The organism is Pontibacter saemangeumensis (assembly GCF_039541895.1).
GTDB classification, from domain to species: domain Bacteria; phylum Bacteroidota; class Bacteroidia; order Cytophagales; family Hymenobacteraceae; genus Pontibacter; species Pontibacter saemangeumensis.
Genome location: NZ_BAABHC010000029.1, coordinates 346,030 through 576,715, shown reverse-complemented (window position 1 = coordinate 576,715; position 230,686 = coordinate 346,030). Strand labels below are relative to the sequence as shown.

154 protein-coding genes, 1 tRNA gene and 1 pseudogene (1 of these 156 cut by a window edge) are annotated in these 230,686 nt (G+C 54.5%); 117 read left to right on the top strand and 39 right to left on the bottom strand.

From position 1 onward, the window contains the following. Positions 1–4: 4 nt before the first annotated feature. Positions 5–1,702 (top strand): DNA repair protein RecN, encoded by a 1,698-nt coding sequence (gene recN / locus ABD920_RS20680; protein ID WP_345161828.1) that lies wholly within the window; start codon positions 5–7, stop codon positions 1,700–1,702. Positions 1,703–1,763: 61 nt separating this feature from the next. Next, positions 1,764–2,576 carry an enoyl-ACP reductase FabI gene (locus ABD920_RS20675; protein ID WP_345161826.1) on the top strand — a complete coding sequence of 271 codons (813 nt, stop codon included), beginning with the start codon at positions 1,764–1,766 and terminating at the stop codon, positions 2,574–2,576. A gap of 225 nt (positions 2,577–2,801) precedes the next feature. Here the strand turns inward: ABD920_RS20675 and ABD920_RS20670 are convergent, their stop codons facing one another. Beyond that, entirely contained in the window at positions 2,802–3,173 is a 372-nt protein-coding gene (locus ABD920_RS20670) for a cupin domain-containing protein (protein ID WP_345161824.1), read from the bottom strand. Between the two features lie 40 nt (positions 3,174–3,213). After that, positions 3,214–3,456 (bottom strand): Kazal-type serine protease inhibitor domain-containing protein, encoded by a 243-nt coding sequence (locus ABD920_RS20665; protein ID WP_425568665.1) that lies wholly within the window; start codon positions 3,454–3,456, stop codon positions 3,214–3,216. Between the two features lie 207 nt (positions 3,457–3,663). Between ABD920_RS20665 and ABD920_RS20660 the strand changes: the two genes are divergently transcribed. The 3 genes from ABD920_RS20660 (at position 3,664) to ABD920_RS20650 (ending at position 5,359) form a co-directional block, all read left to right on the top strand. Further along, positions 3,664–3,984, top strand: coding sequence for a YtxH domain-containing protein (locus tag ABD920_RS20660; protein ID WP_345161822.1), 321 nt, complete (start codon positions 3,664–3,666; stop codon positions 3,982–3,984). Positions 3,985–4,217: 233 nt separating this feature from the next. Beyond that, entirely contained in the window at positions 4,218–4,586 is a 369-nt protein-coding gene (locus ABD920_RS20655; RefSeq protein WP_345161820.1) for a YtxH domain-containing protein, read from the top strand. Positions 4,587–4,834: 248 nt separating this feature from the next. After that, positions 4,835–5,359: a YtxH domain-containing protein gene (locus ABD920_RS20650; protein ID WP_345161819.1), complete on the top strand. Its 525-nt coding sequence runs from the start codon at positions 4,835–4,837 to the stop codon at positions 5,357–5,359. A 77-nt stretch (positions 5,360–5,436) separates the two neighbouring features. Here ABD920_RS20650 and lysS read toward each other — a convergent pair whose 3' ends face one another. Further along, a complete protein-coding gene (gene lysS, locus ABD920_RS20645) occupies positions 5,437–6,981 on the bottom strand; it encodes a lysine--tRNA ligase (RefSeq protein ID WP_345161817.1) in 1,545 nt (514 codons plus the stop codon). A gap of 294 nt (positions 6,982–7,275) precedes the next feature. Then, positions 7,276–8,304, bottom strand: a complete 1,029-nt coding sequence (locus tag ABD920_RS20640; RefSeq protein WP_345161815.1) for a hypothetical protein — start codon at positions 8,302–8,304, stop codon at positions 7,276–7,278. Between the two features lie 251 nt (positions 8,305–8,555). Here ABD920_RS20640 and ABD920_RS20635 point away from each other — a divergent pair, with 251 nt between their 5' ends. Beyond that, entirely contained in the window at positions 8,556–9,713 is a 1,158-nt protein-coding gene (locus ABD920_RS20635) for a trans-sulfuration enzyme family protein (RefSeq protein ID WP_345161813.1), read from the top strand. Positions 9,714–9,830: 117 nt separating this feature from the next. After that, complete coding sequence (locus ABD920_RS20630) at positions 9,831–10,226, top strand: hypothetical protein (protein ID WP_345161812.1); 396 nt, start codon at positions 9,831–9,833, stop codon at positions 10,224–10,226. Between the two features lie 8 nt (positions 10,227–10,234). Here the strand turns inward: ABD920_RS20630 and ggt are convergent, their stop codons facing one another. Both ggt and ABD920_RS20620 read right to left on the bottom strand, forming a co-directional pair. Further along, positions 10,235–11,980, bottom strand: coding sequence for a gamma-glutamyltransferase (gene ggt / locus ABD920_RS20625; protein WP_425568664.1), 1,746 nt, complete (start codon positions 11,978–11,980; stop codon positions 10,235–10,237). Between the two features lie 85 nt (positions 11,981–12,065). Further along, positions 12,066–14,204 carry a carboxy terminal-processing peptidase gene (locus ABD920_RS20620; protein WP_345161811.1) on the bottom strand — a complete coding sequence of 713 codons (2,139 nt, stop codon included), beginning with the start codon at positions 14,202–14,204 and terminating at the stop codon, positions 12,066–12,068. 244 nt (positions 14,205–14,448) lie between these two features. On the opposite strand from ABD920_RS20620, the gene ABD920_RS20615 reads away from it, so the two are divergent. Continuing rightward, the gene (locus ABD920_RS20615; protein ID WP_345161809.1) at positions 14,449–14,904 is read left to right on the top strand and encodes a PA2169 family four-helix-bundle protein; all 456 of its coding nucleotides are present in this window, start codon (positions 14,449–14,451) and stop codon (positions 14,902–14,904) included. Positions 14,905–15,022: 118 nt separating this feature from the next. Continuing rightward, entirely contained in the window at positions 15,023–15,574 is a 552-nt protein-coding gene (locus ABD920_RS20610) for an arylesterase (protein WP_345161807.1), read from the top strand. Between the two features lie 73 nt (positions 15,575–15,647). On the opposite strand, the gene ABD920_RS20605 is transcribed toward ABD920_RS20610, so the two are convergent. The 6 genes from ABD920_RS20605 to ABD920_RS20580 form a co-directional block, all read right to left on the bottom strand. After that, complete coding sequence (locus ABD920_RS20605; protein ID WP_345161805.1) at positions 15,648–16,253, bottom strand: DUF4142 domain-containing protein; 606 nt, start codon at positions 16,251–16,253, stop codon at positions 15,648–15,650. Positions 16,254–16,511: 258 nt separating this feature from the next. Then, complete coding sequence (locus tag ABD920_RS20600; protein ID WP_425568663.1) at positions 16,512–17,057, bottom strand: hypothetical protein; 546 nt, start codon at positions 17,055–17,057, stop codon at positions 16,512–16,514. Between the two features lie 124 nt (positions 17,058–17,181). After that, complete coding sequence (locus ABD920_RS20595; protein WP_345162373.1) at positions 17,182–17,790, bottom strand: fasciclin domain-containing protein; 609 nt, start codon at positions 17,788–17,790, stop codon at positions 17,182–17,184. Between the two features lie 213 nt (positions 17,791–18,003). Beyond that, positions 18,004–18,765, bottom strand: coding sequence for a fasciclin domain-containing protein (locus ABD920_RS20590; RefSeq protein WP_345161803.1), 762 nt, complete (start codon positions 18,763–18,765; stop codon positions 18,004–18,006). A 158-nt stretch (positions 18,766–18,923) separates the two neighbouring features. Further along, positions 18,924–20,033 (bottom strand): trypsin-like peptidase domain-containing protein, encoded by a 1,110-nt coding sequence (locus ABD920_RS20585; protein WP_345161801.1) that lies wholly within the window; start codon positions 20,031–20,033, stop codon positions 18,924–18,926. Positions 20,034–20,057: 24 nt separating this feature from the next. Next, positions 20,058–20,630: an RNA polymerase sigma factor gene (locus tag ABD920_RS20580; RefSeq protein WP_345161799.1), complete on the bottom strand. Its 573-nt coding sequence runs from the start codon at positions 20,628–20,630 to the stop codon at positions 20,058–20,060. A gap of 99 nt (positions 20,631–20,729) precedes the next feature. Here ABD920_RS20580 and ABD920_RS20575 point away from each other — a divergent pair, with 99 nt between their 5' ends. Then, complete coding sequence (locus ABD920_RS20575; protein WP_345161797.1) at positions 20,730–20,975, top strand: hypothetical protein; 246 nt, start codon at positions 20,730–20,732, stop codon at positions 20,973–20,975. A gap of 165 nt (positions 20,976–21,140) precedes the next feature. Here ABD920_RS20575 and ABD920_RS20570 read toward each other — a convergent pair whose 3' ends face one another. Beyond that, complete coding sequence (locus ABD920_RS20570; protein ID WP_345161795.1) at positions 21,141–22,331, bottom strand: proline dehydrogenase family protein; 1,191 nt, start codon at positions 22,329–22,331, stop codon at positions 21,141–21,143. Between the two features lie 351 nt (positions 22,332–22,682). On the opposite strand from ABD920_RS20570, the gene aroB reads away from it, so the two are divergent. From aroB to ABD920_RS20555, 3 genes are read left to right on the top strand one after another with little or no spacing between them, the layout of a single operon-like run. Then, positions 22,683–23,720, top strand: a complete 1,038-nt coding sequence (aroB, locus tag ABD920_RS20565) for a 3-dehydroquinate synthase (RefSeq protein WP_345161793.1) — start codon at positions 22,683–22,685, stop codon at positions 23,718–23,720. Next, entirely contained in the window at positions 23,717–24,961 is a 1,245-nt protein-coding gene (locus tag ABD920_RS20560; RefSeq protein ID WP_345161791.1) for a 3-phosphoshikimate 1-carboxyvinyltransferase, read from the top strand. Before aroB ends, ABD920_RS20560 begins: the two co-directional genes overlap by 4 nt. A gap of 4 nt (positions 24,962–24,965) precedes the next feature. After that, positions 24,966–25,487, top strand: a complete 522-nt coding sequence (locus ABD920_RS20555; RefSeq protein ID WP_345161789.1) for a hypothetical protein — start codon at positions 24,966–24,968, stop codon at positions 25,485–25,487. Here ABD920_RS20555 and ABD920_RS20550 read toward each other — a convergent pair. From ABD920_RS20550 to ABD920_RS20525, 6 genes are all read right to left on the bottom strand, one after another. Then, positions 25,484–26,281, bottom strand: coding sequence for an ABC transporter substrate-binding protein (locus tag ABD920_RS20550; RefSeq protein WP_345161787.1), 798 nt, complete (start codon positions 26,279–26,281; stop codon positions 25,484–25,486). The two genes, ABD920_RS20555 and ABD920_RS20550, sit on opposite strands and share 4 nt — an antisense overlap. Before the next feature lie 111 nt (positions 26,282–26,392). Further along, on the bottom strand, positions 26,393–26,638 hold the full coding sequence (locus ABD920_RS20545) for a hypothetical protein (protein ID WP_345161785.1): 246 nt from the start codon (positions 26,636–26,638) through the stop codon (positions 26,393–26,395). Between the two features lie 89 nt (positions 26,639–26,727). Beyond that, positions 26,728–27,798, bottom strand: a complete 1,071-nt coding sequence (locus tag ABD920_RS20540; RefSeq protein ID WP_345161783.1) for a M42 family metallopeptidase — start codon at positions 27,796–27,798, stop codon at positions 26,728–26,730. A gap of 94 nt (positions 27,799–27,892) precedes the next feature. Then, on the bottom strand, positions 27,893–29,452 hold the full coding sequence (locus tag ABD920_RS20535; RefSeq protein WP_345161781.1) for an acyl-CoA carboxylase subunit beta: 1,560 nt from the start codon (positions 29,450–29,452) through the stop codon (positions 27,893–27,895). A gap of 193 nt (positions 29,453–29,645) precedes the next feature. Beyond that, positions 29,646–32,237, bottom strand: coding sequence for an ATP-dependent Clp protease ATP-binding subunit (locus tag ABD920_RS20530; protein ID WP_345161779.1), 2,592 nt, complete (start codon positions 32,235–32,237; stop codon positions 29,646–29,648). Positions 32,238–32,356: 119 nt separating this feature from the next. Further along, a complete protein-coding gene (locus ABD920_RS20525) occupies positions 32,357–32,962 on the bottom strand; it encodes a WbqC family protein (RefSeq protein ID WP_345161777.1) in 606 nt (201 codons plus the stop codon). A 162-nt stretch (positions 32,963–33,124) separates the two neighbouring features. Between ABD920_RS20525 and ABD920_RS20520 the strand changes: the two genes are divergently transcribed. Further along, positions 33,125–34,021 (top strand): lysophospholipid acyltransferase family protein, encoded by an 897-nt coding sequence (locus tag ABD920_RS20520; protein ID WP_345161775.1) that lies wholly within the window; start codon positions 33,125–33,127, stop codon positions 34,019–34,021. 176 nt (positions 34,022–34,197) lie between these two features. Here ABD920_RS20520 and ABD920_RS20515 read toward each other — a convergent pair whose 3' ends face one another. Further along, positions 34,198–34,821, bottom strand: coding sequence for an L-threonylcarbamoyladenylate synthase (locus ABD920_RS20515; RefSeq protein WP_345161773.1), 624 nt, complete (start codon positions 34,819–34,821; stop codon positions 34,198–34,200). Between the two features lie 226 nt (positions 34,822–35,047). On the opposite strand from ABD920_RS20515, the gene mltG reads away from it, so the two are divergent. The 4 genes from mltG (at position 35,048) to ABD920_RS20495 (ending at position 37,968) form a co-directional block, all read left to right on the top strand. Continuing rightward, positions 35,048–36,124, top strand: a complete 1,077-nt coding sequence (gene mltG, locus ABD920_RS20510; RefSeq protein WP_345161771.1) for an endolytic transglycosylase MltG — start codon at positions 35,048–35,050, stop codon at positions 36,122–36,124. A gap of 171 nt (positions 36,125–36,295) precedes the next feature. Next, a complete protein-coding gene (locus tag ABD920_RS20505) occupies positions 36,296–36,709 on the top strand; it encodes an acyl-CoA thioesterase (RefSeq protein WP_345161769.1) in 414 nt (137 codons plus the stop codon). Continuing rightward, on the top strand, positions 36,706–37,674 hold the full coding sequence (locus ABD920_RS20500; protein ID WP_345161767.1) for a YihY/virulence factor BrkB family protein: 969 nt from the start codon (positions 36,706–36,708) through the stop codon (positions 37,672–37,674). The genes ABD920_RS20505 and ABD920_RS20500 overlap by 4 nt, the downstream gene beginning before the upstream one ends. A gap of 209 nt (positions 37,675–37,883) precedes the next feature. Beyond that, positions 37,884–37,968: transfer RNA gene (locus ABD920_RS20495), tRNA-Ser, on the top strand. Between the two features lie 226 nt (positions 37,969–38,194). On the opposite strand, the gene ABD920_RS20490 is transcribed toward ABD920_RS20495, so the two are convergent. Next, positions 38,195–38,383, bottom strand: a complete 189-nt coding sequence (locus tag ABD920_RS20490; RefSeq protein WP_345161765.1) for a hypothetical protein — start codon at positions 38,381–38,383, stop codon at positions 38,195–38,197. A gap of 183 nt (positions 38,384–38,566) precedes the next feature. Between ABD920_RS20490 and ypfJ the strand changes: the two genes are divergently transcribed. The 5 genes from ypfJ (at position 38,567) to ABD920_RS20465 (ending at position 48,708) form a co-directional block, all read left to right on the top strand. Then, complete coding sequence (gene ypfJ / locus ABD920_RS20485) at positions 38,567–39,469, top strand: KPN_02809 family neutral zinc metallopeptidase (protein WP_345161763.1); 903 nt, start codon at positions 38,567–38,569, stop codon at positions 39,467–39,469. Positions 39,470–40,003: 534 nt separating this feature from the next. Further along, complete coding sequence (locus ABD920_RS20480) at positions 40,004–41,392, top strand: FAD-binding oxidoreductase (protein WP_345161761.1); 1,389 nt, start codon at positions 40,004–40,006, stop codon at positions 41,390–41,392. Positions 41,393–42,222: 830 nt separating this feature from the next. Then, positions 42,223–45,423 (top strand): SusC/RagA family TonB-linked outer membrane protein, encoded by a 3,201-nt coding sequence (locus ABD920_RS20475; RefSeq protein ID WP_345161759.1) that lies wholly within the window; start codon positions 42,223–42,225, stop codon positions 45,421–45,423. A gap of 97 nt (positions 45,424–45,520) precedes the next feature. Further along, positions 45,521–46,960, top strand: a complete 1,440-nt coding sequence (locus ABD920_RS20470; RefSeq protein WP_345161757.1) for a SusD/RagB family nutrient-binding outer membrane lipoprotein — start codon at positions 45,521–45,523, stop codon at positions 46,958–46,960. Positions 46,961–47,115: 155 nt separating this feature from the next. Next, on the top strand, positions 47,116–48,708 hold the full coding sequence (locus ABD920_RS20465) for a calcineurin-like phosphoesterase C-terminal domain-containing protein (RefSeq protein ID WP_345161755.1): 1,593 nt from the start codon (positions 47,116–47,118) through the stop codon (positions 48,706–48,708). Between the two features lie 365 nt (positions 48,709–49,073). Here the strand turns inward: ABD920_RS20465 and ABD920_RS20460 are convergent, their stop codons facing one another. Further along, positions 49,074–49,274, bottom strand: a complete 201-nt coding sequence (locus ABD920_RS20460; protein WP_345161753.1) for a hypothetical protein — start codon at positions 49,272–49,274, stop codon at positions 49,074–49,076. A 587-nt stretch (positions 49,275–49,861) separates the two neighbouring features. Here ABD920_RS20460 and ABD920_RS20455 point away from each other — a divergent pair. Together ABD920_RS20455 and ABD920_RS20450 are read left to right on the top strand one after the other, a co-directional pair. Next, on the top strand, positions 49,862–50,542 hold the full coding sequence (locus ABD920_RS20455) for a site-2 protease family protein (protein ID WP_345161751.1): 681 nt from the start codon (positions 49,862–49,864) through the stop codon (positions 50,540–50,542). Between the two features lie 79 nt (positions 50,543–50,621). Continuing rightward, positions 50,622–51,242, top strand: a complete 621-nt coding sequence (locus ABD920_RS20450) for a MarC family protein (protein ID WP_345161749.1) — start codon at positions 50,622–50,624, stop codon at positions 51,240–51,242. 3 nt (positions 51,243–51,245) lie between these two features. Here the strand turns inward: ABD920_RS20450 and ABD920_RS20445 are convergent, their stop codons facing one another. The 3 genes from ABD920_RS20445 to ABD920_RS20435 are packed head-to-tail and all read right to left on the bottom strand — an operon-like array spanning position 51,246 to position 54,947. After that, positions 51,246–52,121: a universal stress protein gene (locus tag ABD920_RS20445; protein ID WP_345161747.1), complete on the bottom strand. Its 876-nt coding sequence runs from the start codon at positions 52,119–52,121 to the stop codon at positions 51,246–51,248. Further along, positions 52,118–53,782 carry a BCCT family transporter gene (locus ABD920_RS20440; protein WP_345161745.1) on the bottom strand — a complete coding sequence of 555 codons (1,665 nt, stop codon included), beginning with the start codon at positions 53,780–53,782 and terminating at the stop codon, positions 52,118–52,120. Before ABD920_RS20440 ends, ABD920_RS20445 begins: the two co-directional genes overlap by 4 nt. A 16-nt stretch (positions 53,783–53,798) precedes the next feature. Continuing rightward, complete coding sequence (locus tag ABD920_RS20435) at positions 53,799–54,947, bottom strand: hypothetical protein (RefSeq protein WP_345161743.1); 1,149 nt, start codon at positions 54,945–54,947, stop codon at positions 53,799–53,801. 127 nt (positions 54,948–55,074) lie between these two features. Here ABD920_RS20435 and ABD920_RS20430 point away from each other — a divergent pair, with 127 nt between their 5' ends. From ABD920_RS20430 to ABD920_RS20410, 5 genes are all read left to right on the top strand, one after another. Continuing rightward, complete coding sequence (locus ABD920_RS20430; RefSeq protein WP_345161741.1) at positions 55,075–55,989, top strand: poly(ethylene terephthalate) hydrolase family protein; 915 nt, start codon at positions 55,075–55,077, stop codon at positions 55,987–55,989. A gap of 561 nt (positions 55,990–56,550) precedes the next feature. After that, on the top strand, positions 56,551–57,792 hold the full coding sequence (locus tag ABD920_RS20425; RefSeq protein ID WP_345161739.1) for a Tm-1-like ATP-binding domain-containing protein: 1,242 nt from the start codon (positions 56,551–56,553) through the stop codon (positions 57,790–57,792). 66 nt (positions 57,793–57,858) lie between these two features. After that, positions 57,859–58,728, top strand: a complete 870-nt coding sequence (locus tag ABD920_RS20420; RefSeq protein ID WP_345161737.1) for a phosphoenolpyruvate hydrolase family protein — start codon at positions 57,859–57,861, stop codon at positions 58,726–58,728. Positions 58,729–58,775: 47 nt separating this feature from the next. After that, positions 58,776–61,259: a glutaminase family protein gene (locus tag ABD920_RS20415; RefSeq protein ID WP_345161735.1), complete on the top strand. Its 2,484-nt coding sequence runs from the start codon at positions 58,776–58,778 to the stop codon at positions 61,257–61,259. A gap of 293 nt (positions 61,260–61,552) precedes the next feature. Continuing rightward, positions 61,553–62,569: a glycoside hydrolase family 43 protein gene (locus ABD920_RS20410; protein ID WP_345161733.1), complete on the top strand. Its 1,017-nt coding sequence runs from the start codon at positions 61,553–61,555 to the stop codon at positions 62,567–62,569. Positions 62,570–63,111: 542 nt separating this feature from the next. Here ABD920_RS20410 and ABD920_RS20405 read toward each other — a convergent pair. Beyond that, positions 63,112–63,813 carry a FadR/GntR family transcriptional regulator gene (locus ABD920_RS20405; protein ID WP_345161731.1) on the bottom strand — a complete coding sequence of 234 codons (702 nt, stop codon included), beginning with the start codon at positions 63,811–63,813 and terminating at the stop codon, positions 63,112–63,114. 164 nt (positions 63,814–63,977) lie between these two features. Here ABD920_RS20405 and ABD920_RS20400 point away from each other — a divergent pair, with 164 nt between their 5' ends. The 8 genes from ABD920_RS20400 to ABD920_RS20365 all read left to right on the top strand — a co-directional run bounded on the left by ABD920_RS20400 (position 63,978) and on the right by ABD920_RS20365 (position 80,349). Next, a complete protein-coding gene (locus ABD920_RS20400; RefSeq protein ID WP_345161729.1) occupies positions 63,978–67,283 on the top strand; it encodes a SusC/RagA family TonB-linked outer membrane protein in 3,306 nt (1,101 codons plus the stop codon). Between the two features lie 22 nt (positions 67,284–67,305). Then, positions 67,306–68,838: a SusD family outer membrane lipoprotein NanU gene (gene nanU, locus ABD920_RS20395; RefSeq protein WP_345161727.1), complete on the top strand. Its 1,533-nt coding sequence runs from the start codon at positions 67,306–67,308 to the stop codon at positions 68,836–68,838. A gap of 103 nt (positions 68,839–68,941) precedes the next feature. Then, the gene (locus tag ABD920_RS20390) at positions 68,942–69,883 is read left to right on the top strand and encodes a dihydrodipicolinate synthase family protein (protein WP_345161725.1); all 942 of its coding nucleotides are present in this window, start codon (positions 68,942–68,944) and stop codon (positions 69,881–69,883) included. 12 nt (positions 69,884–69,895) lie between these two features. Next, positions 69,896–72,586: a sodium:solute symporter family protein gene (locus ABD920_RS20385; protein WP_345161723.1), complete on the top strand. Its 2,691-nt coding sequence runs from the start codon at positions 69,896–69,898 to the stop codon at positions 72,584–72,586. A 410-nt stretch (positions 72,587–72,996) separates the two neighbouring features. Next, positions 72,997–75,084: a GDSL-type esterase/lipase family protein gene (locus ABD920_RS20380; RefSeq protein ID WP_345161721.1), complete on the top strand. Its 2,088-nt coding sequence runs from the start codon at positions 72,997–72,999 to the stop codon at positions 75,082–75,084. 14 nt (positions 75,085–75,098) lie between these two features. Continuing rightward, positions 75,099–76,286 carry an AGE family epimerase/isomerase gene (locus tag ABD920_RS20375; RefSeq protein ID WP_345161719.1) on the top strand — a complete coding sequence of 396 codons (1,188 nt, stop codon included), beginning with the start codon at positions 75,099–75,101 and terminating at the stop codon, positions 76,284–76,286. A gap of 176 nt (positions 76,287–76,462) precedes the next feature. Then, a complete protein-coding gene (locus ABD920_RS20370; protein WP_345161718.1) occupies positions 76,463–77,629 on the top strand; it encodes a sialidase family protein in 1,167 nt (388 codons plus the stop codon). 152 nt (positions 77,630–77,781) lie between these two features. Further along, complete coding sequence (locus ABD920_RS20365; RefSeq protein WP_345161716.1) at positions 77,782–80,349, top strand: family 20 glycosylhydrolase; 2,568 nt, start codon at positions 77,782–77,784, stop codon at positions 80,347–80,349. 472 nt (positions 80,350–80,821) lie between these two features. On the opposite strand, the gene ABD920_RS20360 is transcribed toward ABD920_RS20365, so the two are convergent. Further along, positions 80,822–82,153 (bottom strand): hypothetical protein, encoded by a 1,332-nt coding sequence (locus ABD920_RS20360; RefSeq protein WP_345161714.1) that lies wholly within the window; start codon positions 82,151–82,153, stop codon positions 80,822–80,824. Positions 82,154–83,159: 1,006 nt separating this feature from the next. Here ABD920_RS20360 and ABD920_RS20355 point away from each other — a divergent pair. Then, positions 83,160–84,455: a hemolysin family protein gene (locus ABD920_RS20355; RefSeq protein WP_345161712.1), complete on the top strand. Its 1,296-nt coding sequence runs from the start codon at positions 83,160–83,162 to the stop codon at positions 84,453–84,455. A gap of 169 nt (positions 84,456–84,624) precedes the next feature. Here the strand turns inward: ABD920_RS20355 and ABD920_RS20350 are convergent, their stop codons facing one another. Further along, complete coding sequence (locus tag ABD920_RS20350; RefSeq protein ID WP_345161710.1) at positions 84,625–84,804, bottom strand: hypothetical protein; 180 nt, start codon at positions 84,802–84,804, stop codon at positions 84,625–84,627. A gap of 310 nt (positions 84,805–85,114) precedes the next feature. On the opposite strand from ABD920_RS20350, the gene ABD920_RS20345 reads away from it, so the two are divergent. Continuing rightward, a complete protein-coding gene (locus ABD920_RS20345) occupies positions 85,115–86,545 on the top strand; it encodes an APC family permease (RefSeq protein ID WP_345161709.1) in 1,431 nt (476 codons plus the stop codon). Positions 86,546–86,917: 372 nt separating this feature from the next. On the opposite strand, the gene ABD920_RS20340 is transcribed toward ABD920_RS20345, so the two are convergent. Beyond that, positions 86,918–90,358, bottom strand: a complete 3,441-nt coding sequence (locus tag ABD920_RS20340; RefSeq protein WP_345161708.1) for a class I SAM-dependent DNA methyltransferase — start codon at positions 90,356–90,358, stop codon at positions 86,918–86,920. A gap of 487 nt (positions 90,359–90,845) precedes the next feature. On the opposite strand from ABD920_RS20340, the gene ABD920_RS20335 reads away from it, so the two are divergent. The 7 genes from ABD920_RS20335 to cysI all read left to right on the top strand — a co-directional run bounded on the left by ABD920_RS20335 (position 90,846) and on the right by cysI (position 99,434). Beyond that, a complete protein-coding gene (locus tag ABD920_RS20335; protein WP_345161706.1) occupies positions 90,846–91,649 on the top strand; it encodes a hypothetical protein in 804 nt (267 codons plus the stop codon). A 610-nt stretch (positions 91,650–92,259) separates the two neighbouring features. Then, a complete protein-coding gene (locus ABD920_RS20330) occupies positions 92,260–92,682 on the top strand; it encodes a hypothetical protein (protein ID WP_345161704.1) in 423 nt (140 codons plus the stop codon). 429 nt (positions 92,683–93,111) lie between these two features. Then, positions 93,112–93,549 carry a hypothetical protein gene (locus ABD920_RS20325; RefSeq protein WP_345161702.1) on the top strand — a complete coding sequence of 146 codons (438 nt, stop codon included), beginning with the start codon at positions 93,112–93,114 and terminating at the stop codon, positions 93,547–93,549. A 129-nt stretch (positions 93,550–93,678) separates the two neighbouring features. Then, on the top strand, positions 93,679–94,572 hold the full coding sequence (locus ABD920_RS20320) for a LysR family transcriptional regulator (RefSeq protein WP_345161700.1): 894 nt from the start codon (positions 93,679–93,681) through the stop codon (positions 94,570–94,572). A 559-nt stretch (positions 94,573–95,131) separates the two neighbouring features. Continuing rightward, positions 95,132–95,767: a peroxiredoxin gene (locus ABD920_RS20315; RefSeq protein WP_345161698.1), complete on the top strand. Its 636-nt coding sequence runs from the start codon at positions 95,132–95,134 to the stop codon at positions 95,765–95,767. A 7-nt stretch (positions 95,768–95,774) separates the two neighbouring features. Next, entirely contained in the window at positions 95,775–97,580 is a 1,806-nt protein-coding gene (locus ABD920_RS20310) for an assimilatory sulfite reductase (NADPH) flavoprotein subunit (protein ID WP_345161696.1), read from the top strand. Positions 97,581–97,733: 153 nt separating this feature from the next. Further along, on the top strand, positions 97,734–99,434 hold the full coding sequence (gene cysI, locus ABD920_RS20305) for an assimilatory sulfite reductase (NADPH) hemoprotein subunit (protein ID WP_345161694.1): 1,701 nt from the start codon (positions 97,734–97,736) through the stop codon (positions 99,432–99,434). A gap of 396 nt (positions 99,435–99,830) precedes the next feature. Here the strand turns inward: cysI and ABD920_RS20300 are convergent, their stop codons facing one another. The 4 genes from ABD920_RS20300 to ABD920_RS20285 all read right to left on the bottom strand — a co-directional run bounded on the left by ABD920_RS20300 (position 99,831) and on the right by ABD920_RS20285 (position 104,134). Continuing rightward, entirely contained in the window at positions 99,831–100,895 is a 1,065-nt protein-coding gene (locus ABD920_RS20300) for a LacI family DNA-binding transcriptional regulator (RefSeq protein WP_345161692.1), read from the bottom strand. Between the two features lie 158 nt (positions 100,896–101,053). Beyond that, positions 101,054–102,490: a Gfo/Idh/MocA family oxidoreductase gene (locus tag ABD920_RS20295; RefSeq protein ID WP_345161690.1), complete on the bottom strand. Its 1,437-nt coding sequence runs from the start codon at positions 102,488–102,490 to the stop codon at positions 101,054–101,056. 96 nt (positions 102,491–102,586) lie between these two features. Next, positions 102,587–103,231, bottom strand: coding sequence for a carbohydrate-binding family 9-like protein (locus ABD920_RS20290; protein WP_345161688.1), 645 nt, complete (start codon positions 103,229–103,231; stop codon positions 102,587–102,589). Between the two features lie 18 nt (positions 103,232–103,249). After that, positions 103,250–104,134, bottom strand: a complete 885-nt coding sequence (locus tag ABD920_RS20285; RefSeq protein WP_345161686.1) for a nucleotidyltransferase family protein — start codon at positions 104,132–104,134, stop codon at positions 103,250–103,252. A 779-nt stretch (positions 104,135–104,913) separates the two neighbouring features. Between ABD920_RS20285 and ABD920_RS20280 the strand changes: the two genes are divergently transcribed. From ABD920_RS20280 to ABD920_RS20075, 42 genes and pseudogenes are all read left to right on the top strand, one after another. Next, positions 104,914–105,789: an SMP-30/gluconolactonase/LRE family protein gene (locus ABD920_RS20280; protein WP_345161684.1), complete on the top strand. Its 876-nt coding sequence runs from the start codon at positions 104,914–104,916 to the stop codon at positions 105,787–105,789. A gap of 51 nt (positions 105,790–105,840) precedes the next feature. Then, the gene (locus ABD920_RS20275) at positions 105,841–107,172 is read left to right on the top strand and encodes a GntP family permease (protein ID WP_345161682.1); all 1,332 of its coding nucleotides are present in this window, start codon (positions 105,841–105,843) and stop codon (positions 107,170–107,172) included. Positions 107,173–107,209: 37 nt separating this feature from the next. Then, positions 107,210–108,043, top strand: coding sequence for a fumarylacetoacetate hydrolase family protein (locus ABD920_RS20270; protein WP_345161680.1), 834 nt, complete (start codon positions 107,210–107,212; stop codon positions 108,041–108,043). A gap of 283 nt (positions 108,044–108,326) precedes the next feature. Continuing rightward, the gene (locus ABD920_RS20265) at positions 108,327–109,907 is read left to right on the top strand and encodes an aldehyde dehydrogenase (NADP(+)) (protein ID WP_345161678.1); all 1,581 of its coding nucleotides are present in this window, start codon (positions 108,327–108,329) and stop codon (positions 109,905–109,907) included. A 283-nt stretch (positions 109,908–110,190) separates the two neighbouring features. Next, positions 110,191–111,930: an IlvD/Edd family dehydratase gene (locus tag ABD920_RS20260; protein WP_345161676.1), complete on the top strand. Its 1,740-nt coding sequence runs from the start codon at positions 110,191–110,193 to the stop codon at positions 111,928–111,930. Positions 111,931–112,085: 155 nt separating this feature from the next. After that, positions 112,086–112,622 (top strand): GNAT family N-acetyltransferase, encoded by a 537-nt coding sequence (locus ABD920_RS20255; protein WP_345161674.1) that lies wholly within the window; start codon positions 112,086–112,088, stop codon positions 112,620–112,622. 76 nt (positions 112,623–112,698) lie between these two features. Next, positions 112,699–113,562: a GIY-YIG nuclease family protein gene (locus tag ABD920_RS20250; RefSeq protein ID WP_345161672.1), complete on the top strand. Its 864-nt coding sequence runs from the start codon at positions 112,699–112,701 to the stop codon at positions 113,560–113,562. A 242-nt stretch (positions 113,563–113,804) separates the two neighbouring features. Continuing rightward, the gene (locus ABD920_RS20245) at positions 113,805–114,023 is read left to right on the top strand and encodes a hypothetical protein (RefSeq protein ID WP_345161671.1); all 219 of its coding nucleotides are present in this window, start codon (positions 113,805–113,807) and stop codon (positions 114,021–114,023) included. A gap of 129 nt (positions 114,024–114,152) precedes the next feature. Next, on the top strand, positions 114,153–114,470 hold the full coding sequence (locus ABD920_RS20240) for a DUF6660 family protein (protein ID WP_345161669.1): 318 nt from the start codon (positions 114,153–114,155) through the stop codon (positions 114,468–114,470). A gap of 110 nt (positions 114,471–114,580) precedes the next feature. Then, positions 114,581–118,975 carry a CusA/CzcA family heavy metal efflux RND transporter gene (locus ABD920_RS20235; protein ID WP_345161667.1) on the top strand — a complete coding sequence of 1,465 codons (4,395 nt, stop codon included), beginning with the start codon at positions 114,581–114,583 and terminating at the stop codon, positions 118,973–118,975. Between the two features lie 24 nt (positions 118,976–118,999). Beyond that, a complete protein-coding gene (locus ABD920_RS20230) occupies positions 119,000–120,190 on the top strand; it encodes an efflux RND transporter periplasmic adaptor subunit (RefSeq protein ID WP_345161665.1) in 1,191 nt (396 codons plus the stop codon). Positions 120,191–120,313: 123 nt separating this feature from the next. Further along, positions 120,314–120,538, top strand: coding sequence for a hypothetical protein (locus ABD920_RS20225; protein WP_345161663.1), 225 nt, complete (start codon positions 120,314–120,316; stop codon positions 120,536–120,538). 450 nt (positions 120,539–120,988) lie between these two features. After that, positions 120,989–123,115 carry a bifunctional aldolase/short-chain dehydrogenase gene (locus ABD920_RS20220; protein ID WP_345161661.1) on the top strand — a complete coding sequence of 709 codons (2,127 nt, stop codon included), beginning with the start codon at positions 120,989–120,991 and terminating at the stop codon, positions 123,113–123,115. 60 nt (positions 123,116–123,175) lie between these two features. Then, positions 123,176–124,450, top strand: coding sequence for a sugar isomerase (locus ABD920_RS20215; protein WP_345161658.1), 1,275 nt, complete (start codon positions 123,176–123,178; stop codon positions 124,448–124,450). A gap of 2 nt (positions 124,451–124,452) precedes the next feature. Then, positions 124,453–125,847, top strand: coding sequence for an FGGY-family carbohydrate kinase (locus ABD920_RS20210; RefSeq protein WP_345161656.1), 1,395 nt, complete (start codon positions 124,453–124,455; stop codon positions 125,845–125,847). Next, positions 125,844–126,584, top strand: coding sequence for a (Fe-S)-binding protein (locus ABD920_RS20205; protein WP_345161654.1), 741 nt, complete (start codon positions 125,844–125,846; stop codon positions 126,582–126,584). The genes ABD920_RS20210 and ABD920_RS20205 overlap by 4 nt, the downstream gene beginning before the upstream one ends. After that, positions 126,581–127,963: a lactate utilization protein B gene (locus ABD920_RS20200; RefSeq protein ID WP_345161652.1), complete on the top strand. Its 1,383-nt coding sequence runs from the start codon at positions 126,581–126,583 to the stop codon at positions 127,961–127,963. The genes ABD920_RS20205 and ABD920_RS20200 overlap by 4 nt, the downstream gene beginning before the upstream one ends. After that, entirely contained in the window at positions 127,956–128,549 is a 594-nt protein-coding gene (locus ABD920_RS20195) for a LutC/YkgG family protein (protein ID WP_345161650.1), read from the top strand. The genes ABD920_RS20200 and ABD920_RS20195 overlap by 8 nt, the downstream gene beginning before the upstream one ends. Positions 128,550–128,823: 274 nt before the next feature. Continuing rightward, positions 128,824–132,168: a glycosyl hydrolase gene (locus ABD920_RS20190; protein ID WP_345161648.1), complete on the top strand. Its 3,345-nt coding sequence runs from the start codon at positions 128,824–128,826 to the stop codon at positions 132,166–132,168. A gap of 823 nt (positions 132,169–132,991) precedes the next feature. Further along, on the top strand, positions 132,992–134,002 hold the full coding sequence (locus ABD920_RS20185) for a GntR family transcriptional regulator (RefSeq protein ID WP_345161646.1): 1,011 nt from the start codon (positions 132,992–132,994) through the stop codon (positions 134,000–134,002). Between the two features lie 929 nt (positions 134,003–134,931). Continuing rightward, positions 134,932–135,747: a 3-keto-disaccharide hydrolase gene (locus ABD920_RS20180; RefSeq protein WP_345161644.1), complete on the top strand. Its 816-nt coding sequence runs from the start codon at positions 134,932–134,934 to the stop codon at positions 135,745–135,747. 481 nt (positions 135,748–136,228) lie between these two features. Further along, a complete protein-coding gene (locus tag ABD920_RS20175; RefSeq protein ID WP_345162371.1) occupies positions 136,229–139,282 on the top strand; it encodes a SusC/RagA family TonB-linked outer membrane protein in 3,054 nt (1,017 codons plus the stop codon). 49 nt (positions 139,283–139,331) lie between these two features. Beyond that, on the top strand, positions 139,332–140,834 hold the full coding sequence (locus ABD920_RS20170) for a RagB/SusD family nutrient uptake outer membrane protein (RefSeq protein WP_345161642.1): 1,503 nt from the start codon (positions 139,332–139,334) through the stop codon (positions 140,832–140,834). Positions 140,835–140,965: 131 nt separating this feature from the next. Further along, a complete protein-coding gene (locus ABD920_RS20165; RefSeq protein WP_345161640.1) occupies positions 140,966–142,024 on the top strand; it encodes an aldose 1-epimerase family protein in 1,059 nt (352 codons plus the stop codon). Positions 142,025–142,047: 23 nt separating this feature from the next. Further along, positions 142,048–143,274, top strand: coding sequence for a hypothetical protein (locus ABD920_RS20160; RefSeq protein WP_345161638.1), 1,227 nt, complete (start codon positions 142,048–142,050; stop codon positions 143,272–143,274). 110 nt (positions 143,275–143,384) lie between these two features. Continuing rightward, positions 143,385–144,449: a sugar phosphate isomerase/epimerase family protein gene (locus ABD920_RS20155; RefSeq protein WP_345161636.1), complete on the top strand. Its 1,065-nt coding sequence runs from the start codon at positions 143,385–143,387 to the stop codon at positions 144,447–144,449. Positions 144,450–144,470: 21 nt separating this feature from the next. Beyond that, positions 144,471–145,670 carry a Gfo/Idh/MocA family protein gene (locus tag ABD920_RS20150; protein WP_345161634.1) on the top strand — a complete coding sequence of 400 codons (1,200 nt, stop codon included), beginning with the start codon at positions 144,471–144,473 and terminating at the stop codon, positions 145,668–145,670. Positions 145,671–145,788: 118 nt separating this feature from the next. Continuing rightward, a complete protein-coding gene (locus tag ABD920_RS20145; protein WP_345161632.1) occupies positions 145,789–146,934 on the top strand; it encodes an FG-GAP repeat domain-containing protein in 1,146 nt (381 codons plus the stop codon). A gap of 52 nt (positions 146,935–146,986) precedes the next feature. Continuing rightward, complete coding sequence (locus tag ABD920_RS20140; protein WP_345161630.1) at positions 146,987–148,189, top strand: alpha/beta hydrolase family protein; 1,203 nt, start codon at positions 146,987–146,989, stop codon at positions 148,187–148,189. A gap of 391 nt (positions 148,190–148,580) precedes the next feature. Beyond that, entirely contained in the window at positions 148,581–149,834 is a 1,254-nt protein-coding gene (locus tag ABD920_RS20135; protein ID WP_345161628.1) for an SGNH/GDSL hydrolase family protein, read from the top strand. A gap of 1 nt (position 149,835) precedes the next feature. After that, the gene (locus ABD920_RS20130) at positions 149,836–153,390 is read left to right on the top strand and encodes a PVC-type heme-binding CxxCH protein (protein ID WP_345161626.1); all 3,555 of its coding nucleotides are present in this window, start codon (positions 149,836–149,838) and stop codon (positions 153,388–153,390) included. Between the two features lie 991 nt (positions 153,391–154,381). Further along, the gene (locus tag ABD920_RS20125; protein ID WP_345162369.1) at positions 154,382–156,721 is read left to right on the top strand and encodes a DUF1549 domain-containing protein; all 2,340 of its coding nucleotides are present in this window, start codon (positions 154,382–154,384) and stop codon (positions 156,719–156,721) included. Positions 156,722–156,752: 31 nt separating this feature from the next. Beyond that, positions 156,753–158,219 carry a DUF1501 domain-containing protein gene (locus tag ABD920_RS20120; protein ID WP_345161623.1) on the top strand — a complete coding sequence of 489 codons (1,467 nt, stop codon included), beginning with the start codon at positions 156,753–156,755 and terminating at the stop codon, positions 158,217–158,219. 74 nt (positions 158,220–158,293) lie between these two features. Next, positions 158,294–158,521 (top strand): annotated as a pseudogene (locus tag ABD920_RS20115) (6-bladed beta-propeller); the annotation flags it as partial. Positions 158,522–159,109: 588 nt separating this feature from the next. Continuing rightward, positions 159,110–162,199 carry a SusC/RagA family TonB-linked outer membrane protein gene (locus ABD920_RS20110; protein ID WP_345161621.1) on the top strand — a complete coding sequence of 1,030 codons (3,090 nt, stop codon included), beginning with the start codon at positions 159,110–159,112 and terminating at the stop codon, positions 162,197–162,199. Positions 162,200–162,224: 25 nt separating this feature from the next. Then, on the top strand, positions 162,225–163,733 hold the full coding sequence (locus ABD920_RS20105; protein WP_345161619.1) for a RagB/SusD family nutrient uptake outer membrane protein: 1,509 nt from the start codon (positions 162,225–162,227) through the stop codon (positions 163,731–163,733). A gap of 425 nt (positions 163,734–164,158) precedes the next feature. Further along, entirely contained in the window at positions 164,159–167,257 is a 3,099-nt protein-coding gene (locus tag ABD920_RS20100; RefSeq protein WP_345161617.1) for a PVC-type heme-binding CxxCH protein, read from the top strand. Positions 167,258–167,352: 95 nt separating this feature from the next. Further along, a complete protein-coding gene (locus tag ABD920_RS20095) occupies positions 167,353–168,189 on the top strand; it encodes a ThuA domain-containing protein (RefSeq protein WP_345161615.1) in 837 nt (278 codons plus the stop codon). 122 nt (positions 168,190–168,311) lie between these two features. Further along, positions 168,312–169,193 (top strand): sugar phosphate isomerase/epimerase family protein, encoded by an 882-nt coding sequence (locus tag ABD920_RS20090; RefSeq protein WP_345161613.1) that lies wholly within the window; start codon positions 168,312–168,314, stop codon positions 169,191–169,193. Between the two features lie 45 nt (positions 169,194–169,238). Continuing rightward, complete coding sequence (locus tag ABD920_RS20085; RefSeq protein WP_345161611.1) at positions 169,239–170,066, top strand: sugar phosphate isomerase/epimerase family protein; 828 nt, start codon at positions 169,239–169,241, stop codon at positions 170,064–170,066. Between the two features lie 9 nt (positions 170,067–170,075). After that, the gene (locus ABD920_RS20080) at positions 170,076–170,879 is read left to right on the top strand and encodes an alpha/beta fold hydrolase (RefSeq protein WP_345161609.1); all 804 of its coding nucleotides are present in this window, start codon (positions 170,076–170,078) and stop codon (positions 170,877–170,879) included. A gap of 491 nt (positions 170,880–171,370) precedes the next feature. Then, positions 171,371–172,633, top strand: a complete 1,263-nt coding sequence (locus tag ABD920_RS20075; RefSeq protein WP_345161607.1) for an MFS transporter — start codon at positions 171,371–171,373, stop codon at positions 172,631–172,633. An 876-nt stretch (positions 172,634–173,509) separates the two neighbouring features. On the opposite strand, the gene ABD920_RS20070 is transcribed toward ABD920_RS20075, so the two are convergent. After that, on the bottom strand, positions 173,510–176,230 hold the full coding sequence (locus ABD920_RS20070; RefSeq protein WP_345161605.1) for a c-type cytochrome: 2,721 nt from the start codon (positions 176,228–176,230) through the stop codon (positions 173,510–173,512). Between the two features lie 609 nt (positions 176,231–176,839). On the opposite strand from ABD920_RS20070, the gene ABD920_RS20065 reads away from it, so the two are divergent. From ABD920_RS20065 to ABD920_RS20020, 10 genes are all read left to right on the top strand, one after another. Continuing rightward, positions 176,840–177,853, top strand: coding sequence for a Gfo/Idh/MocA family protein (locus ABD920_RS20065; RefSeq protein WP_345161604.1), 1,014 nt, complete (start codon positions 176,840–176,842; stop codon positions 177,851–177,853). Between the two features lie 422 nt (positions 177,854–178,275). Beyond that, positions 178,276–178,941 (top strand): porin family protein, encoded by a 666-nt coding sequence (locus ABD920_RS20060; protein WP_345161602.1) that lies wholly within the window; start codon positions 178,276–178,278, stop codon positions 178,939–178,941. A 197-nt stretch (positions 178,942–179,138) separates the two neighbouring features. Then, positions 179,139–180,140, top strand: coding sequence for an endonuclease/exonuclease/phosphatase family protein (locus tag ABD920_RS20055; RefSeq protein WP_345161600.1), 1,002 nt, complete (start codon positions 179,139–179,141; stop codon positions 180,138–180,140). Between the two features lie 249 nt (positions 180,141–180,389). After that, positions 180,390–181,985 (top strand): hypothetical protein, encoded by a 1,596-nt coding sequence (locus ABD920_RS20050; RefSeq protein WP_345161598.1) that lies wholly within the window; start codon positions 180,390–180,392, stop codon positions 181,983–181,985. Between the two features lie 372 nt (positions 181,986–182,357). After that, positions 182,358–183,152 (top strand): RBBP9/YdeN family alpha/beta hydrolase, encoded by a 795-nt coding sequence (locus ABD920_RS20045; RefSeq protein ID WP_345161596.1) that lies wholly within the window; start codon positions 182,358–182,360, stop codon positions 183,150–183,152. 44 nt (positions 183,153–183,196) lie between these two features. Beyond that, positions 183,197–184,594, top strand: a complete 1,398-nt coding sequence (gene dacB / locus ABD920_RS20040) for a D-alanyl-D-alanine carboxypeptidase/D-alanyl-D-alanine endopeptidase (RefSeq protein ID WP_345161594.1) — start codon at positions 183,197–183,199, stop codon at positions 184,592–184,594. A gap of 399 nt (positions 184,595–184,993) precedes the next feature. Next, positions 184,994–185,323, top strand: coding sequence for a hypothetical protein (locus ABD920_RS20035; protein ID WP_345161592.1), 330 nt, complete (start codon positions 184,994–184,996; stop codon positions 185,321–185,323). Between the two features lie 190 nt (positions 185,324–185,513). Further along, the gene (locus ABD920_RS20030) at positions 185,514–186,248 is read left to right on the top strand and encodes a class I SAM-dependent methyltransferase (protein WP_345161590.1); all 735 of its coding nucleotides are present in this window, start codon (positions 185,514–185,516) and stop codon (positions 186,246–186,248) included. A gap of 234 nt (positions 186,249–186,482) precedes the next feature. Further along, a complete protein-coding gene (locus ABD920_RS20025) occupies positions 186,483–186,836 on the top strand; it encodes a hypothetical protein (RefSeq protein ID WP_345161588.1) in 354 nt (117 codons plus the stop codon). Positions 186,837–187,033: 197 nt separating this feature from the next. Then, positions 187,034–187,489 (top strand): hypothetical protein, encoded by a 456-nt coding sequence (locus ABD920_RS20020; RefSeq protein ID WP_345161587.1) that lies wholly within the window; start codon positions 187,034–187,036, stop codon positions 187,487–187,489. Between the two features lie 11 nt (positions 187,490–187,500). On the opposite strand, the gene ABD920_RS20015 is transcribed toward ABD920_RS20020, so the two are convergent. Together ABD920_RS20015 and ABD920_RS20010 are read right to left on the bottom strand one after the other, a co-directional pair. Then, positions 187,501–189,642, bottom strand: a complete 2,142-nt coding sequence (locus ABD920_RS20015) for an FUSC family protein (RefSeq protein ID WP_345161585.1) — start codon at positions 189,640–189,642, stop codon at positions 187,501–187,503. 325 nt (positions 189,643–189,967) lie between these two features. Beyond that, entirely contained in the window at positions 189,968–191,107 is a 1,140-nt protein-coding gene (locus tag ABD920_RS20010) for a putative sensor domain DACNV-containing protein (protein ID WP_345161583.1), read from the bottom strand. A gap of 565 nt (positions 191,108–191,672) precedes the next feature. Between ABD920_RS20010 and ABD920_RS20005 the strand changes: the two genes are divergently transcribed. Beyond that, positions 191,673–192,362 (top strand): response regulator transcription factor, encoded by a 690-nt coding sequence (locus tag ABD920_RS20005; RefSeq protein WP_345161581.1) that lies wholly within the window; start codon positions 191,673–191,675, stop codon positions 192,360–192,362. A 162-nt stretch (positions 192,363–192,524) separates the two neighbouring features. On the opposite strand, the gene ABD920_RS20000 is transcribed toward ABD920_RS20005, so the two are convergent. Then, positions 192,525–192,800 carry a hypothetical protein gene (locus tag ABD920_RS20000; RefSeq protein WP_345161579.1) on the bottom strand — a complete coding sequence of 92 codons (276 nt, stop codon included), beginning with the start codon at positions 192,798–192,800 and terminating at the stop codon, positions 192,525–192,527. A 485-nt stretch (positions 192,801–193,285) separates the two neighbouring features. On the opposite strand from ABD920_RS20000, the gene ABD920_RS19995 reads away from it, so the two are divergent. The 8 genes from ABD920_RS19995 (at position 193,286) to ABD920_RS19960 (ending at position 204,998) form a co-directional block, all read left to right on the top strand. Next, positions 193,286–194,155 (top strand): sugar phosphate isomerase/epimerase family protein, encoded by an 870-nt coding sequence (locus ABD920_RS19995; RefSeq protein ID WP_345161577.1) that lies wholly within the window; start codon positions 193,286–193,288, stop codon positions 194,153–194,155. Between the two features lie 150 nt (positions 194,156–194,305). Next, positions 194,306–195,325: a LacI family DNA-binding transcriptional regulator gene (locus tag ABD920_RS19990; RefSeq protein WP_345161575.1), complete on the top strand. Its 1,020-nt coding sequence runs from the start codon at positions 194,306–194,308 to the stop codon at positions 195,323–195,325. 534 nt (positions 195,326–195,859) lie between these two features. Continuing rightward, complete coding sequence (locus tag ABD920_RS19985; RefSeq protein ID WP_345161573.1) at positions 195,860–196,756, top strand: ROK family protein; 897 nt, start codon at positions 195,860–195,862, stop codon at positions 196,754–196,756. A 71-nt stretch (positions 196,757–196,827) separates the two neighbouring features. Further along, on the top strand, positions 196,828–199,128 hold the full coding sequence (locus ABD920_RS19980; protein WP_345161571.1) for a GH92 family glycosyl hydrolase: 2,301 nt from the start codon (positions 196,828–196,830) through the stop codon (positions 199,126–199,128). 51 nt (positions 199,129–199,179) lie between these two features. Further along, a complete protein-coding gene (locus ABD920_RS19975; RefSeq protein WP_345161569.1) occupies positions 199,180–201,051 on the top strand; it encodes a 3-keto-alpha-glucoside-1,2-lyase-like domain-containing protein in 1,872 nt (623 codons plus the stop codon). Between the two features lie 18 nt (positions 201,052–201,069). Next, the gene (locus tag ABD920_RS19970; protein WP_345161567.1) at positions 201,070–203,085 is read left to right on the top strand and encodes a hypothetical protein; all 2,016 of its coding nucleotides are present in this window, start codon (positions 201,070–201,072) and stop codon (positions 203,083–203,085) included. Between the two features lie 143 nt (positions 203,086–203,228). Beyond that, positions 203,229–203,972 carry a 3-keto-disaccharide hydrolase gene (locus ABD920_RS19965; RefSeq protein ID WP_345161566.1) on the top strand — a complete coding sequence of 248 codons (744 nt, stop codon included), beginning with the start codon at positions 203,229–203,231 and terminating at the stop codon, positions 203,970–203,972. A 9-nt stretch (positions 203,973–203,981) separates the two neighbouring features. Further along, positions 203,982–204,998 (top strand): glycoside hydrolase family 43 protein, encoded by a 1,017-nt coding sequence (locus tag ABD920_RS19960; protein ID WP_345161565.1) that lies wholly within the window; start codon positions 203,982–203,984, stop codon positions 204,996–204,998. 388 nt (positions 204,999–205,386) lie between these two features. On the opposite strand, the gene ABD920_RS19955 is transcribed toward ABD920_RS19960, so the two are convergent. Both ABD920_RS19955 and ABD920_RS19950 read right to left on the bottom strand, forming a co-directional pair. After that, complete coding sequence (locus ABD920_RS19955) at positions 205,387–206,802, bottom strand: glycoside hydrolase family 125 protein (RefSeq protein WP_345161564.1); 1,416 nt, start codon at positions 206,800–206,802, stop codon at positions 205,387–205,389. A gap of 101 nt (positions 206,803–206,903) precedes the next feature. Next, entirely contained in the window at positions 206,904–208,070 is a 1,167-nt protein-coding gene (locus tag ABD920_RS19950; RefSeq protein WP_345161563.1) for a glycoside hydrolase family 76 protein, read from the bottom strand. Between the two features lie 859 nt (positions 208,071–208,929). Here ABD920_RS19950 and ABD920_RS19945 point away from each other — a divergent pair. The 9 genes from ABD920_RS19945 to ABD920_RS19905 all read left to right on the top strand — a co-directional run. Next, positions 208,930–211,878, top strand: a complete 2,949-nt coding sequence (locus ABD920_RS19945; protein ID WP_345161561.1) for a SusC/RagA family TonB-linked outer membrane protein — start codon at positions 208,930–208,932, stop codon at positions 211,876–211,878. 32 nt (positions 211,879–211,910) lie between these two features. Then, positions 211,911–213,593, top strand: coding sequence for a RagB/SusD family nutrient uptake outer membrane protein (locus ABD920_RS19940; protein ID WP_345161559.1), 1,683 nt, complete (start codon positions 211,911–211,913; stop codon positions 213,591–213,593). Positions 213,594–213,809: 216 nt separating this feature from the next. Next, positions 213,810–217,205: a VCBS repeat-containing protein gene (locus ABD920_RS19935; protein WP_425568655.1), complete on the top strand. Its 3,396-nt coding sequence runs from the start codon at positions 213,810–213,812 to the stop codon at positions 217,203–217,205. 873 nt (positions 217,206–218,078) lie between these two features. Then, entirely contained in the window at positions 218,079–221,252 is a 3,174-nt protein-coding gene (locus tag ABD920_RS19930) for a SusC/RagA family TonB-linked outer membrane protein (RefSeq protein ID WP_345161555.1), read from the top strand. Positions 221,253–221,274: 22 nt separating this feature from the next. After that, complete coding sequence (locus ABD920_RS19925) at positions 221,275–222,858, top strand: RagB/SusD family nutrient uptake outer membrane protein (protein ID WP_345161553.1); 1,584 nt, start codon at positions 221,275–221,277, stop codon at positions 222,856–222,858. A 331-nt stretch (positions 222,859–223,189) separates the two neighbouring features. Next, complete coding sequence (locus ABD920_RS19920; protein WP_345161551.1) at positions 223,190–225,631, top strand: glycoside hydrolase family 95 protein; 2,442 nt, start codon at positions 223,190–223,192, stop codon at positions 225,629–225,631. Between the two features lie 25 nt (positions 225,632–225,656). After that, positions 225,657–226,766: a hypothetical protein gene (locus ABD920_RS19915; RefSeq protein WP_345161549.1), complete on the top strand. Its 1,110-nt coding sequence runs from the start codon at positions 225,657–225,659 to the stop codon at positions 226,764–226,766. 153 nt (positions 226,767–226,919) lie between these two features. After that, positions 226,920–228,323 carry an alkaline phosphatase PhoX gene (locus ABD920_RS19910; RefSeq protein ID WP_345161547.1) on the top strand — a complete coding sequence of 468 codons (1,404 nt, stop codon included), beginning with the start codon at positions 226,920–226,922 and terminating at the stop codon, positions 228,321–228,323. 798 nt (positions 228,324–229,121) lie between these two features. Beyond that, positions 229,122–230,686, top strand: partial view of a SusC/RagA family TonB-linked outer membrane protein gene (locus ABD920_RS19905; protein WP_345161545.1) — the 5' portion only. The gene runs 1,795 nt beyond the window's last position; only the first 1,565 of its 3,360 coding nucleotides appear in the window; its start codon is at positions 229,122–229,124; the stop codon falls past the right edge of the window.

Sequence of the window (230,686 nt, the reverse complement as noted above, 5' to 3'; positions counted from 1 at the left end):
CTATATGCTGATAGATCTTAAAATAAAGAATTACGCCCTGATCGAGAAGCTGGAAATGCGTCCGTCGCCGGTGCTCAACATCATTACGGGCGAGACAGGCGCCGGTAAGTCCATCATGCTGGGCGCCATCGGGCTGCTGCTGGGCAACCGCGCCGATACCAAGCTGCTTTTTAAGCAGGACGAGAAGTGCGTGATCGAGGGGGTGTTTGACATATCGAGCTACAACCTGCAGGAGCTTTTTGCGAAGGAGGACCTGGACTTCGATGACCAGTGCATCCTGCGCCGCGAGATCAGCCCAAGCGGGAAGAGCCGCGCCTTTGTGAACGACACGCCCGTGACACTCGACGTGATCCGGAAAATCGGGGAGAACCTGATGGACATCCACTCGCAGCACGACACGCTGCAGCTCGGCGACACCAGCTATCAGCTCAACATCCTGGATATATATGCCGGCAACACGGCGTCCATGGGAAATACCACCTTCGACATATATGCGGGCAACCTGTCGTACCTGCGCAACTACAACGAGAGCTATCGGCAGTTTAAAAAGCTGGAGAGTGATTACAGAAAACTGACTGACCAGCTGGCGCAGGCCCAGAAAGAGCACGACTACCACGCTTTTCTTTTGAACGAACTGGTGGAAGCCGGCTTGCAGGCAAAGGAGCAGGAGGAGCTGGAGGAGGAGTTGAAGCAGCTGGAGAATGCCGAGGACATCAAACTGAAGCTGACGCAGGCCGTGCAGAGCCTGACCGAGTCGGAGTTCAACATCACCTCGGCTCTGAAAGACACGGTGCACCTGATCGGGCAACTGGCGCAGTTTTCCTCTAAGTATGAGGAGTTGCGCACCCGCACCGAGAGCTGTATGATTGAGTTGAACGATGTTTCCGCAGAGCTGGAAGACGCCGAGCGCAGCACGGAGGCCGACCCCCAGCGGACGGAGGAAGTACAGGAGCGCCTGAACCTGATCTACACCCTGCAACGCAAGCACCAGGTGCTCACTATCGCGGAGCTGCTGGAGATACAGCGGGAGTTGGAAGACAAGGTAGGCAGCGTCCTGAACCTCGACAACGCCATCGCCAGCACCGAGAAAGCCATGAAGCAGGCTGAGAAAGATGTGCTCGAAAAAGCCGCTACCCTGTCAGAGCGCCGCAGGGCCTCCTTTGAGACTTTCCAGCAGGAGCTGTATGTGCTGGTCGCGGACCTCGGTATGCCAAATGCCCGCATCGTGATTCAGCACAGCGAGGTGGCACCAACGGCCACAGGCACCGATGACATCAACATCCTGTTCAGCGCCAACAAAGGCGCACAGCCGCAGACACTGATTAAAGCGGCCTCCGGCGGGGAATTCTCGCGCCTGATGCTCAGCATCAAGTACATGCTGGCCGATAAAACCGCCCTGCCCACCATCGTGTTCGACGAGATCGATACCGGTATATCCGGGGAGGTGGCTGTGAAAGTGGGCAAGATGATGCAGCAGATGGCGCAGAAGCACCAGATCATCGCCATCTCGCATTTGCCGCAGATCGCGGCGCAGGGCAACTCCCATTACTTTGTCTATAAAGAGGACACGGCAGAGCGCACCATCAGCCGCGTGCGGAAACTGGATGAGGAGGAGCGCGTGAATGAAATCGCCCATATGATCGCGGGGGCAAACCCGAGCGCCAACGCCTATCAAAGTGCGAAAGAGTTGCTTTCACTCTGAGCAGATATTGCTATATTGCTGCCTTAAACGCGGTTATTCAATCACAACAACATAAAGAAACATGTCCTATAATCTGCTAAAAGGAAAGAAAGGAATTATTTTCGGAGCCCTGGATGAGAAATCTATTGCCTGGAAAGTTGCGAAGCGCGCCCACGAGGAAGGTGCTGAGTTTGTGCTGACGAACGCCCCGATGGCGATGCGTATGGGTGAGATCAAGAAATTGGCGGAGGAGTGCAAGGCGGAGATCGTTCCTGCGGATGCCACTTCCGTGGAAGAACTTGAGAACCTGTTCACCAAATCGCAGGAAATCCTGGGCGGCAAAATAGATTTCGTGCTGCATTCTATCGGCATGAGCCCGAACATCCGTAAAGGCAAATCCTATGGCGACATGAACTACGACTGGTTCCTCAAAACCCTGGATGTGTCTGCCCTTTCTTTTCACAAGGTGATGCAGGTGGCTGAGAAGCAGGACGCTTTGAACGAGTGGGCCTCTATTGTGGCCCTGTCCTATATAGCCGCGCAGCGCGTATTCCCGGATTATACTGATATGTCGCAGGCGAAGGCGGTGCTGGAGTCTATTGCCCGCAACTACGGTTACCGCTTAGGCAAACTGAAGAAGGTGCGCGTGAACACCATCTCACAGTCTCCGACCAAAACCACGGCCGGCACGGGCGTGGGCGGCTTCGATGTGTTCTATGACTATGCCGACAAGATGTCGCCGCTAGGCAATGCCTCTGCCGAGGCCTGCGCCGATTACACAGTTTCTCTTTTCTCTGACCTGACCAAGATGGTGACGATGCAAAACCTGATGCACGACGGCGGCTTCAGCAGCATGGGTATTTCAGAGGACATCGTGAACATGATTCAGAAGTAACCGGTTTCAGGGGTTGACGACGGGGATATGATATGCCTATTCCATCTATAACAGGAAGGCCTTTGCTAACGTAGCAAAGGCCTTCCTGTTATATACCACCAGTTTGAGCGAAGCGGCAACTGGTGGTGAATCTGAAATGGGTAACGCATTTATAAACTTGCCTCATCTACAGCCGGAAGTTACGCTAGCGCTAAGCTGGCGGATTATTTCCTGCCTAGGCCTGTGCTACTCCTCTTCCCGGTGCACGGTGTTGATATCAAAAGCCGGAATACAAATAGACCAGTACTCCGCTTCCTCATCGAACGGGTTGGCATAGCGGATGCGGGCCCCGGCCTTGATCAGCAACGACTCGCCGGCCTTCACTTCTACCTCCTCTCCGTCTACCTCTATCAGTTTGCGGCCGCGGGTCACAATCGTGATCTCGTCGAATTCCGGCTTCTGATGCGGCTCGCCCCAGTGCGGAGGGGCCACCATATGGGCGACGCTGAAGCCGCCGGTGCGGGTAGAGGCATGGCCAAAATGCTCTTCTATGAGCTTGCCATCGTGGGTTTGCACCCGGAACGGCATGGTCTGCTTAAAGTATTTTTTCTCGCTCATGGCTTAGTAGTTTATATATAAAATACGATTAGCAGTAGCCCTATTGATTGCTGCTGCAGGCGCCCTGGGTATAAGACGTAACGCCGGCGTTATCGGCCATGCAGGCATTGCTGTACGTTTTGCCGTCGCAGCCGCAAACAGGGTCGTACTGCATGGTGCAGATGCCATTGGGATTGATTTTGGCAGGGTCGATACAGGCTGTTTGTTGCGCGCTTTCCTGGCCGGCGCAGGAGAGCAGGGTGCCGAGCATAAGCGCAAGCGCAGCAGTGGTGAGTGTTTTCATATAGAGTCTTTGGAATGAATATGCTTTATACGCTTTCGTTTTGCTTGATGGGCATATAATTAACCTCGCATGGCATTAACCGTATGTATTTCGGGAGCGCAAAACTATAGAAATATAATCTGAGTCATGTGTTTTTATGTGGATGTCTTCATAATTGCGCCGGCACGTCTCAAAACAATAGAACATATATAACTAAATCTCAAGGAAATGAACAACATGAACAAAGACAATGGGAAAATACTGCTGGCCTCGCTGGCAGGGTTAGGTGCGGGCGTGTTAGCCGGGTTACTGTTGGCCCCGGAAGACGGACGCTCTTCGCGCGATAATGTACGCCAGAGCCTGACAGAAGCTGGTGACGAAATAAACAGGACTTTGAAGCGCTGGACAGCCAACCTGAAAGCGAGAGCGGGGCGGGGACAGGAGGAGGATGAGATCGTGATGCAAGGCTCCTGGGATGACGTGAGAAGGCAGCTCCGCAATAACTACGAGGATATAACCGAAGATATGGAAGCGGAGAAAGGAAAGTAACCCCCTTTTAGCGCAGGGCTGAACGGCCTAATTAATCCGGAAATGAGATAGCGCACCTCCTTTGGCAGGGCACAGCATAACAAAACAGGTATTGTGTGTGACAATACCAGCCTTATATCTCATAATAATAGTATTCATCAGTATAGGTATAACTTAATGCTATACTTGAACGTTATTAGAGACACACGATAAACATCGCCTTAAACAAAAGTAAATTTATAACTATTAAAACTATGAAAGATAACAGCGGAAAGATATTGCTGGCAATGCTGGCTGGTGCCAGTGCAGGTGTAATTGCAGGTCTGATGATGGCTCCGGACACTGGAGAGGCTACTCGTACGAGCGTAAAGAAATGGGCTGGTAAAGTAAGCAAGGATCTGGAGAAAAACCTGCAGGCAGGTTTAGAGGAAATCAAGAACATGAGCGGTGACACTTTCGGCAAGTCTGCTGGCGGTAACCAGGGTGGCAGTGCAAGCACAGGAAGCACCTCTACCGGCACAACAGGCGGTTCTACTGGCTCTGCCAGCACTGGCGGAACCGGCTCGACCGGCGGCGGCGCAGGCTCTACTGGCGGTGCCAGAACCACTGGCGGCAACGCTTAACCAGGCAATACGATAAATTGCAGGTAAAATAAGGGCATCCGGTTTGCTGCGGCCCTGATTGATGAAGGCTACAAAAGCCGATGCCTCACTTTTTACTTACATACGTGCCTGCTCTATCAGAGGAGCAGGCACGTTCGTTTTTGCACCTGCCGCTAACCTAATGCCCCCTCTCTCGTTTAACAGAACAGCGGTTTGACGACAGACTGCAGCAGAAAAGTAAATGAAATCACTTAAACCAAAGACATACTATGAAAACTGACATGGAATGCAGATCACTCGGAGAAAGCAGATCAAACTATACCACCAACTCATCCTCGGCGGTGCGGCAGATGAAGCAGAAGGATACCTCTCATAAGAAGAGCAGCGGTGCCGCTGGCGGACTGACAGTAGGACTGCTAGCAGGTGCAGCTGTTGGTGCTTTAGCGGGTGTTTTACTTGCCCCGGAAAAAGGCGCCGTGACGCGCAGAAAAGTAGCTGATTCGGCCACTAAACTCGGGGACCAGGTAAGCAAAGGCTACAGCACAGGCAAGGAGAAAGCAAGCTCTTGGACGGATAAGCTGACAAAGAAAGGCGGCATGACAAATGCGCATGTAAACAAAGCGCCCGATCTTCCGGCTACAGACAGCTCCGGAAGAATGGCTACCTCCCTGGGTGGCAAGGTGCAAAACAGCCCCTACACGGACACAAACAAGCGCAGCGATCAGGAAGTGAAGAACATGATAAACGACCCAAGGAACCCAAGCGGTCCGAAAGGCACTTCGCCGATCAAATAGGAACTGACAGCAGTCTCTATAAAAGAAGAACGCCAGCTATATCCTGTATAGCTGGCGTTCTTCTTTTATAGAGATGGCTACTGTTGCTCTTCTTCTTTTTTCTCCTGTTTCTCCGGCTTCATCTGCGGGAAGAACAGCACATCCTGTATTGAGTGGGAGTTGGTCATGATCATGCTCAGGCGGTCGATGCCGATGCCGAGGCCGGCGGTGGGCGGCATGCCGTACTCCAGGGCACGCAGGAAGTCCTCGTCCAGCACCATCGCCTCCGTATCGCCGCGCTTGCCCAATTCCAGCTGCTCCTCAAAGCGGGCGCGCTGATCAATCGGGTCGTTTAGTTCGGAGAAGGCGTTGCAGATCTCCTTGCCGTTGCAGATCGCCTCAAAGCGTTCCACCAGGCCGGGCTTGCTGCGGTGCTTCTTCGCCAGCGGGCTCATCTCCACCGGGTAATCGGTGATAAACGTCGGCTGGATGAGGTACGGCTCGCAGGTCTCACCGAAAATCTCATCGATGATCTTGCCCTTGCCCAGCGTCGGGTCAATCTTGATGCCCAGGCCCTCCGCCGTCTGGCGCAGCGCCGGCTCGTCCATCTCCGAGATGTCGATCTTGGTGAAATGCTCGATTGCCTCAAACATCGTGAAGCGCTTCCAGGGGCGCTGGAAGTTAATGATATTCTCGCCCACTTGTACCTCTGTAGTGCCGTGCAGGTCCAGCGCAACTTTCTCCACCATCGCCTCCACCAGGTCCATCATCCAGTTATAGTCTTTGTAGGCCACATACAGCTCTACCTGCGTAAATTCCGGGTTATGGAAGCGGCTCATGCCCTCGTTGCGGAAATCCTTGGCAAACTCAAACACCCCATCGAAACCTCCCACGATCAGGCGCTTCAAATACAGTTCGTTGGCGATGCGCAGGTACAGCGTCATATCCAAGGTGTTGTGGTGCGTCTTGAACGGACGCGCCGCCGCGCCGCCATATAATGGCTGCAGGATCGGGGTTTCCACCTCCAGGTAGCCTTTGTCGGTCAGGAAGCTGCGCATGGAGTTCACCAACTGCGTCCGCTTCCGGAAGGTCTCGCGCACCTGCGGGTTCACCACCATGTCCACGTAGCGCTGGCGGTAACGCAGTTCCGGGTCGCTGAAGGCATCGTGTACGTGCTCCACGCCGTTCTCATCCACCTCGCGCTTCACAATCGGCAGTGGTTTCAGCGATTTGGTCAGGATCTTCAGCTCCGTTACGTGCACCGAAATCTCCCCCACCTGCGTCACGAAGGCATAGCCTTTGATGCCGATAAAGTCACCGATGTCCAGCATTTTCTTGAACACCGTGTTGTACAGGTCCTTGTTCTCGCCGGGGGCAATGTCGTCGCGCGACACGTAGATCTGGATGCGGCCCGTGCTGTCCATAAGTTCCGCAAAAGAGGCTTTGCCCATGATGCGGCGGCTCATCAGGCGGCCCGCCAGGCTTACTTCCTGGTAGTTGTGCTGTTCCTTATCGAAATGTTGTTTTATCTCCTTGGCAGTGGCAGTAACTTCAAATGTCTCGGAGGGGTAGGGGTTGATGCCCATTTTCTCCAGCTCCTCGCGCTCGTGGCGCCTGCGTAGTTCCTGTTCGCTCAGTTGCATGCGTTCTATGCTAATGGTGGTTGATTTGAGTAATCTGCGAAATTCGTAAATATTCGGCAGCTTTTAAAAGTTAATTGCTGATTGTTGCACTGTTAAATAGCGGAAGGAGGAGAGGGCTCTACGGGGGCAGCGCTGCTGTGAGCGTCAGGAAATAGCCAAAACGTGCTCAACAGGCCCGAAAACGGGCGTGGGCGTGTTGATCATATATAAAGCTGAAGTATATATAAACACAAAAGCTCCCGCAGGAAAACCCGCGGGAGCCAAAGTATATATAACGATATATAATAGGGAAGCCTAAGCGGCCTGGCCCAGCTGGTACTCGCCTTCGCCGAAGAGCGGCCTGATCTGCTGCTGCAGCCTGGCCACCACAAAAGAGCCTTGCAGGTGCTTCGGAAGTTCCTGCACAAACGCCTCGTACCGCTGTATGCCCAGGGCCTGCGCCACATAGCTCTCGTGTACGCCGTTCAGGTAGCTCACAATCTGCAGCAGCGACTCGTGGAACAGCTTAAAGTCGATGTCAGCCTGCACGAAGCGCTCTATCTCGCGGTGCGTGGACGAGATGCGAAGGCGCGCCATCAAATCAAACAAAGTGGTATAACCTACGCGCCAGGTCAGCTGCTGCCAGTGCTGCGGCCCGAACTTCTGCAGCACCTCGCCGGTGCGGTTGCTGCGGATGGCCGTCGCCGGATTTGCCTGCACCTGCTGCCTCACTGCTTTCGCTTTCTGTCGGCGCGTGGTGCGCAGAAACTGCCCGATCTGGGCCTGTGCCTCCAGTTCTTTGCCCGCTATTTGCAAACCCGGCTTGTAGTGCGCCAGCGGCAGTCGGTTTATGTTATAGTCGTCGTGGTGGCCGGAGGCGTAAAAGGCCATTGCCCTGGGGTAAGCGTTTTTCACCACCAGGCGACCTGCCTCCCGCAATACCAGCGCCTCGTTGTTGGTATTCAGGCCGCGCGTGCGCAGGAAAGCCTGCAGCCCGGAAAACACGGTATAGTACGCTTGCGGAAATGTCCAGTGCAGCGCGTTTCGCATATAGGCCTCGTCACCGAGCTCAGCGGTGGCGCGCAATGCGTACTCTGTGCTCCAGCAGTTCAGGAGCAGGCGCTTCACCGCCTCTATATCCTGCTCACTCATCTCCGGCTTCGCCTCTTTGAAAAAAGCAAGATGCTGCAACCCGTTATCGCTGAAGTGTTGGATGTGGTAGTTTATCGCAAAAAAGTAGTTCAGAAACACCTGCGCCGGAATGGATTTCTGCCACTCTTTATCCGTTTCTTTCTGCTCCTCCGGATACAGCGAAACAACGTTCTCTTCTTCTTTCTCTTTCATATATACCTAACAAATGGAATACCCTATCAGTTGCATAAAATACTAATATATGTAGTAAATTAGTAAATTTAATCAACTGATTTATAGTTCATTATATAGGTATTTGAATAATGTTTTTGTCGATTGCAAACGTTTTGCACTAACTAAATTAGCAACCTGCTATTGAAGATCAATACAGCTGAAAAGCCTTCAGGAAAGTAACCGAACGCAACGCCGGCGGAAAGAGTAAAAGGAGTAAAAACAGAAGCTATATGGACTTGTCATACATCATTAACGAGCTGGGGGAGGAGCGGGAGCAGTACTTCGGCGCTGTGGCGCCACCGATAATACAGAGCAGTAATTTTGCGAGCAGAACGGTGGCGGAGATGCGCTATAAAATGCGGCATGAGGAGGAAGAATATATGTACACCCGTGGCAATAACCCCACGGTAACCATACTAGAGAAGAAGATAGCGGCCCTGGAAGGGGCGGAGCATGCGGTGGCATTCGGGAGTGGCATGGGGGCAGTGGCGGCGGCGGTGCTCTCTCAGGTAAATACCGGCGACCATGTGGTGTGCGTGAAGCGCCCCTACAGCTGGACGAAGAACCTGATGCGAAAATTCCTGCCCCGTTTCGGAGTGAAGGTGACCATGGTGGATGGCAGTGACATGGAAGACTTCAAAGCGGCCATCCGGCCGAACACCAGGCTGATTTACCTCGAAAGCCCCACTTCCTTTACATTTGAGCTGCAGGACTTGGCCGCCGTGGCTGCCATTGCTAAAGAGCACGGCTGTCGCACCATCATCGACAACAGCTTCGCAAGCCCTTTGTACCAGAACCCCATCGCCTTCGGGATAGATTTAGTCGTGCACTCCTGTACCAAGTATATAGGCGGCCACTCCGATGTGATGGGCGGGATGGTGTGCGGAACGCGGGAGATGGTGAATGCCATTTTTAAATCCGAGTTCATGACCCTGGGGGCCGTGATGTCGCCGCATGATGCCTGGCTTTTTATCCGGGGGCTGCGCACGCTGCCGGTGCGAATGGAGCGGGTGGCGGCGTCCACGCGCAAAGTGGTGGACTACCTGGTGCAGCACCCAAAGGTGGAGGAGGTGCTGTTTCCGTTCCTGCCCTCGCACCCACAGCATGAGCTGGCGAACCGCCAGATGCGTAATAACGCAGGCCAGTTTTCCATCCTGCTTAAAGCAAAAAAACTGGAGCAGGCAGACCGTTTCTGCGACAGTCTGAAGCACTTCCTGATGGCTGCCTCCTGGGGAGGTCACGAGTCGCTGATCTTCCCAATCTCGGCGACATACGCTTCTGAAGGGATGAAGTCAAGTTTGCCTTATAACCTTGTCCGGTTTTATATTGGGCTGGAGGACCCGGACTATCTGATCCGGGACCTGGCGCAGGCGCTGGCTAAGATGTAAGTTCTAACTGAAATTTATATATGATGCAGATCAGTTTTTCTCCTTTGATCTCTTGAAATTATATATAACCCAGGCGTGCCGCGTCTGGTAAAAAGGATAATAAAAAATAGAACAGACATGAACATAGTTGACCGACCAGATATCGCCAATAACACGCATGCCGCCACTCTTATCGGGGCCGGACTGGCAAGTTATTTCCTGAACGAGAGCCGCCCGAAAACAGCCCTGATACCACCGGCAGTTGGCGGTGCGTTGCTGTTGCTGAGCTCAGGCGTAAAGGCAGGCAACCGAAACGTAGCGCATGCCACGGTAGGCCTTACCACGGCGCTCACAGCCATGACCGGAAACATGTTTGCCAAGGCGATAGCTCCCTCCGCAGAAGCGAAGCAAAAATTTACGCCAGCCGTCCGTAACCGCAGGGCCACCGTTTTTGGGTTGATAACGACAACGGGTATCGCGGCAGTGGGTATTTATATAGCAGGCTTTATCCAGAAACGGCAACAGCGGGGGTAAAGCTTCGCTTAGAAGCCCGCTGCGGTGTCGTCTCCGCGCGGATCGGCACCGGCCTCTAACCTGCCATCGGGCAGCACCAGGATCGCGTCTACACGGCCGTATGGGCCTCGCTCCTCCAGCTCATATCCCTTGCTGCGCAGTATCTCACGTACTTTCTGTGGTATCGCCCCTGGTTCGTGCATGATTGCATCGGGCAGCCACTGGTGGTGGAAGCGCGGCGCGGCCACAGCTTCCTGCATCGTCATGTTGTACTCCACCACATTCAGGATAGCCTGGTACACCGAGGTGATGATGGTGGAGCCTCCCGGAGTCCCCACCACCATATATAGTTTGCCGTCCTTTTCGAGGATTGTGGGCGTCATAGAGCTGAGCATGCGCTTGCCGGGAGCAATGGCATTAGCTTTGCCTCCCACCAGGCCGAACATATTGGGCACGCCCGGTTTCACGCTGAAATCATCCATCTCGTTGTTCAGCAGAAAGCCGGCGCCTTCTACCACCACCTTAGAGCCATATCCGCCGTTAAGCGTGGTGGTTGCGGACACGGCGTTACCCTGCGCATCCACAATGCTGAAGTGCGTCGTTTGTTCTGACTCATATACCGGCACCTCCCCAGCTTTTACAGCCGCGGAAGGCGTAGCCCTGGCTAAATCGACACTGGCCATGCGCTGCTTCAGGTAATCGGCATCCAGCAGCTCCTGCACGGGTACCTGCACAAAGTCGGGATCACCCAGGTAAGTGGCCCGGTCGGCATATACCCGGCGCTCGGCCTCAGTCATCAGCTGCACCGTCGGGACGCTTTGCCAGCCGTATTTGTTCAGGTCGTAGGGCTCTATCATCTGCAGAAGCTGCAGCAGCGCCACGCCGCCGCTGGAGGGCGGGGCCATGGATATGACACGGTAATCTTTATACCGGCCCGTAACCGGGGCGCGCCAGACAGCCGCGTAGTTCTGCAGGTCCTGGTGCGAGATGATGCCTTTGCCGCGTTGCATCTCCTGCACCAGCAGGTCTGCTGTCTCGCCCGCATAAAAGCCGGCGCGGCCTTCGTCACGGATGCGGACTAAGGTGCGGGCCAGGTCGGGGTGGCGCAGCGTATCGCCTGTCTGCCATATGGCCTCCCGCACCAGGTACGGGATATGCCTGTTGTTTTCCAGGAAGGACGCTTTGCCGCTGTTCAGGCCGTTAGCCTCCTTCTCCGTCAGCACAACGCCGTTGGCTGCCAGATCGATGGCGGGCTGTACCAGCTCCGCCCAGGGCTGGGAGCCAAACTTTTCATGCACCTTCACCATGCCGTCTACCGTGCCGGGTACGCCTGCCGCCAGATGGCCGGCCGTGCTCAGGGATTCCACAACATTGCCAGCAGAGTCCAAGTACATGGATGCTGTGGCAGCCGCAGGGGCTGTTTCCCGATAGTCGAGGGAACCTGCTTCCCCATTGTGCTGCCGGTAAACCAGGAAGCCGCCGCCGCCGATGTTGCCTGCCGCCGGCAGCACGACGGCCAGGGCGAACTGCGTGGCGATGGCGGCATCGTAGGCATTGCCGCCTTTCTTCAGGACCTCCATGCCCACGCGTGACGCCTCGGGGTGCGCCGAAACCACCATGGCTTTCTCTGTCACCAACCCTCTTTGCTGCGCTGCCTCCTCAGCGCCGGGAGTAGCGGCACAGCTGCTTATATATACCGGCAGGAAGAGGAATAGGCAAAGCCTGCAAACTGTGCGGGCTGCTGTCGTTCGGAAAAGGTGAGGAGGGCTCGGCATGTGATCGTTAACGCTGATGGGGCTAATATAAAAAACGGCGGCTATGATTCATAGCCGCCGTTTTCAAAGATGATATTCTGTATGCTTATTTCGGTTGTTTCTTAGTGAGGGACAGTCCGTTCAGGTCGTTCTCGATGATAGCCACAGCCTCCTCCACATATACATCCTGCTTCAGGCTCTTCACAAACTCTTTGCTGCGGGCTACCTTTGAGGTGTCGCTGCCGATTTCCTGCAGGTCCTGCTTCAGTCGGGTCACATCCAGCACGGGTATCTCTTTCTGGGCTGCTTCGAAGCGCTTGGCTATTGCCTCCGCTTTTGCCTCTTCTGCCATATAGGTGTCTAACTGCAGCGAGCGCTCTGTTTTGTCAGACTGCTCTTTCAGCCGCTTCGCGCTCTCCTCAATCAAAGTGAAGTTCTTGTCCTGGGCAACTCTGTTTTTGCTGTTAACCTTCACCTGCTGCAGATTTAATTTGCCGTCTTTCCAACTGCTGTACCTAGCCGGGGCAATCTCATCAAATGGCAGCGGGTACTCCTGCTCTTTCTCCCCGAACTCCAGGTAGCGATAAGCATCCGGCAGAATGACATCCGGCGTAACGCCCCGTAGCTGGGTGGTGCCACCGTTGATGCGGTAGAATTTCTGCGTGGTCAGTTTCAGGGCTCCGAACGGTTTGTAGGCATCAAACTGTGCCGGCAGCGCGTCATCCAGTTCAAAGAACTGCTGCACGGTGCCTTTGCCATAGGTTGGGCTGCCCACAATCACGGCGCGCTTGTAATCCTGCATGGCGGCTGCCAGAATCTCGGAAGCCGAAGCGCTGTTCGAGTTAACCAGTATAACCAAAGGCCCGCCGTACTGCACCTGCGAATCGCGGTCGTCCAGGACCACGGCTTTGCCGGAGGCAGTCTTCACCTGTACGATCGGGCCGTCCTCGATAAAGAGACCGGCCATCTCAACCGCATCAGAAAGGGAGCCGCCGCCATTGTTGCGCAGGTCAAGGATAAGCCCTTCCATGCCGGCTGCCTTCAGTTTCTCTATCTCCTTCTTCACGTCGGCCCCGCTGAAGCGGCCGTCTTTGTTCTGGAAGTCGGCATAGAAACCGGGCAGTTTTATATAGCCAATTTTGTCTTTGTCGTTAATGATAGCCGACTGGGCATAACCTTCTTCCAGCACAATCACGTCACGCACGATCGGGATGACCTTGCTCGAGCCGTCCGGCTTCTCCACCGTCAGGCGCACCTCCGTGCCTTTCTTGCCACGGATCAGCTGAATGGCGTCGTCAAGGCGCATGCCTTCCACAATCACCGGCTCCCCGTTGCCCTGCGCCACTTTCTGGATGGCGTCGCCCGGCTTCAGGTCGCCCTGCAGGTACGACGGGCTTCCCGGCACAATTTCCATTACTTTTATCTGTCCGTCTTTCTCCTGCAGGGAGGCGCCGATTCCTTCCAAACGACCAGTAAACTCTATATCGAAGTTATCCTTGTCCTTTGGCGGGAAGTAACCGGTATGCGGGTCATACACATTCGCAATGGCGTTGATGTAGGTGGTTCGGCGGTCTTCGCTGTTGATCTTGGCCAAACGGTCGTAGAGGTCGTCGTAGGTTTTCATAACCTTCTCGCGGGCCTCTTTCTCCATTTGCTCCGGCGTCTTCTTTTCCTTAACCTCGCCCTTCTCAAGCTTTTTCTCCTGCTCTTCTTTCATATCCGCCAGGCGGATAAGCGTCTGGTACTTCAGCTGCTTGCGCCAGGCCTCTTTCAGTTCGGCCTTGTCCTTGGCATAGGCCAGTTTTTCGCCGTCAGTCTCTATCGTCTCCTGCTTGGAGAAATCGAACGGCTTGCTGAGGATTTCCTTGTAATAGGCCGCAGACTCCTTCATGCGCTGCGCGATTAGCTCGGACGACACATCAAAAAACTCCAGTGAGCCCTCGCGGAGCTGGTCGTCGATGGATGTCCTGTGCCTGCGCAGGTTCTGCACGTCAGAAGCCAGTAAAAACTTCTTGTTGAAGTCGAGGCGGTCTAAATACAGGTCGAATACCTTCTGGGAGAAAGCGTCGTCTATTTTTTCAGGCTGGTAGTGGCCGGAGTTCAGGCCCTGCATCAGGACCTTAATCAGAATCTGGTTTTTCTCTTCAGGCGAGGTATCGCGGCTGTAGAGTATAAACGAGCCTGTCAGCAGGATTACTGCGAAAACCGACAATATGATTTTGAAACGGGTTGTCAATGATAGCATCTATTTAATGGATTGGACTTAAATATCTAATACGCAAAAGTAATGCCGCATATTGCAGCTTACTGTGTGAAAGGCGCAACGCTGTTGTAATGTAATATGAAAACTCCTTAATTCATAGGAGCGCCACAAGTACCGCGTGCGGACTGCGCCGCTTTACGGCTATACGGCATCTTAGCCTTCTCTATATAACTCTTATGCGTAAATTTTCGTTTCCCTTAACACAAGAACCATAATACTTAAAGCTATGCAAAACAAAAATGAAAATGCAGTAAATGTTCTTCAGGAGCTGAACCAGTTCGTGAACGACAGGATAGAAGGGTACAAACATGCGGCCGATCTGACAAAGAACCCCGCACACCGCTCCTTTTACAATAAGTTGATCCAGGAAAGCAATGATTTCTCCAATGAGATCAACAGGACCATCGGCAGCTTCGGTGGCGAAAGGCAAGACGGCACCACGGCAAAAGGAAAGATTTTCCGCGGCTGGATGGACGTGAAGTCTACCGTGACCGGAAGCGACGAAGAGTCTATCATCGAATCGAACATATATGGCGAAGAGTGGGCACAGAAAGCCTACAATGATGCCTTAGACCATAAAGCTGAGCTGCCACAGAGCGTGATCAGCATGGTAGAGAAGCAGAAGCATGCTTCTGAGGCCACCTGCGAGCAGCTAAAGCAGATGAAAGAATCGGTAGACTAGACTGCTGTTTAAATAAATCTGAAAAGGGTTACCATACTTCGTGGTAACCCTTTTTTTGGGAAAGGCGGTGCCCCGTGTTGCAATGCCGTGTTAAAGGAACAACAGAAGAAAGAAAGAAATGAAAAATATTCTGTTTTTTGGGGATAGCCTGACGGCCGGCTACGGCTTGCCCGCTGCGCAGGCTTACCCGAGCCTGCTCCAGGTGAGGCTACAGCAGGAGGGGTATGACGACTATAAGGTGATTAACGCGGGGCTGAGCGGCGACACCACCTCCGGGGGCGTGTACCGGATAGACCGCTGGCTGCGCGAGCCGATAGATATACTGGTGCTGGCGCTTGGCGCCAACGACGGCCTGCGTGGCATACCAGCCCTTGAAACTACAAAGAACCTGCACGAGATTATCCGCAAGGTGCGCCAGAAGTATCCTGAGGTGAAGGTGATCATATCCGGCATGGAGATACCTGACATCGTGCCCGGCCGCTACGCGGCTGAGTTCAGGAAAGTGTTCCGGGAACTGGCCCTGAAAGAGAACGCCTCTTTTATCCCGTTCCTGCTGGAGGGGGTGGTCGGAAACCGGTACCTCAACCTGCCGGATGGCCTGCACCCGAACGCAGAGGGACAGAAGGTGATGGCACAGCACACCTGGAACGTGCTGAAAGAACTGCTATAGAAAACCCCGTTGGCTGATGCACAGCCAACGGGGTTAATTTATATATAACTTATCTATATATGGCTCAAGGAGTCTAGAGACTATTGCTGATACCCCCGTCTTCCGACTTGAGTCGCAGTTCTAAGGCTTTAGCCTGCTCCATCTGCGCCTGAAGTTCTTTCTGCGTGTTGCGTGCCCACAGGCTGAACGCGGAGGCATCAGCCTCCTCCAGGTCTTTCAGGTTTTCGTCGTACTCTTTTATGGCCTCCTGCTGTGCATTTGCCAGGCTCTCCAGGTATTCAGCATCGAACTCCTCTGCTTTGGTATTCCTCACTTCCTCAACGTGCTCCAGTTGCTCCTCTTCCATCTGCTGCGGAAGGGTCACGCTATACTGCTGTGCCAGTTCCTGCAGCTCCTGCTGTTTGTCTGAGTACCAGTCCACCAGTTGCTGGCCATATTGCTTTAAAGTGTCAACACCTGCTTTCTGGGCGGCTATTTTGCCAAGCTCTATCTGCAGCATGTTGTTGCGGGCCGCAAAAGCCAGCAACTCCTGCTTGTCCTCCGTCAGGGTGGAGTCCACTCCGGCTACTGTCGGTGTCCCGTTGGCCTCTGTAGCTTGCTGCTCGCCCGTGCCAGAGTCGCAGGAGGTGAAGCCCAACATCCCCACAAGGCAGGCGGCGGCAATCGTCATCTTTTTCATAGTATGTGTGCGTTAAGTAAAAACAATCATATACCGTTGCATACGAAACCAGCGGGAATTGTTTACTGCCGATTCGCCTCCGGCGTCTGGAGGTGCGTTGCCTAGGCCATATGGCTGGCATATACAGCCATATGGCCTAGGCGGTAAAGCAGAAGCAGCACCGGCCGGATTTGGCAGCGCGCTGTAAACAAACAGGAAAGCCTGCCCCTAACTAAAGGAACAGGCTTTCCTGTTTATATATGATCTACTACTTTCTCGTTAATAATAGATATGCTCTCCTCGGTTCTTGTTGAAATGGGTTTCGAAGTACTGCGCATCCTGTGCGTTATGCGGTCTGAAGCCCAACACGATGTTGCCCTCTTTCACGCCTGACTCATATACTTTAGCGCGCTCCTCCGGTATGCCGGCACCCACCAGAGCACCAATCAAACCGCCGGTTAATCCACCGGCACCTGCGCCTGCAAGACCAGCCGCTAAAGGACCAGCCACTACCAGCCCAAGACCCGGAATCGCTACCGAAGTACCGATGGCAGCCACCGCACCAATAATTGCACCGAGAGTACCGCCAATGGCCGAGCCGGCGCCTGTGCCTTCCAGCGACTTATTGCCGAGTTCAGTGGTGTCGTCTCTGTCATCGTCTCCGAAATGGCGCTTGCGGGCGTCATCAGACATCACTACGTTTATATCGTCTTTGTCATAGCCACGTGCTCTTAACTCTTCATAGGCACGCTCAGCGCTTTCCCTGTCAGGAAACATAGCTGTCATCATGCCCGCATTGTCTGTTCTATCTGTTCTATCCATCATAGCTTTTTGTTTAATTTTAGGTTTATTAAGTTCGTAAAAAGGCAGGGCGATTTTTGATTTCCCTGCCTGCTTAATTTAACGGCAACAGGAAACTATAGTTACGTTTTGGTATTTCAGGCAGGTGCTAGTTCTCGTTGCTTTTAGGCGGAATCAGCACCTTGTCGATCACGTGCACCACGCCATTGGAAGCCCTCACATCAGGCGTGATGATACTGGCTCCGCCCACCGTTAGCTCGGTACCGTTTCGCATTACCACCAGTTCCTCGCCTTGTGCTGTTTTCATGGGCATGTTGCCCTGCATCTCTTCAGTACTAATGCGGTTTGGGAGCACGTGGGCCTGCAGAATGCGCGTTAGCTCCAGCTTGTTGGCAGGGTCTTTCAGGTTTTCGAGGGCGCCGTTGGGGAGGGCCGCAAAAGCCTCGTTGGTAGGGGCGAAAACGGTGTAGGGAGCAGGGCTTTCTAACGTCACAAGCAGGTCAGCTGCCCGGATCAGTTCTAAAAAAGTGGAAAGATCCGGGTTTTGCTGCACAAGCGCTACAATGTTCAGGTTGCTTCCCAGATCGTTACCGGCCGACACGTTGGCATCAGCCGTGCGTTCCGAAGACATGTCTGTATCCGGGTCCATGGGAGCCTGCGCGCCTGTCTCATTCCCGTCGGTAACCGGAGACTCCGTGGCGACGCCGGCATTATCCATGGTGCTGTCTGAACTGGCGCAGCCGTAGCATAAAGTCATTGCCACAACTGCGGCGAGAGCTTGTCTATATATTGTTTTTCTCATAATGCTGGTTTGTGTTGATGAACCTATATGAACGGGTAAGAGGGGGTAACTGTTTATATGCTGCTACGGGGTCTTCCTTTGCTGTACCCGATGTGTGGCCGTAAAAAGCGAAAGCCTTTCCTGTGACGGAAAGGCTTTCGCTTTTTATTGCATAAGGATTGACCGGAATTAGTTTCCTACGGCGTCCTCAACGGCAACCTCATCTGGTTGGATCACGGTGTCAACAACATGAATAAATCCGTTAGAGGCTTCTATGTTATTTTTAACGATGGTCGCGCCGCCCACCACTACGTTCGTGCCACCTAAGGTTACATCAACCGGAAGGTAGCTGTCTTCTGTCAATTCAATGCGCTGTGTGGTATTAAACTGCAGCGAACTCACTTTACTAGGCAGCACGTGTGCCTGAATCAACTGCATCAGTTGTGCTTGGTTATCAGGCATCAGCAGCATCTCCAGCTTCTGTTTATCCATTTTGGCAAAGGCTTCATTCGTAGGGGCGAAAAGAGTCGCCTCGTTCAGGCGCTCGATATCCTGTACTAAGTTCGCTTGCTCAATCAGCTTTACAAATGTGGTAAGGTTAGGACTTTTCCTCGCCAAGTCCATCACTTTAAACTGCTCTGTGTCCCCTACATCCTCAAACATCTCATCAATCTCCACCGTGTTTTCCATCGGGAGGGCTGTGATCGCCACAGTCGCAACCGGAACCACTATCTCCCTTTCAATTATTAAGCTGCGCAGAGGGGCAGCGTCCATTGGCGCAGTGGTTGCTGCCGCCGGCTGTTCCTCAACAGCATCTCCTGCCATCGACTGGGTTTCGCTCATGGTCGTTTCATCCATGGCAGTAGTATCATCCATCGTATCGTTTGAGCTTGCACAGCCAAACAGCATTACTGCGGCAAATGCAACCGGAATTATTGTTCTCTTTTTCATAGCTTTCAGTTTAATTTAAAGTTCTAAAAATATGTAATCTCTTAGTTCTATGTATTTTAACTGAATTTTTCCGAAAAATGTTAAGCTATAGAGGGTGAAAAAAACACTTAAATAGGGTGATTTGATAATTGCACTAAAAATAAAGGGGTTCCTGCCAATTAATTGTACACCTTCACTACAAATATATAGTTTCTCAGTTTTTTTAGCTGCTGAGGCCTGCTTTGTCCTGAAATAGTATTATTTTTAGGTATATCTGTGTTAATAGGAGCCAGTGCAGGCGGTAATTCCGAGATTATTTGTAACAAATACGCAGATTTAATAGCAAAAGAGGCACCTTCCTGGCCAGCCTGTTTCCCGCTGATGATGCCAATCAGGTTGCCTTTATCGTCCAGAAGCGGGCCGCCACTGTTGCCCGGGTTAAGCGGAATAGAGATCTGATACGCCGTGGTGTCCCCCTCAAAACCTGTGGACGAACTCAGGGAACCCTCCCCGAATACCATGTCCTCGCGCGGGAAGCCGAGGGTATATACTTCCTCACCCAAATCAGACTCCTCGGTTTTGAAAGTATAGGGCAGGTTGCCGAAGGTCTGGAAGGTGGTATCCGTTACCTGCAGAATAGACAAGTCGTGGATTTCGTCGCGGTATACCTCCGTCACTTTAAATTTCTCTCCTGCCTCATTTTCGATGAGAACAGAGTCAGCTCCCTCCACCACGTGCGAACTGGTAACAAGGAAACCGTCGGAGCTGATGGCGAAGCCGGTTCCGCTGAAAGTAGCCGGGCGCGGCGCTGGCTTAGAGGCATCGTTGATGCCGTTGATGATGGCGGTCTGGGCTTTTTTCAGGCGCTCCACCTCGCGGCGCAGCTCCACGTAGCGTGCGGTTTGCTGGCGCACCGGTGTCTTAAGCTGCTGCACGCTCCAAAGGGTGCCGAACACAGAGATAAGGGAGACGCTGGCCGCGATGGCAATTGTCTGGAAATGGCGGTTCCGGAACACGCGCCAGCCTGCAGGCGAGGCGGGAATGGATTCCGCCTCCAGGTCATTGTGTATGCGGTTCAGTTGCTGTTTCAGGGCCTGGCGCTGGCCGAAGCTGCGCATAGTTTGCAGCAACTGCCTGTGTTCACGCACCTGCTCTGCCAGGCGCGCATCGGTATGCAGCAGGGCCTCAAACGCCGCCCTTTCTTCGGCAGGCATTTCTCCTTTCAGATAGCTTTCAATTTGCTCGTAAGCGCGGTACTCTAACATCGTCTTCTTCTGTCTGGCCTTCAACAGGCCGGTTACTCGCTAACCCGGTCACACCTCGGGTTTATAGGTGGCAAAGAATAATTTCTTCAGTCGCTGCAGGCACTTGTACTTCTGGTTTTTGGCCGTGTCGGAGTTGGTATAGCCATACTTCTCCGTTATCACCTGCATGTTCTGCGTGTTTATATAGTAGTCTTGCAACAGGCTGCGGCAGGGCTCCCCCAACTGCTCCAACGAGTCGCCCATAATGCCGAACTGCCTTTCCTGCTCCTCATGCTGCTGTGCGTCCTCTTCCACGGGAATGAACGCCTCCGATTCTTCCATCTTCACGGCGTAACGCCCTTTTTCCGCCAGCCGCTTCAGCCACAACCTGCGGCACACAGAGTACAGGTACGTCTTTATCTGGCAGCTCAGTTCCAGGGTGTTGCCCTTGATCTTCTCGTAAAAAACGATGACCCCCTCCTGGTAAATGTCTTTAGCCTCGTCGTGGGTTCCGCTGTTGTTCAGAATAAAATGAGAGATCATCGGGAAGTAAAGTTTGTACAGGTAGGCCAGCGCGCGCTCGTCGTCTTGCCGGATCCCCTCCATCACCGCCTCGTCCGTCTCATACAAACCTTTCTTCATTCCAGTCAATTTTAATACGTTTGGGCACGCAATGTAACCCGCTCAGAAATTATTTTTAATTTTTTTTCAAATACCGGGTTACCTATGGCGGGTTCCGGTATGAAGATCAAAATCGAAACCAAAACACTTAATCACAAACACAAGATGAAAAATTTATTTAAATTCGCTTTCGTAGCATTCGCTCTTACTGCTTTCACTGCTTGTAACTCTGAAGAAGCCGCTACAACAGAAGGTGAAGTAATCGAGACGGAAGAAGTAGTTACTGAAGAAGAAGTAATCACAGACGAGACCGTAGTAGAAGACACTACTGCTGTTATCACTGACTCTGCTACTGTAGTTGAGTAGTTATAGCAGGACTACAGCATTTCGCTTATAGTTCTAAACACACAAAGCGGCCCCGTGCATCAGCGCGGGGCCGCTTTGTTATATATAGCTGTCAACGCCATATATAGCTTACCGGAACAGGCATCGCTAAAGCAAAAGGCCGGCATGTAGTGCCGGCCTTTTGCTTTAGCGATGCCTTACGGCTCTGCGGCGGTCCATTTCGCTTTTGATGAGGTTGAACTCGCGGCTGCTTTGCCCGGCGATGGCGGTGTTCTCGTTGGCGCGGCGCAGCAGGTAAGGCATCACGGCCTCCACAGGCCCGTAAGGCACGTATTTCGCCACGTTGTACCCGGCCTTGGCGAGGTTGTAAGACAGGTTATCGCTCATGCCATATAGCTGCGAGAAGTACACGCGCCTGTCGTTGGGGGCGATGTTGTGCTCCGTCATCAGGTCCAGCAGCAGGTAGGAGCTTTGCTCGTTGTGCGTGCCGGCGCAGAAATATATATGGTTGATATGCCCGATGCAGAAGCGCAGCGCATCATCAAACAGCTTGTCAGAGGCTTCCTTGGTCGGGTTGATCGGGTCGGGGTAGCCCATGGCCTGCGCGCGCTTGCGCTCCTTCTCCATATAGGCGCCCCGCACCAGTTTGGCCCCCAGATAATAGCCTTCCTGCACAGCGGTGGCGTAGTCGCGCTTTATCACATCGAGGCGGTCGTGGCGGTACATCTGATAGGTGTTGTAGACGATGGCTCTTTCTCTGTTGTAGAGGGCCATCATCTCGTACGCCAGGTGATCGATCGTCTCCTGTATCCAGCTTTCCTCGGCATCCACAAACACCGGCACCCCGGCTTCGTGGCAGCGCCGGCAGATGGCGTTCACGCGGCCGCGGCCGCGCTCGAAGGCGGCGCGCTCATCGGCCGTGAGTTCCTGCCGCGCCTGCACTTTCTCCAGCAGGTTTATATCGATCAGGCCTGTCACCTTAAAAACAGAAAACGGGATAAGGGCATGGCCGCGGGCTTTCTCGACGGTGCGCAGCAACTCGTCGCGGGTGGCATCAAAGCTTTTCTCGTCGCCCTCGCCCTCCACGGAGTAATCCAGGATGGCGCCGATGTGGTACCGGCTCAGTTCCCGGATGGCGCGCTCGGACTCCTCGATCGTCTCGCCGCCGCAGAAGTGGTTGAAAACCGTCTGCTTGATGATGAATTTCACCGGCAGGTGCAGGTTAAGGGCAGTGTTGAGCAGGGTTCCGCCTATCTTCACGAGGGCGTTGCTGTTCATCATTTTAAACAGCAGGTACATTTTGTATAATTCTGCGTCTGATTTCGATTCAAACGCAATGGCTGTGTCGTCGAAAGACACTTTGGTACCGATATTCATGCAAGTTGTCATTAGCGCCGTAAAGATAGCGGTTCGGGCCTTGTTAACGACTATCTTTCAGGCAGGTTACCGGACAAAAACTGTGCTGCTTTTCGCCGGAACCGGCGCCTGTATCAGGTTGCTTTCATTCAGTTTTGAAGCTTGCCAAGTTTTGATTTTTCTGGACTGCCTGTTAGGGAATTCGCAAACGCACGCCTCATGGATCTGAATAAATATTTTGAAATCCCGTTGCCTGCTGCGTCTCTTTTCTGGCGCTTGGTAGGGGAAAGTACGGATGTAGCTACTATATTGCGGTTGCAGCCTGTGTAACCGGCCGCATCTCAACATTGGCGATCTAAAACATACTTTACCGTGACAGAGACGATATACATCGGGCAGCATGTGCTGCAGGAACTTCCGGTGCTGCTGCAGAACAAGGCGTTCAGCAAGGTGGCGGTGCTGGTGGACGAGCATACGCTTGCACATTGCTACCCCCTCCTGAAACCGCACCTGCCCCCCCACGACCTCATCGAGATCAGGAGCGGGGAGGAGCACAAGACGCTGCAAACCTGCGAGTATATATGGCAGCGCATGACCGAGCTGCACCTGGACCGCTGGTCGGTGCTGGTGAACCTGGGCGGCGGCGTGATCGGGGACATGGGCGGCTTCTGTGCGGCCGTGTTCAAGCGCGGGGTCTACTTCGTGCAGGTGCCCACCACGCTGCTCGCGCAGGTGGATGCCAGCGTGGGCGGCAAAACCGGCATCGATTTCCATGGGCTAAAGAACCATATAGGCGTGTACCAGGAGCCGCAGGCCGTGTTCATCAACCCTGAATTCCTGAAGACGCTGCCGCAGCGGCAGCTGAAGTCCGGTTATGCCGAGCTGATCAAGCACTGGCTGATAGCCGATGCCGCCAAGTTTGAGGAGCAGCGGAACATTGGCCTGATGACCGAGGACTGGGAAGAGCTGATTCGCCATTCCGTGGCCATCAAGGCGAAGGTGGTGGAGGCCGACCCGCTGGAAGGCGGCTACCGCAAGGTGCTGAACTTTGGGCACACGGTGGGGCACGCCTTGGAAACTTACATGATGAGCCAGCCGGGCCGGGAACTGCTGCACGGCGAGGCCATCGCCGTGGGCATGGTCTGCGAGGCTTTCCTGTCGGAGAAGAAGGAAGTGCTGGCCAGGGAAGCCCTGGACAAAATAGAGGTGTTCGTGGAGACGGTGTACGAGAAGGTGGTGATCAAGAAGGACGACATTGACCCGATAGCGGAGTTAGCGCTGCAGGACAAGAAGAACTCCAACTCGGCCATTAACTGCACCCTCCTGGCCGGTATCGGGCACGCCATTTACAACCAGCCCATCACGCTCCACGATATCCGGGAGTCTTTACGCTATTATCAATCATTATGATATCATCAAAAAAACTAAGCTCCGTTACCCTGACCCACCCAACCGGTAAAATCAAAGGAGAAATCAAACTGCCCGCCTCTAAAAGTGAGGCCAACCGTGCCCTGATCATTGCGGCGCTGTCGGGGCAGGAGTCGGAGCTGCACAACCTTTCGGAGGCAAACGACACTCAGTTGCTGCAACGCCTACTCAAAAGCGACGCCGAAACCATTGACGCCGAAGATGCCGGTACGGTCATGCGCTTTCTGACAGCCTATTACGCTGTAACGGGGCAGCACAAAATTCTGACCGGAACGGAGCGCATGTGCCAGCGGCCTATCAAGGTGCTGGTGGAGGCCCTGCGTGAGCTGGGCGCGGATATAGCATATATGGGCGAGGAGGGGTATCCGCCCATGAAAATGAACGGTTTCAGCGGCAACGGCAACCGGAAGCTGAAAGTGCGCAGCGACATCAGCAGCCAGTATATATCGGCGCTGCTGATGGTGGGGCCGCTGCTGCCGGACGGCTTGGAACTGGAATTGGAGGGTAAGATCGGATCCCGCCCCTATATAGAGATGACGCTCTCGCTGATGGCGCACTTCGGTGTGTCCGCCACGTTTCAGGGGAACACGATTACGGTGCCGCACCAGCCCTACAAGGCAGCCACCTTTAGCGTGGAGTCAGACTGGTCGGCGGCCAGCTACTGGTACAGCCTGGTGGCACTGGCGCAGGAGGCTGACATTACGCTGCTGGGCCTGAAGGAGAAGTCTTTCCAGGGCGACCGTGCCATTGTTGAGATCATGAACCGGCTGGGGGTATATACCACTTTCACGGAAGAGGGCGTGAAGCTGACCAAGAAAGAGCAGGAGCGCAACGTCTCCTTCGACTTCTCCGACTGCCCGGACCTGGCGCAGACGGTGGTGGCGCTTTGCGCCGGCATCGGCATCCGCGTGGACATGACGGGGCTGGAGAGCCTGCGTATTAAGGAGACCGACCGCATCCAGGCGCTGCAGATTGAGGTGCTGAGCATCAACTCTTCCCTGGAAGAAATCACCCCGGGAGTGTTCCGCCTAACGCCGGGTCTCCTGCACAAAGAGAAGCTGTCGTTCCGCACGTACCAGGACCACCGCATGGCCATGGCCTTTGCCCCGCTGGCGCTGCTGGCGCCTGTTGAGATACAGGAGCCAGGCGTGGTGCGCAAATCATACCCGAGGTTCTGGGAGGATCTTCAGAAAGTGGGATTTGAGATTGTGGAGAACGAGTGATCTCATGGAAGAGAGGCGCCTGTACGGTGATGCCGGGTTAATAGAGCAGAAGCTGGCGAACATGCAGCTCATGGAAACAGCAGCGGGCGGTTATGCCGCCGTTTATAAAGACCCGGCCACTGGCGCCTTCTGGTTGAAATACTATGCCACGGCGGCCAGGGAGGGGGGCGGTTACCTGACCTTGCTGCGGCTACCAGCTCCAACAACAGAGGAGGTAGTCCAGCTAGCGATCGGCTCCCCTTTTGTGGACGAGGCAGTGGCGGCTGTGCTTCGGCTACTGGATGAGGAAGCGATTGAGAAAAAAGACTTCAGGCTGCAGTTGGTCGAAAAGCTCGGTCAGCAACAGCCGGACAGCAGGGAGCAGAGACAACGGCTCCTGCAAATTATAAAACTAGCTGGCTTGGATGACCCCACAAACAGGCGTGAGGTTTTGCACAAGAGCAACGCGCAGATAGAGCAGGATGCTGTCTATTTCAAAGCTGTGGCCGCTAAAGCAAATGTTTTGCTGGAGAAGCTGCAGCATTAGCTATTCAAACCCTCTCTTACGTCCCTGATTAGCCCCTGCAGGTAAGCGGGTGCATGCAACAACCTGCTGCCGTACCAGCTGAACATCTCTCCGTCCACTACCTTTACCAGCGCCTGCGGGCACAGCGCCTGAAACTCCGCTATGTGCTTCTCCTGGAACGGGTAAGGCTCCGACGACAACAGGACCAGTTGCGGCGCAGCCTGCTGCAGCAGTTCAGGCGTTATTTCCGGGTAGCGGGCCAGGTCTAAAAAGACATTCCGGAAGCCGCAGCGCTGCAGTATATGAGCAATGATGTTGTGGCTGCCCACGGCCATATAAGGTGCGCGCCAGATAAAGTAGGCGGTGCTGATGGGCGGCTGCGCCGGCTGTAATGCCGCAAAGCCCCTGCTGATTTCCCCCGCCAGTTCTGCTGCCCTCGCCGCTGTGCCCGTTAGCCGGCCAACCTCCTGCATCATCCGCAGCGCATCCTCCAGCGTGTAAATGTCGCTCATCCAGACCGGGTACTTTTGCTGCAGCGCCTCTATGCCTTCTTTGTAGTTCTCCTCCTTGTTGCCGATGACTAAATCCGGCTGTAGTTTATCAATCACATCCATGCGGAAGTTCTTGGTGCCGCCGATAATCGTTTTCTGCTTTACGTGTGGCTCCGGATGGATACAAAACTTGGTGAGCCCTACGATGCGGTCTTCCAAGCCTAAGGAAAACAGCAGCTCGGTTTGCGAGGGCACCAGCGAGACGATGCGCTGCGGCAGCGCAGGCAGTGTTAACTGGTGGCCCATCTGATCGGTGAAAAGCATATATAGGTCCGAAGTACAAATTTCGAGTTACGAATTCCAAGTTACGAAGAATGGCAGCTTCTGATATCTTCTTGCAGATAGAGCGCTTGGGTGTAGTTATATATACCGCGGCTACACCTCATGAAAATACAGGCGCTTGTACTCTTTCCTGCCCCAGAAAGGTACGAAGGCCTTGAACGTTTCAGCGACGGTCATGCCCACTGACTTCCTGCGGATGTTGATAATGATGCCCAGGTGGATAACCAGGGATACCAATACGAACGCCGTGACACGCGGATCGTCTTTGGGGCGGGCAAGGTACAGCGCCAGCACAAGCCACGGCAGAATCATCAGCGCCCAGAACAGGTAGCGGTGCATATCAATGGGTTACAGGAAAGGATGAAGGCGCTAAAACCAAAAACCTCCGGGGTTTTAGCGCCGGAGGTTTTATACGGTAATTTTCGATTTTAGCTCAGGTAGCGGAAGTCCTGCTTGTCCTGTATCTTGAGCACGGTTTCGTAAATCATCTTGATCACGTTGTCCACATCATCTTTGTGCACGGTTTCCACGGTGGTGTGCATATACTTGAGCGGAAGCGAGATCAGGGCCGCCGCCACACCCGCGTTAGAATAGGCGAATGCGTCGGTGTCGGTGCCGGTGGCCCGTGATACGGCCGAGCGCTGAAACGGGATCTCCTTTTCCCTGGCCGTGTTAATGATCAGGTCGCGCACGTTGTTCTGCACGGCCGGGCCGTAAGCAATCACCGGGCCTTTGCCGCAGTGGATGTCGCCGCTGGTTTTCTTCTCGTACATCGGCGACTGCGTGTCGTGGGTCACGTCGGTGATAATGGCCACGTCCGGCTTGATGCGGTGCGCGATCATCTCGGCCCCCCGCAGGCCAATCTCCTCCTGCACGGCGTTCACGATATATAACCCGAAAGGCAGTTGGTTATTGTTCTCCTTCAGCATACGCGCCACCTCGGCAATCATAAAGCCACCGATGCGGTTGTCGAGGGCACGCCCCACGTAATAGCGGTCGTTCATCACCGTAAACTCGTCCTCGAAGGTTGCCACGCAGCCCACATGCACGCCCATTTCCTCTACTTCCTCGCGGTTCTTGGCACCACAGTCCAGAAACACGGTTTCGATGGTAGGTGCCTTGTCCTGCTCCACCTTGCGCACATGGATGGCCGGCCACCCGAACACCGCTTTTACGATACCTTTTGAAGTGTAGATGTTCACGCGCTTGGAAGGTGCGATCAGGGCATCAGAGCCGCCGTTGCGTTTCAGGTATATATAGCCCTCTGGTGTGATATAGTTCACAAACCAGGAGATCTCGTCGGCATGCGCCTCAATCACTACTTTGTATTCGGCTTCCGGGTTGATAACGCCGACCACGGTGCCGTAGGTGTCGGTGAAATAGGAGTCTATATAGGGCTTTATATAGGCGAGCCACAGTTTCTGCCCCTCTGCCTCGAAGCCGGTGGGGGAGGAGTTGTTCAGGTATTTCTGTAAGAAATCAAACGATTCTTGTCTCATATGCGTGGGTTAGCGGTGTTAGGGTATCAGGAACGTGAAATAGTAATTAGTGTACGTACATTTTTTTAGATTCCTAAAATTAATCCAAATTTTCTTAAAGTGGAATATTTCCATGCTTCTTTCTGGGGAGTGTAACCGCTTTATTTTCAAGCATCTTAAACGCCTTGATTAATTTGCTTCTGGTTTCAGAAGGGAGGATTACCTCGTCGATAAATCCACGGTGGGCCGCGCGGTACGGCGTGGCGAACTTCTTTTTATATTCCTCCACTTTCTCAGCCAGCTTCGCCTCCGGGTCTTCGGCTGCGGCGATCTCGCGCTTGAAGATGATCTCGGCGGCTCCTTGGGCGCCCATTACGGCAATCTCGGCCGTTGGCCAGGCAAAGTTCATGTCGGCGCCAATGTGCTTGGAGTTCATCACATCGTAAGCGCCGCCGTATGCTTTGCGGGTAATAACCGTGATGCGCGGAACGGTGGCCTCACAGAAGGCATATAGCAGCTTGGCCCCGTTCGTGATGATGCCGCGCCACTCCTGGTCGGTGCCCGGCAAAAATCCCGGTACGTCCTCGAGCACCAGCAGCGGCACATTAAAGCAGTCGCAGAAACGCACGAAGCGGGCGGCCTTGGTGCTGGCGTTTATATCCAGCACGCCCGCCAGCACGGCCGGCTGGTTGCCCACTATGCCGATGCTGCGCCCACCAAGCCGCGCAAAGCCCACTACAATGTTATCCCCGAAATTCTTGTGCACCTCAAAGAACGTATCGGCGTCGATGATCCCTTCGATCACCTCGCGGATGTCGTAGGGCTGGTTCGGGTTCTCGGGGATGATGGTGTCAAGCACGGCGCGGGTCTCGTCGCTGGAGGTCTCGTAGGGCAGGGCAGGAGGCAGGTCCTCGCAGTTCTGGGGTATATAGCTCAGCAGGGTTTTGATGCTGGTGATGCACGCTACCTCGTTGGCGCAGGAGAAGTGGGTTACGCCGCTCTTGGTGCTGTGCGTGCTGGCGCCGCCCAGTTCCTCGGAGGTCACCTCCTCGTGCGTCACCGTTTTCACCACGTTCGGTCCGGTCACAAACATATAGGAAGTGTCTTCCACCATCAGCACAAAGTCAGTGATAGCCGGGGAATACACCGCGCCACCGGCGCAGGGGCCCATAATGGCCGATATCTGCGGAATGACCCCGGAGGCCAGCGTGTTGCGGTAGAAGATATCGGCGTAGCCGCCCAGCGATACCACACCCTCCTGGATGCGGGCACCACCGGAGTCGTTCAGGCCTACAACGGGTGCGCCGTTTTTCATGGCCAACTCCATGATCTTCACAATCTTCTCGGCGTGCGTCTCGGAGAGCGAGCCGCCCAGTACGGTAAAGTCCTGGGAGAAAACATAGACAAGGCGCCCGTTGATGGTGCCGTAGCCGGTCACCACGCCATCCCCTAAATAATACTGCTTGTCCAGGCCGAAGTCTTTGGAGCGGTGCATCACAAACTTCCCGATCTCCTCAAACGAGCCTTCGTCCATCAGCAGGTGGATGCGCTCCCTTGCTGTCAGTTTCCCTTTTTGGTGCTGTGCCTCAATGCGGTCCTGCCCGCCGCCTAACAGCGCCTCAGCGTTTTTCCGCTCCAGTGTCTGTAGTTGGCTCTGTCTGGTTTCTCCTGCCATGTAGTGTGTGTGGTATAGTGAAGCTTGTGTTACTAAATCATTAATTTTCAAATATAAAAACTCTGCTGCGAATTCCGGTCCGGTTATGTCTTTTTTAAGAGGCGGGTAACAGAGGCGAAGAATTATATAGGGGTAGAGGCAAAAAATAAGGGCTGCCTATATGGGCAGCCCTTATCAATTTACTTACAGGTTCTTACTCTTTCGTTGTGTCGGAGTCTGTGGATTTGGTAGGCTCCGTCTCAGCCTCATCGGAAGCGCCTTTAGCTTTTTTGCCGTTGCTCTTCTTAGACATGAACGTCAGCTTCTCGTCACCCTCTTTGTAGGTCACCTGGATAACATCGCCCTGGTTTACCTCTGCCTTCAGAATCTCCTCCGCAATCGGGTCCTCGATGTACTTCTGGATCGCGCGGTTGAGCGGGCGGGCACCGTACTTCGGATCATATCCTTTCTCAGCCACAAAGTCTTTTGCCTCTTTGGTGAGTTCGATGGTATACCCGAGCGCCTCCACACGCGTGAACAGCTTGCTCAGCGACAGCTCGATGATCTTGTGCATATCCTCACGGCTAAGCGAGTTGAACACGATCACATCGTCCAGGCGGTTCAGGAATTCCGGAGAGAACGTTTTCTTCAACGCGCTGGCAATCGTGCCTTTCATGATGTCGTCCACGTTCTCCTGCTTCGTCTTCGACATGAAGCCGATACCGGCACCGAAGTCCTGCAGGTCGCGTGCCCCGATGTTCGAGGTCATGATGATGATCGTGTTACGGAAGTCGACCTTGCGGCCCAGTCCGTCCGTCAGGATACCATCGTCCAGCACCTGCAACAGCAGGTTATATACATCGGGGTGCGCTTTCTCGATCTCGTCCAGCAGCACCACAGAGTATGGCTTGCGGCGGATCTTCTCCGTCAGCTGCCCACCTTCTTCATAACCCACGTATCCCGGAGGCGCTCCGACTAAGCGCGATACGCTGAATTTCTCCATGTACTCACTCATATCGATGCGAACCAGCGAATCTTCCTTATCAAAAAGGTAGGTTGCCAGCACTTTCGCAAGCTCTGTTTTACCAACACCCGTCGGGCCGAGGAACACGAACGAGCCTATTGGCTTTTTCGGGTCCTTCAGACCTACACGTGTACGCTGTATGGCTTTCACCAGCTGGCCAATAGCCTTGTCCTGGCCGATTACCCTGCCTTTGAGCTCGTCGCCCATGTTCAGGAGTTTCACGCCTTCTTTCTGAGCGATACGCTTCACCGGAATACCTGTCATCATGGCAATTACTTCTGCCACATTTTCCTCTTTCACAGTATAGCGCTTCTTCTTCGTCTCCTCTTCCCAACTTTTCTTGGCAGCATCCAGCTGATCGATCAGCTTCTTCTCCTTGTCCCGCAGTTGGGCAGCCTCTTCATATTTCTGACTCTTCACCACGCGGTTTTTCTCCACCTTGATATTCTCGATCTGCTCTTCCAGCTTCAGGATATCCTCCGGCACGATGATGTTGTTGATGTGCACGCGTGCACCCGCCTCATCAAGCACGTCAATGGCCTTGTCTGGCAGGAAGCGGTCGCTCATATAGCGGTCGCTGAACTTCACACAAGCCTCAATCGCCTTGTCGGTATAGTTCACGTGGTGGTGATCCTGGTACTTGTCTTTGATGTTGTTCAGGATCTCGATGGTTTCCTCCGGCGTGGTAGGGTCTACCATCACAATCTGGAAACGACGGGCCAGCGCACCGTCTTTCTCGATATACTGGCGGTACTCATCCAGGGTAGTGGCCCCGATGCACTGGATCTCGCCGCGGGCGAGCGCAGGCTTGAACATGTTGGAGGCATCCAGCGAGCCGGAGGCGCCACCGGCACCCACGATCGTGTGCAGCTCATCGATGAACAGGATCACATCCGGGGACTTCTCCAGCTCGTTCATCACGGCCTTCATGCGCTCCTCGAACTGGCCACGGTATTTGGTACCAGCCACCAGCGAGGCAAGGTCAAGGGTTACCACGCGCTTGTTGAAGAGCACGCGGCTTACCTTTTTCTGGATGATGCGCAGCGCCAGGCCTTCCGCGATAGCGGTTTTACCAACGCCTGGCTCCCCGATCAGAATCGGGTTGTTCTTCTTGCGACGGCTCAGTACCTGGGCCACCCGCTCGATTTCTTTTTCACGGCCAACGATCGGGTCCAGCTTGTCGTCCTCTGCCAGCTTTGTCAGGTCGCGGCCAAAGTTATCGAGCACGGGAGTGCGCGATTTCTCGCCTGCCTTTTTACTGGCGCTGCCTGCGCGGGAAGACGAGCTGCCGAATAACTTGTCAGAATCATCAGAATCGTCAGTGTCTGACGATGCGAGGGGATTATTGCTATGATAATCCAGGGAGTCTCTTATTGCTTCGTAGTTCACGTTGAATTTCGCTAAAATTTGAGAAGATATATTGTCTTCATCCCGCAGGATGGATAATAAGAGGTGCTCCGTGCCAATGATATCGCTCTTGAAGATCTTCGCCTCCAGGTACGTAATCTTGAGCACCTTCTCTGTTTGCTTCGTGAGCGGGATACTTCCGGTAATGTTGCTGCTCTGTGTTGCTGTATTTCGTGTAGCCTGCTCTAAAGCGTACTTTAACTCATCTATCGAAACCCCCAGCTTCTTCAGCAGGGCAATGGCAGTACCTTCTCCCTCCCGAATCATGCCCAGTACGAGGTGTTCCGTACCAATGTAGTCATGACCGAGCCGAATTGCCTCCTCACGGCTGAGCGAGATAACCTCTTTCACTCGGTTTGAGAATTTTGCTTCCATGTATACTATATTCCGTGTAATCTTAAAAAAATCTGATTAATTGTAATTGGTTGAGAATAACAGGGTAAACCTAATTTTAAACAAGCCTGGTAAAGTAAATGTTCAGTTCGTCGGCCTTTTTATTGTAGGTACAAATGAGATGCAGGCCCCTGTGTAAACAACAAGTCAATTATACTAAGCTCTGGTGCAAATTGTTTGCCAAATACTTGCGTATATGGTTTTACGTGCAAAATGTCAGGATAGATTTTTGGGTGAATCCTATTTCTCAGGTCCAGTACATCAGCGGCACCCGTAGGCTGGTAAGCCTCCGTAAAACTTAGTGGTTTGTTCAGTTTTAGTAATTTAAGATAAAGCCGCAACAAATCCACGTTGAGCTGAAACAAATATTTTGGCCGCCGCTCATACACCGCTCTCAGGTAGTCGCTGTAGAATTCAAAGTAGGGCGCGCGGCCATATGCCGTTTGGATGGTGCGCCAGTGCACCTTGTGCCATTTCTGGGTGTAGTCAATCTCGATCTCTGTGATCAGCGTCTTGTCTTTGCTGCTGCCCCGAAGCACCGGGACGCTCAAGGGTTGCACACCCTGTGCCGTCAGCACATGGCAGCGGTTGCGGTAACTTTGTTTTATATAATTTTCATGCCGCTCCACCAGCAGGCTGTCGGCACGAACGGCTTGCCAGAAATACGATACAGGCGGGTTATACAGGGTTTCGGTAAGCAGGATCAAATCTTGGAATTACGAGTTATGAGTCACGAATTACGAATGGAAATATGGGGAAAGCAAACTGAGAATTGAAGGTGGGCGGCAGCCGTGCCACTAAATAAGCACGAAAAATGGAATTTCATATATGCGGGCGCAGGTTGTACCTTTGGGGCAGCCGACTAACCAATGAAAGACGATAGAAAGATACCGCCGCTGTACTACCCGCTCTGGCTCTTGCTGAAAGCCCTCTCGTTGCTGCCGCTGTCTGTGCTCTATATACTGGCGGATTTCTTGTACTTCGTGGCATACTACCTGGTGGGCTACCGGAAGAAAGTGGTGCTGCAAAACCTGCGCAACTCCTTTCCGGAAAAAAGCGAGCCGGAGATACAACAAATCGCAAAGGACTTTTACAGGCAACTGGCGGATATCATCGTGGAGACGATCAGGCTCTCCTCGATGCGCCCGGAGGAGATGAGGCGCCGCATTACCTTTACAAACCAGTACCTGCTGGACGACCTGGTAAAGCAGGGCACCCCTGTCATCACCATGGGGTCGCATGCGGCCAACTGGGAGTGGGTGCTCCCGGCGGGCGCAGTGCAGTTCAATTTCCCGACCAATGGCATCTACAAGTCGTTGCACAACCCCTTCTTCGAAGTATATATGCTGCAGGTGCGCGGGCAGCTGGGTGCGCGGCTTATTGAGATGAAAGACACCAGCCGCGACTTCGTCCGGAACAGGAAAGTGCCGCGCGTGGTGGCCATGCTCTCAGACCAGACCCCCATGAGAAGCGAGATTGAGTACTGGACTACCTTCCTGCACCAGGACACCCCTTTTTATGTGGGCGCTGAGAAGCTCTCCAACATGTTTAAGTACCCGGTGCTTTATCTGGACGTCATACGCACCAGCCGCGGGCACTACACGCTTACCTTCGAGGTGCTCACGGACGGAACGAAGCCCGCCCCGGCCGGCGACGAGGAGTTTCCTGTTACAGCATTGTTTGCCAGAAAGCTGGAAGCGACCATCCGCCGAAGCCCCGCCGATTACCTCTGGACCCACAAGCGCTGGAAACATAAGCGGCCGTAGACGCGAGTTAGAAAGTGTGGGAGTTAAAAAGTTAGAGAGTTGAAGAGTTAGAAAGTTGAGAGTTATCGAAGTGTTGGAGGATGTACGCATGCAGCCACCAAACCATTGGCAGTAGCTATAGCTATATATAGATCATTTTCTAATTCCTAAACTCCTAAACTTTCTAACTCTTTAACTTACAGATACTGCTCTATATCGCCTGCCCCTTCGCGCAGCACCTCAAAGTTATTGGTAACATCCACCACGGTAGAGGCAATGTTGTTGCCCGGGCCGCCGTCTATCACGGCATCCACCAGGTTCTTGAACTTCTCGTAGATCAGCTCCGGGTCTGTGCTGTACTCCAGTACTTCGTCGTCGTCGCGGATGGAGGTGGAGAGAATGGGGTTGCCCAGTTCCTTCACCAGTTGCAGCGCGATGTTGTTGTCCGGCACCCGGATACCCACTGTTTTTTTGTTTCCCGCATATTTCGGGACGCGGCTGCTGGCAAGCAACACAAACGTAAACGGGCCGGGCAGCGCCTTTTTCATCACTTTGTAGGTGGGAGTATCAATCCTGGCGTAATCTGATATATGGGTGAGGTCGGAGCATATAAAGGACAGGTTCACCTTGTCAGGTTTTACGCCCTTTATCTGGCACACGCGCTCCACGGCACGGGCATTGTGGATGTCGCAGCCAATGCCGTAGATGGTGTCGGTGGGGTAGATGATGACGCCGCCGTTGCGCAGTATCTCCACCGCTTCTAAAATCTTTCGCTGCTGTGGAGTTTCGGGATGGATCTTCAGGAGGGATGCGTTACTCATAGTTATATATATATGGTCGGTTTTTCCGGCGGTTGTACAAGTAAGTCATACTTGTTTAGAAGGGCGAGCGTTGCAGGTTTTGCCGCCGCTCCTGCTGGCTGTCGGGCAGCCTTCACGAATTCAGTAGGCCGACATGGTACAGATAAACAAGATTAGTATTAATTTTGAACCCTGAAAATCAACAGATGCGGAACCTAATAACTTGTTCCTGGTCTTTTATCATCATATGGCAAACGAAGTGAATACCCCCAGACCGAGAAGAAAGAAAAAGGAGAAGAGCATGCTGGTGCCTGGCCTGGCTGTGCTTTTCCTGTTCCTTTTTGTGAGCTTCTCTTACTACGCGTACCAGATCGTGTACACGGCAAACGTGGACACCAAGGAGCAGGACACGTTCGTGCTGATCCCGACCGGGGCCACGTACGAGGAGGCGATGGACTCGGTGGAGGCCACCGGCGTGGTGATCGACCGGTTGTCGCTGCGCTTTATGTCAAAGCTGATGGACTATGACGAGCTGGTAAAGCCGGGCCGCTACCAGATTCAGCATGGCTGGAACAACCGGCAACTGATCGGGGCCCTGCGCCTCGGCAAGCAAACGCCTGTCAACTTGACCTTCAACAACATCCGGCTGCGCAGCCAGCTCGCCGAGAAACTGGCCGCGAACGTGGAGGCGAGCGAGGAGGAGCTGGACAGCCTGCTGAACGATGAGGCGTACCTCAGTTCCCTCGGCTTCGACACCACTAACATTGTGAGCCTGTTTATCCCGAACACCTACGAAGTGTACTGGACCACCTCCGCCCCCGAGCTGCTGGAGCGCATGAAAACGGAGTACGACAGGTTCTGGACCGCGGAGCGCAAGGCCAAAGCCGAGAAGCTGGGACTGTCGCAGCAGCAGGTGTCCACGCTGGCCTCCATCGTGCAGGCCGAGACGATCAAAAACGATGAGAAGCCGCGCGTGGCAGGCGTGTACCTGAACCGGCTGGAGAAGGGCATGCTGTTGCAGGCCGACCCGACGGTAGTATTCGGGGTGGGAGACTTCACCATCCGACGCGTGCTGAACACGCACCTGCGCCACGACTCGCCCTACAACACCTACATGTACAAAGGCCTGCCGCCGGGGCCGATTAACGTGCCCAACATCTCCAGCATCGATGCCGTGCTGAACCCCGAGCAGCACCAGTATATATACTTCTGCGCCAAAGAGGATTTTTCCGGCTACCACAGTTTTGCCGTCACGCAGTCGGAGCACCTGGCAAACGCCCGCCGATACCAGCGCGCCCTCAGCGCCCGCAACATCATGAAGTAAGTTTGACTGTTGATTGCCGGTTGCTGATTCACCTGAATGAGTGCATATATAGGGAAGGGCAGATTGAAGATGAAGCCATATTGTATTTTCCCACAACCATTCAACCATCAGCAATCAACAACCAACAATCGACCACCAGCAATCATCAACCAGCAACCAACAACCAATAAAGTGTTCGAATCAGAAGTGAAGCTGCGCGTGCGGTACGCCGAAACCGACCAGATGGGCTACGTGTATTATGGCAATTATGCGGCTTATTATGAGGTGGCGCGTACAGAGGTGTTCCGGCGGCTGGGCATTCATTACAAGGAGATGGAGGCTACGGGCACCATGATGCCGGTGCTGGAGTTAAAATGCAAGTATATACGCGCCGCCAAGTACGACGACATGCTGACCGTTAAACTGCTGCTGAAGAAAAAACCATCCGGTTCGCGTATACTATTTGAGTATGAGGTGTACAACGAAGAGGGCACCCTGCTGAATGTGGGTGAAACCACCATGGTGTTTGTGGATATGAAGACGGGCCGGCCAACTGCCGTTCCGGAGCTTATCCACCAGAAAATGGATTCTTACTTTAGGGAATGAGGCTAAACCACCAATATCTGAAGCGCCGCAGATCGTACCGCAAGTTCATCGTTTTCCTGAAGCGGTGGCGGTTCAACGACGGCCGGTCATCGGTATATGACGTGGCCGATGTGCTGCTGGGGGAACTCCGCCTCGACTCCATCACGAAGCGTGCCTCCTATATGGCGTTCAACTTTACGCTGGCTATATTTCCGAGCATCATTTTCCTTTTCACGCTCATCCCCTATATACCCAGTGTGCTGTCACTCGACCTGAGCGAGAGCATCCTCAACTATATCGCCGATTTTATGCCGGAGGAGATGTACGCCGTGGCCTACACCACCATCGAGGACATTGTGAACAAGCCGCGCGGGGGGCTGCTTTCCTTTGGTTTCCTGTTTGCGCTGGTGCTCTCCACCAATGGCATTATGTCGCTGATGGATGCCTTCGATAAAAAGTACCATACTTTTTACCGGCGCAGGTATATGAAGAAGCGCCTGATCGCCACCGTGCTGACGGTGGTGCTGGCGCTCATACTTTTCCTGGCGGTGGGCATTATATTCTTCGGGCAGTGGATCCTGGACGTGCTGGTTTTCTATGAGGTGGTGACGGAGACCTATACGTACTCTCTTCTCGTGATCCTGAAATATATCTCCGTGATACTGCTGTTTCTGCTGGCCACCTCCATGATCTATTACTTTGTGCCGGCCATTGAGGACAAATGGCCCTTCTTCTCGGCCGGGGCGGTAGTGGCGACAGTGCTCATTTTCCTGGTGTCGATGGTCTTCTCATTTTACATCAGCGCGTTTGACAGCTACAACAAGTTTTACGGCTCCATCGGTGCTCTGATCGGACTGATGATCTGGCTCGACTTTGTCTCCATGATCCTGATCCTGGGTTTCGAGATCAACGTGAGCATCGATTCCGTTACGAAGCGGCTGGTGCGCAATAAAACGCCCCGCGAAGTGCGCACGGCCAAAGCCTGAGAGATATAAACACCAGCCTGAACGTACTGTCAGGCTGCCTGCCATATATACCGTCTGCAAAGCGATGCGGCGGGGTTGTGGCAGCGGCTGGAAAAAAGAAGCTTCACTCTCAGATGCTTATAGAGGCGCGTCGCCAAACTGCTTAAAAATTTTGCCGTATAGCTTTGATAATTCGGCGCAAGCCCATACTTTTGTACACGAATTAAGAAAGAGAGTTGGCGGAGTGGTCGATCGCGGCGGTCTTGAAAACCGTTGACTGTAACAGGTCCGGGGGTTCGAATCCCTCACTCTCTGCCGGTAGCGATACCAAACCTAGGTAAAAGCCTGCAAACGATGAGTTTGCAGGCTTTTTGCTTTTGAAACAACACCAGAACTACATACACCGTTTGCTGCTCGCTGATGTGGGCGATGTAGCAGGGGGGCTGGTAGTCGCTCCGCAGCCTCCAGGTGTTGTCCAGTCCCTGCGTAGCCACGCGCACCTTGCCTCGTACAGTATCTTCTTTACCAGCCCTATTAGCGGTTAGTAATCATGAATGGCGCAGGGGTGTCTGGCGATTACCTCATATAAGACCTCTACCTTCTCAGTAAGCACCAACTGGTTGCGGCGCTGATCTGCTTCCTGCACCGCTTTGGCCACGGCACCCTGACCGACAGCTACAACGCTGAATTTCCGTCTGGTCAGTACTCTGTGATGATAGCGGCACGGCATGGGAAACAGGGTAAGTAAAGGTATAGACAGCTCGTCCACACATCGGCTTGGGTATTCCGTATATATGTGCATCCAATTGCAGCTGCCTGCCGTTATAGTGCCGGGATATGGGGAAAGTCTTTCGGTCTGGCGGGGCGGAGAACATGCAGCCATACGAACAATCACTTCTTTAAAACGATATTTATGAAATGGCAGGGCAGAAGAAAAAGCGGCAATATAGAAGACCGCAGGGGGCAGTCAGCAGGCGGCTTCGGGGGTGGTGGCAGGGGCATCAGCCCGATGCTCCTTGTCCCTTTGTTCCGGCTCCTTTTCTCGAAAATGGGGCTGGTTATTGTGGCGGTGCTCGTGGCGCTGATGTTCCTGACAGGAACCAACCCCATCGCGCTCCTGCAGCAGTTCTTGGGCGGGGAACCGCAGTATGCACAGTCAACCGACTACCAGCCAACGCCGGAGGAGCAGGCGCTGGCCGATCAGACGGCCGTGGTGCTGGCAGACACCGAGGATGTGTGGAACAAGATAATAGATGGATACAGAGAACCCACCCTGGTGCTGTTCTCGGGGCAGGTAAACTCAGCCTGTGGGCTTGCTTCTTCAGCCTCAGGCCCTTTTTACTGCCCCGGCGATGAGAAACTGTACATCGACCTGAGTTTTTTCGGCGAGATGGAACGCAAGTTGGGTGCTGCGGGGGACTTTGCGCAGGCCTATGTGGTTGGCCACGAGGTGGGGCACCATGTGCAAAAGCTCACGGGGACCATGGAGCAGGTAAACGCCATGCGGGGCCAACTATCCGAAGTGGAATTCAACCAACTCATGGTGAGGGTAGAACTGCAGGCTGATTTTTATGCCGGTTTGTGGGCGCATCATACCCAAAGAGCAACAGGGTTTTTGGAGCCCGGCGACCTGGAAGAAGCCCTGAATGCAGCAAGTGCCATCGGCGACGACCGTCTTCAAAGGCAATCCACAGGAAACGTGGTGCCGGACTCCTTCACCCACGGCACCTCTGCCCAAAGAGTCCGCTGGTTTAGGAAAGGCTTCGAGACAGGGGATGTGTCACAGGGCGACACCTTCAATGCTACACAACTATAGGTCAACTACTTAAAGGCTATATACCAGCAGCAAAACAAAAGCCTCTCCATTGTTGAGGAGGCTTTTGTTTTGCTGCTGTTTGTTATCGAAATTTTTCCAATTGGCAGGGCGCCCGATACCCTGAACTGTAGCACCCTTCACTATCATACTTTTGCTGTTCGCTATTAAAGATTGCATATAACCACTAAAATGTATAACTTATATTTATGCTGAAATTAGCAGTAGCATACTATGTTTGGCTGCTTCGAAATAAGACTTTCAGCGACAGGAACGACATAACAAAAGAGGAGACTAAAGGCGGTTTATGTAAGCTCCTTTGCAGTATCGGAAATTTTCGGCTCATGCATGGCTGCAGGCAAGCTAACCCCAAAAAGGACAGGAGTATTTGAGAGAGTTTATTGGCTGATTGACGAACTTGGTGAATGCATCACCATTCTGCTGGTTTCAGTTTATACTTACCTGTGACCTGGAAAAAGCTGAGTGGCACCTTGTGGAGTCTGAAAGGTAGTTAATAGCCACTGAAAGGAGGTAGGGATGATAATTGGCAACAAGAGAATTCAGGAATTGCGGGAGAGCCTGCGTGGGCGGCTCTTCCTTCCCGGCGAAGAGGATTACGATGGCGCTCGCCAGGTCTTCAATGGAATGATCAATAAAAAACCCGCTTTGATCGTGCGCTGCGCGGGCGTCGCGGACGTGATCACGGCCGTCCGTTTCGCCCGTGAAACAGACATGCGGGTGGCCGTACGCGGTGGTGGCCATAATGTGGCGGGCAATGCCGTATGCGACGATGGTCTGGTGATTGATTTATCGGAGATGAAGAGCGTTCGCGTCGATCCGGAGAATCGGACGGCGCGCGGCGGGGGCGGAGCGACATGGGGTGACTTCGACCATGAAACCCAGGCCTTTGGCCTGGCCACCACCGGCGGCATTGTCCCTACTACCGGAATCGCGGGGCTCACACTTGGAGGCGGATTCGGCTTTCTCAACCGCAAGTATGGGTTGTCCTGCGACAACCTGCTCTCTGCCGATGTGGTGACGGCGGATGGACGGTTCTTAAAGGCCAGCGCCGACGAGAACGAAGACCTCTTCTGGGGTATCCGCGGCGGAGGTGGGAACTTTGGTGTGGTCACTTCTTTGGAATACCGGGTTCACCCTGTGGGGCCCGTGCTTGGCGGCGAGATCGTTTATCCGCTGGACCAAGCGAAAGAGGTGCTACGCTTTTACCGTGACTGGTCTACCACAGCTCCCGACGAGGTCAGGGCGGATGCAACGTTGCTGTCAGGACCCCATGGACCAGCACTGGCGATCATGGTTTGCTATTGCGGTGCAATCGGAGAGGGTGAGCGCGTGTTACAGCCCCTGCGGTCGTTCGGATCGCCTATGGTCGATACCGTCGCCCCAGTCCCGTACGCGACGGTCCAGAACCTGCTCACGGAGGTGTTCCGTCCCGGCTTGCTGCATTACTGGAAGGCTGGTTTATTCCACTCGTTCAGCGATGAGGCGATCGAAACGATTGTGGACTTCTTTGCAGGCGCTGTTCCCGCACCTTTCGCCGCGGTCGCAATCGAGCACCTGGGTGGGGCAGTGAGCCGTGTGGGGCCACAGGATACAGCCTTCAGCCACAGGGGCGCCCAGCACAGCGTCCTTGTTCTACGGATGTGGCAGGATCCGGTGGAAACTGAAGAGAATATTGATTGGGGACGGAGGTGTTACCGCGCCGCAGCGCCCTTTCTGGAAGAGGGGGTGTATGTCAACTATTTGGGCGATGAGGGCGAGGCGAGGGCCAGGGCCGCCTACGGTATCAACTACGAACGGCTTGTAAAGCTTAAGAACAAGTATGACCCCACCAACTTCTTCCGCCTCAACCAGAATATCAAACCAGCACCAGAATCCCCAACACCTGCTTTTCAAACCCAAAGCTGAAAATTTTAAGAGTTGTCTTTCTCGGGATAGGTTTACAGTTTTTGATGCTAAATCCTTCCACGGGTTTACACCATACACATCATTTGCCCCTCATTTGCCGAGGTTGAGATGGGAGAGAGGCAGCCGCAACGCCACATTGCCTTAATCCTTTTGCTTTCTTATTGATCGATACGTATTAAATTATTTAAGGAAGAGGCAGGTTTTCTGCAAATCGTTGCGTTGCCGGACGCCTTGGCTTTGTCTGAGGATTCTCCGGATTTCTGATATATAAGAAAAGCCTCTTGCTAAACGTAAGAAGTGCTTTACCGCCACCTCTCTCTACAGGCTTGAATCAAGCGTAGTTACACTATTGCTCAAAATGTGGAAAGGGAACAGCTGTCAATCTGCTGCTTGGGCTTGGGCTTGCTTAGGACTTGCTGGCTAAGGTTCAGTGAGAGAGAGCGGATCAGAAGCTGGCTTAAACATATCCATAGCTCATGCGGATTGACTCCTTTCAAAAATTTTGAACAGGATATTTACAAGTTTAACTGTAACACAAGCTTATTTAACGAGTAATTATAATTCACTGACTATCAATAATATTGCAATGAATTAGCGTCTCTTTTGGTCATGTTATCTGTGCTAGTAAAAGTGGGTGTGTGCTGCGAAGACCATTTGCAACAGGAAGAAGGGGGCAGCGGAAAGGCCCTGTAAGCCCAGCAGGATTATCAGGAAAGGCTGCCGATCAAGATGAAACGAGCGCTCTGAACTCTTAACCTTTACATAAAGTGGCCTTAACCCGGGTTTAACGTAGCGGCGGTAGCTTTGCAGCAAACTAATAACGCAAGGCGATGAGTCTAATATTTACTAAAGCTACAGGTCAACACATTGCAGCCTTCATGCTGCTGCTGCTATGCTGCTGCAGTGCTATTGCACAGGCGCAGACAGTCCGGGGGGTGGTATCAGACAGCGAAGGCGCGCCGCTGCCGGGTGTTACGGTGCTGTTGAAAGGGAGTTCCACCGGCACCTCTACTGACGTCGACGGCTCCTTCAGCCTTACAGCGCCCCAGGCACTTACAGCACAGGATGTGCTCATATTCAGGTTTGTTGGTTTCAAGGTGGCTGAAGTGCCATATAAGGGAGACCCTACCATCAACGTGCAGTTGCAGCAAGATGACAGGATGCTGCAGGAGGTAGTGGTGACGGCCCTAGGGATTGAGCGGGAGCAGAAAGCGCTGGGGTACGCCACCCAGACGGTTAGCGGCGAGAGCCTGACCGGGGCCCGCTCCAACAACTTCGTGCAGGCACTCTCGGGCAAGGTCGCCGGCCTGAACCTCATCTCGCCCGGCTCCGGCCCGATCAACTCCACTAGAGTCTCCCTGCGCGGCGACAATTCCCTCAACCCCAGTGGCAACAACGCCCTGATTGTGCTGGACGGCGTGCCGATGAGCAGTGAGATGACAGGCTCAGGGGCAGGCGCCGCCTACGGGGCCGGGTCAGGGAATGACATACCGGTAGACTTCGGGAACGGCATCGCAGACATCAACCCCGACGACATTGAAAGCATCACCGTCTTGAAAGGCCCCAGTGCCGCCGCCCTCTACGGCAGCCGGGCAGCCAACGGCGCCTTGATCATCACCACCAAAACAGGGGCAGGCCAGCACAAGGGTGTCGGCGTGACGGTGAACTCCAGCGTCAGCTTCAGCGATGTGCTGAAATGGCCTGCGTTCCAACATGAGTATGGCCAGGGGACAGGCAAATACTTCAATGCGGCAGGTGAGCCCTACTACTCGTACGGCGCGTCTGAAGACGGGGGCAATACCGGCAGCACCAGCAGTGCGTACGGCCCCAGGTTCGACGGGCAGGAATACTATCAGTATGACCCGACACTGGAAGGGCAGTCGGCGCAGCGTCAGCCCTGGAGGCCGTATAAGGACAACGTCAAAGGCTTCTTCAGGAACGGCTCCACCGTCACCAACAGCGTGGCCGTGGCGGGCGGAGACGAAAAAGGATCGGCCCGCGCGTCCATCACGCATGCTAAAAACGAGTGGATCATGCCCAATACCGGCTTTGAGCGGATGACGGCAGCGCTGAGCCTGAATTACAAAGCCTCGGACAAGCTAAGGCTTAACTCGAAGGTAAACTTCACGCACAAGAAAAGTGACAACCTCCCAGGAACCGGGTACAGCAACCAGTCGATCTCTTATTTCATGATCTTCCAGAACCCGAACGTGGACCTGGCATGGTACGAGCCCAGGTGGAAGGCAGGGCAAGAGCAACTAGAACAGATTCACCCCTTCAGCTCCTATATCGACAACCCCTACGTGATCGCCTATGAAATGACAAACGCGCTGAACAGCTACTCCACCGTCGGCAACATCTCGGCCACCTACGGGTTCTCGCCAAAGCTTGACCTGATGGTGCGCTCCGGTATGGATATGGGCAACGAAGACCGGGAGCAGCGCAGGCCTTTCAGCACGGCCAACTTCCAGTACGGCTACTACAAAGAGCAGGGTATTTTTGACTACGAGGTGAACACAGACGCCCTGCTGACTTACCGTGACAAAATCGGGAGCAAGATAGACGTACGAGCCTCTGTGGGCGGAAACACCATGAGCAGAAAGTACCGGGGGACGAACGGCGTGGTGGACGGGCTGGTGATACCGGGGGTATATAAGCTCTCGAACGGCATCAGCAGCCCATTGATGACCACCCTGCACCGCAACAAGAAGGTGAACAGCCTGTATGCGCTGGCATCCTTTTCCTACCAGGACAAGATCTTCATTGACCTGACTGGGCGCAACGACTGGTCAAGCACGCTGCCTGTGCAGAACAACGCCTTCTTTTACCCCTCCGTCAGCTCGAGCTTCATCCTGAGCGACCTGCTTGCCCTGCCGCGGCAGATCTCCTTTGCCAAGCTAAGGCTGTCGGCGGCGCAGGTGGGGAACGACACCGACCCATACAAGACCCGCAAGTACTACGGGCAAAGCGATTTTGCCGGTTCCGGCTCCGTGCCCACCACCTTGCACAACGCCGATTTCAAGCCGGAAATCACCACCAGCTACGAGGCGGGGCTGGAGTATATCCTCTTCGACGGCCGCATCGGCATGGACCTGACCCTGTACAGAAGCTTTACAAAAAATCAGATTCTGGACGTCCCTGTTGATCCCACCACAGGCTACAGCAGAGCGGTCCTGAACGCGGGAGAGGTGCGTAACCAGGGCATAGAGCTGGTGCTGAACACCCAGCCAATCGACAACGCCAACTTTAAATGGAACTCGACCGTCACCTGGTCTAAGAATGACAACGAGGTGCTGGAGCTTGCAGACGGGATGGAGGACCGGCAGATCATCGGCTCGGGCGGCCAAGCGACGATCATAGCGAAGGTGGGCGGCACCACCGGCGACATATACGGCTATGGCTTTGTGAGGAGCCCTGACGGGCAGATAGTGTATGACGAATCAGGCTTGCCTGCCTACCCGGATGAGACGCAGTACATCGGCAACGCCTACGCTGACTGGAAGGGCGGCTTCCTGAACGAGTTTTCCTATAAGAATATTCGGTTCAGTTTCCTGCTCGACGGCCAGTACGGCGGCATCGTCTATTCGCAGACGCACCATAAAATGTCGGAGCAGGGGAAACTGGAGCACACCCTCATGGGCCGCGAGGAAGGCTACATCGTGGGGGACGGCGTGGTGGACAATGGCGACGGCACGTACTCCCCGAACATGAAGCCGGTGAACCCGGCAGACTACTATACAAGGTACTACCGCCGCGCCAACGTGGAGTCCAACTCGTTCGGTGCCTCCTTCCTGAAACTAAGGGAGATGCGGCTGGCGTTCAGCCTGCCCAAAGCGCTGCTTTCCAGAACCAGGGCCTTGAACGGCGCGAGCATCGCCCTGTTCGGTCGTGACCTGGCCATGTTCACCGACTTCCCGATGTTTGATCCGGAGACCGCGGCCCTGAACGGGTCCACCATTCTGCCGGGCGTGGAGATAGGACAGATGCCCTCCACCAGAACATACGGGATGAATGTCACCTTGGAATTCTAATCGAAAAATATCCGCAGGCACCAATTATAAAGTTCCGGAACCGCCAGGAGCATGTTATCACCTGCTTTCTGGCGGTTCTTCCAAAGATTCAGAGATCATGATAAAGAGAAAGAAGGTTCTTGTTTTATTTGCGGCACTGAGTTTCACCGGCGTTTCGTGCACCGACGATTTCGAAGAGGTCAACCTTGACCCGAACAGGATTGAGAGGATCAGCCCCGGCACCCTATTGAATCCCATCCTCTACGAGATGGCCAGCTTCAACACGTCCCGGAGCAATGCCTTCACGTTCGAGATCATGCAGGTGGCGCTTCCTTTCCCGAGCGCATCAGGGGGGGAGCACCGCTACGATATTGGCGAAAACGCCGGCAGTTCCACCTGGAACACCTATTACCGCTGGCTCACCAACATCAAGGAGATGCAGGCGGCGGCAGTGGAGGCGCAGGCCCCCAATTATGAGGCAGTGGCCCTGACGCTCAACGCCTGGGTGTATTCCCTGCTCACCGACTCTTTCGGGGACGTGCCGATGGAGGAGGCAGCACGAGGGGATGAGGGCATACTCTACCCGGCTTTCAACACGCAGCAGGAGATCTACACCAGCATACTCAGCGACCTGGAGCGGGCGAACATCCTGTTTGACCCGGAGCAGGAGATGATCTATGGCAACGACATTCTTTATGGCAATGATGTAGGCAAATGGCGGCGCTTTTGTAACTCGCTGCGCCTGAGGCTGCTGCTAAGGGTGTCGAAAAGGCCGGAGATGGATTCTTACTCTAAAATGGCCGGGATCCTCGATAATCCAACCGACAACCCGGCGTTTACAGGTAACGAGGAGGCCGCTATTCTGGAAATATCGGGAGTGGCGCCGCTTTTATCGCCTTGGGGCCGTGCCGTGGACTTCAGAACGGGCCGCGCCGCCTCCGCGTTCTTTATCGACAACCTGAACGCGTTGAACGACCCGCGGCGGGAGAGGTTTTTTGGGCAGGCAGCCCTGAAAGACGGCAAGACGCAGATAGGCTACAAGGGGATCCCGAGCGGCTACGCCGGCAATGACTCCCAGTTCGACTTTGTCCCCTCTAACCTGAACATCGCCCTGGTGACGGCTCCCATGATCGCTGTGATCATGACCTACGCGGAGGTGGAGTTCATTAAGGCGGAGCTAGCCCGGCAGGGGACAATTAGCGGTGATGCGCAAGTGCACTACCAAAATGGGGTGAAGGCGGCCATTGAACAATGGGGAGCCGAGGTGCCTGCCGGGTATTTCGAGAACCCTGCCGCTGCTTATAACGGCACGCTGGAGCGGATTATGCTGCAGAAGTACCTGGCTCTGTATTTTAACGACTACCAGCAGTGGTTCGAGTACCGTCGCACGGGCCTGCCCGCTCTTCCCAAGACAGAGTCTATGGTGAACAACCAGCGGGTGCCCGTCCGCTTCCGGTATCCTACGGCGGTGCAACTCAGCAACAGCGCCAACTACAGCAAGGCCGTGGAGCATATGGGAGGCGACGACATCAACACCAAAGTCTGGTGGGAGAAGTAGAGGCAATATTGCCGAATCTGTTTTAAAGCCCAGGGTGGAACCTCTCAAAGCGTCCCCTGGCAACTTGTAAGCGTATCAACATAAAGCCCATTGGAATTGCAGGGCTGTCCGCAATTCTGCTTTCAGTCAACGTGTAAAATCTAAATGCAAGCAAAATGAAAAAACCACTGGTATTGCTGTCCGCCATGCTATTTTCCTTGGCGGTGCAGGCACAGACCACCGTCAGCGGTTACGTGTACGGGGACGCCAACAGTAACGGGAAAAAGGAGCGGCGCGAAAAGGGCGTCGCCGGCGTTGCCGTTACCAACGGCCGGGAGGTAGCCCTGACGGACAGGCAGGGAAAGTATGAACTGCCTGTCGGCCGGGAAAACATCATTTCCGTGATCAAGCCGAGGGGATACAAAGTTGCCTTGAACAAGGAGAACCTGCCGCAGTTCTACTACATCCACAAGCCACAAGGTTCCCCTGATCTTGAATTTAAAGGAGTGACGGCTACTGGCAAGCTTCCTAAATCAGTGGATTTTGCGGTGGTGCCTTACGAGGAGAAGGAAGAGTTCACGGCGCTCCTGTTCGGCGATCCCCAGCCCTATACAAAGGAAGAGGTGGATTACTTTGCCCGCGGCATTGTGTCTGAGGTGAAAGGGGTGCGGAACGTGCAGTTTGGCCTGAGCCTGGGGGACCTGGTGGGCAATGACCTGAGCCTGTTCAATCCTTATATCAAGGCCGTGAGGAATGTGGGGATCCCGTGGTACAACCTGTTGGGGAATCACGACATTAATTTTGATGCCCAGTCCGACTCCCTCTCCGACGAGACATACGAGGCGCATTTCGGGCCGGCTAACTACGCCTTCAACTACGGCAAGGTGCACTTCATCGTGCTCGACGACGTGCTCTACCCCGACCCGAGGGACGGCAAAAGCTACTGGGGGGGCTTCCGCGAGGATCAGCTCGACTTCGTTGAGAATGACCTGAAGTTTGTACCCAAAGACCATCTGGTGGTGCTGGCCTTCCACATCCCCTTGAGTGAATCCGAAGAGGGAGATGCCTTCCGAGACAAGGACAGGCAGCGGCTATTCGACCTGCTCGCAGACTTTCCGCACACCCTCTCCCTCTCGGCGCACACCCACCTGCAGAAGCAGGACTTCTTCTCCCGCGAGGCAGGTTGGAAGCAGGACAAACCGCACCACCACTACAACGCGGGCACCACCTCCGGCGACTGGTACTCGGGCAGGCTTGACAAAGACGGCATTCCGGAGTCTACCATGCGCGACGGCACCCCCAAAGGCTACGCCTTTCTTCGTTTCGACGGGAACCGGTACGTGATCGACTACAAGGCGGCCGGCCATCCAAAGGAATACCAACTGGAGCTGTTTGCCCCTAAGGTGGTGCCCCAGGGCAGGAGAACGTCGGCGGGCATTTATGCCAACTTCTTTATGGGAAGCGGGCAGGACACAGTGATGTACCGCATCGACGGCGGGGAATGGAAGGAGATGGCTTACCAGCAGGACTATGACCCTGCTTTTTTAAACAGGCTGCATGCGTGGGACTTTGCAGAAGCACTGGTACCTGGCAGAAGGCCGTCCAATGCCGCCCGGTCCACGCACCTGTGGCGGGGGAATATCCCGACTGATTTGGAGCTTGGGGAGCACACGATAGAGGTGAAAGCCACCGACATGTTCGGCAGGCAGTTCACGCAGAAAGGCAGTTATCGCTTAGAGGCGCCAAAAGCAGTTAAGGAGGGGATATAGCGTCTCATAAGGCGACTACTGGCGCGATGCCAGGCTTAGCACTTGCAGAAATAAGCTTCTGTGGGTCCTAAGCCTGATTAATTTATAACCGCCGTGAAGCGCTTCACGGCAGCGGGGCTGGAGGTCAAGGCAAGACGGGCACGGACGAGAAAGGCTGGCACCTAAACAGGTCGCTCTTTTGGGGACTGTAGGATTCGCCGGGGATCTACGGCCTGCTTCTAAGAAGACAGCAGATAATCTCAGAAATCTGATACGCAACCTTCAAAACAGCTTTATGAGCTGCTAAAAAGAAGGCACCTACAAGTGCTATAGGTAACAAGAGCAGCGCTCTGTAGCCAAACGGCTGCAGGGTGCTGCTTGCCGCCTCAAAGGAGACATTCCTGAACTTCTGGGAAAACACGGCCCAGGGCCGGCAGGTGCCTGTCGGAGAACTCCTCGTAGCACCATTGCTCCAACAGCAGGAGGTCTTCCTGCTCGAGGACTCTTAGGCCTTTCTTCAGTTCTTTCTCAAAGAGCATCTTATCGAAGCTCACCTTCGCGAGGATCTGCTTGGTGTATTCCAGCATTTTTCTTTTGTGGGATGATGTATAGCAAAGCTACCGCCGGCATGTTACCGCATCAGGAAGAAAGCGTTACGATATCATCAAGTAAAGCCTGCGGCTGGCGAGGAGGCTGTGTGGGTGGGGAATCCGTTGCCCGGACCATACGGTATCTCGTATACGGGAGAAGAGAGGAATTCCTCCCCGAGGCAAGCCCGCTCTCTTCACAAAAGAATTATGGAATACACGGAGATACTGATTATCGTGCTGATGGCGGCGCTGGCAGGCATTTTCTACCTCATATACAGACTGTACATTAAGCCCAGAAGGCGGCATCATGAACTTCCCAAGGGAACAAGACGGAAACTGGGGCTGTAAAATACGCTTAAGCCCAGCAGGCCATGTTCGCTTAAGCCATTCGGGTTCTTCACCCTTAGCGGGTAATAAAGCGGTGGTTTGAACAGTTCAATAATGCCTGTAAAATTAAGACCAGACCCACTTACGTCCTCTTTGCTATCTCGAATCTTCCTCTCAGCCACTGCACCCTGAAATTTAAGTCATAAGTAGCTAATTAAGCCTGAAACTCCTTTCCCTGTATCCGTACATACAGAGCAATGTTTGGCGTAAATGACATCCCAAAGTTCTTCCTGGCCTTTTTCCTGGTGCTCCCGGTTATCTCTTTGCTGCACGAGGCGGGGCATGTTTTTTTTGCCTGGTTGATGGGAGGCAAAAACATCAAAGTGACCATCGGCTCCGGTGCCGTGCTCTTCCGGATGGGGATACTGGAAGTGCGCAAATACTATTTTTGGTACGGCCTCTGCACCTTCGACAACCTGAGGCGCAACCATCGCCTTGCTAATATCCTTATCTTCTCCGGAGGAGCGTTCTTCAACGCCATGGCAGCGGTAGCAGTGGTTTACCTTATTGAGAACAACAAGCTGGAGCCAAGCATGCTCACCTACCAGTTCACCTATTTCTCCCTGTACTACATCTTTTTCGCGCTGCTGCCCATGCCCTACCCGGACGGCAACTACAGCGACGGGAAAGTCATACTTGATTTAGCCCGCAATAAAGCGCAGGCAGCGGAGAAGATCTATCGCGTGCAGTGGAACCAGGAAGAAAAGCAATGGTGCGTGCTGGACCACAACAGAGCGCTTGTCGAGGCCTTTGCGGATGAGGCGCAAGCGCTCGCAAAAGCACACGAAGTGGCGCAGCGCAACCGCCCCAGCCGCCTGCTGAGCAGCAAGGGGGGCAAAGAGACAGAGGTGAGAAATTACCCGAGGGTGCCGCTGTAACGCGCGCACCACCGTCAGGTGGAGCAGAAAATCTATCTGCCCGGTGTCCCGTACCAAATAGGGAACCAAGCCTGAGCCCATGATTGCAGCTATAGTTAGTTTCCTAGTGATGCTGAACCCGTTTGCCCTTTTCCTGTACCTGAAGCCTATCATGAAGGATCTTTCGGATGCTGACTTCAGGTCGGTGTTTTTAAAGGCGAGCACCATCTCATTTTGTATTTACATGGTTTTCCTGCTGTTCGGCGACCTGGTCTTTCAGAAAGTGTTCCGCATTAATTTCGAATCATTTCGGATATTCGGAGGCATAGTGCTCTTTTCTTTTTCCTACATGTTTATTGTGCAAGGGAAAAAAGCGTTCATCCAGATTAAGGGAGATCTCCACGATCTTGCCTCCGAGATCGCCCTGCCTTTTATGGTCGGGGCGGGTACTATCTCACTCACGGTCCTGATGTCAGAGCAGCTGCAGTTGTGGCAGGGGGCAGTGGCGCTCGCCCTGATCATGCTTCTCAACTACCTGACCATTATGGGCCTGAAGCAGGTGCGCCGTGCCATGCGGTCCCAAAAGTTTCAGACGGCTTTCGATAAGATAATGGAGCTTCTCCTGCGCATCAACGGCTTTTTCCTGGGTGCTATTGGCGTCGACATGGTCGTAACCGGTGTCAGTAACCTGATGCTGGCAGCAGGGCAAACCCAGCAGTAACGTTTACCTTATCACTTCCTCTGAGTAAACCAGCCACAGCGGAATGTGCATGTCCATGTTATAGATCTCTTTCGGCACGCCCCCAAAGCTCAGGGAAGGCAGGGGGTTGTTCCCCTTCAGTCCGAGCACAAGCAGGTCATACTTCCCCTTGTCCAGGTGCAGGCGAATACGTTCTGCCGTGCTTTTGCCTGCGGCGCGCACCAGCGTATAAGGAACTCCGCTTATCTCAAGGTGTTTTTTCTGCAGCGCAGCAAATCGCCCTTTCACGATTTCTTCCGCTTTCCTGACCGCCTTCTCTTCAGAGATCAGCGGGAAGTATTGGGTGGGTAGCCTGTAAACATGCAGTATCTCCAGCTGAAGCCCCAACTGGTCAGATAGGTTTTTGCTTAGCCTGAGCGCGTGAACCGAGGTATCGGAGAAATCTATCGGTACCAGCACCTTTTCTATTTTAAAAGTGGCCGTCTCAGGGAAAACAAGCACGCTGCACGGCAATATGTGGAGCAGTTTTGTTCCGAGCGCCCCGGTGCTTTTAATGCTCGTTTTTTTGCCAAGCAGTGTCAGTTTTACCTTGTAGCGCTTTACCAAGTCAGCCAGTATAACTTCCGTGTTCGGCTCTTCGCTTACCAGCACTTCGTAATCTGCCGCGTTGCCGAACTGCTCAGACACGATATCGTGTATGTTGCCTTCCACCTCGCCGGCAAGGTCCACGTCGCCAAACCATTCCCTGAAGTCTTCGCTCAGTTCATATACTTTGATGTTGTGCACAAAGTATACCTTGCCCACCTGCAGGCGTCCGCAGATAGAGCGGGTAAAGGCGACCAGTTTCTCATCAATGTCGCTCAGGTCCAGGCAGACCATCATGGAGTCGATTGCTATCATAGTTTCTCTGTATTTGGTGGCAGGGAAATATCGGTTTTTGCCTGATGCGCTTTCGCATCCTGTTTCTGTGCCCGCTTGGCCAGCATTTCCGCCACCAGCTGCTGGTAGTCTTTCCGTTGCTGGGCACTTCCCAGTTTCGTCTCTTCTTCCAGTTCTTCGCTCAGTCCCTTAAAGAGGCTATAGCACATCAACAGCAGTATGATGGCAAAGGGAAGCCCCGTGATGATGACAGCCGTCTGTAACGCCTGCAGGCCGCCGCCCAACAGCAGCACAGCAGCAATAGCCCCGCCAGACACTGCCCAGAAGACCCGGGTGCCGACCGAAGGGTTTGGCCTGCCACCGGATGTAAGGCTTACCACCACCAGTGACCCCGAGTCTGAGGAGGTGACGAAAAACCCCGCGATGAGTACAATGCCTATCACGGACAGTGCGGTGGAGAAAGGGAGCTGCTCGAAAAAGACGAACAGCGCCGTGGACACGTCGGCCGCCACGGCCTCTGCAACCGCCGTGTTGCCGGCCAATACCTCGCGCAGCGCCGTGCTCCCGAACACCGTCATCCAAAGGAACGAGAGCAGGGAAGGGGCGATGAGTACGCCAAGCACGAATTCTTTTATGGTGCGGCCCTTGGAAACGCGCGCGATGAAGATGCCCACAAATGGTGCCCAGGAGATCCACCAGGCCCAGTAGAACACCGTCCAGGCACCCTGCCAGTTATTGTTGCTGTAGGCTTCGTTCCAGAAGGAGAGCTGCATGAAGCTACCGATGTAGTAGCCGGTGTTCTGCACGTAAGAGCCGAGGATAAAAACGGTAGGCCCCAGGAGCAGGACAGCCACCAAGACAATTAGCGCAATGCGGATGTTCCACTCACTGAGTATGCGAACGCCTTTGTCCACTCCTGTCACCACTGATACCGTAGCAATGCCTGTTATGATCGCTATCAGGATGATCTGGGTGGTGACGTCGTTGACGATGGCCGGGAAAACGTGGTGCAGCCCGGCCGCCACCTGCTTTACACCCAGCCCAAGCGAGGTGGCAAGGCCGAAGAGCGTTGCGATAACAGCCAGTATGTCAATAATATCGCCGATGATGCCATGGATGCGCTCCCCTAGGAAAGGGTAAAAGGCCGAGCGGACGGTTAAAGGCAACTGGCGGTTATAGGTAAAGAAAGCAAGGGCAAGCGCTACCAGCGCGTAGATGGCCCAGGCATGCAAGCCCCAGTGCAGGAAAGTGAAGTTCATGGCCTGCCGGGCCGCCGCCGGTGTGCCTGGTTCCCCGAGCGGGGGCGTCTGGAAATGGTTGATCGGCTCTGCCACGCTCCAGAACAGCAAGCCAATGCCCATACCCGCGCTGAAGAGCATGGCAAACCAGGAACCTGTGCTGAACTCCGGCTTGGCATTCTTGCCGCCCAGCCGGATACTACCGAACCTGCCAAAGGCCATGAACAGGCAATACACCACAAAAATGTTCACGCTCAGAATGAACAGCCACCCCATATTGGAGGTTACCGAAGCCTGTATGTCCGAGAAAAACACCTCTGCGTCTTTCCTGAAAACGAGCACCAGCGCGATACTGAGAACAAGTATCACGATTGATGGCCAGAACACCGGCCCGTTCACGTCTAAACCGAAAGATTTTTTTGTATCACTTCTTACTTTACTCATGCACCGTGTTTTTATTTTAGAAATAGTATCCCATGTTGATGTTAAAGCGCAGGTGCCAGTCCGTTTCTCCGGGAGTGCCCGCGGCAAGGGCGTCTGTCCATTCAGGGCCAAGCCAGGGGTGGTTGTAGCCAAATGCCGCGTCCGTGTAAATGTACATGGGGCCGGCTGTGAGCAAGGCGCCCAGCACGTTCATGTGCGCATTTTCAAACCCACCCGCGCGCTTGTTGTAGTAGCCGTAGTTGTCGTAGAAGGTGATGCCCTGCAGCAGGCGCGTGTCGAGGGGAAGGTGATAGGCTACACTGGCCGTGTATATTTCGCCCTTGGTGGCTACATTGTAGTTCGCACCGTAAGCCCCCATCTCTAAAAAATTCAAGTCTGCACCGGCGGAGTATTCCGGATTGAATCGGTAGAGCATGGCCTGTATCTTTAGATTCCAGGGGCTATGTTCCGCCTGGTGTTCATAATGCACGGCGGCGGCATAGCGGGTGCCATTGCGCTCCGTGTCCAGGTTATAGAGCAGGCCTCCCTGCACAGAGGCACCCAACTGGTGTGCAAGGCTGTCGCCCAGGCGCCGGACCAGTTTAAAGTCCAGTTGGTTGTTCTCTTTGTTACGCCCGGTCACGTCGTAGGAGTAGCGGTTGGGGCTGGCTTCCGCCGAGCTGAATACAAAATCCTCAGCGCTTTTATAGTAGGCGGCCTGCCATTGCCACCGGCCCGTGTCGTGTATATATTTCACCCCCATGTCATGGTCATCCTCAAAGCCTATATAATAGGTCATGTTGAAGAACCAGTTATTGGAGTTGTACTGCTGAATGCCGAAGGGCACCTGGTGGAGGCCAACCTGGATCTGTGATGTTTCGGAGAAGTCGTGCTGGAACCAGCCCTGCTTGAGGAAGCCCCCGCCGAAGGCCTGGGAGTAGTACCGGTACTCCGCATTTAGTTTGATGCCCTTATATGCTGATTCCACGTTAATACGGAACAAGTCAAACCCAAAGTCACCCCCGCGCTCCAGTTGGTCTTCCTTCCAGGTAGAGAGGTTGTAGTTGAACCGCAAGGCTCCCCCTATTCTCAAGGTGGGCTTCTCCTCGGCCTTCTCTTCGGGGTATTGCGCATAGCAGAATGTGCTGATAAAGCATGCAGTTATAAGTAAAAGTACTCTTTGCATAACAGAAGGATTTAGTAAAAACAAAACAAACCCTTCATTTTGTGGACGGGTTTAAACGGAAAACGTTTCTCGGAAGGTTTATTTATCTTACCTTGATCTAAACAGTAAACACATAATCAAACTATATATGACGAATAGAATTTTACTCTCTGCTTTCCTATCCCTCACTCTGCTAAGCGCTTTTAGCCCTGGCTATGCACAGCGGCCATCTACCTCCGTTCAAACTGAGACAAGAGTGGTGGAAGACGGCGGGACCGGCCCCTATAGCGCCATTATGCTCACCGAAAGCACATTACCCACGCATACCGTCTTCCGCCCGGAAGACCTGGGTGCTTTTGGTAAAAAGAACAAACTGCCCATTATTGCCTGGGGTAACGGTGCTTGTGCCAATTCTCCCTGGGAACATGTGAACTTTTTATCTGAGGTTTCTTCTCATGGTTTTTTAGTGGTCGCTATCGGCCCCATGCCACAGGAAGGAGAAAAGGGAAACGGGAAATCAACCTCTTCCCAGCTACTGGATGCCATCAACTGGGCCGTTGCTCAGAATAAAGACAAGAAAAGCCCTTATTACAATAAAATCGATGTAACCAAAGTAGCCGTGAGCGGCATGTCCTGCGGGGGCCTGCAAACGCTTGAGGTGGCCTCCGACCCACGTGTAAGCACCTTGGTGGTTTGCAACAGTGGCATTTTTATTACCCCCGGAAACGGCAGAAGTGGCATGCCGAACCTGACGAAAGAAAACCTTAAGGAAATCCATTCGCCAACCCTATATATGCTGGGAGGCGAAAAGGACATAGCCTACGCCAATGGCATGGATGATTACGAGCGAATAAACCATGTGCCGGTTTTCATGGCCAATATGGACGTGGGGCATGGCAAGACTTACAGCCAGCCGCATGGCGGCGAATTTGCAAAAGTGGCCACCGCCTGGTACAAATGGCAACTGAAAGGCGAGAAAGCGGCAGGCAAGCTATTTACAGGCGAACCTGCAGGTCTTTCAAAGAATCCCAATTGGAGCGTTGAGAAAAAGAACATGCCTTAACGGGAAAAACCTGGCTCTCCGAAACCCGATGATGTGAAGTATGCTTGGGCTCAGGTAATGGGCGCTCTCCATTGATTTCAGGGCGAGGCACTTGTTTAACTGTGCCTTCATATATCACCTCATTTATCTGCTGAGGGAAATAGTACTCAAGTCAGGACTTCATATGGCAGTTCCCTTCTGTCTGAGCGGACACTGCGCCGCCTGCCGGTGCAGATATGTTAAGTATGATTAATACAGCGTTACTGAAAAAAACTACAGCACCTGATGAGAAATAGGCGCTGCAGGGGTTTATAAGGGGAGCATGCGGCATGCTCCTCAGCCCGGTAAACAATGCAGAGCACCTGTGCCGATGTGGCAGAAGGAAGAGGAGTAGCCAGGCATTGTTTCATATACTCCAGCAGGGGCCGGATTTTAAAGAACCTACCGGATTGTGGAAGGAATTTTTAAATTAAAAAAATGGCTTTACAAAAGCTTGAATAACGGAGAACCCCTATCCAAGACTGCTCGTCACCAGCTTACTAACGGCAGGCTGAGCCGATTCACCACTAAACGCCTAATCAAATGTCCGCCACTCACAAATCCATCCTAATGCTCGGCTGTTTCGACACAAAGGGAGAGGTCTTTTCTTTTCTCCGCCAGTGCCTGCTTGCGCAGGGAGAAGCGGTGTTAGCGGTCAATACCGGTGTGATGGGTACGACGGAAAATTACCCGGTAGATATAGAAGCGGACCTGTTGGCAAAGGAAGCAGGCTTTTCCATCAGCGGTTTAAGAGAAGCGGCAGACCGGGGGCATGCGGTGCAAGTAATGGGGAAGGGGGCCGCCCTGGTTGTTGCCCGACTGGTGGCGGAAGGGCGGATAAAGGGGGCTATTGGCATGGGCGGGGGCGGAGGTACCTATATTGCGCTTTCGGCGATGCAATCCATTCCGTTGGGAATCCCCAAACTTTGTCTGTCCACCATCGCCGCCAAAGATCTGTCCCGGCAGGTGGGCAACAAGGACATTACCCTCATGCCCTCGGTAGTGGATGTGGCGGGCCTCAACAGCATCAGCAGACTTTTGATAGCACAGGCGGCAGCGGCTATATGTGCGATGGCTAACGTGCAACCGACCGAAGATGCGGTCCGTGCCGGCAGTATTGCCATCAGCATGTTTGGCAACACCACGTCCTGCGTCAAGCATTGCACTGCGTTATTGGAAAAACAGGGATATGAGGTGCTTGCTTTCCATGCCACCGGCGTGGGAGGCCGCACCATGGAGGCCTTGATCCGCGAAGGATGCTTTGATGCTGTTTTGGATATCACCACGACCGAACTGGCTGATGAACTGTGTGGCGGCATTTGCAGCGCCGGCCCCGACCGGCTCAGTGCGGCGGCGGAGATGGGCATCCCACAGGTCGTGGTGCCGGGGTGCCTGGACATGGTCAACTTTGCCCAGCCGGATACAGTGCCGGAGCAGTACAAGTCGCGCCAGCTCTATAGCTGGGCACCGGATGTTACACTGATGCGGACTAATGAAGCCGAAAACCGCCTCTTGGGCGAAGAACTGGCCCGGAAGGTAAGCCGATCCACTGCCGCCGCCGTCTTGCTGCCATTAAGAGGAATATCACAGGTTGATGCAGTTGGCGGGGTGTTTCACCGTCCCGATATCGACCAGGTTTTATTCGATGCCATAAAAGAACACACCGACGAGCAGGTGCCGGTGATGGAGGTGGATGCCCATATCAACGACAAGGCATTTGCCGGGACAGCGGTGAAGGTGTTGTTAGACCTGGTAGCAAAGAGCAAAGCCAGGCAGCAGCAATGAGAAACATCTGTTTACTGAATTTAGTAAGTTTGACTTTATATCATTCATAACTCAAAAAGCATAGCTATGCCAAATCCATGGACCGGTAAAGGAAACCCCTATACCAAACAGGAAGTCAGAGACCGTTTACAGCTTACCATAGACCAGCAGAAAGCCATTATCGCAGCCGGCGCCGGTACCGGTATCAGCGCCAAGTTTATCGAGAAGGGCGGCGCTGACCTGATTATCATATATAACTCAGGCCGTTTCCGGATGGCGGGGCATGGCTCTACGGCGGGCCTGATGGCATATGGAGATGCCAACGCGGTGGCCATGGAGATCGGCGAGTTCGAGGTGCTGCCGGTGGTGGAAGAAGTGCCTGTTATCTGCGGCGTACACGGCTCTGACCCGCGTCGCCGGATGTGGCACCATTTGCTGAAGGTGAAGGAAATGGGCTTCTCGGGCGTCAACAACTTTCCCACGCATTCCATTGTGGATGGCCATTTCCGGGCGGTCCTGGAAGAGACGGGGATGGGCTTTGCCAAGGAGGTGGAGATGATCGGGCTGGCCAGCAGGATGGATCTGTTCACCATCGTGTATGTGGCCACACCGGAGGAGGCCCGGCAGATGGCCGAGGTGGGGGCCGACGCTATTATTGCACACGTCGGCACAACCGTGGGCGGTTCCATCGGCGTGGTGGGTGCCACCTGCTCCATGGACGAAGCCATTGAGCGTACCAACAATATCATCGCGGCTGGCAGGGAAGTGAACTCAGACATCTTCTTCCTGGCCCATGGCGGACCCATCAACACGCCGGATGATGTGCGGGTGATTCTGGATAGTACGGGAGCCCAGGGCTTTGTGGGTGCCTCATCGCTGGAGCGCATGGGCGTGGAAAAATCCCTGACTGATCTGACCAGGCAATTCAAATCCCTCACCTTACCCAGCAATCCGTAAGTGCAAATTATAAAGTTTGATTTTACAAAAGGTTGATTTTACAATAGATGAAAAAGAAGTTTATCCTGCTTTTACTGTGGGTGCTCCATGTTTCCGTGCTGGTGGCACAGGACCTGCGGGCTCCCGCTTACCCGCTCATTACGCATAATCCCTATCTGAGTATCTGGTCGTTCGGGGATACCTTAAGCGCCTCCAACACCAAGCACTGGACCGGCACCGACCATTCGCTGATAGGCATGGTAAAGGTCGACGGCAAGGTCTACCGCATTCTGGGCGACGAAACAAAGTCCTACAAAACGGTGGTGGCAGCGTCTGATGAAGAGGCATATAAATTTAGCTATACCGAGACCGCACCGGCGGCAGGCTGGATGACCCCGCAGTTTAACGACAGCAACTGGAAATCCGGCGCTGCGCCCATCGGGCACGACAAGGGGCCTGTGAAGACAACGTGGCGCAGTGACGATATATGGGCAAGGAGAACCTTTACGGTAGGCGAGGCAGGTTTTGACAACCTGTACCTGAAGCTTAACCACGACGATAATGTGGAGGTTTACCTGAACGGGGAGGAGATTTACCAGCACCAGGGCTGGACAGAAAGGTTTCAGTACATCCCGCTTAATGGCGCCTCACGGAAGCTAAGAAAGGGAGAGAATGTGCTGGCGATCCATGTGGCAAACACGGCTGGCGGCTCGTGGCTGGACGTTGGGCTGGTAGCGGAGGAGGCACCTGAAAATAAGGCAGCCATATATCCGGCAGAGCAGGTAAGTGTAGAACTGAATGCCACACAGACGATATATAAGCTCAAATGCGGCCCCGTAGATGTTACTGCTACGTTTACCTCTCCGCTGCTGATGCAAAACCTGGACCTGCTGGCAAGGCCGGTTTCCTATATTGCTGTGAAGGCAGAAGCTAACGACAAGGCCACACATGAGGTGCTGTTTTACCTCGGCACTTCCACCGATATTGCGGTTAACGCTCCCGAGCAACCGGTCGTTGCTGAGGAATACACTTCCGGTAAGCTGTCTGTCCTGAAAGCGGGTACTAAAGAGCAGCCCGTGCTGCAGAAGAAAGGCGACAACGTACGCATCGACTGGGGATATATGTATGTGGCCGCTCCACAGTCGGCCAAGCCAACGCAGTATATGTCCACTACCGCCGATGCCCTGGTGCCGTTCGCAACGAACGTTAGCCCACCCGCAAACGAGGCAATGCAGGGGAACAGCCTGGTGCTGAATACCATTGTGCCCCTCGGCAAAGTAGGCAGCAAGGCAAAAGAGCAGTACGTGATGTTGGGGTACGACGAGTTGAATTCCGTGCAGTATTTCAACCAAAACCTGAAGCCCTGGTGGAAACAGGAAGCCGGTCAAACGATGGAGCAAGCATTGGCAGCGGCTGCTTCGGACTATGCGAAGGTAATAGCGCAATGTCAGGCTTTTGACAAGCAACTGTACCAGGATGCCCTGGCTGCCGGCGGCAAGGCCTATGCAGAGTTATGCGAACTCGCCTACCGCCAGGCCATAGCCGCGCATACCTTAGTAAAAAGCCCGCAGGGAGAGATCCTCTTCCTCTCAAAGGAGAACTTCAGCAACGGCTCCATCAATACCGTGGACGTGACTTACCCGTCAGCACCCTTGTTTCTGATATATAACCCAGACTTGCTGAAAGGGATGCTGAATGGTATTTTCCACTACAGCGAAAGCGGCAATTGGAAGAAGCCTTTTGCCGCGCATGACCTGGGCACGTACCCCATCGCCAACGGGCAGACCTACGGCGAGGACATGCCGGTGGAGGAGTCGGGCAACATGCTGATATTGACCGGGGCTATTGCGAAAGTGGAAGGGAACGCCAATTACGCAAAAGAGCATTGGCAAACACTCACCACCTGGGCCGAGTACCTGCGGGAGAGCGGCTTTGACCCGGCCAACCAATTATCTACCGACGACTTTGCAGGCCACCTGGCCAGAAATGCGAACCTTTCCGTGAAGGCTATACTCGGCCTCGCCTCCTATGGCAAGCTGGCCGGCATGCTGGGCAAGAAAGATGTGGAACGGGAATATATAACGCTGGCAAAAGACATGGCACAAAAGTGGATGCAGTTGGCAGATGACGGCGACCATTATACCCTGGCCTTTGAGAACGAAGGCACCTGGAGCCAGAAGTATAACCTGGTCTGGGATAAGATATTAGGCTACAACATTTTCCCGAATTCTGTCCGGGAAAAGGAAATCAGGTTCTACCTGACCAAGCAGGAGAGATATGGTTTGCCTCTGGACAGCCGGAAGACCTACACCAAATCAGACTGGGTGCTCTGGACGGCGACCCTGGCTGACAACGAAGCTGATTTCAAAGCCCTGGTGCAGCCCATGTGGAAATACGCCAACGAAACCCCGGACAGGGTGCCCATCAGCGACTGGCACGAGACAACCGATGCAGAGGTGATGAACTTCAGGGCGCGCTCGGTGGTCGGCGGCTACTTTATCAAGCTGCTGGAATACAAGCTAAACGAGAAGGGAAAAACCAGCGGCCGGTAGCGGTAGCTTCAAGCAGGCGTCTCTCCATTAAATAGTATAGTGCAGAGACGCCTGCTTCAGGTATGGTTCCACGATATCTTCAGAGCAGACGGAACACCTTACAGCCGGGAGGAAGTAGAACTGATAAAAGACCTGACCGGCAGCCAGAACTAAAGCCAGCGGCTGTGTCCGTTTTCTCCTGCCATGTATATATGAGCTCGTAAGCGAGGCATTGCAAAACAGAAACCTTGCCAGCGGGCGTCTTGTATGACGGCTTTTCCTGTAACCAGGCCTGTTTTAATCTCTAAGAAATCATGTCATTAGAAAACCGTATCCTGAAGTTTAGGAAAGTCAGTATCTGTTATACCCTGTTAGCGCTGTGGATATGCTGCTGCACCTCTACTTTGCAGGCGCAGAATGCAACAACGGAAAGCATGATCAATCTGGCTGACCCGACCGTGTTTTACCACGAGGGCACTTACTACCTGTATGGTACCGTGGAAGGCAATGCCGATCAGGGGTTTGAGGTTTATATATCAAAAAACCTGAAATCCTGGGAAGGACGCAAAGGTGCAAACGGTGGCTTTGCTTTGAGGAAAGGGGATGTTTACGGGACAAAAGGTTTTTGGGCGCCGCAGGTATTCTATCATCAGGGAAAGTTTTATATGGCCTACACGGCCAACGAAAACATTGCGATAGCGGAGAGCAACAGCCCGCTCGGGCCGTTCACACAGCAGGTGAAAGAGCCTTTGGCTGCCCCTGTAAAGCAAATCGATCCCTTTGTTTTTGTGGATGAGGACGGGAAGAAGTATTTATATCATGTGCGTTTGAAGGACGGGAACAGGATATATGTGGCGGAGATGAAAGATGACTTCTCCGGGATAAAGGAAGAAACACTTCGGGAAGTTATTGCTGCCGAAGCGCCTTGGGAGAATACCGCAAATGCAGAATGGCCGGTGGCAGAAGGCCCCACCGTGCTCAAGCACAACGGCCTGTACTACATGACCTACTCAGCAAACGATTTCCGCAACCCGGACTATGCCGTGGGATACGCCCTCAGCCGAAGCCCGCTGGGGCCATGGGTAAAACAAAAGTCTAACCCGATCATCAACTCAAAGATGATAGGGGTAAGTGGCACGGGGCACGGCGACTTTGTGAGGGATGGAAAAGGAGATATGTTTTATGTATTCCACACGCATCAGTCAGACGCGACGGTGGGGCCAAGGAAGACCGCGATTGTGAAAGCCAGGTTCTCAGAAAATAAAGAGGGAGAAGCACACAGGCTTATAGTTGATCCTGACACCTTTTTCTATCCGAAAGTTAAGTTTTAGAAGCTAAAGGGATGTGCGGGGGATCTCTTCCAAATAGCATCTGCCTCCTGTAACCTCGTTCAAACTGTCCGTACCAAAGGGTGGCCGAGTGGCAGGTTCTGTTGAACTGTTTCGTGCGCAGCATGAAGTTAATAGCGGTATGATACCAGATCCTACATACCCCTTCCATAGATACAGTAAAATTGGTCGCCTCTTTAATTCAAAAGGATGAGCCCATATACATATATGGAAGAGGTTTCAGGCGACTTGGTATACTGAGCCCTAAAGAAGCGAAGCAACATAGATTCCCTCTCTTTTGCCGGCCGCAATACCGAACACTTACTTACATCCCTTCAGGTGATGATAATTCAGCCCGCGTTAGAGCAAGGCTTTCGCGGCTTTGTAACCAAGCACGGCGAGGCGGCTGTTGAAACACACTCAGCAGGGCGCTTGAGCCGGTTCGTCTGAAAGTATATAGTCTGTGCTCTGCCTCAGTTGTTTAAAGCACGTAGCTCCGGGCACAGTGACTCACTGTGCCCGTGAGGAATATAACGTCGGTTCAATCAGTTAAAGATCCTTGCGAAGTGGTTTTCCAGGTGATTGCGCATCCCGTTCCGCAGCATCTCAGGCGAGCCGTTCTCAATGATATCCACCAGGCCTTTGTGGGAGACATACTTCTTGAGCACCACTTCCTTCTTAAGGATGCCGCTGCTGTGCACGTAATCAAAAACCGGTAGCAGCATCCGCTGGAATTTCTTCAGGGTGTCGTTGCCGGTGATCTCGTACAGCTTTCCGTGAAACTTTATCTCGTGCTCTATCTGGAAAGTGTGGGTTGCTGACAGGTCAGGTTCGCTGGCTACAATCTCCTTTAGCTCCTCTATATCCTGCTGCGTGACTTTCTCCATGATAAAGTCCGCCATCCCCACCTCCAGCACAAGGCGCAGTTCAAACACCTCCCGAAGCGTGGCATTGTCCAGTACCTGCGGAATCAGCCTTTTCTCCAGTAATGCCAGTAGGTCAGGATTCGTGATAACAGACCCCCTGTGTTTCTTGGAGTCAATCAGGCCAATCATCTTCAGCCGTTGCAAGGCCTCCCGTACCACTGTGCGGCTCACGCCGAGATGAGCCGCCAACTCCACTTCTTTGGGAATGACGTCGCCCACCTTCAGGTTACGCTGTATCAACAGGTCTATCAGGTTCATCTCAACCTTGTCCACCAGCGAGGTGGTGTCAACCATCTTTATCGTGTTAACCAAGTCTTTCATATTATTATGTATGATTTAAATCACGGTAAAAATACACTTTCCAGCTAAATATAATTCATTCCTGCTGAAACTTACTGTTTAAATAAATTAAAAAAGACTTTGAATTAAGAAAAGAAGCTTCTACTTTTATTATGTCATACTTAATACAACTAAATATTAAACTCATGGGACTCAAACGTTTACTCACGCTATTATTCATGAGCCTGAGCCTGCTCGCCAGTTCTTCTCTCGCCGCACAGGCGCCAACCATCAGCGGGCGTGTCGTCTCCTCCGGGGATGGCCAAGCCCTGATTGGCGTCAGCATCAACGTGAAGGGGACCAGCCGGGGAGCCCAGACGGATGTGGAGGGGAAATTCACCGTGGCCGCAGCGCCAGGCGATGTGCTGGTGGCCCGTTACCTGGGCTTTCAGCCGCAGGAGGTGCCAGTGCCGGCAGCCGGGGAGGAGCTTATCATATCCCTGCAGCCCGCCACGGCAAAGCTGGAAGAGGTGGTGGTGGTGGGCTACGGCACACAGAGCCGCGAAACGCTGACAAACTCAGTCGCAAAACTGGATGAAGAGGTGCTGGCCAGCGCCCCCCGCGCAAACGTGGCTACCGCCTTGCAGGGCACCGTGCCCGGCGTGCGGGTGGTGAACAGCAGCGGCCAGCCGGGGGCGGCACCGTCTATCCTCCTGCGGGGCGGGGCTTCTATAAACAGTCCCGGGGCGCCGCTTGTGATTGTGGATGGCGTCATCCGGTCGCTGAATGACGTGCCGGCAGACAATATTGCCTCCGTGGAGATCCTGAAAGACGCCGCCTCTACGGCCATATATGGCGCGCGGGCTAACAACGGCGTCATACTGGTTACTACCAAGCAGGGGAAGGCAGGCAAGGCGCAGGTATCCTATAAGTTTACCGGCGGATATAACCAGCGAAGGGAAGGGTACAACTCCCTGGGCGCAAGGGATTATATCCATTATACCAGGCTGGGCTACCTGAATGCCGGCAGAACCCCGGCCCAGGTAAATTCCTCCAGAGGACTTGGCTTGCTGACGGATCCGGCTAACCTGGCCAGCTTCGACATCCGCAAACTGGACGCCGAAAGCCGGGGCCTGCTGGCGCAGGGCTGGGAGGCGGTAGCCGACCCCTACAACCCCACCGCCGACTCCATCCTCTTCAAAGACCATGGCGGGGAGATCGAGGACATCGTGTTCAGGGACACCTATACAAAGGAGCACTATGTGAATGTGATGGGCGGCAACGACAAAGGGAAGTACTTTGCCAGCTTCGACTACTACGATGAGGACGGCGTGATTGTGGGCTCGGGCTATAAACGGTATAGTCTGGATATGAACGGGTCTTATAAAGTGAAGCCGAATCTGGAGGTCGGCACCGGCGTTACCCTCTCCACCTCGTCTCAGATTGGCACGGTAGGGGGCGAGGTGAACACTCTCTATAGGAACCTGGCCATCTGGCCCACGTTTAATCCCTGGCTGGATGAGGCCAGAACACTGCCCAACCCCGGCAACGGGGCCAGCGACGGCAACCCACTGTACTGGCTGGGGAAGCGGGACGTAAACGACGAAGTGAACCGGATCGTGGCGAACGCGTCCGTGAGATGGGATTTGCTGCCGGGCCTGTATTTTAAGGGCACGGGCAACGCATACCTGTTCGAGAACATGAACCGGTCTTTTCAGCGGGCCACCCAGACATATGCTAATATATTTGCCGAAAACCCAACCAGTAACACCAGCCGGACCTCTTCCAGCAGTTTCGACAGAGCTTTCCAGCAGCAGTACAACGGTATCCTGAACTACACGAAAACGTTCGGACAAAACCACAACCTGGATGCCATGGTCGGGGCCGAGTACTTCGGTACCAACTCGTACTTTATGCGGGTGCTCGGTCAGAACGCGCCGACAGATGATATCCCTACTGCAAACGCCTCCACTACCTTTTCTCCGGGTGGCAATACCAGCAATGCGTCAGATTACCGCATCCTATCCGCCTTCGGAAGGCTGAGCTACGACTACGACCAGCGCTACCTCTTTACGGCGGTGCTGCGCCAGGATGCCGTTTCCAGTCTGGCGGAAGAGAACAGGGTAGGTGTTTTCCCCGGTATGTCTGCCGGATGGAACATACACCGGGAGGCCTTCTTCCAGGACGCTGGGCTGGACAAGTATATATCCACTTTTAAGCCGCGCATCAGCTACGGTGTAAACGGCAACGTGGCGGGCCTGGGCCGTTATGAGGTGCAGGGCGTGTACGGGCTTCAGACAAACTACAACGGCAACGCGGGCTTCCTCAACACGGCGTTCACGAATCCGGGGCTGCGGTGGGAGAAGAGCAAAACAACCGATATAGGCCTTGACCTGGGCTTCCTTGACAACAGAATCTCACTCCTGTTCGATTACTTCGACCGGAGAACCAGCGATTTGCTGACCAATCTGGACTTGCCGGGCTATATAGGGTATGGCACGTTCAGGACCAACCTTGGCACTTTCCAGAACAAAGGCTACGAATTCACGGCCAACGCGGTAGTGCTCAGTTCAGATGAAGGTTTGAACCTGTCGCTGGGGGCCAATGCCTCCTTTGTCGAGAACAAGATCCTGAAGCTGCCTTTCAACGGCAACGAGAACAACCGGCAGGGCGGTTTTCAGGTATATGACCCGGCTTCCGGGCAGGTGGTGTGGGTAGGCGGCCTGCAGGAGGGCCGCACGCTGGGCGAGATTTATGCCTTCAAACAAGTTTCTGTTTTCAAAGACGAGGCCGAAGTGGAGCAAGTTGCCAGCAACCGCTACGACGCCATCGCCCGGATCACAGGTCCGGGCCTTCCGGCCGGACCTGACGGACGCATCACGCCCGGCGACGTGAACTGGCTGGACGTGGATCAGAACGACACCATCGACACCAGGGACCAGGTATATATAGGCAACACCACCCCGAAGTGGACAGGCGGTTTCTCTGCCAACATGTCCTTCAAAGGCTTCTCGCTCTACAGCCGTTTCGAGTTTGCGCTGGGCCACACCATATATAACGACCTGGTGGCCAGAACCCTCGGCAATTACCAGGGAACCTTCAATTACATCGACCTGATAGAAGAGGCCTGGTCGCCGGATAACATCGATACGGACATCCCGAAGGTGTACTTTGCCGACCAGGTGCGGGGCTCTAAGCAGAACTACACCCGAGTGAATAACGCCGGTGCTGTGCTAAACGGCAACAACTCGCGCTTTTATGAGAAAGGCGACTACCTGGCCCTGCGCGAGATCACCCTGTCGTATGATGTGCCGGCCAGCCTGGTTTCCAAAACAAAGGTGCTGTCGCAGGCCAGGATTTACACCACCTTCGGCAACCTGTTTTATATCACTGAGTTCTCCGGCCCAACTCCGGAGCCTCCCGTTGGCGGTGGCGGCAGCATCTCGGGTGTCTATCTGGGCACTTACCCGACGCCACGCTCGGCTGTGTTAGGAGTTCAGGTTACTTTTTAAGGCTATATAACTGCTGATTACCATGAAAAATAAGATAACATACTGCATAACTTTCATTGGAGCCATGATGCTGCTGATCAGCTCCTGTTCCGATAAGCTCGATGTTGCGCCGGTAAGCTCTATCAGCGACGCCAACTTCTGGAAAAGCCCCGACCAGGTGGACGCCTTTGTAACGGGCATCCACGCCAGGTTCCGGGAGCACAATGCCGCCTTCCGGACGCTCGGGGAGCTGCGCGCCGATATATTCGGGTTGGAGCCCGGCTCCAGTGCCTCGTTCACTGGCGAGGCCACCCAGGGCCTCGAGCGCCTGTGGCTGCAGTCGCTCGACCCCAATAACCCCGGCATCAGCGGGTTCGGCGGGTTTTATGGGAACATCGCGCAGCTCAACCTGCTGATAAGCAAATTAAAGACAACCGATGTCGTGGCCCCCGCCACCGAGGACTATTATCTGGGCATCGCCCACGGCATGCGGGCGTACTATTATTTTCATATGCTTCGGACCTGGGGTGATGTGGTCATCCAGACGGAGCCTACTACCGGCGTGGACATTGCCAACCTGGCCAAGCCTGCTTCCAGCCAGGAAGAGGTGATGAACCTGATAAAGGCGGATATTGACAGCTCCAATACAAGTTTCGGCGAAGACTACTCTTTCAGACAGAGTAAGTCCTTCTGGTCGAAGGCGGCCACCCAGATGCTGAAGGCAGAGGTGTATTTATGGACCAGCTACAGAGGGGGCGGCGCGGCAGATGCGCTTGTCGCTAAAAACGCCCTGACAGACATTCAGGCCAATGTGCCTGCTTTGGCATTGCTCCCCGATTACGCGGATGTGTTTGCGGCAGGCAACAAGGGGAATAACGAAATCATCTTCGCCAGCCGGTATGGGCTAAACGAAGCCACCCAAAGCATCATATCTTTTGTGCCCCAGACTGGCCTCATCACGAACTTCTACGACTCGCTGGAGAACAGGCAGTTTACGGTAGCGACAGAAAACTGGGGCGGTTTGCTGCGCGCGCCGGTGCAAGTGTCCACCTTCCGGGAGTTTAATGACCTGGACAGCCGCAAGTGGGCTACTATCCAGCCGGCATACGAAAAGGTGGGCGACACCTACCAGATAGCCGGGGCTTTCGTGAAAAAGTTTGAAGGGGAGCAGAGTGCCGGCTCCAGGCAGTACACCAACGATTACCCCATCTACCGCTACGCCGATTTACTTCTGCTGCTGGCTGAGGCCAAGCTTATATTGGGTGAAGACCCCTCCGCTGAGAACAACGCCGTCAGGCAAAGAGCCTTCGGGGAGAACTATGACGCCGCGGTGCACGGCTTCCCGAACCAGCCAATTGACGCTGACCCGAAGGAGGCAATTTTGCGCGAGCGCTTCCTGGAGTTCATCTTTGAAGGGAAGCGGTGGTATGATTTGAGGAGGATGGGCGACAACTTCGTATATGAGCACACCACCCTTACGGAGGACGAAGCCTATAAACTTCTCTGGCCCATCGACAGGGGCTCCCTGACCGACAACAGGGCCCTGGAGCAGAATCCGGGCTACCAGAAGTTCTAACGCTACTATATAGGCAACGGGCAGGAGCGGGCCATATAGGTGCTTGCTCCGCCCGTTCTTTTCCAGATATAAGTTAACTTAAGATTCATTTTCAATACTTCACATGAGATTTGAACACTTGCAGGGGCTTATCGCGGCTCCCTTTACCCCCATGCACCCGGACGGCACGCTGCACCTGGAGGTGATACCGGCTTACTACAGCCTGCTGAAGGCCAACGGCAACACAGGCGCCTTTATATGCGGCTCCACCGGGGAAGGGGTGTCGCTGACGACTGCCGAGAAGAAGAAAGTGGCGGAGGCCTGGGCGGCGGCCACCGCGCACGATAACGATTTTGCGGTGATGCTGCTGGTGGGCGGCACCTGCCTGCAGGATGCCATCGAACTGGCGCAGCACGCGCAAAGCATCAACCTGCACGCGGTTTCCTTTACGGCCCCGTCGTACTTCAAGCCTGCCAGCGTGCAGGTGCTGGCCGCGTGCTGCAAGGCCGTGGCGGACGCCGTGCCGGAGATGCCTTTTTACTACTACCACATCCCGGTGCTGACGGGTGTCGGCTTTCCGATGCTAGACCTGCTGGCGGAGGTGGACGGCAAAATTCCCAACTTCGCCGGTGTCAAGTACACGCACGAAGACTTCATGGACTTCCTGTCGTGCCTCCATTTTGGGGAGGGCAGGTACGATATGCTGTGGGGACGGGACGAAAATCTGCTGTCGGCGCTGGTGCTCGGCGCAAAAGGCGGGGTGGGCAGCACCTACAACTACGCCGCGCCGCTGTACACGGCCCTCATACAGGCCTACCAACAAGGCGATATGGAGAAGGCGCGCAACCTGCAGCAAAAGGCCATCGATATGATTCGCCTGTTAGGGGAATATGGCGGCATCGCCACTGGCAAAGCCTATATGAAACTGGTCGGGGTAGACTGTGGCGAGTTCCGCTTGCCGGTCCGTAACATGAGCCCGGCGCTTTTCCAATCCTTTAAAGAAGAGGTTGCCGCCCTGGGCTTTCGTGACTTCTGTTCCCGCTCGTCTGAATTAAAACCCGCTTAACACAGTAGTCCAATGAAACATATCCTGTCCATATTCCTTTTTCTCTGCGCCGTGGCCACTGGCAAGGCCCAGGAGCTAAAGCCGAACAGCATCGATTGGTCTGTGGTGGCCACGCTGCCTGCCGCCCCCGGTCAGGCGGTGCAACCAGGCCTGGCCGGTGCGCTGGGCGGGGTACACAACGGCGCGCTGCTGGTTGCCGGCGGCGCTAACTTCCCGGACGGTATGCCTTGGGAGGGAGGGAGAAAGCAGTACTGGCAGGATATTTTTGTTTTGCTGAAAGACGATGAGGGGACATATAGCTGGCACGACAAAACCTTTCGGCTGCCGCAGCCGCTGGCGTACAGCGCCAGCGTGCCCACAGACAAGGGCATTGTAACCATTGGGGGCGAGAATGAGCAGGGCATCCAGCGCACGGTGCAACTGCTGCGCTGGGACCCGGTTAATAAAGAAGTAACCGTGGAACAACTGCCTCAGTTGCCGCTGCCGCTAACCAACGCCGCGGCCGCCGCCATCGGTAACCATGTTTATGTGGCGGGCGGCGAAAGCACGGGCAAAGTCACCGATGGCCTTTACCGCCTGGATATCTCGGCACCTGCCAGGGGCTGGGAAAAACTGCCGGGCCTGCCCGTGGCGCTGTCGCATGCGGTGGCGGTGGTGCAATCTAACGGCGAGTACCCTGCTTTATATATAATCGGCGGCCGGGCCCAAACTACTTCAGGCGTCAGCCAGCTATATGGCTCCACGTTTGCCTTCGACCCGAAGCAGAACGCCTGGCGGCGACTCAGTGACATTTCGGACAGCGAGGGGAACAAAACGTCGCTCTCTGCCGCGACCGGCGTGGCAACAGGGGCCAACTCCATCCTGGTGTTCGGCGGCGACAAGGGCGACGTTTTCACTCAGATAGAGCAATTGAACGCCTCCATTGCCAAAGCCACCGACGAAGACGAGAAGCAGCGACTGCAGGCGGAGAAACGGAAACTGTTGACGGAGCACACGGGCTTCAGCAAAGACATCTACCTTTATAACACCGTCACCGATTCCTGGTCGAAGGCAGGCACGCTTCCTGCTTCGCACGTCACCACGTTTGTTGCCAGGTGGGGAGATGACATCCTGATACCTTCCGGCGAGGTAAAACCCGGCGTGCGCACGGTGGAGGTGCTGAAGGGAAGCATGGTACCCAAACACTATTTTGCCTGGCTGGATTACCTGGTGGTGGCGCTGTACCTGGGGCTGATGATCGGCATCGGTCTGTGGGCGTCCCGGCACCAGGACACCACTGATGATTACTTCCGGGGAGGGCAGCGCATCCCGAGTTGGGCGGCGGGCCTGAGCATATATGGCACGCAATTGAGCGCCATCACCTTTATGTCGATCCCGGCCAAGACCTACGCCACCAACTGGAACTATTTCATTCTGCAAATCACCATTGTCATGGTCATCCCGATCATCACCAATTATTTTATACCCTTTTACCGCAGGCTGCAGATTACCTCCGCCTACGAGTACCTGGAGCAGCGCTTTAACTACACAGCCCGGGCCATGGCCTCGCTTTTATATATCATGCTGCAACTGGGGCGGGTGGCGATTGTGCTGCTGCTGCCAAGCCTGGCGCTGACGCTTGTAACAGGCATCAACGTGAGCCTATGCATTGTGCTGATGGGCGCAATCACGATCTTTTATACCATGAAGGGCGGTATTGAGGCCGTTATCTGGACAGACGTGGTGCAGGTGGTGATACTGCTGGGCGGAGCGCTGGCCTGCCTCATCCTGATTCCGCTGCAGTTGGAGGGCGACGCAAGTACCATCTGGCAGACGATTCAGGAAAAAGGCAAGCTGGACATCCTCAACACCGCGTTCAGCTTTAGCGAGCCCACGCTGTGGGTAGTGCTGCTGGGCGGCGTGGCCATTAACGTGATTTCCTACGGCGCCGATCAGTCGGTGGTGCAGCGGTACATCACCACAAAAGATGAAGCCGCCGCGAAAAGGAGCATGCGCCTGGGTGCCTGGATGGCCGTGCCGTCCGCGCTTATCTTCTTCACGATCGGCACCTTGCTCTACCTTTTCTTTAAGGAGCACCCCGAAAAAGTAAATTTCCAGCTGCAGAGTCAGGATGCGATTTTCCCGTGGTATATCGTGACGGAGCTGCCCGCAGGTGTCACCGGCCTCCTGATTGCGGCTGTCTTCGCGGCGGCCATGTCCACGCTTAGCAGCAGCATGAACTCCGTGACCACGGCCCTTATCACGGACTTCTACAGGCGGTTCTATCCGGCGAAGCGGGAGCGGACCTATCTGACCGCGGCCAAAGCCCTTACCCTGGTGATAGGCGTGGTGGGCACCTCGCTGGCGCTGGTGATGGCGCAGTGGGGCATTTCCTCACTCTGGGACCAGTTCAACACCATACTGGGGCTTTTTACCGGCGGCCTGGGTGGCCTGTTTGTGCTAGGCATTTTCACCCGAAAGGCCAACGCGAAAGGGGCCATCACGGGGCTTGTGCTGAGTGGCCTGGTGCAGTTCTACATCAGCCAGTACACCAACATCAACCTATTGCTATATGCCTTCACCGGGCTGGTTTCCTGCGTGGTGTTCGGCTACCTGTTCAGCCTGCTGACGGGGGGGCAGAAAAAAGTGATAGATGATCTGACCATATACAGGGAAGAAGATTTGAAGCGTGAAAGTGCGGGCAGTGTAAAGGTAAGCCGGTAGATTTTCCGAACGCCCCACGCAAGGCATGGCCGTTTCCTTCTACCTGTGCTGGCGCGAATCTTTAGATTCGTGACTTGGGATGCAGTGGAGTCTCCGACTCCACTGGGCCAGAGGCCCAGCAATAGTAGATACGAGCGAAGACGCTCGCACTATATATACATTGCTTTCGCTGATGAAACGGGAATCAAATGGCCCTGCCACGCAAGTGTCATTGTGGGCACACAATCCATCTACAGCGGCAAATGACAGCTGTCTTTCAGGAGCGTGTTTAAAGTTATCTTAAGTACCCGGAAAAATTTAATTGACTTATCCATTAGAGCGATTTATTTCACAAGCTATTGAAAATAAGTAAAGTGTAATATGAAAAATCTTGTGTCTTGATACGCGATACTTGTGTCTATTTACTTAGCATGACAAGAGTTTTACTGATTCTGATTACCTGTTTGCTTTCCATGCCTGGTTTCTCAAGCCAGCATCCGGCGAAGCTGAAGGTGGCCGCTATCGGCAACTCCGTCACTTATGGCTCCGGTATCGCGGACCGGGAAAAATATGCTTACCCGGCCCAGCTGCAGGAGTTGCTGGGTGACAGGTATGACGTCGCTAATTTTGGCCTGAGCGGCGCGACGCTGCTGGAAAAAGGGCACAGGCCATATACCCAGACGCAGCAATACAAAGACGCGCTTGCTTATGCGCCCGATATCGCCGTCATCCACCTCGGTCTGAACGACACCGACCCGCGCAACTGGCCCAATTACCGCGACGAGTTCGTAGGCGACTACTACAGCCTGATTGATACGCTGCGCACCGCTAATCCTGACGTTCGCATTTATATATGCCGCCTGACGCCCATCTTCTCCGGCCACCCGCGGTTTCAGTCCGGCACGCGGGAGTGGTTCTGGCAGATACAAGCGCTCATTCCGCTTATCGCCGAAACCAAAGATACCGGTCTGATTGATTTACACACGCCGCTTTCCCGCCGCCCTGATTTGTTTCCGGATGAGCTGCACCCTACCAGAATAGGCGCGTCCATAATCGCCTCCACGGTTTATTCCGCTATTACAGGCGATTACGGCGGCCTGCAACCGGCCCCCGTGTTTGCCGACCATATGGTGCTGCAACAGAAAATGCCCGTTCCCATATATGGCCTGGCCAATGCCGGGGAAGAGGTAACGGTTATGTTCGGAAACGAAAAGCAAAAAGCAACCGCCGGTGCGGACGGGAAATGGAAAGCAATGCTTCCGGCGCAGAAAGCGGGCGGCCCATATGAGTTGAACATAGCGACGGCGGATACAAGTATAAGCATCAGCGATGTGCTGGTGGGCGAAGTGTGGCTGTGCGCGGGGCAGTCGAACATGGCGTTTCCGTTGCGGGATGCGGTGCATACCAGCGCGGAGATGCGGGAAGCGCAGCAGGCTGCCTCCATCCGTTTGCTGCACATGAAGCCGCTCGTCGAAACCGGAAATTTCGCCTGGGATTCCATCACCTTAAAGAAAGTAAACCAACTTAATTATTTCTCAGGCGCCTGGCAGCGCAGCGATTCGGTGGCAGCGAAAGATTTTTCAGCGGTAGCCTACTATTTTGGGAACGAGCAGCAGGAGCAACTCGGCGTGCCCATCGGGCTGATTGAAGTGGCTGTGGGCGGCTCCGGCACCGAGTCGTGGATTGACCGCTATACCCTGGAGCACCACCCGCAACTGGTGACCATGCTGCCCAACTGGCGCACCTCCGATTTCCTAATGCCCTGGGTGCGGGAGCGAACCGACAAGAACCTCGAAAACGCGGCATCTGCCAAACAACGCCATCCCTACCAACCCGCCTATAACTACGACGCCGGAATTGCGCCGCTCACGGATTTTCCCATTAAGGGCGTTATCTGGTACCAGGGCGAAAGCAACGCCCACAACATTGAGCTGCACGAAACGCTGTTCAAAACGCTGGTGAGCAGCTGGCGCGAAAAGTGGGGCTACGATTTTCCGTTTTACTACGTGCAGCTCTCCAGTATAAACCGCCCCAGCTGGCCGCACTTCCGCGATAGTCAGCGTCGGATGCTATCACAGATAAGCAATATAGGTATGGCCGTCAGCAGTGATGTTGGGGATTCTACCAACGTGCACCCGACGCAGAAAAAGCAGGTGGGCGAGCGGCTGGCGGCCTGGGCGCTGGCCAAAACTTACCATATGCGCGTGCCTTACAGCAGCCCTTTGTTTCAGGACGTGGAATTTTCAGGCAACAAGGCCATCTGCACTTTTCGGTTCGATAAGGGGCTGCATACCAGCGACGGAAAGTCTTTGCGCGGCTTCGAAGTGGCAGGTAACGACCTGGTCTTTAAAAAAGCAAAGGCTGAAATTCGGGGCGGTAAAGTGATTGTCTCTTCGGACAAGGTGCCCGAGCCGAAATATGTGCGTTACGGCTGGCAACCCTATACAACTGCCAATCTGGTAAACAAAGCCGGTTTCCCGGCCTCTACCTTTACAAGCTTTACCATCACAGCTAAATAACCTTACCTCCTGATATGGCATCCATATATACTTCTACGGTAAACCACTACAAAGCCTTCTACAAAAAGCAGCTGCTGGAAGACACCATTCCCTTCTGGTTTCCACGCTCCATCGACAGGGAATATGGCGGTTACCTGCTGATGCGCGATGCCGACGGCAGCCTGCTGGACGATGACAAAGCCGTATGGATACAGGGCCGTTTTGCCTGGCTGCTCTCCACCCTATATAACACCGTGGAGCAAAAGCCGGAGTGGCTGGAAGGGGCCAAAACAGGCATCGACTTCCTGCGCAAGCATTGCTTTGACGAAGACGGACGCATGTTTTTCCACATGACGCGCAGTGGAAAACCCATCCGCAAGCGCCGCTACTTCTTCTCCGAAACCTTTGCCGTGATTGCCTTTGCCGCCTACGCCAAAGCCAGCGGCGACGAGGAAATAGCGAATGAAGCGAGGCGGCTGTTTGGCAAGTGCATCGAATACGCCACCACGCCCGGCCTGCTCGAACCCAAATTCTCCGGCACGCGTCCGGCCAAAGGCATCGGCGTACCGATGATTATGCTCAACACCGCCCAGCAGCTGCGCGACACCATTGGTGATGAGCGCTGCGAAGAATGGATAGCAAAATGGATAGCCGAAATTGAACGCGATTTTGTGAAGAATGACATTTGTTGTGTGATGGAGCAGGTAGCGCCCGACGGGAGCATCATCGACCATTTCGACGGCCGGACGCTGAACCCCGGCCACGCCATCGAAGGCGCCTGGTTTATCCTGCACGAGGCAAAACACCGCAACAACGACCCTAAGCTGATTGACCTTGGCTGTCGGATGCTCGACTATATGTGGGAGCGCGGCTGGGACAAAGAGCACGGCGGCATCCTGTACTTCCGGGATGTATATGGCAAGCCGGTGCAGGAATACTGGCACGACATGAAGTTCTGGTGGCCCCAGAACGAGGCCATCATCGCCACGCTGCTGGCCTACCTGATGACGGGCAACCAGAAGTACGCCGACTGGCACCGGCAGGTACACGACTACGCCTACGGCAACTTCCACGACAAGGAAAATGGCGAGTGGTTCGGCTACCTCCACCGCGATGGCCGCCTGTCGTCCACCATCAAAGGCAACCTGTTCAAAGGGCCATTCCATTTGCCGCGCCAGGAGTGGTACTGCTGGCAGGCGCTGGAGGCTTTCCGACAGATATAAGTACCCCAACGAAATTAATTTGCGCCACCCATTAAAGTACTATATATAATAAGCTATTAGGAACAAGAGAGATATGATAAAAAAAGTCTTGTGTCTTGATACCTGATACTTGTGTCCTTTTACTTGAAACACGATTACCTATATATAAACCAAGCATTACCCATAACCTTACCACCATGATGATTCGAGCAGTTCTGGCTTTTACTTTTATTCTTTCCGCGCTATTTACGCAGGCGCAGTCAACGGATGTTCCTGTTTTTGTTTCCGGGGAAGGGGGACACAAGTCCTACCGCATACCCGCCATTATTGCCCTCCCCGGCGGCGACCTGCTGGCCTTTGCAGAGGGCAGGGTACACGGCGCGGCCGACTTCGGGGATGTGAACATCGTGATGAAGCGCAGCTCGGACAAAGGCAAAACCTGGTCGGAACTGCAGACCGTGGTGGATTACGATACCCTCCAGGCGGGCAACGCCGCCCCTGTGGTGGATTTGACAGACCCGGCTTATCCAAAGGGCAGAGTTTTCCTTTTCTACAACACGGGCAACGCCCACGAGCATGAGGTGCGCAGCGGCAAAGGGCTTCGGGAAGTGTGGTATATCACCTCCACCGATAACGGTCAAACCTGGTCGGAGCCGGTAAACATCACAGCGCAGGTACACCGCCCGAACATGCCGAAAGCTAATCCTGCCTACACCTTCAAAGAAGACTGGCGCGCCTATGCCAACACCCCCGGCCACGCCATGCAGTTTGCGAAAGGAAAGTACAAGGGCAGGCTATATATAGCCGCCAACCATTCCGAGGGCGAAGCGAAGCAAACGGCAGAGGACTATTTTGCCCACGGCTTCTACACCGACGACCACGGGAAAACATTCAAAATCAGCGAGACGGTGCCGGAATCCGGCGGCAACGAGTCGATGGCCACCGAACTGACAGATGGTAAATTGATGATGAACATCCGCAACCAACAGGGCGATGTGCGCGCCCGCATCGTGGCCCTCAGCAGCGACGGAGGCGCCACCTGGGACACCACCTACTTCGACCAGCAACTGCCCGACCCGGTGAACCAGGGAAGCATCCTCACCATCGGCGAGAAGAAAGGCAAGGCTATCCTCGCTTTCAGCAACGCCGCCGACACCCGGCGCCGCGACAACCTGACCCTGCGCATCAGCTACGACGAGGGCAAAACATGGCCGGAGCAGCACGTCATCGCCAAAAGCCAAAACGAGGCGAAGGACTACGCCGCTTACTCCGACCTCGTAAAATTAGGGAACAAGGAGGTAGGGGTGCTATATGAGAAAGACGGCTACCAGCAGATCGTATTCCAGGTGGTGAAGTGGAAGTAGTGATGAAATAGCTGGGGTGTTTTCCTGGAGATGACCGCAGTATGTGAAAATTTATTTTTAATGTGATTACAGCTGATATATACAGCAGATATATAGCTCGCTATTTCACCAGGCTATATATGATTGGCCTTATCTGATTGGCCTTGCCTCATATGAAAAGACTCACGCTTCTACTTTTTTTCCTTATCAGTACCGCGGCAGCGCAGGTAAAGCCTGTGCAACTGGCGGACAGTTTGTTCTCCACCTACTACCACCAGCGGGCAACCCTGTTTGAGAGCCTGCCACAGACCCAGGGAGATATCATTTTCCTGGGCAACAGCATCAGCGACGGCGGGGAGTGGAGCGAGCTGTTTGCCGACGGCAGGATGAAGAACCGGGGCATCAGCGGCGACAACTCTGCCGGGGTGCTGCATCGACTCGAAGAAGTGGCGCTGCGGAAGCCGGCCAAGGTGTTTCTGCTGATCGGCACCAACGACCTGGCCCAGAACGTATCGGCAGACAGCCTGCTGAAAAACATGCGTTGGATAGCAGATTACCTGAAAGAGAAGACGCCGGCCACCCAGCTATATATACAGAGCATTCTGCCGGTGAACGAGCGCTTTCAAAAATTTGGCGGCCATACCAGCAAAAGGGAGCTCATCAGGAAAGTAAACGCGCAGCTTCAGGCAGACGCCTCCAAACATAGCTATATATACCTCGACCTTCATACGCCTTTCTCAGACAACACTGGCAGGCTCGATGCCCGGTACACCAACGATGGCCTCCACCTGAACGGCGACGGCTACGCTTTCTGGAAGCACCTGATCTATGACGAGGTGTATGACCTGCAGCAAAAGCCCTCCGTTATCCCTGCGCCCCAGCAACTGCAATGGAAAGAAGCGGCATTCCCGCTTTATAGGAGTAAAACAATCGTGGTGCGGGACCCGGCGCTGAAAGCGGAGGCAGAGCGGTTACATGCCATTCTCGCGGAAAAGGGGCTGCGGCTGCAAATAAAAGACAGGGCCGCCCCAAACGAACTATATATAGCCTTAGCGCTGGAGAAAACGGCGGCGCCCCGCCTTGCAGAAGAGGCCTATACGTTGTCGGTGAACAAAGACAGGGTGGCGATCAAAGCCAACACGCCGCACGGCATCTTCAATGGCATACAGACGCTCCGCCAGCTTATGCGCGACGCGGCCTATATACCCGGCTGCGAAGTGCGCGACTGGCCGGCCTTCAGTTGGAGGGGCTATATGGTGGATGTGGGCAGGAATTATCAGTCGATGGAGATGCTGAAGGAGCAGATAGACGTGATGGCGCGGTATAAACTCAACATTTTCCACTTCCACCTGACCGAGGACATTGCCTGGCGGCTGGAGGTGCCCCGCTACCCGCAACTGACCGCACCGGAGCACATGACGCGCAACAAAGGCGCCTACTACACCGTGGCCGAGATGCAGGAGCTGATCCGGTACTGCAAAGACCGCCACATTACCTTCGTGCCTGAAATCGACATGCCGGGCCACAGCGCCGCTTTCACGCGGGTCATGGGCGTGGATATGCAGAGCGAGCAGGGGCTGGCGATATTAAAGAACATCCTGAATGATTTCAGCGACACCTACGACGTGCCCTACGTGCATATAGGAGGCGATGAGGTGGAGATCACTAACAATAATTTTCTGCCCCAGGTCACGCAGTGGCTGCACGAGAGGGGCAAAAAGACCATCGGTTGGGAGCCGGGCGGCAACCTGGATAAAGCCACCATACGCCAGCTGTGGATGCGGGACGGCCCCACCAACCCCGACTATACCTATATAGATTCCCGCCACCTGTACATCAACCACATGGACCCGCTGGAGGCCGTGACCACCATTTTCAGCCGCCAGATCGGCGACAGAGAGGCAGGAGACAATACTGTGTTAGGCGGCACCCTCTGCGTGTGGCACGACCGCAACGTACTGAAGCAGGAGGACGTGCTGCAAATGAACCCGGTTTACCCAGGGATGCTGGCCTTTGCCGAGCGCAGCTGGAAAGGCGGCGGCCACCTGGGCTGGATCACCAACATCCAGGCTGACCAGACAGACCGGCTGCAGGAGTTCCTGGAGTTTGAGAACCGGCTGCTGGATCACCAGGAATTATATTTTGAAGACAAGCCTTTCCCCTATGCGGCGCAGGCAGTGATGAAATGGAAGCTGTACGGGCCATATCAAAATAAAGGGAAACTCTCGGCTTCCTTTGCCCCGGAGAAGAAATTCTTCAATGGGAAGAAGTCTGCGGCTGAGGCAGTGGGTGGCACCGTGGTGCTGCGCCATTTCTGGCATCCGCTGGTGACAGGTGTACTGGAGAAAACGGAGGAAAACACCACCTGGTATGCCACTACCCAATTCTGGAGCGATGTGGATACCACAGGCCATTTCTGGATTGGCTTCCAGAACCTTTCCCGCTCCCAGAACTCCGACACGCCCGCCAAAGGAACCTGGGACAACAAGGGCAGCGCCATATACCTGAACGGCGAGGCCATCGCGCCACCCGTATGGAAGCGGGCAGGGCAGCAGGGCAACCCGGAGATTCCGCTTGTTGATGAAAGCTATGAATTCAGAGCACCCTTAACTGCGCCTGTAAAAAAAGGCTGGAACACGGTGTTGGTGAAGCTTCCAATCGGTAGCTTCAAGGGAAGGGACTGGCACAACCCGGTGAAGTGGATGTTCACGTTTGTGCCGGTTAGTGCTCCCGGGTTTTAAGTACCCCAAATGGTGATTTACTTTCGCTGTTGGAATAAGACCCATACCAAATCCCTGGAGGGGAATCTCTCTTACAAGGAAAAGAATTCCCCTCTTGAGAGGTTGGGGGTGGGGTATCAGCCATTAAAACCCAATCAGTTTTATATAGCGCTACCTGAGGAAATTATATCCCGTCTCTGTGCGATTGAATACTTGGAAATAGCTCTCTATAAGCACAGTCACTGTAACTTTCACCACCGCCCTAACACCTAGGGTACTGCCCGTGTTTCGGGAGGATTTCAGGTGCTTGAGAGCCCCTTTCGGGAAGCGTACCGGCCCGCCTGAAACCAGGTAGCATCACAAGGGCTGCAAACGCTTATTTCTCTTAGCTCCAGCTGGACTAGAAGGGCTTTACACCTTGCTGATAAAAAGGGACAACCTTATCCCGTTTTATCAGGACCTGGTAGGATTGCAAGGGAACACAAACAAGGGATCAGCGTTTTAGCACCGTAACCGCCCGAATGATTTTGCCTGTTGCGTCGCACTCCCGGGCAAGCAGCTCCTGTCCTTTTACTTTTTGGGACAAAAGACCAAAGGCCGTTATTATTTCCTGCTCCGTGAAAGTGCAATGGCCGTAGCGGTCGACGGGAAGTGCGCTAAACAGGGGGCTTGTTCCCTTCAGCACGGTCTTGGCCTGGTAAAGCGGCATGTTCCAGTACAGGACGATAGGGTCTTTCGTGGTGTGTCCGCTCACCAGCGGTTTGCTCAGCTCGCCACTGGTCTCGTAGTTCTTCCTTATCTCCCGGAGCGCCGTTTTATCAGCCGAGAAACGTTGTACCTTTAGGTTCAGCCTGACATCCTCGCGAAAGCTCCCTGTTCCGAAATACACCTGCTTCTCGTTGTCGAACGGCTGGCCGCCGAATACTCTTTTGGCGTTCTCGATGTAGCGCACATCATAGGTAAGCACTCCTATCACGGTTGTCTCGATGGAGCCCGGCACATTTGCATCGTAGGGAGCCTGCGCGGTGCGGAGCAGTTTTAAGGTTGCTTCCGGGTTCTGGCTGATCGCCTGCAGAACAAGCGGCACGTAGTAGCTTTCCCAGCCCGCACTAAGCTCAGTAGGAATATGCACGGCATCTCCGGGGAGCACGCCCGGGAAGAAGTAATCAAACAGGACCCTGAAATTGCCATAGTAATTCAGCTGCCCCTGGAAGTACCCACACGGCCCGCACAAGGACAAGCCGCCACTAAAGAGTTCGGGGTGCCGCTCCATGGCGAGCGTTGTGATAAGGGCACCCTGTGAACCGCCCGTAAGGTAGATCAGCCGCGGCGCACTGTACCGCTGGATAAACCTTTCGCGCAGGTTAATCATGTCTTCCAGCCCGCTTTGGACGGCGATGCCGTTCTCCCCGTAACTGGTCGTGGCAAAGGCATAACCGAAGCTGGTGAAAAGCGGCATATAGATAGCTGCTTCATCGGGAAGCGCCAGCTCCTCAAACTCAGGAACGTAACCGTGGGCGTACAGTATCAGCTCCCCGTTCCACTGGGCAGGCATGCACATCAGGATGATCTCCCCGGAAGGCAGTATTTCCTGGCTGCATTCCACCTGTGCGATCGCACCGTCCATCGTTGTGATCGTCTGTAAAGTGGTCGTCACACCGTCCGGCGCCTTTGTGGTGGCCTGTTTAGCGGATGGCAGAGGTTCCTCCTCCGTCATGGCGTCGCATTGGGTAAACAACAGCAGGATTACCATCAGGCAGGTCGTAATGCCTGATAGCCCCGCCTTCTGCCTTGGGGGGAGTGTATGTTTTACAAGTTGTAGCACAGGTTCTTTAACAGCTTGTAACCCCATGGCCCTGACGGACAAATGCTGTGCGTGCTGCGTAGGCTCGCCTGTACGGCCTGTAGCTTTAAAGTGATTGGTTAATGCTTCCATGTGTGTATATATGGTGGTACAATGAGAGATATTGCGGTAGCTGCTGTCGCAGCTGGACAGCGGTGACAGCAGGGAGGAAACTGTCGTTTTATGTAAAAGGACGGAGGCGGAACAAAAAAACGCAGGCCACATCGTACGAGGCGGCTTACGCTTCCCAACAGATGCACCTCACGCTTCTGCAGATAGAAGATGGGGCAGCAGCTATCCAGACGAATAGCAGGTTGGGGAAATTTGTCTTACACAGCGTGGGGTGAAACGTGCGTAAGTGTTGCATTACATGCGCACTTCTGCCAACAGTAGAGGCAAAAGCGGCCCCTTGGATCATATGCTTTATAAGATGCAGGAACCATGTGCAGGTAAACCTAGGGGAATACCTGTAACAGTAGCGGCAGGACCTTTTTGTCTACGAAACAAAGTAGGATTTATCCATATAAATTTTATATTATTTTAATTTAACCGCAATCGTCTTTTCAATTCGATCAGGATAATTCAGGTTAAAAGCTTTGCAAAGAGAAAGAGAAGGTGGTGTGATGGCGGGAAGCTGTGGCTGCGAAATAAAACGGGGAGCAGGAATTCATTTTAAAACCCGGCTCTATCCTGTTTGAGCCGGCTAAACGCTTTTCTTTTAAGCGAAACCTGAAACGGGGCATGTGCCAATAGCCTTTGGTGGCTGAAATGGGAGGCGTATATTTGGTGCTTTTAAAGGCGGCAGGTGTTTATGCCAGATTTTCTCCTGATGATAACGTGGGTGGTGTCGAACCCTAAAGCCTTGAGATTCAGCTTTCCATTTTATATATACCCGCCGCACAACCCGCCGCCCCTTTGCCTAAGCTGAAAAGCCGGTAAATTTTCTTTTTGCGGCACCGTACTACTACTATCAGACCTAATTCATAAAATGGAAATACTCATCCTGATACTCCTGACGATGCTGAACGGCTTCTTTGCCCTTTCCGAGCTCTCTATCATATCTGTAAACAAGAACAGGGTAAAGCAGCGGGCAAAGCAGGGCAACCAGAACGCGCAGACTATCCTGGCGCTGCTCGATTCGCCTGAGGATTTTCTCTCCGCCATCCAGGTGGGCATTACGCTCATCGGCATTGTGTCGGGTGCCTACGGTGGCGCCGCGCTGTCGGATGACGTGCGGGCCTGGATGCTCGGCATCGGTTTCCTGGCTCCGTACGCCGACACGCTCTCGCTTGTGCTCGTGATCGGGCTCATCACGTATTTCACCATCGTGGTAGGGGAACTGATCCCCAAGTCCATCGCCCTGAGCAACGCCGAAAAGATAGCGCTGGCCGTGGCTCCTGTCATCAAAATGTTCACCACGGTTACCATGCCCCTGGTCAAACTGCTCTCTGGGTCCACGAACCTGGCGGTCAGGCTGCTCGGAGTGCAGGAGCCGACCGAGGAGAAGATGTCGGAGGAGGAGATCCGGCAGATCATCAAGACGGCGGGCAGGCAGGGGATTCTCGCCAAGGAAGAGAGCGAACTGCACCAGAACATCTTCACCTACGCGGACCAGCGGGCCAAGAACCTGATGACGCGCCGCCTGGACGTGGAGTGGATCGACATCAACCACCCCATCGAAAAGATAAAGGACATGGTGCAGGCCAGCGCCCACACCAAATTCGTGGTGTCGGACGGGAGTTTTGATAAACTGGTGGGCGTGCTGCACGTGAAGGACTTTTACGGCTACCTGTTGTCGGACCGGCAGAAGCCGCTGATGGAGATCATCCAGAAGCCGATTTATATCTCTGAGTCCATGCTGGCCAATGCTGTCCTGAACACCTTCAAGAAGCAGAAGCAGTATATGGGCATCGTGGTGGACGAGTTCGGTTCCATCGAGGGCATCATCACCCTCCATGATATCCTGGAGTCTATTGTGGGGGACCTGCCGGACGTGGATGAGCTAAGTGAGCCTGCCATCGTGCGGAGGGAGGATGGGTCGTACCTGGTGAACGGCTCTGTGCCCATCCGCGAGCTGAACAAGGAACTGAAGCAGGAGTTTATCAGGAAAGACTCCGATGATTACTCCACCTTAGCCGGCTTTATTATTCAGCACCTGGGCAGGTTCCCGACGGCAGGGGAGAAGCTGGAGCACAACAACTTTGAGCTGGAGATCATCGACATGGACGGGGTGAAGGTCGACAAGGTGATCCTGACACACAAACCGGTTTCGGACACAGCTTAGCGGCTGCGCGCGCCGCACAGCCTATATAGGGCTTAGCAGGGGAAAAAGGCAGATGGGGCCTGCCCTATATATAGCTGCGGGGCCCATCCGGCAGTTGCGTTTTGTTCCGCTGCCTGCTTGTCTTTTCAAATACCCTGGTTTGTTCCTTGGATGCGTCTGCCAGGCAAGCTTACCTGCCCCGGAACATTCTCAATATAAAGTAGACGATCAGCACGAGGATAACGATGATGATGATCGCAGTCCAGAATCCGAACTCCAGCACGTCGCCGATCAGGTCGCAGCCGCTCATCGTGAAAGTTAGCAACAAAAAGGAAAGGCTGTAAAGCCACTTGCGGTGTAAGTTTCTCATAGTTGTATTTTTTAGTGTTTTATATAGCGTACCGGTTTTAGGGGGCATGGGTTACGGCTGCCCGGAGCCAGACGCAGCAAAGCGCGCCGCCGCGCGGTGCCGGCACGGGAACAAAAAGCGGGCACGGCGCGCTGCTATTACCCTGACCCCACGCAGCGCCGTAACAGGTGTGCGTTATAATGCCTATATTCGTTTTAAGCCTGCCGCTGCTCCGGTGCCAACGGCTGCGGCGGCAAGGTAAAATGCCTCCCTGCAAAGCAGCATATTTCAGCAGCACAGGCAAAGTATTCGCAAACAAAGGGTAGACAATATGGGCAAGAACGACCAACTCGACCGGTCATTGGGCTTACGCCTTGTTATTGTGGTTGTCATCGGGAACATCCTGGGCTCCGGGGTATATAAGAAGGTGGCCCCCATGGCCGCAGAACTGCACTCGCCGGGGTGGGTGCTCCTCTGCTGGGCGCTGGCGGGCATCATTACCCTGTTCGGTGCCCTGAGCAACGCCGAGGTGGCGGGCCTGCTGGCAGACACGGGCGGGGAGTACGCCTACTACAAAAAGATATATAACCGCTTCTTCGCCTTTATCTTCGGGTGGTCGCTGTTCGCGGTTATCCAGACGGCGGCCATATCGTCGCTGGCCTACGTGTTTGCGCAGTCGCTCAACAGCATTCTGCCGCTGCCTCCGCTGCTGAGCGGGCTGGCCGATTTCTCCATCGCCGGTACGTTCTTCCCCTTTGCCGGCCTCAGCGTGAAGCTGACGGCCATGCTCCTGATCGTGCTGCTGACGTGGGTGAACGCGAAGGGCGTGAAGTTCGGGGCGGGGCTGAGCACCCTCATCCTGCTGCTGGTGTTTGCGGGCATCTCCATTATTGTGTTTTTCGGGCTGGGCAGCAGGCAGGCGGATATAGGCAGCAGCTTTACCCTGGCGACCACGGCCGGTGCCGTCCCCGTCACCTTCAGCGCTGTTTTCGCGGCGATGCTGGCAGCCTTCTGGGCCTACCAGGGCTGGGCGGCCATCGGCTACCTGGGCGGTGAGATCAAAGACGCACACCGCAACATCCCGCGGGGCATCACCATCGGCGTGCTGACGGTGGTGGCCATCTACCTGCTGGTGAACATGACGTACCTGGCCCTGCTGCCGGTCGCGGCCATGGAAGAGGTGCACGCGGCGCGCAACCTGATTGCGGCCGTGGAGGCGGTCCGGACGTTCTGGGGCTACGGAGGGGCCGTGTTTATATCGGTGCTCATCCTGGTCACGACCCTGGGCTGCACCAACGCCACCATCCTGGCCAGCAGCCGCACCTATTTTGCCATGGCCCGCGAAGGCATGTTCTTCCGGAAAGCGGCGGACCTGAACCAGGCTCATGTGCCGGCCCATTCGCTCCTGTACCAGTGCATCTGGGCCTGCCTGCTGGTGCTCTCCGGCACCTTCGACCAGCTGACGGACATGGTGATTTTCGCGGTCTTCATTTTCTACGGGGCCACCACGTTCGGGGTATTTGTGCTGCGGCGGAAGATGCCGGACGCGCACCGGCCCTACAAGGTGTGGGGCTACCCGGTGGTGCCCGCCATCATGGTGCTCTTCTGCGTGGCCCTGTTCTTCAACACCATCCTGGTGCGCCCGCGCGAGGCGGGCATCGGGATGGTGCTGATGCTGACCGGCATCCCGATGTACTGGTGGTTCGAGAAAAGAAAGAAAGGCCGGGTCGAGGCCCCGCCGCAGGACAAGGTGTCTTCCTGAGGCGGGCTTTGCCGAGGTGCTCCAACCACCCCTGCCCTTGCCTGACGAGGGGAATTTAACCTCTCCCCAGCCCTCTCCTAAAAACAGGAGAGGGAGCACAAAAAAAAATTATATATATACCCATATACCCCCATATACCGCCAGTTTGAGCGAAGCGGGAACTGGTGGTGAGCATGGCAGCCAGTTTGTAAAGGCGTTATCCAGATCTTTACTTACGCCGGTTACAAACCGGCCTCCTATATAGCCACATTTGCGCTGACGCAAAACTTGCGGCATGTGAGGGAGGCATAGGGGTGCACGACCTTCCTCGCCCCAAAATAGTGTTTCAAAATCCCCTGTCCGAATCGTGCCGGAAAACTGTCCATCCTGATGCTACTTCACGTACTGCGCCTGCTCTGTTTTGCGCAGCAAGCCCAGGCCATGCAACGTCTGTAGCAGGCTGTCGATCTGCTGGAGGCGCTGGGGCTGCTGGGCTTTGGCGACGGGCCTGAACTGCTGCAGCAACTCCTGGGCGGTGGCCGGGCGCTCGTGCAGTTGCAGGGCGCGCTGCACGGCCTGCGCCTGCTCCGAGAGCGTTTTCGGCCAGGCCAGCACTTCTTTGGCGGTGGATTTCACGGCTTTGGCAGTTGTCTCGATGCCCATATCGGTTTGCTGGGTACCTTGCGGGTTCTGGTAGGCAGGGCGGAGCCAGCGGATGTGGCCGCGTGCTTCTTCGGCGGCGCGTTCCTTGTTCAGGGCCACGAGGCGCTCGAGTATTTCATCTTCGGGCAGGTGGGCGGGCCAGCCATAGGCGGCGGCTACGGCGGCATCCAACTCCTGGTGCAGCTGCAGCAGGATGCTGACCAGCCCCTGCTCGTGGGTTTTCTGCTCTTTGGGAGTAAGCGCCTCGCCCGACCGCAGTTTCTCCAGCACGTTATATAGGTCGGTGATGGTGAGCGTGGGGTGCTGCGCCTGCCGCTGCTTGCGGTGTGCGTCCAGTTGCTCGGCTATACCTCGGATCTGCTCCTGCTGCGCTTCGGTAGCGGCAGGGAAGGGAAAGGGGTCGAAGCAAACAGAGTTATTATACCGAGGAGTATTTCCACCTAAATTACTGCCAGTTGCTAAAGTCCATGAAATATGAATGTTACTTGATAGAACTCCGAAGTGGAACGCATCATCTAATGCAAAATTGATTAATGCATCATCAGGTAAAACATCTATGTTTAAGAACTGGAAAAATCGATGTTTAGAAGTTGCTACAGTTGTAATATATCTTTCTAAACCTTTTAGAGCTTTTCTTAACTCCGTTCTGGTCTTGCCGAATAGCCACCATTTTTTTGCATACCCAGCTCCATCTTTAGAATGTGCCTTTGCTACTCTTTCAGGTTTAACTCGCTCTAAAATCCATTGGTATGCTTCGGGAAATTTTGCCCTTACTTCTTCAGAGTTCAATCCAAAAAAATCTAAAACCATAACTCCTCTTGGACAACTTGTCAAGTCTTTACCGTTACGATATTCTTTTATGTAATTTTCTAATTCTGGTGTTTCACCTAAACCAATTTTTTCTGCTTCATTCTTGGTAATGATAAAGCCTGAACCAATCAGCTGCACACCTCTACTACATAGTTGTAAATTCGATTTTAAAGGTTCTACAGAAGCTAATGCTGCACCTATAGTTAAATCAGATTGGATTGGTCCATCCTTTTCAATAAATGTTACCTGCACTTCTAATCCATCAGTCTTAGTTTCTGAAACTACGGTTAAAAGCCTTCCTACTGCTTCTCCTTTTTCAGCTGCTGTCATGGCAATTTCTACTGCTGCACCATCCGCACTATCTACCCAAGGATGGTCAGGTATGGCAAGTGTGATAGAAAGCGGCGGATTCGCCTGCATCTGCGCTTCAATCACACGGCGATTGAAAGTCTGTTTTATACTATTGGTGGTGATAAAGCCGAATCGCTCTGCCTTATCAGATCGCACAATCTCAGCAGCTTTGTGCCACCAGAACATCACGAAGTCCGCACTCTCCGGCACAGCACCTTTATATGCTTTTCTTACGGCTTCTGCATAACCGTCTCCCAAAGCATCACGCATATACTTTGCACCAATAAACGGCGGGTTGCCTACTATAAAATCGGCTTCGGGCCAGGTGGCGGGTTTGGGGTCGAGGTAATCGTAGGTGATAGTGCGGGCGGTTTCGTCGGGCACTTCCTGGCCGGTAACCGGGTGCGGCTTGGTGCTGTGGCCGTCCCAGCGGGTAACGGGCTGGCCGTTGCTGTCGAGGCGCGGTGTACGGTCGGAGTAGCTAAGCACCGCGTCCTGTTGTTTGATGTTGCCGTACTCGCGCAGGATGGGGTTGCTCAGGCGGGTAGCCGAGCCGTGCGCCCGGAAGTGCCACTGCAGGTAGCCGATCCAGAGCACCACGTCGGCGATGGCCGCTGCCCGTGGGTTTACCTCCAGGCCCAGCAGCTGCGCCGGTGTTACGGTATAGCCGCCCGTCATATCGAGGGTTTTCTGCCCCGGGAAGTGGTCGAGGTACTCGGTTACCTCGCCCTCCAGCCTTTTGAGGTGCTCCAGGGTGACGTACAGAAAGTTGCCGCTGCCGCAAGCCGGGTCCAGCACGCGCACCGAGCACAAACGGCGGTGGAAGTTTTCGATCTCTTTGCGTGCTCCGGCTTCGTCGCCGCTGTCTTCCAATATGGCCGAGGCGGTGCGGGCTGCTTCCCACTCTTCGCGCAGCGGCTCAATAACGGTTGGCATTACCAGGCGCTCCACGTAGGCGCGGGGCGTGTAGTGGGCGCCCAGTTTGTGGCGCTCGCGCGGCTGCAAAGCCCGCTCCAGCAACGTACCGAAAATGGCAGGCTCCACATCAGCCCAGTCGGCCTCGGCAGCCAGTATCAGCAAATCGAGCTGTGCCTCCGTAATGGGCAGCGCCTCGGGATCTTTAAACAAATAGCCGTTAAACTGCGGGATAACCGTGCGCAGGGCCGGATCGAACCCGCCTTTGTCCATACTTTGCCAGAGCGCCTGCAGCGCGTGCGGGAAGTAGGCGATGTTGCGGCGGTAGTCCTGCAGCAGTTTAGTGAAGGAGTTGCCGGGCAGCAGCTGCACGTCTTCGGCAAACATGGTAAAGAGGCAGCGCATCAAAAAACCCGACACCTGCTCCGGCGTGTGCCCCGCTGCTTCCAGCGAGGCCGCCAGTTTCGCCAGCCGCTCGGCCAGCGCCCGGGTTACGCGGGCGGCACGTCGGCTGGGGTCCAGCTCCAATGGGTCAGTAAAGAGCATGCGCAGGCGCTCACGCACCTCCTCGCGGTGCAGCTCGTCCAGCGTTACCCGGTAGTTCAGCGGGTCCGGAAAGGGTACGTAGGTTTTTCCCTGCCGCGCAAAATCCGCATACAGATCAATGCAGTAGCCCACATCCACCACCGCCAGGAAAGGCGGCCAACTGTCGGGTAAGCATCGGGCATAGCGCAGGGCCTGTTCCTTGGCCTTCTTCATCTCGCGGTCCCAGGTGCGGGTGTCGCGGGTGGCGGTGCCTGTCTTTGTTTTTGCCCGTTCCGCGCCCAGTAGCTCTGCCTCGGTGGCCGTTGCCTTGTCGGAGCCCTGCTTGGCCTCCAGCACAAAACAGTCTTTCTTGTACAGGTCGATGAAGTTGGTGCTGGTCTTGCCCTCGCCGTCGTCAAACACTACCGGCCGCTCAAAGGTATAGGTCGCCTCGTGCACCTTGTCGGAGGCCGGCCGCGGCTTCTCCACGCCCAGCAGCTCGCACAGCTCGGTTAGAAACAGCTGGTAGTTAGCGCGTTCCGAAGCGCCGGAGGCTTTCCATCGGGACATAAATGGCGCGATGGCGGGGGGAGGGGTATGGGGCATGGTTTGTTTTCCGGGGCGTCTGTAGAATTAAAGATGCATTATATAAAAATTTTACGATATTTACGCTGTTCAAACACTGTTTTCATCGGCCCCGCAGCGTGCCCACTCATGGCGAAAGTTTAGCGCCAGCGCAAATGTGGCTATATAGGAGGCCAGTTTGTAACCGGAGAAAGTAAAGATCTGGCTAGTGCCTTTACAAACTGGCTGCCCTATTCAACCACCGGTTCCCGCTGCGCTCAAACTGGCGGCGTGTGGGCACCTGCAATCTTGATATAAATCAGTTTAAGTTATATTTAGTCTTAAAAATACAACACTATTCCAGGCTAATGCGTTTGTATTTAGATGGATACTCCATTCCCAGTTCACCTACTATAACCTGCCCTTGCCTGATTCGCAATAACTTTCATTGGCTTTAATTGATACCTGAAGTTTAACTATAAATCTACTACCTATGAAAAGTGCTGTTTTGATACCTTTTTTAACAAGCATGGTATTGTTATTTACTGGCTGTAGTAAAGATGATTCACTTGTTCCTGATCCCCTTAGCACAGATGCTGTAATAAGTAACTTAACCGGGGATGAAATACTGGATGTTGTGATTGATCCGGCTGACTTTACGGCTGATGTTGACAACCCATACTTTCCTCTGAGGCCCGGTGAGACGCTTCATTATGTAAACACCACCAAAGATCGCAATGAAACAGAGACAATTTATATCACCTCAACTACTTTGTGTGAAACAAAGCTAATTGCTGCGTTGGGTATAACTGCCAGGGTGGTGCATGTGGTGGAAACTGATGAAGAAGGCCAGGTACTGGAAGAGACGTACGACTGGTATGCGCAGGACATGGAGGGCAATGTATGGTACATGGGTGAGGCCACCACGGCTTTTGAAGATGGAATACCGAGCACAGAAGGCTCCTGGGAAGCCGGTGTAGACGGCGCAAAACCGGGCATCATCATGTGGGCAGATCCGTGGGAACACATTGGCGAGGTATACTACCAGGAGTACTATGAGGGTGAAGCTGAAGACCAGGGAAAAGTGCTGCCAAGCAAGAGAACAGTAAAAGTGCCATATGGCATGTACCATCAAACACTCACAACCGAAGATTTTACAGCGCTAGAGCCAGATGCGGTTGAGAGAAAGTCATACGCTGAGGGCATCGGGATGTTGCTGGCCGAATCAGTTAAAGGCGGGCCAGAAAAAGAACAGGAAGTACTGGTAGCGATTACACAAGACGGTTGTACTAATTGAGAGGAAGCTCTTGTTAGTTCTAAAGCCATTGTTGGTTTTAGAACTAACAATCCATACTGCACCGGTTTAAACTGGCTGCCATGCCCAACCACCAGTTACCGCTGCGCTCAAACTGGCGGTATGTTTGGGGGAAACCCACCCCTGCCCCTCCCAAGAGGGGAATTTTCCGCAAGAGTAGTTTATTCCCCTCCAGGGGTTGGGGCCCCTTGTCAACGAAGGAGTAGGGGTGGGGCATGTTTCAACAGTGAAGTTAACTCGCTACTTGAGTTATATAGAAGCTGCCTTTTCTGCGCCGTTTGGTTTTTATGCGAACCTCGATCTATATTTGCATGAAGGGGGTGAGGATGAGCACCTTGGGAGGTGGCAGGGCTGAGTTTTTTCTGTTCCTGCTTCTGCCACGCTGCTCAATACCAACAGGCACCAGCCCGTTTGCCATTTTTTGTAGGAGGTAGGGGGTTCCGTTCCCAAAGCGCGGCATGCTGCTGCCTCCCGGTGAAAATAGGCGGACTGCTGCCTGGCATTTACTAAATTTTGTGGCAAAAGCTGGCCGTTTTTTATTGTCTGCGTACCATATACAGCGCCCTTTTAGCTTGTATCTGTTCCTGGTTATATGTTACTTAGCGCGTTAGAGTTTACGGTTGCCCTGCAGAAGGAGTACGTGACGATCCGGCACAACCCGCCCGAAAAATTTATTTGGAACGAGTGGCGGCACACTATTCCCAGTCCGCAGCTCCGGGAGGCGATGCTCTTTGCCTGTGAGTATATCCTGGCCCACGACGTGGAACTCATCCTCGCTGATTTCTCCAAAATGCATGCCCCCTCCCTTGAGGACCAGGTATGGATCGCCAACCGCTCAGCCCAACTGCTGCAACACAGCAAGCTCAGGCGCGTGGCCAACATCCTGTCCCTTGATGTTTTCGAGCAAATAGCCATCGAAAATATCTACGCCCTCGCCTCGAATTTGCCGATGCCCTGCGAAACCAGGGAGTTTGTGTCGAAGGAGGAAGCAATGGAGTGGCTGTTCTCTGACTGAACCCTTCGGGGCAGGCGCGCGGGTAGGCGGCAAATTCAAAAAAATAGCCTCCCTCTCAGCCGCAGGCTGCTGTTTTTGAAACACACCGCCAGTTTGAGCGAAGCGGGAACTGGTGGTTGAATAGGGTAGCCAGTTTGTAACTGGCGAAACCGGAACTTGAGGAACGCCAGTTACAAACTGGCATCATAGTAAGCCACATTTGCGCTGGCGCTAAACTGGCGGCATATACGGGGCACATATAGGCCGTCCGCAGACCTCGCGGTGTCCGGAGGTCCCGCCACGTCTGCGCTACCTATCAACGGCCCTGCTAATCACCAACCCGTCCCCCCAGCCACGGGCGTAAAACTGCTCACGTGGCCCGCGGCACCTTTCAGGCGGTTTGCTTTTTTAAGAAGCCATATATAGCTATATTGCAAAAGCTATGACTTTGTGCAGATGATCCTTTTCAAGAACAGCATTATACAGTTAGACTACAGCCCGGCTGCCGATATTTTGGACGTGGGCTATCCCGACCTGCACGGCTTTCTGATTCCCGAGATCAAGCACAGCATCGACATCCTGGTTGATAACGTCAGGAACTACGATGTGAAGCGGGTGCTGCTCGACTCGACCAGGACGTTGATTCTGGTGAGCGAGGCGGAAAGCAGGGAAGTGGCCACCTACCTGGCTGCCGGGCTGATGAAGACCCGGGTGCAGAAGGTGGCGCGGCTGCAATCTTCGAGCGCGGCGGTAGAAACCACGGCGCAGGGCAACATCCAACACATCAGGGAAACGCAGGCGCTCCCATTCCTGCTGCAGAACTTTACCGTCAGAGAAGAGGCCGTCGCGTGGCTGACCTCCTACGATGTTGAACATGTGCCGCTGTAAACAACAGCCCGCTGTGGTGCGCTAACCAACCCTCCGCGGCCATCCTTCACCGCTGCACGCGCTTTGGGCAAGCGGGCACTTCAACGGCCGGTATTTGCTTCTCTTCCCGGAATATGGTTATTATTGCAGATGTTCGACTTTCGTCTCAAAGTATTCTACACGGTGGCCAGGCGGCTAAACTTCACCAAGGCGGCCGAAGAGCTGCTCATTTCCCAGCCTGCCGTCACGAAGCATATAAAAGAGCTGGAGAGCCAGTTTAACCTGGCCCTCTTCGACCGGCGGGGCAACAAAGTGCTGCTCTCGCCTGCCGGGGAAGTGCTTCTCAGGCACACGGAAGCCATCCAGGAGATATACCGGCAGATAGAATTCGACCTTAACCAACTGAACCAGACTTTCAAGGGCGTACTGCATGTCGGGTCCAGCACCTCCATCACGCAGTACATACTGCCCCCTTTGCTCGCCCGTTTCCACAGCATCCACCAGGACGTGAAGGTGGAGTTGCTCAGCGGCAACACCGAGCAGATCGAGCAGGCCCTGCTGCACAAGAAGATCGAGATGGGCGTGATCGAGGGGAAATCCAAGCGCAGGGAGATTCAGTATACCCCGTTTCTGAAAGATGAGATTGTGCTGGTGTGCAGCAGTAAAAACGCACTGGCCAAAAAGGAGGAGATCAGGCCGGAGGAGCTGAAAAAGATCCCGCTCCTGCTGCGGGAGCCGGGCTCCGGAACACTGGAGGTGATCGCCGATGCGCTGAAGCAAAAGGGCATCCGCCTGGCCGACCTGTCCGTTGAGATGCAGCTCGGGAGCACCGAGGCGATCAAGTCGTACCTGCAGCACTCCGACTGCATGGCTTTCCTGTCGCTGCACGCCATCCCCCGGGAACTGGAAAATGGGACGCTCAAGATCATCGGGATCCGGAAGCTGCCGATCCACCGCAACTTTTACTTCATCACGCCGCAAGGCCCGGAAGGCGGCCTGTCCTCCCTGCTCATCCGCTTCCTGACCCGGAACCATAGCTTTTGATTATATAACAGCGCCTGATCCGGCTGCCGTTTATATATAGTTATCCGCTTGCTCCCCTGCCTGGCTGCAGCGGAATCATGTTTCTGTTCCCGCCATCCTGCTGCAGCAGCCTGCATGCTATTCCCGTAATTGCTCTTCATGTCGCAGAAGCTGGTATACCGTTTTTGCATTTCAATACGTTGAGCAGCAGGAAGATAGGGTTATAGTCCCACTGTGTGTTGCACAAGCGATGTGCCCCTGCTACCTGCTGCCTTCGTCGCTGCTCCTTTCAGTATAACTTTAAGTTATTCTAAATCATTTTTTACGATTGGCACGACCTGTTTATCAGCCGTATATTTGTATAAACAAACACTGAAAGGCAGCTGTTGGCTGGTTCTGATACCTTTGCTGAGAGGAAGAGTGCGGCTGAATTATATATGTAGTGGTAAATGGGAAATCCTGGAGCCGGCCCTATATAAAGCCCAAACTTATCCGCTCACCCCAGGTTTTATGAGCAAGTAGTTCCCTGCAGGAAAAGAAGCAGTAAGCATATAGATGTATAACCTAAAATTAAAAAACTATGAGTTTAAGAATCGGAGATGACGCACCAAATTTTACGGCACAAACCACAGAGGGCGAAATAGATTTTCACCAGTGGCTGGGAAACAGCTGGGGGATCCTCTACTCGCACCCGGCGGACTTCACGCCTGTTTGCACCACGGAGCTTGGCCGCACCGCCCAGCTGAAGGACGAGTTCGCGAAAAGAGACACGAAGGTGATCGCGGTGAGCGTGGACGAGCTGGACTCGCACCACGAGTGGATCAAGGACATCAACGAAACGCAAAACTGCGATGTTGACTTCCCGATCATTGCGGATATGGACCGGAATGTGGCCACGCTTTACAACATGATCCACCCGAATGCCTCTACCAGCACCACCGTGCGCTCCGTTTATTTCATCAGCCCTGATAAGAAAATCAAAGCGATCATCACGTACCCGGCTTCCACAGGAAGGAACTTCTTCGAGATTCTGCGGGTGATCGACTCACTGCAGCTGACCGACAAATACAGCGTGGCCACCCCGGTGGACTGGCAGCAGGGCCAGGATGTGATCATTTCGCCGTCTGTGAAGCAGGAAGACGTAGCGGCCAAGTTTCCGAAGGGGCACCAGCTTATCAAGCCTTATCTAAGGTATACACCGCAACCAAACAAATAAACTGTTGATGGATTTTAAGAAAGGTCTGGAGAGAGGCCCGTTTTCTGACAAGCAGGCGGCACAACTCCACGAAGCTTTGTCGGGGCTGGATACCGGGCAGCTGCAATGGCTGTCCGGTTACTTTGCCGGCGTGGCTGCTTCGCCAACCGGCGCGGCTGCTGTTGTGGCCGGGCCTGCCGTTGCGGCAGCCGTAACGGCGCAGCAACTTACGGTGCTATATGGCAGCCATACCGGCAACTGTGAAGGGTTGGCAAAAAACCTGGCCACGCTGGCCAGATCGCGGGGCATCGAGGTGGAAGTGGCCGACATGGCTTCCTTTAAAACCAGGGACCTGAAGAAAGTCTCTAACCTGGCGGTGCTGGTGAGCACGCACGGCATCGGGGAGCCCCCGGTGCAGGCCGAGGAGCTGCACCAGTTCCTGCACGGCAAAAAGGCGCCTGACCTCTCGCACATTAAGTTTTCGGTGCTGGCCTTGGGCGACAGCAGCTACGTGGATTTCTGCCAGACGGGGAAAGACTTTGATGCCGTGCTCGAAAAGCTAGGCGCGCAGCGCATCAGCACCCGCGTGGACTGTGATGTTGATTATGAGGAGGCAGCAGAAGCGTGGCAGCAAGCGCTGGTGCAGGCAATCAGCCAGGCCTCCGGCGCGAACGCGACGACGGAGGTAACTGTGAAGGACACCGTGCCCGCTGAAGCTCCCAAATACTCCCGCAAGAATCCGTTTGAGGCAACCATCCTCGAGAAGATCAACCTGAACGGGAAAGGGTCCTCGAAGGAAACGATCCACCTGGAGCTGAGCCTCGAGGGTTCCGGCCTGACCTACGAACCCGGCGACGCGCTGGGCGTGTACGGCACCAACGCTGCATCTCTTGTGGAAGGGGTGCTGCAGGCTGCCGGTCTTTCGGGAGAGGAGCTGGTGCAGGGCCACAACGGTGAAAAGCCGCTGGCCGAGGCGCTGACCTACGACTACGAGCTGAGCCCGATTTCGAGCGTTACCCTGGCGAAGTACGCCGAGCTTACAGGAAGCGACAAGCTGAAAGACATCGCCGCTGACAACCAGAAGATGGTGCAATACCTGCCCGGGCGTGATATGCTGGACCTGTTGCAGGAGGTGCCGCATGCTTTTCAGGCAGACGAGCTGCTGTCGGTGCTGCGGAAAAACGCACCGCGCATGTACTCCATCGCCTCCTCGCAGGCCGCCGTGGAAGACGAGGTGCACCTGCTGGTGTCAGTGGTGCGGTACGAGGCCTACGGCAGATGCAAAGAAGGCCTGTGCTCCGCCACGCTTTCCGACAGATTCCATGTGGATGATAAAGTGAAGGTATTTGTGGACAGGAACAGCCGCTTCAAACTCCCCGCCGACCCGGAGGCGCCGATTATCATGGTCGGACCCGGAACCGGGGTGGCGCCCTTCAGGGCGTTTATGCAGCACCGCGAGGTGGCGGATTTCAAGGGCAAGTCTTGGCTTTTCTTTGGCGACCGCAATTTCACCACGGATTTCCTGTACCAGACCGAGTGGCAGCAGTACCTGAAAGAGGGGATTCTGACGAAGGCGGATGTGGCCTTCTCCCGCGACCAGAAGCAGAAGCATTACGTGCAGCACCGCATGCTCGAAAACGGCAAAGAGCTCTATAACTGGCTCGAAAGCGGCGCCCATTTTTACGTGTGCGGCGACGCGAAGCAAATGGCCAAAGACGTGGACGGCGCTTTGCGCGAAATCATACAGCAGCACGGTGGCGTGACGGTAGAGAAGGCGGAGGAGTACGTGAAATACCTGCAGCGATCGAACCGCTACCAGACCGACATATATTAAAACCTAATAGGATCGGGCAACCGGAATCTCACCGCCCCGGTCCCTACTTGCGGCCTCTCAGCATCACTAGCAGCGCCGGAGCTGGCAGGCCCTGGCACAACCTGAGAAGGGGTTGAAAAGGAGTGGCCTGTCTACACAATAAGAGCAATGACAATGGAAGAGCAACTGGAAAAGCAGAGATTATCTGACGATGAATATATAAAGGAGCGAAGTGATTTCCTCCGCGGCACGATCAAAGAGAGCCTGAAGAATCCGCTGACGGGTGCGTTGCACCCTGACGATGTGAAACTGATCAAATACCACGGCTCCTATCAGCAGCACGACCGGGACCTGGAAAGCGAGCGGAAGCGTCAGAAACTGGAGCCTTTGTACCAGTTCATGGTGCGGGTGCGCGTGCCGGGGGGCATTACGCGGCCGGACCAATGGCTGATCCTGGACGAGCTTTCTGACAAGTACGGTAATGGCACGATGAAGCTGACCACCCGGCAGTCCTTCCAGTTTCACGGCATTCTGAAGCGCGGCCTGAAGCCTACGATCAAAGCGATAAACGATGCGCTGCTGAGCACCATCGCCACCTGCGGCGACGTGAACCGAAACGTGATGTGCAACCCCAATCCGCACCAGTCGCAGATACACGAGGAGGTATATGAGATGGCCGCCCGCATGAGCGAGTACTTCACGCCGAAAACCACCGCCTACCACGAGATATGGCTGGACAAGGAGAAGGTGAGCGGCACCCCGGATTTTGAGCCGCTTTACCATGAAACCTACCTGCCCCGCAAATTCAAGATCGCGCTCACCATTCCGCCGCGAAACGACATCGATGTGTTCGCCAATGATCTGGGCCTGATTGCGATTGAGGAAAACAACGAGTTGATCGGCTTTAACGTGTGTGTGGGCGGGGGCCTGGGCAGCACGTTCGGTGAGAAAGCCACGTATGCGCGCCTGGGCGATGTGATCGGTTTTGTGCCGAAAGACAGGATAATGGAGGTGGCCGAAACCGTGATCGCCATCCAGCGGGACTACGGTAACCGGGCCGACAGGAGAAACTCCAGGCTGAAATACACCATCGACAAGAGAGGGCTGGAGTGGTTCGTGACTGAGCTGAACACACGCATCGGCTGGGAAATCGAAAGCCCGCGCGCCTTCCGGTTCGATACCAACGGAGACCGGTACGGCTGGTTGAAGGGGACGAACGGCAAGTGGTTTTACACCCTGTTTGTGGAGCACGGCCGCGTGAAAGACGAGGAGGGATATGAGCTGAAAAAAGCGTTGCGGGAAGTGGCCCTGGTGCTCAACGGCGACTTCCGCCTTACCGGAAACCAGAACCTGATCATCGGGAATGTGGAGGAGGCGGACAAAATGCTCATCGAGCATATCCTGACGCAGCACGGGGTGCTCAACCATCCTAAACTCACAGGCCTGCGGCTAAGCTCGATGGCCTGCGTGGCTCTGAACACCTGTGGCCTTGCCTTCGCGGAGTCAGAGCGCTACCTGCCTTCGCTCATCGACAAGCTGGATGTGATCATGCGGAAAAACGGCCTTGAAACGGACGAGATCAACATCCGGATGACGGGCTGCCCGAACGGCTGTGCCCGGGCATCGCTGGGGGAGATCGGCTTCGTAGGCCGCGCCGTCGGACGCTACAATCTCTATCTCGGCGCAAGCCATAACGGGGACAGGCTGAACACTTTATACAAAGAGATGCTTTCCGAAGAAGCCATTATCGAAGCGCTGGAGCCCATCCTGACAGCTTATGCGCAGGAACGGGAACCACAGGAGCATTTCGGCGATTTCGTTATCCGGAAGAAGATAGTGGAGGCGACTGACCGCCCCGTCAGAATCCTGGCCTGATCTGAGGGCGAAAGCACGGGGTATATAGAGCCAGCACCGCCATAACAAAGCGAGGGCATCCTGAAAAGGGGCCCTCGCTTTGTTTTGGGGATACGGGGCGGCTGCCTGCTGGGCCGGGTCCAACCACCCCTGCCCCCTCCTTGTCTAAGGAGGGGAATCTTCTTCTACATTAGCAGAAGATAGTAGGTGTGGCTATGGCTTCTGTTGGAGAAAGCAAAAACGCACATAAATGCATCATGACTAAGGGAGTATAAAACTCCCCTCCTTAGACAAGGAGGGGCAGGGGTGGTTGGACACGGTATTAGGTCATTTGATCGAATGGTGCGCTCCACTATTTGGCAAAGTTACCCACGTTAAGCAAGAGCCATATATGCCATAGCCAGACCACGGCATATATCAATTATCGGAATCGATGTAATACTGCAGGTTCTCTTTCGTGATGATGTCCAGCGGCAGGTACTTGATGGGGTTGTTTTTCTTCCGGAAGATCAGGTGATCCGCCAACGCCTGTATGCCCCAGTAGCCTTGCCCTTTCGGGTTCTGGTTGATCAGGAAATCGATATGGCCGGTTTCCAGGTGCTGGATGTTCTTGCCTATCAGGTCATATCCGACCAGGCTGACCTGCTTTCTCTTTTTTTGCTGCAGGTACTCCGCAATGACATTCACCCGGGAAGTCGTCACGAAAACGCCCTTGATAGTCGGCTCATTCTTAAACAGTCTGTCCAGTTGCTGGGCGATGGTTTTGCCCGAATTGCTCTGAAGGTCAACGGTCACAATGTGGTGGCTGTCCGTGAGGCCTTGCTGCGCAAAGTAATCCTTGAAGCCCTGCTCCTTATGCAGCAGGTGAGACGAGTTCTGGACATCTTCCTCGATATGGGCCACCACAAGAGTAGCTTTTTCCCGGCAGCCGTAATGTAATAGCTTTCCTGCCAGCAGCCCGCTTTGGTACGAGTCCTGGCCAATGTACATGAGCGGCGCGTAATCAAGGATTTGCGTGTTGAAGAGCACAAAAGGGATACCCTGGCGCTTCCAGTTATTGAAGTAAGCCAGCGACTGCCGGTAAAAGATAGGTGCTACCAGGATGCCATCAAAAGCGGCTGTGGCTATTTTATCCGCGGCCGCCGAAAAGGACTTCGCCTCATAGGGGTCAAAAATAAAGGGCGTTACCCGCAGGCCGTACTGCTGCAGCTCTTCCACCGCCTTCTCTATGCCATCCTGCGGTGCCTGCCAATAGCTGTCAACAGCAGGGTCAGGGATAAGGGCGGCGATGCGGCAGGATTTGTTGCTGACCAGCGCACGCGCCAGCAGGTTAGGCTTGTATTTCAGCTCTTTGGCAATGCGCAGCACCCGCTGCCGCACGTCATCAGCCACCCGTCCGCGGTCATGCAGCACACGGTCCACGGTTCCTGTCGACACGTTCGCTTTTTCGGCAATATCCTTTATCCTGATAATTCTGTCCACGTATTGTAATGCCCTTTATATATGATGCTGGCCTGCTTCTGTTCTCGCGACGGTCAAAATAGTAAATTAAATACGCATCCGTAACTCCTGCGTGAAGATTCCTCTAAACAGGATCAGGCCCAAGGAAAACGGCTTTAGAGCAACTCCCTCAGCACAGGCTATTGCACGATGACGTTGGTGGTGCCACCGCCAGCCAACGAGAGGTTAACCGGGGCGTTCGTTTGCCAGGCACCGGCCGTGAAATCGGGCATGTCGATGGAGTTGGAGCGGTTCGCCACCGACCACTCGCTCAGCAGGCCGACTGCCGTCCAGGAGGCCGCGTCATATACGTCCTGGTCGAGCGGCAGGCCGTTGCGCAGGCAATCGATCAGGCGCCAGTCCATCATGAAGTCCATGCCGCCGTGGCCGCCGATCTTTTTGGCCATCTCCCCGATCCGCTTCACGATCTCGGGTGTGTACTGCGCCTCCAGGGCCTTTACTTCTTCCTCGGTAAGCCACCCTTCGTGGCTGCTGGCGATCTTCTGCTCCGGCCATTTGCGCGCCATGCCTTTTGTGCCGCTCACCAGGTGTATCCGGGAGTAGGGGCGGGGCGAGGTCACGTCATGCTGGATCATCATCGTCTTGCCTTTCTTCGTGCGGATGGTGGTGGTGTTCATGTTGCCCCGGTACGTGTCCTGCACAAACGGCTTGTAAAAAGGATCTCCCTCGGCGCGCTTCTTCGCCTCCTCAAACATCTGGAAGTCGTCGCTTTGCACCGCCGTCAGGTAATCCATCGCATCGCCGCGGTTGATGTTCATGACCTGGCAGATCGGGCCCAGGCCGTGGGTGGGGTACAGGTTGCCGTTGCGGGTCATGTTCTCCTTCAGGCGCCACATATCCTGGTAGCCTTCCTTCGAGAAGTTCAGGTCCACCAGCTGATGGATATAGGCGCCCTCGCCGTGGATGATTTCCCCGAAATACCCCTGGCGGGCCATGTTCAGCGTCAGGATCTCGAAGAAGTCGTAGCAGCAGTTCTCCAGCATCATGCAGTGCTTTTTGGTGCGCTCCGACGTCTCCACCAGCTGCCAGCACTCCTCCATGCTTACGGCCGCAGGCACCTCCGTGGCGGCGTGCTTGTCGTGGTCCATGGCGTACACGGCGATGGGCGTGTGCAGGTGCCAGGGCGTGGTGATATAGATCAGGTCAATGTCCGTCCGCAGGCACATTTCCTTCCAGGCGTCTTCACGGCCCGAGTAGAGCGTGGGGTTGTGTGCGGTGCCCGCTTCCTGCAGTTTCTTTTTCACCGCCTCGGCCCGCTCGGGCAGCAGGTCGCAGAGCGCCATGATCTCTACGCCCTCGATGCGGCTCATGCGGTTCACGGCCCCCGGCCCCCGCATGCCCAGCCCCACAAACCCGATGCGGACTTTCTCAAGCTTCGGGGCGCGGTAGCCGCTCATGTTAAAGCGCTGTGTGTGCTTGCGCTTGGCCTGCTGCGCAATGGTGGCCATGTTCGACTGCTGCTCTGCCGTGGCACAGCCTCCGAGCAGGCCCGAACCGGCGATGCCCAGTCCGGCCAGGCCCGTAATCTTCAAAAAATCTCTGCGGTTATTGTTCATGGGTATGCGCTGTTAATGATTTATATGCGGTTGGGACGTGTCAGGTGCTGTGAGCGGATATAGGTAAAAAGCCTGTCTGTAGCGGGTGTTGATTTTCTATATAAACCTCATCCCGCCAAAAAAAGCAGGCAAATGAAAGTCGGGTTGCGGGGCTTGTATGGGGCTCCAGGCCACGAAATGCGGCTCCGGCAGCTCATCCCCGCACTTATAGAAATTGGCCCTGGCCTGTGTGCCTTTAAAATCCGTGATCGTATGCCCCGAGAACACGGCAGCGGGTATGGCCAGTGTCAGTTGCCAGCTCACCTGCTGCGAATCCGGGGCGACTTCCTGCAAATCGCCCGCGTGCCTGATCTGTGCGATGGCGCTTTCTGAGAGCAGTTGCCGATCCTCCCTGCTTTGGCCAAAGCCCGCCAGGCAGGTGCCCAGGCTGTTGAACTCCAGGTTGTAATACTGCGGCTCGCCATCGAAAGCGACGAAAAACTCCACGCAACTGTCTTTGTACACCGGGTCGTTGGTGTTCAGGTACAGGGCGCGCACGGTGTTTTCCCGCACATAGTACTTGAGAAAGAGGCAGTCGCGGTTGTAAGCCGCAGCGAAGCGCACCTCCGGTGTTTTATAGTCCGTTGGCCAGGGCGTTTCAGCAAGGGCGTGTTGCGGGAGCGTATCCAGCGTCTCAGAGACAAGCGAAAGCGGGCTGTCTATAGAGAGCTGGTTTACCTGTGGGACGTCTAGGTTCTTCATGGTTTTTTCCGGAATCTTTTAGTGCGATGAAAGTGTCTGCCACATATTATCCGGATACACACCCTCCCGTAGCAGGCGGCGGATGTTTCGCACGGCCACGGCCTTGTCCTCCGGGTATGTAACCCCAAACCATCTCTCCGGTGTCTGCAGCACTTTCACTCTGGCTGCGCCGGATTTGACCATCTGGTCCACCACCGCCGGCAGGTAGAATTCTGCGGTTGGGTTTGAGCTGTTGCGGGTCAGAAACGCTTTGAACTCCCGCTCAAAATGGGGGAAGACAGAGGGCTTGAACGCCATCAGGTTCATCGAAACAAGCGCATCGCCTTCTAAAAAGCGTGCCTCCGTGCCCGGATCCTGCACCGCGATTCCGTCAGCTGTGCGGGCGATATGGGTGAGTTCGGTTACTGATTTCAAATAGCCGTTTTCGTCCAGCGCGCACAGGCCTCTGGAAACCGCTCCGTGCTCCGACAGCGTGTTCTCCAGTTTAAAGCCCACCAGGCCATATGCAGCCGCCTCGGTGCTGCTCTTCAGGAAGTCCGCCACAAGCTTAAACGACTGGTACCCGTAAAAATCGTCCCCGTTGATGACCGCGAACGGCTCGTGAAGCTGGGAGGCCGCCACCCACACCGCGTGTCCGGTGCCCCAGGGCTTTACCCTGTTTTCGGGAACCGTGAAGCCAGCGGGCACCATCTCCGGTTCCTGGGCAACGTAGGCAATGGGCAAATCATCCGGAAACCTGCGGCGCATGGCGGCTTTGAACGCCTCCTCCATCGACTTCCGGATAACAAAAACAACTTTCCCGAACCCAGCCCTGAAAGCATCGTGCACAGAGTAGTCGATGATCGTTTCGCCGTTCGGCCCAAAGCCATCCAGTTGCTTCAAACTCCCATACCGTGTCGCCATGCCGGCCGCTAATACAAGTAAGGTGGGTTGCTTCTGCATGTGTGGACACTGCGTGATTTTATGTTAAGAAAACCGGGGCGGAATAGCTGCGCTGTATATGGCTATGTGATCGCGCCACAGAATTGGTGCTGATTAAGGGTCATGGCTGCTCGCTGTGATGACCGGCCTGATAAAAATAGAAATAAGAATCTGAAAAAGCAAGGCCAAAGTATATGAGTTTACGAACACGCAGCGTGTTTGCACGTTAACGCAGTTGTAGAAAGATAGTCTGGGCCTGCATTTTATATAGAAGATTATTCCTTTCATCCTGCCCTGCCATCGTTAGCAGGTGAGGTATATATGATGCGTTCTGATTTGCAGTGTTAGCGTTTTTATAAAAATATATATACCTTAAAATCAATTGGCAGCGAAATCGACTTTCTAAACGCAGTTGCTGGAAGGGCGTAAACTGCTAGCCGGCATCAGGTAAGGCAGTTCACTGCATGCTTATTTTATATATAGCCTGCGCCGCGCGCAGTTGGGATGTCGCTTTTAAAGCGCCGTCGGCTTCGACGCTGATTATTGCCTTTTACAGGCTTTAGATGCTCCGGCTTGGAAGAGGCGGGGCCATGCTGTGCCGCGTGCCCGGTTTCTTTACCGCTTGCATACGGGCATTCTTGTGCTGCAGGGGGGGATTTCTGAGTGACAAAGCGCTTGTAGAGCTGTCCTTTTTATCAGGCGCGGCAGCGCAGGCAGGCGCTTGATTTTATATATACCACTACCATTAGCTCTATATAACTATGAATGTAAAACAGATTTCCAGGAACTGCTTTTCCGGGCTGCTGCTTTTCGTGTTGGTGCAGGCCGGTGCCCCGGTTGCCGCCCAAACGGTAAGCCTGGAGCAGAAGTGGGAGACGCCCACCACCCTCAAAGAGCCGGAGTCGGTGCTGTACGATGAGGCCAACGAGGTGCTCTACGTCTCCAACATCAACAACCCGGCCGGCGGCAAGGACGGCAACGGCTCCATCGGCCGGGTTTCCCTGGCCGGCGAGGTGCAGGACGTGGAATGGGTCGTGGGCGGCATGGACTCCCCGAAAGGCCTGGGCCTGTCGAAGGGCCTGCTGTACGTGGCCGACCTGACCAGGGTGGTGGTGATCGACACCAAAACGGGCAAAGTGGCGCGCACCATTGAGGTGGAAGACGCTGGCATGCTCAACGACATCACCGTGGACGCGCAGGGCGTGGTGTATATCTCCGACTCCGACAAGAAGCGGGTGTACCGGCTGCGCGGCAACAAGGCGGAGGTGTGGCTGGAGAAGGCCCATTTTCAGAAGCCCAACGGCCTGCTGGCGCACCAGGGCAGGTTTTACCTGATGGACATGAACGCCGGCGTCTTCTACGAGGTGGACAAGAAAAGCAAGGAGCTGCGCACCATCGCCGAGGGCCTTGTCGGCGGCGACGGCATCGTGCCGCTCGGCGAGGGTTTCATCATCTCCGACTGGAACGGGGCGATCAATTACGTGTCGGCCGGCGGGCAGGTGGAGAAACTGTTAGACACAAAAGCAGACAAGGTAAACGCGGCCGATATCGCCTATATCCCCGCCCGCAACCTGCTGCTGGTGCCCACCTTCTTCGCCAACAAACTGGTGGCCTACGAGGTGAAAGCGAATAAATAAATCTCAAACCGGCCTTCTCCGGGCAACACTCTAAAACCAGCAGGGATCCCTATGGCAGTACTCTATCTGCTCCTCAGCGTGGCACTTATCATTCTCCTGACGACGCGGCTCCAGGTGCACCCCTTCCTGGCGCTGTTCCTGGTGGCCGTGCTCTACGGTTTCCTGACGGGCATGCCGCTGGCAGCCATTATAAAATCCATCAACGAGGGCTTTGGCGAGACGCTGGGCAAGATCGGCCTCATCATCATCTTCGGGGTCATCATCGGGGTCTTCCTGGAGAACTCCGGTGGCGCCTACACCTTGGCCGAGAAAGTGCTGCGGATGGTGGGGCAGAAGCGCGTAACGGCGGCGATGGGCATCATCGGGTACTTCGTCTCCATCCCGGTATTCGCTGACAGCGGTTTCCTGCTCGTCTCGCCGCTCAACAGGAGCCTGTCCAAGAAGGCGGGCATCTCCCTGGCGGGCCCCGCCGTCGCCCTCGGCCTCGGCCTGACGGCCACCCACACCATGGTGCCGCCCACGCCGGGGCCTATCGCCGCCGCGGGCATCCTGGGGGCCGACCTGGGCCTGGTGATGCTGGTGGGGCTGCCCATCAGTGCGCTGGCGCTGGCGGTCGGGCTGCTGTACGCCACCGGGTACGCCGCCAAAACCTACATCGACCCGAACCCGGAGGTAACGGAGGAAGAGGTAAACCAGCGGCTGAAAACCGCGCCCGGTGCCCTGAAGGCCTCTGTGCCCGTGGCGGTGCCCATCCTGCTGATCGTTGTCCGGTCGCTCCTGCTGAATTACGACACTGCCCTGAGCCCGCCTGTATACAACCTGCTTGCATTCCTGGGCGAGCCCGTGGTGGCCCTCTGCATCGGCGCCTTCCTGTCCCTGACGCTCCCGAAGAAGTTGAAAAAGGATATGCTCTCCGCGCAGGGCTGGGTGGGCATTGCCCTGAAAGACGCAGCCTCTATCATCCTCATCACCGGGGCGGGGGGCATTTTCGGGAAGATCCTGCAGAACTCCGGCATCGCCGCCACCCTGGGCGAAACGCTGGCAGATATAAACCTGAGCATCTGGCTGCCCTTCCTGCTGGCGGCGGCAATCAAGACGGCGCAGGGCTCCTCCACGGTGGCCCTGATCACGACGGCCTCGATCATCCTGCCGATGATGGGCTCGCTCGGCTTTGAGACGGAGCTGCAGAAAGCCATGGTGGTGGTCGCCATCGGGGCGGGCTCCGCGGTGGTGTCGCACGCCAACGACAGCTTCTTCTGGGTGGTGACGCAGATGTCGGGCATGAAGGTGCGGACGGGCTACAGGCTCTATAGCCTGGGGACGCTGGTGCTGGGCCTGTCCGCCGCGATTTTCCTGTTTATAGGCTACCTGCTCCTCACCTGATATATAAAACAGTGGTTCGAACTATATATACCAACAGATGAAACTATACAGAACACAAGAAGGCATCCTGATCGAAAAAGACAAGGCCCTGTACCCGGTCAGGGGCCAGCAATGGGACGAGTTCCTCAACGATGACCGGCTCTATGAGAAGATGCAGGAGGTGACGCAGAACGTGGCGCCGGACCCGGACGCGGGCGTACTGCTGCAAAATCTCCTGGCACCGGTGCAGAGCCAGGAGATCTGGGCGAGCGGCGTGACGTATTTCCGCAGCAAGGAGGGCCGGCAGGAGGAGTCGAAGGGCAGCGGCGGCGGGGAGTTCTACGCCATGGTGTACGAGGCGGAGCGGCCGGAGCTGTTCTTCAAGTCCACGGCCTACCGGGCGGTGGGGCCGGGCGGCAACGTGCGCATCCGCCGCGACTCCACCTGGGACGTGCCCGAGCCGGAGCTCACCCTGGTCATCACCTCCTCGGGCAGGATCGTGGGCTACACCATCGGCAACGACATGAGCTCGCGCAGCATCGAGGGCGAGAACCCCCTGTACCTGCCGCAGGCCAAGACCTACGACGGCAGCGCGGCGGTGGGCCCCTGCATCTACGTGACGAAAGACCCGCTGCCATCGGACACGCTCATCCAGTTGGAGATCCTCCGGCGGGGCGAAAAGGTGTTCGAGGGGGCGATCGAGATCGCGCAGATGAAACGCAAGCCCGAAGAACTCGTCTCTTACCTGTACCGGGAGTGCAGCTTCCCCCACGGCAGCCTGCTCATGACCGGCACCGGCATCGTGCCAGAAAGCGATTTCACCCTGCAGCAGGGCGACGAGGTCCGGATCACGATCGGTCCGATCGGCACCCTGGTCAACTACGTGCAGTAAACGCAGCAGCAGCCTTATATGTGTTGATGTGGAGGACGAAGAGGAATGAAAGGAATATAGAAGGCGCTTTAGTCGGCTCATGCTGGCGCGGATCTGCAAAAACGTGTCATCCTGTATATGGTGCAGGTTTTCAAACTTGTATCCTGGCATGAAGTCGGGTTGAAAGCGAGAACGGGTGCCATATATGGATGAAACAGTCCAGTTTTCGGAGCGCCAAAAAAGATGCTATGACAGCAGTATATAGACTGCTACTTAATTTAGATTATATCATACAGAAAAAACGATGGAGTTAACAGGTAAAAATATCATTGGAGATACCCTGGCGGGAGAGGGAAACGAAACTTTCTTTGCGGTGAACCCGGCAAGCGGCAGCGAAATAGAGCCGGCATTCACCGGGGCCAGCACCGAAGAGATCAACAATGCCATCCGCAAAGCCAGCATTGCCTTCCAGGTATATAAAAACAAATCCGGGAAAGAGAAAGCCGGACTGCTGGAGGCGATCGCCGAGGAGATTGTGGCGATTGGCGACGGGCTGATCACCCGCTGCATGGAGGAGACCGGCTTGCCTGAGGCGCGCCTGACAGGGGAGCGCGGCAGAACCGTGGGCCAGCTGAAACTGTTCGCCCAGCTGCTGCGCGAAGGCTCCTGGGTGGATGCGCGTGTGGATCCGGCGGACCCTGAGCGCAAGCCGCTGCCCAGGGCCGACATCCGGAGCATGCTGCGGCCGCTGGGCCCTGTGGGCGTGTTCGGGGCGAGCAACTTCCCGCTGGCCTTCTCGGTGGCGGGCGGCGACACGGCCTCTGCCCTGGCCGCCGGCTGCACCGTGGTCGTGAAGGCGCACCAGGCGCACCCCGGCACCTCCGAAATGGTGGGCCTGGCGATACAGCGGGCCGTGCGGCGCTGCGGCATGCCGGAAGGCACCTTCTCCATGGTGCAGGGCGCCTCCATCGAGGTGGGGCAGGCCATCGTGCGGCACCCCATGATCAAGGCCATTGGCTTCACGGGGTCGTTCCGGGGCGGCAAGTCCCTGTTTGACGAGGCGAGCAAACGGGAGGAGCCTATCCCGGTGTATGCCGAAATGGGCAGCACCAACCCGGTCTTTATCCTTCCGCGCGCGCTGCGGGAAAGGAAGGAAGCCATTGCCAAAGACATGGCCGCCTCCGTAACGCTGGGTGTCGGGCAGTTCTGCACATCCCCCGGGCTGATCTTCCTGCAGCGCTCGGAGGAGGAAAAGCAGTTCACGGGGCTGCTGTCCCAAAGCATCGGCGACATGGACGGCGGCGTGATGCTGACGCCGGGCATCCGGGGCAACTATGAGAAGGGCATCGAAAAGCTGCGCCGTGTAAACGGGGTGGAAGTGCTGGCGAAAGGAAAGGAAAACGCCACCGCCTGCCATGGCACGGCCTACCTGCTGCACGCCCCGGTCCAGGCCTTTTTAGAGGAGGAGGCCCTGGAGGAGGAGGTGTTCGGGCCGTCCACGCTGGCCGTGACGGCGCAGCACAAAGATGAACTGCTGCAGGCTGCCGAACGGCTGCGCGGCCACCTCACCGTCACTGTGCACGGCACCGAGGAAGACCTGCTGGAGAACCGGGACCTGATCAGCATACTGGAGCAGAAGGCCGGGCGTTTGATCATCAACGGCTACCCGACGGGCGTGGAGGTAGGCTATGCCATGGTACACGGCGGCCCCTACCCGGCCACCACGGACAGCCGGACAACCTCTGTCGGGGCGGCGGCGATCATGCGCTTCGCCCGGCCCGTTTGCTACCAGGGCTTCCCGATGGCGTTGCTGCCCGACGAGCTGAAGGACGGAAACCCGCTGGGTATCTGGCGGCTGGTGAACGGCGAACTGAAGAAGGATTGATTTCCGGAATTCTAAGCCTATACGGACTTAAGCGCAAGTTGTGCTATATATAGAACTAATGGTTTCTTGTCAGCCGATAACCCACCCCCGCCCCTCCGAGGAGGGGAATTTCAGCAAGAGTAATTTCATTCCCCTCCTCGGAGGGGCAGGGGTGGGGCTTGTGTAAAAACGAAAGTAAATCTTAACCAGGTTTATATATAAACTGCCGGTGCAAGCGCAACAGCGGCGGCAAGCAGGGCATCTACAGGACAAGCATTTTAAAGCATTCAAACTTTTTACCCATATGGCATCAGACAAAGACATAACATCAGATAAAAAGCTAAGAAGTTACGACTGGTTCGGCAAGTCCGACAAGATGGGGTTCGTGCACCGCTCGTGGCTGCGCAACCAGGGCTACCCCGACGATTACTTCACGGGCCGGCCGGTGATCGGTATCTGCAACACCTGGTCGGAGCTGACGCCCTGCAACGGGCACCTGCGCGACTTTGCCGAGATCGTGAAGCGGGGCGTGGTGGAGGCCGGCGGCTTCCCGCTGGAGTTCCCGGTCACCTCGCTGGGCGAGACGATCATGCGGCCCACCACCATGCTCTTCCGGAACCTGGCCGCCATGGACACCGAGGAGACCATCCGGGCCAACCCCCTGGACGGGGTGGTACTGCTGACCGGCTGCGACAAGACAACGCCTTCCACTTTGATGGGCGCCTGCAGCGTGGACCTTCCGACTATTGTGGTGCCGGGCGGGCCCATGCTGAGCGGCCGCTACAAAGGCGAGTGCGTGGGCTCGGGCTCGTTCAACTGGCTGCACAAGGAGAAGCAGAAAGTGGAGAACTACTCTGATGCCGAGATCCATGAAATGGAGATCGGGGCGGCCCGCAGCCAGGGCCACTGCATGACGATGGGCACGGCCTCTACTATGGCCTGCATGGTGGAGGCGCTGGGGCTTACGCTGCCGGGTGCGGCGGCTATCCCCGCCGTGGACTCCCGCAAGAAGGTCATGGCCCAACTGTCCGGGCGAAGGATCGTGGAGATGGTGAGAGAGGACCTGAAGCTCTCCAGGATCCTGACCCGGCAAGCCTTCGAGAATGCCATCGTGGTGAACGCGGCCGTGGGCGGCTCCACCAACTTCATCATCCACCTGCTGGCGATTGCCGGACGGCTGGGCGTGGAGCTGAGCCTGGAGGAATTTGACGCCATCGGCAGCAAGATCCCGCTGCTGCTGAACCTGAAGCCCTCCGGCAAGTACCTGATGGAGGACTTCTACTATGCCGGAGGCCTGCCGGTGGTGCTGAAGGAGATGCGGCAGTACCTGCACAACGAGGCGATCACGGTGAACGGCCGCTCGATTGGGGAGAACAACGCGGAGATAAATTGCTACAACTCCGATGTGATTGCCCCCGTGCAGGAGCCGCTGCAGCAGGAGGCGGGCATCGCCGTGCTCAAGGGGAACCTCTGCGAGGACGGGGCCATCATCAAGCCCTCCGCCGCCACGCCGGCCCTGATGAAGCACCGCGGGCGGGCGGTGGTGTTCGAAACCATCGAGGACTACCACCAGCGCATCGACGACCCGGACCTGGATGTGGACGAGACCTGCGTGCTCGTGCTGAAAGGGGTGGGGCCGAGAGGCTACCCCGGCATGCCGGAGGTCGGCAACGTGGACCTGCCGGAGAAGATCCTGCGGAAAGGCATCCGGGACATGGTGCGCATCTCCGACGGCCGGATGAGCGGCACGGCGGCCGGCACCGTGGTGCTGCACGTGTCGCCGGAGTCGGCGGTGGGCGGCACGCTGGCTATCGTGCAGAACGGCGACATGATTGAGCTGGACGTGGAGAAAAGGCGACTGCACCTGGATATAAGCGACGAGGAACTGCAGCGCCGCAAAGCGGCCTGGATACCGCCGGCGCCCATGGCTACCCGTGGCTACGTGAAGCTCTATATAGACCACGTGCAGCAGGCCCACCTCGGCGCCGACCTGGACGTGCTACAGGGCGGCTCCGGCTCAGAGGTGACGCGTGATTTGCATTGAGGTTTGAGGATTTATATATAGGAGCAGGTTGTTGATGGCCTGCTCCTATTATTTTATATAAACCAGACCTAACAACTGGCCAGTCTACCTTTATCCATAGTGCAGATAACTTTAAGTCTAAGTATATCAGCAAGTTATTTCTAAGCTCAGGAACAATGATTAATAGTCAATTTCAGGAAATAAAAACTGATCGGTTGCTTTTGAGAAAATTAAGGTACTCAGATTGGAAAGTGATTTCTTTTTTACGCTCCGATGAGACCGTGAATAGATATGTGGATAGGCCAAGAGCGGAGTCACAGGAGGAAGCAAACAATTTTATAAAAAGAATTAATGAAAATGTTGACCTGCACAAATCATTTTATTGGTGCATTTCACAGCTCGGCAATAATGAAATGATCGGAAGTATTTGCCTTTGGAATATTTCAGAGGACCGGAAATCAGCAGAAGTGGGATATGACTTACACCCTCACTTCCAAGGATGCGGAATAATGAGTGAGGCATTGAAAAGTATTTTGCATTATGGTTTTAACAGCTTGAATTTAGAAAAAATAGAAGCTTTTACCCATTGTAATAATGAAAGTTCACGAAGGTTATTGTTAAAGAATAACTTTGTTTTGGTTGAGGACAGGAATGACGATGACAATGAAAACAATGTGATTTATGTGATTGAAAATAATCAAGCCAGGAGCTGACAACACCTTTACGGTAGCTGCGCCACCGCAAAGTCCAGTACATTATGCCTCATTGTAAAAAGACAGACAACTAAAAATGAAATTCGGTAAGACAATAAAAATTTTTCTTATAGACGGAGACCCAAACGGACGGATGAGTTGTGAACTTTCTAACTGGTCGGGAAAGGCATATAAAATTCCGAGAATCAAAATTAAGGACTGCACCGACCGTGACGACTTGACGAGCACTGGAGTTTACCTGCTATTTGGCAAAGACGATGAAGGCAAAGACCAAGTCTATATCGGAGAAGCGGAATCTATTTTAAAGCGACTGAACCAACAATTGACACAAAAGGACTTTTGGAACGAAGCAATTGTATTTATTAGCAAGGACGAAAACCTTAATAAAGCTCACATCAAATACTTAGAAAATCGACTACACTACATTGCAAAATCTGCTAATCGTTATAAAGTTGACAATTTTATTATTCCGACACAATCATCAATTTCCGAATCAGACAGAGCGGAAATGGAAGAATTTATTGATTATATAAAAATGCTTGTAAATACATTGGGCCATAAAGTATTTGACGAGAAACGAGAATTTAAACAAAAACAAAAACAAGAAACATTTTTTATTAAATCGGCTCGTGGTGCGGACGGACAAGGCGAACCAACATCTGACGGTTTTGTAGTTTTTAAAAGCTCTAAAGCAGCAGCGACAATTGTAAATTCAATGACTCAAAACTTCATCACATATAGACAAAAGCTTATTGACGAAGGAGTGCTTGTTGACAAGGGAGAATATTTTGAATTTTCTGATGACTACATTTTTAGTAGTCCATCAACAGCGGCAGTTATGGTAATGGGACGTAATGCAAACGGACTGACAGAATGGAAAAACAAGGACGGTAATACTCTTAAAAAATTTGAAATGAATGACAAAACAACGAAGGCATAACACACCTACTCAAAAGGCGGGGTTTCGTGTTCCAAAGACAGTTTTATGGTTAATCAAATATTAGTTTTTCAAATCAAATTTTGTGGTAAAAGTCCCGCTCTTCGGATTGCTGCAAAAACGTTGTGCTCTATACATTAGATGGTAAAGAAGGATGAAGGTGTTGATAGCCAAGTTGTTAAAAGAGAATCGTATATAAAAGTCTAAAGAAACCTATAGTTTATACCTTTGTAATGCTCCTAACCATGAAGAGCTTATCATTGAAGTTGGAGGACGAGATTTTTCAGGAAACTGAGGAGATTCTGACTAAAGTCCACAAGAGCAGGAACAGGTATATAAACGAAGCTTTGGAATTCTACAACAAGCTTCAGAGGCGCAGGCTTCTGGCAAGGCAACTGGAAAAAGAATCCAAACTCGTTTCAGCCGATTCGCTGTCGGTGTTATCAGAATTTGAAACATTATAATATAGAGTCCAGGCACAGGATCAGACAGGTACACGGACTTCTCAGGGCGAAGATAAAAGAGAACCTCAGAATTATACTCGATTTGGTCTAGGCCTGCATCTCACAGAAAATTTCCCTATCTTTAAAAGAATGAAAAACCTGACTGTCGTATGGGGGATGCTTATTTTCCTTCTGGCGTGCCTTCCGTGCACCGACAGCAGTACCGCTTTGGCAGAAGCGAACACCACGGTAGCGCAGCTCGCTGACAACCACCACGGCGCAGGGCAGGAGGCCGATATTTGCTCTCCGCTTTGCGAGTGTAACTGTTGCGGGGGCATCACGCTCTCGTTCCATATACCGAGCTTGTCCGGGGTTCATCCTGTTCCGCAAAGCTCCCCGCTGAGCACCTACGCGCCCGAAGGCGCCGCTTCCCCTTCCTTTTCTTTCTGGCACCCGCCGAAAGCCTAACCTTTTCCAATCCATCTATAAACACGCGCGGCCCGCATACGCATGCGGCTGAAGAGGCGTGCGCATATAGCCTATATATGTGTGTTGTTTGATATAAAAAAATAAGAAAGGTGTTAGACAGGATCATCCGTTTCTCCATCTATAATAAGCTCATCATCGGCATTTTCGTCCTCGGGCTCATCGCCTGGGGCAGCTATTCGCTCACGCAGTTGCCCATCGATGCCGTGCCGGATATCACCAACAACCAGGTACAGGTGATCACCACCAGTCCCTCGTTGGCCGCGCAGGAAGTGGAGCGGCTCATCAGTTTCCCGGTTGAACAGACCATGTCCACTATCCCCCGGATCGAGGAGGTGCGCTCTATTTCCCGCTTCGGCCTCTCCGTCGTCACCATTGTGTTCAAGGAGAGCGTGGATATCTACTGGGCGCGGCAGCAGGTGAGCGAGCGGCTGGTGGAGGCCAGCAACAAGATACCGCCCGGGGTAGGGAGCCCGGAGATGGCCCCGATCTCCACGGGGCTCGGGGAGGTGTACCAGTATGTGGTGCACCCAAAACCGGGATATGCGGACAAATACACGGCCATGGAGCTGCGCACTATCCAGGACTGGATTGTGCGGCGGCAGTTGCTCGGCACGCCCGGCGTGGCGGAGGTGAACAGCTTCGGTGGTTTCCTAAAGCAGTATGAGATCGCCGTGGACCCCGACCGGCTGAAGGCCCACCACCTGAGCATCAGCGATGTGCTGACGGCCCTGGAGCGCAACAACGGAAACACCGGCGGCGCCTATATAGACAAGAAGCCGAACGCCTACTTTGTGCGCAGCGAGGGGCTGATCGGGAGCCTGGGTGAGATCGAAAAGGTAGTGGTCAGCAATACCTCCAACGGCACCCCGGTGTTGATAGCCGACATTGCGGAGGTGCAGTTCGGAAGTGCCAACCGCTACGGCGCCCTCACCCGCAATGCCTCCGGCGAGGCGGTGGGCGGCATCGTGATGCTGCTCAAAGGCGAGAACACCAGCCAGGTAGTGGAACGCGTGAAGGCGCGGCTGGAGCAGGTGCGGAAATCGCTGCCGGAGGGCGTGGAGATAGAGGCGTTCCTGGACAGGAGCGAGCTGATCGGCCGCGCCATGAGCACCGTGACGCGGAACCTCGTGGAGGGTGCCCTGATCGTGATCTTCGTGCTGGTGCTCTTCCTCGGCAACTTCCGGGCGGGGTTGGTGGTGGCCTCGGTTATTCCGCTGGCCATGCTGTTTGCCATCATCCTGATGCATTTGTTCGGGGTGTCCGGTAACCTGATGAGCCTCGGGGCCATAGACTTCGGCTTGATCGTGGACGGCGCCGTGATCATCGTGGAGGCTACCATGCACCACCTCGTGCTGCGCGGCGGGGGCAGGCTGACACAGGGGCAGATGGACCGGGAGGTATATGAATCGGCGCGCAAGATCAGAACTTCCGCCGCCTTTGGCGAGATCATCATCCTGATCGTGTACCTGCCCATCCTGGTGCTCGTGGGCATCGAGGGCAAGATGTTCCGCCCCATGGCCCTGACAGTTTCCTTTGCCATATTAGGCGCATTCATTCTGTCGCTCACTTATGTGCCCATGATGTCGGCGCTGCTGCTGAGCAAAAACACCAGCCACAAGCGAAATATCTCAGACAGGATGATGGACTTTTTCCAGCGCCTCTATCGCCCCGTGATCCGGGGTGCCCTCAAATTCAAAACGTTGGTGCTGGTTTCCGCCCTTGTATTGTTTGGGTTGAGTCTGTGGCTCTTTTCCCGCATGGGCAGCGAATTTATCCCGACGCTGGAGGAGGGGGATTTTGCCCTGGAGACGAGGCTGCTGACAGGCAGCTCTTTGTCTGAGACTATTGAAAAAGTGACGCTTGCCTCGCAGCTGCTGGAAGAACAGTTTCCCGAAGTCGAGGAGGTGATCAGCAAGATCGGGGCCGCTGAGATTCCCACTGACCCGATGCCGATGGAGTCTGCCGACGTCACCATTTTGCTGAAGGATAAGGCGGATTGGACCAGCGCAGACACACGGGAGGAACTGGCCCATAAAATGACGGAGGCGCTGGAGGCGATTCCCGGTGTCACGTTCGGTGTTTCGCAGCCCATCCAGTTGCGCTCCAACGAGCTGATCTCGGGGGTGCGCCAGGATGTGGGCATCAAGATATTCGGGGAGGAACTGGAGGAACTCACGCGGCTCTCGCAGGAAGTAGGCGGGCTGGTGGCGACGGTGGAGGGAGCAGAGGACCTGTACCTGGAGCAGGTTTCCGGGCTCCCGCAGATTGTGGTGGACATCGACCGGAGCCGGATCGCCAAGTTCGGACTGGATGTGGAAACGGTAAACCAGGCGATTAATGCCGCTTTTGCCGGGCAGAGCGCCGGGATGGTATATGAAGGCGACCGCCGCTTCGACCTGGTGGTGCGGCTCACGCAGCAGGAGCGCCAGGATATACAGGATGTGCGCCAGCTGTACGTCACCACGCCCCGCGGGGAGCAGGTGCCGCTGGAGCAGGTGGCGGATATCCGGTACCGGCAGGGCCCGAACCAGATCCAGCGCGAGGATGCCAAGCGCCGCATTATCGTGGGCTTCAACGTGCGGGGCCGCGACATTGCCAGCGTGGTGGAGGAGGTGCAGGAGAAAATAGACCAACAGGTGCAGCTGCCCGACGGCTACTTTGTGACCTACGGCGGCCAGTTCGAGAACCTGCAGGAGGCCAACAGGCGGCTTTCGGTGGCGGTGCCCGCGGCCCTGGCGCTTATCTTCCTGCTGCTCTTCTTCACGTTCGGCTCTGTCCGGCACTCGCTGCTCATCTTCACGGCCATTCCGCTGGCGGCAGTGGGCGGGGTGCTGGCCTTGTGGCTCAGGGATATGCCGTTCAGTATATCGGCGGGTGTCGGTTTTATCGCCCTGTTCGGCGTGGCCGTGCTGAACGGCATCGTGCTCATTGCGGAGTTTAACCGGCAGCGGAAAGAAGGCGGCATCGAGGACTTGCGGGAGGTGGTGCTGAACGGGACAGCCGTCAGGCTTCGGCCGGTGCTCATGACGGCCACGGTCGCCTCGCTGGGTTTTCTGCCGATGGCGCTTTCCAGCACTGCCGGGGCGGAGGTGCAGAAACCGCTGGCCACCGTGGTGATCGGAGGGCTGGTTACCTCGACGATGCTCACGCTGGTGGTGCTGCCCGTGCTCTATATCCTCATTGAAGGCTACTACCAGAGCAGGAAGAGAAAGCAGCTGCGCGTCAGTGGTTTCGCTGCCATTGCCCTGCTGCTGTTTGCCGCTACCGCCGTTTTGGCTCTGATTCCGGTGGGGCAGGCACGGGCACAGCACCCGCAACCAACGGTTATATATACCCTGGACGAGGCCGTTGAAAGAGCGCTGCAGCAGAACCCGTCGGTGGAGGCGGCCCGGCTGAGCGTGAAGCGGAGCGAGGCCCAGAAAGCCACCGCCTGGGACATCGACAAAACCCAGCTGCAGTACTCCACGGGCAAGCTGGAATCAGGCGTTTATGACAACGAAGCCACAGTAGTGCAGACGCTGGCTTTCCCGACCGTATATGCCAAGCAGGCGAACCTGGCCGATGCGCTGACGGCAGTGAGCAGCATCAAGCTCACGCAGCGCCAGCGGGAAATCGTCCGGAACGTCAGGCTCAACTACCTTGGCTTGGTCTATGCGCGCTCGCGCATCCGCCTGCTCACCTACCAGGACAGTTTATACCGGCAGTTTCTGAGGGCGGCAGCGGTAAAGCTCAGAACCGGGGAGACGAACCTGCTGGAGAAAGTAACCGCCGAAACACAGCTGTCGGAGGTGCGCAACAGCGCCTTCCAGGCCGGGGCGGATCTGGCCGTGTTCCGGGAGCGCCTGCAGGCCCTGCTGGCGACTGATACAACGGTCATCACAGCGGACACGGCGCTCTCCCGGCTGCCTTTGCCAGTGCTGTCCGCCGAGGTGCTGGAGCAAAACCCGCAGCTTCGGTTGGCGCAGCAGCAGGTGGCGGTGCAGCAGGCGGAGACGGAACTGCAGCGGGCAAAGCTGCTGCCGGACCTGCGGCTGGGCTATACCAACCGGACCATCGCCGCAGGCGGTGGGAGAGATAACATCCAGGAGTTTGAGCCGGCCCACGAAGTGTCGTTCGGCGTGGCAATCCAGCTGTGGGTAAAGCCCTATAAAAACCGCATCGCAGCGGCAAAACTGCAGGCGCAGGTCGCGCAGCAAAACCTGCAGCACGTTGAAAACGAGTTGGAGGCAGAGGCGAAGGCGGCGTTTCAGCAGGCGCTGAAGCTCCAGAGCAGCCTCGATTACTACGAAAGCACCGCGCTGCCCCAGGCCCAACTCATCATCAGCCAGGCGACAAAGGCATACCGCGCGGGGGAGATCGACTACCAGGATTATATCCTGAGCCTGGACAGGGCACTCACTATCCAGGCAAACTATATAGAGGCGCTATATGGCTACGACAAGGCCGTGATCGAGCTTCACTTCATTATTGAAAATCAACCTTAACCCATCAACGCTGAATTACCCGATATGAAAAGGACTTTATATATACACGCGATTTACCTCCTAGGCTTTCTGCTTTTCTCGTCCTGCGGCAGGGAGGCGGAGCCGGCGCACGGAGCAGCGGAGGAACATAGCGGCGAAGAACAGGAGGATATGGCAGAACTGACGGAGCAGCAGTACCGGGTGGCGGGCATCGCCCTGGGAAAGCCGGAAATGCGGAACTTAAGCAACACGCTTACCCTGACGGGGGAGCTGGACCTGCCGCCGCAGAACATGGCCTCGGTGAGCGCCCCGCTGGGCGGCTTTGTGAAAAGCACCGAGCTGCTGGAGGGCATGCACGTTAAGAAAGGGCAGCTGATCGCAAAAATCGAGAACGCCGACTTTGTGACACTGCAGCAGGATTACCTGGAAGCCAGAAGCCGCCTCGAGTACCTGGAACTGGAGTACCAACGGCAAAAGGAGCTGGCTGAGGAGCAGGTTACTTCAGACAAGACTTTCCAGCGGACGACTGCCGAGTACAGAACTGCCGGGGCACAGGTGGAGGGCCTGGCGGAAAGGCTGCGTATCATCGGTGTAAACCCTGCCACGCTCCGGGAAGGCAAGATCAGCCGTATCCTCCCGATCTACTCCCCGATAGAAGGCTACGTCACCTATATCAGCGCAAGCATCGGGCAATACGTGAATCCCACTGATGTGCTGTTCCGGATTGCCGACACCGAGCACCTGCACGTGGAACTGACCGTGTTCGAGAAAGACGTGGCAGCCCTTCAGAAGGGGCAACTGGTGCGCTACTCCCTCCCGAACGAGGCGGTGGCCGATCACGAGGCCACCATCTACCTGATCGGGAAGGAAATAAGCGAAGACCGCACTGTGCAGGTGCATGCCCATATGGAGGAAGAGGACAAGGACCTGGTGCCCGGCATGTATGTGCAGGCGCAGGTGGCGCTGGACGGCCAGCAGGTGCTGACCCTGCCAGAGACCGCCGTGGTGAATGATAAGGGCAAAGATTTCCTGTTTTTATATATAGGGGAGGAGAAAGAAGGGCAGGCAGTCATGAAGCAGTTCCGCATGGTGCCGGTGCAGCGGGGCGTAGAGGAAGGAGGTTATGTGCAGGTGGCGCTGCCTGCCGGAGTGGATACCGCTGCCGCGAACTTTGTGACCAAAGGAGCCTACTCCCTGCTCTCCAAAATGCGTAATTCCGGAGAGGGACATCACTGACCGCCGAAGCCCGTGTACATCGGAAATGTGAAATCTCCGCAATCCATGTGTGCTGAAAAGGAAGGTGCAAATTCTGCAAAAGAAGGTGCGGGAAATAAATTTTCATAAAACTGTAAATGCCGTGTGAAAGAGATCTCAGATATGCGCCTGTTTTCAGGTCATGCTGAAAAGGTATGCTTAAGTTCCAGTCAAAATACCTCTCCGCCTGCGGAGATGGCCCTAAGCCCCGGCAGCGCCTGGGAAGTAATTTACTGTTTGGAGACGCTGTGTGGCACGCGCGAGGCTGCGGCAGCGCTGGTAAACGTATCCAAAAACATCTGGGGAAATATCCGCTGGATTTGCGGGTAGCCTATTGCTGCACCATCTTAAATTAGTGTTAAGCATGACAGTGCAGGACAGTAAATAGCTATTTCAAGATTATATTTATGCTTAACTACTTTCTCGCACGTCTGCGCAGGCAGTAGCAGGCGTTATTTTCCAGTTCATCCGTGGGCTCAGAAGGGTTTTAAGAGGCAACCCTTGTGGTCACAATGGTGTGAAATAAGTGGCCAGGCTTCTGAAAAGGCTTCGCATTAACTTAATGTGGTGCATGCTGTTAACGATACAGTGGCAGGGCATTCGGCGGTTATGCTAAAAAGAGAGCAACGTTCGGAGGCGATGACCTTTTTACTGCCCTGGCAGGTATGAAGTAGTTCCTGCCCTTCATTTAGTAAGGGTTAGCCGTAATCTTACTCTCCGTAGCTATGGTAAACTACGGAAACGCAATATAGAAACGCAACATAAAATTAATCGAAGCATATGTTAGAGTCGAAAACAAAGGCAGAATTCAAGCATGTCAGCTACCTGTGGGACGAAGAGGAAGCAGCCAGGCTTGCAGGCGATGAGGTAGGCCTGCTTATCTACAGGTCTAACCTGCTGGGGGCGGACCTGCGGCTGACCAACTACGGCGGGGGCAACACCTCCTGCAAGGCGATGGCCAAAGACCCGCTGACGGGCCAGGAAACGGAAGTGATGTGGGTGAAAGGGTCCGGGGGCGACCTGGGCACCCTGAAGCGCAGCGGCCTGGCCGCCTTGTATGTGGATCGCCTGCGGAGCCTGAAGAACGTGTACCGGGGTATTGAGCACGAAGACGAGATGGTGGAGCTTTTTAACCACAGCATCTTCGACCTGAGCTCCAAGGCCCCTTCCATTGACACGCCGCTGCACGGTTTCCTGCCCTTCAAGCACATCGACCACCTGCACCCGGACGCGGCCATCGCCATCGCCGCCGCGAAAGACGGGCAGCAGATCACGCAGGAGCTTTTCGAGGGCACCATCGGCTGGGTAGGCTGGCAGCGCCCCGGCTTTGACCTGGGGCTGCAGCTGCGCCAGTGCCTCGATGAGAACCCGGGCATCCGGGGCATCATGCTGGGCTCGCACGGCCTGTTTACCTGGGGTGACACGGCCTATGAAAGCTATATCAATACATTAGAGGTAATCGAGCGCTGCGCCGAGTACCTGGAGCAGCACATCGGCAAGAAAGGTCCGGTTTTCGGAGGAGCAAAAATTCAGAGCCTGGAGGAGGGCGCCCGCAGAAAGCAGGCTGCCGCGCTGGCCCCCGTGCTGCGCGGCTTCTGCTCCAGTGAGCGCCACATGGTCGGCCACTTCACCGACGATGCCCGGGTGCTGGAGTTCATCAACTCCAACGACCTGGACAGGCTCGCGCCGATGGGCACCAGCTGCCCGGACCACTTCCTGCGCACCAAGATCAGCCCGCTGGTGCTGGACCTGAAGCCGGACGAGGACCTCTCGGACGTAAAAGCGCTGAAGGAAAGGCTCGCGCCTGCCTTTGAGGCCTACCGCCAGATGTACGCCGATTACTACGAGAACCACAGGCACCCGAACAGCCCGGCCGTGCGCGATAAAAACCCCGTGGTGATTCTGTATCCGGGCGTGGGGATGTTCACCTTCTCCAAGGACAAGCAGACCACGCGGGTGGCTTCTGAGTTCTACATCAACGCCATCAACGTGATGAAAGGCGCCGAGGCGGTATCGGAATATACATCGCTGCCGCGGCAGGAGGCTTTTGACATCGAGTACTGGTTGCTGGAGGAGGCAAAGCTGCAGCGCATGCCGAAGCCCAAGGCCCTGTCCGGCAAGATCGCCCTCATCACTGGCAGCGCGGGCGGCATCGGCAAAGCCATCGCGCGAAAGTTTGTGGAGGAAGGCGCTGTCGTTGTCCTGAATGACATGAACGAGGAACGCCTGCAGGGCGCCGGCGAGGAGTTCAAGGCCCAGTATGGCAAGGATTCCTATGCCACGGCCATGCTGGACGTGACAAAGAACGACCAGATCAGGGAAGCATTCAACGAAGCGGCCCTGGCCTTCGGGGGCGTGGACATAGTCATAAACAATGCGGGGCTCTCCATCTCCAAATCTATCGAGGACCACACGGAGAAGGACTGGGACCTGCTGTACGACGTGCTGGTGAAAGGGCAGTTTTTAGTAACGCAGGCGGCGGCGGAGGTGCTGCGCAAGCAGGACATCGGCGGCGACGTGCTCAACATCGTGAGCAAAAACGCCCTGGTGTCCGGCCCGAACAACGCCGGCTACGGCTCGGCCAAGGCAGCGCAGCTGCACCTGAGCAGGCTGAACGCCGCTGAGTTGGGCGGTGACAGGATACGGGTGAACGTGGTGAACCCGGACGCCGTGATCAGCGACAGCAACATATGGGCCGGCGGCTGGGCTGAGGGCCGCGCCAAGGCCTACGGCGTGAAGGTGGAAGAACTGCCTGCTTTCTATGCCAAGCGCACGCTGCTCAACGAGATCATCCTCCCGGAGGACATCGCCAATGCCTGCTTCGCCTTTGTCGGAGGCCTGCTGAGCAAGTCGACGGGGAACGTGCTGAACGTGGACGGCGGGGTGGCCATGGCCTTCGTCAGGTAGAGAATTTTGATGGGCATGGGCAGAAGCCTTATGCCCATATATAGCCAAAGCACACAGTATATGCAGATTAACAAACACAGCATACAGGAGTATAACCAGGGACAACTGCAGGAGCACAGCCGCAGGTATGATTTTGCAGCCTCGTCGGTAAAGGACGTGGAGGGCGTGCTCCAAAAGCTCATGGACTTTCAGGTGGCGATCCCCTCCTGGGCCCTGGGTACGGGAGGCACGCGCTTCGGCCGCTTCCCGGGTGGCGGCGAGCCGCGCAGCCTGGAGGAGAAGATAGAAGACGTTGGCCTGCTGCACCGGCTGAATGGGGCCAGCGGCGCCATCTCCCTGCACATCCCTTGGGATATTCCCACGAATGCCTCTCATATAAAGGCGCTTGCCGCGCAGCATGGCCTGCGCTTCGACGCCATGAACTCCAACACCTTCCAGGACCAGCCGGGCCAGGGATTGAGCTACAAGTTCGGCTCCATGCAACACGTAGACAAGGCGGTGCGCCGGCAGGCCGTGGAGCACAACATCGAGGTGATCGAACACGGTGTCGCGCTGGGCTCTGACTCGCTGACGGTGTGGCTGTCGGACGGCTCCAGCTTCCCGGGGCAGCTCAACTTCCGGAAAGCCTTTGAGAATACCCTCGAAAGCCTGCAGGAAGTGTATGCCGCGCTCCCGGAAAACTGGAAGATGTTTGTGGAGTACAAGGCGTTTGAGCCGAATTTCTACTCCATGACGGTGGGTGATTGGGGGCAGTCGCTGCTATATGCCAATAAGCTCGGGCCGAAGGCTTATACCCTGGTGGACCTGGGCCATCACCTGCCCAATGCCAATATTGAGCAGATCGTTTCGCTGCTGTTGATGGAGGGCAAGCTGGGCGGTTTCCATTTCAACGACTCCAAGTACGGGGACGACGACCTGACGGTGGGCAGCATCAAGCCCTACCAGCTGTTCCTGATTTTCAGCGAGCTGCTGGAGGGAATGGATGCCAGGGGGATGAACCATGCCACCGACCTGGGCTGGATGATTGATGCCTCCCATAACGTGAAGGACCCGCTCGAAGACCTGCTGCAGTCGGTAGAGGCTATCATGATTGCCTACGCGCAGGCCTTGCTGGTGGACCGCAAGGCGCTGGCTGCGGCGCAGCAGGAAAATGACGTGGCGCGCTGCCAGGAAGTGCTGCAGGAGGCGTACCGCACCGATGTGCGCCCGCTGGTGGCGGAGGCGCGCCTGCGCGCAGGAGCAGCGCTGCGTCCGCTCCAATTTTTCCGGGAACTGAAAGTGAGAGAGAACCTGATAAAGGAACGCGGACGGAAGACCGTTGCAACCGGATTGTAGCCATGCAAAAGATACCTGTAGTCGCCATTTTCGATGTAGGCAAAACGAACAAGAAGCTGTTTCTCTTCGACGAGAACTATAAAATCGTGTATGAGAAATCGGCGCGCTTCACTGAGATCGTGGATGAGGACGGTTTCCCGTGCGAAAACCTGGAGAGCCTGCAGCTCTCGGTTTACAACTCGCTGCGGGAAGTGTTCAGGAGACAGGAGTACGAGGTAAAAGCGATCAACTTCTCCGCCTACGGCGCCAGCTTTGTCTGCATCGACGAGGAGGGCAAGCCGCTTTGCCCTTTGTACAGCTATCTGAAGCCCTACCCCGAGGAACTGCAAAAGCATTTTTACGATACCTACGGGGGCGAGGAGGAGTTCACGAAAGTGACAGCGTCCCCTGTGTTGGGAAGCCTCAACTCCGGCATGCAGCTTTACCGCATGAAGTACGAGAAGCCAGAGCTTTTCAAGCAGATGAAGTATGCCCTCCACCTGCCCCAGTATTTAAGCTACCTCATCTCGGGGGAAGCGTATTCCGACATCACGAGCATTGGCTGCCATACCAACCTGTGGGATTTCCAGAAAGGAGCCTACCATGCATGGGTAAAGGAGGAGGGGCTGCTGGAGAAGATGGCGCCGTTGGCTCCGTCTGACAGCGTGGTGCCCGCCACTTTCCCGGGCAGCAATTATATGGTCGGGGTTGGCCTGCACGACAGCTCGGCGGCCCTGATTCCGTACCTGGTCAACTTCCAGGAGCCGTTTGTGCTGCTCTCCACCGGAACCTGGTGCATCAGCCTGAACCCGTTCAATTCAACACCGCTCACGAAGGAGGAGCTGCAGAGGGATTGCCTGCGGTTTATGCAGTACAAGGGCAAGCCGGTAAAGGCGGCCAGGTTCTTCGGCGGATACGAGCACGAGCAGCAGGTAAAACGCATCGCGGCGCATTTCAACCAGAATACCGCCCACTACAAAACGGTGGCCTTCGACCCTGAGATCATCAACAAGCTACAGCGGGAGCAAGCGCTGGTATCGGGTACTACGCCTTCTAAAAACCGCTTGCAGGAGTCGGTGTTTGCGCAGCGGGACTTAGCCTCTTTTGCATCTGATACCGAGGCCTATCACCAGTTTATCCTAGACCTGGTGACGCAGCAGGTCGCCTCCACACAGCTTGTTCTGGAGGGCTCGGACGTGAAGCGGATCTTTGTGGACGGGGGCTTTAGCAAGAATGCCATCTACATGAACCTGCTGGCCGCCGCCTATCCCGACAAAGAGGTTTTTGCCGCCTCCATGGCACAGGCAACGGCCATTGGCACCGCCCTGGCCATCCACCGGCACTGGAACGCAAAGCCACTGCCCAACGACATCATCGAACTAAAATACTACGCCGTCACACACGACGCCAAATTATGACAGTAGGTCTCTTTATACCTTGTTACGTAGATCAGTTTTACCCCAACGCCGCCATCGCCACCCTGGAGCTGCTCGAGAAGCTGGGGGTGCGGGTGGTGTACCCACCGAAGCAAACCTGCTGCGGCCAGCCCATGGCCAACTCGGGTTTCGAGCACCTGACGAAGGAGAGCAATGATCTCTTCATAAAGAATTTCAGGGAGTTCGACTATATCGTGGCCCCATCCGGGAGCTGTGTGCTGCACATGAAAGACCACCTGCACTCAGACAAGTACCCTGCTGAGGCGAAGGCCATGCGAGGGAAAGTATATGAGCTGATCGAGTTCCTGACCGATGTGCTGAAAGTGGACAGCCTGAAGGCGCGCTTTCCGCACAAAGTGGGCCTGCACCAGAGCTGCCACGGGCAGCGGGGCCTGAAACTCGCCCAGATGTCGGAACTCGTCGCGCCCGCTTTCTCCAAGCCGGAGCAGTTGCTGCGTTTGGTTGAAGGGCTGGAGTTGGTGGAGCTTACCCGCCAGGATGAGTGCTGCGGCTTCGGGGGCACGTTTTGTGTCGCGGAGGAGGCCGTGTCCGTGAAGATGGGGAAAGACCGGGTGGCGGACCATGTGCAGCACGGAGCAGATTATATAACCGCCTCGGATATGAGCTGCCTGATGCACATGGAGGGCATCCTGCACCGGCAGAAGAGCCAGGTGAAGGTGCTGCACATCGCCGAAATCCTTAACGCGCAGGAGCTATGAAAGAAACAAAAGACCACGCCGCCCTGGCCGACACCTTTAATGCGGACGAGGACAGGGTAAACTGGCACGACGAGACCCTGTGGTTTGTCCGGCAGAAGCGGGACAGGGCCGCCCATACCATTCCGGATTGGGAACTGCTGCGCGAGACGGCCTCCCAGATCAAACACAACGTGCTGTCCAACCTGCACGCGTACCTGCTGCAGTTCGAAGCCAACGCAAAAGCCAACGGCATCATTGTGCACTGGGCAACTGATGCCGCAGAGCACAACCAGATCGTGCACGCCATCCTCCAGAAGCACGGGGTGGGGCGCATGGTGAAAAGCAAGTCGATGCTCACGGAGGAGTGCCACCTGAACGAGTACCTTTCGGAGAACGGCATTGAGGTGATCGACACGGACCTGGGGGAGCGCATCGTGCAGCTAGCCAAGGAGCCGCCGAGCCATATCGTGCTGCCCTGCATCCATAAGAAGAAGGAGGAGATCGGGGAGCTTTTCCACGAGCACCTCGGCACCCCGGCCGGCATATCGGACCCGCAGGTGCTGACGGAAGCCGCCCGCCAGCATTTGCGGGAGACCTTCCTGACCCGACGCGCCGCGCTGACGGGGGTGAACTTCGCCGTGGCCGAGACGGGCGAGTTCGTGATCTGCACCAACGAGGGTAACGCCGATATGGGCGCCCACCTGGCCGACGTGCACATCGCCTGCATGGGCATCGAGAAAATTATACCGGAGCGGAAGCACCTGGGCGTGTTCCTGCGGCTGCTGGCCCGGAGCGCCACGGGGCAACCCATCACCACGTACTCCAGCCACTTCAAAAAACCGCGGGAGGGGCATGAACTGCACCTGGTGCTGGTGGATAACGGCCGGAGCACGCAACTGGGGAGAGAGGATTTCCGCAACTCCCTGAAGTGCATCCGCTGTGGGGCCTGCATGAACACCTGCCCGGTATATAGGCGGAGCGGCGGGCACAGCTACCACACGGCCGTGGCCGGCCCGATCGGCGCGATCCTGGCGCCCAACCTCGACATGAAGGCGAACGCCGATTTGCCTTTTGCCTCCACGCTCTGCGGTTCCTGCTCCAACGTGTGCCCCGTGAAGATCGATATCCACGACCAGCTCTACAAATGGCGGCAGGTGATCGTGAAAGAAGGCTATGCAGACACCACCAAAACCATCGGTATGCAGGCCATGACGCAGGTTTTTGCCTCGCCGACCACTTTTAAGCTGGCGGGTAAGGCAGGGCGTTGGTTTATGCGCCACGCGCCTTTCGCCGTGAATAACAAACTCAACCCCTGGTACAAGCAGCGCGAGATGCCCGTGCCCCCGAAGGAGTCGTTTGGGGAGTGGTACCTTAGAAAGAGGAAAGGAAAAAATGAATAGCAGAGACAGCATCCTGGCCGCCGTGGCCAGAAACCAGCCCGCCCGCCAACCCCTGCCGGAAGTCCCTGCCTTTGTTTCAGAGGAGGCGGACCTGGCAGAGAAGTTTGCGCGCGTGGCGGTGAGCATCGGCAGCAAGGTGTTCCGGGTGAAAGACCTGGAGGAGGTGAAACAGATCCTTTTGAAAGAGTACAGCGGCGCGAGAAGAATCGTCGCTGCCTTTCCGGAACTGGCAGATATGGCGGAAGCATCTGTTGCACCGGGCGCAGACCCGCACACTTTCGCGGATGTAGACCTGGCTGTATTGCCCGCGCAGTTCGGGGTGGCGGAGAACAGTGCCCTTTGGGTGACGGATACCCACCTCCCGCTGCGCGTGCTGCCGTTCATCTGCCAGCACCTGGCCCTGGTGGTTCCGCAGGAGCGGTTAGTTCCCCTGATGCACCAGGCCTATGACGTGATCGGGGCGCAGGAGTATGGTTTCGGCACGTTCATCGCCGGCCCTTCCAAGACGGCCGACATCGAGCAGTCGCTGGTGCTGGGCGCACACGGCCCCCGGACACTGTGCGTCTTTCTGATGGAGAAGCTATAGCCTGGCGCCTGCTTCAGCCAGGCAGGTTTTTGATGCAAGAGGCCGGTTTCAGTATGATTTTTAGTTTTCTTATGCTCCTGCGCCCGCACCTTTCTAGCAGGCGGCTTGGAGAGCATGCAGGTTGGCCTGCGGGTTCTAGTTTCTAACGCTCGCTAAAGAGCCGGCACAGGAACTGAATGCGGCCACGTTAGAATGAACGAATAAAATTCCGTGTGGTGATCATTGATTCCTGAGGATGAAAACCATGTTTCCTGTTACTAAGCCAACTTGTCTGATGAAAATAATCATAGCTATTTCGGCGGCCCTGTTTGCCTCTACCGCAGCCTTTTCCCAGACAGCCAGGGCAAAAGAAGATAAGTTATATGCAGACTTTGTGACGCCCGCCAACGCGGCCAAGCCCAGGGTATGGTGGCACTGGATGAACGGCAACGTAACCAAAGAGGGTATCCGGAAAGACCTTGCATGGATGCACCGTTCGGGCATTGGAGGCTTCCAGAACTTTGATGCCAGCCTGGCGACGCCGCAGATTGTGGAGAACCGCCTGACCTATATGACGCCCGCCTGGAAGGAAGCTTTTCTGTTCACAACAAAGCTTGCCGATTCGCTGGGGCTGGAGATGGCCATTGCCGGTTCGCCGGGTTGGAGTGAGAGCGGCGGCCCCTGGGTGAAGCCCGAGGATGGCATGAAAAAGCTGGTGTGGAGCGAAACGCGTGTGAAGGGCGGTGCATCGAACATCAGCCTGGCAAAGCCGCCTGCCGTGACCGGGCCGTTTCAGCATATACCCAAGCAACCTGGCATAGGTGGGGAAGCAGAGCACGGGGAATTGCCTTCTATATACAAAGACATTGCCGTAGTCGCATATAAACTGCCGGAGGCTGACAAGGCGCTGCGTGAGTTGAAGCCGGTTGTCTCATCCAGCGGCGGGAGTTTTAACTTGGCCCAGCTGACCGATGGCGATGTGGGGGAAACGCGCATGTTGCCCGCCGACACGACAGCAGGATATGGCTGGATACAGTTTGCCTTTGCGCAGCCCCAGACCATCAAAGCCATCACCATGGTGGGCGGTGGAGATAAGGGGCCTTTCGGCCTGTTCGGTGAATTTAAGGACACGCGCAGCCTGGAAGTAAGTGATGACGGGAAAAACTTTAAGCAGGTAGCCTATATACCTGCCGGGAACGTGTTGCAGCAGACGATCGCGATTCCGGCCACCACGGCAAAGTATTTCAGGGTGACTGTGAAAAATCCTCCGGCACCTTTCAACTTCGGCGCTATCATGGGGGGAGGGGAAGCGCCCAAAGCCCCCGCCGGGACAGACATTGCAGAGCTAGCGTTGCACACAGCCTCCCGCATCAACATGTTCGAGGAAAAGGCCGCTTTTGCCCCCGCCACCGATTTATATGCCAAAGCGACCCCCGCCACAGCCGATGTGGTTACAACAGGCGATGTGATCGATGTAACAGACAGGATGAAGTCTGATGGCACGCTTCACTGGACTGCTCCGAAAGGGAACTGGAACATCGTGCGCTTTGGCTATTCGCTGCTCGGCATCAACAACCATCCGGCATCACCGGAGGCCACCGGCCTAGAAGTGGACAAGCTCGACCCGGCGGCCATCAACAGGTATTTTACAAATTACCTGGAGCAATACAAGAACGCCACCGGCGGCCTGATGGGGGACAAAGGCGGCCTGCAATATATGATAACGGACAGTTGGGAAGCGGGTGCGCAGAACTGGACCGGCCATATGCTGCAGGAGTTCGAGAAGCGGCGTGGCTACAGCATGATTCCCTGGATGCCTGTGCTGACGGGCCATGTGGTAAAGAGCGCGGAAGCAAGCGAGCAGTTTCTCTGGGACTACCGCAAGACGCTGAGCGATATGGTTTCCGAGTATCATTACGATGGGCTGACCAACATATTGCAGCAATATGGCATGAAGCGCTACTCCGAGTCGCACGAAAACGGACGTGCGCTGATTGCGGATGGGATGGAGGTAAAGCGTACCGCCGCCGTGCCGATGTCTGCGATGTGGACACCCGGTGGGATTGGAGGAGGATCAACCATGCACGAGGCGGACATCCGGGAGTCGGCATCGGTGGCCCATATATATGGGCAGAACCTGGTTGCCGCGGAATCGCTCACTGCTTTTGGCCCCGGAGGCAATGCCTGGGCCTATTCACCGGGAAAACTGAAACCGACTGCTGATCTGGAGCTGGCGAGCGGCTTGAACAGGTTCGTGATTCATACCTCCGTACACCAGCCAGTAGATGATAAAATCCCGGGCCTTGGCCTGGGGCCGTTCGGCCAGTGGTTCAATCGCCACGAAACATGGGCAGATCAGGCGAAGGCCTGGACCGATTACCTCGCGCGCAGCAGCCATATGCTGCAGCAGGGCAAGTTTGTAGCCGATGTGGTTTACTATTATGGGGAAGACAGCAACATCACGGCCTTGTATGGCAAAAAGCTGCCGGATGTTCCGGAGGGCTACGGCTATGATTTTATTAATGCGGATGCGCTTGTCAATCTGCTGACTGTAAAAGACGGGAGGCTCGTGACGCCAAGCGGCATGAGCTACCAGGTGCTGGTATTGGGTGATCATGCCCGAAAAATGTCGTTGCCCGTGCTGCGCAAACTAAGAGGCCTGGTGAAGGCTGGGGCCACGATTGCTGGTGTGAAGCCCGAAGGCACCCCCAGCTTAAAGGATGATCAGACAGAATTCAACAAAATTGTCGATGGAATCTGGGGATCAAACAACCCACGCGTGCATACCGGCAAAGCCTTGAGCGAAGTGCTTCCTGCACTCGATATTGCCCCTGACTTTGCCTATACCAAGCCACAGGAAGACACCAGGCTACTCTACGTGCACCGGAAATTAGAGGACGGTGATATCTACTGGGTGAATAACCGGAACGACAGGAAAGAAACCGTAGCCGCCACCTTCCGCGTGACGGGCAAGGTTCCGTATATATGGCACCCTGAAACAGGCAAGAAAGAACCGGCCTCTTACGCTATAGCCGATGGCACCACCAGGGTAACGCTCCCGTTGCAGCCCCATGATGCCGTGTTTGTGGTGTTCTCGTCACCGGCAACCGAATCAACTGTCACCTTGCCGCCAACAACAGAGCAGCAACTGGCAACAGTGGACGGCACCTGGCAAGTCGCATTCGAACCGAATCGAGGCGCCCCGGCCAATGCCACCTTCGATGAATTGAAATCCTTAACGGAGAGCGCTGACCCGGGTGTGAAGTATTTTTCCGGGACGGCAACCTATACCAATACGATACAGGTTCCCCGAAGCTGGCTTCGAGATAAAGATGGCCATATATGGCTGGACCTGGGCGAGGTGGAGAACCTGGCGGAGGTTGTCGTGAATGGAAAACCCTTGGGCGTTGTCTGGAAAAAACCCTACCAGGTGGATGTGACCGATGCCCTGAAAAGGGGCAGGAACACGCTGGAGGTGAAAGTAACCAACCTGTGGGTGAACAGGCTGATCGGCGACCAGCAGCCGGACGTGAAGGAGAAAATAACCTACACCACCATGCCCTTCTACCAGGCCGATTCACCCTTACTGCCCTCCGGGTTGCTGGGGCCGGTGAAAGTCATTGCCGTAAGTCAAAAATAAGATCAGAACCTATATACTTCCTTTCCCTATATACTTCCTATTCTAGCTAGGTAAAAATGGCGCTGCCCTTTTATTCAAAAGGATGAAGCCATATATGGAAAAGGGTTCAGGCGGCTGGGTATAAGAGCCGTCTGATTGCCTGCCACGGGTGCTTTTACCTCGTGGAAGTTGCTGCAGCATCCGGGGCCGGAGCTACTTAACCGATCTTGCGTACCCCCTCATTTATATCAGGAAACGTTCCCGAATCACCGGGAGGGGCAGTGTGAATACATGCTGCCTGCATTCCCGTGAAAAAAACCTCAGCTATATATGGGGTACTGAGGAGCAGGCAGGCGCATGCTGCGACGCGAAACTACATGCTGCCTGCTCATGCGGCGCTGGTCTCTGCCGGTACGGCGAGGCAACTTGATGTTTAACCTGCGATTTTCTCCCCGGCCTGTCTCATCTTCCTTTCCTTCAGTGCCATATATCGTATCTGCTGCTAAAATTTAGTCAAAAGTGTTTGGTCACTCATGAAATTATCTTTACAATTGTAAAGGCTACAGGCAATTCTCAGAAACGCAGGGATCTTTTAATGCAAGCTGTGTGTTCGTTAACACAATCCTTCGCACTTGCAAGCGTGCAGCCTGAAGGGAAAGTGCCGGATTCCATTGAACCGCTACGCTTTTTGTAGCGACAGCAAGGGATTGCCTGTCTGGCCAACGATATTCTGTAGCTTTTTTGATAAGCTGTGGAAAGAACACCCGGGATCTTCAACGCTTAAGACCCCTTGATGCCGGGGGCGTTACTTTTATTCTTTCTTACAAACTAAAAGCAAAAGATAATGTATCAGACCAAGCTCAGCCTTTCCTGTAAGACGCCCAAATACAAGCAGATAATTCAGTCTATCATAAATGATATAGAAAGAGGGATTCTGAAAGTAGACGAGCAACTGCCTTCAATCAATGAGCTGAGTGAGGAGCACCTGCTTGCGCGCGACACAGTGGAAAGAGCCTATCGGGAACTCAAAGAGCAGGGGTATATTGTATCAGTGCACGGGAAAGGGTATTTCGTTGCTTCTAATGAGATAAAAAAGATAAAAGTCCTCCTGGTGTTCAACAAGCTGAGCTCCTATAAGAAGATTATTTACTATGCCTTCCTGAAAGGCCTGGGCGATAAAGCTACCGTCGATTTGCAAATTCACCACTACGACGCGCATCTGTTCGAGGAAATCATCAATAAGAACTTAGGCAAATACAACTACTACGTGATTATGCCGCATTTCTTCCACGGGGCTGATAAAAAGGAGTACATGCCCGCTATAAAGCGCATCCCGAAGGAAGAACTGGTTATCCTCGATAAAGACCTGCCCGGGCTGGAAGGGAAATACCTGGCCGTGTACCAGGATTTCAGCAAGGATATTTTCAAAGCACTTGAGTCGGCTGTGGACTTACTGGCTAAATACCAGAAGCTCGTTTTGATATTCCCCTTTTGCGAGCATTACCCAATTGAGATCATGCAGGGGTTCCGGCTGTTCTGCAATTGCTATAACAAGGATTTCGCCATCCTGGAGAATACCTTCGACGAAATCCCGTCCCCGGGCACGGCGTATCTGGTGGTGGAGGAAACGGACCTGGCGGATATCATCAAGAAAAGCAGGGGGCTGGACCTGACGTTAGGGCAGGACATCGGGATTATATCTTTCAACGAAACTACCTCGAAAGAACTGCTGGACATTACCGTGGTCACGACTGATTTTGAGGTGATGGGGTTTATGGCAGCCACTTTACTGCTGGAGCGCAAGCACGCGAAAGTAAAGAATCCCTTCCAGGTGATCCGGCGCGGCTCCCTCTAGATCTTTCCCTCACCGGTGCCTTACTTTGTACCTGAGCTCGCTCAGGCTCTGGTTGAAAGAGGGTATATAAAAAGTGCGGCCTGTTGTAGTGCGGTTCTGTTCAGTAGTTGATTTTTACTTATCCCGGGTTGGGAATTGCAGGCTATTTTCTGTGGGAGCAGGTTTTATACTATCCCCGATTTGCTGCCCATATATCAGCCGCTGATTCCAAAGGCACTACTGGGCCTGCTGCCATTTTACCCGCTCCTGAACTTTATCCTTTTCTGAAGTAATCGCCCAGCCTTATACGCACCTCCGTGGGTTCATGCGCCCTGCACCTAACCTGCCTGCGGATTCCCCTCCCTGTAGGGGCAGGTGCTGTAGAATAGCTTCGTGCGCCGTATGCAGGTGACAGGGGTAGTAGTAGGTAATCAGTTATATATAAAAATCCATCAAAAGTATTTATATATAACTGATTACTTGACACACAACTGGGAACTGCGGCACTGCCTGGTAGCTTTCATCAGATGTTGTGCACTTTTCCGCTGAAGTTGAGCGAAGCCGGTGAAAGTGTTGAGAAGCCTTGTTCCTGAAGGGATAGCCGGGGTGTCTGATCTTGTTAAATCGTTTATTATCAGGCGGGTACCCGTGATTTGTAGATGCCCTTATCACACTTGCAAGGCTTCGCGCGTGCAGCAGCGCCACTGCTGCGCTTCCTGCCCCTGCGCCCACCTTTGGCCCGGCAACATAAAAGGAGCATCCTTCTCAGGGAACATATAGCCGGCTTCACGCCAAAACCAACAGAGAATAGCTGTCCTCAGCACAGTACATGACAGTTGTCTGAGGGAAACACATTAGATTTAACTAAACAAGGGAATATGAGCAAAGCTCAAATTATTATAGCTGCCCTGACGCCCTGCTAACGAAGATCTATCCTATATATAAAACGCATGAGAAAGAATCTACTCCATTTCAAACCAGTTCAGGTGGGAATAATGCTCGCCACCTTCATGATAAGCGGTTGCGATTCGCCTGGCAAGGATAAACCGGAAGAGGGAGCGACCGCACTGGAAGAGAACACAGCAGAAGCGGAGCCTGGCTACGTGCAGTTACTCAACGGGGAGACCCTGGAGGGATGGAAGGGAGACACGGCCTACTGGAGGGTAGAAAACGGGAACCTGGTAGGGGAGGTGACGCCCGACAAGCCGCTGAAGCGGAATACTTTTCTGATCTGGCAAGGCGGCCAACCCGCAGACTTTGAGCTGAAAGGAGAATTCCGGATCACTGAAGATGGGAACACAGGAGTTAACTACCGAAGCGTTGAGTTAGACAGTATTCCGTTCGCCCTGAAGGGCTACCAGGCCGATATAGATGGGAAAATACGCTACACCGGGCAAAACTATGAAGAGCGCGGGAGAACTACGCTGGCTTATCGCGGCGAGGAGGTTTTAATAAATCCGCAGGAGAAACCGGCGGGCACGCTGCGGGACAATATTAAGAACAATGCCTGGCTCGGGAGGGACATCACCGGTTCGTTAGGGGAGCCGGATTCGTTACAGGCCTTGATCAAAAGCGAGGACTGGAATGATTTCCATCTAGTAGTGAAGGGCAACAGGTTGCAACACTACGTCAATGGGGTGCTGATGAGCGATGTGACAGATAACGATACCGTAAACCGCCAGATGAAAGGGGCACTGGGGGTGCAGGTACACGTTGGCCCGCCCATGAAGGTAGAGTACCGGAACCTGCGGCTAAAGCAACTGTAGCAGGATGATCGGCCAACTTTGCTAAGGCAGTTGATCGGTTTCTATCAGAACCAAACAAAATCAAGCCAATTACAGGACAGTTCAGGACAGATGGATAAGTATTAAAACCTAACTTAACATTAAGTAGAATCAACGCAGCAAGGCTACTCCAGGAGCTGTGAAAGGGAGCCTTTATTCAAAACTGCTGCATAGGCTGGCTTTGGGATATTCAAGGAAAAGCCGCGACAGGGCAATCAAGCTTTATATTACTTATTTATAATATTCAAAATTATCTATAATGCCTTTGTGGTTCTGTGGCAGTTAACGCTGCCGCACGGATCGGGCCGTAGGCTGCTTACTACTGAAAAATTATATAATTATTGTTTTAAATATAATTGCTATTCCGATGCCATGCGATGGGCTTGTGATCTCTACTAATGAAGGTTTAACTATAAACTAAGAAGCAATGAAGAACTATTTACTAAAAAAGATGCGGTACTTGATGGTGCTTTATCTTCTGTTTTTTTCGATGACCACTGTGCTTGGGCAGGGCACCGCGGTGACGGGTAAGGTTACGGACGAAAGCGGTAATGCCTTGCCCGGCGTCACGGTTGTTCTGAAGGGGACCTCCACAGCCGCTCCCACCAGCGCGGATGGTACTTACTCGATTAATGTGCCCAATGGGAACGGCACGCTGGTTTTTTCCTATATAGGTTTCGAGAACAAGGAAGTGGCGATCAACAACCGCTCCACTGTTAACGTGCAACTGGGCGACGACACCGAAGCCCTGCAGGAAGTAGTGGTAGTGGGCTACGGCAGCCAGCTAAAGGAGGAGGTAACAGGGTCTGTACAGACCATCAGTACCAAGGAGATAAAAGACATACCGGTATCGCAGGTAACGCAGAAGTTGCAGGGCAAACTGGCTGGAGTTCAGATAAACCAGGCAACGGGCAAGCCCGGCCAGGGTATGTCCGTCAGGATACGAGGGCAGTTGTCTGTTACCGGCGGAAGCGATCCGCTGTACGTGGTGGACGGTTTCCCGATCACAGGCGGTATAGGGGCGATCAACCCGAACGAGATACAGGACATCACGATCCTGAAGGATGCGGCTTCCACCTCCTTATATGGCTCGAGGGCAGCGAACGGGGTGGTGCTTATCACAACTAAAAAGGGATCGGCAGGCCAGACAAACGTCAGTTTCAGCGCCTACCGCGGTATACAGAAAGTGCCCGAGCGGGGCAGGATAGATATGCTGGAGGCCGACGAGTTCGCCCAGTTCAAGAAGGAGTATTACGAGGATGCAGGCCAGCCTGTGCCGGAGGTTTTCCAGGATCCTTCACAGTATGAAGGCAAAAACAACGACTGGTACGGTGCTTTGCTGCGGACGGCTCCTATCCAGAGTTACGATTTATCCATCACCTCCAACAAAGACAAGTTAAACACAGCCTTGGTACTCGGCGTCTTCGATCAGGAAGGGGTTGTTTTGAATAACGAGTACAAAAGATACTCCGCGCGTCTCAATTCCGATTACGAGGTGTCTGATAAAGTGAGGATTGGATTGAACATTGCCCCTTCCTATATTTTCGATAATACGCCAAGAACAGACGGAGACAGGGGGACAGGTATTCTTTTCAATGCATTGCACACCTGGCCAGTCATGCCTATCTATGATGAAAACGGGGAATTGACCCTGTTCAACAGGTTCCCTGCAGAAACCGGCAATATTTTCGCCTATCCCAACTGGGTAAGGGCAGCGGAAGAACTGGTGAACGAAACCGAAACGATTGGCCTGCTCTCGAACGCATATGTGCAGTATGAGCCTCTGGAAGGGCTGGTGCTGAAGTCTACCTTCAATGTGGAGACGTCGAACTCTGAATTCTTCTTTTTCAACCCTTCCACAGCAACCAGTAGCATTAACACCCCTATACCGACCACAGCGGCTTCCATCAGGGATAACTCCAAATCCATTACCTGGCTGAACGAGAACCTGGCGACCTATAGCAAGAGCTTCAACGATCATAGTTTCGAGCTGTTGGGTGGATTTACGAACCAGCGGTTCCGGTATGACAGGACCCGCATTGCGGTCGACACTTATGCCGATGACCGGCTGCCTACTGTGCAGGCGGGCCTCAACATAAACAGGGGCGGCACCTTCAGCGGCGTGGAAGAGTGGAGCCTGACCTCCTTTCTGTCAAGGCTTACCTACAACTATCAGGGAAAATACTTATTTAGTGCCGCTGTCCGAAGCGACGGTTCTTCCCGCTTCGGGGAGGAGAACCGGTGGGGTACTTTCCCCTCTGCTTCCGTTGGGTGGATCATGTCTAAAGAGCCCTTCCTGCAGGATGTCAGCCAGGTTTCCTTTGCAAAAGTGCGGGCCAGCTATGGTGTGACAGGCAATAACAACATAGGTAACTATACCCAGTATGCCCTTGTGAACAATACGGTGAATGCGGCTTTCGGCAATACGGTTGCCCCTGGGGCGGTTGTGACCTCTCTGTCTAACCCCAACCTGGGCTGGGAAACCACCAAGCAATTTGACATTGGCCTGGACCTGGGCCTGTTCAACGACAGGGTACAGTTCATATATGATTTCTATAAAAAGACAACCACCAATTTGCTTTACAGTGTGCAGGTGCCGCAGGAGTCTGGCTTTTCTAACTTCAATGACAACATCGGGGAGATAGATTTCTGGGGACACGAATTTGCGCTCATTACCCGGAACACCGAAGGCAAATTCAACTGGACAACCAATGCCAACATCTCCTTCAACCGGAACAAGGTAGTGGCCCTGGCCGAAGGAATTGACAGGGTGTACGGGACTTTCCATATCACCCAGGTGGGGCAGCCCTTTGGCCAGTTTTATGGTCTGGTAAAGGAAGGTCTGTATATGAACGAGGAAGACCTCAACAATTCTCCGCAGGTCCCTGGCCGTTCAACGGTGGGAAGTATCAAGTTGCGGGATATTAACGGCGATGGGGTGATTACCTACGGCGGAGACAACGACGACCGTACCATCATCGGCAATCCCTTCCCTGATTTCATTTACGGCATCACCAACAACTTCCAGTACGGCAAGTTTGATATGAGCATTGTAGGCTCCGGTTCTTATGGCAACCAGCTCCTGGTTCGCCACCTGTATAGCACAGCCAACCTGGACGGTGTTTTCAATATGGTGGAGGGTGTTAAGAACCGCTTCAGATCAGTGGACAACCCGGGCGACGGCAAGTTCGGTACAACAGTGGGAGGCGGTAACGTGACAGGTATTGAAAGAGACTGGATGAGTAGTCACTTTATTGAGGATGCGTCTTATTTTACAATCAGAAACATCACACTAGGGTACTCTGTCGGTGCGATCACAAAGTTTATCAAGTCAGCCAGACTGTACGCGTCTATTCAGCAGGCTTATGTATTTACCAACTACACGGGCGGTCCTAACCCGGAGACAAGTGGTAACTCGGCGGGAAATAGCGACGGCGGTAACCTGAGCCAGGGAATTGACCTTTCCAACTACCCGGTTCCGCGTACCTACACCCTCGGGGTTAATCTGAACTTCTAATACAAACCTGTACTTAAAATTTATTCTGACATCGTTATTTCTATATATAATGAAAAAAGGAATCATATTCATCTTGCTTGTGGGCGCCACGCTGACAGGCTGTAAGGATGATTTTCTGGAGATTGTGCCGGAAACATCCCTGAGTTCGGCAACATTTTTCACCAAGCCCGCCGATTTCCAACAGGCTATCAATGCGGCGTATGTGCCGCTGCGAAGCATCGTGAACGACCGCGCCTGGCTTTTAGGGGAGATGCACTCTGACAATACCTACTATGCCCGGAACCCGCTTTTCGGGGCTACGGAACAACAGGAGGATATAGCCGATTTTGCTATTCCGACTGCCAACGGCGTTACGTCCAATACGCATGTGCTCAATCAGTACCGGCTGGATTATCAGATCATCGCCCGCACCAACCAGATCCTGGCCTCCATCGAGCAGGTGGAATTCAGTGATGAAGCGATGAAAAATAATATCATTGGACAGGCAAAGTTCCTCAGGGCCTATGCCTATTTCGAGCTGGTGCGTTACTTTGGGAGCGTGCCCCTGCACCTGACCCCTGTACCCAACCGGGAAGAGGCCGCTTTGCCCCTGGCGTCGGAAGAAGAGCTTTATGCCCAGATTGTTGCAGATGCCAGCGAGGCCATTCCTTTGTTGCCACCCAAATCAGAACAGGAAGAAGGAAGAGTTACATCGGGTGCGGCAAGAACCTTACTGGCCAATGTGTATATCGTTCAGGAAAAGTGGGCAGAGGCCGAAACGCTTCTGAAGGAAGTGGTGAACAGCGGCGAATATGCCCTGGTACCCGAATATGCCGACGCCTTCTCTAATTCTACCGGAAACAAGAACAACATTGAGTCGGTGTTTGAAGTGCAGTTCATGGAAGGCTCCGCAGGACTTAACGGAACCTTTCTGTACCAGTTTATGCCCCGCCCTATTGGACCAGAGGAACTCATGACTATCACAGGCACTTCCAACCCGCAGCCGCTTAATGGAGAGGGAAATAATATTCCGACGCCCGATCTTATTGCCGCCTACGAAGAAGGTGACGAAAGAGAAGAGGCTTCCATTGGGTATATCACGCTGAGCGGAAGTTCCTGGAAGGATGGCGTATATCCCTATATTAAAAAGTATGCCCGGACCCACGCCTTGCATAACAACCACGGGATGAACTGGCCTATCTACCGCTACTCCGAAGTCCTGTTATTTCTGGCAGAAGCATTGGCCGAGCAGGGCAAAGAAGGGGAGGCAGCCGAGTACCTGAACATGGTGCGCAACCGTGCCGGCCTGGACGATTATGCAGGAGGGAATATCCTGGAGGCTATTTACCGAGAGAGAAGAGTGGAGTTAGCCTTCGAGAACAAACGCTGGTTCGATTTAGTAAGAACAGGCAGGGCCATGGACGTGATTACGGCATATGGGGAAAGAATAAAAGCAAATCCACAGGCTTATTACTATCCTGAGGGCTCTGCCCCGCGGAGTCACGTGTTCAGCAACATAACCTTGCATTATGCACTTCCGGCTGATGAGGCCGCTTTGAGCCCGCATTTTTAAGCTTTCAGGCAGTGGAAAGGCGTTAAGCCTTGCTTAAACACACCAACGGAAAGGGCGGCTGCTCTGTTCGTTGGTGTGTTATTAGCCTGAGAGGCCATTTATAATAATTGAACTCTAACCAAATATACGATTTGGATAACCCAACCTGGAAAAACAAAATCTGCAATCCCGCACAGTTAGGAGGGATAGAAACCGCAGTAATAGATAATGGGCTTGGGCGCGGAACCCGCATCGCCTGGATCAATACCGGAACGGGGCTGCGCTACAAAGTGGTCATTGACCGGGCCATGGACATTGCGGATGCCTTTTATAACCAGCACAGCCTTGCCTGGCTGAGCCACGCAGGCGTTACATCCCCCGAGCGATTTTCGGACAGAGGCATCGGTTGGCTCCGGACCTTCGGTGGCGGGCTGCTGACCACCTGCGGCTTAACGCATGTGGGCGGACCCGAGGCGGATGCCCACGGCGAGCGCGGCCTGCACGGGCAGATCAGCAACACGCCCGCTGAGATCGAATCCATTCTTCAGCCAGACCCCATGTCCGGCAGAATGGAGATGAGCATCACGGGGAGAATCAGGCAGACACAGGTTTTCGGGCCTAACCTGGAGCTGAGGCGCACCATCTCCGGCACCATCGGACAGGCTGCCATCAGAATCCGGGATGAGGTGATCAACCGGGGCAACACTGCTGCTCCGCATATGCTGCTGTATCACCTGAATTTTGGCTGGCCGCTGGTAGATGAAGGTGCCGATATTATCTGGGGTGGTTCGTGGCAAGCGCGGGATGGAGCGGCCCACAACAGGATTTTCCGGGAAGGCAACAACTACCGCAAGTGCCTCGCCCCTTTAGACGAGCATAGCGGAGGAGGGGAAGAGGCTGCTTTCATTAACCCAACGCCGGATAGCTCGGGACAGTGTACCTGTGGGGTATATAACGCACAGATCGGTGTGGCCGTAGCGGTACGGTTCCAAAAAGATCAGCTGCCCTGGCTCACCAACTGGCAGCATTGGGGGAAAGGCGAATATGTCATGGGGCTGGAACCCGGTACGAACCCACCCATCGGGCAGGGGAGGGCGCGGGCGCAGGATGAGCTTATCTTCCTGCAGCCGGCAGAAAGCCGGGCATTTGACCTGCAGATAGAAGTTTTAAGCGATGAAGCAAGGATTAAAGAATTATTAAAAGTAAATTAAGCTAACAGAAACAGAAAATAAGAATGGAAACAGTTGAAAAAGTAAGTTTAGCTGCAAAGGCTTTAGAGCAAGGGAAAGGCATCCTGCGTTTGGCTCCAACCTGGGTACCACGCTCGTTTTGTGTGCCGGGAAGAAGAATAAAGTTACACCCCGACGATTACTATGTGTTGGGCGGGGAGCGCGGCGGCATTGATGAGCGTTGGCTTTCTTCCACCACACCTGCTAAAAACGGTCCGCTGACCGGAGAAAACGAGGGCCTGAGCGCTATCGTTTTCAAAGACGGCGATAAGGAGGAGAAAGTCTTGCTGAAGGATGCCGTGGACGAACTGAAGGGCGCGCTGATCGGCGACCGCCTGTGGAACGAGCACGGCAGCTGGCCGATGTACTCGAAGTTTTTTGATAACATGGGCCCTTTGCCTCACCACGTGCATCACAACGACGAGAAAGCTGCCCTGATTGGCCAGATGGGGAAGCCCGAGGCCTATTACTTCCCGCCGCAGCTGAATAACCACGGGGGCGATTTCCCTTATACCTTCTTCGGTATTTCGCCGGGCACACCAAAGGAGAAGATCCGCGAGTGCCTTGAGAACTTCACCAAAGGCGATAATAAAATCACCAACTACTCACAGGCTTTCCGCCTGGAGCCGGGCACAGGCTGGGACGTGCCGCCGGGACTGCTGCATGCCCCCGGAAGCATGTGCACCTACGAGCCGCAGAAAGCCTCTGATGTTTTCGCAATGTACCAGTCGCTGGTGAACGAGGCCATCATACCGGAGGAACTGCTCTGGAACGGCACGCCCGAGGACAGAAAGGGCGACTATGACCAGTTGCTGGAGGTGCTTGACTGGGACCTGAACGTGGACCCGAACATGATGGAAAACAGGTTTATGGCGCCCAGGCCTGTAAAAGCTATAGCCGAAATGGAGGCCGAGGGATATATAGAAAACTGGGTGTGCTATAAATCAGACGCGTTCAGCGCAAAAGAGCTCACAATATTCCCGGGTGCAACCGTAACCATCAAAGACAGCGCTGCCTATGGCCTGATCATGATGCAGGGACATGGCAAAATGGGCGAGTGGGCCGTTGAAACGCCTGCTTTGATACGCTACGGCCAGTTAACAAACGACGAATTCTTCGTGAGTGAGAAAGCCGCCATGGAAGGGGTTACGATCGTCAATCATTCCACCACAGATCCGATCGTGATGCTGAAGCACTTTGGCCCCGGCAATCCTGACCTGGAGCTGTCGTGATAGATGATCTATATATAAATTAGCTGACCATATGGCTTCACCGGCGGCCAGTTGAAAGTATATAAACCGATGTATAACCTGTTTTTAATCCTGAATAAATCTATTGGCTTATGAACGAGAACAACTTTCCAAAACTACATAATGCAACATGGCCCGGTATCGTGGGAAAAGGCCCTGATTCGGAGCCAACAATTGCGTTCGATAAGATGCTGGAGATGACCGCTGCCGCAGAAGTGGACGGGGTGAGATTCGACGGGGTCGACATCGGCCTTTTAGAGCCGCACATTAACATTGATGACACCGGAGATGGAATCAAGCGGCTGGCGGACAAAGTGTCTTCCCTTCACCTGGAGATCGGTTCGCTTGTGGCGCCGATATGGGGTGGCCCCGCCATGGGCAGTAAAGAGGAGCGCGCCCAGTTTGTGGAACAGGTCCGCAAATCCTGCATATATGGCAGCAAGCTGCGCGAGCTTGGCGTGCGTCCCCACGGCGTTATCCGCATCGACTCCGCCAGTACGCCTGAAAGCTGGGCAAAAGACCCGGTGAACAACACAAAGCTGATCGCCCAGACGTTCCGGGAGGCCTGCGATGTAGCGGCCGACTACGGTGAGAAGCTGGCCGCAGAAGGCGAGATCTGCTGGGGCGGCATGCACAGCTGGCGCACCATGCTCGATACGTTAGAAGCTGTCGATCGACCTAACATTGGGTTCCAGGCCGATATGTCGCATACCTTGCTGTACCTGCTGGGCTATAACAGACCGGAAGACCGCATCCTGCCCAAAGACTTCGACTGGAATGACCGCGAAACGCTGCATCAGGGGCTTATCACGTTAACCAACGCGCTTCGCCCCTGGACCATAGATTTCCATGTGGCGCAGAACGATGGCACCGTGCACGGAACAGGCTCACACGATAAAACAGGGCGCCACTGCCTGGCAACGGACCCTAACGGTAAACTGGACGTGGCCCACGATGCCGGTTACTGGCTGCGCGATGAGAACGGGGAGCTTACAAAAGCCTTTAAGCATATATGCTGGGACGGATGCATGTTCGCTAACGAGGTGATGATGAAGCAGCAGACCTGGAACGACATCCTGGCCACCATGGTAAAAGTGCGCCAGCAGCATGGCTGGTACGAGCCTGAGAAAAAGCTTGTAGGCGATACTGTTCAATAATTTCTTAACCAGCAGAAAAAAATGAGAAAAAATAAGGAACTGAGAATCGGGTTGATTGGATGTGGCCTGATGGGCCGCATTCATACCAATGGCTATAAGCGCGCGAATGACTTCTTTCCTGAGCTGGAGTACCGGCCGGTGCTGAAGGCGGTTTGCGCCCGCAGCGAGGAAACAGTGAAGGCGTTTGCCGAGCAATGGGGGTACGAGTCGACAGAAACGGATTGGAAAGCGCTGATCGCCCGGGAGGATATTGACGCCGTGGACATTTGCACCCCGAATAATATGCACGCGGAGATTGCCATCGCCGCCGCCGCCGCCGGCAAAATGATTCTTTGCGAGAAGCCGCTCGCCCGTACACTGGAGGAGGCGCAGCAGATGGTGGCCGCCATCGAAAAGGCAGGTGTGAACAACACAGTATGGTATAATTACCGACGCGTGCCGGCTGTAACATTGGCGAAACAGATCATTGACTCGGGCAAACTTGGGCGTATCTTCCACTACCGGGCGAACTTCCTGCAGGACTGGACGATCAACGCCAATGTGCCGCAGGGCGGTACGGCCACCTGGCGTTTGGATGCAGCCGCAGCAGGCTCCGGTGTGACCGGCGACCTGCTTGCCCACTGCATCGACACCGCCATGTGGCTGAACGGGGGCATAAAGGATGTGTCGGCCGTAACCGAGACTTTCATCAAGGAACGTGTGCATCAGGAAACAGGCAAGGTGCAGAAAGTAGGCATCGACGACGCCTGCATTTTCCACTGCCACTTTGATAACGGGGCCTTGGGCCTCTTTGAGGCGACGCGCTATGCCCGCGGCCACAAGGCTTTGTACACTTTTGAAATCAACGGTGAGCACGCTTCCATCCGCTGGGACCTGCACGACATGAACCGCCTCGAGTATTTTGACCATTCAGATGAGTCCATTGTGCGCGGCTGGCGCTCCATCCATGTCTCTGACAGTGATCAGCCCTATATGAACAGGTGGTGGATTCCCGGCACAAGCATTGGCTACGAACATACCTTCCTGCACCATGTCGCCGACTTCCTGAAGAGCCTGGAGACCGGCGAGCCGTGCTCCCCTACATTCAGGGAGGCCCTGGAAACGCAGAAGGTCTGCGAGGCCGTGCTTGACTCCGCTGCCTCAAGAAGCTGGAAGAATACAGATGTACAGTGGGTTGAAAAGCATGCGGATGGAAAAGTGCCTGTGTTAGGTGAAGCGTAGGTAACGTGTCTCCATCGTCATGAAGCTGTTGAGATATGGATTATTCTGCGAGGATAAGTCATAAATCAACAGCTTTTCTTTTTAGCAGTCTCTTCCAGCATATATACCCTGTTTGGCTATGGTATTCTATCACTCCGCTTTATTGCTGCTTCTGATTTCCCTTCTTCAAGAGCCTGTCGTTCAGACAGCGCAACCGGGAGCCGTTAAGTTCAGAAAGCAGTTTATCGCTGCCGAGAGCTTTGAATCCGTTGGCGTGTTCGACGTGAACGGAGACAAAGTACCGGACTTGGTTTCGGGTAGCTTCTGGTACGAGGGCCCCGGCTATATGAAGCGTCATTTTATGGCCGATTCCAAACGCTACGGCGAATACTATGATGATTTCGCGACTATCCCGATGGATCTTAACGGCGACAAGCGGATGGATTTTGTGTCGGGCGGCTGGTTTGCTGAGGCGCTTCGCTGGCACGAAAACCCGGGATCGGATGAACCCTGGAGAGCGCACACCATAGCCAAAACCGGCAATATAGAAACCGTGCGCGCATGGGATGTGGATGGGGACGGGGCGCTGGAGTTGGTTCCGAACACACCGGGCAAGCCGCTGGCATTTTACAAAGTGAACGCCGGAGCGAACAGCGACCCAACGTTCACACGGGTGGAAGTAGCCAAAACGCACGAGCATGGCCTGGGCTTTGGGGATATAAACGGCGATGGCAGGGGAGACTTTGTGATCAGTGATGGCTGGCTTGAGGCGCCAAAAGACCCACTTACCGGCTCCTGGAAACTGCATGGCGGCTTCTCGATAGAGCCTGCCAGCGTCCCGATGATTGTGGCGGATGTGAACAAGGATGGCCTCGCGGATCTGATCGCAGGCAACGCGCACGGATATGGCCTGTACTGGCATGAGCAACAGGTAGACCGCAAAGGCAAGCGAACGTGGGTTGCGCACCCCATCGACTTAGACCATTCCCAGTTTCACGAGATGCAGTGGGTGGATTTGAACAAGGACGGACAACCGGAACTTGTGACGGGCAAGCGTTACCGCGCCCATAACGGCAATGACCCCGGCGCTGACGATAACCTTGGCTTGTACTATTACACGTGGAACGGCGAAAGCTTCACGAAGAACATCATCAGCTACGGGCCTTTAGGGGAAGGCGTGGGAACAGGCATATACTTCAGTGTTGCCGACCTGCGGGGCACCGGCCGGCCTGATATCATTGTGGCAGGCAAACAGGGGCTTTACATCTTTTTCAACGAGGGATAGGATCTGCTTCTGCTTGATACGCTCTTTCGTCAGCAACTCATTATCTTTTATCATGATAAAGGTACAGTCTTTCTTCGCGCTACTAAGCTTGGCCGGTTTCAGCCTGCTGAGTCTTACTCTGTCAGCACAAGCCGTTGACTCCACCATGCTTTGCCAGGGGGCTTATTATACAGAGGCAGAAGGGAAAGCCGCCCTGGAAAGATTTGCCGCCACTTACCACGATCGGAAGGGTTGGGAGGAAAGGGCTGCACGCATCCGGAAAGGCATGGTGGATGGGATGGGCCTGGCGCGTATCCCTGAAAGCACCCCTCTGAACCCTGTCATCCACAGCAAAAGGACTTACGACGGGTACACCGTGGAAAACGTGGCTTTCGAGAGCCTGCCCGGCTTTTTCGTGACGGGCAATCTGTACCGCCCTACGCAAAAGCAGTCTGCATATGCCGGTATCCTCGCCACCCACGGGCATGGCCCGGACGGCAGAGTGCAGGAGTATATGCAAAAGCGCTGCGCTGCGCTCGCACGGATGGGGGCCATCGTTTTTGCCTATGACATGATCGGCTACGCCGACGCCACCCAGTGCTCCCACAAGCACCCGCAGGCCCTGGCCCTGCAAACGCACAACAGCAGGCGGGCTGTGGATTTCCTGCTCTCCTTCCCGGAGGTGGATGCGAAGCGGATAGGCGTGACAGGCGAGTCGGGAGGCGGGACACAGGCTTTTTTCCTCACTGCCCTGGATGACAGGATTGCGGTATCCGTGCCGGTAGTGATGGTTTCGTCGTACTTCTTTGGCGGTTGCTCCTGCGAAAGCGGCATGCCCGTTCACAAAAGCAAAGACCACCAGACCAGCAACGTGGAAATTGCTGCCTTAGCCGCCCCCCGCCCCATGCTGCTGATCTCTGACGGCAAGGACTGGACGAAGAATACCCCCGCGGTGGAATATCCCTATATAAAAAACATCTACCGCCTATATGGCCGGGAGGACCAGGTAGAGAACCTGCATCTCCCGGACGAAGGCCACGACTATGGCATCAGTAAACGGAAAGGAGCCTATGCCTTTTTAGCGAAGCATCTCAATCTATCTTTGGAAAAGGTGACGAATGAGAAAGGAGAGGTCGACGAAAGCTTTGTGACAGTCGAAAGCCCATCGGTGCTCCGCGTTTTCGATGCGCAGCATCCCCGGCCGGCCTATGCTGTGACAGGAGACAAAGCCGTGAGTGCGCTACTAACTGCGGGTAACAAAACGGGCAGGAAATAACCTGCTTTTCGCAAGGGTACTTATTCGCACAGTTCCTGAGGAGAAAGGCAAGTTATATATGGTCGTGCCCTTCGTTAGCCATATATCCTCATGGGTTTACGCTATATATGGCTGGTGCACGCAGGTATATATGGCTCAAGGTGCTTGCTACATACTTCCACCGTCGAAAAGGGGGTTACTCCTCAGAGGGTCAGGGACGGATTTTAATTCGCAAAATTATAGCTGCTTTATATCTCGAAACTTAAGTTGATTAACTGAACATTGGTATAGCAGGAAAGGGCAGCACCTGGTTCCTGAAGTTTAAAGGAATGGTTGAATTTCCTGTAAAAGCGCAGTATCCTGAACCAGGCATGCCTCGTGCAACTGCTTCAATTACTTTAAATAGAAATGCATGAGAAAGAGAAAGCTTCTGGCCGCCCTCGGTTGTGTGTTATTATTGTCTACTACCTTACCTGTCGGAACAACGGTTGCTCAGGGTTCGCCGCAGGTCGTGGCGGAAGCGGCTGACGCAGCTTTTGAGCTTCAGGATGGCGACAGGGTTGTCTTTGTCGGAAACTCACTGTTCGAAAACGAGCTACCCTACGGCTACCTGGAATATGCCCTGACCACAAGGTGGCCCCACCGTAATGTCACGTACCGGAACATCGGCTGGTCGGGCGATACGGTTTGGGGGGAAGCGCGCAGTTATATCTCCTCGCCGAGCACCTATGATTTGCTGATAGAGCAATTAACGAAAGCCGAGCCCACCATTGTATTCATCGCCTACGGCGCCAACGAGGCGCTTGAGGGAGAGGCTGGCCTTCCCCATTTTAAGCAGGGGTTAAACCAGTTGCTTGACAAGGTAGACCAGCTTGGTGCAAAAGCAATTCTTTTGTCGCCTGTTCCGGTAATAGCAGCCGGAACTACCGAAAATCTGAAGGAGCGCAATGCGATGCTGGAGCTATATGCCGCTGCTATCGCCAAGACGGCTTCAGAGCGGGGCCTGCGGTTTATCGATGTATTCAAACCGCTTCTGGAGCGCAGAAAACATGCAACATTGTCGGATAATGGCTATCACCTGAATGAAAACGGTTATTATCACCTGGCTGCTACCCTCGAACAGGGACTGGGATTGGCACCGCGCACCAACGAGTCAGTAAGGCTGAACGTTTCCAAACACGCTGTAGAGGCAACGGGGCCGGCTAAAGTTTTGGATGCAGGTAAAGATAGTGGAATCATAAAGTTCTCGATCGACGAAGCTTTTCTGCCACTCCCGCTACCCGAGCAGGAGGGAGCAACAGCAAATAATGCGCGGGTATTCAGGATTTCAGGGCTTAAAAGGGGGAAGTATACACTCAGTACAGATAACTTCCAGATGATAACCGCTTCGGCTAATGAGTGGAATGAAGGGATAGAAATCCCGTTAGGCGCTTCCTTCAGCCAGGCCAGCCAGTTGCGTGAGAAGATTGTAAAGAAGAACGAGCTGTTTTTCCATCAGTACCGGCCGCTTAACAGGACTTATATCGTCGGGTTCCGGTCCCATGAACAAGGCAGGCACGCGAAAGGCCTGGAGGAACTGAGTGTTATCATTACCTGGCTGGAAGGACAGATTGCACGGGACCGCGTGCCAGCTTCAAAAGTGTATCAACTTACCCGAACAAGATAGCATGACAGCAAGACAAAATAAGAAGCATATGAACAAGTCCGGGCTTTCAGGTTTGATAAAAAGGTTAGTTGGGAGAGGGCGCAGGTTTTCCACCTCTACTTCAAGGATTCTTTGTGGAATCGTGCTTGTGCCTGTTTTCCTGCTGATGACGTCCATGGTAAATCAGAATTACAGAAATGATACGACTGACCCACAGGTAGCACTGGAGTCGTTTCAGATTGCGGATGGTTTTGAGGTCACGCTTTTTGCCGCTGAGCCGCTGGTGGTAAAGCCTATCCAAATGAACTGGGATACAGAAGGCAGGTTGTGGGTTGTGAGCAGCACGGCTTATCCCCACCTGAAAACAGGGGAGGAGGCAAACGATAAAATATCCGTGCTGGAGGATACGGACGGGGACGGAAAGGCGGACAAAGCCACTGTTTTTGCGGAGGGGCTGCTGACACCCACCGGCATTCTGCCCGGTGACAGCGGCGTTTATGTGGCCAACTCCACAGAGATTTTACATTTTATGGATACAGACGGCGATGGTAAAGCCGACAAAAAGCGCCGGGTGCTGAGCGGTTTCGGAACGGGTGATACGCACCACCTTATTCATACCTTCCGCTGGGGGCCGGCCGGTCAACTTTACTTCAATCAGTCCATCTACATCTACAGCCATATCGAAACGCCGTCGGGTGTTAAGCGCCTCGAAGGGGGCGGTGTCTGGCAACTTAACCCGCAAACGCTTGATCTGGATATATATGCCAAAGGCCTGATAAATCCTTGGGGGCTTCAGTTTGACCGTTGGGGACAGTCTTTCCTGACAGATGGCGCAGGGAATGAAGGGATCAACTACGCTTTTCCGGGGGCAACATTTCTGACCTCTCCGGGTGCCGAAAGAATCATACGCGGTTTAAACCCGGGGCAACCCAAGCACAGCGGGCTGGAAGTAATCTCAGGGCGGCATCTGCCAGCATCCTGGCAGGGGAGCGTTGTAACCAACGACTTCCGGGCAAACAGGATCAATCGTTTTGAATTGCAGGAGCAGGGCAGTGGCTACGTCTCAAAGCAGGCGGAGGATCTGCTGTGGACAGATGATGTCGCTTTCCGACCGGTGGATATCTCGGTGGGCCCGGATGGTGCCCTATATATAGCCGATTGGTACAACCCGATTATCCAGCACGGAGAAGTGGATTTCCATGACCCGCGCCGGGATCAGGAGCATGGCCGCATCTGGCGCATTGTGGCCAAAGACCGGCCGCTGGTGAAAGCTCCAAAACTGGAGGGGGCCACTGTCGCTGTGCTTCTGGATGCTTTAAAGCTACCGGAGGACTGGACCCGCTCGCAGGCCAAGCAGGTACTGAAAGCGCGCGGGGCCAGCGAGGTGATCCCGGTACTGCAAAAGTGGGTCAGCGGCCTTGATAAAAATGATCCGGACTACGAGCACCATTTGCTGGAGGCCCTTTGGGTGCATCAATCGCTTGGGGTAGTGAACGAGCAACTGCTGCTGACCCTTTTGAATGCCAAAAGCCACAATGCCCGGGCGGCCGGTCTCCGTTCCCTCCAGTTCTGGCATAACAAAATAGCGAATGTTCCCGGTCTGCTCGCCAGAGCGGTGGAAGACAAGCATCCTCAGGTGCGCCTGGAGGCGGTTATTGCCCTCCGGAAAGTGCAGACGGCTGAGGCTGCAAGCACAGCTTTGTCTGTATTGGAGCACCCGATGGATGAGTTTCTGGACTATGCCCTGTGGCAAACCATCCATGAACTTGAGCCATCCTTGATGGAACGCCTGAAGACGGATCCTGACTTTTTAAGGGATCCCAGGAAAACCGCATTTGCGCTGAAGTCGATGCGTAACCCGGACGCTGTAACACAGCTTGCCCGGCTTTACCAGAAGAACCTGGTGCCGGAAGCGTATCAGAAGGACGTGCTCAACTCTATTGCCAAATGGGGAAGCACTGCTGATCTGAATATTCTTCTTGATATGGCTGCGCAAGGCCAGGCAACGCAGAGCAAAAATGTAGCGGCACAGTTAGGGGCGCTGGTGGAGGCGGCGCGCCAAAGAGAGGTGAAGCCGGATAAGAACCTCGCCCGAATTGCCAGTTTTACCGGAAGCAAGGACGAAGCAACAGTCATAAATTCTCTGCGGTTAATCGGTTACTGGGATATGGAAGAGATGAACGGGCAATTGATCAGCCTCATTCAAAAGAAAGATAAGAACATCAGGAGGGCGGCGCTGAGCGCATTGGCTGCATTGAATACTGGCGAGTCCGAAAAGGCGTTGATGCGCATGGCCAGCGGGAAAAATGATATGGAATTACGGCTTTTGGCTACCGCCCAGATTGCCTCTTTGAATGTGGCCGAAGCAGCCCGTCTTGGAGTAGGGCTTTTGCAGAGTCTGCCCGCGCAGCAAGACGCTTCGGAACTGTTCAGGGCTTTTCTGTCACAAAAGCAGGGCGCGCGCGTGCTCTCAGAAGAACTGTTGGCCAGGAAAATACCGGCAAATGTAGCGAAGGCTGTCAGACCGAGCTTCGAGCGGCAGATACCGTGGGGGCGGCATAAAGACGAGGACGTGGCGCTCCTGCGGCAGGCGCTGGAGGCCTCCGGAGGTTTTCTGCCCACCGAGCGGATGGCACAGCAACTGAGCAACCGGGAGATCAACAGCCTTGCCATAGAAATAAACGGGAAAGCGGATCACGAACTTGGGGAAGCTGTGTTCCGGAAGAGCAATTGTGCTGCGTGCCATGCCATTGGAGGAGCCGGAGGCCTGATTGGCCCGGATCTGAGCAGCCTCGGCACGAGCTCGCCTGTTGAAACCATCATCAACTCCATTCTTTATCCCGCTAAGTCTATCAAAGAGGGATATGAGCTCCAGCGTGTGGTTAAAAAAGACGGTAGCGAGATGATGGGGTACCTCGTAAGCAATGGGGCAACGGAGATGGTGATCCGGGATGTGACGGGCAGGGAAGTCTCAGTTGCCAAAAGTCAGATCGAGGTACTTGAGAAAGTTACAGGGTCCCTGATGCCTCCGGGCTTAACCACCGGTTTGGAAAAGGAAGAGTTTATCAACCTGGTTGGTTTCCTGTCGCAATTGGGTGAATCCGGAAAGTTCCGCGTTCCGAATGCGCGGTTTGTACGACGCTGGCAGACAGTGCCGGGCAGCAAGGAGTTGTCTGAAAAAATCAATGAACACGGGCTTGGCCATATTGTCAAAGAAAATACGAAAGTGCCTCTTCGTCCGGTATATAGCAAGGTTTCTGGCGATCTGCCTGTCGAGGAACTGCCCGTTGTGGCATTGAATGAAGATAAGCGGTACAGTTTCGTACGGTTTGAAACCGAGGTGCTGAGCGAGGGCAACGTGAACCTTGCGTTTAACTCCACAGCAGGCATAACCGCCTGGGTAGGCCAGAAGCCTCTCCAACTGGAGGAGCAAGGGGTAGTGGTTAGGCTACCAGCAGGCACCCACCAGGTTACGCTTGCTATTGATAGGTCAGTACACCAGAAGGGGCCTCTCCGTATTCAACTGCAGGATGCTGAAAGTTCACCCGCCCAAACCAGACTTGTTATGGGGCAGTAGCTCGTACTCCCAAACCTGTATATGCTTTACAGAAACCTGCGCCTCTCAGGAAAGCAATTTCAACTGAGGCCCCGCGCCTCTTTTGAAAGGTGCGGTGGAAGTGACCTCGGGAGGCGATGTGCCCTGAAAGAAGAGTAGAGCCCGCTTTAGAGAACCACCGGTGGTTTATCTGAAACGACCAAAGGCTCCCGAAGAAATGGTGCATTTTATTAACGCGTACACAGCCAGGGAGAAAGCCGATCATATGGTCAGCAGGCACGGAATCCCTTTTGCAAACAACGACTATGTTTTTGAGTCTCATGAAGCGTGTACCCGATTTTCAGCAGGCAAATCCTGATTAACGGGAAACTCTCTCAAAACCGGGATACGAAGGGATGATTTACTATATAAAGCGGGTGTCGCGCATCTGAACGGGTTGCGCGCCGCCCGCTTTGTATTTAAGAGCCATTATCATGGATTCCGGGAGGCTTGCATAGCAACAGGGAGTACTGGTATATATAAAATACATATAAAGAGCCACCAATCAAGGGTTTGTTTAAGAAGGCTGATTTAGAAATCAGGCCGACATCCGCCTTTCCTTTAAATTGTTTTATTTTTACATCTTTAAAGGACGCCGGTTCTCTTGCATGACAAGATCTTGCTCAGGTGTTGCCTGTTTTGTGGATTATAGTCATATCTTTAAAAGAATTAATTATATTACTGGGTATCTGGTTGATTATATGCGTGGATTGCATGACAGTGCATGACAGTTACAATGGCTCTATATTTTATATTGACGATACTCTTAGCTGGATTGTAATAGTTTTTCTATACAATGATTATATCTATGAAGGGAAAAGTGGCTACACAGCAAAAGTTATTTACAATACTTATAGTTATACTGGCTTGTAACCTTTGTCCCCTTTTGTTATCAATTGGGTTTGCAGAGCCGCTTATTTCAGAGACCTCAGCGGAAGGCGACGTCTTCTGGCTGTGGAAGTTGTTGGGCCGGCTGCATCCGCTGGCAGTCCATTTGCCAGTGACGTTGCTCTGCCTGGCAGCTTTGTTAGAGGTTGTTACGCTCAGAAAGTATCATTCAACACTCCGTCCGGGCATAAACCTGCTGGTGGTGCTGGGCGCTATCGGTGCCGTTATTTCTGCTGTGCTGGGGTGGATGCTGGCAGGCCAGGAAGATTACGGGGGCGATACGCTGGACATGCACCGCTGGACAGGGGTGGCAACAGCCGTGCTGGGTGTTGTAGCAACGTTGTTCCTTTATGCGGTAGAGAAAAAGTCCAGGTGGAATCTTATAACAGTTTATCGAAGCGTCCTGATATTTTCCGCCATAGGGGTGACGGCGGCGGGCCATTACGGCGCATCCCTCACCCATGGGGAGGTTTACCTGGCCAGCGTCATTCCGTGGAGTGAGGATTATGAGGGAGAGCCGAATATAAGCAGCAACATCAACCTGGCTTCCCTGAAAAACGGCGGCGCGCTGGACCACGAGCAGCAAGTTGCGCTTAACGTTCAGGTAAGGAGCATCTTCGCGCACAGTTGCTACAAATGCCACAGTTCAGATAAAATAAAAGGGGAGCTCCGTCTTGACAACAAAGAGATGGTGTTTAAAGGTGGTGAGTCTGGGGCCATCTTGGTTCCCGGCGATCCCGATAACAGTGAGATAGTGCGCCGGATTAACCTGCCCCGCAGCCACAAAGAATCCATGCCCGGAAAGGGCAAAGCACTTAGCAAGGAGGAGATAGAACTCATCACCTTCTGGATTAAGGAAGGGGCGCCCTGGCCGGATTCTTCCAAGACCATCTTCAGGGTGGCGGAGATGAAACCACGGATGCCGGCCCTGCCTCCTGCCACTAACAAGCTCCGGAACCCGGTTGATTTGTGGGTAAACAGCTACTTCGAAGAGCATAAGATCGCCTGGCCCGCGGTGGTAGACGACAGAACTTACTTAAGAAGAATCTTTCTTGACATAACCGGTCTCCTTCCTACGCCCGAAGAACTAACCGCCTTCTCCCAGGATACCAGGCCCGATAAAAGAGCTATATGGGTAAGGCAACTGCTTAACCGCGACAATGCCTATGCCATGCACTGGCTCACCTTCTGGAACGATGCGCTCCGCAACGACTATACCGGTACCGGCTATATAACGAATGGCCGCTTTGATATATCCGAATGGCTGTATAAATCATTGGAGGAAAACAAACCCTACAACCAGCTTGTGAAAGAACTCCTGAGTCCCACCGAGGAATCCCAGGGCTTCATCAAAGGCATCCAATGGCGCGGCGTCGTCAACTCAAGCCAGTCAATCGAGATGCAGGCCGCACAGAATGTTTCTCAGGTTCTGCTGGGGCTAAACTTAAAATGCGCCTCCTGCCACGACAGCTTTATAAGCGACTGGAAACTGGCGGATGCCTACGCTTTTGCCAACATATTCGCCGATTCTACACTTGAGATCAACCGATGCGACGTTCCTACGGGGGCAATGGCCGATACAAGAATTCTTTGGGAGGAACTCGGTGATATAGACGAGGCGGCTTCTGTAAAGGAAAAGCTAAAGCAACTGGCCGATAACCTGGTGAAGCCGGAAGATGGGCGCCTGTACCGCACGCTCGTGAACAGGATATGGGCGCAGCTGATGGGGCGGGGAATAGTTGCCCCGGTAGATGCCATGGACAACGTGCCGTGGAGCCAAGATTTGCTGGATTGGATGGCTTCTGATTTCGTGGCCAATGGCTATGACATGAAAGAGCTGATTTACCTGATCGCCACTTCCAAAGCCTATCAGCTGCCCTCGGTGGGAGTAGATGATATTAACGACATCAACGCACAGGATTTCAAGTTTACGGGCATGCTGCGGCGAAGGATGACCGCCGAGCAGTTTGCCGACGCTGTGAGCAGCACCATATACCAGGTGTACCCGGACTCTGCGCTGCGGTATAATCCCTACGAGAAAATAGCCAGCTACAAGGCAAAAGTTCCTTTTGTGAGAGCGTCGTTGGTGGAGAACGATGTGTTCCTGACTGCCCTAGGGCGACCTAACCGGGAGAACGTGACTACCGGAAGGGACACGCAGGCAAACCTGCTGCAGGCACTGGAACTCACCAACGGCGAAAAGCTGAATGAGGTGCTCCGGAGAGGGGCCGAAAACCTGGTGACAAACGTCAGGGACAATGACGTCATTATCAGAAGAGTTTATCAGAAGGCCCTGGGCCGCGAACCGAGGCCTGAAGAGTTTGCGGTAGCCAGGCAGGCGCTCGGGGCGTCTCCGGACACTGCCGCTGTGCAGGATTTTCTATGGGCAGTGGTGCTCCTGCCGGAATTCCAGCTAATCTATTGAGCTATTTTTTAATCTCCAAGTAATCAACGCCATGCATGCAAAATGGAATAGAAGAGAATTCCTCAGGACAGCCAGTGCGGCTACTTTGGGAGCCCTCGCGGCCGGCGCTCCAATGGCTGGGCTTTTATCTTCCTGCAGTACCGATAAAAATAAAAAGCTTCTTGCGTCTGATACGGTCAAAGCAAGGATTGCCGATTCTAAGGCCGATACGGTCATCCTGCTCTGGATGGCTGGCGGCATGGCCCATACCGACACATTTGACCCAAAAAGATACACGCCCTTCGAAAAGGGGCTGGATGCAAACCGCGTGCTCAGCACGTTCAAGTCAGTGCCTACTGTTTTGGATGATGTCTACTTGTCGGAGGGGCTGGAGTCTATCGGCAAGGTGCTGGACAAAGGCACGCTGATACGGTCTTACGTGGCGGCCGATCTTGGTTTCATTCTGCATTCGCGGCACCAGTACCACTGGCACACCTGTTACGAGCCGCCGCAGTCTGTTGCCGCTCCCCATATAGGCGCCTGGATAGCCAAAGAGCTGGGGCCCAACAACCCGGTTATTCCAGCCTTCATTGATATAGGCCAGCGGCTGACACTGGGGGAGGGGGAAGAACTGAAAGCTTTCCACACCTCCGGTTTCCTGGGCAACGAGTTCGGACCTTTCATGATACCCGACCCTACCACCGGACTGGAAAGTGTAAAGCCTCCGGTGGGCATGTCTTATAAAAGGTTTGAGAGGCGAAACCAGCTGTACAACGACCTTATCAGCAACAGTGCGTTCGGCGAGTTTGGCAGTGGCTATCAGAAAGAGTCGCTGATGAGGTCGATGGAGCAATCCTATATGCTGCTCAACTCGCCAGAGGCAAAGGCTTTTGACTTAAGCACGGAGCCTAAAGAGAGTTATGACATCTATAACACCGGGAAGTTTGGCTTAGGCTGCCTCCTTGCCCGCAGGCTTACAGAAAAAGGGGCCAGGTTCATCAGCGTAACGACGGAGTATGAACCCTTTAAAGGCTGGGATACGCACGAGAACGGGTATACCCGGTTAAAGGAAATGAAAAAGCAGATAGACGCCCCGGTGGCGCAACTGATAAAAGATCTGGATAAGACAGGGCACCTGGACAGGACCTTGGTTATTTTAGCGAGCGAGTTCAGCAGGGACATGATGGTGGAGGGCCGCCCCGGGGAGAAGGTAAAAGAACAGGTAGACCAGCCGGATATAATCGATTACATAAAGTACTACGGCATGCACCGCCACTTCACCGACGGCTGCTCCATCCTGATGTTTGGCGGCGGGATAAAAAAGGGGAATGTATATGGCAAAACGGCTGATGAAAGACCATGCAAAACCATAGAAAAACCCATCGTTATCGATCAGGTGCACCAGACTATATACCATGCGCTCGGCATTGCCGCAGACGCGCACGCGATGGTGGAAGAGCGCCCTTTTTATACCACCCCGGATGGCATAGCGAAACCAGTCATGGAACTGTTCGCTTAAGAGTGGCAGCATAGTTTAGCTGAGCGACTTTCAGCACATCCTCATGTATTTTAAAGAATCAATATGAAGCAATCCCGAACACCGGCTACATCACGGTTCTGGACGAGAAGGATCGGGTGGTCTCCACGCCGGGCGGAACGGAGCCTATATATACCAAAGGAGCTTTGCAGGAGCAGCGGAAGGACCGCTCTTTCCTGGGCTTCATGCACCCGCACGATGTGTGTGTGGACTCTGATGAAAATATTTACGTTCCCCAGTGGGCCTCCAAGAAAACATACCCCCTGAAGCTGGAAAGAGTATGAGGAGTAAAAAAAGGAGTCTCATGTAAATTGCGAGGCCGAATATTTCTCTTCTTGGAGAGTATAATAGGGTGGTAACGTAGCATCGTTAGCAGAGATTTATCTCAAGCGCCTTATTTGCTTCACCTCCCTATATGAAGCAGCATAAGCCAGTGCCTCGGCACTGGCTTATGCTGCTTTTTCCTGTCTAAGCAGTGGCCAATAATCCCTTCAGAAAGCATGCATCCAGACGCAAAAGCTGTTTTTAGGATAAGCGGCGCATCATCCTTATTCGGGCAGGTTAAGGATCCTTCATTTCCTGCTCCCTAACGAATAATAGCTCTCGAAGCGTACTGTCTTTCTGCCACAAGGACTATCTGTAGAAAGATTGACTTCTAACTCTGACAACCGCACAGGCGTGCTTAGACCCAGAGTCTTGGCCCTCGTCACCTTTTGTCTGAATGCTCCATCTTTGTTTCTGAAATTCAGGACAGTGCAGGAGAGTGTACTGCTTTGGATATAGTAGATTAGTGGTGTAGTGATTAATCGATCACTGCTAAAGCAAGTCACGCAGCTTCATTTCATTCAGTTTTCAACTCAAACTAAAAAAACATGAAGAACTATTTAATTCAGAAGATGAGGTATATTCTTATACTGCATCTCATTCTAATCTCCGCTGTGGGGGCACGGGGCCAGGGTACTTCAGTTGCGGGAAAAGTTACGGATGAGAAAGGGACGGGCCTGCCCGGCGTAACTGTACTGTTAAAAGGTACAACGAATGGTACTGCCACTGACGCAACCGGTAATTACTCTTTGAATGTACCGGATGGCAATGGGACATTAACGGTGTCTTATATAGGCTTTAAAACACAGGATGTACCCATCGAGAACCGGAGTTCTGTCAATATAACATTGGCTACAGACACGAAAGCTTTAGAGGAAGTGGTTGTAGTAGGATATGGCACTCAAAAGAAGTCTGACCTGACTGGCGCAGTTACATCCGTAAAATCCGAGGAACTACAGGAGCGGCCTGCCGCGTCTCTGACGCAGGCTTTGGCAGGAAGAGTACCCGGGGCTAACGTGTCCGTGAACTCTGGCCGGCCTGGAGGAAGGGCGAACATCAGGATACGGGGCAATACGTCTGTAAGCGTTACCAATAACCCGCTTTATGTAATTGATGGGGTTATCCTGAATGTGACGGATTTAGCTAATGGAAGTACCCCGATAGATTATCTCAACCCGAATGATATCGCTTCGATCGAAGTTCTGAAAGACGCCTCTGCCACGGCCATATATGGAGCGAGGGGTGCAAACGGTGTGATCCTGGTGACGACCAAGCGCGGCAGCCAGGATGGGGGACAAGTTAATTATGACACCTATGTGAGCGTAGGGACGCTGGCAAGGAAAATCGACCTGTTAAATTCTGAGGAGTTTCTGCACGTAGAAGAAGTTGCTTATGAGAATGCGGAGAAATACGACCCAGAGGGCTGGGCAGCAGGAAAGTACGTGGACCCCCGAACGAAAAGAACGAACCCCTTGCTTTTTGATGCAAACGGCAATCCTTTATATGATACAGACTGGCAGGAGGAGGCAACTCAAAATGCAATTACCCAAAGCCATCAGTTATCCTTTACCGGCGGAAATGCAAAAGATAGCTATGGTGCATACCTAGGGTACCGGAACGAAGATGGCTTGATCAGAGAATCATGGCTGAAGCGTTACTCTGGCCGTTTTGTCTTCGACAGTGAGATCAAAAGCTGGTTGAAGGTAGGCGGCACGCTGAGTTATAACGACCAGAACGAGAAGCAGATTGACCCGTTGGGCGCCGGCGGTATAACGACCATGCGGCAGGTACTGGAGGCACTGCCGATCATCCCGGTGAAATACGAGGACGGAAGTTGGGCCGGTAATGAAGATTATCCCGGTATGGAAGGGGGCGGCAACCCTGTGAATGTTGCAACGGATCGACTTTACCTGTTAAGGACGCAGACAATGCTCGGCAATCTGTATTCCAGCATCAGGTTCGCCGAGGGCTTAGAGTTAAGGACAACCCTTGGCACAAACATCATCAACCAGCGGATCGACTACTATGGTGGCCGCACGCTGAACTATATATCCCGAAACCAGGGTGGGGACGCCTCAGTTGAGAACCAGCGGCATAACTCCTGGCAGTTTGAAAACTACCTTACCTATAACAAGAAAATATCCGATGATCATTCTTTTACAGGCTTGTTAGGTCTGTCATGGCAGCATGTCGATCGTTTCAGTGCCCTTGCGAGGGCGCAGAGGTTCCAGGACGATTATTTCCAGTTCAATAACCTGGGTGCCGGGGCTAACCCGGTGGCGCCGGCTTCCGGAACCAGCGCCTACGGTCTTAACTCTTACTTCGGCAGGATAAATTACAACTTAAAGGAGAAGTATTTGCTGACGCTCACGGGCCGGGCCGACGGCTCATCCAAATTCGGATCGGAGAACAGGTACGCGTTTTTCCCTTCTGCTGCCTTAGCCTGGAGGATGTCGGAAGAAGACTTCATCAAAAACATCCCCGTTATCTCTAACCTGAAAGTGCGCACCAGCTATGGCGTAACCGGCAACTCTGAAATCACGGCCTACCAGGCCCTGGCCGGGCTAGGGAACTACTCGGTTATTTTTGACGGGGCAAGAACGATCGGGGTAGGTATCAGCAGGTTGGCCAACCCGGATCTGCGATGGGAAAAGACGCACCAGGTAGACGCAGGCCTTGAGATCGGGCTGTTTAATAACAGGGTTTCGATGGAAGTGGACGTATATCGCAAATTAACGACCGACATGCTGCTGAGTGCGCCTGTGCCCTCCAGCAGCGGCTACACAACTGTTACCAGAAACGTCGGCAGCATGGAGAACCAGGGTGTTGAGTTTGCGCTGAACACGGTGAACATTGCCTCCGGTGATTTTACATGGAGCACCAACTTCAACATCTCTGTCAACAAAAACAAAGTCAAGTCATTAACAGGGGGGGCTGACATATTCTCCGGATCGACTGTGATTCGGGAGGGAGAGCCTGTAGGGTCCTTTTTCGGATACGTGCATCTCGGGACCTGGAGCACCGATGAAGCAGACGAAGCGGCAAAGTACCTGCGGCTCCCGGGCGACATCAAATACAAGGATGTGAACAACGACGGACAGATCAACGACCGCGACCGGGTGATCATCGGGAAGGGTATACCGGATGGATTCGGCTCCCTGATCAACACCTTCAACTATAAAAACTTTGACCTGACATTCGACATGCAGTTCATGTACGGGAATGACGTGTTGTTCAGGAGCATGCACTCTGCTGAGGACCGCCAGGGAATCGCCAACAGCTTTGCGACCGTCCTGAATGCCTGGACTCCGGAAAACCAGAACACCTCGATCGCGCAATGGAGGCCGATACCAGCCGGATATGACACCTTCAATGATAGCCACCGGGTAAAGGATGCCGATTTCATCCGGGGAAGAAACCTGCTGCTGGGATATACCTTTTCTCCCGGAATCACAGAAAAGCTGCACCTGAACCGACTCAGGCTATATGCCTCCATGCAGAATTTCTTCCTGCTGACAGCGTATGAAGGCTACGATCCGGAAGTGTCCACCTCGGGTTCTCCGTTCGATCAGGGCGTGGCACTCTATGACTATCCAAAGCCAAGGGTGTTTATGGTAGGCCTGAATGTTGGATTTTAATTAATCACGTCTAAAAACAGCTATTATGAAAATAACGATAAAAAAGGGCATCAGCCACGCATTGGTTTTAGGAGCACTCGTGCTTGCAGGATCGGGTTGTGATGATTTCCTTGTGGAGCCGGATCGGTCTAACTTCACCTTAGAGAATTATTTCACGAAGCCAGAGCACGCTGAAAGCGTCGTAAATTCTATATATGAGAATTTAAGGTCGACCACCGGAGGTGGTTTCGGGGGGGCTCCCTGGATGATGCTTGAGTTCGCCACCGGGCTTGCGAACACTGATCTGGGCCAGGCCCAGAACAGCATCAACATCCGCAACCTTGTAAATAACTCAGACAATGACTATGGCAGCGCCTACTGGACGAGCAGCTACCGCGGGATAGCAAATGCGAACCTAGCGATCGCTAAAATACCGGAAATTACGATGAATGAAAGCCGGAAAATGCAGTTGCTGGGTGAGGCAAGGTTCCTGCGGGCGTATTATTACTATAACCTGGTAAGAATCTTTGGAGAGGTTCCTTTGCTCACCGAGCCTGTAGATCTGAATTCTCCTGAGCTTTACCCATCAGAAGCTTCCGTGGAAGAGATATATAACGTGATCGTAGAGGATCTGACCACGGCAGAGGCATCCGGGCTTCCTTTTACAGATGAGACAGGGCGTGTTTCTTTGGGTGCGGTGAAATCTTTGCTGTCCAGCGTTTATCTCACCATGGCGGGGTACCCTTTGCAAAAAGGGGCTGACTATTACCAGAAGGCGGCAGATAAGGCGGCAGAGGTGATCGAGTCAGGCGAGTATGAGCTGTTTACTTCCTATGACGACCTGCACAGCGAGGCCAAGGAGAACATTGAAGAGAATATCCTGATGGTGCAGTTCGAGCCATTCATTATGCCCTCTAACTGGCAAACCTCGATCATCCCCTATAACAAGGGTATCTCTGAGTATTCTGACGAGACGGGAGCCATATATGCTAACACGGACTTTGTTGAATCTTATGAGCCTGGGGATAAGCGGACAAAGGAAAAGGAATTTTACTACACAGAATATTCCCTGAGTAGCGACCGCACCAAAACGGTGAACCTGGGAGGCCACTTTATATACAAGCACTTTGATCCGTTGGCCCACCTCCAGACGACAAGTAGCGGACTTAACTGGACACTGATGCGTTATGCAGAGGTTCTGTTGATCTATGCGGAGGCTATGAATGAAGTGTCCGGGCCAACCCCGGAAGCGTATGAAGCTGTCAATAAGATCAGGAGAAGGGCCGAGCTCCCGGAGTTGGGAGGGCTAAGCCAGCAACAGTTCAGAGAGGCCGTTTGGAGAGAAAAATGGCATGAGCTGAGCTATGAGAACAAAACCTGGTTCGATATGGCACGGCTTCGGAAAGCATACAATGTGACTACCGGAAACTTTGAGGATTTCGTGGGTCATCAATTCTCATACGGCCCGACATTACAGGAGCGGGAGTTACTCTTCCCGATTCCGACTGCAGAAATCAGGAACAACGATAAACTCACTCAAAACCCGGGCTATTAAACTGGTAGCAAGATAAAGCTGCGTAGCTGGTGCTGGAACGCGCTCGTTATCAATGGGTAACGAGCGCATCAGCTCATTCTGCGCAGCCTTGTATGGGGCTGATTCTAAAGAAAGCTGGAGTCACTGCTTCCTTTCGGATGCCGAGAATAGTTAAAATGTATTAAATTAATAGGGCTTAATTATGTACATTATGGTTTGTTATCGCTCGGACGTTCGGGAATGAGGTAAGCCAGAAAGCTGGTTAAATGCGCTAAGCGCATGCTGCAAGGGCCGATGAGGTGCCGGGCAGGTAATTTTGTCTCACACAGAAAATCTAAAATAGAGTATATCCATTTGCCTTCTTAATAGTCAATCATATGCGTTATATAATTTATCTCTCTTTGTGCATCTTGTCCCTGACAGGCTGTAACGTGCCGGGGACAAGCATGGAAACGGACGAAGCTGCTTTAAAGGTTGAGAAAGGTTCTCACATCGTCCTGATAGGGAATAACCTGGGTTCCAGGATGATGAACTTCGGCCATTTCGAGACTGAAATGCACCTTCGCTACCCGGACAGCCTGTTATATATCCGGAACATGAGTGACGGTGGAGACACTCCCGGGTTCAGGCCGCACGCCAGCCGTGTATCACCGTGGGCCTTTCCGGGCGCTGAAAAGTTCCAGACCGAGCTCGCTACCAATTCAGGTAGCGAAGGCCATTTCCCGACACCGGACGAGTGGCTCACGCAACTGAAGGCGGATATCATCATCGCTTTTTTCGGGTACAACGAGTCCTTTCAGGGAGAAGAAGGCCTTGAGAATTACAAAGCAGAGCTTGATGCCTTTATCAAGCACACCTTAAGCCAGCAATACAACGGTGAATCGCCTCCTCAGCTGGCGATCGTATCGCCCATCGCCTTCGAGGACCTTTCCGGTGAATATGACCTGCCGGATGGCAAGAAGGAGAATGCTAACCTGCTCTTGTATGCCAAGGCCATGGAAGAGGTGGCCGCCAAGAACAACGTCCACTTTGTAGATGCATACTCCCCTACAAAAGAGTGGTTTGATGTGGATGTAAAGCCCCTGACAATCGATGGATTCCAGCTGAGTGAGGATGGATATAAAAGATTCTCGACCCTGCTCGCTGACAAGGTGTTCGGGAAGACTAAAGCGAAGGCCGAGGCACAGCGTAACTTAGTTCTTGCCGCAGTACGCGAGAAGAACTGGATGTGGCACAATGACATCAAAATCCCGAACGGCGTGCATGCCTACGGTCGCCGCTACAATCCCTTCGGGCCTGACAACTATCCTGCTGAGATTGCCAAGATCCGTGAAATGACCGCCATCCGGGACGAGGCGATCTGGCGGGCGGTGAAAGGCGAGAAAATGGATATCGCTGCCGCCGATAAAAACACCTCCCCGCTGCCGGAGGTAAAAACCAACTACGACCCGGAGGAAAACGGCAGCACGGAATACCTGTACGGGCAGGAGGCGCTTGCTAAAATTAAAGTGGCCCCGGGATATAAGATCGAGCTTTTCGCCTCGGAAAAAGAATTCACCGATTTAGCCAACCCCGTACAATTGTCCTTCGATAACAAAGGGCGCCTTTGGGTGGCTACCATGCCAAGCTACCCGCATTACAGACCAGGTGATCAAAAGCCGAACGATAAGATCATCATATTGGAAGACACGAATGCTGACGGGAAAGCTGACAAACAGACGACCTTTGCTGATGGCCTGCACCTGCCGGTAGGGTTCGAGCTCGCGCCGGAGGGGGTGTATATATCGCAGGGCACAAACCTGATGCTCTACACCGACACAAACGGCGACGACAAGGCCGACAAAAAGCAAGTCCTCCTGAGCGGGTTTGATGACCACGACACGCACCACGCGCACAGCGCCTATGCCGCCGACCCATCCGGGGCCATCTATATGGGCGAGGGCGTTTTCCTGCATACCAACGTGGAAACCCCTTACGGGCCGGTTCGGGCCACCAACGGCGGCTTCTACCGGTATAATCCGCAGCGCCATCACCTGGAGAGAACGGCCCAGCTCTCCATCCCGAACCCGTGGGGCATTGCCTTTGATGAATGGGGCCAGAACTTTTTCGCGGAGACCTCCAGCCCGGATGTGCGCTGGATGATGCCCGGAACGGTGAAGCCGAGATATGGCGTCGCCACCCACAAATCAAATCAGCTTATTGAAGAGAAGCACCGGGTACGCCCTACCTCCGGACTGGAGTTCGTTTCCAGCCGGCACTTCCCGGACGAGGTGCAGGGCGACTTCCTGATCAACAACACCATTGGCTTTTTGGGTACGAAGCAGCACACGCTGGTAGACGACGGCACGGGCTATAAGAGCCGGCACCGCCAGGACCTGGTGCAGTCAGAAGACCGCAACTTTCGCCCGGTGGATATGGAATTCGCGCCTGATGGCTCGCTTTACCTCGTTGACTGGCACAACGTGCTGATCGGCCACATGCAGCACAACGCACGCGACCCACTCCGCGACCACGTGCACGGACGCATCTACCGCATCACGTACCCTTCCCGCCCACTGGTGAAACCAGCCAAAGTGGCCGGGGCTACGATCCCCCAACTCCTCGATAATCTAAAGCTGCCGGAGTTCAGGACCCGCTACCGTACCCGCCGGGAACTGCGGGGCCGCGATAAGTCTGAGGTACTGCCTGCGCTTACGACCTGGGTGGCAAGCCTGGATAAGAGCGATCCCCGGTATGAGCATAACATGCTCGAGGCTTTATGGGTGAGTTGGGGCTTAAACCAGGTAGACCAAGGCCTGCTTCGGCAGCTACTGCAGGCAAAGGATTATCATACACGGGCTGCGGCCGTGCGCGTGCTGCGCTATACAGGGCATCAGGTGGCCGACCAGGCAGACCTGCTGATGCAGGCAGCCAGGGATGAGCACGGGCGTGTGCGCCTGGAAGCGATTGTCGCTGCCTCCTGGCTGGACAAGGAAGAGGGGCTTGCTATCGTGAATGAAGCCGGTAAGAAGCCACTGGATGAATGGATGGTGCACGCCCATGAAACAGCGCTGGCACATCTTAATGGCAGAGCAGTGGAGAAAAAGGAGCAGGCCATTGCCAAAACCGATCTGAAAGGGGCTGAACAAGACCTGTATATTAAAGGCAAAGCCATATATGCCCGAGAAGGATTCTGCGGCACCTGCCATCAACCTGACGGGAAAGGCCTGACCAGCTCTGGCTTTCCGCCACTGACCGGGACCAAATGGGTAGTGGGCAGCGATGAACGCTTAATCAAAATTGTGTTAAAAGGGCTCCACGGCCCAATCGAAGTGCTTGGGAAGGAGTACCCCGGGCAAGTGCCGATGACTCCTTTCGGAGGGATGCTGAAAGACGAGGAAGTAGCGGCCGTACTGACCTACGTGCGGAACTCCTTTGGCAACAAGGCTTCCGCTGTCACGCCGGAGAAAGTGAAGGCAGTACGGGAGGCCACAAAAGACAAAACCGGTTTCTACTCGCCTCAGGAGCTACTCGAACAACACCCGGCTGAGGCCCGTCTTCCTTAGCTGTTACAATTGTTGTGATCCACCATAAACATATATAGCCGTCTATGAAATATTTGAAAAGCATGAGATCCCTTGTTTTAGCGTGCCTTTTACTGATGTGCACACTTTCTTCCTGCGCCCAGTCCGAAGCAAAGTTAAGTGCCGAAAAACCCTTGGTGGTGTTTGTAACCGGCGACCATGAGTACAGCAGCGAGGCAACCATGCCGCTCATCGCCGCTGAATTGGAGAAGAACTACGGGTTCCGCACGATTGTCCTCAAATCCTCGCCGGATCATAACTCTGAGGAGAACATTCCGGGGCTGGAGGCTTTGAAAGAGGCGGACCTGGCCGTGTTCTTCCTGCGTTGGCGCCGGCTGCCTGCTGACCAGGTGAAGCACATTGAGGATTACCTGAAGACCGGCAAGCCCGTGGTGGGTTTCCGGACCACGACCCATGCCTTCAATTATCCGAAAGGCCACGAACTGGAAAAATGGAACGCGTTTGGAGAAATGGCGTTCAATTCTCCTCCCGGCTGGGGTGGCAAAGCGAACCATACCCACTACGGCCATGAGTCCAGCACGGACGTGTCCGTAATCCCGGAGGCGAGCAATAATCCCATCCTGACGGGGGTCGATCAAAAGTTCCATGCAAAATCCTGGCTATATACCACCCTACCGGACTACCCTTCCAGGGGCTCGGATTTGCTGCTGATGGGGCACTCCGTGAACCCGAACAAGGCGGATGCGATCGATCACCCGGTAGCCTGGACGGGCGAGAATTCTTATGGCGGAAAAGTATTCATGACCACGCTGGGGCACCCGGAGGATTTTAACGAGGAGCCGTTTCAGCGCCTGGTGATCAACGCAGTCCATTGGGCTGCCGGCAAGCCTGTTCCGAAGAAGTGGAACGGGGCAATAGAAATGAACGTGCCTTACAGAACCCCTGAGAATTGAAATAAACTGCCCGCGCATATAGGGGCAGCTTTCTTGGGTGATAAGAAGGCTGGCGTGCTCTTTATGCCATCAACTGGGGGCAGTGCTTTAGTTTACTTTAACGCCATTCTATAGAAAGAGCAATGAATAAGATTGGATTTAACGTGCTGGCTTGGTCGGCAGTAGTGTCGGATGAACTGCTGCCTATCATCGACAGATTGAAGGCTATCGGTTACGATGGCATCGAATGCTTTATAGGATCACCGGATGAAGCCGCCTATAAACGCGTGGGCGAGCATGTCCGGAGTATTGGCATGGAGGCAACCTGTGTTTTCGTGGTAGGGAAGGATGAGAACCCCATCAGTGAATCAGCCGCAGTAAGAGCAAAAGCGCTGGACCGCATGAAGTGGACAATAGACCGCGCGCACGACATGCAGGCCAGGGTAATTTGCGGACCCTTCCATTCGGCGCATGCCGTCTTCGCGCATCATGCCCCCGATGACCGGGAATACGAGTGGAGTGCCGGGGTGCTGCGGGCCGCCGGGGAGTATGCGGCGCAAGCCAATATCACCCTTGCGTTGGAGGCCCTTAACCGTTTTGAGTGTTACCTGTGCAACACCATGGAGCAGCTTACCCGGTTGGTGAAAACGGTCGGGCAACCGAACGTCAAGGCGATGTTCGATACCCATCACGCCAACATCGAAGAGAAGAAATTCACGACGGCCATCCAAAGCATCGCCCCCCTGCTGGCACACGTCCACATCAGCGAGAACGACCGCGGCACACCCGGCGACGGGCATGTGGATTTCGACAAGGTCTTTTCGGCATTAGCCCATATAAACTACTCTGGCTGGCTCACGATCGAGGCTTTTTCAAGGAACGACCCGGACTTTGCCAATTCAATCGGCGTATGGCGTGAATATTCCGATCCCTGGGATATAGCAGAAGGTGGTTTTAAACTTATCAGGCAAATGTGCCAAAAGCATGGGCTTGATCTGCAGAAAACCGTGAACCACGCGCTTTAACATTGTTATATATTCTAATTATATAGTCTAAACAAGATTCCTGACATGACGCAGCAACTTCCATTTCGCTTTGGATCAGAGGTATATACCTGGTTTATGAACAACAACGGGCAAACGTATGAAGGCCAGTTAGGGCATATGATTGAAGTAATCGCCAAAGCCGGATTTACCGGTATCCAACCGATCTATTCCTGGATGGGGGATTTGCAGGACGCGGACCGTTTAGAGGCGAAGCTGAAAGAGGAGGGCATAGAACTGGCGGCTCTCTCCCTGGCGATGGATTGGAACGGGGCGGAAGAATCGGAAAAGGAACGTGAGGAAGCAGACCAGGCCATCCGCCTGCTGCAGCGTTTCCCGGGAGCTATCCTCTGCACGGTGCAAAAGCCAAGTGGCAGGCATGATCTGACCTCCCGCCGCCAGAACCTGGTGAACATTGTCAACAGCGTATCGAGAAGGGCGATGGAGCGGGGCGTGCCGTGCAGCTTTCATCCGAACTCGCCCCACACGTCCATCACCCGCACAGAGGAAGACTATAGCATCATATTAGAAGCATTGGACAGCGAGGCCACCGGCTGGACCCCCGATGTGGGCCATATCATCAACGGAGGCATGGATCCGCTGGAGAAGATGAAAGAATATGCCTCTATGATCAACCACGTGCATTACAAGGACTGGGACGGAGCGCCGGAGTTTGCCCTGATGGGGAAAGGGAAGGTTAACCTGCCGGCGATCACCCAGTGGCTGAAAGACAGGGACTACAAGGGCTGGATCGTTTGTGAAGACGAGGGCAAAGAGGCGCTGGAGAACCCGGACGCCGTTACGCTGCATGACGGCCAGTGGATAAGGGAAGAACTGTTGCCACAAGTAAAATAGCCCAGGGACATGCCATATATAGATACCAATGGAATAAAGCTTTATTACGAAGAGCGCGGTTCGGGAGACCCGCTGTTGCTGATCATGGGCATCACCGCCCCTGGGTCAGTGTGGGAGCAGCATGCGGCGTACTGGGAAAAGGACTTCAGGTGCATACTCGCGGATAACCGTGGGGTGGGGCGCTCAGGTAAGCCCGCTGCGCCCTATACCACCGCGCAGATGGCGGATGATTATGCGGGGTTACTGGATGCGCTGCATATACAGCAGGCAAGGGTGGTCGGCTGTTCGATGGGGAGCATCATTGCGCAGCAGTTAGCAATCCGTCATCCTGAGAAAGTAAAGTCACTGGTGCTGATGTGCACCTGGGCCCGCTGCGATAACGCGGCAAGGGGAGTATTTCAGCATATGATGCACTGCAAGGCCCGGCTCAGGCCAGAAGAGTTCAGTTTATATATCCAGTTGCTCATCTACGCCAAACCCTCCTGGGACAACCAGCAGATGTTTGCAGAGTTGGAGGAGGGGCGCCGACAGGCAGCCGAGGAGGAGCACCCGCAGCCGCTGCATGGCTTAGAGGGGCAGGCGGCCGCCTGTATCACACATGATGTGCTGGAGGAACTTCAGGGGATTTCCGCGCCAGCCCTGGTCATAGGCGGGAGGGACGATGCTTTCACACCGGTCTGGATGGCGGAAGAAGTGGCAGGGGCGATGCCAAACGCCGAACTCCATCTGTATGAGCGGTCCGGGCATGCCTTTCACTGGGAAAACGTGGCGGATTTCAACCCCCGTGTCAGGGACTGGCTCCTGGCGCACTAAGGGCGGGGCGCTGTGGCAATTTATAGAGGCCGCCGCTGCTACAGCCTTTTCAGGATGCAAAACCTGCCGCCACCTGAAGGGGTTCACCCGATCTGTGCCGGCATCCGAAGGCCGGTTTTACCTGTTTGCTTTGCAAAGTTTGGCTCTGTTGATTTTAAAAGCATATATTCAGGTTAATAAATGGAACCGGATTATTTGCTTCTAAAATGCTGTTTACCTAAATTAAACTCGAATGAGTGAGGCCTTAGTGACAAGCAAAAAGCAGTGTACGCAGTTACGCTGATAACGCTTTGAAGCAAAGGGTTTTCCGGGGCGATGGGTTTGCCAGCACAGGCAACCTGTCCGCAGGTTTCCGTTGCCTGACTGACGCGACCACCTAAAAAACAGCTTGAAACCAGAAAACAGGAAAGCGATGCATTAAGAATTTATATGCATCTTTCAACAGAATTGGACCCATACTTCTACATTTAAAACTTCTAAACCCAAATTCAATGAACGAAAACGTTAACAGAAACGCCTTGTTTTACGGGAGTTGCCTTGCGCTCATCACAACAGGCTTTACCTTTTCTATCAGAGCAGGAATCCTCCCCCAGCTCGGGGCACAATTTGGTCTGTCCGCCGAGCAGCTCGGGTTTATTAACTCCATGTGGTTTCTGGGTTTCCCCATTTCGATGGTCATCGGGGGATTGGTTTACCACACGGTTGGCCCTAAGATTATCATGACCGTGGCTTTCGTATGCCACGCTTTGGGAATACTGTTAACCATATATGCGGGGGGATATACCACTTTACTTATCTCCACGCTTCTGATAGGTATCGCGAACGGGTGCACTGAGGCTGCCTGTAACCCCATGATTGCAGACATGTACTCTGGCGTGAAGATGAACAAAATGCTGAACAGGTTCCATATGTGGTTCCCGGGCGGCATACTTTTGGGCGCCCTTATCTCCAAATTCATGACTGATTTAGGATTTTCGTGGCAAGCACAGATGTGGTTCATCCTGGTGCCAGCCGTTGCCTATGCTTTCCTGTTTTTCGGAAAAACCTTCCCACAGCCAAAAGTGGAAGGGGCTACCTCGCTTGGAGCAAACCTGAAGGCAATGATCAGCCCGTTATATATCTTCCTGATTGTCTGCATGGCCTTGACGGCTATCACGGAATTTGGCCCCGGCCAGTGGGTAGAGATTATCCTGGGTAGCAGCGGAGCGGATCCGATGCTGATCCTGGCCCTGACCGCTGGTTTAGTGGCTGTGTTAAGGTTCTTTGCCGGCCCTGTGGTCGCAACATTGGGGCAGACGGGGGTTTTGCTCGGAGGTGCGATCTTTGCTGCCATAGGCATCTATATGTTCAGTACCGTAACCGGAGCCATGGCCTATGTGGCTGCCATTGTTTTTGCCCTGGGATATGGCTATTTCTGGCCGGTCATGGTTGGGGCCGTGGCACAGCGGGTACCGTTGAGCAGCGCCCTGGGCATGTCCATTATCGGTGCGGTAGGCATGTTTTCTTCCTCCATCTTTCAGCCTATCATCGGAGGCTGGATTGATAGCTCTATGACAGAATATACGGCACAGGGGCTTACAGACAGCGCCTTGCAACTGGCCGCCGGCCAGGATACCCTACAGAAAATGGTAGCGTTCCCTGCTATTTTGATTGTGCTGTTTACCATCCTGTTTTTCTGGCAGAAGAATTCGAAGGCAGCGCGGGCAATGGAAGCAGAGAAAACCGGAACGGCAGAGTTAGCGGGCGATTATTAATACCTGCAACGAACTGTGTTCTATATAGTCCGTTTTCAGGAACCGTCGCGTATCCCCTTTGTGTGTCCTATCGGACTATATGAAGGCTGAATACGGAACTGAAAAAGTAATTCAATAAAAATAAGCCGCCTCTAACAGGGCGGCTTATTTTTTTACCCCTTTTAAGCACAATCGCTGAACCAGGTCTTCGGTTTACACGCTGATTTCGATAAGTTATGAGGTCATGCCCTTCTGGTAGTGTTGATCCAAAGCCAAAAGTGGCTGCGGGGTATATATAGCATTGCATGGGCAGCGGAATTAAGGCTTCATCCGGCAAGAGGGAGTGTCGCGTTTACCGAAGGTTATCCCATTATAGCTCAGGTAATTTTAAAATATGCATGGGCTTTGATGATAAGGATAAACTCCATGATGGTAGACTTACTACCCTTTAATGTTGTTGTGTGTGAAGATAGGACACAGCTGCTGCTCATCCACTACGCCAGCTTTCCTGCTTGTCCCGAAGCCGCCCCGCCTCATCAACCCAAAAGCAGAGACCGGCGGCGAATGTAATTATCCCCTGTCAGTAGATTTGTGCACAGCGCATCGGCATTCCTTGATACAAAATTCCCTTCGTTAGAGCGGCTGGGGTGCGCTTGAGCTACATTCGACTCTAAACAAATGGCTTCCTACGCAGCACTCATTTGCTAATGGTATTGCTTTTGATCAAAAGGGAATGCACTGCATTTCTTCCTGCAATTGCCTGATTTGCTATATGGGCTCGGCTTGTGGGGCGTAAAAAAAGACCTCCACTGCAGATGCAATGGAGGTCAAACAAACAACCTAGTATGAAAAAGTTTACTCTAATATGATTTGTCGTCCTTCAACAACACTATATGCTTACTGTGGATTGCTTTCCGCCTTGGCGGATGCGGTATATACCTTGTGGTCTTTTTTGCCGGCAGATATAAGGTACGCCATCAAATCCTTCAACTCCTCGGGGTTCAGGCGGTCGATCAGGTGTGGCACCATCGGCGAGACTTCGGAAGTTTTAGTGCGCGTGACATTGCTCTTCGGTATTTCCCGAAGCGTTTGAGGTGCAAACGGGTTCTGTGAAACATAGTAAGTGTTTTCATCTTCGTTTGTAAGCCTTCCAACAACAGAACTGCCGTCTTTCAGATAGAATATAGAAGCCGCATACTGGTCTGATATCACGCTATCCGGGTGAATGATGGCCTCCAGGATATCCTTTGGCGTGAACCTGCTTCCTAACTGCGTCAGGTCTGGCCCCACGATTCCTCCTTCGCCTCCCATGGTATGGCACGACTTACAGAGCGTGGCCGCATAGATGGCTTTCCCCTGTTCAAGATCCCGGTTCGTGAGCCCACTTTCTACGAGGGGCAAAGCTTCCTCCACTGTCCATTTTCTTCCGGGGCCTTTTGGCCTGTACGATGTGCTGGTCGCTAACTCCAGTCCGCCGCCGCTCAGCAGCGAATCCCCGGAGATGGTATTGTAATGCTCATATTGGCTTTTAGGGACATGGCTCAGGGCCGCCTGTCTTGCTTTGTCAACAAAGCCAACGTAGCTTCTGCCCCCTTTGTATTTGAAGGCATCGTACATCCACTTGAAATATTTCTCCCGAAGCTCAGGTGTCCATCCGGTTTCGGCTGCACTCAATGCGGTGGCGTAATACGTTTGCTGGGCAGGAGGCACGCTGGCCAGCATGCCGGCTATGTCCATTCCGTACTGCGGGTTCCGAAGGATCAGGTCAGATGACGCCGTAGCAGTCTCCGACTTCTCGTCTTTTGCGGTTTCAAGCAGCGCAATTGTTTTGGATACGGCCTGGGGTGCATCCAACGCTATAAGCACCTTGCTGAGCGAGCGGTTGAGCTCGTTCGCTTTAGCCGGGAACTGGGGGTCCAGGTACGCGATTACCTTTTGCTTCAGTGCAGGGCTCGGCGTGCCGTGTCTGAACAGAACCACTTCAAAGGCGCGCAGCAGGTCTAACTGCTTTGCCTCGGGGAGTTTTGCATAATCGATCGCCATGAGCGACTCCAGCATTTGGCTGCTCTGGGTCTTGTTGGCGTGTCGGGCCAGCGCGATAATCGCCTGCGTCTTGATCAGGGGATCCGTCTCGTTCAGTGCGCGCTGCTGCCACTGGCTCACCGGCTGGTGCTCCACGGCGATGCGAGCGGCATAGCGAACGAACCGGTCATTGTGCTTCAGGTGAGGCCATGCGAAATCAACGGCTCCTGCCTTGGCTTCCCCATGGTACTGCTCCAGCTGCTCCCGGAGTTTGTGTGCCGCTGTTTCTTTAGGCGCTGTCTTGCTGGAGGCAAGCTGGGCGTCAGTTTTCTCATGGTCGTCGTGGTACACCCGGTACAGGTCTGACTCAAGCCTGCGTCCGCCAGTCAGGAAGTAGAGGGCGCCGTCCGGGCCAATCACGCCATCCGTGAGGGGGAGCGGTGAGCCCGAGACAAATTCCTCGGCTGTCGCCTTGTAAGAAGAACCCTCCGGCTGCAGGTGAATCGCATAGATGATTCCGAAGCTCCAGTCGAAGCCAAAAAGTGCGTTACGGTATTTTTCAGGGAATTTTGCTTTCCCGCCATGCACCAGGTTGGTAGGTGACCCCTGGCCGATGTTCAACACGGGCGGCAGGTTGTCCGGGTAAGCCGGAGACCACTTCCCGTTGCCTGTGCGCCATCCGTACTCGCTGCCGCTGGTCACGTGGCAGATGCGGGTAGGGCGGTACCACGGCATGCCGAAATCCCACTCCATGTCAGAGTCATAGGTGAACAAATCGCCGGCGTCATTGAAGGCGATGTCGAAAGGGTTCCGGTAGCCGGCACTGATCAGCTCCCAGCGCTCACCCAGCGAGTCAACCTGTGCGATCCAGCCGCCGGGGGCGCCGCGGTCGTTGGCGTGCCCGCGCGGGTCTTTTATCTGCGGAAACAGGTTGTCATCTTTCCATACCGGGGGAAGCCGGTAAGCGTCCATCTTCGGTAAGTCAGTGTGGTTTCCGGCCACTACATAAAGCGATTTCTTGTCAGGTGCCAGTACCACGCTGTGCGGCCCGTGCTCTCCCTCGCCCACCAGGGACTTCAACAAAGTCACCTTGTCAAACTGATCATCCCCGTCGGTGTCCTGTAGGCGGTAGAGCCCGCTGCCCTTCTCAAACTCCTCGTTGCTGTTATGGTTCACCATCACGTAGAGGCTGTTAAATGCCCAGAGCAGACCCTGCGCATAGCCCATGCCGCCGTGTGTTTTGGCTGAGTCGATCACGGCACCGTCGCCGATGATCAGTTTCTCGATTTTGGGTTGTGCGGAATCAGCACCGATTGGGGGCAACTCGAGGCGGTACAAGGCTCCGTACTGGTCGGAGGTGATCAACCTGCCTTTGGGGTCAAAAGTCATGGAAACCCACGAGCCGTGTTCGTTTTCTGAAGGGCTGTATAAATGGTCTGCCTTGAAGCCGGTGGGTAATTTTAGTTTCTCGGTCCTGGGGTCTACCGGTGTAGCGTCAACTGTCTCCGCTTGTTCTACCCTACTGCAGGAAGAGCCAACCAAGACAGCGACAGAGAGCGCCAGCAACGCTCTTATTGTAGGAAATTTGCGATACATATTCTTTGAGATTATAGTGATGTAAATGCCTTTGATAATTTATGAAAGTTTTTCGGTCGAAAAAAACACCCGGAACGTCTCCTTTGCGCTCAGCGGGGGCAAAGGAACCTTCTCATGGATGCACAAGCCGAAAATTCGTGTCATGAATTAGTTTCAATGTATATATCCTGATAAAAGTATCTGTCCTGTACTGTCCTGTTTCTTCGTAAATCCTCCGGAATTAACCGAAAGTTGATGGGGATGGGGCGCTGGCTCTCCCTTTCCGTAGCAGGTGCCGACGGGGAAGCGAGCTATAGGCTTGCCTGTTCTGGAGTGCCACCGGCCAATAAGGAAACGCCTGCCGGGGCGGTAGAGGGCCAGAAAGCACAAGAATTCATCAAGGCCATCAGCCAAAGCCGTAGGTTATATATCCGCAGAGCGGCTGGCAGACGCAGAACATGGCGCAGGCAAGCAGGATTGACCTGGGAGCGGCGCAGTGGGGTATGGATCCTGCTTTGGATGCTGCCGGCTATTTTTTAACCCTTAGCCAGACTGTGTATAGCTCCGGTTGTGTATGCACCATATATTACGGATATTGAGAAAACATCATTTATATATAACCCAGGATATATGGAAGAGATCAGGTGGGGGATGATTGGCTGTGGCGACGTGGCTGAGCGAAAGAGCGGCCCGGCCTTTCAGCAGGTGGCGGGTTCGCGCCTGGTTGCCGTGATGCGCCGGGATGCTGAAAAAGCCGCTGATTTTGCGGCGCGCCACCAGGTGCCGAAGTGGTACAGCCAGGCCGACGCCCTGATCCGCGACCCGGACATAAATGCCGTGTATGTGGCCACGCCGCCCGCCTCGCACGAAGCCTATGCCATCGCGGCCCTTGCCGCCGGCAAGCACGTGTACCTCGAGAAGCCCATGGCGCTGGACAGCGACGGCGCCCGGCGGATAGCGGAGAAAGCAAAGGAAAGCACGGGCAAACTGGTGATCGCGCATTACCGGCGCGCCCTGCCCGCTTTTCGGAAAGTAAAAGAGCTGTTGGACGGTGGAGAGATAGGGCAGCCGCTTTTGGTGGATGTGCGCCTGCTGCAACCTGCAAAGCCGGGGCTGGTGGCGGCCAGCGAAACCAACTGGCGCACGGACCCTGCCATCTCCGGTGGCGGTCTGTTTCATGACCTGGCGCCGCACCAGCTCGACCTCATGCTGCTTTATTTCGGGGCGGTGCAGCGCGCCACGGGCTTTTCCGCGAACCAGGCGAAGGTCACGGAGGCGGACGATTTCGTGAGCGGCCTGATTCAGTTCGAAAACGGGGTGAATTTTCGGGGGCTGTGGGGATTTAACGTGCCCCCGGAACAAGCCCTCGACAGCTGCGAGATCATCGGCACAAAAGGGAAAATCTCCTTTTCCTTTTTCGGGGAGGCGGAGGTGGTGCTCTGGCAGGACGGGAAACGTGAGGTTCTCCGCTTCAAGAACCCGGCATACGTGCAGCAGCCCATGATCGAAAAAGTGACCGGTTATTTCCTTGGCCAGAATCCGAACCCTTGCCCCGCCGGGGAAGCGGTAGAGGGGATGCGGCTGATCGACGCCTTCACCGGCAAAAAGGTATATGAGAAGCAAGACGGTGCACAGCCGGGATGAGGTTTATATATAGAATGGTGCCTTGGGCTCTGCGGAGATGGCGTTTCCCGAGCAATTTCGCCTGTCTCCCTTTGATGCTTTCCTTTACGTGTTGGGGGCAGTCTTCAGCGCGGCCAGTCATTTCCAGTTCCGCATATTCCTGCTTGGAGGATGTCTGAATGGAGAAAAAGGCCCGGGTATATATAGCTCATCTATAAATAGCGCTTCACTATATAGGCATTAACTTGTGTGATACAAAGAAGTTTCAGGCAGCCCAACCAACTGCAAAACAGGTCTTGCCAGGTAGTAGGCTGGTTGTCAGGCAAATCAGAGTGCAACGCCTGTATAGCGGGAATCGCAAAGGGAAAGCCACCCGAACCGGCAGCATAAGATTGCACGTACTATAGCCGTTTAAAGCACGATACCTATTTTTACTTATTCTTATGAAGAAACTATTTATTGCCTGCGTTTTCGTATTAGGCACTTTTACAGCCGCACAGGCACAGGCGACCTTCGGGGTCAGGGGAGGCGCCAACTTGTCGAACCTTTCAGGAGAGCTCCGCGACGAGGAACTGTTCGAGAACAAGGTTTCCTTTCATGGCGGCGTGACGCTGAACTTCCCCCTGGTCGAAGACTTCATCTCCTTGCAGCCCGAGCTTCTGTATTCCAGGAAAGGCTTTAAGACCAGCGGCGAGGAGTACACCAACCTGCTCCTGCAGAAAAGGAAAAGAGAAGGGAGCGTGAACTACAATTACCTCGACCTGCCCATCCTGGCGAACATCAACGCCGGCCCGGTTTATTTCGAGCTGGGGCCGCAGCTCAGCTACCTGCTCAGCGTGAACAACGAAACCGAGGTGTATGACGGCAGCGGCAACCTGATTGCCAGCAGCCGCGACGAAAAGAGCAAAGAGGGCCTCGCTGACTTTGAGATCGGCTACGTGGCCGGGCTGGGCTTCAGGGCCAGCAACGGCATCAGCCTGGGCCTGCGCTACAACGGTGCTTTCTCTGACTTCGTGAAAGAGGATGTGAACTTTGAAGGAGACCTCTCGAATGCGCGCCACTCGGTGTTCATGCTGACGCTGGGCCTGCGCTTCCCTTCCGCACAATAAGTAATTTTTTGTGGCATACAAAAGCCCGCCCTGCCTAACGGGCAGGGCGGGCTTTTTTGGCGGGCATCTACTAGATAGGTAGAGAAGCAGCGACAGAGAAATCACTTCAGCAGGTATATATAAACGATTGCCTGTACGCGCGCGTAGGAGGGTGACATAAGGGCCACAAAGGGTGGCTTGTCGATTTTGCCGGGCAAATGCAAATAATAAAGCGTCTCTTCTTCTATATTTTGGTTTTGGCAGGTGTCCTGCTCATACTCCTGACGATGGCCTCCCTGTTGTACGACGTGCCCTTGTGGTATATAAAGGTCCTTGACTTTCCGAGGATGCAGGCTTTGGTGGCGCTGGTGCTGTGCCTGCTCCTGCTGCTGGCGATCAGGGTGCACCGGGCGGTTTCCTTCTGGCTGCTTGTGTCCGGCCTGGTGGCCAGCGCGTTCCTGCAGGGCTATATCATCTATCCCTATACTTCCCTGGCTGAGAAAGCGGTGGAGGATGCGGCGTCTTCCCCCGAGAATCAGCAACGGTTCAGCCTGCTTCTCGCCAACGTCTGGATGGAGAATGACGACGAGGCGGCCTTGCTGGCGATCATCCGGGATTCGGGCCCGGACCTGGTGCTGGCGATGGAGACAAACCGGTGGTGGACACAGAAACTTGCCGCGCTTTCTGCCGCCTATCCGCACAAGATAGTGTACCCGCTCGACAACACCTATGGCATGGCCCTGTATTCCAGGTTTCCGTTGCAGGACACCGAAATCAAGTTTCTGCATTACGAGCACGTGCCGTCTTTTCATACCACCGTCAGGCTGCCGGACGGCACGCTGTTCGACCTGCACGCCCTGCACCCGGTGCCTCCCGTGCCCAGCAAGCTGCCGGGCAGTGTAAATGAAAAAGAAGTAGCGCTGTTGAAAGTGGGGGAGATGGTGGCAGCGGGAGAAAGGCCCGTGGTGGTGGCCGGCGACCTGAATGATGTGGCCTGGTCCAAGACCTCGCGTCTGTTTGGGCTAAAGAGCGGGTTAGGCGACGTGCGGGTGGGCAGGGGCCTTTACAACTCGTTCAACGCGCAGTCTCCGTTCTTCAGGTGGCCGCTGGACCATGTATATGTCTCCGAAGCGTTCAGGGTGGTGGCGCTGGAAAGGCTCCCGGGGTTTGGGTCCGACCATTTCCCGATTCTGGTGAGCCTGGCCCTGCAGGAAGACTGATCGCGCTCTGGCGCTTCCTGTGTTTCGTGATCTCCTTTTAAAACAGCAGTTTATCTCAGGCTGTACCTGTTCCCCCGGCATACCTGCACAATTTTTATAAGACCGAGGCATGTAAATAGGATACTTCGGGGGATTTATAGTACAGGCGCAGCTTATCGCTATATATATATCCGTTGTGTTTTTACAGTACCATGTGCTTTATTACCTTTAGCGTTCGATAATAGCCAGAACACTACGTCTGCTTTCAATATGAAAAAGAGCATCCTACTTTTTTCTACCTTCTTTCTTCTTGCTGCGAACGTAATAGCTCAGGAGACCACGCCTCCGGCAGAGGCGCCGGCCCCCACGGTGGCAGCCCCTCCGCTTGCACTCTCCTTTCCGGAGCAGCCGGGGTGGAACATGCTGAAGGAAGGGCAGGAACTCAGATTCGAGGTGAAAGCCACCGGAGGCACCGGCTCCCAGCCTGCCTTTGCCATTACCCAGGGCAGGGTGGATGGCATCGCCTTTGACTCGCTCGGGAATTTCTCCTGGACCCCCAGCTATGACTTCGTGGACCGCCTGAGCGGCCACCGCGCGGTACAGCTGCTTTTCGAGGTCAGAAACGAGAAAGGGGAAGCCGTGAGCCAGGTGGTGGAGTTTGACGTGCAGCACGTGAACCGCGCTCCTGTTATCGGGGAGCTGAAGCCGCTTTACGTGCTCTACAACACCCAGAACACCTATACTATTGAGTCGTCGGTGGTGAAAGACGAGGACAGTGACCCGGTGGTGTTTGTGCCCATCGCTGAGGGGATGCCCGAGGGGGCCAAACTGTCGGCACAGGGGGAGTTTACCTGGCGGCCTTCGCTCACGCAGTTCAGAAAGCTGCAGAACAAGCCCATCCTGCTGGAGTTTTACGTGGAGGACCAGCCGCACAAGGCACGCACAAAAGGGTCTTTCAGGATTGAACCTACCCAGCAGGACCTGCCGCCGAGCATCCAGATGATTCCTTCCCAGAAAAAGTTTAAGTACGAGGAGGGGGCAACCGTCAACCTTAAGTTTCAGCTCTACGACCCGAATGGGGAGGGCGATATCACCTCTTTCAGCTTCCTGTCCGATAACCCGGATGTGCCCGCGGCCGCGCTGGTCCGGAACACCCCGTCGCAGTACGAGTTTATATGGAAGCCGGGATATGATTTCGTGAAGGACCCGCAGGACTCCCTTGCCTTTAACCTCACTTTCGTGGTGATGGACAAATCGAACAAGCGCGAAGAGCGGACGGTGCGGTTCTCGGTTCAGAATGCCGTGAATGAGGCGGAAATGGATCGGAAGCTGTACCAGGAGTACCGGGCGCCGCTGGTAAAGGCCTGGGACCTGATCGAGCAGCTGAAGGAAGTGGAAAAAGACCTGAAGCGGAAGTACAAGCGGGCCAGCAGAGGCAAGAAGGGCCGTTCGCTTACCAACGCCTCGCTGGGCGCCGTCACGGGCATTTCGCCGGTGGTGGTGGAGGAGCCTGCCACCTCCAAAAAGATAACAGCCATCGGCGGCACCATGGTCATGACCATCGGTACCCTGGAGGCGACCGAGGTCATCGGTCGCTCTACCAAAGACCTGATCGACCGGCTTAACTATATCATCGAGAAGCGAAACGAGCTGCAGACAAAAGGCGACATCTTTGCCCGGAAATATGCCCTGAAGTCAGCCCGCCGCAAGCCGGAGTTCCTGAAAGACGCAGACGACTTTGTGGCCGTGATGAACCTGAAGGGTTTGGTGGTGCTGGAACTGGATGCCGGGTGGCAGAACAAGCACAAGCCGACAGACGAAAACGTGGCCAAAACCTTCAAAGACTTCAGCTCCGAGAGTAAGTAACCAGGTTGAGAAGCATGGGATCGTGCATGCTATATGGTTTGCGAAATCAGCAGCACAAGGCTTGCCCCGCGGGGCAGGCCTTGTGCTTTAAGCGCTCTTATACATGAGCAGGTATATATACAGGGTGCAAAAACGAGTCTCTTACTTTGATCGAAAAGCAACCCGGAAAGTATAGATAAACCAAGACGCCGGGGCAGCCAGCAGCCTCATCTGCTACAAGCCCTGGAAGCAGGGAGGCCAGAGTTTTATATCCGTGGCGGGGTTGCAGCGGAAGGGCATCCCGAATCAAAGTTTAATTGAATGACTGTAATGAACCTGTAATCGTTTATCGTTACTATTCATATACAGAACTGAAAAATTAATTATAGTCCTATGTCAAAGAAATTCGGAGTACTGACAATCCATGGGATGGGCAACCAGCGGCCGGACTATGCCAATGCCCTGCAGCAGAACCTTTATCAGAAGCTCAGCGCAGAGACAATCGCAGACCTCAGCTTTAAGTCCATCTGGTACCACGGCGATTTCCAGGTGCACCAGGACAAGGTGTGGGAGAATATGACCCGCAGCGGCAACCCGCTTGACCAGCAGCGGCTGCGGAAATTCTTCCTCAACTTCCTGAGCGACGCGGCCACCTCGGAGTTCAGGCCGGACGAGGAAGACAGTTCCTACAGGAGAATCCAACGGGTTATCCTCCGGCAACTAAACGCCCTGCGCGTGGAGTTAGAGGATGAGGACCGTCCGGTCGTCATCATGGCGCATTCGCTGGGTTGCCAGATCATTTCGAACTATATATGGGATGCCCAGCACGGCAAAGGGATATGGCAGGAGCAGCAGCCCACGGAGTTCCAGCAACTCAGAACGGCCCGGCTGATGCTCTCGTCGGGGTGCAACATCCCGCTGTTTGTCTCGGGGCTGGAGAAGATCGTGGCGATCAGCAAGCCGAACGATCTGTTCCGGTGGTATAACTTCTATGACCGGGACGATATCCTGGGCTGGCCGTTGAAGCCCCTGAGCAAAGGGTTTCCCAATGCCTATGATGAAATTGTAACGGAGGACAGGGAGATAGACACCGGGTGGACGCCCCTCAGCCATTCTGATTACTGGGAGGACGACAGTTTTATCAAACCGGCCGCAAAACTAATCCAGGAGCTGTACGGGCGTCTGTGAGATACAGTAGGCCGGTTTCAACTCTATATGCTTAACGCCACACCATGCCACAATCCGCTTTAAGGGGAATCCTGCTTCTATATTGCCTGCTCGGGCATTCCTTTGTTTTCGCGCAAACCGTTTCGGGGAAGCTGGCCACCGCCTTCAATTCCTTCCAGCAGGACCCACAGCTGCGCAGCGGCATCGCTTCTTTGTATGTGGTGGACGCGAAGACCGGCGAAGTGGTGTTCGGGGAAAACGCCAAAACGGGGCTCGTGCCGGCCTCCACCCTGAAGTTAGTGACCAGCGCAAGCGCCTATGAGCTGCTGGGGAAGGGGTTCCGGTACAAAACCGGGTTTGCATCCGCCAAAAAAGGGAATGAAGCCGCTTTGCTCGTGTTGCCCGGCGGGGACCCCACCCTGGGCAGCTGGCGGTGGGGCGAAACCAAGGAGGCCAGTATTCTGAACGGGCTGACGCAGGCGATGAAAACCGCCGGCATTAAATCCCTCAGCGCTGTTGTACTAGAGAACAAAGGCTGGGAGGCCGGGGCGATTCCGGACGGCTGGCTATGGCAGGATATCGGGAACTACTACGGGGCGGGGGCGGCCAAACTGAACTGGCGGGAGAACCAGTTCGATGTGATCCTGAAGTCCGGGGCTAAGGTAGGCGACCCGGTAACGATTGTGGCCATCGAGCCGGAGATCAGCGGCTATGAACTACAGTCAGCGCTTACGTCAGCGGCAAGCGGCACCGGCGACCAGGCCTATATCTATTTCCCGCTGAATGGGGGAGCCGGCACAATCAGGGGCACCATTCCCATTAACCAGGGCAGGTTCAGCATTTCGGGCGCGATGCCCGATGCCTCCCGGCAGTTTGTCAGTGCCTTGCAGGGCGCCTTGTCGAAGGCCGGTATCCAGGCGCCTGCCAAGCCCCTGGCACAGGGCGCTTTGCCGTCTCCGGCGGAAGGCTATACCACGTTCCACACCGTCACATCCCCTCCGCTGGATAGCATCATCTACTGGTTCAACAGGAAAAGCGTGAACCTATATGGGGAGGCGCTAGTCAGAACGATCGCCTATAAAAGCAAGGGGATGGCCACTACGGAGAAGGGCGTGGAGGAAATAAAGGCGCTCTGGAAGCAGAAGGGTATCCCTGAAACCGAGCTAAACATCGTGGACGGCTCCGGGCTCTCGCCGCTGAACCGCGTCACGGCGCATGCGCAGGTCAGCGTGCTGCAGTACGCGAAGAAACAGCCCTGGTTCGGGGGCTTCTATGCCTCGCTGCCGGTTTTCAACGGTATGAAAATGAAGAGCGGCACCATGCACGGCGTCAAAGGGTACTGTGGCTACTACAAGGGGAAAGATGGGAGGGAGTATGCTTTTTCGTTCCTCGTCAACAACTACAACGGCTCAGAAGGCGCCCTCATGAAAAAGATGTACGCGGTGCTGAATGCGCTGAAATAACCCCATTTGCGGTAGTAGTGCCCCTTGTATACCTAGCACATATAAACTGACGGTGGAGCGAAAACCGGGAGTACTGCTATTTGGTACCCTGCGGCGTACTGTTTGCCTGCACCCGGATTTCGGCTGTTTAGCAATCTTACCTCACAGGCAAGTGGTTGGTATATGCTTGATATCTACCATGATGACTGGTGCTTTAGCAACGGGATATGCTATAAATACTCTTTTCCGTTAAGGTTTTTCTTGGTATATCCCACTTATTAAAGTCCAAAAAAATAAAGACAACGATTTAGAGGGAATCCGGTAATATATATGGCATACTTTTGGTATTATTGAGTATTAATACCTAACAAGACGGGTTCTATATCCGTATTTAATTTTTTGTATATGAAACCAGTAGATATGGGAAATGTAGCAGAGGCCGGAGTTTTGATTCAGGCCGATACACGAATAGAAGACATGCAGCATCATTTTGAGAATGCAACGATCATAACGGGCGGCCACTACACCCACCGCCAGGAAGTGAAATGCCTGCGGGTTGAGCGGATAGCAAGAGACAAAGGGGCCAAGAAGGTGCATTATTACATAAACGAGAACATGCAGCTCTTTAAAATAACCTATGCCCCCTTAAGCGAGGGCGGAAATGTTATATCTTCCATTGACCTGCTCGAGCACCAGACAAAAGAAGCGCTGCTGCTGCAGCGCGACATTATCGTAGACGCAGGCGTATAAGCAAAATTCACTAAAGCAACCGGTAAGCCGGGTGGCAACAATCGCTACCTGCTTGCCGGTTGCTTTTTTTGATAGCAATGCTCTCAGAGGGGAGGAGTGCGAAGCTCCTGGGCAGGTTGTATCGTATCTTTTTTCCCTTTGATTTAGGTGGTGCTATAACTGCCCGGGCCTTTTCTAAACTTTATCCATCATGTTGAGCCGCATGGACACAGATTTCAGGAATAAATCGACGCTTGAGGAAATACGGGAGAGGTTTGATAACGACGTGGACAGATTCGCCGACCTGGAGACAGGCCAGCAGTCCACCATCGATGCACCCTTGTCCCTTGATCTGATAACGGATGCCGCCCGGCGGGTAAACCCGGATGCACAGCACCTGCTTGATATCGGCTGCGGGGCGGGAAATTACACGCTGAAAATGCTCGCCAAACTTCCGGGCCTGAACTGCACACTCGTAGACCTGTCGCGGCCCATGCTGGACAGGGCGAGCCAGAGAGTGCAGGGAGCGACCGCGGGGGAGGTCACGGCCGTGCAGGGTGACATCCGGCATATCGCGCTGCCCGTCGGCCATTACGATATCGTGCTTGCCGGCGCCGTGCTGCATCATCTCCGGGGCGACGCGGACTGGGAATTTGTGTTTGGCCGGATATATGGCTCGCTGAAGCCCGGAGGCAGCTTCTGGATCTCGGACCTGGTCACCCACAACTCGACGCAGATAGACGCCCTCTTTCAGGACAGGTACGGCGATTACCTTGCGCGTATAGGCGGGGCAGACTACCGGAACAAAGTGCTTGCCTATATCCAAAAAGAAGACTCCCCCCGGTCTGTCACCTACCAACTCGACCTGCTGAAGAAGACGGGCTTCAGGGAGGTAGACATCCTGCATAAGAACTCCTGCTTTGCCGCATTTGGGGGCGTCAAATAAACTGCAGCATCCAAGTCTGCGCACCCTGTGGTTATATGCCTCCCGCTGTTATCATCCACAAACTGTGGAAATGTTCTGCAGTCTGTAACCACGCTCCACACAAAGATACCTGCCCTATCCTCCTTTCTAAAGCAATATTATTTTCTTAAGTGGCTGCTATATAGATTGTTGAAATGCTTTTGGTTGTTTTGGCACGGTTCTGAGATGAGGGAAGGTGTAACAAATACTTTATCTATGAAAAGAGTAACATTCTTAGCGGCAGCTATCGCAGTACTGGGTTTGACTTCTACAGGCGCCAATGCGCAGACTTCTACCCAGCAGGCGTCAACGCAGGCTGAGCAGCAGGGCCAGGAGGGTAAGAAAGAGAAAGTAACGCAAGAACAGCTTCCGGCGGCGGTGCAGACTGCGCTGAAAAGCGACACCTACAAGGATTGGAAAGTAGGAGATATATACAAGGTTGCCCCTGCCGAGGGAGACCAGGCCGGCAAAACTGTATATGAAGTAGCCATGACCAATGCGCAGGGACAGACCGGCGTTATTAGAATGGATGAAAAAGGTGGGGACGCAGCAGCGGAACCAGAGAAGTAAAATACGACTTTTAGCCAAAGCAAGAGCCTCCGTTTTGCGGAGGCTTTTTGTTTATGCCACCACGCAACCGGGGCAGGGGCAGAAACCCTTGCCCCGGTTGCGCCCTCGGGAGGCAGTGTCAGCGGCTTTTCTGCATGGCCTTGTATCCCTGGATAGTCTTGCATCGGTTGATTTTCCCATCTTTAACGTTCAGAGGCATGGCATTTAAAACAGCTTACGAATCAGCGTTCTACAGAATAGAGGTGGATCTGGATGCCAACATGCTCAGGTCTGCGTGGCTGAAAGCGGCAGATGAAATGGAGGTGCAGATAGGCGGGACAAAGCTATATGAGGTACTGCGGGATACGGGCGTGGAGCGGGCATTGGCTAATGCAACGAGCCTTGGTGCCCTTACCGCGGCCTCCAAGGAGTGGCTGTCGACAAATTTCTTTGAGTTGCTTTCCCAAACGCATCTGAAGAAACTGGCCAGGGTGCTGCCGTCCACGTTGTTCCACCGCATCGCGCTGGAGTCCGTGGTGACGAGGGCAGAGGCGCTCGGTGTCACCAGGTTCATGGTCAAGAATTTCTCCACACAGGAGGAGGCGGTGAACTGGCTCCTTTCCCAGAACACGCTACCGCCGCAGCAGGCTTCTCCGCCCACGCTACAATTATAAGCCTGCCATTGTCAGGCACGGATTGCCTCTGTCGTTTTACAGATGTTGTGGCTTACTTTCTGAATAAACTCCAACTGCTCCTTCAGCAGCGCATCTTCCTGATCGAAGCTCATCTCAGTTGTATTGGTTTCCGGAGGGGCGGCTTCCGGAACGGGCGGTGCCGGTGCGGGTGCTGAAAGTCGCTGCAAGCTTTCCTGCAGGGCCGCCGCAGCCTCCCTCACCGGGTACCTGTATACGGCGGGGTAGGCCGGGTGCTCCTTCGCCATCAAAGTCGACGTGACAGCGGCGATGTTGGACGAAAGGATATGGTTCAGCACCAGGAATGAGTGTACCTTGTCCACGTTATGCTGCTTCCGCTTGGGCTCCGAGATCATCCGCTGAAAGGCGGCGGAGAGATTGGCCGAGTTTATATATACCTCTTTCCGGGCAAGCTTGTATTCATTTATGCTCACGCCCCTGCCCGCCACACATGTTTCCAGTTTCTGCAGATAACCGATGTTGGCCTGAAGCATTTTCTGCATCAGCCCGCTAAGCTTCTCGGACTCCCAGTTGGGGAACAGCAGGTAGCTCGCCGTAAAAGCGATGGCAGAACCTAGGAGCGTGTCGACGATGCGCTCCTGGGCAAGCACGTAGGCCGCGCCGCCGAGGAAAGCGAAGCTGATCAGGATAAAGGGGGTCATAAAAATCACGCTTACCACATAGCTGATGCGGAACGCACTGAAGGTGCCGATCATGAAAAAGACCAGCAGCACGAACTGGATGGCCTTTTCCTGCACCAGAGCCAGTGCCAGCACCCCCAGCACGCCTCCCACGAGCGTGCCGACAAGGCGTTCGTAGTTGCGCTGCTTGGTGAGGCTGAAGGCGGGCTTCATGATAACGATGATGGTGAGCAGCACCCAGTAGCTATGGTTCCCGAGCGCCACCGACTTTGTCAGGATATAGCCAAAGAGGCAGGCAAGCGCGACCCGCAACGCGTGCCGGAAAATAGCAGAGGTAGGGGTGAGGTTATCGCGGAACAGCTTCAGGTCGTAGCCCTGCCTGGATACAAAGCTGGCATATTCCAGTTCTTCCCTTTGGCTGGCCGCAGCGGTTTCACCGGAGGTGAAATAGCGCTGTATCACCTCCATCCGGTGCGCCATGCGGTGCAGGTTGTCATATAGCTTCTTCAGCACCAGGCTGCTGTTCTCGTTGTTCCCAACCGCTGCCCCTTCTATCCGTCGCTTTAGTTGCTCCAGTTCCTCAGGCAGGGAAAGCCTGTGCTTGAAGCGGGTGTCTGATTGAATAGCCCATCCGATCTCATTCAGCTCATCGGCCACAAGCTTGATCACGCTGCCTATATGCTCTAAAATACCAGAGCCGCTGAATGCCTGCCGCATGGTCTCATAGTCGAACTGGATGGCGGCCACCTGCTCATATAGATCCACCACGTCCACGAACGTCAGCACCAGCACACTGTCGCGGTCAGTCGTCTCTTTGGCCCGCTCCCTGTCGTGCAGCAGCAGTTCCCGCACAGCGTCCTGTTTCTCGCTCACCACCGTTTGCTGCTGAATCACCTTGCGGTAATCCTCGTCCAGGTTAGTGGCGGGGCTGTAGAAGTCGGCCTTCAGTTTAAGGAACCGGGCCGTTTCCCGGATACACTCTCCGAGCGCATGCTGGGCCGGCCGGTAAGGCAGGATGCGCGAGAACGCCATGCTCAAGAGCAGGTACCAGATCCCCCCGGCTGCCAGCAGGCCGCTGAAGGCCCAGATGTTTTCAGGCGCCAGGCCCATCACCAGCACCAGCACAAGCAGCCCGGCAGTGCCCACCACGGCGGCGCGGTTGCCATATACGGTAAGCATCGAAAGGAAAAAGCATACCAAAAGGATATTGGTGCCCATCAGAAACACGTTGGTGCGGGCATACCCGGTGAGCAGGGCAACCGAAAAGACCACCAGCGTACCTATCAGCAGGCCGTTGCGCTTGTGCGCCACAGGCCCCGGCACATCTGCCAGGCTGGCGGCCAGGGCGCCTATCGACACCGGGATGCCCGACTGGAGGTGGCCCAACTGCATGAAAGCCAGCATTGGAAGCAGGACAGCCAGGGTGGTGCGAATGCCGTCGGCAAAATACTCGCTAAAAAAGAAGCGCTTCGCCGTCCAGTTTTTTATGTTCATGCGTGCTTGTTGCTGTGGAACGTACAGGCGGCGTGCCCGGAAAAATGGCGGTTTAAGTTCAAGTCGTAGTATGGGTTATCAGAATATAGCATTGTCACGACAAAGGTATCATGGTTAAGGATAATCCATTTTCCCGTAGGACCGATAAATCCGGGTTTTGTTCACGAGCCCTGTATATAAGTCCTATATAGGAAGCATTTTGTTAGTGATGGCGGCCCTGCTTGCTGTTTATCCCCACCTGTGCCTGCAAAAACGGCAATCTTTCAGAGGGAGAGGGACAGAAGCGTGTACCTGTTTCGGGCGGAGACACGGCTGCCGGGCCAGGCTACAGCAGCAGCGAGTCGATGCGGTGGGCGTGCACCATTTCCTGCGTCGGTGACCAGGCGAACACCGTGAAGCGGCCGTCCTGCGATGCTACCAGCGCCAGGGCATCGCGCTGGTCGTGCACAAACTGCGCCGCCGACAAGTGCCGGGTGCCACCGGACTGCGCGGGGTGAACCACCACCGCGCCTCCGCCCACGATGGGCTCCGTAGTGACTATCTGCATCACCGGCGCGTTGCCCTCCGGCCGGCCTATCTTGGCCCCGAAGGCCAGCAGCTCGTACTGGTCGCTGATGACGGTGGCTCCGTCTACCGCCGTGAGGCCCGCAATTCCGTCTACGGCGCGTTCCAGGTCGCCCCGCCACTGGCATTCGTGCTCGCCCTGTTTTATCAGGTCAGCCAGGCCACCGAAAGCCGGGTCAACTGCGTACGGTATGGGGTGTATGATGGACTGCTGCCAGCTTTGGGTGCCCGCGGGCACGATCAAGAGGGAGCCGCCGCGGCCGTGGTCGCGCATGGACACCGCCAGTTGGATGAGCACGTTGGCCCCGCGGTCGCGGGAGGAGGCGGAGGCGGTGGTGAAGCCGAGCATGGAGGTCAGCAGGTCGGAGCTGTCGGAAAGGGTGGTGGCGTTTCCGTCCACCACCTTCACCTGCTCCCCTTTCAGCACGGCCACATTGGCAAACTTGCCGTAGCCCGATATGCGGCGGTGCTTTACCACCAGCAGGCCGGGCTCCACTACCTCCAGCACAAAGCTAAGACTCGGGATAGCCCGCGTCGCGCCCCAGACATACAGCACGTCATCCTCGCACCAGACACCCAGGTGGATGCCGGGCCGCTCAACAGCTGGCGCCAGCTTGGTGAGCACGCCCGGGGTGAGCTGCAGCCAGCGCTCGAATTGCATCGGCTGCTCTGCCTGCTGGGGCGGGAGGTACGCCAGCGATATCTTAGGCGAGCGGCCTTCCTCCCGCAGCAGGCTCGCCCAGAAGGCGGCATCGATGATGGCTTCAATCGCCCGCGCCCGCGGAGCAGGCGCAAGGGCGTGTTCGCCGCGCTCCCGCGCGGCGGCCAGGTGGCGCGCAAAGTGGTCTTCAACGGCTGCCGCCACAGTACGGGCGGCCTGGTAGGTTATTTTCTGGGTCATGCTGCTTTGCTGTACTGCGTTCGATACCTGTAACCGAGCGCCGGAATCGGTGCTGCATTCAGGAGAGAGGCGCAATTTTATATTTGTTATGATGAAAACTGGAGCCGGTGCGCTGACAGGGTGCCTCCGGCCGGCTGCTTCCTTTGTAATGCCTGGGTATATGATATATTCGTTGCTTTTATAGCGGACGGTGCCGATACACCCTGCCCGGTAGTGCCGTCGGTGCTTTGGTTTTTACGTGTGTAAAAGGGCCATGTTAGCTTACTCCTGATTCGTTTCTTCCAGCAGAAGGAACGAATCAGGTTTCGGCCGCTGTGAAGCGACAGGCGGATCGCAGCGGCAGGCCGAACTTATATGAATGCCGACTGCGGTGGAATATATAAAGATGCCGTAAAAATACGTAACATGCTTGTTTGATATACGCTAAAGCGAAGTAATGCAAATAAACATAGTAAGATTACCCAATGTTCCGGGATGTGACGTACAAGATGTATAGAAAGTACGGCGACGCCTTTGGGAGTAAAGTAGCAGGGGCCGGTGTCGCAGATCTTATATAGAAGAAGGTATGGCTGAGGAAAAATTGATCAGAGTTGTCATTACGGATGACCATAAGATAATTCGGGAAGGGTTGAAGTCACTGCTGGAGCGGGATCCCGCCCTTAGCGTGGTGGGGGAAGCCTCAAACGGCCGTGAACTGCTCGAACTGCTGCCTGAAACACCCGCTGATGTGGTGCTGATGGACATCAACATGCCCGAGATGGATGGTTACGAGGCTACCCGGCGCGTACGGGAGCTATACCCCGGTACACAGGTAATCGCCTTGTCTATGCTCAACAACGAACCCTTCGTTCAGAAGATGATCGGGAGCGGGGCGGCAGGCTATATCCTTAAAACCACCGGCAAAGAAGAGCTTCGCTCTGCCATCCGGCTAGTGGCCAGCGGCACTACCTATATCTGCAGCGATCTCTCCCTGAAGATGCTGAACAAGGTGATGGAGCCGGAGGAGCCCCAAAAAACCGAACCAGCTACAGGGAAGGCGCTGTCGAAGCGGGAAGTACAGATACTGGCTCTCATCGCGGAAGGCTATACCAACGCCGACATCGCCGATAAGCTCTTTACCAGCAAGCGCACCATCGAGACGCACCGGCAAAATATTATCGAAAAGACGCAGGCAAAAAATACCGCCAACCTGATTAAGTACGCAATTCAGCACAGACTCATCGAGATGGATGAGCCAACCGAGGACAATGGTTAACTTAGAGGATACATGAGTTGGGGCTTTCTGCTGCCAGCCGGTAGTCCGTGAGAGTCTGTTCACTGCCTGTATGGCCAATCAAAGGAGAAATGGGTAGGTTAGACCGTGTCTTCCAGTTGAGCAATAGGGAAGGATAATCAGGCTTCGCTGTAAGGGCTGGCTTTACTCCGTTGCCCCGCCAGGCTGTATGCTGGCATTGATGAAACTCTTGAGCGTGGTATAATCGAAGGATCCGTATTCAATACACTCCACATCGTAAAAGAAAGCGTGCAGCGAGGTCAGCATTTCCTCTATCAGCGGTACCCGCTGGCCCTGCTCCGCGCCGGGCGGCTTAATCAGAATCCCCTCTCCCTGTATATAGACTGCGAAAGTCGGTATGACGCCAAGCTGGGTTAGCTCTTCATATTGCTGGAGTGCTGTGTTGATTTTGGCGGTCATCGTATTCTGCTTCTAATTACTAAAATCAAAAACAAGTTACTGTATTTTAGTGAAGCTTCAAAGTAATACTATTCCCGGAACCGAAAATTAAGGGTATAAACTGAATTTTTCCGTATTAATTCTTTAATGTAGTTAGCCGGTATATAGTTTTACCTGCTGATAATGAGCACCTGCTATGCTGATAACTTGCTCTCATGGGTAAATTTGAGCGCACCTGCATCTGCTGTTATTGCGACACTTAAAAACCGGTTTTAATTGTAAGATACCGGCTTGTTCCGCTGCGCAGGCAGGCCGCATTGTTTCGGCTGTGTTACAGTATGTTTCGGTTTTGTGGATATATTTAAAAGACAACACTATTTATGAGCCAGGACACTTATGCTATGGATTATATTAATAAGAAGCGTAAAAAGCACATTTTTTATTATATTACAGGCTAAGGCAGTTTCCCAGAAACAGCCGAGCTGCTATCATTTGAAATTAATACTATGAGAACCTGCCTTTTTGCCTTCGTGCTGTTGCTTCAGCTGTTTCCTGTTTTCAGCGCCAGTGCCCAAAAGATTCCGAAACTGGGCATGATTGCACCCATCGCCCAGGATAGCCTGCTGCACGCCTCCGGCTTTCGCATGCTGGGGGAATCGGTGGGCAGAATGCTGTCGCCGAAACTGACAGAAGCAGAATTCCAGGCGAACCTGCAGAAGATAAAAAGCGCCAAAACAAAGGTGTATGTGTGCAATGTCCTGTTCCCAGGGAATATAAAAATAGCAGGCCCGGAGGTGGACGAGGCAAGGGTGCTGGGGTACCTCGACACAGTTTTGCAGAGGGCCAGCAGGGCAAATATCCCCGTGATTGTGCTGGGCAGCGGCGGCGCCAGAAGGCTGCCGGATAATTATGATGAAGCGCTGGCAACAAAAGAGTTCACCGCTTTGGCCGGTAAGATGGCGAAGGTGGCCAAAAAGCATGACATCACCATTGCGATCGAGAACCTGAACAGCACCGAGACCAATTTCCTGACCACGCTGCAGGAGGCAGCGGAAGTGGTGAAGAGGGTAGACCACCCGAACTTCAGGCTGAACGCCGACATTTACCATATGATGAAGGAGAACGAGCCGCCTCAACACATCAAAGACGCCGGCAAGATTATCGTGTATGTGGAAGTAGCCGAAAAAGAAGGGCGCACGCTGCCCGGGGTGCAGGGCGAGGATTTCAGGCCTTACTTCAGCGCCTTGAAGGCGATCGGGTACAAAGGTCCTCTGTTTATAGAAGGCAGCGTGAAAGACCCCGCCACCGAGATCCCATATGCCCATGCCTACCTGACGAAGCAACTAAAGGAGGCATATGCTGAAAGCAAGCAATAGCCGCTATACGCCAGGCGCAAGTACCGCAGCTATATACACGAAAGCCTTGAATTCTAGATCGTCCTGCTGACGGGCTGCTCCCCGCGTTTTCCCGCAGTTTTTCACGCACCAACGCTCTGCCTGATTCGCAGGCCGTTTTCCCTTACTTTCATGAAAAAGAAGCTTCTTATTAGTGATATTGCCCGCCAGTTAAATGTCTCCATCACGACGGTGTCTTTTATACTGAACGGAAAAGCGAAGGAAAAGCGCATCAGCGACAGCCTGGCCGAAAAGGTGCTGAAACTGGTGGAAGAGGTGAATTACAAGCCCAACCAACTGGCACGGAGCCTGCGCACCGGCAAGACCAAAACCATCGGGCTGATGGTGGAGGATATTTCCAACCCCTTCTTCGCGAACATTGCCCGCCTGATCGAGGAAAAGGCCTATAAACAGGGCTACAAGATCATTTACTGCAGCACTGAGGACGACACCGGCAAGACGCGCGACCTGATCAGCATGTTCAGAGACAAGCATGTGGACGGCTACATCATCACGCCACCCCAGGGCATGAAAGCAGATATACAAGACCTCATCAGCGATGGGTTCCCGGTGGTGCTCGTGGATCGCTATATAACCGGCATGGAAGCCAACTATGTGGTGGTCGACAATTTAGCCGGCGCCTTCAACGCAACGGCACACCTGGTTGGGCAAGGGTACAAAAAGATAGCCATGGTGACGACAGACTCCAAGCAGAACCAGATGCTGCAGCGCCTGGAGGGCTACCAAAAGGCCCTGGAAAGCCACGAATTAGCCCCGACCGTGCTTGCCATCCCGTATCGCCACGATGCGGAACAGATGATCAGTGAGATCATGGATTTCCTAAGCAAGCGGAAGGATGTGGATGCAGTGCTTTTCGCCACGAACTATATGGCCATCCGGGGGCTGGAGGCGATCAGCCGGCTCGACCTTGCCATACCAGCCGACATAGGGGTGGTGGCGTATGACGACCACGATGTCTTCAGGTTCTATAAGCCGTCCATCACAGCCGTTGCCCAGCCCACAGAGGCGATCGCGGACCAGGTTATCAATGTGATGCTGCACCTGTTGGATGGCAGCAGCAAAACCGCACAGGCCAACATGTCTGTACTTCCTACCCGTCTCATTGTCCGTAATTCTACGCCACACAAATAAACGTCGCTCTATTTCCTGACAGAGCAGCAGGCGATCGGTTTAAATCCCTTCCGGTTATTATTCTTGGCAGGCAGCAGACAGAAAAAGCCCCCGCACGCACCTTTATTCTATCTTTAAGGAAATCAGTTGATTAATCACTTTCTTTTGAAGAATTTCGTCTTTTAACCTTTGGTTTTCGGTTCTATATGCTAAATTTGAATATATAAATGCTGAAAAAGTATTACTTTTAACCCGCGTGGCTGTTTTTGGGTCCTGGCAACCCGTGTCAGTTGAGGAAGCGTTTGCAGGCGTATGGCGCCGTTAGTGATTTGATTTCATGATAAGCCTTGAGATAGGATGCTTTATATCAGCAGCAGGCAGTGCGTATTACAAGTACAGGTTGCAAGAAAGGGTTGTTTCTAATTAGCTAAATCCTTTTAGCAAAATAAACTGCCTGCTGTCTGCCGTAAACCGCAGCTTCTTACTGGAAAAGAATTTTTTACGAGAAACAGATCAGGTCACCTAGAAAGTCATCTGAATAAGGAAGAGCTTAACATGTCACATAAAACTGTTTTAGGGGTAGACATCGGCGGTTCGCACATCACGGCTGCTATGGTAGACCTGGAAACAAAGACGATTGTCCCCGGTACCCAGGCCAGGGCGCACGTAAATGCGCAGGGAACGGTGCAGGAGGTGGTAGAGGCCTGGGCAGCTGTGATTCAGAAGGCCCTTGGCGCGCGCGCTGCCGCTGAAACAAAGCTCGGGGTCTCCATGCCCGGTCCCTTTGATTATGAGGAGGGGATCTGCCTGTTTCAGAACCAGGATAAATACGACTGCCTGTATAGCCTGAACGTGAAAGAGCTGCTCGCCAGCCAACTGAAGAGTAAACCCGAAAACATCAAGCTCTCGAATGACGCCGGCTGCTTCCTGACCGGGGAGGTGTTCGGCGGAGCAGCGAAAGGCGCCTCCTCTGCCATCGGCATAACGCTTGGCACCGGCCTTGGCTCTGCCACGCTTCAGCACGGCATTGCCGGGGACGCGGATTTGTGGCGGGCACCTTTTAAAGACGGCATCGCGGAGGATTATCTTTCCACCCGGGCATGCGTGCAGGCCTATAAGCGGCTCTCAGGCAAAAGGGTGAAAGACGTGAAGGCACTTGCTGCCCTATATGCCCGGGATGCGGATGCACGGGAGGTGTTCCGGGAGTTCGCTGAGAACTTGGCGCTGTTTCTGGCCCCGTACCTCCGGGACCTTGAGCCGGAAGTGGTGATCATCGGTGGGAACATAGCCAACGCCTGGGAGTTGTTTGTGCCGGCTACTGTCAGGAATCTGGCTTCCATGGGCCTGCACGTGCCGATAAAGAAAGCGGCCTTAGCCGAGGAGGCCGCGCTGATCGGGGCGGCCAGTTACTGGCATGCCGAACAGCCTGTGCTTCGGGACAGCAAGCGGTAGCTTCTATATAAAATGAACCCCGTTGCAGCAAGAAAACTCAAAATAAGCGCGTTTACATATAAGATTAAAGCATGAGATTCCGCCTGAAGAGATCACTTATTGCCCTGCTGGGAAGCGTATTCTGTACTGCCGCCTTTGCCCAAACGGTGCTGGTGGACAAAGTGACGGACCCGGTGGAGTGGGTGAACCCGTTGATGGGCACCGACTCCAAACACAGCCTGTCGAACGGCAACACCTACCCGGCCATTGCGCTGCCTTGGGGCATGAACTTCTGGATGCCGCAAACCGGCAGGATGGGCGATGGCTGGGGCTATATGTACAGCGCCGACAAGATCCGCGGCTTCAAGCAAACGCACCAGCCCTCGCCCTGGATGAACGACTACGGCCAGTTCGCCATCATGCCCGTGACCGGGAAGCTGCGCTTTAACGAGGATGCCCGCGCCAGTTGGTTCTCGCATAAGTCCGAGACCGTAAAACCCTACTACTACAGCGTGTACCTCGCTGACCACGACGTGACCATGGAGATCGCGCCCACCGAGCGCGCCGCCAGCTTCCGTTTCACCTTCCCGCAGACAGACAGCGCCTACGTCGTGCTCGATGCCTTCGACAAAGGCTCCTATGTGAAATTGATTCCGGGGGAAAACAAAATCGTGGGCTACACCACTAAGAACAGCGGCGGCGTACCCGAGAACTTCAAGAATTACTTTGTCATTCAGTTCGACAAGCCTTTTGCCAGCGCCGTTACCTGGAGCGACAGCGTGGTGAGCACCAAGGAGGAATTGCAGGCCAACCATGTGGGGGCCGTGGTTGGTTTCCGGACGAAAAAAGGGGAGCAGGTGCAGGCACGCGTCGCCTCGTCCTTTATCAGCCCGGAGCAGGCGGAGCTGAACCTGAAAGAGATCGGCAGCGATGACTTTGAGGCGGTGAAAGAGAAAGGCAAGCAGGCCTGGAACAAGGAGCTGAGCCGCGTGGCCGTGGAGGGCGGCACCCCCGATCAGATGAAAACCTTTTACTCCTGCCTCTACCGCACGCTGCTCTTTCCGAGAAAGTTTTATGAAATGGATGCCGCCGGAAAAGTAATGCACTACAGCCCCTACAACGGCAAAGTGCTGCCCGGCTATATGTTCACCGACACCGGCTTCTGGGATACGTTCCGGGCGCTTTTCCCTTTCCTGAACCTGATGTACCCGTCTGTGAACGCGCAGATGCAGGAAGGCCTCGCCAATGCCTACAAAGAAGGCGGCTGGCTGCCGGAGTGGGCCAGCCCGGGTTACCGCAACGTAATGGTGGGCAACAACTCGGCCTCGGTGGTGGCGGATGCGTACCTGAAAGGGGGAAAGGGATATGACATCAACACCCTCTATGAAGCCGTGCTGAAAGGAGCCAACAACGAAGGGCCACTCACCGCCGTGGGCCGTGCCGGCGCAGCCCACTACAACAAGCTGGGCTACGTGCCCTATGATGTGAAGATAAACGAGAACGCGGCGCGCACCCTGGAGTATGCCTACGACGATTTTGCCATCTACCAACTGGCGAAAGCGCTGAAGCGGCCGAAGAAGGAAATCAACCTGTACGCGAAGCGCGCGCTGAACTACCGCCACCTCTACGACCCGGCCACCGGCCTGATGCGCGGCAAGAACCAGAACGGGAAATTCCAGGCGCCGTTTAACCCCTTTAAGTGGGGCGATGCCTTCACGGAGGGCAACAGCTGGCACTATAGCTGGTCGGTGTTTCACGATGTGCAGGGCCTGGTAGACCTGATGGGCGGCAAGGCCAATTTCACCGCCAAGCTGGACTCGGTGTTCATGCTGCCGCCGGTATACGACGAGAGCTACTACGGCAGCGTGATCCATGAGATACGGGAGATGCAGATCGCCAACATGGGCCAGTACGCGCACGGCAACCAGCCCATCCAGCACATGATCTACCTCTACAACTACGCCGGCGAGCCCTGGAAAACGCAGTACTGGGTGCGCGAGACGATGGACCGCATGTACACGCCGGCCCCGGACGGCTACTGCGGCGACGAAGACAACGGGCAGACCTCGGCCTGGTACGTGTTCTCGGCCCTGGGCTTTTACCCGGTTACGCCGGCCACCGACCAGTACGTGCTGGGCGCACCGCTCTTCAGGAAAGCCACGCTGCACATGGAGAACGGCAAACAGCTGGTGATCAACGCGCCGGAGAACAGCGATGAGAATCTATATATAAACAGCGCGCGCCTGAACGGCAAGCCTTACTTCAAAAACTGGCTGAGCCACAGTGAGCTGATGAAAGGAGCAACCCTGGACGTTGAGATGGCCAGCGAGCCGAACAAGCAGCGGGGCACGAAGGCAGACGCCTTCCCGTACTCGCTCTCCACGGATAATTAATGAGACTTTATATTTTGTGCAACTTGGGCAACCCCAACTAAAAAACGGTATATGATAAAACGTAAAACCACAACCAAGCGTGGCGTATTGCTGGCGGGTATTGTGCTGATGTGCAGTACGGGTGTCTCGCTGGCGCAAACGCCGGCGCCCCAGGCAGCGGCCATACCCCTCGACAACCTGTCCGCTTTCAAGAACCCGGGGAAGAGCTGGCAGATTGCCGGCGGCGTAACGGCAGACCTGGACGACGAGAACGAACTGGAAACAGTGGAGGGCACCGGTGTGCTTGTGAACGAGCCGAGCCGAAGGAAGAAAGGCACTGACCTGGTGACCAACATGGAGCATGGCGATGTAGACCTGGAGCTGGACTATATGATGGCGAAGGGCTCAAATTCCGGCATCTACCTGCAGGGCCGCTACGAGGTGCAGCTGGAGGATAGCTGGGGCGTGAAAAAGCCGACCTCTGCCAACAACGGTGCCATATATGAGCGTTGGGACGAAAGCCGCCCCAACGGCCAGAAAGGATTCCAGGGATATGCGCCGCGCCAGAACGTGAGCAAAGCGCCCGGCCTATGGCAAAACCTGAAGATATCGTTCCAGGCGCCCCGTTTCGATGCCAGCGGCAAGAAGATCGAGAACGCCAAGATTCTGCGCGCGGTGCTGAACGGCGTGACGATCCACGAGAACGTGGAGCTCTTCGGCCCTACGCGCGGTGCCATGGGAGACGGCGAGGTACCCACTGGTCCGCTGCGCCTGCAGGGCGACCACGGGGCCGTGGCTTTCCGCAACATCAAGGTCACCAACTATGGCAAGCCGCGCCCCGAGCTGGTGAACCTGCAGTACAAGGTATACAAAGGCCGGTTTGAGGCGGAGCCGCGCTACGACAGCATCCCGCCGGAGGCCGAGGGAACCTCAGTGGCGCTGACCTCCGAGATCAGCCCCTTCCCGAACGATTTCCTGGTGCGCTACACCGGCACGCTCCGGGTAAAGGAGCCGGGGGAATATACCTTTAACCTGAATGCCGGCGGCGGCGGCGGCATGATGAAGATTAACAACCAGGTGGTGATTCCGATCGATGCAAGAAACCAGCGCGGCACCGTGACCCTGCCAGCCGGTGACATGCCGTTCGAGCTGGTATACTCCAAGATCGTGGAGTGGGGCAGACCTTCTTTAGGTATTGCCGTGGTTGGCCCAGGCATCCGGGAATACGTGATCGGTGACCAGCCCGCTGGCGGCAACAACTCCCAGGGGCCTATACTGGTGGATGCGCCGGTCAATACCATCCTCCGCAGTTTCATGGACCTGCCGGTGGAGAACGAAGATGGACGGTCAGGGGTGCGGGTGGTGCACGCCGTGAACGTGGGAAGCCCTGAGAAAGTGCATTATACCTACGACATGGACAAAGGCAACATGATCCAGGTGTGGCGCGGGGAGTTCCTGGATGCCACGCCGATGTGGTACAGCCGGGGCGACGGGTCCTCCCGCCCGGTAGGGGCGGTGCAGCACTTCGGGCAGCCTTCCTTCGCGCTGGCCAAGCTCGCTTCCCCGCAGGCCGCCTGGGTGAAGGACTCGGCAGGCACCGGTTATCGCCCGGGGGGATATGACACAGACAAAATGGATCAGCCTACCTTCAACTACAAGCTGTATGGCACTACCGTGAAGGACGCGATCCGGGTGATGGAAGGCGGCAAGGGGCTGCACCGGGAGGTGACCGTGCAGAACCCGGTAGAGAACCTGTACGCACGCCTGGCAGAGGGCAGCACCATCGAAGAGTTATCCAAGGACATGTACCTGGTGGACGGCAAGTCCTATTACATTAAAGTGGATGACGCCGGGGCCGGAAAGCCCGTGGTGCGGGACGCCAATGGCCAGAAGGAGCTGATCGTGCCGGTGCGCGGCAAGCTGAGCTATTCTATCATATTCTAACCTCAGACTATTCTTAACATGAAACATACGCATATAAAATCATACCGCCATGCCGCGCTCAGCTTCCTGCTGACGGCGGCCACTGTCACAGGTTTCAATGCCGCTGCCGTGGCGCAGGAGTCGCCGATGGAAGAGGATTACTTCCGGATTAGGGGCGTGAGCTCGCCGGAGGGCGCGTTGCTGGAAGTGGGGGGCCTTACGGTGCTGCCTTCCGGTGACCTGGGCGTTTCCACGCGGCGCGGCGACGTGTTCATCGTGGAGAACCCCACCAGCGAGCGGCCTTATTTCCGCAAGTTCGCTTCCGGGCTGCACGAGATACTGGGGCTGGCATATAAAGACGGCGCCCTGTACGCCGCGCAGCGCGGCGAGCTGACCAAACTGGTGGACACCGACATGGACGGCAAGGCTGACCAGTATAAAACCGTATACGCCTGGCCGCTATCCGGGCATTACCACGAGTACAGCTTTGGTCCCAAGATCGCGCCGGATGGTAGTTTCTTCGTAACGGGCAACGTGGCCTTCGGCAACGAGGAATGGTGGCGCGGGGAAAGCCGGGTGCCGTGGCGCGGCTGGACGATGAAGATCAGCGAGGACGGCAAGATGCAGCCCTGGGCCACGGGCATGCGCTCCCCGGCCGGACCGAATTTCATAGACGGCGAGTTCTTCTACACCGACAACCAGGGCGAATGGATGGGCTCCGGCGGGCTGTGGCACGTGCCGCAGGGCGCTTTCACGGGCCACCCGGCTGGCCTGCGCTGGACCAGCATGCCGAACTCCCCGGTGAAGCTGACGATTGAGCAAATGTATGCTAAGATAGACCCTCGCCAGGTGAAGGACGAGAACGGACGCTACATCAAGCCCGAGAACGTGGTGGACGAGGACTACGTGGCCATGTACGAAATGAAGAAAGAGTTCCCTGAGCTACGTACGCCTGCGGTGTGGCTGCCGCATGGCATCCTGGGGATTTCCAATTCAGAGCCCATCAAAATACCAGAAGAGAACTTCGGGCCCTTTGGCGGGCAGGTGCTGGTAGGTGACCAGGGGATGAGCCTTATTTCGCGCGTGTTCCTGGAGAAGGTGAACGGCGAGTACCAGGGTGCATCTTTCCTGTTCCGCACCGGTTTCCAGTCAGGCGTGCTCCGTTTGGCCTGGGCTAAGGACGGCTCCCTGTTTGTGGGGGAGACCAACCGCGGCTGGGGTTCGGCGGGCGAGGCCAACTACGGCCTGCAGCGCCTGGTGTGGAACAATAAGGTGCCGTTTGAGATGCGCGCCGTGCGCGCCATGCCGGACGGTTTCGAGATCGAGTTCACCAAGCCGGTTGACCGCAAGTCAGCGGAGGATATCGCTTCTTACTCCGTGTCGAGCTTTATATATAAATACCACCCGGTATATGGCAGCCCGCCCGTAGACACGGAGGAGAACCCGATCAAGGGCGTGAAAGTGTCAGAGGACGGGATGAAGGCGCGCATCGTTGTGGACAACCTGCGCCGCTACTACATTCACAACATCACACTGGGTGGTGTGCGCGAGCGCGAAAATTCCCATTCGCTGGTGCACCCGACGGCCTATTACACGCTGAACAACATACCGGAAGGCAAGAAGCTTTCGATGAGCGAGCTCAGCACCAAGAGTACTGGAGCAACGGCTTCAAATGCAAAGGCCAAGGCAAGCGCATCGGCTAAGAAAACTGGGGCTGCTACCAAAGCCGCCGCGAAGCCTGCCGCCAAGAAAGCCTCGGCCAAGGCGGCCGCTCCTACCTACGACGAGGTGAAAGGTCTGCTGGCCAAGCACACCTGCCTGGCCTGCCACAACACGGATAAAAGACAGGTGGGTCCGGCCTACGTGGACGTAGCAAAGCGCGGCTATACGCCGGAGCGCATCGTGGAGCTGATCCACAACCCCGAGCCGAAGAACTGGCCGGACTATGCCACGGAAATGCCGCCGATGCCACAGGTGCCGAAGGAGGATGCCCTTAAAATTGCGCGCTGGATCAACTCACTTGCTCCTGCCGCCGGTAAAGCATCTGCGAAATAACGAGCAGAATGCTTCCTTGTAGCGTATATGTTCCGCTCTGTGAGCGGGACATATACGCTATATTTTTAAGGCTGATAACCGCCTGCCGTCTTCCGAGACATACATAATCAATAATTAAACGCACTTTGCACTGCTGCAACATCATGATACACACAAGAAAATTATATACCCTGCTGGCCCTCCTCGCAACTGCCTTTCTGGCCTATGCCTGCGCCACAACACCCGGCGGCAGTTCCGCTGCGGCCGATAACACCCTCTCCAAAAAAGAGAAGGCGGAAGGCTGGGAACTGCTCTTCGACGGGGAGAGTATGGCGAGCTGGAAAGGATTCAAGAAGGACGAAGTGCCAGCCGCCTGGCAGATAGAAGACGGGGCCATCACCCTGGCGGGCAAGGGTGGGGGAGACATCGTCACCAGAAACGAATACAAGGACTTTGAGCTGATGCTGGACTGGAAGATATCCGAAGGAGGCAACAGCGGCATTTTCTTTAACGTGTCCGAAGACCCCAAATTTCAGTATACCTTCCAGTCTGGCCCGGAGGTGCAGATCATTGACGACGAGCGGCACGCGGACGCGAAGCAGGGCAAGAACGGCAACCGCAAGGCAGGCACCAACTACGACCTGCACCCGCTCTCGGAGCCTGCGGTGAAGCCGGCAGGGGAGTATAACAGGGTGCGCCTGGTGGTGAAGGACGGGCACGTGGAGCAGTACCTGAACGGGAAGAAAGTGGTGGAGTACACCCTTTGGAGCCCGGAGTGGGAGCAACTGGTGCAGGGCAGCAAGTTTGCCAGCATGCCCGATTACGGGCGCTACAAAAGCGGGCACATCGCCTTGCAGGACCACGGCGACAAAGTCTCGTTTAAGAACATCAAGATACGGCCACTTTAACCTACGAACATGAGAATACTTCCTGTTATCTGTTTCCTGCTCTGCGCTACCCTGCAGGTATATGCCCAGGGCAATTCGGAGACCAAACGGCCCGCACCAAAAAAGGAAAACAGCCGCAAAACCTCCGGCAACCCGGTATTCCCGGGCTGGTACGCTGATCCGGAAGGGATCATTTTTGGGAACAAATACTGGATATATCCCACGTACTCCGCACCCTATGAGGAGCAGGTGTTTATGGATGCGTTCTCCTCGCCTGACCTGGTGAACTGGACAAAGCACAGCCGCATTATCGACACGGCCAGCATTGAGTGGGCGGATTCGGCCATGTGGGCTCCCTCTATCATTGAAAAGGACAAGAAGTACTACCTGTTCTTCGGCGCGAACGATATCCAGAGCGACAGCGCGTTAGGTGGTATCGGCGTGGCCGTGGCCGATAATCCCGCCGGCCCTTTCAAAGATCATATTGGCAAGCCGCTGATCGGTAAGTTCCATAACGGGGCGCAGCCCATTGATCAGTTTGTTTTCAAGGACAAGGACGGGCAGCACTACCTGCTATATGGCGGGTGGCGACACTGCAACATCGCCAAGCTCAACGACGATTTCACCGGTTTTGTGCCGTTCGAGGACGGCACCACGTTCAGGGAGATCACGCCGGAGGGCTATGTGGAAGGACCCTTCATGTTTATCCGGGACGGCAAGTACTACTTTATGTGGTCGGAAGGCGGCTGGGGCGGCCCGAACTACCGTGTGGCCTACGCCATCAGCGACTCTCCGATGGGGCCCTTCAAACGCGTGGATACCATCCTGAAGCAGGACCCGGATGTGGCAACGGGCGCCGGGCACCACTCTGTGATACACAACACGGCGAAAGATCAGTATTTTATTGTTTACCACCGAAGGCCGCTGGGGGAAACGGACGCCAACCACCGCGTTACCTGCATCGACAAGATGGAGTTTGATGCGGAGGGACATATAAAACCTGTCAAAATCACGATGGAAGGCGTGCCGAAGCTGAAGGTGAAGTAATTGTTTCTCTGCTGTGCCCATGCGTAAAACTTGGGAGGTCAGCGCATATCATATATAAAAAGGGCGTACATCAGTTGAGTCTGATGCACGCCCTTTTTGCTTTATATATAACTCAACCTCCTAAAAGAAACTACCCTAACCCGTACGTGAAGTGAGACTAAACAAGGCAAGGTTATGCTTCAAGTCTGTGACTTGGAGCTTGGTCTGGCGCCAGTTTTCAACTGGCGTGGGTTGTCTTGAGCAGTCTCGCCAGTTGAAAACTGGCGCCGTTTTTACTCCAAGTCACAGACTTGAAGTAGGATGAGGATGAGTAAAAAATAACGTTTCTATACGTGTGTTCTTCCCCCTCCTCGAAACAAGGAGGTAAGTCCGCCCCAATCCTATATGTTTACGCCAGAAGCTTCGGCTGCTCCTCGTAGGTTTTCCAGAGGAACTCGCCGAAGAGGGTGTTGGCCCAGGCAAACCAGGCGCGGGTAAACTTCTTGGGGTCATCCTTGTGGAAAGACTCGTGCATAAAGCCCGTCTCCCCGTGCGTTTTCTTCAGCATCCCGATACATTCCCTGATCTCCTGGTTGTCGGTGCTCGTGAGCCCGCGCATCGTGATGCTCATCGGCCAGATCATGTCCAGGCCCACGTGCGGACCGCCGATGCCCTCAGCGGCGCTGCCCTTGAAGAAAAACGGGTTGTTCCCGGATAGCAGCATTTTGCGCGTGTTCAGATATACCGGGTCGGTTGCCTTCACGGCGCCCAGGTAGGGCAGCGACAGCAGGCTGGGCACGTTCGCATCGTCCATGAGATTATAGCTGCCGAAGCCATTCACCTCATATGCATACACCTTCCCAAATTGCGGGTGCTCCACCACGGCGTGCTCCTGCAGGGCTTTGTCCACTTCGTAGGCCAGTGCCGTCAAATCGCGGGCTGTTTGTGTGTCGTTCGCGATGTCCTGCACCATCTCGGCTGCCTGCCGCAGGCTTACCACGGCAAAGAAGTTGGAAGGGATCAGGAACGGGTAGATGGTGGCGTCGTCGCTTGGCCGGAACATCGAGCAGATCAGCCCGACCGGTTTCACCGGGTATCCGTAGCCGCTCATCGGCACGCCGTCGGTGGCCCAGGCCGTCTCCCGCTGGAACTTATACGGCCCTAGGCTGTCTTTGCGCTGCTGCTCTTTGAAGGTTTTGAGCGTGGCCTGTATCGCCTGCTGCCACTGCGCATCGAAAGGCTTGGTGTCGCCGGTGATTTTCCAGTAGGCGTGCGCCAGCCGGATCGGGTAACACAGCGAGTCTATCTCCCATTTGCGCTCATGGATGCCCGGCTGCATGTCGGTAAGGTCGGTGCTCCATTCGCCCACTTTCGCCTCATCGTTGTAAAAGGCGTTGGCGTAGGGGTCTTTCAGGATGCTCTCGGTCTGGCGGTTGATCACCCCGGCGATTAACTGCCGCAGCGGTTCGTCTTTTTGGATGAACTTGAGGTAGGGCCACACCTGGGCTGAGCTGTCGCGCAGCCACATGGCGTCGATGTCGCCGGTGATGACGTAGGTGTCAGGTTCGCCGGCCTTCAGTTGGTAGGTTACCGTGGTGTCGAGGGTGTTGGGGAAGCAATTTTCAAAGAGCCAGGTCAGCTCCTTGTCCTTCACGTTCTTCCGGAACTCTGCGATGGCTTTCTCCACAGACTTACTCCTGAAGTTGCGTTTTGCGACAGGTATGCGCACGGTGGGGAATTCGGCAGCGGCAGCCGCTGAAAGCGGGCTCAGGTACACGCCGGCACTTAGCAGGGCCGTGTTCTGTAAAAAGGTTCTCCTGTTCATGAGTGTGCACCGCCTTGCGGAAGGCGGAATATAATTTGTAGGTTGGTTTATATATAAAAAGCGTCTGTTGATACAGTGTGCTAATTTACGGCTTCGATCCATTATAGCAAACCGAGGCTGTCCAGCCGGGCAAGCGCCTCTGTCAGCATCACGCCACTTAACTGGGTAGAACTCTCGATCGGGCTCTTGGGAAGAGTGCTCCAGTCAGAGCTGAAAAGGATGGCTGGCTTGCTGGTGCCTTTTTCCCAGAGCTGCTCCCCGTTTTTCTGGAGAAAGGCTATATATGCGTTGCGGCGGGCCTCGCTCACGCCTTCCTCCAACGCCAGCTCCGTGAGATAGCGCACCAATATGCCTTTGAACAGGCCGCCGTCGCCTCCGCCATGCTCTTTCAGCACGCCCTCTGCTGTCGTAAAATGCCGGTCGTTGAGTACGTAATCTGCCGTTTGGACGGCGTCATCCAGATAAGCCTGCTCGTTTGTGATCTGATACAGCGCTAAGCCGGCTCCTATATATACACCCTGGCAATAGGTGAACAGCCAGTCTTTGTCGATCTGGTTATTTCCCTGCCGGTTCATGCCGTCCCACACCAGTCCCGTGGCGGGGTCCACGAGGTTTTGCTTCTGCCAGTCGTATATCTTTTTTGCCCAGGCCAGGTCTTCCTCGTTTTGGTTGAGCTGGTACAAGCGTGAGGCGAGGATGCTGGCGGGTGCATTGGCAGGGGTGTTTTTGTAGTCCCGCTGATCCTTCTTCCAACTAATGCCGCCGCCGAGGTAATCACTCCAGCCGGTTTTTATATCCTCCCACAGCGTTTCGGCTGTAGTTTTGTATTTCTCGTCTTTCGTGAGGTCGTAAGTCCGCAGGCAGGCCAGCGCCATCCACTCCATGTCGTCGTAATAGTTGTTGCTGAACGTGCCGCCGTTCTGCCGTTTCACCCCGTCCAGCAGGTCGCTCATCAGGGCCAGGTATTTCGCGTCATTCGTGCGCCTGTAGGCATCACAGAAAGCATCGAGCGCATGCGCCTGCCACCAGTAATTAAACGTGGAGTCCCCGTTGTTCGCCTTCAGAAAATAACCCGCGTTCGGCGACCAGAAATGCGTCAGTAGAGCTTCCTGCGACATGTCAGCGGCCGTGGCCCAGGCAGGCGTCTCCTCCTGCGCGGGTGGGGTGTCCTTGCTTGCCTGGGTAGGGGAGGAACTCTCGCAGGAAGCGATAACGAGCGGGGCGGCAAAAAAAAGCAGCGTGTAAAGGCATTTGGTGATCTTGTTCATAGTTGGTTTCGTAGATGGTAAAATCAGGTTTTAGAATTCCCCCGCTGCCATTGTTAACGGTTGTAGCCAGTGTTCAATGTCTATTGCTCCGGGAGAAACCACACATAAAATTATATATACAGCTTAGCGGTGGGGCGCATGAGGCTTATGGGTAAAGTAAAACGGGTAGAGCATTGGCGGTATTGCCGTTATGTGAGCCGGGGATTTAACTGGAGCCTGCATGGGTGATGCGAAGTTTTTAATAGGCAGAGCCTCTAGGGAAGGCACCTTGTTTCTGTGCCTTCTGAAAGCGGTCAGATCTGGGCGCATGTGGATCAGGCAGCACGGCTTAAGTGCCCGCAAATCAAGCGCATCCACTGATTGAGTGCTTACCTGCTGAGTAAATATATATGATTTAGTTTTGGTATGTTCGAATAACATTGCTTAATTTGAGACAAATAATGATAAAAAACTATCAGGGCGAATAGCCCTTAATCCTGCCCAATTCAGGTGAAACCTATGGTAACCTCTGATTATGAGTATCTTTTAATGAAAAATCACTTTTATGTTTGACCCGGTTCCGGGTAGTAAATGACGAAGGCAAAGAACAGGACACAATACAAGCATACTTTAGCAACTGCAAGCCCGATTTTAGCAGGTTGTTTTCAAGAAGATTATTTACGTTTTCCATTGCTAAAACGTTTTAGTTAACTCCCATTGTAAACTTAACAATTTTAATCCTATGAAACACCAATTTACAGATTTAGTAAATGGCAATTTTGTAAGAGGAAGGGGCCGGGTTTTCTGCACCAGTCTCCTTGCTTTTACAATGTGTGCGGGCATAACCGCAACACCAGGCCATGCAGCTGACGTGCCTCAGTTGAATAAGATCGCTACTTCCCTCGTCTCTGAAAATGGGTCTGGTGCAGGCTTTCGCTCTGCTTATGAAATCCAGATAACCGGTACTGTCACAGACGGGAGCGGTACGCCGCTGCCGGGAGTGACGGTGGTTGTAAAAGGCACTACCATCGGTGCCTCCACCAATGTAGAAGGTACCTACAGCCTCACCGTTCCGGATGAGCAAGCCAACGGCACGCTGGTGTTCTCCTATATAGGCTTTGCCACCCAGGAGGTTCCGATTGGCAACCAGGCCGTGATCAACGTGACCATGGCCACCGACGCAGAGGCGCTGCAGGAAGTGGTGGTAGTGGGCTACGGTACCATGGAAAAGAGAGAGGTGAGTAGCGCGGTAACTACCGTAACGAGCGAGGACTTCCAGAAAGGGGCCTTCAACAGCCCGCTGCAGATGATCGAGGGCAAGGTGGCCGGTGTAACCGTGTCCAACACTGCCGCAGCCGATCCGAATACCGGCCCCGCCATTCAGCTTCGGGGTGCTTCTTCCCTCAGATCAGGAAACGGACCGCTGATTGTGATTGACGGGTTGCCGGGCGGTGACCTGCGCAACCTGGCGCAGCAGGACATTGAGTCTATCTCTGTGCTGCGTGATGCCGCCGCCGCGGCCATCTATGGTTCGCGCGGTGCGAACGGCGTTGTGCTGGTGCAAACAAAAAGAGGCAAGGCAGGAAAGGTGTCTGTCACTTACGACGGGTATGTAGAGCATGACCGTGTGGCAGCCAAACCAGATATTCTTTCAGCGGAAGAGTTCCTGGAGCGCGGTAGGGATACAGACCGCGGCGACCGAACAAACTGGTATGACGAGTTGCTGCGGGAGGATAACTTCGGGCAGAACCACACGCTGGCTGTAAGCGGCGGTAACGAGAACACTATTTTCCGCCTTTCTGGCCAGTACCGCACAAAGGAAGGGATCGACATTGCCTCAGACAGGAAAGAATACGGCCTGCGGGCAAGCTTCCTGCAGATTGCGCTCAACGGCCGCTTAGAGATAGGCGGTAACCTGTCATACAGGATAGCGGAGGAGGAGTACACCAACTATGGTGCTTTCCAGCAGGCGGTGAAGCTGAACCCGACTATCCCGATCATGGATGCGAATGATCCGAACATGTACAACACCATCCTCGGCTTTGACACCTACAACCCGGTGCAGAACCTGCTGGCCAGGGAAAACGGGTCAGACCAGGAGTATGCGGTGGTCGACATATCCACGAAGCTGAACATCCTGGATAACCTGAGCACCGAACTAAAACTGGCGCGCCAGGGCCACGATCAACTCAGAAGGGAGTATCACACTTCCAGGGCGTCTGAATCTATTACAAGCAACCGCACAGGGCGTGCCCGCCTGGGGAATGAGAAGTGGGTAGATTATGTACTGGAGTGGCTGAATAATTACAACACCACCATCGGCAACCACAACATCGAGGCGCTGGCGGGCTATTCCTACCAGGAGTCAAACAACAGCGGGTTCTGGGCCGAGAACTCCGATTTCCCTTCCGATGCCTTCTGGTACAACAACCTGGGTGCTGGAGACTGGAACAACGAAGAGGGGCGTTTGGGAATGGATTCGTTCAGGAGCAAGGAAAAAACAATCGCCTTCCTGGGACGTGCGAACTACAACTACAACGACACCTACTTCCTGACTGCTTCATTCCGATACGAGGGTAACACGAAGTTTGGTCTGGAGAACAAATGGGGGCTTTTCCCGGCCGTGTCGGCCGCGTGGCGCGTTTCTAACCTGCCGGGCCTGCAGGGCATCGAAGCGATTGACGACTTAAAACTGCGTGCCTCCTATGGTGAGACAGGCCGATCCGGCTTCGACAGGTATACCTCCCTGGCCCGCTACACGGGTTACGGAAGATATCAGAACAACGAGGGTGAATGGATACAGGTATATGGACCAGGCAACAACTACAATCCTGACCTGCGTTGGGAGAAGGCCATCTCCTATAACATAGGATTAGACTTCACGGTGTTCAACAACAAGTTGAGCGGTAGCATCGACGCCTTCGACCGCAGAAGCAGTGACCTGATCTCTGAATACACGGTGCCGGTGCCTCCTTTCCTGCACACCACGATGATCGTGAACGTAGGTACCACCAGTTCCAAGGGGGTTGAACTGGCCCTGAACTGGAATGCGGTGAATACCGGAGATTTCTCCTATACCTCGTCCCTTACCGGCTCTTACACCAAAGCGAAGCTGGGTACCTGGTCAAACGACACTTACCAGGCAGACTTTATAGATCTGCAGGATCTTCCTTCTCCGGGTAACCCCGGCCCGGCCTACAGGCTGGAAGACGGTACGGACCTAGGTAACTTCTATGGCTACAAATATGCCGGCGTAGACGATGATGGAAACATCCTGGTCTGGAAAGAGGGCATTGAGGGTTCTGAGAAACTGCGTGCCAGCGGTAACAACATCGAGACAAGCCGCGACAGGGACAGAACGTACATCGGCAACGGAGCGCCGCGCTACGAACTGGGCTGGAGCAATTCCCTTACCTACAAGGGCTTCGACCTGTCGCTTTTCTTCCGTGGCCGCTTCGACTACGAAATCCTGAACCTGTACCAGATGTACTATGGCCTGCAGGGCGAGGCAAGCACCAACCTGCTGCAGGACGCCTACGGTCGCAACGACCACATCAAGTCAGGCAAAGTGATCACCGATTACTTCCTGGAGAGCGGCGACTTCTTCAAACTGGACAACGTGACCATCGGCTGGACGCCTAAACTGGGCGTGGACCAGATCAGCAATTTCAGGATATATGGCACTGTTCGGAATGTGTTTACGCTGACAGGCTATTCTGGCCTGGATCCGTCGGCAGTGGGCGTGACAGGTTTAACCCCTGGCTATGGCAGCCTGGATGTGTATCCTATCACGAGAAACTTCGCCCTCGGCGCGCAGATCACTTTCTAAGTCAATGTTAATCATCTAGTAGATATACCTATATGAATAAATATAAATTATTTTTTGCATCGCTACTGCTGCTGGCTGTGGCGCCTGCCTGTACCGACCTGGAAGAAGAGGCGTTCGACGTCCTGCCGGCGGGCAACTATTACCAGGACCAGAACTCTATTATCGCCGCCGTTACCCGTCCTTACGAGCATGGGCACTGGGCCGGCTGGGACGGAGACCGCTGGCTGTTGACGGAATTAACCGCCGACCAGTTTATATGGGCCCAGAAGGGCCGGCACGGCCAGGACGGTGGCAACTGGGTGCGCCTGCACCGCCACGAGTGGACGCCCGATGAAGGCGCCATTTACGGCGGCTGGGTAGGGCCGTACCAGGGCATCGGGCAGGTAAACCTGATCATGGAGGATATAGAAGAACTGGACTACGCTAATTTCGGTCTGACCGAGGCTGACAAGGCCCGTCACCTGAATGAGCTGCGGGTGCTGCGCGCTTGGTTCTACACCTTCCTTATCGACTACTTCCGTAGCGTCCCTATCGTAACCAAGACAGGGGAGATGAAGGCAAACTCAACGCCTGAGGAGGTATTCGCTTTTATAGAAACAGAGCTGAAAGAAGCCCTGCCGAATCTTCCGAAGAATGCTCAGTCTGGCCGTTGGGACCAGGGCGGCGCGGCGGCCATGCTGGTGCGCATCTACCTGAACTCTGAGGCATGGATCGGAGAGTCAAGATGTGATGACCTGACCCAGATAGCACAAGGCATTATTGATGGCGAATATGGTACTTACAGCATTGACCCTGACTACAAGGGGCCTTTCAGATCTGGCGTAAACGGCTACAAGTCTCCGGAGAATATCTTTGAGTTTCCGCATGCCCGGAACATCTATGAGATGGGGTGGATGTACAATGCCACGCAGCACTACCAGGCCAGATACTCGCTGGACAACGACTGGGGTGGCTGGAACGGTATTACGCTGGCACCTTCCCGTGATATGGAAGGCAACATCATGGACTTTGACCTGGGCTTGCCATACGAGCATTATGCCGATGACGACAAGCGCAAGCAGCCTTTCCGTACTACAAGCCTCAACGGAGATTACGAAGGTTTCTTCCTGATCGGGCAGCAGTACGGCTTCAACTACGATAAAGGGTACGGCTTCGACAGCACGGTAGTGGTGCTGGGAACAGAGGAGTACATTGGTAAGCCTTTGTTCTATGTAGACCAAGTAGGCCGTTTCACAGAGGGCGCCGCCGGGCTTGCTAAAGGCTCCCACATCGAGACTGGTGAGGAGAACACGGGTGTCAGAATGTTGAAGTTCCCGTGGTTACCAGAAACCCAAGGCCTGTTCCAAACGAACGCTGCCCCTGAAATACGTCTGGCTGAGATATACTATGCCTTGGCAGAGTGTAAATACAAAGCCGGTGACAAAGCCGGGGCTGCAGAGCTGCTGGATGCCGTGCGTATGCGTAACTTCCCGGCAGATGAGTGGGCCGAGCATAGTTATGTGCAGAATCCCGGTTTGCTCACTGATGAGGAGTTTGTGGACGAACTGGGCCGCGAGTTCCTGGGAGAGCGTCACCGCAGAACAGACCTCGTGCGTTGGGGCATGTTCGGAAACGCGTGGTGGGACAAAGCCGCTGACGCCGCCGACAAAACAGTGTTCCCGATTCCGGCAAGAGCGCTGAATGCGAACCCACTGCTGAAGCCGAACGGATACTAATAGCAACTACCGGGTCAGGGGCCGCAGCAGGTATCGCTGCAGTCTGTATTCTGGCCATGTGATACATAAAAGGGGCGCCTCAGAAGGATGCCCCTTTTTTAATTTACTCTCAAATCCGATGGGGCAAACTGTCCGTCTTTTGGGCTAAAATAATTAACTTACTGGCTCGTAGGCTGTACCATTCCACACGCGATCAAGTATATAGCATCACCCTTTATGTGTTTACCATTGCAAAAAATCACTATCCTGCTGGTCTCAGCGCTTGCCGTTCTGGTAAGCTGCCGGGAGTCTGCTGCCGTGGAGGACAAACCCGGTGAGGCTGCTGCGCCCGCACTCTTCACCTTGTTGTCTCCGGAGCAAACGCAGGTAAAATTTACCAACACCCTCACCGAAACGCCCTATACCAACGTGCTGATGTACGAGTACTTTTACAACGGCGGGGGCGTGGCCGTGGGTGATCTGAACAACGACGGGCTGGAGGATCTCTATTTTACCGCCAACATGGCCTCTAACGCCCTTTATCTGAACAAAGGCAACATGCAGTTCGAGGATATAACCGCTGCCTCGGGTGCGGCAGGCAGGGGCGGCCCCTGGAAAATGGGCGTGACGATGGCCGATGTGAACGCCGACGGCCTGCTGGATATATACGTGTGCTACTCCGGCAACCTGAAAGAGGAGCGGCTCATCAACCAGCTCTATATAAACGAAGGGCCTGATGCGCAGGGTGTCCCGCATTTTACGGACAAGACCAGCGCCTACGGCCTCGACGTCCCATCCAACAGCACGCAGGGCATCTTCTTCGACCATGACCGGGACAGCGACCTGGACCTGCTGCTGCTCAACCACAACCCGACGCCGCTGCCGCCCGTGGACGCCGTTTCCATCGCGGAAATGCTGAAGACGGAGAACCCCCTGTATGGCATCCGGCTGCTGCGGAACGACTTGAAATCCGCTGGCGAACCGCATTTCAAGGACATCACTAAGGAGGCCGGAATCCAAAGCACACCGCTAACCTATGGCCTTGGCGCGGGCGTTTCGGATATAAACAAGGACGGCTGGCCCGATATCTATATCTCCAGCGACTATATAGCCCCCGACTACCTGTACCTGAACAACGGCGACGGCACCTTTACCGACCAGCTGCAGAACAGCCTGGGCCACACCGGGCACTTTGGGATGGGAACCGACGTGGCCGACATCAACAACGACGGCCTGCCCGACATCCTGGCGCTCGACATGCTGCCCGAAGACAACAAGCGGCAGAAACTGCTGTTCGCCCCCGATAACTATGAGCGGTTTGACCTGAACGTAAAGAGCGGCCTGTATTACCAGTACATGCGCAACATGCTGCACGTAAGCAACGGCAACGGCACGTTCAGCGAGGTGGGGCAGCTGGCGGGTATCTCAAACACCGACTGGAGCTGGGCCCCGCTCTTTGCCGACCTGGACAACGACGGCTGGAAAGACATCTATATAACCAACGGCTTCCTGCGTGATTTCTCAAACCAGGATTTCATTAAGTACATGCAGGACTATATAGGCAGAAAACAGGGAAACCTGCAGGACAAGGATATCCTGGCACTGGTGCACGATATGCCATCTTCCAACGTGGTGAACTATGTGTTCCGGAACAACGGCGACCTTTCCTTTAGCAAGATGAACACGGCGTGGGGGATGCCGGAGCCCTCCAACAGCAACGGCGCGGCCTACGCCGACCTGGACAGCGACGGCGACCTGGACCTGGTGGTGAACAACATCAACAAACCAGCTTATATATACCGCAACGAGGCGAACACGCAACGGAAGCACCATTATCTGAGTGTGAGACTAAGCGGCGTGGGCGGTAACACGCAGGGTCTGGGTGCCAAAGTGTGGCTATATACCAACGGCAAGCAACAGTACCTGGAGCAAATGCCGGCCCGCGGCTATCAATCCAGCGTATCGGCGGTGATGCACTTTGGGCTAGGTGAGGAAGCGACGATCGATTCGCTCCGCGTGGCCTGGCCTGCGGGCAAGCAGCAGGTACTGGTACACGTGAAACCTGATCAGGTGCTTACGCTGGAGGAGAAGAACGCGGTTGCTTCCCCACCGTCTACCGGAAAACAGTCTCCCCTGTTCACGGAAGTTGCCGCCCCGATTGAATTCCAGCATCCAAAGAACAGCCTCAATGACTTTAAGCGGCAGCCCCTGATGGTGAGCCCGATGTCTTTTTCTGGGCCTGTTATGGCGAAGGGGGATTTGAACGGTGATGGGCTGGAGGATTTATATATAGGCGGGGGCAGCGGTGAGCCGGGTGCGATATATCTGCAGCAGCGCAACGGGAAATTCACCCGGAAGCCGCAGCCGGCCTTTGAGAAGGATAGCAATGCAGAAGTGACAGATGCCGCCTTTTTTGATGCCAACGGCGATGGTTTCACAGACCTTTACCTGGCCAGCGGCGGCTATCACAACTACCTGCCCACCGATCCGCTGCTCCAGGACAGGCTCTATATGGGCGATGGGAAAGGCGGCCTCCAAAAAAGCGAAAACGCGCTCCCCAAGATGTTGACAAGCACCAGTTGTGTGCGGATAACCGATCTGAATGGGGATGGCGCACCGGATTTGTTCCTGGGTGGGCGCGTGGTGCCGGGTCGTTACCCGGAAACGCCAAAAAGCTACCTGCTCCTGAACGACGGACAGGGCCGTTTCCGGGATGCCACCGCATCGCTTGCGCCGGGTTTGCAGCAACTGGGCATGGTGACGGATGCCGCCTGGCTCGACCTGAACGGAGACAAAATGCAGGAATTGGTGCTGGTAGGGGAGTGGATGCCGGTGACGGTGTTCGCAAGAAAGAATGGGAAGTTCCGGAACAGCACCAAAGAGTATTTCGACAAGGCCTACAGCGGCTGGTGGAACAAGCTACAGGTGGCGGATTTTAACGGCGACGGCAGACAGGACCTGGTCATCGGAAACCAGGGAACCAACACGCAGTGCAAAGCCAGCGACCGGGAGCCGGCAGAGATGTACTTCAAGGACTTCGATGCCAACGGCGCGGTGGACCCGATGCTGTGCTTTTATATCCAGGGAAAAAGTTACCCCTATGTAACGCGCGATGAGTTGCTCGACCAGATGAGCGTGATGCGCACCCGCTTCCCGGATTATAAAAGCTATGCCGATGCCGCTATCACTGATATTTTCTCAGCTGAGGAGCTGGCAGACGCCGGCCACCTGAAAGCGAATTACCTGAAAACGGCCTACTTCGAAAGCGGAAGCGATGGAAAATTCCATGAAAAACCACTGCCCGTGCAGGTACAGTATGCCCCGGTGTTCACCATCACGCCCCTGGATTATGATGCCGACGGCAAGCAGGACCTGCTTCTGTGCGGCAACGTGAACCAGGCCCGCTTGCGCTTCGGGAAGAGCGACGCCAATTACGGCGTATTGCTGAAAGGGGACGGCAAGGGCAATTTTACCTATATACCGCAACACAGAAGCGGCTTTGCGTTATGGGGTGATGTGCGGAGCGTGGTGCCTGTCGGTAATACCCTGCTGTTCGGCATCAACCAGCAGGAGGTGAAGGCATATAAAGCGCCTGCCCCTCAGGGAGGCCTGGCAACTGCAGCCCGCCCATAAATGAATGCGTCCGAATCTCAACTTATACCACTATCAGTTGGCTCATGCGCATTGCAATTTGCCTGTCTGTAGATTCCCCTCCTTGGAGGGGCAGGGGTGGGTTCTCAGCCATCAAAACCCAATCAATTTTATATAGTGCAACTTGAGTTATATATACTTCCTCCTTCGTTAAAGTAAAAATTCCGTCCCCCTTTCATGCAAAAGGATGAAGCCATATAGGACAGAATATTTAGGCAACCTGGTATCATCAATCTTATATAAATCCACTCGCACCCGATGTAAGGGGTTCCCCTCCCTGGCCTCTGAAGAGCGCCCTGCTCTCGTAGGAGGAGGAGTGTGGCATATAAGCAGAGCCCTCTGATACTGGTATTATAAAGGCGCCAACTCCGACTTCGGCTTACCCTCATTCTGCGGTGAAGCGTATTCCTTTTTACAATTGCACGTGTTGTGTTGATAGAAGCACGCCCGCTTTATATATCCGGTAGTATATCACTTGTTTTCACAGATGTGCCTGTCCCACATGTGTTTACTGTTAAAATTTATAAGCAAAATTTTTGAATCCTACAGCATATTGTTTAAATTGATCTAAAGTATAATCAAAAAATACCATTGCAGGGATGGCCTGACAGACGGATTGCGCAGCTATAGCACTTGGCAAGCACCTCATAAACCATCGCTCTTAATAAGTCACACAGAGGTGTAGACCCGCCCCAGGGTAGAAAATGACGCAGGTGAAAAACCCAAGAAGCTACGGGCAGCATTCAGCAGCTGCAATGTGTTTTTTAGCAGGATGTTTTTAAGTTCTTTATTTGCTTTTATATATGCTAAAACGTTTTAGTTAATTTCTATTGTACTTCTTATCTATTTTAACCTATGAAAAACCAATTTACAGACCTGTTAGATGGCAGTAATGTAAAAGGAAAGGGGCGGGCTTTCTGTACCAGCCTCCTTGCTTTTTCGATGTGCGCGGGCATTACCGCGACACCAGGCCATGCAGCCGGGAAAACACAGCTGCACACAAACCCCACGTCCCTTGTATCAGAGACAGGGGCAGGATCCACGTCCGTGTACCAGATTCAGGTGAGCGGCACAGTACGGGATGAGAGCGGCTCCCCGCTGCCAGGCGTAACGGTGGTGCTGAAAGGAACCACCGTCGGTACCTCTACGAATGCGGACGGGGCCTATAACCTCACCATCCCGGATGAGCAAAGCAATGGCACGCTGGTGTTCTCCTTTATCGGCTATGCAACGCAGGAGGTGCCGATCAACAACCAGACCGTGATAAACGTGAACATGGCGACTGACGCGCAGGCGCTGGAAGAGGTTGTGGTGACAGGCTACGGTACGCAGAAAAAATCAGACGTGACAGGCTCTGTTGGGGTGGTAAGCTCCGAAGAGCTGCTGCAGGCCCCCGTGAATAATGCCCTCCAGGGTTTACAGGGCAGGGTGGCAGGTGTGAACGTGAAACTCAACTCCGGCTCGCCTACCAGCAGCCCGCGTGTCGTGATCAGGGGTGTTGGGACTATAAACGCCTCCTCTGGGCCGCTATATGTGGTGGACGGCGTGGTGATGGAGGATATCCAGTTCCTGAACCCCAACGACATCCAGAGCATTGAGGTGCTGAAAGACGCCTCTTCAACCGCTATATATGGCGCACGCGGTGCCAACGGGGTTATACTCGTTACCACCAGGAGGGGCGGCGCGGTAGAAGGCGTGACCGTTGGCTATGACGGCTGGGTGAGCGTCGGTAAAATACGCGAGAAAATGGATCTGCTGAATGCGCAGGAATGGCTGCAGGTGGTGGAGACAGGCATGGCCAACACGCCGAAATACAGGCCCGACATACAGCCCGTTTTCACAACAGACGACCCCCGGCTGTTCGATGCCAACGGCAACCCCCTCTATGACACGGACTGGCAGGAGGAGGCCACCCGCACGGCTTTGTCACATAACCACCAGCTCTCGTTTCAGTCAAAGTCAGAAAAAGCCTCGTTCGGAACGTTCCTGAACTATGCCAGGATGGAAGGCATCATGCTCAACAGCTGGCTGGAGCGGGTTAACGGTAAAATTGCCTTCGATGCGACGCCGAAGAAATGGTTTTCGATCGGCACCAACCTCATGGTGAACTACACCACCGAGAACGAGGCGGAAGAAGGGGGCGGGCACCAGATGCCGCGCCGCACCATGATCGAGATGCCGCCCATCTTCCCGGTTCAGTTTCCGGACGGCACCTGGAGCAATAGCAGCATGGTGAGCGACGCCTATAACCTGGAGGGGATGGCCAACCCGGTGCATGTGCTGGAAACGCAGGATCGGCTGCGCGAGCGTACGCAGCTTTTTGGGAACGTTTACCTGACGTTTCACCTCTTGCCTGGCCTGGACCTGCGCACCCAGTTCGGCTTCGACAGGCACGACAGAAACTTCCAGGAGTACTACCCAACCGACCTGATCAACATCTCCTCCCCACTGGGCAGGGCCTATGTGCAGGACCAGAAAGTAAATTACTGGCAGGAGGAAACGTACCTGTCTTATAACAAAGACATTGGAAAGCACAGTATAAACTCCGTGCTGGGGCTGAGCTGGCAGGAACGCACCTTCGAGGCGAACTGGGTGGAGGCCCGGGGCTTCTCAGACGATTTCTTCCGGTTTAACCGGCTCCAGGCGGCCAGCCAGCCGGGGGCACCGCAATCTGATTACGATCAGTGGTCGATGAACTCCTACTTCCTGCGGGGCAGCTACGCGTATGACCAGAAGTACCTGCTGACCCTGACCGGAAGGGTGGACGGTTCCTCCCGCTTCGGAGAGGATAACAAATACGGCTATTTTCCTTCCATTGGTCTGGGATGGGTAGTATCGAACGAGCCTTTCCTGCAGAACGTGGACATGTTGAACCAACTGAAGCTAAGATCAAGCTTTGGTTTAACCGGTAACACCGAAATTGGAACGTATAATTCGCTGGCGACGGTATCTTCGGGTACTGTGCTGATTGGTGGGGAGCGTGCCCCCGAGAGCTACCTGAGCAGGCTGCCGAACCCCGAGCTGCAGTGGGAAAAAACAAAGCAGTTTGACATCGGCTTCGACAGCAGGATGTTCAATAACCGCGTGCAGTTAGAGTTCGACTATTACTACAGGTTAACCACCGACCTGCTACTCTCCAGACCAGTGCCCCACAGCACAGGTTACACTTCTGTCTTCGATAACATCGGCTCAGTGTCCAACAGGGGGATAGAGATGTTGCTGACGACCTCAAACATCCAGACCAACGACTTCAACTGGGAGACTACCCTCAACCTGAACTATAACAAGAATGAGATAGAAGAGTTGGGCGAGAACGATGAGGACATCGAGCCGGGCCCCTATTGGGTATCTGGAAGCCAGACCATCCTGCGCGTGGGCGAGTCGCTGAGCTCTTTCTGGGGCTATGAGCGCCTGGGCATCTGGGGGGCAGACGAGGCGGAGGCCGCTGCCGAAGTGGGCGCCGTGCCGGGAGAGGCCAAGCGCTCGGCAGAAAGACAGATCCTGGGCAAAGGCCTGCCAGACTGGACAGGTAGCTTCATCAACAACTTCAATTACAAGAACTTCGACCTGGTTGTTGACCTGCAGTTTGTTTATGGCGTGGATATCCTGCAGCAGTTTTACCACTCCACCGAGGACAGGTCCGGTATCGCGAACGGCCTTCGAACAATCCTGACTGAGGGCTGGACGCCGACGAACCAGAACACCATGGTGCAGGAGATCCGGAATCAGGCATATGCAGGCCAGAACAGCGAGGTGGACAGCCGCTGGGTAGCGAACGGGTCCTACCTGCGCGGCAACCTTATCTCGCTTGGGTACAACTTCGACAATACCTTCCTGCCAGACCTGAACCTGAAAGCATTGAGGGTATATGCCAGCGTGCAGAATGCCTTTGTGATTCATTCTGATGAATTCCAGGGGTATGATCCGGAGGCGACCTCCTGGGGCGGCAACCAATGGGGACAGAACATTTTCTTCTTCCAGTATCCAAAGCCCCGCACCTATACGCTAGGGCTCAGTGTTAAATTCTAATTCACGGATAGACGCAAAAGACATGAAAAAGATAAATGCAATTATACTGATGGCCGGCCTGCTTTGCTTCGCTTCCTGCGAGGATTTCCTGGAAGAGGAGCCAAAGGACGAACTGGCAGCCAGCCAGAACTTCACGCAGCCGGCGCATGCCTACAATGCCGTTAACTCTCTCTACAGGACGGGTGCGCCGCAGTTGTATGATGGTGGCGTGTACAACGGCGCGGAAGCGATGCTGGGCAACTACATGTCCGGCTTCTTTGACAACGAGTACAAAGGCCAGGAGGTGCACGTGCAGCACGCGCAGCAGCTGACCCTGAACGGGAACAACCTGAACGGCTACCTGGGCAGCATCTGGGACGACCAGTACCGCGGGATCTCCCGTGCGAACAATGCGATCAAGTATATCCCTACCACGCCGGGCCTGACGGAGGAAGAAAGCAAGCGGCTGCTGGCAGAGGCCAGGTTCTTCAGGGCCTACGCCTACTTCAACCTGGTCAGGATGTTTGGGGAGGTGCCCCTGGTGACAGAACCGTACGAGTCGCTTGAGAACCTCTATGTCGAGCGGAGCTCCATCAAGGAGATCTATACCCTGATAGAAGAGGACCTGCTGTACGCCGTGAACGAGGGTGGGCTACCGGAAACCTCCATGGCCAACAACGGTGGCCGGATAACAGAAGGCACGGCGGCAACCTTGCTGGCTGATGTGTACCTGACCATGAGCGGCTATCCGCTGCAGGAAGACCGCTATGCCGACGCGGCCGCCATGGCGATGCGTGTCATTAACAGCGGCACCTACAGCCTGACACAGCATGTCAGGGATAATAGCGGGAACGTTGTAAACAGCGCTTATAATATTCTGCGAGTAGGCGACGCTTCCCTTAACGAGTATGTCTTCTACCATGAGTACGCCATCAACATTGCCGGAAACAACTACCCGCAGTGGACTTACCCGGTTTCGATGGCGCAATACGTGGCGTACGCCATTACAAACAACGCTTACGCGCCTGTGAATGAGTTCCTGTGGGGATATGACCCGGATCAGGACCTGCGGGTTCAGGAGAAGCAGTACTTTCACAGCTCCCTGACGCTGGAGAACGGGCAGGTGAGAACTTTTGAGACCGCACCTTATATGTGGCATGATGATCAGGCTGTCTTCGAGACCGCCAGCTCCGGCAAGGATGCCGTCGCCTACAGCTATTCTGACGTGCTCCTGATGGCCGCCGAGGCAATTGCCAGGTCGCAGGGGGTAACGGCAGAAGCTGTTGACTATTTAACGCAGGTGAGAAGCAGGGCCTACTGGAAAATGACCCCTGCCCAGATTAAGGCCGAACTCATTGGCCTGTCGGCAGACGAGTTTGTGGAGGAGGTCTGGGAGGAGAGCTTCCGGGAGCTTGTGTTTGAGTTCCAACTGTGGCAGGATATCGTCCGGACAAGGAAATTCCCGGTGACCTCCCAGGCTAACAGGGGCGAGATTGACTTTGTAGACCTGATCGGACAGCAAAACCACTGGGGCAAGCGGTTTGAGGAAAAGCATTTGCTCTTCCCTCTCCCGGAATCAGAGATCCAAAGAAACCCAAGCCTGGGCGCACAGAATCCTGGATATTAAGTAAAGTGTAGCATATCTAACCTGAAAGCATCTGGTAAGCAAATTGCCAGATGCTTTCTTTTTAAAGGGCTTAAGGTGTGCCGGCGAAGAAGCCTCCGCCATCTACAGGAACTGCTTTGTGCCAATATGGGGGGGCTTTAGCAGCCAGCTTTTATAATTATTTAATGGGAGGGTAAGGAAAACATGTGAAAATTCCGGCAGAAACCTTTTCTTTGGAAACGGGGCCGCTTTCAAACCGAGTGCGCAACCTATTTCTAATCATATAAACAAAAGGATGCAAATAACTTCAAAGGGACTTCTCAGGCTTTCTGTTTTCCTGTTGCTATGGGTGATGAACTCATCTTTCCAGGGTTCCGATCCCGGGCAGATGAAGCTGTGGTACAACAAGCCGGCTTCTAACTGGAACGAGGCCTTGCCCATCGGCAATGGCAGGATAGGGGCAATGGTTTTCGGGAATCCGCAGCAGGAAAAACTGCAGCTGAATGAAGAGACGGTGTGGGCAGGCGGGCCGAACAACAACATCAAAACCGATGCCGGTAACAACAATGGCAAGAGCGAAGCCAGCGACGTTATCACGAGGCTCCGGCAACTCCTCGCTGCGGGAAAGTATAAGGAGGCGCAGGAACTGGCGGACAAGGAAATGCAGCCCTACGGAAACAGCGGCATGCCCTACCAGCTGGTAGGCGACCTGCTGCTGGATTTCCCCGCTCACAAGGCTTACAAAAACTACTACCGCGACCTGGATATCGCAAAGGCGGTGGCCACTGTCACCTACGAGGCGGACGGCGTGAAGTACAAGCGCGAGATGTTCACCTCCTTCCCGGACCAGGTGCTGGTCGTGCGCCTGACGGCCGACAAACCGGGCAAAATTACCTTCAACGCCCGCTTCGAAAGCCCCATGAACCACGAGCTATATATAGAGGAAGGCAAACTTGTGCTGTCGGGCACCAGCAGTGACCATGAAAATCAAAAAGGAAAGGTAAAGTTTCAGGCGCACCTGAAAGCTTTGACGGAGGGAGGGAAGGTGGCCAACACAAAGACCGGGGTGAACATCAGCAAGGCCAACAGCGCCACGCTTTATATCTCCATGGCCACTAACTTCAGGAACTACAAAGACCTGAGCGGGGACGCCAAACAGAAGGCGGCGTCATATATAAACGAGGCGGTTAAAAAGGGTTACGCTGATGCTCTTGCCGCACATATCGCCGCATATAAAGCCTATTTCGATCGGGTTGCACTGGATCTGGGGGTGACAGACGCGGCGAAGAAGCCCACTGACGCCCGCATCGCGGCGTTCAGCAAAACAGATGACCCGCACCTGGCTGCCCTGTATTTCCAGTTCGGGCGCTACCTGCTCATCTCCTCTTCGCAGCCGGGCACGCAACCCGCCAACCTGCAGGGCATCTGGAACGACAGCAAGACACCGCCCTGGGACAGCAAGTACACCATCAACATCAACACCGAGATGAACTACTGGCCGGCAGAGGTAACGAATCTGTCGGAGCTGCACAGCCCGCTTTTCGATATGCTCAAAGACCTGTCGGTGGCGGGTCGTGAAAGCGCTAGCCAGATGTACGGCGCCAAAGGCTGGATGCTGCACCACAACACGGATATATGGCGCATTACGGGGCCGGTTGACCCGGCCTATTATGGCTTGTGGCCGATGGGCGGTGCCTGGCTGAGCCAGCATATATGGGACCACTATATGTTTACCGGCGACAAGGCTTTTCTGAGAGAGTATTACCCGGTGCTAAAAGGAGCAGCGGAATATTTTACGGATGTGCTGCAGGCGGAGCCGAAGCATAACTGGCTGGTGGTTGCACCGTCCATCTCCCCGGAGAACGGCTATGACCCGGAAAAGAAGATCACTATCACGGCGGGGGCCACCATGGACAACCAGTTGGTATTCGACCTGTTTACAAGAACGCAGCGCGCGGCCCAAATCTTAAATACCGATAAGGAGTTTCAGGAGCACCTGGGCAAGTTCATCCCCCGGATTCCGCCGATGCAGGTGGGGCAGCACGGCCAGTTGCAGGAGTGGCTGCAGGACTGGGACGACCCTAACGACAAGCACCGGCACGTCTCCCATCTCTACGGCCTGTACCCCAGCAACCAGATTTCACCCTACCGCACACCGAAGCTGTTCGAGGCGGCCCGCACGTCGCTCATTCACCGTGGCGACCCGTCCACGGGCTGGTCGATGGGCTGGAAAGTGAACCTGTGGGCGCGCCTGCTGGATGGCAACCACGCCTATCAGTTGCTGACAAACCAGCTCAGCCTGGTGACGGAACGCGGTGGCCCCGGCGGCACCTACCCGAATATGCTGGACGCCCACCCGCCTTTCCAGATTGACGGGAACTTCGGCTGCACCGCCGGCATCGCCGAGATGCTGGTGCAGAGCCACGACGGCGCGCTGCACGTGTTGCCGGCATTGCCGGACAAGTGGGCGGACGGAAGTGTGAAAGGCCTCGTGGTGCGGGGCGGATATGAAGTGGACCTGTCGTGGAAAAACGGGAAGATCGACCACTTGGCCATCAAATCAAATCTCGGAGGGAACTGCCGCATCAGGGTATATGACCCTGTAAAAAGCGACGGTACGGTGAAGTTAGCGAAAGCAGATGGCCGGAACCCAAACCCGTTTTACCAGGTGCCGGATGTCAAGGATCCGCTCGTTTCGCCAAAGGCAGATTTAAAGGGGATAGAGCTGAAAGAGACATACCTCTATGATTTTCCGACCGAGGCTGGTAAAACGTACGCTTTCAGCCTGCAGTAAACCGCGATTTTACTTACATTCATATATGAACTCGGCAGGGAATTACCATATAGCTAAAAAGGGAGTAATCGCCATCCTGGTATGGCTGTTCGCCGTTTCTGCCGGGCACGCGCAACAAAGGAGCACCGTGGTAGAAATCAGGGGCAACCAATTCTATATAAACGGCCAGCCTACCTATCCGGCCCGGTACTGGAAGGGCCATAAAATTGAAGGGCTTCTGATGAACTCCCGGATGGTGCAGGGGATTTTCGATGACGCCAACCCGGAGACAAAAACCCTGTTCCATTACCCGGACACCAGGAAGTGGGACGCGGACAGAAACACAAATGAGTTTGTGAAGGCGATGCGTGCATGGCAGCAACATGGGTTAAACGCCTTCACGATCAACCTGCAGGGAGGCAGCCCAACCGGGTACGGAAACAAAAACTGGCGCAATTCCGCCTTCGACGAGAGCGGCAACCTGCGCAAAGACTATATGAGTCGGTTGGATAAAATGCTGCGGGAAGCCGACAAGCTGGGGATGGCCGTGATCCTGGGGTATTTCTATTTCGGGCAGGACGAGTATCTGAAAGACGAGCAAGCCGTGCTGCATGCAGTGGACAACGCCACAGAGTGGTTGCTGAAAAAAGGATACCGGAACGTGCTGGTGGAGGTGAACAATGAGTGCAACATCAACTACGACCATGCGATCCTGCAACCCGACAGGGTGCACGAGCTTATTTTGCGGGTAAAGCAGAAGGAGCACAAGGGCCATCAGCTACTGGTAAGTACCAGCTACGGAGGCGGCACGATCCCTGAACCCAATGTGGTGCGCGTTTCTGATTTTATTCTCCTGCACGCCAACGGGGTAAGCGACCCGGCTTTGATCCCGAAGATGGTGGAGGATACCAAACGCGTGGAGGGATATATAAATCAGCCCATTGTCTTCAATGAGGACGACCATTATGACTTCGAGAAGCCGGAAAATAATTTTGTGAATGCGGTAAAGGCATATGCTTCCTGGGGATTTTTTGATTACAGGAAAGAGGGGGAGGCTTTTGAGGAAGGGTACCAGAGTGTGCCGGTCGACTGGGGTATAAACTCGGATCGGAAGAAGGGGTTTTTTAATAAAGTGAAGGATATAACCGGACGCTGACAAGCTCCGGGCTGACACTTTAACAAAATGGTAATGTCATTTTTAAAGCAAAATGCTGATATTGGGTAACATTAAATTAGAAACCTTTCAAATTTTGGGAAAGCAAAAGGTAGGTTCTATCGCTTTGCATTAAACCAGGACAAAATAACAAGCATGGAAAAAGGCACCTCCAGACGAGACTTTTTGAGATTGACCGGGATGGCTTCCCTCGGTTTTATGGGTTTACAGTACTTCGTAAACTCGCCGCTCATGGCCGCCTCCCGTTCCGTAAATGATTACAATGTGGGGTATGGCGAGCTTCTTCCCGATCCGAAAGGCATCCTCAACCTTCCGAGGGGTTTCTCCTACAAGGTCATCTCCAAAAAGGGGGATTTGATGAGCGACGGGCTGATGGTGCCGGGCGCTCCGGACGGCATGGCTGCCTTTCAGGGTCCGAAAGGCCGCGTGATCCTGGTGCGAAACCACGAGCTCACTTCAACGCTGGGCAGCGGTGCCTTCGGGGAGCAGAACGAGCTGTTGTCCAAGGTAGACAAAGACAAGTTTTATGACTACGGCAAGGGCATTGCGCCACAGTTAGGCGGCACCACTACCCTGGTGTATAACCCGGCCACGGGCGAAGTGGAAAAGCAGTTCCTGAGCCTGGTGGGCACCACCCGCAACTGCGCCGGCGGGCTTACCCCCTGGAATACCTGGATCACCTGCGAGGAATCCGTCCTGAAGCCAAACGAGGAGAACTCCTGTGAGCAGGAGCACGGCTATAATTTCGAGGTGCCTGCCCGCACGAAGATGAAGCTCACCAAAGCCAAGCCGATCAAAGCCATGGGCAGGATGAACCACGAGGCTGTTTCCGTAGACCCCAGAACAGGCATTGTATATATGACGGAAGACACCGGCGACAGCCTGATCTACCGGTTCATACCCAAAAAGAACGGCAAGCTGCTGAAAGGCGGCAAGCTGCAGGCACTGGTGATACGGGAGCAGAAAAGCTTTGACACCCGCAACTGGGCCGACCTGACCACGCCGGCTTTCCCGGTCGGGCAGCCCTTTGAAGTGGAGTGGATCGATATAGAGAACGTAGAATCACCGGAGAATGACCTGAGGCTGCAGGGCTACGACAAAGGCGCGGCCCGCTTCGCGCGCGGCGAAGGCATGTGGTTTGGAAACAACGAAGTCTTTTTTGCCTGCACCAACGGTGGCAAAACCATGCACGGGCAGGTGTTCCGGTATGTGCCGAGCCCCTATGAGGGAAAGGCGGAAGAGAAGAGCCAGCCCGGCAAACTGGAGCTTTTCGTTGAGCCCAACGATTCGACGATCGCCAACGCCTGCGATAACATGACCGTGTCGCAGTGGGGCGATCTGGTGCTCTGCGAAGACAATCCCGCGCCCTACGTGGTTGGCATTACGCCAAAGGGAGAGTTTTACAAACTGGCCCAGAACATTGGGTTTGCAAGTGAGTTCGCCGGCGGCGTGTTCTCTCCATCCGGCGATACCTACTTCGTCAACCTGCAGGGCGCCGGTATAACCGTCGCGATCACGGGCCCCTGGCGCAGGGCTTAACCTAAATAGGCCAAGTTTGCGGGCTCGCTATCAAACTTTCAGGGGGCTTCGGATATATGGAAGACCTCACACGGGCTATATATTGATTTACATCCCCAGGTGCTAAAGGAGAGGCTTCGAACAATCGCCTTTTCTTTAGCACCTGTTCTATATGAATCCTATTGAACTGTATAAGTGAGGAAAATTCACACCAGATTAGCCAGCCTCGATGCCTTACCCGATTCAAGGTGGCAGTGCATTAATCCATAAAGCCTTCCTCCTCTTTCCATAGTTCCAGCTGCTCAGGATCTTTTTTGTTCCCATTACTCTCTTTCATTAATGTCCTGTCAGCATTCTGAGCTGCAGTACCATAGTTCAGGCAGGAGCACTACAGCTTACTTCTACAGGAAAAGTATGTCCTGTGGCGGGTTGCCTGAAGATATCAAATCCTCACAAATCCTCTCCAGCACCACTTTCGGCTACCTGGCTGCTTCATACGCAGAATTACATTTCACTGGCTGTTTCAGATACCTTATATATAGGGTATCTCATATTAAGCCGCTCCTGTCATTCTGGAGCATATCTATTCTGTTTGTGAAAGTTCTGCTACTCAAGCATGTTAAAATACCTTAATAGGAGGATAATCTTAGGCGTGATTAAATATAACATATGTTATTTCTTTGTTTTACCATAAAGTGATGAGTCACTCACAAATAGAAGCAAGGTAACCTGCTCTTGGTTTCGCAACAATAATCATAATATAGGTATATGGAAAAAAAGCTACACCACAAAAGATGGACCTCAGAGGTCTTTACAGGTATGAGGAAGAGCAGGGGCAGGTTGTCGCTGTTGTTCCTCAGCATATGCGCCATACAGTATCCCGCGTATGCGCAGGATTATCCGGGGGCAGGCACTGAGTTGGCCACTTCTGCTACTGCGCCTCTTGGTAGCGGTGTCGAAGGAAGAGCGCTGCTGGCTTTACATGACAGGGCTGTTTCCGCACGTAAGGCCGGTTTCCAGGCTGTCAACGTCTCCGGTAAAATCACCGACGAGAATGGCGAAGCCTTGCCGGGTGTTACGGTGCTGTTGAAAGGCACCACCACCGGGACGGCGACGGGCGCGGACGGGACTTTCTCCCTTTCGACGCCAGATGGAAACGGAACACTGGTTATTTCCTTTATCGGGTATCTTGCCCAGGAGGTGCCGATCAACAACCGGTCTTCCATCAGTGTGTCCCTGGTTCCGGATGCCAAAGCCCTGGAGGAAGTTGTGGTTGTAGGATATGGCAGCCAGGATAAAAGAGATGTTACCGGTTCCATCTCCACTATCAAATCAGCGGAGATCACACAGCTGCCGTCAGCATCTTTCGATGCGGCTATACAGGGCCGTGCCCCGGGGGTGCAGGTAGCAGGAGCAAGCGGCGTACCGGGAGCACCTGTACGTGTACTGATCAGAGGCACGAACTCCATTTCCTCTGGCTCTGACCCGCTTTATATCGTAGACGGCATGCCGATCTCCAACGACCTGAACGGCTACGGCACCAACAACGGCGCAACGCCTCAGAACCCGATGGCCTCCATCAACCCGAACGACATTGAGTCGATAGAAGTGCTGAAAGACGCCGCCGCCACGGCCATATATGGCTCGCGGGGATCAAACGGTGTGATCATCATCACCACTAAATCAGGCAAGGGCGGAGAGGGGAGCTTTAACATCGACTATACGCAGGGCATCTCCGACCTTACCCGCACAGCAGAGGACATCGGGTTTGTGAACAGTGCGGAGTATTTCCAGATTATGGACCAGGCCCGGGCAAACTCCGGACTGGGAGCGTTTGACCCTATGCGGAACGTGAACCTGTTTCCCGGGCCGGGCAATGGCTTGCCACACGACCCCATCACGCGCGAGCAGGCCGAAAACACGAATACCGATTGGTTTGACCAGATCCTGCGAACGGGTAGCTTCCGGGATGTAAACATATCAGCCACCAGGGGTGCCGAGAAGCTTTCCTTCTTTACCTCTGCCAACTACCGCGAGGATGAGGGCGTGCTGAACAACAATAAGTTCCAGCGTTTCTCGGGGCGCATTAACCTGGATTTTGAGCCTGTGAAGAATCTACGGACCGGTGCAAGACTCAACTTCACGTATACTAAGAACAACCGCGCCAAATCCCTTGGCACTGGTATGTCGAACGGTTTCGGATTTTCACAAGCGGCTACCTATGCTTTGCCATGGTACCCTGTCTACCGGTTCGATGACCCGACACAATATTGGAACCCGGTGGCATCCTCTAACCTTGTTGCCCAGAGCGACCCGAACAATATCCTGGACCAGGTAGACCAATACAGAGGAATCGGTGGTGTGTGGGCAGAATATTCGTTGCC

What these genes read in the sequence shown, in the direction of transcription:
- recN (WP_345161828.1), top strand. Translation starts at nt 5, where the DNA reads ATGCTGATAGATCTTAAAATAAAGAATTACGCCCTGATCGAGAAGCTG.
- ABD920_RS20675 (WP_345161826.1), top strand. Translation starts at nt 1,764, where the DNA reads ATGTCCTATAATCTGCTAAAAGGAAAGAAAGGAATTATTTTCGGAGCC.
- ABD920_RS20670 (WP_345161824.1), bottom strand. Translation starts at nt 3,173, where the DNA reads ATGAGCGAGAAAAAATACTTTAAGCAGACCATGCCGTTCCGGGTGCAA.
- ABD920_RS20665 (WP_425568665.1), bottom strand. Translation starts at nt 3,456, where the DNA reads ATGAAAACACTCACCACTGCTGCGCTTGCGCTTATGCTCGGCACCCTG.
- ABD920_RS20660 (WP_345161822.1), top strand. Translation starts at nt 3,664, where the DNA reads ATGAACAACATGAACAAAGACAATGGGAAAATACTGCTGGCCTCGCTG.
- ABD920_RS20655 (WP_345161820.1), top strand. Translation starts at nt 4,218, where the DNA reads ATGAAAGATAACAGCGGAAAGATATTGCTGGCAATGCTGGCTGGTGCC.
- ABD920_RS20650 (WP_345161819.1), top strand. Translation starts at nt 4,835, where the DNA reads ATGAAAACTGACATGGAATGCAGATCACTCGGAGAAAGCAGATCAAAC.
- lysS (WP_345161817.1), bottom strand. Translation starts at nt 6,981, where the DNA reads ATGCAACTGAGCGAACAGGAACTACGCAGGCGCCACGAGCGCGAGGAG.
- ABD920_RS20640 (WP_345161815.1), bottom strand. Translation starts at nt 8,304, where the DNA reads ATGAAAGAGAAAGAAGAAGAGAACGTTGTTTCGCTGTATCCGGAGGAG.
- ABD920_RS20635 (WP_345161813.1), top strand. Translation starts at nt 8,556, where the DNA reads ATGGACTTGTCATACATCATTAACGAGCTGGGGGAGGAGCGGGAGCAG.
- ABD920_RS20630 (WP_345161812.1), top strand. Translation starts at nt 9,831, where the DNA reads ATGAACATAGTTGACCGACCAGATATCGCCAATAACACGCATGCCGCC.
- ggt (WP_425568664.1), bottom strand. Translation starts at nt 11,980, where the DNA reads ATGCCGAGCCCTCCTCACCTTTTCCGAACGACAGCAGCCCGCACAGTT.
- ABD920_RS20620 (WP_345161811.1), bottom strand. Translation starts at nt 14,204, where the DNA reads ATGCTATCATTGACAACCCGTTTCAAAATCATATTGTCGGTTTTCGCA.
- ABD920_RS20615 (WP_345161809.1), top strand. Translation starts at nt 14,449, where the DNA reads ATGCAAAACAAAAATGAAAATGCAGTAAATGTTCTTCAGGAGCTGAAC.
- ABD920_RS20610 (WP_345161807.1), top strand. Translation starts at nt 15,023, where the DNA reads ATGAAAAATATTCTGTTTTTTGGGGATAGCCTGACGGCCGGCTACGGC.
- ABD920_RS20605 (WP_345161805.1), bottom strand. Translation starts at nt 16,253, where the DNA reads ATGAAAAAGATGACGATTGCCGCCGCCTGCCTTGTGGGGATGTTGGGC.
- ABD920_RS20600 (WP_425568663.1), bottom strand. Translation starts at nt 17,057, where the DNA reads ATGATGGATAGAACAGATAGAACAGACAATGCGGGCATGATGACAGCT.
- ABD920_RS20595 (WP_345162373.1), bottom strand. Translation starts at nt 17,790, where the DNA reads ATGACTTTATGCTACGGCTGCGCCAGTTCAGACAGCACCATGGATAAT.
- ABD920_RS20590 (WP_345161803.1), bottom strand. Translation starts at nt 18,765, where the DNA reads ATGAAAAAGAGAACAATAATTCCGGTTGCATTTGCCGCAGTAATGCTG.
- ABD920_RS20580 (WP_345161799.1), bottom strand. Translation starts at nt 20,630, where the DNA reads ATGAAGAAAGGTTTGTATGAGACGGACGAGGCGGTGATGGAGGGGATC.
- ABD920_RS20575 (WP_345161797.1), top strand. Translation starts at nt 20,730, where the DNA reads ATGAAGATCAAAATCGAAACCAAAACACTTAATCACAAACACAAGATG.
- ABD920_RS20570 (WP_345161795.1), bottom strand. Translation starts at nt 22,331, where the DNA reads ATGAATATCGGTACCAAAGTGTCTTTCGACGACACAGCCATTGCGTTT.
- ABD920_RS20560 (WP_345161791.1), top strand. Translation starts at nt 23,717, where the DNA reads ATGATATCATCAAAAAAACTAAGCTCCGTTACCCTGACCCACCCAACC.
- ABD920_RS20555 (WP_345161789.1), top strand. Translation starts at nt 24,966, where the DNA reads ATGGAAGAGAGGCGCCTGTACGGTGATGCCGGGTTAATAGAGCAGAAG.
- ABD920_RS20550 (WP_345161787.1), bottom strand. Translation starts at nt 26,281, where the DNA reads ATGCTTTTCACCGATCAGATGGGCCACCAGTTAACACTGCCTGCGCTG.
- ABD920_RS20545 (WP_345161785.1), bottom strand. Translation starts at nt 26,638, where the DNA reads ATGCACCGCTACCTGTTCTGGGCGCTGATGATTCTGCCGTGGCTTGTG.
- ABD920_RS20540 (WP_345161783.1), bottom strand. Translation starts at nt 27,798, where the DNA reads ATGAGACAAGAATCGTTTGATTTCTTACAGAAATACCTGAACAACTCC.
- ABD920_RS20535 (WP_345161781.1), bottom strand. Translation starts at nt 29,452, where the DNA reads ATGGCAGGAGAAACCAGACAGAGCCAACTACAGACACTGGAGCGGAAA.
- ABD920_RS20530 (WP_345161779.1), bottom strand. Translation starts at nt 32,237, where the DNA reads ATGGAAGCAAAATTCTCAAACCGAGTGAAAGAGGTTATCTCGCTCAGC.
- ABD920_RS20520 (WP_345161775.1), top strand. Translation starts at nt 33,125, where the DNA reads ATGAAAGACGATAGAAAGATACCGCCGCTGTACTACCCGCTCTGGCTC.
- ABD920_RS20515 (WP_345161773.1), bottom strand. Translation starts at nt 34,821, where the DNA reads ATGAGTAACGCATCCCTCCTGAAGATCCATCCCGAAACTCCACAGCAG.
- mltG (WP_345161771.1), top strand. Translation starts at nt 35,048, where the DNA reads ATGGCAAACGAAGTGAATACCCCCAGACCGAGAAGAAAGAAAAAGGAG.
- ABD920_RS20500 (WP_345161767.1), top strand. Translation starts at nt 36,706, where the DNA reads ATGAGGCTAAACCACCAATATCTGAAGCGCCGCAGATCGTACCGCAAG.
- ABD920_RS20490 (WP_345161765.1), bottom strand. Translation starts at nt 38,383, where the DNA reads ATGCCGTGCCGCTATCATCACAGAGTACTGACCAGACGGAAATTCAGC.
- ypfJ (WP_345161763.1), top strand. Translation starts at nt 38,567, where the DNA reads ATGAAATGGCAGGGCAGAAGAAAAAGCGGCAATATAGAAGACCGCAGG.
- ABD920_RS20480 (WP_345161761.1), top strand. Translation starts at nt 40,004, where the DNA reads ATGATAATTGGCAACAAGAGAATTCAGGAATTGCGGGAGAGCCTGCGT.
- ABD920_RS20475 (WP_345161759.1), top strand. Translation starts at nt 42,223, where the DNA reads ATGAGTCTAATATTTACTAAAGCTACAGGTCAACACATTGCAGCCTTC.
- ABD920_RS20470 (WP_345161757.1), top strand. Translation starts at nt 45,521, where the DNA reads ATGATAAAGAGAAAGAAGGTTCTTGTTTTATTTGCGGCACTGAGTTTC.
- ABD920_RS20465 (WP_345161755.1), top strand. Translation starts at nt 47,116, where the DNA reads ATGAAAAAACCACTGGTATTGCTGTCCGCCATGCTATTTTCCTTGGCG.
- ABD920_RS20460 (WP_345161753.1), bottom strand. Translation starts at nt 49,274, where the DNA reads ATGCTGGAATACACCAAGCAGATCCTCGCGAAGGTGAGCTTCGATAAG.
- ABD920_RS20455 (WP_345161751.1), top strand. Translation starts at nt 49,862, where the DNA reads ATGTTTGGCGTAAATGACATCCCAAAGTTCTTCCTGGCCTTTTTCCTG.
- ABD920_RS20450 (WP_345161749.1), top strand. Translation starts at nt 50,622, where the DNA reads ATGATTGCAGCTATAGTTAGTTTCCTAGTGATGCTGAACCCGTTTGCC.
- ABD920_RS20445 (WP_345161747.1), bottom strand. Translation starts at nt 52,121, where the DNA reads ATGATAGCAATCGACTCCATGATGGTCTGCCTGGACCTGAGCGACATT.
- ABD920_RS20440 (WP_345161745.1), bottom strand. Translation starts at nt 53,782, where the DNA reads ATGAGTAAAGTAAGAAGTGATACAAAAAAATCTTTCGGTTTAGACGTG.
- ABD920_RS20435 (WP_345161743.1), bottom strand. Translation starts at nt 54,947, where the DNA reads ATGCAAAGAGTACTTTTACTTATAACTGCATGCTTTATCAGCACATTC.
- ABD920_RS20430 (WP_345161741.1), top strand. Translation starts at nt 55,075, where the DNA reads ATGACGAATAGAATTTTACTCTCTGCTTTCCTATCCCTCACTCTGCTA.
- ABD920_RS20425 (WP_345161739.1), top strand. Translation starts at nt 56,551, where the DNA reads ATGTCCGCCACTCACAAATCCATCCTAATGCTCGGCTGTTTCGACACA.
- ABD920_RS20420 (WP_345161737.1), top strand. Translation starts at nt 57,859, where the DNA reads ATGCCAAATCCATGGACCGGTAAAGGAAACCCCTATACCAAACAGGAA.
- ABD920_RS20415 (WP_345161735.1), top strand. Translation starts at nt 58,776, where the DNA reads ATGAAAAAGAAGTTTATCCTGCTTTTACTGTGGGTGCTCCATGTTTCC.
- ABD920_RS20410 (WP_345161733.1), top strand. Translation starts at nt 61,553, where the DNA reads ATGTCATTAGAAAACCGTATCCTGAAGTTTAGGAAAGTCAGTATCTGT.
- ABD920_RS20405 (WP_345161731.1), bottom strand. Translation starts at nt 63,813, where the DNA reads ATGAAAGACTTGGTTAACACGATAAAGATGGTTGACACCACCTCGCTG.
- ABD920_RS20400 (WP_345161729.1), top strand. Translation starts at nt 63,978, where the DNA reads ATGGGACTCAAACGTTTACTCACGCTATTATTCATGAGCCTGAGCCTG.
- nanU (WP_345161727.1), top strand. Translation starts at nt 67,306, where the DNA reads ATGAAAAATAAGATAACATACTGCATAACTTTCATTGGAGCCATGATG.
- ABD920_RS20390 (WP_345161725.1), top strand. Translation starts at nt 68,942, where the DNA reads ATGAGATTTGAACACTTGCAGGGGCTTATCGCGGCTCCCTTTACCCCC.
- ABD920_RS20385 (WP_345161723.1), top strand. Translation starts at nt 69,896, where the DNA reads ATGAAACATATCCTGTCCATATTCCTTTTTCTCTGCGCCGTGGCCACT.
- ABD920_RS20380 (WP_345161721.1), top strand. Translation starts at nt 72,997, where the DNA reads ATGACAAGAGTTTTACTGATTCTGATTACCTGTTTGCTTTCCATGCCT.
- ABD920_RS20375 (WP_345161719.1), top strand. Translation starts at nt 75,099, where the DNA reads ATGGCATCCATATATACTTCTACGGTAAACCACTACAAAGCCTTCTAC.
- ABD920_RS20370 (WP_345161718.1), top strand. Translation starts at nt 76,463, where the DNA reads ATGATGATTCGAGCAGTTCTGGCTTTTACTTTTATTCTTTCCGCGCTA.
- ABD920_RS20365 (WP_345161716.1), top strand. Translation starts at nt 77,782, where the DNA reads ATGAAAAGACTCACGCTTCTACTTTTTTTCCTTATCAGTACCGCGGCA.
- ABD920_RS20355 (WP_345161712.1), top strand. Translation starts at nt 83,160, where the DNA reads ATGGAAATACTCATCCTGATACTCCTGACGATGCTGAACGGCTTCTTT.
- ABD920_RS20350 (WP_345161710.1), bottom strand. Translation starts at nt 84,804, where the DNA reads ATGAGAAACTTACACCGCAAGTGGCTTTACAGCCTTTCCTTTTTGTTG.
- ABD920_RS20345 (WP_345161709.1), top strand. Translation starts at nt 85,115, where the DNA reads ATGGGCAAGAACGACCAACTCGACCGGTCATTGGGCTTACGCCTTGTT.
- ABD920_RS20340 (WP_345161708.1), bottom strand. Translation starts at nt 90,358, where the DNA reads ATGTCCCGATGGAAAGCCTCCGGCGCTTCGGAACGCGCTAACTACCAG.
- ABD920_RS20335 (WP_345161706.1), top strand. Translation starts at nt 90,846, where the DNA reads ATGAAAAGTGCTGTTTTGATACCTTTTTTAACAAGCATGGTATTGTTA.
- ABD920_RS20330 (WP_345161704.1), top strand. Translation starts at nt 92,260, where the DNA reads ATGTTACTTAGCGCGTTAGAGTTTACGGTTGCCCTGCAGAAGGAGTAC.
- ABD920_RS20320 (WP_345161700.1), top strand. Translation starts at nt 93,679, where the DNA reads ATGTTCGACTTTCGTCTCAAAGTATTCTACACGGTGGCCAGGCGGCTA.
- ABD920_RS20315 (WP_345161698.1), top strand. Translation starts at nt 95,132, where the DNA reads ATGAGTTTAAGAATCGGAGATGACGCACCAAATTTTACGGCACAAACC.
- ABD920_RS20310 (WP_345161696.1), top strand. Translation starts at nt 95,775, where the DNA reads ATGGATTTTAAGAAAGGTCTGGAGAGAGGCCCGTTTTCTGACAAGCAG.
- cysI (WP_345161694.1), top strand. Translation starts at nt 97,734, where the DNA reads ATGGAAGAGCAACTGGAAAAGCAGAGATTATCTGACGATGAATATATA.
- ABD920_RS20295 (WP_345161690.1), bottom strand. Translation starts at nt 102,490, where the DNA reads ATGAACAATAACCGCAGAGATTTTTTGAAGATTACGGGCCTGGCCGGA.
- ABD920_RS20290 (WP_345161688.1), bottom strand. Translation starts at nt 103,231, where the DNA reads ATGAAGAACCTAGACGTCCCACAGGTAAACCAGCTCTCTATAGACAGC.
- ABD920_RS20285 (WP_345161686.1), bottom strand. Translation starts at nt 104,134, where the DNA reads ATGGCGACACGGTATGGGAGTTTGAAGCAACTGGATGGCTTTGGGCCG.
- ABD920_RS20280 (WP_345161684.1), top strand. Translation starts at nt 104,914, where the DNA reads ATGAATGTAAAACAGATTTCCAGGAACTGCTTTTCCGGGCTGCTGCTT.
- ABD920_RS20275 (WP_345161682.1), top strand. Translation starts at nt 105,841, where the DNA reads ATGGCAGTACTCTATCTGCTCCTCAGCGTGGCACTTATCATTCTCCTG.
- ABD920_RS20270 (WP_345161680.1), top strand. Translation starts at nt 107,210, where the DNA reads ATGAAACTATACAGAACACAAGAAGGCATCCTGATCGAAAAAGACAAG.
- ABD920_RS20265 (WP_345161678.1), top strand. Translation starts at nt 108,327, where the DNA reads ATGGAGTTAACAGGTAAAAATATCATTGGAGATACCCTGGCGGGAGAG.
- ABD920_RS20260 (WP_345161676.1), top strand. Translation starts at nt 110,191, where the DNA reads ATGGCATCAGACAAAGACATAACATCAGATAAAAAGCTAAGAAGTTAC.
- ABD920_RS20255 (WP_345161674.1), top strand. Translation starts at nt 112,086, where the DNA reads ATGATTAATAGTCAATTTCAGGAAATAAAAACTGATCGGTTGCTTTTG.
- ABD920_RS20250 (WP_345161672.1), top strand. Translation starts at nt 112,699, where the DNA reads ATGAAATTCGGTAAGACAATAAAAATTTTTCTTATAGACGGAGACCCA.
- ABD920_RS20245 (WP_345161671.1), top strand. Translation starts at nt 113,805, where the DNA reads ATGAAGAGCTTATCATTGAAGTTGGAGGACGAGATTTTTCAGGAAACT.
- ABD920_RS20240 (WP_345161669.1), top strand. Translation starts at nt 114,153, where the DNA reads ATGAAAAACCTGACTGTCGTATGGGGGATGCTTATTTTCCTTCTGGCG.
- ABD920_RS20230 (WP_345161665.1), top strand. Translation starts at nt 119,000, where the DNA reads ATGAAAAGGACTTTATATATACACGCGATTTACCTCCTAGGCTTTCTG.
- ABD920_RS20220 (WP_345161661.1), top strand. Translation starts at nt 120,989, where the DNA reads ATGTTAGAGTCGAAAACAAAGGCAGAATTCAAGCATGTCAGCTACCTG.
- ABD920_RS20215 (WP_345161658.1), top strand. Translation starts at nt 123,176, where the DNA reads ATGCAGATTAACAAACACAGCATACAGGAGTATAACCAGGGACAACTG.
- ABD920_RS20210 (WP_345161656.1), top strand. Translation starts at nt 124,453, where the DNA reads ATGCAAAAGATACCTGTAGTCGCCATTTTCGATGTAGGCAAAACGAAC.
- ABD920_RS20205 (WP_345161654.1), top strand. Translation starts at nt 125,844, where the DNA reads ATGACAGTAGGTCTCTTTATACCTTGTTACGTAGATCAGTTTTACCCC.
- ABD920_RS20200 (WP_345161652.1), top strand. Translation starts at nt 126,581, where the DNA reads ATGAAAGAAACAAAAGACCACGCCGCCCTGGCCGACACCTTTAATGCG.
- ABD920_RS20195 (WP_345161650.1), top strand. Translation starts at nt 127,956, where the DNA reads ATGAATAGCAGAGACAGCATCCTGGCCGCCGTGGCCAGAAACCAGCCC.
- ABD920_RS20190 (WP_345161648.1), top strand. Translation starts at nt 128,824, where the DNA reads ATGAAAATAATCATAGCTATTTCGGCGGCCCTGTTTGCCTCTACCGCA.
- ABD920_RS20185 (WP_345161646.1), top strand. Translation starts at nt 132,992, where the DNA reads ATGTATCAGACCAAGCTCAGCCTTTCCTGTAAGACGCCCAAATACAAG.
- ABD920_RS20180 (WP_345161644.1), top strand. Translation starts at nt 134,932, where the DNA reads ATGAGAAAGAATCTACTCCATTTCAAACCAGTTCAGGTGGGAATAATG.
- ABD920_RS20175 (WP_345162371.1), top strand. Translation starts at nt 136,229, where the DNA reads ATGGTGCTTTATCTTCTGTTTTTTTCGATGACCACTGTGCTTGGGCAG.
- ABD920_RS20170 (WP_345161642.1), top strand. Translation starts at nt 139,332, where the DNA reads ATGAAAAAAGGAATCATATTCATCTTGCTTGTGGGCGCCACGCTGACA.
- ABD920_RS20160 (WP_345161638.1), top strand. Translation starts at nt 142,048, where the DNA reads ATGGAAACAGTTGAAAAAGTAAGTTTAGCTGCAAAGGCTTTAGAGCAA.
- ABD920_RS20155 (WP_345161636.1), top strand. Translation starts at nt 143,385, where the DNA reads ATGAACGAGAACAACTTTCCAAAACTACATAATGCAACATGGCCCGGT.
- ABD920_RS20150 (WP_345161634.1), top strand. Translation starts at nt 144,471, where the DNA reads ATGAGAAAAAATAAGGAACTGAGAATCGGGTTGATTGGATGTGGCCTG.
- ABD920_RS20145 (WP_345161632.1), top strand. Translation starts at nt 145,789, where the DNA reads ATGGTATTCTATCACTCCGCTTTATTGCTGCTTCTGATTTCCCTTCTT.
- ABD920_RS20140 (WP_345161630.1), top strand. Translation starts at nt 146,987, where the DNA reads ATGATAAAGGTACAGTCTTTCTTCGCGCTACTAAGCTTGGCCGGTTTC.
- ABD920_RS20135 (WP_345161628.1), top strand. Translation starts at nt 148,581, where the DNA reads ATGAGAAAGAGAAAGCTTCTGGCCGCCCTCGGTTGTGTGTTATTATTG.
- ABD920_RS20130 (WP_345161626.1), top strand. Translation starts at nt 149,836, where the DNA reads ATGACAGCAAGACAAAATAAGAAGCATATGAACAAGTCCGGGCTTTCA.
- ABD920_RS20120 (WP_345161623.1), top strand. Translation starts at nt 156,753, where the DNA reads ATGCATGCAAAATGGAATAGAAGAGAATTCCTCAGGACAGCCAGTGCG.
- ABD920_RS20110 (WP_345161621.1), top strand. Translation starts at nt 159,110, where the DNA reads ATGAAGAACTATTTAATTCAGAAGATGAGGTATATTCTTATACTGCAT.
- ABD920_RS20105 (WP_345161619.1), top strand. Translation starts at nt 162,225, where the DNA reads ATGAAAATAACGATAAAAAAGGGCATCAGCCACGCATTGGTTTTAGGA.
- ABD920_RS20100 (WP_345161617.1), top strand. Translation starts at nt 164,159, where the DNA reads ATGGAAACGGACGAAGCTGCTTTAAAGGTTGAGAAAGGTTCTCACATC.
- ABD920_RS20095 (WP_345161615.1), top strand. Translation starts at nt 167,353, where the DNA reads ATGTGCACACTTTCTTCCTGCGCCCAGTCCGAAGCAAAGTTAAGTGCC.
- ABD920_RS20090 (WP_345161613.1), top strand. Translation starts at nt 168,312, where the DNA reads ATGAATAAGATTGGATTTAACGTGCTGGCTTGGTCGGCAGTAGTGTCG.
- ABD920_RS20085 (WP_345161611.1), top strand. Translation starts at nt 169,239, where the DNA reads ATGACGCAGCAACTTCCATTTCGCTTTGGATCAGAGGTATATACCTGG.
- ABD920_RS20080 (WP_345161609.1), top strand. Translation starts at nt 170,076, where the DNA reads ATGCCATATATAGATACCAATGGAATAAAGCTTTATTACGAAGAGCGC.
- ABD920_RS20075 (WP_345161607.1), top strand. Translation starts at nt 171,371, where the DNA reads ATGAACGAAAACGTTAACAGAAACGCCTTGTTTTACGGGAGTTGCCTT.
- ABD920_RS20070 (WP_345161605.1), bottom strand. Translation starts at nt 176,230, where the DNA reads ATGTATCGCAAATTTCCTACAATAAGAGCGTTGCTGGCGCTCTCTGTC.
- ABD920_RS20065 (WP_345161604.1), top strand. Translation starts at nt 176,840, where the DNA reads ATGGAAGAGATCAGGTGGGGGATGATTGGCTGTGGCGACGTGGCTGAG.
- ABD920_RS20060 (WP_345161602.1), top strand. Translation starts at nt 178,276, where the DNA reads ATGAAGAAACTATTTATTGCCTGCGTTTTCGTATTAGGCACTTTTACA.
- ABD920_RS20055 (WP_345161600.1), top strand. Translation starts at nt 179,139, where the DNA reads ATGCAAATAATAAAGCGTCTCTTCTTCTATATTTTGGTTTTGGCAGGT.
- ABD920_RS20050 (WP_345161598.1), top strand. Translation starts at nt 180,390, where the DNA reads ATGAAAAAGAGCATCCTACTTTTTTCTACCTTCTTTCTTCTTGCTGCG.
- ABD920_RS20045 (WP_345161596.1), top strand. Translation starts at nt 182,358, where the DNA reads ATGTCAAAGAAATTCGGAGTACTGACAATCCATGGGATGGGCAACCAG.
- dacB (WP_345161594.1), top strand. Translation starts at nt 183,197, where the DNA reads ATGCCACAATCCGCTTTAAGGGGAATCCTGCTTCTATATTGCCTGCTC.
- ABD920_RS20035 (WP_345161592.1), top strand. Translation starts at nt 184,994, where the DNA reads ATGGGAAATGTAGCAGAGGCCGGAGTTTTGATTCAGGCCGATACACGA.
- ABD920_RS20030 (WP_345161590.1), top strand. Translation starts at nt 185,514, where the DNA reads ATGTTGAGCCGCATGGACACAGATTTCAGGAATAAATCGACGCTTGAG.
- ABD920_RS20025 (WP_345161588.1), top strand. Translation starts at nt 186,483, where the DNA reads ATGAAAAGAGTAACATTCTTAGCGGCAGCTATCGCAGTACTGGGTTTG.
- ABD920_RS20020 (WP_345161587.1), top strand. Translation starts at nt 187,034, where the DNA reads ATGGCATTTAAAACAGCTTACGAATCAGCGTTCTACAGAATAGAGGTG.
- ABD920_RS20015 (WP_345161585.1), bottom strand. Translation starts at nt 189,642, where the DNA reads ATGAACATAAAAAACTGGACGGCGAAGCGCTTCTTTTTTAGCGAGTAT.
- ABD920_RS20010 (WP_345161583.1), bottom strand. Translation starts at nt 191,107, where the DNA reads ATGACCCAGAAAATAACCTACCAGGCCGCCCGTACTGTGGCGGCAGCC.
- ABD920_RS20005 (WP_345161581.1), top strand. Translation starts at nt 191,673, where the DNA reads ATGGCTGAGGAAAAATTGATCAGAGTTGTCATTACGGATGACCATAAG.
- ABD920_RS20000 (WP_345161579.1), bottom strand. Translation starts at nt 192,800, where the DNA reads ATGACCGCCAAAATCAACACAGCACTCCAGCAATATGAAGAGCTAACC.
- ABD920_RS19995 (WP_345161577.1), top strand. Translation starts at nt 193,286, where the DNA reads ATGAGAACCTGCCTTTTTGCCTTCGTGCTGTTGCTTCAGCTGTTTCCT.
- ABD920_RS19990 (WP_345161575.1), top strand. Translation starts at nt 194,306, where the DNA reads ATGAAAAAGAAGCTTCTTATTAGTGATATTGCCCGCCAGTTAAATGTC.
- ABD920_RS19985 (WP_345161573.1), top strand. Translation starts at nt 195,860, where the DNA reads ATGTCACATAAAACTGTTTTAGGGGTAGACATCGGCGGTTCGCACATC.
- ABD920_RS19980 (WP_345161571.1), top strand. Translation starts at nt 196,828, where the DNA reads ATGAGATTCCGCCTGAAGAGATCACTTATTGCCCTGCTGGGAAGCGTA.
- ABD920_RS19975 (WP_345161569.1), top strand. Translation starts at nt 199,180, where the DNA reads ATGATAAAACGTAAAACCACAACCAAGCGTGGCGTATTGCTGGCGGGT.
- ABD920_RS19970 (WP_345161567.1), top strand. Translation starts at nt 201,070, where the DNA reads ATGAAACATACGCATATAAAATCATACCGCCATGCCGCGCTCAGCTTC.
- ABD920_RS19965 (WP_345161566.1), top strand. Translation starts at nt 203,229, where the DNA reads ATGATACACACAAGAAAATTATATACCCTGCTGGCCCTCCTCGCAACT.
- ABD920_RS19960 (WP_345161565.1), top strand. Translation starts at nt 203,982, where the DNA reads ATGAGAATACTTCCTGTTATCTGTTTCCTGCTCTGCGCTACCCTGCAG.
- ABD920_RS19955 (WP_345161564.1), bottom strand. Translation starts at nt 206,802, where the DNA reads ATGAACAGGAGAACCTTTTTACAGAACACGGCCCTGCTAAGTGCCGGC.
- ABD920_RS19950 (WP_345161563.1), bottom strand. Translation starts at nt 208,070, where the DNA reads ATGAACAAGATCACCAAATGCCTTTACACGCTGCTTTTTTTTGCCGCC.
- ABD920_RS19940 (WP_345161559.1), top strand. Translation starts at nt 211,911, where the DNA reads ATGAATAAATATAAATTATTTTTTGCATCGCTACTGCTGCTGGCTGTG.
- ABD920_RS19935 (WP_425568655.1), top strand. Translation starts at nt 213,810, where the DNA reads ATGTGTTTACCATTGCAAAAAATCACTATCCTGCTGGTCTCAGCGCTT.
- ABD920_RS19930 (WP_345161555.1), top strand. Translation starts at nt 218,079, where the DNA reads ATGAAAAACCAATTTACAGACCTGTTAGATGGCAGTAATGTAAAAGGA.
- ABD920_RS19925 (WP_345161553.1), top strand. Translation starts at nt 221,275, where the DNA reads ATGAAAAAGATAAATGCAATTATACTGATGGCCGGCCTGCTTTGCTTC.
- ABD920_RS19920 (WP_345161551.1), top strand. Translation starts at nt 223,190, where the DNA reads ATGAACTCATCTTTCCAGGGTTCCGATCCCGGGCAGATGAAGCTGTGG.
- ABD920_RS19915 (WP_345161549.1), top strand. Translation starts at nt 225,657, where the DNA reads ATGAACTCGGCAGGGAATTACCATATAGCTAAAAAGGGAGTAATCGCC.
- ABD920_RS19910 (WP_345161547.1), top strand. Translation starts at nt 226,920, where the DNA reads ATGGAAAAAGGCACCTCCAGACGAGACTTTTTGAGATTGACCGGGATG.